At 65.4% G+C, this 221,681-nt stretch carries 225 protein-coding genes, 1 tRNA gene, 1 other RNA gene and 6 pseudogenes (1 of these 233 running past the window's edge); 115 read left to right on the top strand and 118 right to left on the bottom strand.

From position 1 onward, the window contains the following. Together AC5Y4D_RS05395 and hisN are read right to left on the bottom strand one after the other, a co-directional pair. On the bottom strand, positions 1-434 hold the start of the coding sequence (locus AC5Y4D_RS05395; protein WP_500036591.1) for an acyl-CoA dehydrogenase family protein. The gene continues 958 nt to the left of window position 1, outside the view; 434 of the gene's 1,392 nt are visible here — the first part of the coding sequence; its start codon is at positions 432-434; its stop codon lies beyond the left edge, outside the window. Positions 435-510: 76 nt separating this feature from the next. Then, positions 511-1,296 carry a histidinol-phosphatase gene (gene hisN / locus AC5Y4D_RS05390; protein ID WP_500036590.1) on the bottom strand — a complete coding sequence of 262 codons (786 nt, stop codon included), beginning with the start codon at positions 1,294-1,296 and terminating at the stop codon, positions 511-513. 23 nt (positions 1,297-1,319) lie between these two features. Here hisN and AC5Y4D_RS05385 point away from each other — a divergent pair, with 23 nt between their 5' ends. Both AC5Y4D_RS05385 and AC5Y4D_RS05380 read left to right on the top strand, forming a co-directional pair. After that, entirely contained in the window at positions 1,320-1,664 is a 345-nt protein-coding gene (locus AC5Y4D_RS05385; protein WP_500036589.1) for a hypothetical protein, read from the top strand. A 41-nt stretch (positions 1,665-1,705) separates the two neighbouring features. Further along, on the top strand, positions 1,706-2,083 hold the full coding sequence (locus AC5Y4D_RS05380; RefSeq protein ID WP_500036588.1) for a hypothetical protein: 378 nt from the start codon (positions 1,706-1,708) through the stop codon (positions 2,081-2,083). Here the strand turns inward: AC5Y4D_RS05380 and AC5Y4D_RS05375 are convergent. Genes AC5Y4D_RS05375 through AC5Y4D_RS05365 form a run of 3 tightly spaced genes read right to left on the bottom strand, consistent with a single transcriptional unit; the run spans position 2,071 to position 5,822 of the window. Then, positions 2,071-2,868: a slipin family protein gene (locus AC5Y4D_RS05375; protein ID WP_500036587.1), complete on the bottom strand. Its 798-nt coding sequence runs from the start codon at positions 2,866-2,868 to the stop codon at positions 2,071-2,073. The two genes, AC5Y4D_RS05380 and AC5Y4D_RS05375, sit on opposite strands and share 13 nt — an antisense overlap. Next, the gene (locus tag AC5Y4D_RS05370; RefSeq protein ID WP_500036586.1) at positions 2,865-3,488 is read right to left on the bottom strand and encodes a hypothetical protein; all 624 of its coding nucleotides are present in this window, start codon (positions 3,486-3,488) and stop codon (positions 2,865-2,867) included. The genes AC5Y4D_RS05375 and AC5Y4D_RS05370 overlap by 4 nt, the downstream gene beginning before the upstream one ends. A gap of 3 nt (positions 3,489-3,491) precedes the next feature. Beyond that, positions 3,492-5,822 (bottom strand): nitric-oxide reductase large subunit, encoded by a 2,331-nt coding sequence (locus tag AC5Y4D_RS05365; protein ID WP_500036585.1) that lies wholly within the window; start codon positions 5,820-5,822, stop codon positions 3,492-3,494. A 231-nt stretch (positions 5,823-6,053) separates the two neighbouring features. Between AC5Y4D_RS05365 and AC5Y4D_RS05360 the strand changes: the two genes are divergently transcribed. Genes AC5Y4D_RS05360 through AC5Y4D_RS05350 form a run of 3 tightly spaced genes read left to right on the top strand, consistent with a single transcriptional unit; the run spans position 6,054 to position 9,218 of the window. Continuing rightward, complete coding sequence (locus tag AC5Y4D_RS05360) at positions 6,054-6,851, top strand: universal stress protein (protein WP_500036584.1); 798 nt, start codon at positions 6,054-6,056, stop codon at positions 6,849-6,851. Between the two features lie 23 nt (positions 6,852-6,874). Then, the gene (gene dosR / locus AC5Y4D_RS05355) at positions 6,875-7,525 is read left to right on the top strand and encodes a hypoxia response regulator transcription factor DosR/DevR (RefSeq protein WP_499946363.1); all 651 of its coding nucleotides are present in this window, start codon (positions 6,875-6,877) and stop codon (positions 7,523-7,525) included. Beyond that, positions 7,518-9,218, top strand: coding sequence for a GAF domain-containing sensor histidine kinase (locus tag AC5Y4D_RS05350; protein WP_500036583.1), 1,701 nt, complete (start codon positions 7,518-7,520; stop codon positions 9,216-9,218). The genes dosR and AC5Y4D_RS05350 overlap by 8 nt, the downstream gene beginning before the upstream one ends. On the opposite strand, the gene AC5Y4D_RS05345 is transcribed toward AC5Y4D_RS05350, so the two are convergent. The 3 genes from AC5Y4D_RS05345 to AC5Y4D_RS05335 form a co-directional block, all read right to left on the bottom strand. Beyond that, positions 9,198-10,211 carry an Acg family FMN-binding oxidoreductase gene (locus AC5Y4D_RS05345; RefSeq protein ID WP_500036582.1) on the bottom strand — a complete coding sequence of 338 codons (1,014 nt, stop codon included), beginning with the start codon at positions 10,209-10,211 and terminating at the stop codon, positions 9,198-9,200. The two genes, AC5Y4D_RS05350 and AC5Y4D_RS05345, sit on opposite strands and share 21 nt — an antisense overlap. Positions 10,212-10,333: 122 nt before the next feature. Further along, positions 10,334-10,762, bottom strand: coding sequence for a pyridoxamine 5'-phosphate oxidase family protein (locus AC5Y4D_RS05340; RefSeq protein ID WP_500036581.1), 429 nt, complete (start codon positions 10,760-10,762; stop codon positions 10,334-10,336). Then, on the bottom strand, positions 10,759-11,748 hold the full coding sequence (locus tag AC5Y4D_RS05335) for an Acg family FMN-binding oxidoreductase (RefSeq protein WP_500036619.1): 990 nt from the start codon (positions 11,746-11,748) through the stop codon (positions 10,759-10,761). Before AC5Y4D_RS05335 ends, AC5Y4D_RS05340 begins: the two co-directional genes overlap by 4 nt. Positions 11,749-11,939: 191 nt before the next feature. Between AC5Y4D_RS05335 and AC5Y4D_RS05330 the strand changes: the two genes are divergently transcribed. Both AC5Y4D_RS05330 and AC5Y4D_RS05325 read left to right on the top strand, forming a co-directional pair. After that, on the top strand, positions 11,940-12,143 hold the full coding sequence (locus AC5Y4D_RS05330; protein ID WP_500036580.1) for a hypothetical protein: 204 nt from the start codon (positions 11,940-11,942) through the stop codon (positions 12,141-12,143). A gap of 10 nt (positions 12,144-12,153) precedes the next feature. Next, positions 12,154-13,731: an FAD-binding oxidoreductase gene (locus AC5Y4D_RS05325; protein WP_500036579.1), complete on the top strand. Its 1,578-nt coding sequence runs from the start codon at positions 12,154-12,156 to the stop codon at positions 13,729-13,731. Between the two features lie 260 nt (positions 13,732-13,991). On the opposite strand, the gene AC5Y4D_RS05320 is transcribed toward AC5Y4D_RS05325, so the two are convergent. Then, complete coding sequence (locus AC5Y4D_RS05320) at positions 13,992-15,350, bottom strand: FAD-dependent oxidoreductase (RefSeq protein WP_500036578.1); 1,359 nt, start codon at positions 15,348-15,350, stop codon at positions 13,992-13,994. 120 nt (positions 15,351-15,470) lie between these two features. On the opposite strand from AC5Y4D_RS05320, the gene prfB reads away from it, so the two are divergent. The 10 genes from prfB (at position 15,471) to AC5Y4D_RS05270 (ending at position 23,502) form a co-directional block, all read left to right on the top strand. Beyond that, a complete protein-coding gene (gene prfB / locus AC5Y4D_RS05315) occupies positions 15,471-16,586 on the top strand; it encodes a peptide chain release factor 2 (RefSeq protein ID WP_500036577.1) in 1,116 nt (371 codons plus the stop codon). Next, positions 16,576-17,574 carry a mechanosensitive ion channel family protein gene (locus tag AC5Y4D_RS05310; RefSeq protein ID WP_500036576.1) on the top strand — a complete coding sequence of 333 codons (999 nt, stop codon included), beginning with the start codon at positions 16,576-16,578 and terminating at the stop codon, positions 17,572-17,574. The genes prfB and AC5Y4D_RS05310 overlap by 11 nt, the downstream gene beginning before the upstream one ends. Then, on the top strand, positions 17,571-18,035 hold the full coding sequence (locus AC5Y4D_RS05305; protein WP_499946354.1) for an Rv3103c family proline-rich protein: 465 nt from the start codon (positions 17,571-17,573) through the stop codon (positions 18,033-18,035). The genes AC5Y4D_RS05310 and AC5Y4D_RS05305 overlap by 4 nt, the downstream gene beginning before the upstream one ends. 44 nt (positions 18,036-18,079) lie before the next feature. Further along, a complete protein-coding gene (gene ftsE / locus AC5Y4D_RS05300; RefSeq protein WP_499946394.1) occupies positions 18,080-18,769 on the top strand; it encodes a cell division ATP-binding protein FtsE in 690 nt (229 codons plus the stop codon). Next, positions 18,770-19,663 carry a permease-like cell division protein FtsX gene (gene ftsX / locus AC5Y4D_RS05295; RefSeq protein WP_500036575.1) on the top strand — a complete coding sequence of 298 codons (894 nt, stop codon included), beginning with the start codon at positions 18,770-18,772 and terminating at the stop codon, positions 19,661-19,663. A gap of 3 nt (positions 19,664-19,666) precedes the next feature. Continuing rightward, a complete protein-coding gene (gene smpB, locus AC5Y4D_RS05290) occupies positions 19,667-20,164 on the top strand; it encodes an SsrA-binding protein SmpB (RefSeq protein ID WP_499946352.1) in 498 nt (165 codons plus the stop codon). Positions 20,165-20,697: 533 nt separating this feature from the next. After that, positions 20,698-21,543 carry a maleylpyruvate isomerase family mycothiol-dependent enzyme gene (locus tag AC5Y4D_RS05285; RefSeq protein ID WP_499946351.1) on the top strand — a complete coding sequence of 282 codons (846 nt, stop codon included), beginning with the start codon at positions 20,698-20,700 and terminating at the stop codon, positions 21,541-21,543. 184 nt (positions 21,544-21,727) lie between these two features. Next, entirely contained in the window at positions 21,728-22,690 is a 963-nt protein-coding gene (locus AC5Y4D_RS05280; protein WP_499992732.1) for a ferritin-like domain-containing protein, read from the top strand. A 132-nt stretch (positions 22,691-22,822) separates the two neighbouring features. Next, positions 22,823-23,190, top strand: a transfer-messenger RNA (tmRNA) gene (gene ssrA, locus AC5Y4D_RS05275). Positions 23,191-23,283: 93 nt separating this feature from the next. Continuing rightward, positions 23,284-23,502, top strand: a complete 219-nt coding sequence (locus AC5Y4D_RS05270) for a hypothetical protein (RefSeq protein ID WP_499947031.1) — start codon at positions 23,284-23,286, stop codon at positions 23,500-23,502. 448 nt (positions 23,503-23,950) lie between these two features. On the opposite strand, the pseudogene AC5Y4D_RS05265 reads toward AC5Y4D_RS05270, so the two are convergent. The 3 genes and pseudogenes from AC5Y4D_RS05265 to AC5Y4D_RS05255 form a co-directional block, all read right to left on the bottom strand. Next, a pseudogene (locus AC5Y4D_RS05265) lies at positions 23,951-24,107 on the bottom strand (IS110 family transposase); the annotation flags it as partial. Positions 24,108-24,281: 174 nt separating this feature from the next. Then, entirely contained in the window at positions 24,282-24,713 is a 432-nt protein-coding gene (locus AC5Y4D_RS05260) for an ankyrin repeat domain-containing protein (protein ID WP_499947033.1), read from the bottom strand. Positions 24,714-24,726: 13 nt separating this feature from the next. Next, the gene (locus tag AC5Y4D_RS05255) at positions 24,727-25,023 is read right to left on the bottom strand and encodes a GH-E family nuclease (protein WP_500036574.1); all 297 of its coding nucleotides are present in this window, start codon (positions 25,021-25,023) and stop codon (positions 24,727-24,729) included. Positions 25,024-25,122: 99 nt separating this feature from the next. Between AC5Y4D_RS05255 and AC5Y4D_RS05250 the strand changes: the two genes are divergently transcribed. Continuing rightward, positions 25,123-25,434 carry an MmpS family transport accessory protein gene (locus AC5Y4D_RS05250; protein WP_499947042.1) on the top strand — a complete coding sequence of 104 codons (312 nt, stop codon included), beginning with the start codon at positions 25,123-25,125 and terminating at the stop codon, positions 25,432-25,434. A gap of 132 nt (positions 25,435-25,566) precedes the next feature. Here AC5Y4D_RS05250 and AC5Y4D_RS05245 read toward each other — a convergent pair whose 3' ends face one another. Continuing rightward, a complete protein-coding gene (locus AC5Y4D_RS05245) occupies positions 25,567-26,010 on the bottom strand; it encodes a phosphatase domain-containing protein (protein ID WP_499992752.1) in 444 nt (147 codons plus the stop codon). A gap of 136 nt (positions 26,011-26,146) precedes the next feature. On the opposite strand from AC5Y4D_RS05245, the gene AC5Y4D_RS05240 reads away from it, so the two are divergent. After that, positions 26,147-26,977: a DNA polymerase beta superfamily protein gene (locus tag AC5Y4D_RS05240; protein WP_499947036.1), complete on the top strand. Its 831-nt coding sequence runs from the start codon at positions 26,147-26,149 to the stop codon at positions 26,975-26,977. Positions 26,978-26,995: 18 nt separating this feature from the next. On the opposite strand, the gene AC5Y4D_RS05235 is transcribed toward AC5Y4D_RS05240, so the two are convergent. From AC5Y4D_RS05235 to AC5Y4D_RS05225, 3 genes are all read right to left on the bottom strand, one after another. Further along, positions 26,996-27,691, bottom strand: coding sequence for a proteasome protein (locus AC5Y4D_RS05235; RefSeq protein WP_499947037.1), 696 nt, complete (start codon positions 27,689-27,691; stop codon positions 26,996-26,998). 108 nt (positions 27,692-27,799) lie between these two features. Next, positions 27,800-28,222 carry a hypothetical protein gene (locus tag AC5Y4D_RS05230; protein ID WP_499947038.1) on the bottom strand — a complete coding sequence of 141 codons (423 nt, stop codon included), beginning with the start codon at positions 28,220-28,222 and terminating at the stop codon, positions 27,800-27,802. Positions 28,223-28,419: 197 nt separating this feature from the next. Next, on the bottom strand, positions 28,420-29,088 hold the full coding sequence (locus AC5Y4D_RS05225; protein ID WP_500036573.1) for a FadR/GntR family transcriptional regulator: 669 nt from the start codon (positions 29,086-29,088) through the stop codon (positions 28,420-28,422). 116 nt (positions 29,089-29,204) lie between these two features. Between AC5Y4D_RS05225 and AC5Y4D_RS05220 the strand changes: the two genes are divergently transcribed. The 5 genes from AC5Y4D_RS05220 to AC5Y4D_RS05200 all read left to right on the top strand — a co-directional run bounded on the left by AC5Y4D_RS05220 (position 29,205) and on the right by AC5Y4D_RS05200 (position 35,281). Next, positions 29,205-30,371: an MFS transporter gene (locus AC5Y4D_RS05220; protein ID WP_500036618.1), complete on the top strand. Its 1,167-nt coding sequence runs from the start codon at positions 29,205-29,207 to the stop codon at positions 30,369-30,371. Positions 30,372-30,410: 39 nt separating this feature from the next. Beyond that, positions 30,411-31,214, top strand: coding sequence for a crotonase/enoyl-CoA hydratase family protein (locus tag AC5Y4D_RS05215; protein ID WP_500036572.1), 804 nt, complete (start codon positions 30,411-30,413; stop codon positions 31,212-31,214). Positions 31,215-31,394: 180 nt separating this feature from the next. Continuing rightward, positions 31,395-32,543, top strand: coding sequence for a triacylglycerol lipase LipY (gene lipY / locus AC5Y4D_RS05210; RefSeq protein ID WP_500036617.1), 1,149 nt, complete (start codon positions 31,395-31,397; stop codon positions 32,541-32,543). A 114-nt stretch (positions 32,544-32,657) separates the two neighbouring features. Then, positions 32,658-34,682 carry a M13 family metallopeptidase gene (locus tag AC5Y4D_RS05205; protein ID WP_499947041.1) on the top strand — a complete coding sequence of 675 codons (2,025 nt, stop codon included), beginning with the start codon at positions 32,658-32,660 and terminating at the stop codon, positions 34,680-34,682. A gap of 101 nt (positions 34,683-34,783) precedes the next feature. Beyond that, the gene (locus AC5Y4D_RS05200) at positions 34,784-35,281 is read left to right on the top strand and encodes a CHAP domain-containing protein (protein ID WP_500036571.1); all 498 of its coding nucleotides are present in this window, start codon (positions 34,784-34,786) and stop codon (positions 35,279-35,281) included. A gap of 54 nt (positions 35,282-35,335) precedes the next feature. Here AC5Y4D_RS05200 and AC5Y4D_RS05195 read toward each other — a convergent pair whose 3' ends face one another. Next, complete coding sequence (locus AC5Y4D_RS05195) at positions 35,336-35,785, bottom strand: PE family protein (protein ID WP_499947046.1); 450 nt, start codon at positions 35,783-35,785, stop codon at positions 35,336-35,338. Positions 35,786-35,993: 208 nt separating this feature from the next. Here AC5Y4D_RS05195 and lipY (AC5Y4D_RS05190) point away from each other — a divergent pair, with 208 nt between their 5' ends. From lipY (AC5Y4D_RS05190) to AC5Y4D_RS05175, 4 genes and pseudogenes are all read left to right on the top strand, one after another. Beyond that, entirely contained in the window at positions 35,994-37,328 is a 1,335-nt protein-coding gene (gene lipY / locus AC5Y4D_RS05190) for a triacylglycerol lipase LipY (protein ID WP_500036570.1), read from the top strand. Between the two features lie 21 nt (positions 37,329-37,349). Next, positions 37,350-38,066, top strand: a pseudogene (locus AC5Y4D_RS05185) (N-acetylglucosamine kinase); the annotation flags it as partial. Between the two features lie 108 nt (positions 38,067-38,174). Then, positions 38,175-39,053 carry an N-acetylmuramic acid 6-phosphate etherase gene (gene murQ, locus AC5Y4D_RS05180; RefSeq protein WP_500036616.1) on the top strand — a complete coding sequence of 293 codons (879 nt, stop codon included), beginning with the start codon at positions 38,175-38,177 and terminating at the stop codon, positions 39,051-39,053. Then, a complete protein-coding gene (locus tag AC5Y4D_RS05175) occupies positions 39,053-40,585 on the top strand; it encodes a serine hydrolase domain-containing protein (RefSeq protein ID WP_500036569.1) in 1,533 nt (510 codons plus the stop codon). Before murQ ends, AC5Y4D_RS05175 begins: the two co-directional genes overlap by 1 nt. Here AC5Y4D_RS05175 and AC5Y4D_RS05170 read toward each other — a convergent pair. From AC5Y4D_RS05170 to AC5Y4D_RS05155, 4 genes are all read right to left on the bottom strand, one after another. Next, complete coding sequence (locus AC5Y4D_RS05170; protein WP_500036568.1) at positions 40,582-41,322, bottom strand: M15 family metallopeptidase; 741 nt, start codon at positions 41,320-41,322, stop codon at positions 40,582-40,584. The genes AC5Y4D_RS05175 and AC5Y4D_RS05170 overlap by 4 nt on opposite strands. A gap of 82 nt (positions 41,323-41,404) precedes the next feature. Next, positions 41,405-42,634, bottom strand: coding sequence for an amidohydrolase family protein (locus AC5Y4D_RS05165; RefSeq protein WP_500036567.1), 1,230 nt, complete (start codon positions 42,632-42,634; stop codon positions 41,405-41,407). 174 nt (positions 42,635-42,808) lie between these two features. Then, positions 42,809-44,584 carry a serine/threonine-protein kinase gene (locus AC5Y4D_RS05160; protein ID WP_500036566.1) on the bottom strand — a complete coding sequence of 592 codons (1,776 nt, stop codon included), beginning with the start codon at positions 44,582-44,584 and terminating at the stop codon, positions 42,809-42,811. Positions 44,585-44,631: 47 nt separating this feature from the next. Beyond that, positions 44,632-45,489, bottom strand: coding sequence for a phytanoyl-CoA dioxygenase family protein (locus AC5Y4D_RS05155; protein WP_500036565.1), 858 nt, complete (start codon positions 45,487-45,489; stop codon positions 44,632-44,634). A 217-nt stretch (positions 45,490-45,706) separates the two neighbouring features. On the opposite strand from AC5Y4D_RS05155, the gene AC5Y4D_RS05150 reads away from it, so the two are divergent. Further along, on the top strand, positions 45,707-46,135 hold the full coding sequence (locus AC5Y4D_RS05150) for a hypothetical protein (RefSeq protein ID WP_500036564.1): 429 nt from the start codon (positions 45,707-45,709) through the stop codon (positions 46,133-46,135). Between the two features lie 174 nt (positions 46,136-46,309). Here AC5Y4D_RS05150 and AC5Y4D_RS05145 read toward each other — a convergent pair whose 3' ends face one another. Further along, the gene (locus tag AC5Y4D_RS05145; protein WP_500036563.1) at positions 46,310-47,104 is read right to left on the bottom strand and encodes a carboxymuconolactone decarboxylase family protein; all 795 of its coding nucleotides are present in this window, start codon (positions 47,102-47,104) and stop codon (positions 46,310-46,312) included. Next, positions 47,104-47,877 (bottom strand): SDR family oxidoreductase, encoded by a 774-nt coding sequence (locus AC5Y4D_RS05140; protein ID WP_500036562.1) that lies wholly within the window; start codon positions 47,875-47,877, stop codon positions 47,104-47,106. Before AC5Y4D_RS05140 ends, AC5Y4D_RS05145 begins: the two co-directional genes overlap by 1 nt. 74 nt (positions 47,878-47,951) lie before the next feature. On the opposite strand from AC5Y4D_RS05140, the gene AC5Y4D_RS05135 reads away from it, so the two are divergent. Genes AC5Y4D_RS05135 through AC5Y4D_RS05120 form a run of 4 tightly spaced genes read left to right on the top strand, consistent with a single transcriptional unit; the run spans position 47,952 to position 51,655 of the window. Continuing rightward, a complete protein-coding gene (locus AC5Y4D_RS05135) occupies positions 47,952-49,403 on the top strand; it encodes an aldehyde dehydrogenase family protein (protein ID WP_500036561.1) in 1,452 nt (483 codons plus the stop codon). After that, complete coding sequence (locus AC5Y4D_RS05130) at positions 49,400-50,203, top strand: SDR family oxidoreductase (protein WP_500036560.1); 804 nt, start codon at positions 49,400-49,402, stop codon at positions 50,201-50,203. Before AC5Y4D_RS05135 ends, AC5Y4D_RS05130 begins: the two co-directional genes overlap by 4 nt. A gap of 5 nt (positions 50,204-50,208) precedes the next feature. Then, entirely contained in the window at positions 50,209-51,003 is a 795-nt protein-coding gene (locus AC5Y4D_RS05125) for an NAD(P)-dependent oxidoreductase (RefSeq protein WP_500036615.1), read from the top strand. A 7-nt stretch (positions 51,004-51,010) separates the two neighbouring features. Further along, entirely contained in the window at positions 51,011-51,655 is a 645-nt protein-coding gene (locus AC5Y4D_RS05120; protein ID WP_500036559.1) for a TetR/AcrR family transcriptional regulator, read from the top strand. Positions 51,656-51,740: 85 nt separating this feature from the next. Here the strand turns inward: AC5Y4D_RS05120 and AC5Y4D_RS05115 are convergent, their stop codons facing one another. From AC5Y4D_RS05115 to AC5Y4D_RS05100, 4 genes are all read right to left on the bottom strand, one after another. Beyond that, positions 51,741-53,291 carry a class I adenylate-forming enzyme family protein gene (locus AC5Y4D_RS05115; RefSeq protein ID WP_500036558.1) on the bottom strand — a complete coding sequence of 517 codons (1,551 nt, stop codon included), beginning with the start codon at positions 53,289-53,291 and terminating at the stop codon, positions 51,741-51,743. A 9-nt stretch (positions 53,292-53,300) separates the two neighbouring features. Continuing rightward, entirely contained in the window at positions 53,301-54,146 is an 846-nt protein-coding gene (locus AC5Y4D_RS05110; RefSeq protein WP_500036557.1) for a mycofactocin-coupled SDR family oxidoreductase, read from the bottom strand. A gap of 67 nt (positions 54,147-54,213) precedes the next feature. Beyond that, a complete protein-coding gene (locus tag AC5Y4D_RS05105) occupies positions 54,214-55,671 on the bottom strand; it encodes an adenylate/guanylate cyclase domain-containing protein (RefSeq protein WP_500036614.1) in 1,458 nt (485 codons plus the stop codon). Positions 55,672-55,861: 190 nt separating this feature from the next. Next, positions 55,862-56,707: a peptidoglycan recognition protein family protein gene (locus tag AC5Y4D_RS05100; protein WP_499944819.1), complete on the bottom strand. Its 846-nt coding sequence runs from the start codon at positions 56,705-56,707 to the stop codon at positions 55,862-55,864. A gap of 101 nt (positions 56,708-56,808) precedes the next feature. Here AC5Y4D_RS05100 and AC5Y4D_RS05095 point away from each other — a divergent pair, with 101 nt between their 5' ends. Further along, positions 56,809-58,287 (top strand): phospholipase D-like domain-containing protein, encoded by a 1,479-nt coding sequence (locus AC5Y4D_RS05095; protein ID WP_499944976.1) that lies wholly within the window; start codon positions 56,809-56,811, stop codon positions 58,285-58,287. Here the strand turns inward: AC5Y4D_RS05095 and AC5Y4D_RS05090 are convergent. Genes AC5Y4D_RS05090 through AC5Y4D_RS05070 form a run of 5 tightly spaced genes read right to left on the bottom strand, consistent with a single transcriptional unit; the run spans position 58,277 to position 64,141 of the window. Further along, positions 58,277-59,260 carry an NAD-dependent epimerase/dehydratase family protein gene (locus AC5Y4D_RS05090; RefSeq protein ID WP_499944978.1) on the bottom strand — a complete coding sequence of 328 codons (984 nt, stop codon included), beginning with the start codon at positions 59,258-59,260 and terminating at the stop codon, positions 58,277-58,279. The genes AC5Y4D_RS05095 and AC5Y4D_RS05090 overlap by 11 nt on opposite strands. A gap of 2 nt (positions 59,261-59,262) precedes the next feature. Next, positions 59,263-60,966, bottom strand: a complete 1,704-nt coding sequence (locus AC5Y4D_RS05085; RefSeq protein ID WP_499944820.1) for a nitric oxide reductase activation protein NorD — start codon at positions 60,964-60,966, stop codon at positions 59,263-59,265. Continuing rightward, positions 60,963-61,781 (bottom strand): CbbQ/NirQ/NorQ/GpvN family protein, encoded by an 819-nt coding sequence (locus AC5Y4D_RS05080; RefSeq protein ID WP_499944821.1) that lies wholly within the window; start codon positions 61,779-61,781, stop codon positions 60,963-60,965. Before AC5Y4D_RS05080 ends, AC5Y4D_RS05085 begins: the two co-directional genes overlap by 4 nt. A gap of 1 nt (position 61,782) precedes the next feature. Further along, entirely contained in the window at positions 61,783-62,937 is a 1,155-nt protein-coding gene (locus tag AC5Y4D_RS05075; RefSeq protein ID WP_499944980.1) for a spirocyclase AveC family protein, read from the bottom strand. Between the two features lie 37 nt (positions 62,938-62,974). After that, positions 62,975-64,141 (bottom strand): spirocyclase AveC family protein, encoded by a 1,167-nt coding sequence (locus AC5Y4D_RS05070; protein WP_499944822.1) that lies wholly within the window; start codon positions 64,139-64,141, stop codon positions 62,975-62,977. 96 nt (positions 64,142-64,237) lie between these two features. Between AC5Y4D_RS05070 and AC5Y4D_RS05065 the strand changes: the two genes are divergently transcribed. Together AC5Y4D_RS05065 and AC5Y4D_RS05060 are read left to right on the top strand one after the other, a co-directional pair. Continuing rightward, on the top strand, positions 64,238-64,840 hold the full coding sequence (locus AC5Y4D_RS05065) for a TetR/AcrR family transcriptional regulator (RefSeq protein ID WP_499944823.1): 603 nt from the start codon (positions 64,238-64,240) through the stop codon (positions 64,838-64,840). A gap of 104 nt (positions 64,841-64,944) precedes the next feature. Beyond that, positions 64,945-67,077 carry a hypothetical protein gene (locus AC5Y4D_RS05060; protein WP_500036556.1) on the top strand — a complete coding sequence of 711 codons (2,133 nt, stop codon included), beginning with the start codon at positions 64,945-64,947 and terminating at the stop codon, positions 67,075-67,077. An 11-nt stretch (positions 67,078-67,088) separates the two neighbouring features. Here the strand turns inward: AC5Y4D_RS05060 and AC5Y4D_RS05055 are convergent, their stop codons facing one another. Then, positions 67,089-67,754 carry a TetR/AcrR family transcriptional regulator gene (locus AC5Y4D_RS05055; RefSeq protein WP_500036555.1) on the bottom strand — a complete coding sequence of 222 codons (666 nt, stop codon included), beginning with the start codon at positions 67,752-67,754 and terminating at the stop codon, positions 67,089-67,091. 201 nt (positions 67,755-67,955) lie between these two features. Between AC5Y4D_RS05055 and AC5Y4D_RS05050 the strand changes: the two genes are divergently transcribed. From AC5Y4D_RS05050 to AC5Y4D_RS05030, 5 genes are all read left to right on the top strand, one after another. Further along, complete coding sequence (locus tag AC5Y4D_RS05050) at positions 67,956-68,741, top strand: spirocyclase AveC family protein (RefSeq protein WP_499992302.1); 786 nt, start codon at positions 67,956-67,958, stop codon at positions 68,739-68,741. A 3-nt stretch (positions 68,742-68,744) separates the two neighbouring features. Next, positions 68,745-69,938: a cytochrome P450 gene (locus AC5Y4D_RS05045; protein WP_500036554.1), complete on the top strand. Its 1,194-nt coding sequence runs from the start codon at positions 68,745-68,747 to the stop codon at positions 69,936-69,938. Between the two features lie 76 nt (positions 69,939-70,014). Beyond that, the gene (locus tag AC5Y4D_RS05040; RefSeq protein WP_499944828.1) at positions 70,015-70,467 is read left to right on the top strand and encodes a universal stress protein; all 453 of its coding nucleotides are present in this window, start codon (positions 70,015-70,017) and stop codon (positions 70,465-70,467) included. A 116-nt stretch (positions 70,468-70,583) separates the two neighbouring features. Then, a complete protein-coding gene (locus AC5Y4D_RS05035) occupies positions 70,584-71,072 on the top strand; it encodes an LppP/LprE family lipoprotein (RefSeq protein WP_499944829.1) in 489 nt (162 codons plus the stop codon). A gap of 130 nt (positions 71,073-71,202) precedes the next feature. Further along, the gene (locus tag AC5Y4D_RS05030) at positions 71,203-72,051 is read left to right on the top strand and encodes a lytic transglycosylase domain-containing protein (RefSeq protein ID WP_500036553.1); all 849 of its coding nucleotides are present in this window, start codon (positions 71,203-71,205) and stop codon (positions 72,049-72,051) included. Positions 72,052-72,078: 27 nt separating this feature from the next. On the opposite strand, the gene AC5Y4D_RS05025 is transcribed toward AC5Y4D_RS05030, so the two are convergent. Next, on the bottom strand, positions 72,079-72,303 hold the full coding sequence (locus AC5Y4D_RS05025; RefSeq protein WP_499944831.1) for a hypothetical protein: 225 nt from the start codon (positions 72,301-72,303) through the stop codon (positions 72,079-72,081). A gap of 114 nt (positions 72,304-72,417) precedes the next feature. Between AC5Y4D_RS05025 and AC5Y4D_RS05020 the strand changes: the two genes are divergently transcribed. The 3 genes from AC5Y4D_RS05020 to AC5Y4D_RS05010 are packed head-to-tail and all read left to right on the top strand — an operon-like array spanning position 72,418 to position 74,711. Continuing rightward, entirely contained in the window at positions 72,418-73,320 is a 903-nt protein-coding gene (locus AC5Y4D_RS05020) for an oxygenase MpaB family protein (protein WP_500036552.1), read from the top strand. 8 nt (positions 73,321-73,328) lie between these two features. Next, positions 73,329-73,622, top strand: a complete 294-nt coding sequence (locus AC5Y4D_RS05015; RefSeq protein WP_499944833.1) for a hypothetical protein — start codon at positions 73,329-73,331, stop codon at positions 73,620-73,622. A gap of 57 nt (positions 73,623-73,679) precedes the next feature. After that, on the top strand, positions 73,680-74,711 hold the full coding sequence (locus AC5Y4D_RS05010; protein WP_500036551.1) for a TIGR03617 family F420-dependent LLM class oxidoreductase: 1,032 nt from the start codon (positions 73,680-73,682) through the stop codon (positions 74,709-74,711). An 85-nt stretch (positions 74,712-74,796) separates the two neighbouring features. On the opposite strand, the gene AC5Y4D_RS05005 is transcribed toward AC5Y4D_RS05010, so the two are convergent. Further along, positions 74,797-75,969, bottom strand: a complete 1,173-nt coding sequence (locus AC5Y4D_RS05005; protein WP_500036550.1) for an aromatic ring-hydroxylating oxygenase subunit alpha — start codon at positions 75,967-75,969, stop codon at positions 74,797-74,799. Positions 75,970-76,055: 86 nt separating this feature from the next. On the opposite strand from AC5Y4D_RS05005, the gene AC5Y4D_RS05000 reads away from it, so the two are divergent. Next, a complete protein-coding gene (locus tag AC5Y4D_RS05000; RefSeq protein WP_500036549.1) occupies positions 76,056-76,658 on the top strand; it encodes a TetR/AcrR family transcriptional regulator in 603 nt (200 codons plus the stop codon). Here the strand turns inward: AC5Y4D_RS05000 and AC5Y4D_RS04995 are convergent. Together AC5Y4D_RS04995 and AC5Y4D_RS04990 are read right to left on the bottom strand one after the other, a co-directional pair. Continuing rightward, complete coding sequence (locus AC5Y4D_RS04995) at positions 76,648-77,721, bottom strand: NAD(P)H-dependent amine dehydrogenase family protein (RefSeq protein ID WP_500036548.1); 1,074 nt, start codon at positions 77,719-77,721, stop codon at positions 76,648-76,650. The two genes, AC5Y4D_RS05000 and AC5Y4D_RS04995, sit on opposite strands and share 11 nt — an antisense overlap. Beyond that, complete coding sequence (locus tag AC5Y4D_RS04990; protein ID WP_500036547.1) at positions 77,718-78,767, bottom strand: aromatic ring-hydroxylating dioxygenase subunit alpha; 1,050 nt, start codon at positions 78,765-78,767, stop codon at positions 77,718-77,720. The genes AC5Y4D_RS04995 and AC5Y4D_RS04990 overlap by 4 nt, the downstream gene beginning before the upstream one ends. Before the next feature lie 92 nt (positions 78,768-78,859). On the opposite strand from AC5Y4D_RS04990, the gene AC5Y4D_RS04985 reads away from it, so the two are divergent. The 5 genes from AC5Y4D_RS04985 to AC5Y4D_RS04965 all read left to right on the top strand — a co-directional run bounded on the left by AC5Y4D_RS04985 (position 78,860) and on the right by AC5Y4D_RS04965 (position 82,532). After that, positions 78,860-79,489 (top strand): TetR/AcrR family transcriptional regulator, encoded by a 630-nt coding sequence (locus AC5Y4D_RS04985; RefSeq protein WP_500036546.1) that lies wholly within the window; start codon positions 78,860-78,862, stop codon positions 79,487-79,489. 356 nt (positions 79,490-79,845) lie between these two features. Beyond that, positions 79,846-80,085 (top strand): hypothetical protein, encoded by a 240-nt coding sequence (locus AC5Y4D_RS04980; RefSeq protein ID WP_500036545.1) that lies wholly within the window; start codon positions 79,846-79,848, stop codon positions 80,083-80,085. 55 nt (positions 80,086-80,140) lie between these two features. Continuing rightward, a complete protein-coding gene (locus tag AC5Y4D_RS04975) occupies positions 80,141-81,130 on the top strand; it encodes a tocopherol cyclase family protein (RefSeq protein WP_499992277.1) in 990 nt (329 codons plus the stop codon). Between the two features lie 55 nt (positions 81,131-81,185). Next, entirely contained in the window at positions 81,186-82,112 is a 927-nt protein-coding gene (locus tag AC5Y4D_RS04970; protein WP_500036544.1) for a DUF808 domain-containing protein, read from the top strand. 15 nt (positions 82,113-82,127) lie between these two features. Next, the gene (locus AC5Y4D_RS04965; protein WP_499992274.1) at positions 82,128-82,532 is read left to right on the top strand and encodes a VOC family protein; all 405 of its coding nucleotides are present in this window, start codon (positions 82,128-82,130) and stop codon (positions 82,530-82,532) included. 3 nt (positions 82,533-82,535) lie between these two features. Here the strand turns inward: AC5Y4D_RS04965 and AC5Y4D_RS04960 are convergent, their stop codons facing one another. Beyond that, a complete protein-coding gene (locus tag AC5Y4D_RS04960) occupies positions 82,536-82,979 on the bottom strand; it encodes a GAF domain-containing protein (RefSeq protein ID WP_499992271.1) in 444 nt (147 codons plus the stop codon). Positions 82,980-83,054: 75 nt separating this feature from the next. Here AC5Y4D_RS04960 and AC5Y4D_RS04955 point away from each other — a divergent pair, with 75 nt between their 5' ends. Continuing rightward, positions 83,055-83,543 (top strand): pyridoxamine 5'-phosphate oxidase family protein, encoded by a 489-nt coding sequence (locus AC5Y4D_RS04955; RefSeq protein WP_499944846.1) that lies wholly within the window; start codon positions 83,055-83,057, stop codon positions 83,541-83,543. Between the two features lie 2 nt (positions 83,544-83,545). Here AC5Y4D_RS04955 and AC5Y4D_RS04950 read toward each other — a convergent pair whose 3' ends face one another. The 16 genes from AC5Y4D_RS04950 to AC5Y4D_RS04875 form a co-directional block, all read right to left on the bottom strand. Continuing rightward, positions 83,546-84,997 (bottom strand): protein adenylyltransferase SelO, encoded by a 1,452-nt coding sequence (locus AC5Y4D_RS04950; protein WP_500036543.1) that lies wholly within the window; start codon positions 84,995-84,997, stop codon positions 83,546-83,548. 23 nt (positions 84,998-85,020) lie between these two features. Beyond that, positions 85,021-85,161, bottom strand: a complete 141-nt coding sequence (locus AC5Y4D_RS04945; RefSeq protein ID WP_499944848.1) for a hypothetical protein — start codon at positions 85,159-85,161, stop codon at positions 85,021-85,023. Positions 85,162-85,169: 8 nt separating this feature from the next. After that, complete coding sequence (locus AC5Y4D_RS04940; protein ID WP_499992264.1) at positions 85,170-85,736, bottom strand: hemerythrin domain-containing protein; 567 nt, start codon at positions 85,734-85,736, stop codon at positions 85,170-85,172. 98 nt (positions 85,737-85,834) lie between these two features. Next, positions 85,835-86,599, bottom strand: a complete 765-nt coding sequence (locus tag AC5Y4D_RS04935; protein ID WP_500036542.1) for an LLM class F420-dependent oxidoreductase — start codon at positions 86,597-86,599, stop codon at positions 85,835-85,837. 105 nt (positions 86,600-86,704) lie between these two features. Beyond that, on the bottom strand, positions 86,705-87,115 hold the full coding sequence (locus AC5Y4D_RS04930) for a hypothetical protein (protein WP_500036541.1): 411 nt from the start codon (positions 87,113-87,115) through the stop codon (positions 86,705-86,707). Further along, positions 87,112-88,347 carry a cytochrome P450 gene (locus tag AC5Y4D_RS04925; protein ID WP_499944852.1) on the bottom strand — a complete coding sequence of 412 codons (1,236 nt, stop codon included), beginning with the start codon at positions 88,345-88,347 and terminating at the stop codon, positions 87,112-87,114. The genes AC5Y4D_RS04930 and AC5Y4D_RS04925 overlap by 4 nt, the downstream gene beginning before the upstream one ends. Further along, on the bottom strand, positions 88,344-89,399 hold the full coding sequence (locus tag AC5Y4D_RS04920; RefSeq protein WP_499944853.1) for an NAD(P)H-dependent amine dehydrogenase family protein: 1,056 nt from the start codon (positions 89,397-89,399) through the stop codon (positions 88,344-88,346). The genes AC5Y4D_RS04925 and AC5Y4D_RS04920 overlap by 4 nt, the downstream gene beginning before the upstream one ends. Positions 89,400-89,414: 15 nt before the next feature. Continuing rightward, entirely contained in the window at positions 89,415-90,473 is a 1,059-nt protein-coding gene (locus tag AC5Y4D_RS04915) for an NAD(P)H-dependent amine dehydrogenase family protein (RefSeq protein WP_499944854.1), read from the bottom strand. Further along, a complete protein-coding gene (locus AC5Y4D_RS04910) occupies positions 90,470-90,907 on the bottom strand; it encodes a hypothetical protein (protein ID WP_499944855.1) in 438 nt (145 codons plus the stop codon). The genes AC5Y4D_RS04915 and AC5Y4D_RS04910 overlap by 4 nt, the downstream gene beginning before the upstream one ends. Positions 90,908-90,926: 19 nt before the next feature. Then, positions 90,927-91,532 (bottom strand): hypothetical protein, encoded by a 606-nt coding sequence (locus tag AC5Y4D_RS04905; RefSeq protein WP_390176192.1) that lies wholly within the window; start codon positions 91,530-91,532, stop codon positions 90,927-90,929. 86 nt (positions 91,533-91,618) lie between these two features. Continuing rightward, the gene (locus AC5Y4D_RS04900) at positions 91,619-91,750 is read right to left on the bottom strand and encodes a hypothetical protein (RefSeq protein WP_499944857.1); all 132 of its coding nucleotides are present in this window, start codon (positions 91,748-91,750) and stop codon (positions 91,619-91,621) included. Positions 91,751-91,763: 13 nt separating this feature from the next. Then, positions 91,764-92,567: a CbbQ/NirQ/NorQ/GpvN family protein gene (locus AC5Y4D_RS04895; RefSeq protein WP_499944858.1), complete on the bottom strand. Its 804-nt coding sequence runs from the start codon at positions 92,565-92,567 to the stop codon at positions 91,764-91,766. Further along, on the bottom strand, positions 92,564-94,066 hold the full coding sequence (locus AC5Y4D_RS04890) for a nitric oxide reductase activation protein NorD (RefSeq protein ID WP_499944982.1): 1,503 nt from the start codon (positions 94,064-94,066) through the stop codon (positions 92,564-92,566). Before AC5Y4D_RS04890 ends, AC5Y4D_RS04895 begins: the two co-directional genes overlap by 4 nt. Positions 94,067-94,222: 156 nt before the next feature. Then, entirely contained in the window at positions 94,223-94,831 is a 609-nt protein-coding gene (locus AC5Y4D_RS04885) for a TetR family transcriptional regulator (RefSeq protein WP_499944860.1), read from the bottom strand. 153 nt (positions 94,832-94,984) lie between these two features. After that, positions 94,985-95,722 (bottom strand): hypothetical protein, encoded by a 738-nt coding sequence (locus AC5Y4D_RS04880; protein WP_499944862.1) that lies wholly within the window; start codon positions 95,720-95,722, stop codon positions 94,985-94,987. A 60-nt stretch (positions 95,723-95,782) separates the two neighbouring features. Further along, on the bottom strand, positions 95,783-96,385 hold the full coding sequence (locus AC5Y4D_RS04875; protein ID WP_499944866.1) for a TetR/AcrR family transcriptional regulator: 603 nt from the start codon (positions 96,383-96,385) through the stop codon (positions 95,783-95,785). 159 nt (positions 96,386-96,544) lie between these two features. Here AC5Y4D_RS04875 and AC5Y4D_RS04870 point away from each other — a divergent pair, with 159 nt between their 5' ends. The 5 genes from AC5Y4D_RS04870 to AC5Y4D_RS04850 all read left to right on the top strand — a co-directional run bounded on the left by AC5Y4D_RS04870 (position 96,545) and on the right by AC5Y4D_RS04850 (position 102,021). Then, on the top strand, positions 96,545-97,333 hold the full coding sequence (locus AC5Y4D_RS04870; protein WP_499944868.1) for an SDR family NAD(P)-dependent oxidoreductase: 789 nt from the start codon (positions 96,545-96,547) through the stop codon (positions 97,331-97,333). 13 nt (positions 97,334-97,346) lie between these two features. Then, complete coding sequence (locus AC5Y4D_RS04865; RefSeq protein WP_499944870.1) at positions 97,347-98,426, top strand: NAD(P)H-dependent amine dehydrogenase family protein; 1,080 nt, start codon at positions 97,347-97,349, stop codon at positions 98,424-98,426. A gap of 2 nt (positions 98,427-98,428) precedes the next feature. Further along, a complete protein-coding gene (locus AC5Y4D_RS04860) occupies positions 98,429-99,520 on the top strand; it encodes an NAD(P)H-dependent amine dehydrogenase family protein (RefSeq protein ID WP_499944872.1) in 1,092 nt (363 codons plus the stop codon). Between the two features lie 95 nt (positions 99,521-99,615). Further along, positions 99,616-101,160, top strand: coding sequence for a flavin-containing monooxygenase (locus AC5Y4D_RS04855; RefSeq protein WP_499944873.1), 1,545 nt, complete (start codon positions 99,616-99,618; stop codon positions 101,158-101,160). Between the two features lie 9 nt (positions 101,161-101,169). Further along, positions 101,170-102,021 carry an SDR family NAD(P)-dependent oxidoreductase gene (locus AC5Y4D_RS04850; protein WP_499944875.1) on the top strand — a complete coding sequence of 284 codons (852 nt, stop codon included), beginning with the start codon at positions 101,170-101,172 and terminating at the stop codon, positions 102,019-102,021. 13 nt (positions 102,022-102,034) lie between these two features. Here the strand turns inward: AC5Y4D_RS04850 and AC5Y4D_RS04845 are convergent, their stop codons facing one another. From AC5Y4D_RS04845 to AC5Y4D_RS04835, 3 genes are all read right to left on the bottom strand, one after another. Beyond that, positions 102,035-103,198: an NDMA-dependent alcohol dehydrogenase gene (locus AC5Y4D_RS04845; protein ID WP_499944876.1), complete on the bottom strand. Its 1,164-nt coding sequence runs from the start codon at positions 103,196-103,198 to the stop codon at positions 102,035-102,037. 19 nt (positions 103,199-103,217) lie between these two features. Beyond that, on the bottom strand, positions 103,218-104,012 hold the full coding sequence (locus AC5Y4D_RS04840; RefSeq protein ID WP_499944877.1) for an SDR family oxidoreductase: 795 nt from the start codon (positions 104,010-104,012) through the stop codon (positions 103,218-103,220). A gap of 173 nt (positions 104,013-104,185) precedes the next feature. Continuing rightward, entirely contained in the window at positions 104,186-104,818 is a 633-nt protein-coding gene (locus AC5Y4D_RS04835; RefSeq protein ID WP_499944879.1) for a TetR/AcrR family transcriptional regulator, read from the bottom strand. Between the two features lie 97 nt (positions 104,819-104,915). Between AC5Y4D_RS04835 and AC5Y4D_RS04830 the strand changes: the two genes are divergently transcribed. After that, a complete protein-coding gene (locus AC5Y4D_RS04830; protein WP_499944880.1) occupies positions 104,916-106,061 on the top strand; it encodes an ABC transporter substrate-binding protein in 1,146 nt (381 codons plus the stop codon). Here the strand turns inward: AC5Y4D_RS04830 and AC5Y4D_RS04825 are convergent. Further along, positions 106,032-107,111, bottom strand: a complete 1,080-nt coding sequence (locus AC5Y4D_RS04825; RefSeq protein ID WP_500036613.1) for an NAD(P)H-dependent amine dehydrogenase family protein — start codon at positions 107,109-107,111, stop codon at positions 106,032-106,034. The two genes, AC5Y4D_RS04830 and AC5Y4D_RS04825, sit on opposite strands and share 30 nt — an antisense overlap. A 127-nt stretch (positions 107,112-107,238) precedes the next feature. Here AC5Y4D_RS04825 and AC5Y4D_RS04820 point away from each other — a divergent pair, with 127 nt between their 5' ends. Then, positions 107,239-108,477 carry a cytochrome P450 gene (locus AC5Y4D_RS04820; RefSeq protein ID WP_500036540.1) on the top strand — a complete coding sequence of 413 codons (1,239 nt, stop codon included), beginning with the start codon at positions 107,239-107,241 and terminating at the stop codon, positions 108,475-108,477. Continuing rightward, on the top strand, positions 108,474-108,710 hold the full coding sequence (locus tag AC5Y4D_RS04815; RefSeq protein WP_500036539.1) for a hypothetical protein: 237 nt from the start codon (positions 108,474-108,476) through the stop codon (positions 108,708-108,710). Before AC5Y4D_RS04820 ends, AC5Y4D_RS04815 begins: the two co-directional genes overlap by 4 nt. On the opposite strand, the gene AC5Y4D_RS04810 is transcribed toward AC5Y4D_RS04815, so the two are convergent. Both AC5Y4D_RS04810 and AC5Y4D_RS04805 read right to left on the bottom strand, forming a co-directional pair. After that, positions 108,707-109,510: an SDR family NAD(P)-dependent oxidoreductase gene (locus AC5Y4D_RS04810; RefSeq protein ID WP_500036538.1), complete on the bottom strand. Its 804-nt coding sequence runs from the start codon at positions 109,508-109,510 to the stop codon at positions 108,707-108,709. The genes AC5Y4D_RS04815 and AC5Y4D_RS04810 overlap by 4 nt on opposite strands. Before the next feature lie 226 nt (positions 109,511-109,736). Further along, positions 109,737-111,377: a class I adenylate-forming enzyme family protein gene (locus AC5Y4D_RS04805; RefSeq protein WP_500036537.1), complete on the bottom strand. Its 1,641-nt coding sequence runs from the start codon at positions 111,375-111,377 to the stop codon at positions 109,737-109,739. A gap of 194 nt (positions 111,378-111,571) precedes the next feature. Here AC5Y4D_RS04805 and AC5Y4D_RS04800 point away from each other — a divergent pair. Then, a pseudogene (locus tag AC5Y4D_RS04800) lies at positions 111,572-111,700 on the top strand (CoA transferase); the annotation flags it as partial. Between the two features lie 8 nt (positions 111,701-111,708). Continuing rightward, entirely contained in the window at positions 111,709-112,941 is a 1,233-nt protein-coding gene (locus AC5Y4D_RS04795) for a cytochrome P450 (RefSeq protein WP_500036536.1), read from the top strand. Positions 112,942-112,950: 9 nt separating this feature from the next. On the opposite strand, the gene AC5Y4D_RS04790 is transcribed toward AC5Y4D_RS04795, so the two are convergent. The 4 genes from AC5Y4D_RS04790 to AC5Y4D_RS04775 are packed head-to-tail and all read right to left on the bottom strand — an operon-like array spanning position 112,951 to position 116,857. Further along, positions 112,951-114,144: an amidohydrolase family protein gene (locus AC5Y4D_RS04790; RefSeq protein ID WP_500036535.1), complete on the bottom strand. Its 1,194-nt coding sequence runs from the start codon at positions 114,142-114,144 to the stop codon at positions 112,951-112,953. Positions 114,145-114,201: 57 nt separating this feature from the next. After that, positions 114,202-114,828, bottom strand: a complete 627-nt coding sequence (locus tag AC5Y4D_RS04785) for a cysteine hydrolase family protein (RefSeq protein WP_500036534.1) — start codon at positions 114,826-114,828, stop codon at positions 114,202-114,204. A gap of 11 nt (positions 114,829-114,839) precedes the next feature. Beyond that, complete coding sequence (locus tag AC5Y4D_RS04780) at positions 114,840-115,745, bottom strand: TIGR03619 family F420-dependent LLM class oxidoreductase (RefSeq protein WP_500036533.1); 906 nt, start codon at positions 115,743-115,745, stop codon at positions 114,840-114,842. Beyond that, positions 115,742-116,857 (bottom strand): acyl-CoA dehydrogenase family protein, encoded by a 1,116-nt coding sequence (locus tag AC5Y4D_RS04775; RefSeq protein WP_500036532.1) that lies wholly within the window; start codon positions 116,855-116,857, stop codon positions 115,742-115,744. Before AC5Y4D_RS04775 ends, AC5Y4D_RS04780 begins: the two co-directional genes overlap by 4 nt. 103 nt (positions 116,858-116,960) lie before the next feature. On the opposite strand from AC5Y4D_RS04775, the gene AC5Y4D_RS04770 reads away from it, so the two are divergent. The 6 genes from AC5Y4D_RS04770 (at position 116,961) to AC5Y4D_RS04745 (ending at position 123,424) form a co-directional block, all read left to right on the top strand. Continuing rightward, positions 116,961-118,157, top strand: a complete 1,197-nt coding sequence (locus tag AC5Y4D_RS04770) for an amidohydrolase family protein (protein ID WP_500036531.1) — start codon at positions 116,961-116,963, stop codon at positions 118,155-118,157. 5 nt (positions 118,158-118,162) lie between these two features. After that, a complete protein-coding gene (locus AC5Y4D_RS04765) occupies positions 118,163-119,119 on the top strand; it encodes an acyl-CoA dehydrogenase family protein (RefSeq protein ID WP_500036530.1) in 957 nt (318 codons plus the stop codon). Continuing rightward, positions 119,116-120,318, top strand: a complete 1,203-nt coding sequence (locus AC5Y4D_RS04760; RefSeq protein WP_500036529.1) for an acyl-CoA dehydrogenase family protein — start codon at positions 119,116-119,118, stop codon at positions 120,316-120,318. Before AC5Y4D_RS04765 ends, AC5Y4D_RS04760 begins: the two co-directional genes overlap by 4 nt. Further along, positions 120,318-121,853: a class I adenylate-forming enzyme family protein gene (locus AC5Y4D_RS04755; protein ID WP_500036528.1), complete on the top strand. Its 1,536-nt coding sequence runs from the start codon at positions 120,318-120,320 to the stop codon at positions 121,851-121,853. Before AC5Y4D_RS04760 ends, AC5Y4D_RS04755 begins: the two co-directional genes overlap by 1 nt. Before the next feature lie 132 nt (positions 121,854-121,985). Beyond that, a complete protein-coding gene (locus tag AC5Y4D_RS04750) occupies positions 121,986-123,029 on the top strand; it encodes a zinc-binding dehydrogenase (RefSeq protein ID WP_500036612.1) in 1,044 nt (347 codons plus the stop codon). Continuing rightward, positions 123,026-123,424 (top strand): nuclear transport factor 2 family protein, encoded by a 399-nt coding sequence (locus AC5Y4D_RS04745; protein ID WP_500036527.1) that lies wholly within the window; start codon positions 123,026-123,028, stop codon positions 123,422-123,424. Before AC5Y4D_RS04750 ends, AC5Y4D_RS04745 begins: the two co-directional genes overlap by 4 nt. Positions 123,425-123,741: 317 nt before the next feature. On the opposite strand, the gene AC5Y4D_RS04740 is transcribed toward AC5Y4D_RS04745, so the two are convergent. From AC5Y4D_RS04740 to AC5Y4D_RS04710, 7 genes are all read right to left on the bottom strand, one after another. Continuing rightward, positions 123,742-124,920, bottom strand: a complete 1,179-nt coding sequence (locus tag AC5Y4D_RS04740; RefSeq protein ID WP_499944901.1) for an amidohydrolase family protein — start codon at positions 124,918-124,920, stop codon at positions 123,742-123,744. 103 nt (positions 124,921-125,023) lie between these two features. Then, a complete protein-coding gene (locus tag AC5Y4D_RS04735) occupies positions 125,024-126,496 on the bottom strand; it encodes a class I adenylate-forming enzyme family protein (protein WP_500036526.1) in 1,473 nt (490 codons plus the stop codon). Further along, positions 126,493-127,293: an enoyl-CoA hydratase/isomerase family protein gene (locus AC5Y4D_RS04730; RefSeq protein WP_500036525.1), complete on the bottom strand. Its 801-nt coding sequence runs from the start codon at positions 127,291-127,293 to the stop codon at positions 126,493-126,495. Before AC5Y4D_RS04730 ends, AC5Y4D_RS04735 begins: the two co-directional genes overlap by 4 nt. Beyond that, positions 127,290-128,105 (bottom strand): enoyl-CoA hydratase/isomerase family protein, encoded by an 816-nt coding sequence (locus AC5Y4D_RS04725; RefSeq protein ID WP_500036524.1) that lies wholly within the window; start codon positions 128,103-128,105, stop codon positions 127,290-127,292. The genes AC5Y4D_RS04730 and AC5Y4D_RS04725 overlap by 4 nt, the downstream gene beginning before the upstream one ends. Next, on the bottom strand, positions 128,102-129,349 hold the full coding sequence (locus AC5Y4D_RS04720; RefSeq protein WP_500036523.1) for an acyl-CoA dehydrogenase family protein: 1,248 nt from the start codon (positions 129,347-129,349) through the stop codon (positions 128,102-128,104). Before AC5Y4D_RS04720 ends, AC5Y4D_RS04725 begins: the two co-directional genes overlap by 4 nt. After that, positions 129,346-130,152, bottom strand: a complete 807-nt coding sequence (locus AC5Y4D_RS04715) for an enoyl-CoA hydratase/isomerase family protein (RefSeq protein ID WP_500036522.1) — start codon at positions 130,150-130,152, stop codon at positions 129,346-129,348. Before AC5Y4D_RS04715 ends, AC5Y4D_RS04720 begins: the two co-directional genes overlap by 4 nt. A 3-nt stretch (positions 130,153-130,155) precedes the next feature. Beyond that, positions 130,156-131,406: a hotdog family protein gene (locus AC5Y4D_RS04710; protein WP_500036521.1), complete on the bottom strand. Its 1,251-nt coding sequence runs from the start codon at positions 131,404-131,406 to the stop codon at positions 130,156-130,158. A gap of 110 nt (positions 131,407-131,516) precedes the next feature. Between AC5Y4D_RS04710 and AC5Y4D_RS04705 the strand changes: the two genes are divergently transcribed. Continuing rightward, positions 131,517-132,323 carry an enoyl-CoA hydratase/isomerase family protein gene (locus tag AC5Y4D_RS04705; protein WP_500036520.1) on the top strand — a complete coding sequence of 269 codons (807 nt, stop codon included), beginning with the start codon at positions 131,517-131,519 and terminating at the stop codon, positions 132,321-132,323. 9 nt (positions 132,324-132,332) lie between these two features. Here the strand turns inward: AC5Y4D_RS04705 and AC5Y4D_RS04700 are convergent, their stop codons facing one another. After that, positions 132,333-133,199: an SDR family NAD(P)-dependent oxidoreductase gene (locus AC5Y4D_RS04700; RefSeq protein WP_500036519.1), complete on the bottom strand. Its 867-nt coding sequence runs from the start codon at positions 133,197-133,199 to the stop codon at positions 132,333-132,335. Between the two features lie 93 nt (positions 133,200-133,292). On the opposite strand from AC5Y4D_RS04700, the gene AC5Y4D_RS04695 reads away from it, so the two are divergent. Beyond that, positions 133,293-134,807: a class I adenylate-forming enzyme family protein gene (locus tag AC5Y4D_RS04695; protein ID WP_500036611.1), complete on the top strand. Its 1,515-nt coding sequence runs from the start codon at positions 133,293-133,295 to the stop codon at positions 134,805-134,807. On the opposite strand, the gene AC5Y4D_RS04690 is transcribed toward AC5Y4D_RS04695, so the two are convergent. From AC5Y4D_RS04690 to AC5Y4D_RS04680, 3 genes are all read right to left on the bottom strand, one after another. Further along, positions 134,788-136,824 (bottom strand): PE domain-containing protein, encoded by a 2,037-nt coding sequence (locus AC5Y4D_RS04690; protein WP_500036518.1) that lies wholly within the window; start codon positions 136,822-136,824, stop codon positions 134,788-134,790. The genes AC5Y4D_RS04695 and AC5Y4D_RS04690 overlap by 20 nt on opposite strands. Before the next feature lie 91 nt (positions 136,825-136,915). Next, the gene (locus AC5Y4D_RS04685; protein WP_500036517.1) at positions 136,916-137,317 is read right to left on the bottom strand and encodes a Zn-ribbon domain-containing OB-fold protein; all 402 of its coding nucleotides are present in this window, start codon (positions 137,315-137,317) and stop codon (positions 136,916-136,918) included. After that, complete coding sequence (locus AC5Y4D_RS04680) at positions 137,317-138,462, bottom strand: acetyl-CoA acetyltransferase (protein WP_500036516.1); 1,146 nt, start codon at positions 138,460-138,462, stop codon at positions 137,317-137,319. Before AC5Y4D_RS04680 ends, AC5Y4D_RS04685 begins: the two co-directional genes overlap by 1 nt. A gap of 89 nt (positions 138,463-138,551) precedes the next feature. On the opposite strand from AC5Y4D_RS04680, the gene AC5Y4D_RS04675 reads away from it, so the two are divergent. From AC5Y4D_RS04675 to AC5Y4D_RS04660, 4 genes are read left to right on the top strand one after another with little or no spacing between them, the layout of a single operon-like run. Continuing rightward, positions 138,552-139,337 (top strand): HpcH/HpaI aldolase family protein, encoded by a 786-nt coding sequence (locus tag AC5Y4D_RS04675; RefSeq protein WP_500036515.1) that lies wholly within the window; start codon positions 138,552-138,554, stop codon positions 139,335-139,337. A gap of 27 nt (positions 139,338-139,364) precedes the next feature. Further along, positions 139,365-140,480, top strand: coding sequence for a TauD/TfdA family dioxygenase (locus AC5Y4D_RS04670; protein ID WP_500036514.1), 1,116 nt, complete (start codon positions 139,365-139,367; stop codon positions 140,478-140,480). Next, positions 140,477-141,574: a hydroxyacid dehydrogenase gene (locus AC5Y4D_RS04665; protein ID WP_500036513.1), complete on the top strand. Its 1,098-nt coding sequence runs from the start codon at positions 140,477-140,479 to the stop codon at positions 141,572-141,574. The genes AC5Y4D_RS04670 and AC5Y4D_RS04665 overlap by 4 nt, the downstream gene beginning before the upstream one ends. Further along, positions 141,571-142,395, top strand: a complete 825-nt coding sequence (locus AC5Y4D_RS04660; protein WP_500036512.1) for an enoyl-CoA hydratase/isomerase family protein — start codon at positions 141,571-141,573, stop codon at positions 142,393-142,395. Before AC5Y4D_RS04665 ends, AC5Y4D_RS04660 begins: the two co-directional genes overlap by 4 nt. A gap of 10 nt (positions 142,396-142,405) precedes the next feature. Here the strand turns inward: AC5Y4D_RS04660 and AC5Y4D_RS04655 are convergent, their stop codons facing one another. Further along, entirely contained in the window at positions 142,406-143,593 is a 1,188-nt protein-coding gene (locus AC5Y4D_RS04655; RefSeq protein ID WP_500036511.1) for an amidohydrolase family protein, read from the bottom strand. A 131-nt stretch (positions 143,594-143,724) separates the two neighbouring features. On the opposite strand from AC5Y4D_RS04655, the gene AC5Y4D_RS04650 reads away from it, so the two are divergent. Beyond that, positions 143,725-144,513, top strand: coding sequence for a TetR/AcrR family transcriptional regulator (locus AC5Y4D_RS04650; protein ID WP_500036510.1), 789 nt, complete (start codon positions 143,725-143,727; stop codon positions 144,511-144,513). On the opposite strand, the gene AC5Y4D_RS04645 is transcribed toward AC5Y4D_RS04650, so the two are convergent. Beyond that, on the bottom strand, positions 144,502-145,659 hold the full coding sequence (locus AC5Y4D_RS04645; RefSeq protein ID WP_500036509.1) for an acyl-CoA dehydrogenase family protein: 1,158 nt from the start codon (positions 145,657-145,659) through the stop codon (positions 144,502-144,504). The two genes, AC5Y4D_RS04650 and AC5Y4D_RS04645, sit on opposite strands and share 12 nt — an antisense overlap. An 84-nt stretch (positions 145,660-145,743) precedes the next feature. Between AC5Y4D_RS04645 and AC5Y4D_RS04640 the strand changes: the two genes are divergently transcribed. From AC5Y4D_RS04640 to AC5Y4D_RS04625, 4 genes are all read left to right on the top strand, one after another. Beyond that, positions 145,744-146,775 carry an acyl-CoA dehydrogenase family protein gene (locus tag AC5Y4D_RS04640; protein WP_500036610.1) on the top strand — a complete coding sequence of 344 codons (1,032 nt, stop codon included), beginning with the start codon at positions 145,744-145,746 and terminating at the stop codon, positions 146,773-146,775. A 22-nt stretch (positions 146,776-146,797) separates the two neighbouring features. Continuing rightward, positions 146,798-147,916, top strand: a complete 1,119-nt coding sequence (locus tag AC5Y4D_RS04635) for an NAD(P)H-dependent amine dehydrogenase family protein (protein WP_500036508.1) — start codon at positions 146,798-146,800, stop codon at positions 147,914-147,916. Positions 147,917-147,954: 38 nt separating this feature from the next. Beyond that, positions 147,955-148,569: a nitroreductase family protein gene (locus AC5Y4D_RS04630; RefSeq protein WP_499992306.1), complete on the top strand. Its 615-nt coding sequence runs from the start codon at positions 147,955-147,957 to the stop codon at positions 148,567-148,569. 148 nt (positions 148,570-148,717) lie between these two features. Then, positions 148,718-149,653 carry a TIGR03619 family F420-dependent LLM class oxidoreductase gene (locus tag AC5Y4D_RS04625; protein ID WP_500036507.1) on the top strand — a complete coding sequence of 312 codons (936 nt, stop codon included), beginning with the start codon at positions 148,718-148,720 and terminating at the stop codon, positions 149,651-149,653. 43 nt (positions 149,654-149,696) lie between these two features. On the opposite strand, the gene AC5Y4D_RS04620 is transcribed toward AC5Y4D_RS04625, so the two are convergent. Further along, the gene (locus tag AC5Y4D_RS04620; RefSeq protein WP_500036506.1) at positions 149,697-150,281 is read right to left on the bottom strand and encodes a DUF732 domain-containing protein; all 585 of its coding nucleotides are present in this window, start codon (positions 150,279-150,281) and stop codon (positions 149,697-149,699) included. 31 nt (positions 150,282-150,312) lie between these two features. Further along, positions 150,313-152,019: a patatin-like phospholipase family protein gene (locus tag AC5Y4D_RS04615; protein WP_500036505.1), complete on the bottom strand. Its 1,707-nt coding sequence runs from the start codon at positions 152,017-152,019 to the stop codon at positions 150,313-150,315. 97 nt (positions 152,020-152,116) lie between these two features. Here AC5Y4D_RS04615 and AC5Y4D_RS04610 point away from each other — a divergent pair, with 97 nt between their 5' ends. Next, positions 152,117-152,515, top strand: a complete 399-nt coding sequence (locus AC5Y4D_RS04610) for a DUF4267 domain-containing protein (protein ID WP_499944946.1) — start codon at positions 152,117-152,119, stop codon at positions 152,513-152,515. Between the two features lie 55 nt (positions 152,516-152,570). Here AC5Y4D_RS04610 and AC5Y4D_RS04605 read toward each other — a convergent pair whose 3' ends face one another. Both AC5Y4D_RS04605 and AC5Y4D_RS04600 read right to left on the bottom strand, forming a co-directional pair. Beyond that, the gene (locus AC5Y4D_RS04605) at positions 152,571-153,770 is read right to left on the bottom strand and encodes a cytochrome P450 (RefSeq protein ID WP_500036504.1); all 1,200 of its coding nucleotides are present in this window, start codon (positions 153,768-153,770) and stop codon (positions 152,571-152,573) included. Continuing rightward, positions 153,767-154,600 (bottom strand): mycofactocin-coupled SDR family oxidoreductase, encoded by an 834-nt coding sequence (locus AC5Y4D_RS04600; protein WP_500036503.1) that lies wholly within the window; start codon positions 154,598-154,600, stop codon positions 153,767-153,769. The genes AC5Y4D_RS04605 and AC5Y4D_RS04600 overlap by 4 nt, the downstream gene beginning before the upstream one ends. Before the next feature lie 93 nt (positions 154,601-154,693). Between AC5Y4D_RS04600 and AC5Y4D_RS04595 the strand changes: the two genes are divergently transcribed. Continuing rightward, a complete protein-coding gene (locus AC5Y4D_RS04595) occupies positions 154,694-155,266 on the top strand; it encodes a TetR/AcrR family transcriptional regulator (protein ID WP_500036609.1) in 573 nt (190 codons plus the stop codon). Here AC5Y4D_RS04595 and AC5Y4D_RS04590 read toward each other — a convergent pair. The 4 genes from AC5Y4D_RS04590 to AC5Y4D_RS04575 all read right to left on the bottom strand — a co-directional run bounded on the left by AC5Y4D_RS04590 (position 155,244) and on the right by AC5Y4D_RS04575 (position 158,324). Beyond that, positions 155,244-155,672, bottom strand: coding sequence for a nitroreductase family deazaflavin-dependent oxidoreductase (locus AC5Y4D_RS04590; RefSeq protein WP_499944993.1), 429 nt, complete (start codon positions 155,670-155,672; stop codon positions 155,244-155,246). The two genes, AC5Y4D_RS04595 and AC5Y4D_RS04590, sit on opposite strands and share 23 nt — an antisense overlap. Before the next feature lie 103 nt (positions 155,673-155,775). Beyond that, on the bottom strand, positions 155,776-156,009 hold the full coding sequence (locus AC5Y4D_RS04585) for a hypothetical protein (RefSeq protein ID WP_499944952.1): 234 nt from the start codon (positions 156,007-156,009) through the stop codon (positions 155,776-155,778). 56 nt (positions 156,010-156,065) lie between these two features. Next, the gene (locus tag AC5Y4D_RS04580) at positions 156,066-157,310 is read right to left on the bottom strand and encodes an alkyl sulfatase dimerization domain-containing protein (RefSeq protein WP_500036502.1); all 1,245 of its coding nucleotides are present in this window, start codon (positions 157,308-157,310) and stop codon (positions 156,066-156,068) included. Positions 157,311-157,367: 57 nt separating this feature from the next. Then, positions 157,368-158,324 carry a TIGR03557 family F420-dependent LLM class oxidoreductase gene (locus AC5Y4D_RS04575; protein ID WP_500036501.1) on the bottom strand — a complete coding sequence of 319 codons (957 nt, stop codon included), beginning with the start codon at positions 158,322-158,324 and terminating at the stop codon, positions 157,368-157,370. 26 nt (positions 158,325-158,350) lie between these two features. Between AC5Y4D_RS04575 and AC5Y4D_RS04570 the strand changes: the two genes are divergently transcribed. Together AC5Y4D_RS04570 and AC5Y4D_RS04565 are read left to right on the top strand one after the other, a co-directional pair. Continuing rightward, positions 158,351-160,186: a glycoside hydrolase family 15 protein gene (locus AC5Y4D_RS04570; protein WP_500036500.1), complete on the top strand. Its 1,836-nt coding sequence runs from the start codon at positions 158,351-158,353 to the stop codon at positions 160,184-160,186. 67 nt (positions 160,187-160,253) lie between these two features. Continuing rightward, entirely contained in the window at positions 160,254-160,475 is a 222-nt protein-coding gene (locus AC5Y4D_RS04565) for an acyl carrier protein (RefSeq protein ID WP_499944960.1), read from the top strand. Between the two features lie 4 nt (positions 160,476-160,479). On the opposite strand, the gene AC5Y4D_RS04560 is transcribed toward AC5Y4D_RS04565, so the two are convergent. Both AC5Y4D_RS04560 and AC5Y4D_RS04555 read right to left on the bottom strand, forming a co-directional pair. Then, entirely contained in the window at positions 160,480-162,282 is a 1,803-nt protein-coding gene (locus AC5Y4D_RS04560) for a sulfatase family protein (protein ID WP_499944962.1), read from the bottom strand. Beyond that, positions 162,275-162,724: an SRPBCC family protein gene (locus tag AC5Y4D_RS04555; protein ID WP_499944964.1), complete on the bottom strand. Its 450-nt coding sequence runs from the start codon at positions 162,722-162,724 to the stop codon at positions 162,275-162,277. The genes AC5Y4D_RS04560 and AC5Y4D_RS04555 overlap by 8 nt, the downstream gene beginning before the upstream one ends. 106 nt (positions 162,725-162,830) lie before the next feature. Here AC5Y4D_RS04555 and AC5Y4D_RS04550 point away from each other — a divergent pair, with 106 nt between their 5' ends. From AC5Y4D_RS04550 to AC5Y4D_RS04540, 3 genes are all read left to right on the top strand, one after another. Beyond that, positions 162,831-164,285, top strand: a complete 1,455-nt coding sequence (locus tag AC5Y4D_RS04550) for an aldehyde dehydrogenase family protein (protein ID WP_499992178.1) — start codon at positions 162,831-162,833, stop codon at positions 164,283-164,285. Positions 164,286-164,295: 10 nt separating this feature from the next. Then, positions 164,296-165,213, top strand: coding sequence for an HpcH/HpaI aldolase/citrate lyase family protein (locus tag AC5Y4D_RS04545; RefSeq protein WP_499992176.1), 918 nt, complete (start codon positions 164,296-164,298; stop codon positions 165,211-165,213). Between the two features lie 105 nt (positions 165,214-165,318). Then, the gene (locus tag AC5Y4D_RS04540) at positions 165,319-165,480 is read left to right on the top strand and encodes a hypothetical protein (RefSeq protein ID WP_499992174.1); all 162 of its coding nucleotides are present in this window, start codon (positions 165,319-165,321) and stop codon (positions 165,478-165,480) included. Here AC5Y4D_RS04540 and AC5Y4D_RS04535 read toward each other — a convergent pair. Genes AC5Y4D_RS04535 through crcB (AC5Y4D_RS04520) form a run of 4 tightly spaced genes read right to left on the bottom strand, consistent with a single transcriptional unit; the run spans position 165,470 to position 168,396 of the window. Next, positions 165,470-166,540, bottom strand: a complete 1,071-nt coding sequence (locus AC5Y4D_RS04535) for a phosphotransferase (protein ID WP_500036499.1) — start codon at positions 166,538-166,540, stop codon at positions 165,470-165,472. The two genes, AC5Y4D_RS04540 and AC5Y4D_RS04535, sit on opposite strands and share 11 nt — an antisense overlap. A 1-nt stretch (position 166,541) precedes the next feature. Next, complete coding sequence (locus tag AC5Y4D_RS04530) at positions 166,542-167,639, bottom strand: DUF190 domain-containing protein (protein ID WP_499992169.1); 1,098 nt, start codon at positions 167,637-167,639, stop codon at positions 166,542-166,544. Next, positions 167,636-168,004, bottom strand: a complete 369-nt coding sequence (gene crcB / locus AC5Y4D_RS04525) for a fluoride efflux transporter CrcB (protein WP_499992168.1) — start codon at positions 168,002-168,004, stop codon at positions 167,636-167,638. The genes AC5Y4D_RS04530 and crcB (AC5Y4D_RS04525) overlap by 4 nt, the downstream gene beginning before the upstream one ends. Next, entirely contained in the window at positions 168,001-168,396 is a 396-nt protein-coding gene (gene crcB / locus AC5Y4D_RS04520) for a fluoride efflux transporter CrcB (protein ID WP_499946987.1), read from the bottom strand. Before crcB (AC5Y4D_RS04520) ends, crcB (AC5Y4D_RS04525) begins: the two co-directional genes overlap by 4 nt. 80 nt (positions 168,397-168,476) lie before the next feature. Between crcB (AC5Y4D_RS04520) and pgm the strand changes: the two genes are divergently transcribed. From pgm to AC5Y4D_RS04495, 5 genes are all read left to right on the top strand, one after another. After that, the gene (gene pgm / locus AC5Y4D_RS04515; RefSeq protein ID WP_500036498.1) at positions 168,477-170,108 is read left to right on the top strand and encodes a phosphoglucomutase (alpha-D-glucose-1,6-bisphosphate-dependent); all 1,632 of its coding nucleotides are present in this window, start codon (positions 168,477-168,479) and stop codon (positions 170,106-170,108) included. 47 nt (positions 170,109-170,155) lie between these two features. Next, on the top strand, positions 170,156-171,364 hold the full coding sequence (locus AC5Y4D_RS04510; protein WP_500036608.1) for an MFS transporter: 1,209 nt from the start codon (positions 170,156-170,158) through the stop codon (positions 171,362-171,364). Between the two features lie 55 nt (positions 171,365-171,419). Beyond that, positions 171,420-171,492 (top strand) — tRNA-Ala (locus AC5Y4D_RS04505). Positions 171,493-171,570: 78 nt separating this feature from the next. Next, the gene (locus tag AC5Y4D_RS04500) at positions 171,571-171,984 is read left to right on the top strand and encodes a DUF7459 domain-containing protein (RefSeq protein WP_500036497.1); all 414 of its coding nucleotides are present in this window, start codon (positions 171,571-171,573) and stop codon (positions 171,982-171,984) included. Then, positions 171,984-173,105: a tyrosine-type recombinase/integrase gene (locus tag AC5Y4D_RS04495; RefSeq protein WP_500036496.1), complete on the top strand. Its 1,122-nt coding sequence runs from the start codon at positions 171,984-171,986 to the stop codon at positions 173,103-173,105. The genes AC5Y4D_RS04500 and AC5Y4D_RS04495 overlap by 1 nt, the downstream gene beginning before the upstream one ends. Before the next feature lie 114 nt (positions 173,106-173,219). Here AC5Y4D_RS04495 and AC5Y4D_RS04490 read toward each other — a convergent pair whose 3' ends face one another. From AC5Y4D_RS04490 to AC5Y4D_RS04480, 3 genes are all read right to left on the bottom strand, one after another. Then, positions 173,220-173,447 (bottom strand): DUF3263 domain-containing protein, encoded by a 228-nt coding sequence (locus tag AC5Y4D_RS04490; RefSeq protein WP_500036495.1) that lies wholly within the window; start codon positions 173,445-173,447, stop codon positions 173,220-173,222. Next, positions 173,435-173,848, bottom strand: coding sequence for a hypothetical protein (locus tag AC5Y4D_RS04485; RefSeq protein WP_500036494.1), 414 nt, complete (start codon positions 173,846-173,848; stop codon positions 173,435-173,437). The genes AC5Y4D_RS04490 and AC5Y4D_RS04485 overlap by 13 nt, the downstream gene beginning before the upstream one ends. A gap of 64 nt (positions 173,849-173,912) precedes the next feature. Then, positions 173,913-174,926, bottom strand: a complete 1,014-nt coding sequence (locus AC5Y4D_RS04480) for a helix-turn-helix domain-containing protein (RefSeq protein WP_500036493.1) — start codon at positions 174,924-174,926, stop codon at positions 173,913-173,915. A gap of 169 nt (positions 174,927-175,095) precedes the next feature. Here AC5Y4D_RS04480 and AC5Y4D_RS04475 point away from each other — a divergent pair, with 169 nt between their 5' ends. The 3 genes and pseudogenes from AC5Y4D_RS04475 (at position 175,096) to AC5Y4D_RS04465 (ending at position 175,718) form a co-directional block, all read left to right on the top strand. Then, on the top strand, positions 175,096-175,401 hold the full coding sequence (locus AC5Y4D_RS04475; RefSeq protein WP_500036492.1) for a helix-turn-helix domain-containing protein: 306 nt from the start codon (positions 175,096-175,098) through the stop codon (positions 175,399-175,401). Continuing rightward, positions 175,401-175,592: pseudogene (locus AC5Y4D_RS04470) on the top strand (GIY-YIG nuclease family protein); the annotation flags it as partial. The gene AC5Y4D_RS04475 and the pseudogene AC5Y4D_RS04470, both read left to right, overlap by 1 nt. Continuing rightward, positions 175,593-175,718 (top strand): hypothetical protein, encoded by a 126-nt coding sequence (locus AC5Y4D_RS04465; protein WP_500036624.1) that lies wholly within the window; start codon positions 175,593-175,595, stop codon positions 175,716-175,718. A 17-nt stretch (positions 175,719-175,735) separates the two neighbouring features. Here the strand turns inward: AC5Y4D_RS04465 and AC5Y4D_RS04460 are convergent, their stop codons facing one another. Continuing rightward, positions 175,736-176,251, bottom strand: coding sequence for a hypothetical protein (locus AC5Y4D_RS04460; RefSeq protein ID WP_500036623.1), 516 nt, complete (start codon positions 176,249-176,251; stop codon positions 175,736-175,738). Between AC5Y4D_RS04460 and AC5Y4D_RS04455 the strand changes: the two are divergent. The 5 genes and pseudogenes from AC5Y4D_RS04455 to AC5Y4D_RS04435 all read left to right on the top strand — a co-directional run. After that, positions 176,225-176,287, top strand: a pseudogene (locus AC5Y4D_RS04455) (hypothetical protein); the annotation flags it as partial. The gene AC5Y4D_RS04460 and the pseudogene AC5Y4D_RS04455 sit on opposite strands and share 27 nt — an antisense overlap. A gap of 76 nt (positions 176,288-176,363) precedes the next feature. After that, positions 176,364-176,618: a hypothetical protein gene (locus tag AC5Y4D_RS04450; RefSeq protein ID WP_500036622.1), complete on the top strand. Its 255-nt coding sequence runs from the start codon at positions 176,364-176,366 to the stop codon at positions 176,616-176,618. Continuing rightward, positions 176,618-177,208 (top strand): hypothetical protein, encoded by a 591-nt coding sequence (locus tag AC5Y4D_RS04445; RefSeq protein ID WP_500036491.1) that lies wholly within the window; start codon positions 176,618-176,620, stop codon positions 177,206-177,208. The genes AC5Y4D_RS04450 and AC5Y4D_RS04445 overlap by 1 nt, the downstream gene beginning before the upstream one ends. A 10-nt stretch (positions 177,209-177,218) precedes the next feature. After that, positions 177,219-177,467 carry a hypothetical protein gene (locus AC5Y4D_RS04440; protein WP_500036490.1) on the top strand — a complete coding sequence of 83 codons (249 nt, stop codon included), beginning with the start codon at positions 177,219-177,221 and terminating at the stop codon, positions 177,465-177,467. Further along, complete coding sequence (locus AC5Y4D_RS04435; RefSeq protein ID WP_500036489.1) at positions 177,464-177,730, top strand: DUF7427 family protein; 267 nt, start codon at positions 177,464-177,466, stop codon at positions 177,728-177,730. The genes AC5Y4D_RS04440 and AC5Y4D_RS04435 overlap by 4 nt, the downstream gene beginning before the upstream one ends. 61 nt (positions 177,731-177,791) lie before the next feature. Here the strand turns inward: AC5Y4D_RS04435 and AC5Y4D_RS04430 are convergent, their stop codons facing one another. Both AC5Y4D_RS04430 and AC5Y4D_RS04425 read right to left on the bottom strand, forming a co-directional pair. Next, positions 177,792-178,085: a DUF732 domain-containing protein gene (locus AC5Y4D_RS04430; RefSeq protein ID WP_500036488.1), complete on the bottom strand. Its 294-nt coding sequence runs from the start codon at positions 178,083-178,085 to the stop codon at positions 177,792-177,794. A 9-nt stretch (positions 178,086-178,094) separates the two neighbouring features. After that, complete coding sequence (locus tag AC5Y4D_RS04425; RefSeq protein ID WP_500036487.1) at positions 178,095-178,439, bottom strand: DUF2510 domain-containing protein; 345 nt, start codon at positions 178,437-178,439, stop codon at positions 178,095-178,097. 502 nt (positions 178,440-178,941) lie between these two features. Here AC5Y4D_RS04425 and AC5Y4D_RS04420 point away from each other — a divergent pair. After that, complete coding sequence (locus AC5Y4D_RS04420; protein WP_500036486.1) at positions 178,942-179,268, top strand: GlsB/YeaQ/YmgE family stress response membrane protein; 327 nt, start codon at positions 178,942-178,944, stop codon at positions 179,266-179,268. Between the two features lie 463 nt (positions 179,269-179,731). After that, the gene (locus tag AC5Y4D_RS04415; protein ID WP_500036485.1) at positions 179,732-181,003 is read left to right on the top strand and encodes an ATP-binding protein; all 1,272 of its coding nucleotides are present in this window, start codon (positions 179,732-179,734) and stop codon (positions 181,001-181,003) included. A 103-nt stretch (positions 181,004-181,106) separates the two neighbouring features. Here AC5Y4D_RS04415 and AC5Y4D_RS04410 read toward each other — a convergent pair whose 3' ends face one another. After that, positions 181,107-181,808: a hypothetical protein gene (locus AC5Y4D_RS04410; protein WP_500036484.1), complete on the bottom strand. Its 702-nt coding sequence runs from the start codon at positions 181,806-181,808 to the stop codon at positions 181,107-181,109. 249 nt (positions 181,809-182,057) lie between these two features. Here AC5Y4D_RS04410 and AC5Y4D_RS04405 point away from each other — a divergent pair, with 249 nt between their 5' ends. Beyond that, positions 182,058-182,447: a DUF732 domain-containing protein gene (locus AC5Y4D_RS04405; protein ID WP_500036483.1), complete on the top strand. Its 390-nt coding sequence runs from the start codon at positions 182,058-182,060 to the stop codon at positions 182,445-182,447. A gap of 1,088 nt (positions 182,448-183,535) precedes the next feature. Beyond that, entirely contained in the window at positions 183,536-184,186 is a 651-nt protein-coding gene (locus tag AC5Y4D_RS04400) for a DUF732 domain-containing protein (RefSeq protein ID WP_500036482.1), read from the top strand. Positions 184,187-184,227: 41 nt separating this feature from the next. Here AC5Y4D_RS04400 and AC5Y4D_RS04395 read toward each other — a convergent pair whose 3' ends face one another. From AC5Y4D_RS04395 to AC5Y4D_RS04380, 4 genes are all read right to left on the bottom strand, one after another. Continuing rightward, positions 184,228-185,112 (bottom strand): NmrA family NAD(P)-binding protein, encoded by an 885-nt coding sequence (locus AC5Y4D_RS04395; protein ID WP_500036481.1) that lies wholly within the window; start codon positions 185,110-185,112, stop codon positions 184,228-184,230. Positions 185,113-185,161: 49 nt separating this feature from the next. Further along, positions 185,162-185,965 (bottom strand): DUF1906 domain-containing protein, encoded by an 804-nt coding sequence (locus AC5Y4D_RS04390; RefSeq protein ID WP_500036480.1) that lies wholly within the window; start codon positions 185,963-185,965, stop codon positions 185,162-185,164. Positions 185,966-186,038: 73 nt separating this feature from the next. Further along, positions 186,039-186,503, bottom strand: coding sequence for a ribonuclease HI (rnhA, locus tag AC5Y4D_RS04385; RefSeq protein WP_499946490.1), 465 nt, complete (start codon positions 186,501-186,503; stop codon positions 186,039-186,041). A 4-nt stretch (positions 186,504-186,507) separates the two neighbouring features. Further along, positions 186,508-186,696 carry a helix-hairpin-helix domain-containing protein gene (locus AC5Y4D_RS04380; RefSeq protein ID WP_499946489.1) on the bottom strand — a complete coding sequence of 63 codons (189 nt, stop codon included), beginning with the start codon at positions 186,694-186,696 and terminating at the stop codon, positions 186,508-186,510. 113 nt (positions 186,697-186,809) lie between these two features. On the opposite strand from AC5Y4D_RS04380, the gene AC5Y4D_RS04375 reads away from it, so the two are divergent. Then, a complete protein-coding gene (locus AC5Y4D_RS04375) occupies positions 186,810-188,783 on the top strand; it encodes a flavin-containing monooxygenase (RefSeq protein ID WP_499946488.1) in 1,974 nt (657 codons plus the stop codon). A 68-nt stretch (positions 188,784-188,851) separates the two neighbouring features. Here AC5Y4D_RS04375 and AC5Y4D_RS04370 read toward each other — a convergent pair whose 3' ends face one another. Beyond that, complete coding sequence (locus AC5Y4D_RS04370; protein WP_499946487.1) at positions 188,852-189,403, bottom strand: TetR/AcrR family transcriptional regulator; 552 nt, start codon at positions 189,401-189,403, stop codon at positions 188,852-188,854. Between the two features lie 195 nt (positions 189,404-189,598). On the opposite strand from AC5Y4D_RS04370, the gene AC5Y4D_RS04365 reads away from it, so the two are divergent. Further along, positions 189,599-190,813, top strand: coding sequence for a cytochrome P450 (locus AC5Y4D_RS04365; protein WP_499946486.1), 1,215 nt, complete (start codon positions 189,599-189,601; stop codon positions 190,811-190,813). Between the two features lie 2 nt (positions 190,814-190,815). On the opposite strand, the gene AC5Y4D_RS04360 is transcribed toward AC5Y4D_RS04365, so the two are convergent. Both AC5Y4D_RS04360 and AC5Y4D_RS04355 read right to left on the bottom strand, forming a co-directional pair. Beyond that, positions 190,816-191,079, bottom strand: a complete 264-nt coding sequence (locus AC5Y4D_RS04360) for a DUF4377 domain-containing protein (protein ID WP_500036479.1) — start codon at positions 191,077-191,079, stop codon at positions 190,816-190,818. A gap of 187 nt (positions 191,080-191,266) precedes the next feature. Beyond that, on the bottom strand, positions 191,267-192,187 hold the full coding sequence (locus AC5Y4D_RS04355) for an amidohydrolase family protein (RefSeq protein WP_499946484.1): 921 nt from the start codon (positions 192,185-192,187) through the stop codon (positions 191,267-191,269). Positions 192,188-192,219: 32 nt separating this feature from the next. Between AC5Y4D_RS04355 and AC5Y4D_RS04350 the strand changes: the two genes are divergently transcribed. Then, the gene (locus tag AC5Y4D_RS04350) at positions 192,220-194,169 is read left to right on the top strand and encodes an aldehyde dehydrogenase family protein (protein ID WP_499993407.1); all 1,950 of its coding nucleotides are present in this window, start codon (positions 192,220-192,222) and stop codon (positions 194,167-194,169) included. Then, the gene (locus tag AC5Y4D_RS04345; protein WP_499993409.1) at positions 194,166-194,774 is read left to right on the top strand and encodes a TerD family protein; all 609 of its coding nucleotides are present in this window, start codon (positions 194,166-194,168) and stop codon (positions 194,772-194,774) included. Before AC5Y4D_RS04350 ends, AC5Y4D_RS04345 begins: the two co-directional genes overlap by 4 nt. A 188-nt stretch (positions 194,775-194,962) precedes the next feature. Here AC5Y4D_RS04345 and grpE read toward each other — a convergent pair whose 3' ends face one another. Next, a complete protein-coding gene (gene grpE, locus AC5Y4D_RS04340) occupies positions 194,963-195,427 on the bottom strand; it encodes a nucleotide exchange factor GrpE (protein WP_499946101.1) in 465 nt (154 codons plus the stop codon). A 45-nt stretch (positions 195,428-195,472) separates the two neighbouring features. Here grpE and AC5Y4D_RS04335 point away from each other — a divergent pair, with 45 nt between their 5' ends. Further along, complete coding sequence (locus tag AC5Y4D_RS04335) at positions 195,473-197,164, top strand: Hsp70 family protein (RefSeq protein WP_500036478.1); 1,692 nt, start codon at positions 195,473-195,475, stop codon at positions 197,162-197,164. Positions 197,165-197,169: 5 nt separating this feature from the next. Next, entirely contained in the window at positions 197,170-199,260 is a 2,091-nt protein-coding gene (locus tag AC5Y4D_RS04330; protein ID WP_499946103.1) for an Ig-like domain repeat protein, read from the top strand. 1 nt (position 199,261) lies between these two features. On the opposite strand, the gene AC5Y4D_RS04325 is transcribed toward AC5Y4D_RS04330, so the two are convergent. Continuing rightward, positions 199,262-200,008 (bottom strand): alpha/beta fold hydrolase, encoded by a 747-nt coding sequence (locus tag AC5Y4D_RS04325; RefSeq protein ID WP_499946104.1) that lies wholly within the window; start codon positions 200,006-200,008, stop codon positions 199,262-199,264. 92 nt (positions 200,009-200,100) lie between these two features. Between AC5Y4D_RS04325 and AC5Y4D_RS04320 the strand changes: the two genes are divergently transcribed. Continuing rightward, positions 200,101-200,985, top strand: a complete 885-nt coding sequence (locus AC5Y4D_RS04320; protein ID WP_499946105.1) for an HpcH/HpaI aldolase/citrate lyase family protein — start codon at positions 200,101-200,103, stop codon at positions 200,983-200,985. Positions 200,986-201,096: 111 nt separating this feature from the next. After that, on the top strand, positions 201,097-201,327 hold the full coding sequence (locus AC5Y4D_RS04315; protein WP_499946150.1) for a long chain fatty acid-CoA synthetase Faa4p: 231 nt from the start codon (positions 201,097-201,099) through the stop codon (positions 201,325-201,327). A 35-nt stretch (positions 201,328-201,362) separates the two neighbouring features. Here AC5Y4D_RS04315 and AC5Y4D_RS04310 read toward each other — a convergent pair whose 3' ends face one another. The 3 genes from AC5Y4D_RS04310 to AC5Y4D_RS04300 all read right to left on the bottom strand — a co-directional run bounded on the left by AC5Y4D_RS04310 (position 201,363) and on the right by AC5Y4D_RS04300 (position 206,758). After that, positions 201,363-203,879 carry a glycogen/starch/alpha-glucan phosphorylase gene (locus tag AC5Y4D_RS04310; protein WP_500036477.1) on the bottom strand — a complete coding sequence of 839 codons (2,517 nt, stop codon included), beginning with the start codon at positions 203,877-203,879 and terminating at the stop codon, positions 201,363-201,365. A 129-nt stretch (positions 203,880-204,008) separates the two neighbouring features. Then, on the bottom strand, positions 204,009-206,222 hold the full coding sequence (gene helR / locus AC5Y4D_RS04305) for an RNA polymerase recycling motor ATPase HelR (RefSeq protein ID WP_500036476.1): 2,214 nt from the start codon (positions 206,220-206,222) through the stop codon (positions 204,009-204,011). A gap of 209 nt (positions 206,223-206,431) precedes the next feature. Continuing rightward, positions 206,432-206,758 (bottom strand): DMT family transporter, encoded by a 327-nt coding sequence (locus tag AC5Y4D_RS04300; protein WP_499946108.1) that lies wholly within the window; start codon positions 206,756-206,758, stop codon positions 206,432-206,434. 38 nt (positions 206,759-206,796) lie between these two features. Between AC5Y4D_RS04300 and AC5Y4D_RS04295 the strand changes: the two genes are divergently transcribed. Continuing rightward, positions 206,797-207,231, top strand: a complete 435-nt coding sequence (locus AC5Y4D_RS04295) for a DoxX family protein (RefSeq protein ID WP_499946109.1) — start codon at positions 206,797-206,799, stop codon at positions 207,229-207,231. A gap of 9 nt (positions 207,232-207,240) precedes the next feature. On the opposite strand, the gene AC5Y4D_RS04290 is transcribed toward AC5Y4D_RS04295, so the two are convergent. Then, the gene (locus AC5Y4D_RS04290) at positions 207,241-208,071 is read right to left on the bottom strand and encodes an oxidoreductase (protein ID WP_499946110.1); all 831 of its coding nucleotides are present in this window, start codon (positions 208,069-208,071) and stop codon (positions 207,241-207,243) included. A gap of 61 nt (positions 208,072-208,132) precedes the next feature. Beyond that, positions 208,133-208,405 (bottom strand): hypothetical protein, encoded by a 273-nt coding sequence (locus tag AC5Y4D_RS04285; protein ID WP_499946111.1) that lies wholly within the window; start codon positions 208,403-208,405, stop codon positions 208,133-208,135. A gap of 189 nt (positions 208,406-208,594) precedes the next feature. Here AC5Y4D_RS04285 and AC5Y4D_RS04280 point away from each other — a divergent pair, with 189 nt between their 5' ends. Further along, a complete protein-coding gene (locus tag AC5Y4D_RS04280) occupies positions 208,595-209,284 on the top strand; it encodes an MspA family porin (RefSeq protein WP_499946151.1) in 690 nt (229 codons plus the stop codon). Between the two features lies 1 nt (position 209,285). Here the strand turns inward: AC5Y4D_RS04280 and lipL are convergent, their stop codons facing one another. The 6 genes and pseudogenes from lipL to AC5Y4D_RS04250 form a co-directional block, all read right to left on the bottom strand. Further along, a complete protein-coding gene (lipL, locus tag AC5Y4D_RS04275) occupies positions 209,286-210,533 on the bottom strand; it encodes an esterase/beta-lactamase LipL (RefSeq protein WP_499946112.1) in 1,248 nt (415 codons plus the stop codon). 171 nt (positions 210,534-210,704) lie between these two features. Then, the gene (gene ppk2 / locus AC5Y4D_RS04270; protein WP_499946113.1) at positions 210,705-211,583 is read right to left on the bottom strand and encodes a polyphosphate kinase 2; all 879 of its coding nucleotides are present in this window, start codon (positions 211,581-211,583) and stop codon (positions 210,705-210,707) included. Positions 211,584-211,626: 43 nt separating this feature from the next. Continuing rightward, positions 211,627-213,153, bottom strand: a complete 1,527-nt coding sequence (locus AC5Y4D_RS04265) for an Hsp70 family protein (RefSeq protein ID WP_499946114.1) — start codon at positions 213,151-213,153, stop codon at positions 211,627-211,629. Positions 213,154-213,189: 36 nt separating this feature from the next. Then, positions 213,190-215,442 (bottom strand): carbon starvation CstA family protein, encoded by a 2,253-nt coding sequence (locus AC5Y4D_RS04260; protein WP_500036475.1) that lies wholly within the window; start codon positions 215,440-215,442, stop codon positions 213,190-213,192. 85 nt (positions 215,443-215,527) lie between these two features. Next, the gene (locus AC5Y4D_RS04255) at positions 215,528-217,051 is read right to left on the bottom strand and encodes an ATP-dependent DNA ligase (RefSeq protein WP_500036607.1); all 1,524 of its coding nucleotides are present in this window, start codon (positions 217,049-217,051) and stop codon (positions 215,528-215,530) included. Positions 217,052-217,174: 123 nt separating this feature from the next. After that, positions 217,175-217,357: pseudogene (locus AC5Y4D_RS04250) on the bottom strand (helix-turn-helix domain-containing protein); the annotation flags it as partial. 544 nt (positions 217,358-217,901) lie between these two features. Here AC5Y4D_RS04250 and AC5Y4D_RS04245 point away from each other — a divergent pair. The 3 genes from AC5Y4D_RS04245 to AC5Y4D_RS04235 form a co-directional block, all read left to right on the top strand. Next, positions 217,902-218,531 (top strand): chemotaxis protein CheB, encoded by a 630-nt coding sequence (locus AC5Y4D_RS04245; RefSeq protein ID WP_499946118.1) that lies wholly within the window; start codon positions 217,902-217,904, stop codon positions 218,529-218,531. Between the two features lie 129 nt (positions 218,532-218,660). Next, positions 218,661-219,419 carry an SDR family NAD(P)-dependent oxidoreductase gene (locus tag AC5Y4D_RS04240; RefSeq protein WP_499946119.1) on the top strand — a complete coding sequence of 253 codons (759 nt, stop codon included), beginning with the start codon at positions 218,661-218,663 and terminating at the stop codon, positions 219,417-219,419. A gap of 98 nt (positions 219,420-219,517) precedes the next feature. Beyond that, the coding region (locus AC5Y4D_RS04235; protein WP_500036474.1) for an acyl-CoA dehydrogenase family protein at positions 219,518-221,681 on the top strand (2,164 nt) is incomplete at its 3' end.

Below are 221,681 nucleotides of genomic sequence, written 5' to 3'. Positions count from 1 at the left end.
GCGGCCTTGGTGATCAGCCCGGAGGGGTAAGCGGCGGCTTCGTCGGCGTCGTGGGCGGCCGGACGCAGGATCTCGGCGGCGAACTCCTGCACGGTTTCGACGATCATCTGCTGGTCGTCGTCGGGCGTCAGGTCGAAGTAGTTCTTGCCGCTGGACTTCAGCCTGGTCGGGCCGCCGCGCAGGCTCTGCACCCGTTTGAACTGCCGGGTGGCGGTGGTGGTGGTGCTGAACAGCGCCTTCGTGCCGGAGCGCAGGCCTTTGTTGAGCGGGTCCCGCAGGCGGTACTTGTCCAGGAATTCCTGGCCGACGAGCGGGGTGATCAGCGCGATGGCCACGTCGACCGCGGTGCGCTTGTGCGGTCTCATACCGATCGCGGTCTGGCGGTCCCGGCGCTTCTTGGCGCGCGGCGGGGTATCTGAAGCAGTGTCGGTCATTTCGGCAGCCTCGGTCGTTGGGGCGATGCGAATAACCGTATCTTACTCCAGAGTAAGATAGATAGCGCCGTGTTAGCTAATTCACAGCGGTGCGCAGGCTGTTCAGCACGCGGTCATGCAGCAGACCGTTGGTCGCGACCGCGCTGCCGCCGTGCGGTCCGGCGGCGCCGTCCAAACTGGTGAAGCGACCGCCGGCCTCGCGTACCACGATGTCCAGCGCGGCCAGATCCCAGACCGACACTTCCGGCTCCGCGGCGATGTCGACGGCCCCCTCGGCCAGCAGGCAATAGGACAGAAAATCGCCGTAGGCGCGCACCCGCCAGACCGCGTCGGTCAGTTCGAGGAAGTTGTCGCGAAGTCCCAGTGCTGCCCACCCGGACAGGCTGGAGAACGACAGGCTGGCCGAATCCAGTTCTGCCACAGCCGAAACCGACAGCCGACGGGGTGCGGCGTCGTTGGCCGACGCGAACGCGCCCTGGCCATGCGCGGCCCACCACCGGCGCTGCAAGGCGGGAGCACTCACCACGCCGACGACCGGGACGCCGTCCTCGAGTAGCGCGATCAGGGTGGCCCACACCGGAACCCCGCGCACGAAGTTCTTGGTGCCGTCGATCGGGTCGATCACCCACTGCCGTCCGCGCAACGTTGCCGTCCCGCCGAACTCCTCGCCCAGCACGTCGTCGCCGCGCCGCCCGACCGCGATCGCTTCTCGCAGCTCGGTTTCCACGGTGCGGTCGGCGTCGGTCACCGGGGTCAAATCGGGCTTGGTGTCGATGTGCAAATCGAGTGCGCCGAAGCGGTCACGGGTCAAGGCGTCGGCACGGTCGGCCAGCGCCAGTGCGAACTGCAGGTCTTCGCCCATGTCAGCAGTCCTACCATGGCCTTGTGTGGGAATTCATGGTGCTGCTGTTGCTGGTGGCCGTGCTGTTGGCGCTCATCGTGCCGCGGTTCATGCGGCCAGGGCCGCGGGGCGCGCTGGCCAGCGGCACGCTGCTGGTCACCGGGGTCAGCGCCGGGTTGCCCGATGACGGCGGACAACAGTTCGTCACGATTTCCGGGGTCATCAACGGACCCACGGTCAACGAGCACGCCGTCCATGGCCGCATGGTCGTCGGCGACGGCACGCCCTGGCCGGTGATGGGACAACAGCTTCCCGTCGTGTACTCACCGAACAATCCGGACAATTGGAGTTTCGCGCCGTCCGAACCACCGGAAGCGGTGGACGAGTAATGCTGGTCCGGCCCATGGCAGCAGCCGTAGCATGACCATTCGTGTGGGCGATCACGGCATTGTTGCTGCTGGCAGTGTTGGTAGCGGTGGTGGCCTACCGGCAGTCGCGGTGGTCGCGCGTGCTCCAGGCTCCCGGCGGACTGGGCGCTGCGGTGGCCGACGGTACGTTGCTGGTGACCGGGGTGAGCACAGGCTCACCCGATTCCAACGGTGAGCGGTTCCTCACCATTGCCGGTGTCGTCAGCGGTCCCACGGTCAACGAGCATGCCGTGTACCAGTGCTTGATCGTCCGCGACGGTGCGGAGTGGCCGGCGACCGGACAACAATTCCCCGTGACGTACTCACGGAAGAACCCGGACAATTGGCGCTTCGCCGCGCCCGGGCCGCCGGGCGAGCTGTTCGACAATCAGTGGTGGTGATTGACGTTGTCGATCACGCCCCGCAACGCGTCCGGATTGCGCAGGAACGGCGTGATGATGTCGACGGGCAGCGGGAAGACCACCGTCGAGTTCTGGTCCGCGCCCAACTCCAGCAGCGTTTGGAGATAACGCAACTGCAGCGACGCCGGACTCTTGGAAAGGGTCTCGGCCGCCTCGCGCAGCTCCTCGGACGCCTGTAGTTCGCCGCGTGCGTTGATCACCTTCGCGCGACGCTCCCGTTCGGCTTCGGCTTCGCGCGCCATGGCGCGCTGCATCGACTCGGGGATCTCGACGTCCTTGATCTCCACCACGCGCACCTGCACACCCCACGGCTCGGTCATCTTCTCGATGATGGTGCGCAGGTCACTGTTGAGGTCTTCGCGATGGGCCAGCAGGGTGTCCAGGTCGACGCGTCCCAGCAACGACCGCAATGTCGTCTGCGCGATCTGCGAGGTGGCCACCGCGTAGTTCTCCACTGCCAGAATCGCTTTCAGCGGATCGGTCACCGAAAACATGACCACGGCGTTCACTCGCGCCGGCACGTTGTCGCGGGTGATCACCTCCTGCGGCGGGATGGTCAAAGTCACCAACCGCTGGTCGACTCGGATCATCTTGTCCAACAACGGAACCAAGAAACGCAGGCCGGGCTGATACAGCGGTCGCACGTGACCCATCCGGAACACCACGCCGCGTTCGTATTCGCGCAGCACGGCCAGCGACAGCACGGCCAGCACACCCAACAGCACTATCCCGACGGCGGCAACCCCCAGCACCGCACCGGTCATGTCTTGTCCTCCTTGCCTTCCCAGCCCCCCCAGCGGGTCGAGTAGCGGTCGACCGCGGCGGCCACCTGATCCTCGATCGCGGTGCGGTGGGGCAGATGGTCCGGCGCGTTGGCCGGGGTGTTCCAAAAGTGGCGGGCCAGTGGCGCACCCAACAGCGCTACCACCACGATGGTGCCCGCCAGTACCAGCACGTCGGCCGCGGAATGATTGGCGATCAGCATCGCCAGCGGCAACACGATCCCGAATGCGGCCACGCTGCAGGCGATTCCGCGGTGGAACCGGCCCGCTTCGGAATGCGGCCACGGATCGACGTCCCGGCTGATCTCCCGGCCGTGCTCGGAGGAGGTGCAGGACGATTTGACCGGGCAACTGTTGCACACCACCGGCAGCGCCCGGTAGCGCATCACCCGGTGCTTGGGATCGAACGACGTCGGCCACAGCCAGTGATCCTGCGGACACACCCAGGCGTCATGGTCCGGGCGGTAGCGGAACTGCCCGGTGCGCCAGGCCGCCGCCCGCGCCGAGGCGTGCCGTGCCATCGCGTCGAAGCACCACCCGACGGCCAGCAGTATCAGCGAGTAACCGGCAATCAGCCATACCGAGGTCGCGGGTGGTGCCACCGATCAGTCCTTCGCCACTGCCGGCTCCACCGTGGTGTTCTCGGTGTACAGCGGGTGCTCGGGCAGTTCCTCGACGGTGGTGCCGGACCGGAAGTTGCGCAGTGCCAGCAACGCGATCCACACGAATGGCAATACTCCGCCCACGATCAGGATCAGGTCTCCGGGCATACGCAGCCACTCCAGCACCGCGTTGCCCGGCTTGGTGATGTAGCCCAGCGACCGCGCCTCGTAGTAGCCGTCGTTGACCGAGTGGAACAGTTGCATCACACCCAGCGGCAGCAGCGTGACGAACACCATCCAGGCCAAGCCGATGTTCATGCACCAGAACGAGATTCGGGCCAGCTTCTCCGGCCACTTGTCGGCCGGGATCACGTAGCGGAACGCGAACATGGCCAGCCCGACGGCGAGCATTCCGTACACGCCCATCATGGCCGCGTGGCCGTGGTTGGCGGTCAGCGCGGTGCCGATCTGGTAGTAGGACACCACCGGCAGGTTGATCAGGAACCCGAAGATGCCGGCACCCAGGAAGTTCCAGAAGCCCACCGCCACCAGGAACATCACCGCCCAGCGGTGCGGGAACGGGTTGGCGTCGCCGGACTGCTGGCGCGAACCCAACTGCAGGAACGCCCACGCCTCGACCGTCAGGAAGGTCAGCGGAATGACCTCGGCCGCGGAGAAGAACGCCCCGAGCGCCATGTGCTCCACCGGGGTACCGGAGAAGTACAGATGGTGCATGGTGCCGATGACGCCGCCTGCGGAGTACAGGATGACGTCGAGGAAGATCACGCCCAGCGCGATGCGTTCACGCACCACTCCCAGCAGCACGAACATGTAGGCCACCATCACCGTGGTGAACAGCTCGAGGAAGTCCTCGACCCACAGGTGCACCACCCAGAACCGCCAGAAGTCGGCGACGGTGTAGTGGGTGTCGCTGCCGGCCAGCAGACCGACGGTGTAGAACACCGGGATCGCCAGTCCGGAGAAGAAGAACAGCCAGGGCATGTTCATCTTCGACTCGCCCTTGAGCCGGGCCCGCATGCCGCGCCAGATGATCGCGATCCACACGAACATCCCGACGATCAGCAGAATCTGCCACAGCCGCGGCAAATCCAGGTACTCCCACTGCTGGGAGAACAGCCCACCTTCGGGGATCACACCGTAGATGGACAGCGCCTCGGTGATCATCGATCCGAACACCACCAGTGCGACCGCGCCCAGCAGCACGTAGGCCAGCGTCGCCTGACGCTTCGGCTCGCGGCGGGCGATGAACGGCACCAAGAAGATGCCGCCGGCCAGGAAGGCGGCCGCGGTCCAGAACAAAGCCAGTTGCAGGTGCCAGGTCCGGGCCAGGTTGTACGGCAGTATGCGGGCCAGGTCGATGCCGAAGAACGTCGACAGGTCGGCCCGGTAGTGCTCGGCCGCCGCGCCCAGCAGCGTCTGCACCAGGAACAGCACCGCCACCACCGCGAAGAACCACACACAGGCCCGTTGAGCGGGAGTCAGGCCCACCTGCCCGGGTTGGCGGAACGACAGGGTGGACGACTCGGCGCCGTGCCAACCCACCTTCTGGCTCCACCGTCCGTAGACGGCGAACATGATGCCGATGCCGCCCAGCAGTGCGATCAGTGACAGCGCCGACCACACGATCACCGATGCGGTCGGGCCGTTGTCGACGCGCTGCTCGGACGGCCAGTTGTTGGTGTAGGAGTACTTGTGGCCGGGGCGTTCGGCCGCCGCCGCCCACGCCGTCCAGGCGTAGAACGCGGTGAGCTGGCGGATCTGGGTCTTGTCGGTGATCAGCTCGGGCAGCAGGCCGTACTTGGTGGAGTTCTCCCCGAGGATCTCGGCGTAGTGATTCTGGATGTGGTCGAACGCCGCGGCCTGCCGGTTGGTGAATACCAGCGTCTTGTCTTCGGCGTTGTAGCGGTTGGTGCGGAATTCGTTGACCACCCGCTCACGCGGCTCGGTGACACCTTCGGCGCGGAATTGGTTCGCGACGTCGTCGGTGGCCATCCGCAGATAGTCGGCCGTGTAATCGGGGCCCAGATAAGCGCCGTGACCCAGTACCGATCCGTACTCCATCAGACCGCGGGCCTGGTAGATCTCTTGGCCTTTGGTGATGTCTTCCCCGGTGAACAACACCTGTCCCGACTCGGTGACCACCTTGTCCGGCATCGGCATCGCCGCCGTGTAGGTGCGGTAGGCCAGGATTCCCATGACGAAGAACCCGAAGATCATCACCAGCGCGACGCCCTGAATCCACCCCCTGCCCACCAGTGGCTTCGGCGACGGATCACGCGGATTAGTGGAGGACGGGACTTCTTGCACAGCCATTCAGGGACTCCTGTCTGGACGGTGGGCTGGATTCGCCAGGCATCTCACGCACGGGCTGGGTGTGTGTGCCTATCAACATCCAATTCTGGATTCGGCACGCTGGCAAGAGGTCATCCCCACCCATTTTCCGGGACCAATGGCCCTGTCCCGGGGACCAATTCCTCTGTAAACGCCGTCCGCCCGGCAATACGTTCGGATTAGCCGAACGGATCGAACTGAAGGGAGACGGCGATGAACAGCTTCGAAGCTCCGGCCGTCGTCGTCGGTATAGACGGGTCGAAGGCGGCGCTGCACGCGGCTCTGTGGGCGGTCGACGAGGCGGTCAGCCGCGACATCCCGCTGCGACTGATCTACGTCATAGACCCCGCGTACGCCTCCGTCGGCGATGACGTCGACGCGCGCCAGTCCGTCGCCCGTACGGCGCTCTATGACGCTTATCGGGCGGTCGAGGCGACCGACGCCCGGGTCACGATGGAAACCGAGATCCTTTGGGGCAAACCATTGAACAAGTTGATGGCCGAATCGCGGTCGGCCGCGATGATCTGCGTCGGCTCGATGGGAGTCAATCACGCCCGGTGCGGCAAAGGGTCGGTTGCGGGTGCCCTGGCCGGGTCGGCGCTGTGCCCGGTGGCGGTGATCCACCGTGCGCCCGACGACGCGTCAACCCCCCAGATCGGGCGCGTCGTCGCCGAAGTGGACAATGGTTCCGTGTTGCGACACGCCTTCGAGGAGGCCCGGCTGCGTGAGGTTCCGCTGCGCGCCATCTCCGTGCGTGCTGCCTGCGCCCGGGGATCCGACGACGGAAGCCATTTGGCCCAAGCGCAATTGGATCGGCGGTTGGCGCGCTGGACCCGGCTGTATCCCGACGTCAGGATCGAGTCGGCCATCGTGGGTGGACATGCCGGCCGGTATATGGCCCACCACGGCGCTCCGGGGCAACTGTTCGTCACCGATGCCCACGCGGCGCAGGTGTGCAGCGTGTACAACGCGGGATCGTCGGTACTGACTGTGCGGTGCGGCAACTTGTAGTGACGCCAAAGGGGAGTGCAGCCTTGGTAAAGGTCTTCTTGGTCGACGACCACGAAGTGGTCCGCCGCGGACTGATCGACCTGCTGGGCGCCGACCCCGAACTCGACGTCGTCGGTGAGGCCGGCTCGGTCGCCGAAGCGATGGCCCGGATACCGGCGGCCAACCCCGACGTGGCGGTCCTCGATGTGCGGTTGCCGGACGGCAACGGCATCGAACTGTGCCGTGATCTGTTGTCCCGCATGCCCGAACTGCGATGCCTCATCCTCACCTCGTACACGTCCGACGAGGCGATGCTCGATGCGATCCTGGCCGGGGCGAGTGGCTACGTGGTCAAGGACATCAAGGGGATGGAATTGGCGCGCGCCGTCAAAGACGTGGGTGCGGGCCGGTCGCTGCTGGACAATCGCGCCGCGGCGGCGTTGATGTCCAAGTTGCGAGATGCCACCGAACGGCCGGACCCGCTGTCGGGCCTGACCGACCAGGAGCGGACGTTGCTGAGTCTGCTCAGCGAAGGCCTGACCAACAAGCAGATCGCGGACCGCATGTTTCTCGCCGAGAAAACGGTGAAGAACTACGTGTCGCGGTTGCTGGCGAAGCTGGGTATGGAGCGCCGAACCCAAGCCGCGGTATTCGCAACGGAATTGAAACGGTCCCGGCCGCCTGGCAATGGATAACGACATGCATCCGTTGCGCCAGACGCTGTCCGGGCTGCGTCTGCGTGAGTTGTTGGCCGAGGTGCAGGATCGGGTCGAACAGATCGTGGAAGGCCGCGATCGGCTCGACGGTCTGCTGGATGCCATGCTGGTGGTCACCTCGGGGCTAGAAGTCAATGCCACCCTGCGCTCGATCGTGCACTCGGCGACCAATCTGGTCGACGCCCGCTACGGCGCACTGGAGGTGCACGGCCGGGACAACCGGGTGCTGCATTTCGTCTACGAGGGCATCGACGAGGAGACCGTCCGGAGTATCGGGCACCTACCCGAGGGTCTCGGTCTGATCCGTCTGCTCATCGACGAACCCAAACCGCTACGGCTGGACGATCTCTCGCAGCACCCTGCGTCGGTGGGCTTCCCGCCCAATCACCCGTCCATGCGGACCTTCCTCGGAGTTCCGGTGCGGGTCCGCGACGAATCCGTCGGCACCCTGTATCTGACCGACAAGACCAACGGGCAACCGTTCAGCGACGACGACGAGGTGCTGGTGCAAGCGCTGGCCGCGGCGGCGGGCATTGCCATCACCAATGCGCGCCTCTACCAGCAGGCCACCACGCGCCAGTCCTGGATCGAGGCCACCCGCGACATCGCCACCGAATTGCTCTCTGGCGCCGAACCTTCGACGGTGTTCCGGCTGGTTGCCGAGGAGGCGCTCAAGCTGACCGACGCCGACGCCGCCTTGGTCGCCGTACCGCTCGACGAGAGCCTGCCGGCCCCCGACGTCGCCGAGATGCTGGTCATCGAGACCGTCGGCAGCCCGGCGAATGCCGTTGCCGGAAAGACCATTCCGGTGGCGGGGTCGGCCGTCGGCGAGGTGTTGGTCGACAGCGCGCCGCGCCAGGTCGACCGGATCGACCTCGACGGCTTGGCCTACGCGGGGCCGGCTCTGCTGTTGCCGCTGCGCGCCGGGGACACCGACACCGTCGCCGGGGTGGTGGTTCTGCTGCGCCACGGTAGTCCGGGATCGTTCACCGACGAACAACTCGAGATGATGGCCGCCTTCGCCGACCAGGCGGCGCTGGCTCTGCAGCTGGCCACCTCGCAGCGCCGGATGCGTGAGCTCGACGTGCTCACCGACCGCGACCGGATCGCCCGGGATCTGCACGATCACGTGATCCAGCGCCTGTTCGCGGTGGGCCTGTCGTTGCAGGGCGCGGTGCCGCGCACCCGCGAACCCGAAGTGCAGCAGCGGCTTTCGGAGTCTATCGACGATCTGCAGGCGGTCATCCAGGAGATCCGGACCGCCATCTTCGACCTGCACGGGTCCTCTCAGGGCATCACCCGGTTGCGGCAACGGATCGACGCCGCCGTCGGGCAATTCGGCGGATCCGGGTTGCGTACCACGGTCCAGTACGTCGGTCCGCTGTCGGTGGTCGACGGCGGGTTGGCCGATCACGCCGAAGCGGTGGTCCGGGAAGCGGTCAGCAATGCCGCCCGGCACGCGCAGGCCGGCATGGTGACGGTGCGGATCAGGGTCGAAGACGATCTGTGCATCGAGGTCAGCGACAACGGCCGCGGAATGCCGCAGGATTTCACCGCCAGCGGCCTGACCAACCTGCGTCGACGTGCCGAGGAGGTCGGCGGCGACTTCTCCGTCGCGAACCAGTCTTCCGGTGGCACGCTGCTGCGCTGGTCAGCGCCGCTCCTCCAATAGCGGTTCCTCCAGTTGCTGGCCGGGCCAGTCCACGACGCGGACCAGACGACGCCGCGGGGTGGCCGGGAGCGGGTCGGCGTTGATCGGTGCCCATCCCACCCGCAACAGCATCTGCGGAAAACCGCTGGCGCCGAACACATCTGAGCGCACTGCGGCACGGGTCTCGGGAATCTCCAACGGCTCGGTGATCGGACAGCAAGCCAAGCCCATCGCGGTGGCGCTCAACAGCACCACGCTGGTGGCCTCACCCGCGCGCAACCGCGCCAGCCGGTCGTCGCTTTCGGTCCCCAGCGCCAGCACTGCGGCGCTGTCGTCGGCTGGGGAGACGCCTGACGGTTGCGCCAGCCCGGCGCCGGCGAACAGCCGGCCCGGGATCGGGGCGTCGGGGTCCGACGGTGGGGCGTTGCGGGCCGGAACCCCAGCCACCGAGCCGTACCGGCCGCTCCATGTGGTGAGTTCCCGCATGTAAGCTTCGTCGGTCGCGTGGTCCCAAACAGCCCGCGCCACAATATCTTTCATCCGCTGCACGCTATCCACCTGACGAAGCATCACCCCGCAGCGCGCGGCCCGGGCGGCCATCTGGGCGATATCGCCCCCCGGCACCGGCCAGGAACTGTAGGCACGCCGATCGGTGCGCCGCCGCGGAATGGCCGCCGCCAGTGCGATGTCGGTCTGGTCCGGAGCCTGTGGCACCACCTCGACGGTGGCCAGGTGGCGGGGGTTGTCCGGGTCGGGCAGGCGGCTCACCTTGGCGTGCCATCCCATCGAGGCCAGTGCCACCACGCAATGATGCAGCGCGACACCGCAACTGATGATCAGGTCGCGGCCGTCGGGATCGGTGCTCTGCAGTTGCATGTCGGGTTCGGCGAACAATTGCAGCGTGTCAGCGCCCACCCGCCAGCGCCACGGTTGCGTGTTGTGGATCGACGGCGCACGGGTGGCCAGGGTGAGAACCGTCCGCAGCGTGCCGGCATCCGGAAATGACACGTTCATGGTCGCCGGGCTCCTCCTGTCGATCACCGGGGTCGTTCATCCAAGGATCGTCTGTCGATCACCGCGACGGCCAGAGGCGCAAGCCCCGGCGGTGAGGGACCTTGGCCCTGCCCGCGACCGGCTCAGGCGACGGTCTCGTTGCCGTCGGGTTCCGGGCCGAAAACGAAACGGCGCCCGGTGATGTCGGTGGCGACTATCCGCACGTAGTTGGGCTTTCGGGTCGCGATCCACGGATACAACCCGGCGCGATCGGCTTCCTGAATGTCCTTGTCGGCCTTCAATTGATGCGCGCGACCCCGCACGATCACACTCCAGCCTTCCGCGGCGTTGTGATCGTCGGCCTCGAAGACCACGGTGTGGTTCGCCACGGCGGAGAACAGTTTGGTGCCCTCGGCGGTGCGAAACAGGATGGTCTGGCCCTGCACCACGTAGTTCACCGGGAAGATTTCCGGTTCCCCGGCAAAGTTGGTCACCAGCCGGCCAAGCGCGGCGCTGCCCAGCAGGTCCCAACTCTCACTTGTCGACAGGACGGTGAAGGGTTCGTCGGTCATCGGCTCAACCTATCTCCTGGGGCGTTGCGACGGACTTCGAAAACGGCATCCAGCGGATGCCGGGGTGTCGGTGGGGGAATGGGTTCCATCGCCGGGGCGATCCCGACGCGAATCAGGACCTGCGGTTCGCCGCGTTTCCCGATCAGGTCGCGCACGATGTCTCGGCTCTCGTCGGTTTCGATCACATGGGTCAAGGTGCAGGTCGCCATGCCGGCCATGGTGCATTCGAGTAGCACCGTCGACAGTACTTCGCCGCACCTGAGTACGTCCGTCCTGGTGTCCTCGGGAGTGGACAAGACGACGATCTTCGACCAGTCCGCGGTCATTTCGGGACGCCGGTCCTGGTGGCCGCGGACCGGGAAATCCCGTGCCACATCGACCCGGCGGCTTTCGGTGTCGGAGGCCAGCGCGGACGGCGGCACACCGTCGGACAAGACGAACGGCGAAGTCCACCAGTCGAGTTCGGCGTGATATGACGAGTCGTCGCGCCGCAATGCTTCGGTGAGTCGGGACGCTCCGACCAAGCGGGGCCGCTGGTCGTCGTCGAGCACGTCGACCGTGGCCACCTCGTCGTCGACGATGCCGCGCAACACCGGTTCGAACTGGTCCCAGAATGCCGGACGTGCGAACGGAAGCCGATCGGTGCGGCGCTGCAGGATGGCCTCGGCGCGGTTGCGCTGCGCCGGTGTGACGTGATCGGTCGGGCTGAAGTCCACGGCCGCCAGATGGCTCGGGTTGTTCGGGTTGGGAAAACGGGCGACGCCGGCTCGCCAACCGGCGGCATTCATCGCAACGCGCAGATGGTCGAGCGCCGCGCCGCAGCTGATGAGCGCTTCGCGGCCGGAATGGTCTGTGGCAGGCACAGTTCGGTCCCGATCGACGAACAAGTGGACGGTCGCATTGTCGGCCACGAACCGCCACGGCTGACTGTTGTGTACCGACGGAGCCCGGCCCGCCAGCAGGACCGCGTTCCGCAGGACTTCCATGTCCATGACCCCGACGTTACGGAGCGTAACGCCTGGCCGGTAGGGGCTTTGGTCACCTCGGCCACGTTCGCATCGGAATCCGTTGCCGCACTGGCACTTCAGTTGGCTGCGGAAGTTGCCGGAATGGTTCACGGCGGTTTTCGGAGCGGTCCGACGTTTGCATTGTGGTGCCCACCTGGCATTCTGAACGGATGGCGGGCAAGGAAATCGATCCGATCCGGGCCAGGAGTGCGCTGGCGGTGATCAGGCAGAATCCGGGGATAGTGCTGTTCGCGGTGTCGCCGCTGATCGCGCTGGTGGCGGTCACCTGGGTATTCGCCGGCGCGGGCTGGGGCATCGCGCTGGCGCTGCTGCTGCTGGTCGCCGGCGGGGCCTTCGTCATGCTGCGGCGCTGACGCCACCGCCATGCGCTCGTGGTGGGGTTGGGGAACCCTCGATCAAGCCCTCACCGAGCGGGAGACCAAGGATCTGGCGGCCCGGGTGGCGGCGATGCTGCCCGGCCACGACCTGACCGACCACCGCCCGCCCGACCCGGGCGCGCTCGGCTTGCCGGGTCCGCGGATCACCCCACCCGCGGCACTGGCCGCGCTGTGCTCGGCCCATGTGGTGGACCGGGTCGGCCACGCGCGCGGCAAGGCGTTTCGCGACGTCGCGCGCAACCTGCAGGGCACCATCGACCACGTTCCGGACCTGATCGTGCGGCCGCGACGCGAGCAGGATGTCGTCGATGTGCTCGATTGGTGTGGGCGCGAAGGGATTTCGGCGATCCCGTACGGCGGCGGCAGCTCTGTGGTCGGGGGAGTGGAGCCGCGTTTCGAGGGACCCGCGATCACCCTGGACGTCAGCGCGATGAGCGCGGTCGTCGAAGTCGACGCGGTCAGCCGGGCCGCCCGCATCCAGGCCGGTGCGCTCGGGCCCTGGATCGAGGACCAGCTCCGGCAGCACGATCTGACGTTGCGGCACTTTCCGCAGTCGTTCGCGTTCTCCAGCCTCGGGGGTTGGCTGGCCACCCGTGCCGGTGGGCACTTCGCCACCCTCTACACCCACATTGACGACCTGACCGAGTCGGTGCGGGTGGTCACCCCCGCCGGGATCAGCGAATCGCGACGACTGCCGGGGTCGGGGGCGGGGCCGTCCCCGGACCGGCTGTTCATAGGCTCCGAGGGCGCCCTCGGCGTCATCACCGAGGCGTGGATGCGCCTGCAGAACCGTCCACGTTGGCAGGTCACGGCGTCGGTGGCGTTCGACCGGTGGGCCGGTGCGGTCGCGGCGACCCGTTCGATCGCGCAGGCCGGACTCTTCCCGGCGAACTGTCGGTTGCTCGACCCCGCCGAGGCGTTCCTCAACGCGGGCACCTCGGTGAGCGGCGGGCTGCTGGTGTTGGCCTTCGAGTCGGCGGACCACCCGATCGACCCGTGGCTCAACCGGGCCGTCGAGATCGCCGCCGAGCACGGCGGCACCGTCGTCGCCCGGCGCAGCCGCGACTCCGAGCCCGACCGGTCCGACGATGCTTCGGAGAGCTGGCGCTCGGCTTTCCTGCGCATGCCCTATCAGCGGGACGCCCTCGCGCGCCGCGGCGTCATCGCCGAGACGTTCGAAACCGCTTGCACCTGGGATGGATTCGATGCGCTGCACGCCGCGGTGACCGACGCCGCGCGGACCGCGATCGAGCGGGTCTGCGGTGCCGGGGTGGTGACGTGCCGGTTCACCCATGTCTACCCCGACGGTCCGGCGCCGTATTACGGCATCTACGCCGGCGGACGGTGGGGGTCGCTGGATGCACAGTGGGACGAGATGAAAGCCGCTGTGTCCGAAGCGATCAGCAGCACCGGGGGCACCATCACCCATCACCATGCGGTCGGTCGCGATCACCGTCCCTGGTACGACCGACAACGCCCGGGTCCGTTCGCCGCCGCACTGCGCGCAGTCAAGCAGACGCTGGACCCGGCCGGAATCCTCAATCCCGGAGTGCTACTGGGATAGTGGGGGCCTGCTTCGGCTGGTCTGCGGCGCAGAGCGTTAGGTGTGAAGTCTGGGCGTTGGGTGTGAAGCCTGGGCGTTGGGTGTGAAGCCAGGGCGTTGCGCGTGAAGCCTGGGTGGGATCTTCACTGGAATCCCGCCCTGCTTTCACTCTGAAAGCCGTGTATTCACAATCAAAGCCAACGATTCACACTCAAAGCCGACGATTCACACTCCGCAGCCGCGCGGGCCCGTGCGGATCTCAAACGTCAGCGACCATCACCTCAGCCGTGCCCGATGTCCAGCAGCCTCGCCAGGTTTGGCAGCTTGACCCGGGGACGGCCGTGCGGCTCGCCCGCCGCCCGCTCGAACTGGTCGATGACATCCCAGTGCGCCGAGGTGATGACCTTCGGCTGACGTTCGGCGAGCCAGGAGGCGAGCCGGTCGGCATGGTCGTGCGGCCGGTCCGCCAGCCCGCCCCCGGACAGATCAGCGAGCAAGGTGTCCACGGTGTCCTGCGAATCCGACTTGTTGGTGCCGATGACCCCGGTCGGGCCGCGTTTGATCCAGCCGACGACGTATTCGTTGCGGCTGCCGTCGATCCGGCCGTCGCTGTGTGGAATGGTGCCGCGCTTGTCGTCGAACGGCAGCCCGGGGGTGGGGATACCGCGGTAGCCGACCGAGCGGACGACCAACTGCACCGGAAGTTCCTCGCGTTCGCCGGTGTCCTTGGCCGATGCCCATCCGCTGTCGTCGACGACCAACTCGTTGCGGCCCAACGTGATTCGCTCGACCTGGCTCTCACCCTGGATCTCGATGGGCGAGGTGAAGAAACGGAAGACGATGCGCCGGTGGCCGGGACGGGGTTCGCGCTCGGCGTAGCCGCGTAGCACCTTGATGTTCTGCTTGGTGGTTTTGCCCGCGGCCTCGGCGTCCTCGTCGGTGATGTCGGCGAACTGAGCCGGGTCGACGATCACGTCGACGCCGTCGAGCTCACCGAGCTCACGCAGCTCCAGCGTGGTGAACGCCGTCTGCAGCGGTCCGCGTCGTCCGATGATCACCACTTCTTCGACTCCGCACGGACGCAGCGACTCCAGCGCATGATCGGCGATGTCGGTTTGGGCCAACACGTCGGGATCGGTGACCAGGATTCGGGCGACGTCGATTGCGACGTTGCCGTTGCCCACGACCACCGCGCGGGCGCCCGAGAGGTTCGGCGTCTTCTCTTCGAAGTGCGGGTGCGCGTTGTACCAACCCACGAAGTCGACCGCCGAGATGCTCCCAACGAGGTTCTCACCGGGGATGTTCAACGGTTTGTCCGACTGCGCGCCCACGGCGTAGATCACCGCGTCGTACTGTTCGGCGAGCTCGCCGGCCTCGACGTGCTCCCCGACGACCACGTTGCCGAAGAAACGGAAGCGGGCGTCGCCCGCGGTCTTCTCGAACTGTTTGCTGATCGACTTGATCTTAGGGTGGTCGGGTGCGACACCCGAGCGCACCAATCCCCACGGGGTCGGCAGCATTTCCAGCATGTCGACGGCCACGTCGATGTCGTCGGACGCGTCGGCGGCTTTGAGCAGGGAAGCTGCGGCGAAGAAGCCCGACGGACCGGAGCCGACGATCGCGACGTGATAAGGACGCATGCTTGTGCCTTCTGTTCGTGCCCGGCTGCGACGCGGGGGCTGAAGCCGGGCTGCGCGTTGCGGTCGGGCGGTGCACTGGTCTCCTGATGCTAGACGGTGCTGCCGGTAACGTAAGCGCCTGTGGAACCTGACCGTCAAGCAGACATCGCCGCTCTGGACTCCACCCTCACGACGGTCGAACGGGTGCTCGACGTCGACGGTCTGAAGAGCCGGATCGAGAAGCTCGAGCAGGAGGCGTCCGACCCGAACCTGTGGGACGACCAGGCGCGCGCGCAGAAGGTGACCAGCGAGTTGTCGCACACCCAGGGCGAGCTTCGCCGCATCGAAGAACTGCGGCAGCGGCTGGACGATCTGCCCGTGCTCTACGAGTTGGCCAGTGAAGAGGCAGGGGCAGAAGGCGATACGGCGCTGGCCGAAGCCGATGCCGAACTCAAGGCGTTGCGCGCCGACATCGAAGCCACCGAAGTGCGTACTTTGCTGTCCGGTGAGTACGACGAACGTGAGGCTTTGGTCACAATCCGCTCCGGTGCGGGCGGGGTAGACGCCGCCGACTGGGCCGAGATGCTGATGCGGATGTACATCCGCTGGGCTGAGCAGCACAAATACGGCGTTGAGGTGTTCGACACGTCCTATGCCGAAGAAGCGGGCATCAAGAGCGCCACCTTCGCCGTGCATGCGCCGTTCGCCTACGGCACGCTGTCCGTCGAGCAGGGCACCCACCGGCTGGTGCGGATCAGCCCGTTCGACAACCAAAGCCGACGTCAGACGTCCTTCGCCGAGGTCGAAGTGCTCCCCGTGGTGGAGACCACCGACCACATCGAAATCCCTGAAGGCGACATCCGGGTGGACGTCTACCGCTCCAGTGGGCCGGGCGGTCAGTCGGTGAACACCACCGACTCGGCGGTTCGTTTAACCCACATCCCAACGGGTATTGTCGTGACTTGCCAGAACGAGAAGTCGCAACTGCAGAACAAGGTTTCGGCTTTACGAGTGCTTCAGGCAAAGTTGTTGGAGCGCAAGCGTTCCGAAGAACGCGCGGAGCTCGACGCCCTTAAGGGCGACGGCGGCAGCTCCTGGGGAAACCAGATGCGGTCATATGTGCTGCACCCCTATCAGATGGTCAAGGATCTGCGCACCGAGTTCGAGGTGGGCAACCCGGCGGCCGTCCTGGACGGAGACATCGACGGATTCCTGGAGGCGGGGATCCGGTGGCGCAACAGAAAAGATGACAACTAATACACAGGCTTTTTCAATGAATCTCGCCGATGCGGCGCAGCGCTGGCAGGACTTCTGGCGCGGCCAGATCGGCGAATGGATCATCACCCGTGGACTGCGGATCGCCATGCTGGTGATCGGAGCGATGCTCGCAGCCCGTTTCGTGCAGTGGGTGGCCCAGCGGGTGACCCGCCAGCTCGACGTCGGCTTCACCGAAAGCGACGCGCTGGTGCGCTCGGAGGCGACCAAGCACCGCCAGGCGGTGGCGTCGGTGATCTCCTGGGTGTCCATCGTGTTGATCTCGATCGTGGTGATCGTGCAGATCGGCAGCTTGTTGCAGTTCTCGGTGAGCGGTCTCATCGCGCCGGCGACAGTGGTGGGCGCCGCGCTGGGCTTCGGGGCTCAACAGCTGGTCAAAGACCTGCTGTCGGGATTCTTCATCATCGTCGAAAAGCAGTACGGGTTCGGCGACCTGGTCTCGTTGACGGTTTCAGGGATCGCGGCCGAAGCCCGCGGCACGGTAGAGAACGTCACGTTGCGGGTCACCCGGTTGCGTTCCTCGGACGGTGAGCTGTTCACCATTCCCAACGGCTCGATCATCAAGACGATCAACCTCTCCAAGGACTGGGCGCGCGCGGTCGTCGACATCCCCGTCTCGACCAGTGCAGACCTCAACCGGGTGAACGAGGTCCTGCACGACGAGTGTGAGCGGGCACTCGACGACCCGAACTTGGGTGACCTCCTGCTGGACGCACCCACCGTGATGGGGGTGGAGAGCATCGAACTCAGTACCGTCACGTTGCGACTGGTCGCCCGCACCCTGCCGGGCAAGCAGTTCGAGGCCGGCCGACAGTTGCGGGTGCTGGTCATTCGTGCGCTGGCCAAGGCGGGCATCGTGACGGCAGCCGATGCGAAGGTCGGCGTGGTCGACGACGCGGGTGTCGACGACCCCGAGGGCGGTGAGGTGGCCGATCCCGACAAGACCGCGGGGCAGGTGACGCGACGATGAAACTTCGGCTGAATCTGCTGCAGCAGCGGCGTGATAAAGATGAGCAGCGCGCGCCGAGTCACTTGTTCGGCGGTCGAATCCGCACCTCAACGGTGGTATTGATAGTGGCGTTCCTCGCGCTCTGGTGGACCTACGAAACGTATCGTCCCCACGAGCAACCGCGCACCAACAATCCGCCGGCCCAGGTGGTGCCGCCCGGCTATGTGCCGGATCCGGATTACACCTGGGTGCCGCGCACCAGGGTGCAACAACCGCAGCGCACGCCGGCGTCGACTCCCGTGCCGACGACGACAACGCCGCCCCCGCCGCCGGTTACCACCACGACGACGACCACGCCGCTGATCCAGCTGCCGTGCATCCCGCCGTTGTGCGTGCCCACGACGACTCCGGGTCCGACCTCGGGACCGCCGCCGCAACAGGGACCGGGTCCGACGACGACGTCGACGCAGCCGGCGCGCTGACTTTCGCTGCCCGGCCAGACACCCCGCTACACTGGCGTGCCGTGATGATCACCCTCGAACATGTCACCAAGCAGTACAAATCGTCGGCGCGTCCGGCGTTGGACGACATCAACGTCCAGATCGACAAGGGTGAGTTCGTCTTCCTCATCGGCCCGTCGGGGTCGGGCAAGTCGACCTTCATGAGACTGCTGCTCGCCGCGGAGGTACCGACGTCCGGCGACATCCGGGTGTCGAAGTTCCACGTCAACAAGCTGCGGGGGCGCAACGTACCGAAGCTGCGTCAGGTGATGGGTTGCGTCTTCCAGGACTTCCGGTTGCTGCAGCAGAAGACCGTCTACGACAACGTGGCGTTCGCCCTGGAAGTCATCGGCAGGCGCGCCGATGCGATCAACAAAGTCGTGCCCGAGGTGCTCGAAACCGTCGGGCTGTCGGGCAAGGCGAACCGGTTGCCGCACGAGCTCTCCGGCGGGGAGCAGCAGCGGGTGGCGATCGCTCGCGCCTATGTCAACCGGCCGCTGGTGCTGCTTGCCGACGAGCCCACCGGCAACCTCGACCCGGACACCAGTAAGGACATCATGGATTTGTTGGAGCGGATCAACCGCAACGGCACGACGGTGTTGATGGCGACACACGACCACCACATCGTGGACGCGATGCGGCAGCGTGTGGTCGAGTTGTCGCTGGGCAGGCTGGTTCGCGACGAACAGGGTGGCGTCTACGGGATGGATCGCTAAGTGCGCTTCGGATTCCTACTCAACGAGGTCCTGACCGGGCTTCGCCGCAACGTCACCATGACGGTTGCGATGATCCTGACGACCGCGATCTCCATCGCCTTGTTCGGCGGCGGTCTGCTGGTGGTGCAGTTGGCCAACGACTCGCGTGCGATCTATCTGGACCGGGTCGAGACGCAGGTGTTCCTCACCGACGACGTCTCCGCCAACGACCCCGGTTGCACGACCAACCCGTGCAAGGCCCTGCGCGAGACGATCGAGAAGAGGCAGGACGTCAAGTCGGTCCGGTTCCTGAACCGCGACGACGCCTACGTCGATGCGATCAAGAAATTCCCGCAATACAAAGATGTCGCCGGCAAGGATTCGTTCCCCGCCTCGTTCATCGTCAAGCTCACCAACCCCGAGCAGCACAAGGACTTTGACGCCGCAATATCGGGCCAGCCCGGCGTGCTCTCGGTGCTCAACCAGAAGGAGCTGATCGACCGACTGTTCGCGGTGCTGGAGGGGCTGAGGAACGCGGCATTCGCGGTCGCGCTGGTCCAGGCCGTCGCCGCGATCCTGCTGATCGCGAACATGGTGCAGGTCGCGGCCTACACGCGTCGCACCGAGATCGGCATCATGCGGTTGGTCGGGGCCAGCCGCTGGTACACGCAGCTGCCGTTCCTGGTGGAGTCGATGCTGGCCGCGACCATCGGCGTGATCATCGCGATCCTCGGCCTGGTCGCCGTGCGGGCGTTGTTCCTGGAGAACGCGCTGCGCCAGTTCTACCAAGCCAACCTGATCGCCAAGATCGACTACTGGAACATCGTCTACATCGCGCCGTGGCTGTTCTTGGTGGGTGTGGCGATGGCCGGCCTGACGGCATACGGCACGTTGCGCCTCTACATTCGGCGATAGGTCGTGGCCAAGAAGCCGCCGTCAAAGCGACGAGGGGACGGCAGACAGATCATCGCCAGCAACCGCAAGGCCCGGCACAACTACGCGATTCTCGAGGTGTTCGAGGCCGGGGTGGCGCTGCAGGGTACCGAGGTCAAGAGCCTGCGCGAGGGGCACGCGTCGCTGGTCGATGCGTTCGCCACGGTCGATGACGGTGAGATCTGGCTGCGCAACGTGCGCATCCCGGAATACCGGCACGGCAGCTGGACCAATCATGAGCCGCGGCGCAACCGCAAGCTGCTGCTGCACCGCCGCCAGATCGACCAGCTGATCGGCAAGATCCGTGAGGGCAACTACGCGCTTGTGCCGCTGTCGATGTACTTCTTCGAGGGCAAGGTCAAAGTCGAGCTGGCGTTGGGGCGCGGTAAGCAGGCGCACGACAAGCGGCAGGACATGGCGCGGCGCGACGCGCAGCGGGAAGTGGTCCGGGAGCTGGGTCGGCGCGCCAAAGGTATGGCCTGACGCGTTCGTTCGCGTTACTCCGGGGCGCTTTCGTGGTCCGCAAATGCCAGAGACATGGTGCTCTGCGCGTACATTTGTGGGCCCTCGCGGGATAGCGTCCCGGCGCGACGGTGGGGTATTCCTTGCTACTGCACGACTACTGCACGACTTCGATGTGCATCGTTGGCGTTGGGTGTGAAGCGAGGGCTTTCGGCGTGCGCCCACGGTGGAAAAATCGGATAAAACCCGCCCAGGATTCACCCTGAAAGCCCTGGTTTCACGCTGAAAGCCCTGGTTTCACGCTGAAAGCCCTGGTTTCACGCTGAAAGCCCAGGCTCACTGGAACACCCAGGCTCACCGGAACGCGACAGCGCCGCGAGCTCCGGTGTGGCGATCCGCTGCGACCGGCTCCGCCGCTCTTGCGATCGCGCTGGGCCTGATGGTGGCGATCCGCTGTGACCGGCTCCGCCGCTCTTGCGATCGCGCTGGGCCTGATGGTGGCGATCCGCTGCGACGGGCTCCGCCGCTCTTGCGATCACCACTAGTATCCGAGCATGGCTGACCGTCCCGTGACCCTGCTGGACAAGTCCGACGTGCTGGCGGGTCTCTTCGCCGTGTGGGACGAACTCGACGCGCTGCTGGACGGCCTGTCCGAACCGGACTGGGCGGCGCCCAGCGCGCTGACCGGCTGGGATGTGAAGGCGGTCGTGTCGCACATCATCGGCACCGAATCGTTCCTGCAGGGCATCAGTCCGCCGGAACCCGATATCGACGTCAAGGCGCTCGATCACGTGCGCAACGACATCGGGGTGATGAACGAATGCTGGGTTCGCGCACTCAGCAAAGAATCGGGCACCCAAGTGCTCAAGCGGTTCCAGGAGATCACCGCCACTCGCCGCAACGTGCTGCAGGACATGTCCGACGACGACTGGAACGCGGTGCTGCCCACGCCGGCAGGCATGGACAGCTACGGAAGGTTCATGCGCATCCGCGTCTTCGACTGTTGGATGCACGAGCAGGACATTCGGGTGGGCTTACAGCGCCCGTCGTCCGACCAGGAGTTGGACGGACCGGCGGCGCGCCTTTCCCTCGACGAGATGTCGGCAAGCATGGCTTTCGTCGTCGGCAAACTGGGCCAGGCGCCCGACGGCTCGCGGGTGTTGTTCGAACTGACCGGTCCGCTCGCCCGGGACATCCGGGTCCGCGTCGACGGTCGCGCCCAGTTGGTCGAAGGTTTCGCCGACCAGGAGCCGACGGCGACGATTCGGGTCGACGGATTGCAGTTCACCAGGCTCGGTGGTGGGCGTCCATTGTGTCCCGCTCGCAGTCAGGACGTCGAACTCGGCGGCGACGATGAAGTGGCCGGCAGGATCGTTCAGCGATTGAATTACGTTATCTGACTTTGTATTTCGTTTGAGCCTTCGGCGGCGGTGCTCGTTTGCGTGGCCCGGGTGAGCCCGATAGTGCGATTTACGTCACAAACCCACGCATGCTCTTTTGACCTCTGGATCAACGGGTAGCCGACCTAGTACCGGCGCACCGTGCGCCAACATCACCAGTCAAATTCAGGGAGGCACCACACTAATGACTGCACCGGATACGACCAGATTGCTCGCGCAACTGCGGACTCTGCTCGATCTGACCAACACCGAGATCCAGGTCGCTGAAACCCGGATAGCTCAAGCCCGCACCGAAGCCGTTCGCCGCGAACTCGAGCAGAATGCCGCCAACGGTCGCGAGCGCGCGGAGGCCATCCAGTCAGCGATTCGGGACCTCGGCGGATACCCCGACGTGATCGGTCCGTTCCTGGGTCGCGCCGCCGCAGCGGTCAAGGCGCTGACCGAACAGGCCGAGCCGTTCGACGAAGCGCTGTTGGGTGACCTCGCGCTCGAAGACCAGCTGCTGGACCGCTCGCGCTACACCAAGGCGCTGGCCATCGCGGCAAACAACAAGGACGTCGAGAAGCTGGCGGAGCGTCTGATCACCGCGCACTCGGCGACCGTGGACTGGTTGACCACCGTGCTGGCCGAGGACGCGTTGGGTGGTCCGGCCGCGCTGCGCCGCACGCCTGTGCAGGCCGCTGCCGGTGCCGCGGTCAAGTTCGTCAATCTGCCGGTCACCTGGTCGGCTCGGGGTATCGACCGCGCCGTCGAGACGCTGCGCAATGCCGGTCCCGCGTTCAACGAGCTGGTGAAGCGGGGTGGCAACGCCAGCGAGATCGCGGCCAAGGCGATCTCGGCATCGCAGAACGCCGCTCTGCGGGCGGCGGAACGAGTCACTCGCAACGAGGGCGCTGACGAAGTCGCCGACGCTCTGCACTCGGGCCGGGAGTCCGTCGGCGTGCTGGACGCCAGCGAGCTTCCGATCAAGAACTACGACGAGCTGAACGTCAACGAAGCCGTGGGTGCGATCAAAGAACTCACCGTCCCGCGCGACGTTCGCGTGATCATCGCCTACGAAGAAGCGCACAAGGGTCGGCAAGGCGTGGTCTCTGCTGCGCAGACCCGCGTCGCCGCCATCGCCAAGGAGGCGGTCGGCATCAGCTGACGAAGCTGCGTCGAGTGCCCCCGGTGTCGTGGGACCCGGGGGCACTCGGCTCTGTCGGGAAGATAAATGCGTTGCCGGATGTTATGAGCGGCGTACCATGGGATGTCCTGCCGGGAATCGGCAGGGATGCGAGGGGCTGAACGGTTTCGACTTCGCGCATCGAATCAAGGGAAGCGTGCCGGTGCAGGCAAGAGACCACCGTAAGCGTCGATGCAACCAATTAAGCGCCGAGTCACATCAGCGCGACTACGCTCTCGCTGCCTAAGCGACAGCTAGTCTGTCGGACCGGGAACGCCCTCGCCCCGGACCCCGGCATCAGCTAGAGGGATCCACCGATGAGTTCGGTCGCGGGACTCATCGGGACACCAACAGCGACTGGGATCGTCATCCTGGCTAGTTCGCGTGACCAGGAGATCCGAGCAGAGACATAGCGGACTGCGCACGGAGAAGTCTTGAGGGAATGCCGTAGGACCCGGGTTCGATTCCCGGCAGCTCCACCACTCTGACCTGCACTGATGCAACATCAGATGCTATGTCAAACGGTTTGTCAAACGATTCGCGGGTGGGCGCGTCCATCCGGGCACGACGGAAGGGTGAGCCTGCCGAACGCCAGCGTGGACCCCGTTGGTGATCTGACCGCCTTGCGGTATCAGCAGCCGATTACCGACGCGGTGCAGGCCGCCACCCAGGCCGACCAGCTCTGTGCCGATGCCCTGAGCGCGGTGAGCCTCAACCCCGGCGACATCACCAAGGAGCAAGCGCAGAACGCGCAGAGCGCCGCGGTGCGCAAGGCTGTTGAAGAGGCGTCGTAGGTAACGTCCCGGTGATGCGCAGAGCGCGGTGGTGGTTTCTTGCGACCGCGATCCTAGTCGTGACTGCTCTAGCTTCGATAGAGATCGCTGGGTGGCAAATCGGTTCTTGGGTCCGCAAGGTGGAGGCCGCACACTGTGCGGGACCCTACCCGCCCGAACCCAACGTGAGCGTTGCTGGATGGATCACGGTCTGGTCAATAGTCCTTGCGACCGGCTTGATACTCCTAGGCGAGATTATTCTGCTAATCGGCCCCGTTCGCAGGTGGCTGAAGCTGGTTTCGCCATTACTTATCCTCCTCGCACTTCTTGGATTTTTATTCCTGCTACTTATTGGCTATGACGACGCGACGAGTAACGGCATTGATCCTTAAACGACGTCAGGCAGCGACGGAGGACCCTTTTGTCCAGCTTCGGGTTAGGCGCTGAGAGGAGATTCTCAATGAAATTGTCAAGCCGCCGCAGCAGTAGTTGCGGTGGATTGATATGGCCACGGACAGCAGCATTGCCCACAGCACGTTGAGGCGTCGGCGGGCCAGGGCGAGCACGGCTTGGGTGTGGGTGCGGGTTTTTCCTTCGGCGCGTTTGCGGTCGTAGTAGGTGCGCGAGGCGGCCGTCGCTACGATCGACGACTCTTGCGCAGCTGCTACCTGTCGGCCCAGATCGCCATCCGCACCGACCCCGGGTAGTTCGTGCCGTCGCTAATACTCGTCGAGGACATCGGCGAGGCGGTCAACACGGTCATCAAATGCCTTGCCGCACAGCGTCGTAATGGCTTCGGCTCATTCATCGAGCAGTGAGCCGAAGGCAGCACGGCGCCCAAATTTATCGTCGCCTCGTTTGGCGAACGATATTGCCGTGTTGCCGTTTTCATTCGCGATATACGGATCTGCGCCGCGATCGAGAAGGTAGCGGATTATTTCTGCGCCACGCGTGCCGTTATAGCCCGGCGACGCCGTCGCGATGAACAGCGCCGTTTGGCCCTTGTGGTTGGTCAGGTTCACGTCCGCTCCAGCTTCCACCAAGGCTTTGACGACTTCGACGTTGTCGTCGTTCTGTGCGGCGAACATCAGCGGGGTGAATTGCCCGGTATCTTCACGGGCGTCGATCTCAGCGCCGGCGGCGATCAGCGCGTTGACGTCGTCGAGTTTGTTATCGACGGCCGCGTAGTGGAGCGGGGTTCGTCCGACTTGGTCACGGTGATAGACGTCCATATATCCTATGCCTTCACTGTTCAATCTTCTTGGCTTGCATACTATCTCGCACGAGGACCTCGAAGCGGTGACTCTGGTTGCCCGGTGCGTCTTCGATCTGAAAATGTCTTGGTGGGTTGAATTCGCCGATGAACTGTTTTCGGGTCCAGCCTTCCCCTATGGCCTGGTCGCGTAACCGCCAATACTCTTGGCCGGGGCGGTGCCCGAATTGTGTGGTCGGGTTGACCGGATACTTCAATCCCGTTGCGGCGTCAACAAAGTACTCGGGCTTGCCGCTCCTCGGATTGTTCTGAATCGGCAGTTTCGTCACCGATTCGGGATATCCCCCCGCTACCGGAATGAGAACGTTGTCGCCTGCCATGAGGATGGGACCAGTGTGACCTGATTTTTGCCAGGGTGATGGGACCACCTGGATTGCCAGTTATGGGACCACCGGCGCGTCCCTGCGGTCGCTGCGACATCAGTTACCTACACGGTCGAATCCGACGGTGACTTATCCAGCGTCACCTACTTCGACGGCATGGGTGACTTGCAGCAGATCGCCAACGTAACCGCGCCGTGGACGAAGACGATCACCAACCAGGCCACGTACCCGTCGTATGGTGTCGGCGCCCAGACCAACGGGCTACGGGTGTCGTGCAAGATTTCTGTGAACGGGCAGGTGAAGGATCAGCAGTCCGCGACCGCTCGCTACACAGTCGTCAACTGCAACGCCGGCTGAGTTGTCATCGGCCGCTAGCCGAGATGTCCCGGCTCACCGGGCGGGATGGTGTCCGGAGTGACCCGGTGATGGTGGCGTCGGGGGCTGCCCAAGGGCGTAGCAGGTCCGAAGCACCCGTTGGGTTCGCCGTCCTCATGCGTCGTCATCCCATCCGGGGACGATTTCGACAGGTATGCCCAACTCGGTCCACAGCGCCACGATCGCCGGGTTGTCGTCGCACGCGTACCGCACGTCGTAGCTGCGCGCGAGGTAGTCGTAGATGCGGCGCTTCACCGACACATCGGAATGCCGCAGCCCGTCCTCACGCATGATCGGCCCGTCGTACGGCACCGGCATGTGCCGGTCCAGCCAGTCCTTAGTCACCTGGTAGTGCCGCTCCATTCGGGCGGTCACCACAATGACGACGTGTCCGGAGGCGTGGTGGCGTCGGCAGAAATCCAGCGCCTGCTCATTCGGGGGGCAGTCCCAGGACGCCTGGTGGAACGCGTCGAAGTCTTTCTCCCCACCGGGCGCTGGCCGCACATGATGCCGGATCGCTGCCACGTCGCACAGCGTTCCGTCTACATCACAGACCACTGCTTTAAGACGCACAGCGCCGATTGTTTCACTTCCCGTCCTTGGTGGCAGCTGCTTATTGCGTCGGCGGGCCGGCGGCACCTCAGCCTTCGCCGAGCGCATATTCGGGCGCTGCCGTAGGGCTACGATCCGAGAGATGACGTCCTCGGACAGCAACGTCGATGACGCCGATCGCATCTTCAAGAATCGGCACAACACCGCCTGGCACCGGCACATTGCCGAGGCGAATACCGTCCTCCGCACTCAAGTGGGCTCGGGTCTGCATGGCGTGACGATCGCCGGCACCGACGACCGCGACGAGATGGGGGTTTGCATCGAACCACCCGAGTGCGTGATCGGGCTGCGCCAGTTCGAGCAGTACCAGTACCGCACCCAGCCCGAAGGCGTCCGATCCGGCGCCGGAGACCTCGACTTAACCGTCTACAGCCTGCGCAAATGGGCCCGGCTCGCGGCCGCCGGCAACCCCACTGTCCTGCTCCTGCTCTTTGCCCCCGAAAGCGAGATCGTCAGCATCGCACCTCCGGGTCGAGACATGCGGCAGCACCCCGAGCTTTTCTTGTCCCGCGATTGCGGTCGCCGCTTCGTCGGCTACTTGGACGCGCAGCACGAGCAGATGCTCGGTTTGCGCTCCAAGCACAGCAACCGACCCGAACTCATCGAGGTCTACGGATTCGACACCAAATTCGCCTATCACGCAGTGCGGCTCGGGATGCAGGGGTTGGAGCTGGTGACGACCGGCCGGATCACGCTGCCGATGCCGGAGCCCTCCCGCAGTTGGCTTTACGACCTGCGCACAGGGAAGGTCGACAAGCAAACAGTGCTGGACGCGATCGACGAGGCACGCAATGAGCTCGTTGCCCGCACGGCCAGCGCGGATCTGCCCGACAAGTGCGACTACGACCGGCTCAACCGCTGGCTCGTCTCCACATACCAACAGTGGTGGGCGGCCCACGGCATCGATCCGTAGCAGAATCGGCGGCGACACTTATTCGAAGAGCTTGTCGAGCGCTTCCTGTTCGAGTTCAATCCAGCGGTTGACGTGGCGTCGGACCTCGTCCACTTCGTCCGGACTCAAGTGTTTCGCGCCGTCCGGGGTGATGCGGCAGACGTCCATCGGGCCCCCGACGCTTGGTGACGAAGCATCCAACGCATCGAGCACCCGCAGCGCGGCGACCACGCCGTGGTCGACGTCGCGCTCGGTCATGTGAAAGTGCGTCAGCAAGGCGTGTGCCTGCTGCGCCATGGCCGCGCCACTGCCGATGGCTTGGAAGCCGGTCTCTTCGTGGTGCCCGATGAGACCGTTCGGGTCCAAGTCGATGATGAAGGGGACCTCGCCTGCGTACCCCGCGGCTAGCACGTAGGTGGCCGGTGTACCTGCGGATTTCTGTGCGGGAACGTGCTCGATGTAGTTCTCGTAGTGGTATTTGAGCACCGGAAGCACCCGCCCCTGCAACGCATGACCAATGTCCTTCGCCTCGACAACGGACTCGGCCTCGGAGTTGAAGATTTGCTCGAGGTCATAGAGCACAGCACGTGATCCACTCCCGCCCCACGCGGCATACTTTCCCAGCTGATGCAGCTTCTGCGCGGGGTACGTCAGACCCCGGCCGTCATCGGTGATCTGCGAGTCGGAGGCCATCACAATGCCGTCAGCGCAACGCAGCGCGAGAACGACGGTCACCGGGCGATCCGTTCAAGAGGCATCTGCCGATCGTCTCACGGAGCGACTGCCAAGCGGTCGACGTGCAAGGAGAGGGGCAGGAGATGAGCCCGGGTAGACCGTGGTCGGTCAGCTAATTTTTGACATCTGGAGCGTGCCTCCGGCGGAGAACGGCGTTCCATCGCAGCCGACGGCAGCGGATCCGTTATGGGTGCCAGCGAGTGTGGTGCTGTTCCAGGTGTAAGTGGCTGTACCAGGCAAGAAGCGCCCATCGTTGCAAATGACTGCGTCTGGTCGCTCGACAACCAGGGTCCATTCGTCACCGCTTTGGGTGGCGTTGCCGGAATAGGGAGCCCGCCCTCGGTCGGTTACCGCCGAGATCGCTTCACAACCCGGGCCGCAGGGTGTGATCGTCCAAGTGTGGACTGTCCCGGCGGGCTGGAACGTGACGTTGTAGCGGCCGTTGAGTTCATCGGCGACCGACGGTGATGCTAGCCCGATAGCAGCCCCAGCCAAGACGGCGGATGTCGCGAGGAATGTGCCAATCTTCATGTTGTACTCCTTTGATGCAGTAGCAGGCGGTTTGCCACTCTGCGTGCCAGCTAAACCTTCGGGGCTCAGCGTGGCACCAGCACCAACGGCGCCTACCTGCCTTCGCACCCTCACCCGACTTGTGCCGCGACCGCTCGATGCGTTCGTATGCACATCTGAGGTTCAACCCGCGCGGTGTGCGCCGAGGTTTGGCACCGTCATCCCGGCAACTTCTCGATGAGCTCGTCCAGGAACCCGCCGGCCTCTCGTCCGGCCCCTTCGACGTCCCCGGCGGCGATGGCGTCGATCAATCCGCCGTGCCGGATCTCGCGCGGTTCGTGCGTCGCGCTCGTGGTGGCGACACTGGCCATCACGACTTCGGTAAGTCCGCGATACAGCTCGGTCAGAACGGTGTTGCCTGACGCCTGCACCACGGCGAAGTGCAACGCGGCGTCCGCTGCCACAAAGGCGGCGCGATCCTCACCGAGCTCCAATTCGTCTCGCCGACAAAGCAATTGGCGTAGCGCGGTGACGTCCTCGTCCGTGCGGGCAGCGGCCGCGAGCCGTGCCCCCTCAACCTCCAGGCATCGGCGCACCTGCAGAATCTCGCGAAGCTCGGACCCGCACAGGCGGCGCAACGCCCCGGACACTTCGCTGGTGGCGCGCACGTAGGTCCCGTCGCCCTGGCGTACGTCGAGGATTCCGGCGTGCACCAGGGCGCGCACCGCCTCGCGGACCGTGTTGCGGCCCACACCCAGGGCCTCGCTGAGGCTCGGTTCGTTGGGTATGCGTGTGCCGACGGGCCATTCGCCGGCCGTCACGGATTGCCGCAGCTGAACGATGACCTGCTCGACCAGTCCAGCGCGACGCGTTGTTGCCAAGGGCACAGTAATCTCGATTCATCCAATCATGGGATGTATGACAGACTAACCCAGTGAGTGGGGAAGTGGCCGGCATCTGCGCCGAAGTCGATGAGCGCGCAGCCGCGCTTCCCGCCGACGAGATCCCCCCGGCCACCCGGATTGCAGGCGGGGGCCTGCTGGTCGCGGCCGTGGTGCTCACGGCGTTGAATCTGCGACCTGCGCTCACCAGCGTCGGGCCGCTGCTGGGCGCGATGCGTGAATCGCTCGGCGCTTCGGCGACGTGGGCGGGAGTGCTGACCACGCTGCCCGGACTGTGTTTTGCCGCCGCGGGACTCATTGCGCCGTGGCTGGCCCGCCGAATCGGCCTGGGGCACGCCATCGGAGCCGCGTTGCTGACGTTGGTCGTCGGCCTGTTGCTGCGCGTTCTCGACGGTCCCATGGTCGTGATCGGCGGCACGATAGTGGCCACCGGTGGCATCGCGTTGATCAACGTGTTGATCCCGGTGGTGATCCGGGGGTCATTCCCCACTCAGATCGGTGTGATGACGGGCATCTACACCGCCGCCCTGCAGGCCGGTGGCGCCATGGGGTCGGCATTGACCCCGCCGATGGAGTCCGCATTCGGAAGTTGGCGTGAGGCGCTCGGCGCCTGGGCCGTTCTTGCGCTACTGGCTCTGATCGTCTGGTTTGCGGGCGCGCGTCGAGTGAGCGCCGTTGAGCTGCCGGTTCGCTCCGCGGGCGGATCGCTACTGCGCAATCGTCTGGCGTGGACGGTGACGCTGTTCTTCGGCTTCCAGTCCACGCTCGCCTACATCATGTTGGGTTGGCTGCCCGAGGTATTCGTTCAAAGCGGTGTGCCCAAGGCGACCGCCGGGATGCTCGTCGGGCTGATGTCGCTGATCGCCGTGCCGGTCAGCATCTGCCTCGCGCCGCTGGCCGCTCGATCCGGCAGTCAGAGCGGTTGGATCGTCGCGTTGGGCGTCATCGGACTCGGCGGGGTCATCGGATTGTTGGTCGATCCGGCGGCCGCGCCCCTGTTGTGGAGTGTGCTCGTCGGCCTGGGTCTGAGCGTCTTCTCCTTGGCGCTCACAGTGATTGCGCTCCGCGCCCGCACCACCGAAACCACCGCGCAGCTCTCCGGGATGGCGCAGGGTTTCGGTTATCTGCTCGCCGGCATCGGGCCGTTCCTGTTCGGCCTGCTGCACGACGTCACCAACGGTTGGACCGTGCCGTGGATATTCGTATTGGTGGTCTACATACTGCAGATGACGATGGGCGCGCTGGCGGGCCGTAACCGCTATGTCTAGGCCACATCGGATCAGGCCAGGCGCGATAGATTGCTACTCGTGAGTGAAGACAGAGTCCGTGTGCGGGTCGCCGACAACGGCGTGGCAACGGCGACGATGGTGCGTGCCGAAAAACACAATGCCCTCGATCAAGCGATGTTCGAGGGCCTGGTGGATGCCGCAGCGCAGCTGGCGAAAAATACCTCGGTCCGCGCCGTCGTTCTGCACGGTGAGGGCAAGAGCTTCTGCTCTGGCTTGGACGTGGCAAGTTTCATGAGCGGGGAACGAGGCACGGGGGTTCTGTTGACCCGTGACGACGACGGGCCGGCGAACCTCGCTCAGCGGGTGAGCTACGACTGGTTGCTGGTCCCGGTGCCGGTGATCGCCGCGATTCACGGCAACTGCTTCGGCGGCGGTCTGCAGATCGCGCTGGGCGCAGACATCCGGATCGGCGCGCCGGACGCGAAGCTGAGCATCATGGAGATCAAGTGGGGACTCGTCCCCGACATGGGCATCACCCAGACGCTGCCGCGACTTCTGCCGATCGACGTGGCGAAAGAGTTGACGTTCACCGGCCGGATCGTCTCCGGCACTGAGGGTTTCGAGCTCGGTTTGATAACCCGAACGGCCGAGGATCCGCTGGCGGCGGCGCTCGCGCTCGCGGACGAAATCGCACAGAAGTCACCGGATGCAATCCGTGCCGCGAAAAGCCTGTACAACGAGACCTGGGTCAGCAACGACCCCGCGGCTGCTCTTTCGCGCGAATCAGTTCTGCAGACCGGGCTGATCGGCACGCCCAACCAGATCGCCGCCGTCGTCGCTGGAATGTCCGGCGAGCCGCCGGTTTTCACCGACCCCGCATAGCCCGAAGCAATCGCGCTTGCGACGCCGCGACGTTGACAAGTCGCGCGATTCGCTACGTGATTGCAAGCTGACGGCATAGGCTCCGGCTACTCGGCGAACGATTTTTGGCAGGGCAACTTCGGGGTTGCCCGTACATGGTGGGAGCGACCGGTGTCGTATGTTTTTGCGTTACCCGAGCTGATGTCCGCCGCGGCCGAGGACGTGGTCGTGGTCGGTTCGGTGGTAGCGACGGCAAGCCAGGACATTGCGGGGGCCACCACCGGGGTACTGGCCGCGGCCGAGGACGAGGTCTCAGCGGCGATCGCGGCCCTGTTCTCCGCGCACGGCCAGGGCTATCAAACCCTCAGCGCACAGGCGGCCGCATTCCAGCAGCGCTTCGCGCAGGCACTCGCCGGTGCGACCGGTGCGTATGCCGCGGCTGAGGCTGCCAGCGCCGCGCCGCTGGCGACCTTCGAGCAGACGCTGCTCGGCATCCAGCAGCAGATTCGGCAGATCCCGGCGACACTGGCCACCGGAATCGATTCACTGATATCCACGCCGAGCTCTCCACTGTTGGCGCTGTTTGCCAGCGACATCCCGCCGCTGTCGTGGCTCATCGGGAATTCCCCGCCGCCGTTGCTGAACCTGCTGCTCGGGCAAACCGTCGAATACAGCACCTTCGACGGAATGAGGGTCGTCCAGATCACGCCGGCTCATCCCACCGGCGAACAGGTGGTGGCGATCCACGGTGGCGCGTTTATCTTCCCGCCCTCGTTCTTCCACTGGATCAATTACTCCGTAACGGCCTATCAGACCGGTGCGACCTTCCAAGTGCCGATCTACCCGTTGATGCAAGAAGGCGGCACCGCGGGCTGGGTCGTACCGAGAATGGCGGGCCTCATCTCCGAGCAGATCTCGCAGCACGGATACCAGAACGTCAGCGTCGTCGGTGACTCTGCGGGCGGCAACCTCGCACTAGCCGCCGTCCAACACATGGTGCAGACGGGAACGTATGGTCCGGTACCGGCGTCCTTGGTGTTGTTGTCTCCCTGGCTCGACGTCGGAACCAGGGGGATCGGCTCGGTATGGGCGGGTGATCTACCGCTGAACAACTACATGGTGAGTCCGCTGTTCGGGTCAGTGACTGGGCTTCCCCCGACATATGTGTATTCGGGTGCGCTGGATGGACTTGCAGCGCAAGCCGCCGTCCTGCAGCAGGCAGCGATAGCCCAGGGTGCGCCGATGACGTTCGTATTGGACCGCTGGGGAATTCACGACTGGGTCCTGCTCACTCCACCCGGCTGGCTGTATTGGCCACAGATCAACCAAGAACTCGGCATCGTCGCCTGATTCGCGTCACAACACGGCTTCGGCCGGCCATCTCGCTGTCGGCTCCCACGGTTAAGCTGCCCTTTGGCCCGGCGACTGGAGGTCTGCGTGCGAGTGCCCATTCGTGTGGTTGCAGTGTCATTGACCATCGCCATGATGGCCGTCGGGTGTAGTCGTTCGGCCGAACACCCGGCCAAACCGAAATACGGCACCTGGGGCGTCGACCTGGCCGAAATGGACACATCCGTCCGGCCCGGCAACGACTTCTTCGGATACGCCGTCGGCGGCTGGGTGAAGAACGCGACCATCCCGCCTGACAAGGTATGCGCCGGCGTCAATCTCGACATCCAGAACCAGCTCAACGCCGACCTGAAGGCGATCGTCGAAGGTGCCGGCGCCAAACACGCACCGGCCGGCGACATCTCACAGCAGATCGGCGATCTGTTCGCGTCCTACATGGACGAGGCGTTGCTGAACAAGCTGGGCGTCGAGCCCGTGCGTCCCCTGCTGTCGTCGATCGACGGGATCAACGACAAAGCAGGCCTCGATGCGGTTCTGGTCTCGTTCAACGGCAAGACCCGGGTCAGTGATCCCTTCCCGGTCTCGGTGGAGATCGATCCCAACAACCCCACGCGCTACCTCCCGATCATCTGGCAGGGCGGGCTCTCGCTGGGTGAGCGCGGGTACTACGTGGACACCGACGCCGAATCGGTCGAGCTGCGCAACAAATTCGTCGCGCACGCCGCCCGGCTGCTCGCGCTCGCCGGCTTCGCGGATTCGCAGCAGCAGGCCGAACGACTTCTTGCCCTCGAAACCAAGTTGGCAGAGGTACAGGTGTCGCGGGAGGACGAGCGCGACGTCGTCAAGACCAACAACATCATGCCGCGCGCCGAAGTCGAGCAGCTCGGGCAAGGTGCGCCGCTGCGCGCGTTGTTCGACGCGCTGAGGCTGCCGGCCGCAACCGACTTCCAGGTCGGCATGCCCGACGTATTGCGCAGTACCGCAGCGCTTTTCGCGGGTGAGCCGGTGGAATCCTGGAAGTCGTACATGCGCTACCAGGTCCTCGACGCGTACGGCCCAGAACTTTCGACGCCGTTCGCCGACGAACTGTTCGACTTCTACGGCCGAACCATGTCCGGTGCCCAACAGCGCGCGCCTCGAGTCGAGCGCGGCGTCTCGCGGGTGAGCAAAGGTCTCGGCGACCCGGTCGGGGAACTGTATGTCGGGGCGCACTTCACTCAGCCGACACGCGACAAGGCGCGGGCGCTGGTCGAGAATCTCCGTACCGCATACGGCAAGCGCATCGACGCCGCGTCGTGGATGGCACCGGAAACCAAGCGGGAAGCTCAGGCCAAGCTCGCGGCTCTGGTCGCCAAGATCGGCTATCCCGACCGGTGGAAGTCCTACGCGACGGTCAAGATCGAGGCGGGCAACCTCGTCGGCAACGAGAACAACCTCGCGTTGTGGTCGTGGGACTACGACGTCAACAGGCTGGGCAAGCCCATCGACCGCGCCGAATGGAGCATGACGCCGCAGACCAACAACGCCTATTACTCGCCGCGCCTGAACGACATCGTGTTTCCCGCGGCCATCCTGCAGCCGCCCAACTTCGATCCCGCGGCCGACCCGGCGGCGAACTACGGCGCAATCGGCGCCACCATCGGCCACGAGATGAGTCACGCCTTCGACGACCAAGGCCGCAAGAGCGACGGCACCGGTATGCAGCGTGATTGGTGGACACCGGCCGACGCCGAGCGCTACACGCGCGAGGCGAACAAGCTAGTCGAGCAGTTCAACGGCTATGAGCCGCTGGCGGGCAACCGCATCAACGGAGCGGTGACGCTCGGCGAGAACATCGCCGATCTCGCCGGACTGCGCATCGCCTACGACGCCTACAAACTGTCCCTCGGCGGCAAAGAGGCTCCCGTCATCGGCGGCCTGACCGGCGACCAGCGGTTCTTCCTCGCCTTCGCGGCGAGCTGGAAGGAAACCTGCCGCCCCGAGACCGAGCGTCACCGACTGCTGTCAGATGTCCACAGCCCGGCCAAGTTCCGGGTCAACGGCATCGTCCGCAACATGGACGAGTGGTACGCCGCGTTCAACGTCCAGCCCGGGGAGGCGCTGTTCCTCAAACCCGAGGACCGCGTCCGAGTCTGGTGAACGGTGCCGTCGCCGCGCACTGACGGCGTCGTGAAACGAAAGTCCGCTCCGCAGCGATAGCAGGCATATGTCCTGAACAGCGAACGTCAGGCGGGCGGTGGATGAAAACCAGGAGATGCGCGGCGGCCGTCGCCGTCAGCGGTGCGCTCTTGCTGGGGACCCCGATGCCTATGGCGGTCAACGCCGACACCGTCACGACCCGGACCAAGGGCGCCACCACCGACCACAACCCCCTGGCCGGATGGGAGGGTTACTGCACCTGGGGCACTCAGGAACAGATCCACGTCCACACCGGCTACTACGTCCGAGCCCTGACCGGGAACGCCGAGATCTGGTCGGGCCAGGCGCGGGCGGCGGGCTGGACGGTGGTCGGCGAAGCACAACCCCGCTCGATCGCGGTCTACAGCAGCTCGCTCGTCGGGGGAGTCGGGCACGTCGCGTGGGTCGACGCCGTCGACGGCGACGACGTCACCATCACCGAGATGAACTTCGGTTACGGAGCTTCGGCCGGCAACGGCTGGCGTACGTCGGGCTTCGGTCGGTTCGACACCCGCATCGTCAAAGCTGTGGCCGGGATGACCTACATCTTGATCCCGTGAAGTGTGGATACGGGTAGCGAATCGGCCGACACGGTGCACCAGCTCTCGTAGCCACTAGCCCAAGGCGGTGCTCAAGAACGTCACGGCCCAGTAAGTGGCCAACAGCGTGGACAGGGTGCCCAGCAAAGCAACGACGATAAACGGCGACAGGACCACCGCACCCAACTGCACCAGGGTCACCAGGGCGTTGTCCTCGGCCGGGGCGGCGGCCGCCGGAGACAACAGCTCGGCGTTGGCCGCCTCCGCGTTTGCGTAGGCGTTCGCGGTTCCGGTCAGAGTCTGAGTGAACTGGTCGTGGAACGCCGCCGCTTCCTCGGCCAGTTTCTGGAAGTCCTGGCCGTGAAAGGCGAATATGTCGGCGATCGCAGCCGACACCTCGTCGCCACCGGCTGTGGCGATGTTGGTTGTCGGCGCCGCCGCCTGCAGATGGGCGAACCTCATATCGGAGCCCAAGACGTCTAGATCGCGTGCTGCGGTGATCAGATTTTCCGGCGCAACCTGCATTTTCGGCAGCCTACTCAGCACGGCGGAAGGCAGGGGCGTTTTGCGCGATCCCGCCCGCATCGGACTATTTCTCCCAAGCTGCTACGGGATTTCTGGTGAGGGGCATAAGCTCCGATTACTCGGCGATCGGTATTGGGGCGGGCAACCGGCGTTGCCCCGAGGCGGTGGGAGCGGCGCGTTGTCTTCTGTTGTTGTATTGCCTGAAATCATGTCGGCCGCGGCCACGGACGTGGCTTCGCTGGGCTCGGTCGTCGCTAGGGCGAACCAGGGCGTAGCGAGCGCCACCACCGGGGTGCTGGCCGCCGCCGAGGACGAGGTGTCGGCGCTTGTCGCCGCGTGGTTCTCCGAGCATGGCCAGGGCTACCAGGCGTTCAGCGCGCGAGTCGCGGTCTTCCACAACGAATTCGTCCAGGCCCTCAACAGTGCCGCAACGTCATACGCCAGCGCTGAGGCTGCCGGCGCCTCATTGTTGGAAGCCGCCGAGCTCGTTCAGCAGTTCCCGGCGGGCGTCGTCAGCGAATTCGAACGCATCGGCAACCTGATCTTCACGACGATCTTCGGTGCGCCGGCTGCTCCGCCCATTCCGGCGAACCAGACCGGTGGCTTCACGGGCACACCATCGCTGATCACCCGATTCGAAGAAGCGCTGCTGTACCCGGTGAAGCCGCTGTTGAATTTGTCCGGACTCGAAACGTACATCGCAACCCCGGGCAACCCACTCCTGCAACTGGTGGCCAGCGACATCCCGCCGCTGTCGTGGTTCATCGGCAACTCCCCGCCACCGTTCTTGAATTTGCTGCTGGGCGAAACGGTCTCGTATTCCACATCCAACGGGATGAGCATCGTGCAGATCACGCCGGCTAACCCGACCGGAGAGTATGTGGTCGCCGTGCACGGCGGCGCCTTCATTTTCCCGCCGTCGTTCCTGCATTGGATCCACTATTCGGTGATGTCCTACCAAACCGGTGCGACCGTCCAGGTGCCGATTTATCCGCTGATCCAGGAGGGCGGTACCGCCGGCCTGGTGGTACCGCAGATGGCGAACTTCATCTCCAGTCAAGTCGCTCTGCATGGTCCGTCGAACGTCAGCGTCATCGGTGACTCCGCGGGAGGCAACCTGGCGCTGGCGGCTGTGCAGAACATAGCGAACCTGGCGAACCGGCCGGGATCGATGGTCTTGCTGTCGCCGTGGCTGGACCTGTCGATGACCAATCCCAACATCGGATTCGTACAAGATCCACTGCTGCCGGTAGGACTTGCCCAACAGTTCGGCAAGCAATGGGCGGGCGGTCTTTCGGTCACCAACGCCATGGTGAGTCCGCTGTACGGGCCGATGACCAACTTGCCGCAGACGACGGTCTACACAGGCAATCTCGACATCCTGTCGCCCGACGCACTGGTCCTCAAGCAACTTGCCGCGGCCGCAAATGCCCCGATGAGCTTCGTCTTGGCCAACGGTCAGATCCACGACTGGCTGATTCTCACCCTCGATGGCCCACAATATTGGGCGCAGATAAACCGGGAGCTGGGTATCGCGGCCTGATCGCGAGCTACCTTAAGGCCGATGATTCTGTCCGTAGACCTCGGCAAGACGTCGTGTCGGGCCGCCGCAGGCGGCCGCAGGGTTCAGGGGGCGGGCGCGCCGGGGCTCGCGGCACCCGGCGGGGTACGCGCCGCCCAGGCAGCGATCCTGGCGGTCGCACGTCATTTCGGGCGGGTCGAGGAAGTGATCGTCGGCGCGGCGGGGGCACTGACGGCACCCGACGCGGCCCGCGCACTCGGTGAGGCGCTGCTGAGTTCGCTGCAAGCACAACAGGTTTCGGTAACCAGCGACAGTGTGATCGCGCATGCCGGCGCGCTGGACGGTAAGCCGGGTGTCGTGCTGATCGCCGGCACCGGAGTCGTGGCACTCGCGATCGACGCCGACGGCACGCTGCGGACCGCCGACGGCTGGGGCCCGACATTGGGCGACGAGGGCGGCGGCGCGTGGATCGGTTCAGCCGGGCTGCGTGCGGCCCTGCGCGCGCACGACGGCCGCGGCCCGTCCACCGCGCTTCTCGATGCCGCTGAAGCCCGCTTCGGCCCGCCGAGAACTTGGGCGGCGCAACTTACCGATCCCGCCGCGCTCGCGTCGTTTGCGCCCAATGTACTTGTCGCCCACGATGACACCGTGGCATTGGGCATAGTCAGCACCGCCGCCGAGGCGCTCGCCGCGACCGCCCGCGCACTCGGCGACGGTCCGGTGGCCATCGTCGGCGGCCTAGCCGGAAATCGAGCGCTGTGCGAAAAGATCGACTGCGTCGCGCCCGTCGCCGATGCGCTCGACGGCACGTTGCGCCTGGCAGAGATACACGAACCGCACGTGATCCGCGTGCACGCGGCCGCCGCCGTGAACCGGATCGATGCGCTGGCCACCGAGGCGGTGCGGCCGGAGCTGCACGACCTCGACACGCGGCCGATCGGTGAAATCGTCGCGCTGCTCGTCGCCGCTGAAGGGGAGGCGCACACGGCGGTGATGGCCGCACTGCCGCAGATCGCCGCGGCGGCCGAGGCGATCGCCGCTCGACTCGACCAAGGTGGCCGCCTCATCTACGCCGGCGCCGGCACGCCCGGCCGCCTCGGCGTACTGGACGCGGCCGAGTGCGGCCCCACCTTCAGCACCGACTTGGTGCGCGGCGTGATTGCCGGTGGTCCGGCAGCGCTCACGATGGCAATCGACGGCGCGGAAGACGTATTCAACCCGGAAGATCTGGCCGACCTGACCGCAGCCGACGCCGTCGTCGGTATCACCGCGTCCGGGCGCACGCCGTATGTGCTTGGGGCACTTAAGCATGCGCGTGAGGCGGGAGCGCTGACCGTCGCTGTCGTCAACAACGCCGGCAGCGAGGCGAGGGCCGACATCGTGATCGAATTACTGACCGGGCCGGAGGTGCTCGCCGGTTCGACGCGACTGACCGCGGGGACGTCGCAAAAGGTTGTGCTGAATGCACTTTCGACCAGCGTGATGATCGCGCTGGGCAAGGCTTACGGACCGCGGATGGTCGACGTGCGCGCGACCAACGCGAAACTGCGCCGCCGCATTGTCCGGATCGTCCGCGACGCGGCAGGCGTCGGCGAGGAAGCCGCGACCGCCGCGTTGGCGGCGGCGGGCGGTCACGCCAAGACCGCGATCGTCGCGCTGCTGGCAGGCGTGGACGCCGCAGAGGCCGCGGTGCGACTGGAGCGGGCAAGGGGTCATGTGCGGGACGCCCTGGCGGGAGCTTCATGATGAAAAGAGGCCCGAAAAAGGGTGCAGCCGTTGCAGCGGTTGTCGTTACACTCCTTGCCGGTTGCTCACAAAGTCACTCTGCGCGCCCGTCCGGTAACAACGACCAGCCGTCGCCGGCGCCCATTGTCGCCCAAACATGTTACAGGCCAACGGTTCCCGGCCTACCCGAGGTGTCGGCCGCGGCCCCGGACTTCGCCGCCGTCTCCAAGCGGATCAACGATGCCATTGCGGCAGAGAAACTTCCGGGTGCGGTGCTGGTCGTCGGGCACGGCGGCGACATCGTCTTCCACCAGGCTTACGGCTCGCGGCGGCTGGCGAGCGAACCCGGATTGGATGGCTTGCCTGCGCCCGCGGAACCGATGACCGAGGACACCATCTTCGACATGGCGTCTTTGACGAAGGTCATGGCGACGGCAACCGCCATCATGCAGCTCTACGAGCAAGGCGCGGTCCGGTTCGACGACCCCGTGCAGCAGTACCTGCCCGACTTCAACACGGCTAACGATCCGCGGCGGGCGATGGTGACCGTTCGCATGTTGCTGACGCATACCTCCGGTGAGACGGGCGACGTCGAGCTGAAAGATCCGTGGGGCCTGGAGCGGGCCGACAAAGCCGAAGGCATCCGTCGCGCGCTCACGACGCCGCTCGAGTCGAGTCCGGGTGAGGTTTTCCGGTACTCCGACATCAATTTTCTTCTGCTTGGCGCGTTGCTCGAGAAACTCACCGGCCAGGCCGAAGACGTCTACGTTCAGGAACATGTCTTCGCGCCGCTCGGCATGCAGGAAACTCGATACCTGCCCCCGGCCAAGGCATCTGGCCCGCACACGATGAGAGGCGTGGCGATTGGTTGGGCGCCCGCGTCGAAAGGCGTGCCGGTGGCCTGCCCTGCGGGTACGTGGAGCACCGATCTGTTGCCGCGTATCGCCCCGACAGCACGCGACGAGGAAAACCGAAACGATCCGAGCCAGAACCCCGACTTCAACTACTTGCTTCGGGGCACGGTGCATGACATGACGACGCGCAGAATGGGCGGAGTCGCCGGTCATGCCGGTGTGTTCGCCACGGCACGCGACGTCAGCATTTTCGCCCAAGCGCTGTTGGACCGTCTGGCCGGCCGCCCGAGCCAATTCCCGTTGTCGCAAGCAACTTTGGAGATGATGACGACTCCCCAGCAGCCCGGCCATACGGAGGGCCAACTCGACGCGGCCAACGCCGCCGCCCGGGACGCCATCGCCAAGAAACTGAATACCTGGAATCCGTTGTTCGCTGCGCGGTATCCGGCGATCGCGGGTCAAAACCTGCGCGGGTTTGGCTGGGATATCGATACCGGCCTGTCCGGGGCGCGCGGGATGGTCTTTCCCATCGGTAGCTTCGGCCACACCGGCTTCACCGGGACCTCGATCTGGATCGACCCTGTCTCCGACACCTACGTCGTGCTGCTGGCGAACTCAATCCACACCCGGGGGAGCCCACCGATGTCGGATCTGCGTGGTGAGGTGGCGACGTTGACCGCGCGGGCGCTGGGTCTCTAAACCCGCTCGAAGTGTTGGTAGTCGGGAGTCCGCCAATAGCCACCCCATTGCCAGCCACGGTCTGTGAACGCGCGCTCGGCCGGATCGCCAGCGTGTATGAGCCCCGGGTCGGTACGGCTGCGGTCCAGGTAGGCCGCCGCGTTCTCCGGTTCGAAATATCCGGTGATGTACAGGCACGGGTTGATCAGCGTGTTGATGTCGATCGCCCGGCCGTAGGCGTGCGGGGACCATTCCTCGCTGCCCGGAATCCGTCGGCAATTGAACGCCGAGGTGTTGTTGTCCTCCATGGACAGCTCGTCGTTGGCGTCCGGGTAGTTCTCGACGGTGCGGATCTTCTCCACCGGATAGCCAAGTCGCAGAAGCTGTTCGAAAATTGCGATGACGTCGGGCACCAGGTCCTCGTGCACGATGAGGTCGCCGCGGTGCGTCTGGCCGTCGAAACCGAGGTAGGCGACGTCGACCCGACGCAGCTGCTCCGGTGCGACGGGGCACTCCGGTCGCCACGTGGTGCCCAGTTCGGCGGCGGTGACGGTCCGCACGGTCGCTTTGGCGGGTGATGTTCCGGTGGACGACGGGGCCGGCGACGGAACATTCGACGAAGCCGAACCGGGCGCCGACGACGTCACAGACGGCGATGGCCTGGTCGCTTGCGGAGAGGGCTCGGCGGCGCACTGCACCAGCAGGACAACCGTTGCGAGCACCTGTGCCGATAGGGCGGCCCGCCGCTTGAAGGACATCAAGCCAAATGATTCCTCATCGCGATCGGGAGGTGGCGGGCGCACTGGCTTGCACCGGCACGCCCGCCTGCGCTTGGCGAGGTCAGGTCAGGACGAGCGCGGGCACGTCCGGCTTGTGGACGATCTCGTTGGGGACCTTGAACAGGTCAACCATGTTGCCGCCCATCACCTTTCGCACGGCCTCCGCGTCGAGACCCTGCGCTTCGAGGTCGTCGACCAGGTTGATCGGGTCGGACAGCCCCTCCGGATGCGGCCAGTCCGAACCGAACATGATGCGGTCGACGCCGCACAGGTCGGCCATCTTCTTGAAGTCGTCCTCCCAGAACGGCGCGACGTACACGCAGCGCTTGAACGCCTGGATCGGGTCTTCGAGGAATTCCTGCGGCATCTTCGAGTAGACGCTTTCGAATTGGTAGAAGAGGTAGGGCACCCACGACGCGCCGTTCTCCACCGACAGCACACGCAGATCGGGATTGCGGGTCAGCGCGCCGTGGCACACCAGAGCTGCCATGGTGTCCTCGATGGGCCGCTTGCCCATCGCGACCATCCGGAACGCGGTCGGCTTGAACGGCTTGTATTCGTCGCCGGGCTCCCAGTCGTTGAGGTACTCGGCGTAGCCGCTGTCCGAGGCGTGCATCGACACCGGGATGCCGGCCTTCACACAGGCGTCCCAGAACGGGTCGAACTCCGGCAGACCCAGGGAACGGGTGCCGCGGTAGCCGGGCACCGGCGCGGGCCGGACCAGGACGGTCTTGGCGCCGCGCTCCAGACACCAGTCGAGTTCCTCGAGGGCGCGGTCGACATTGGCCAGGTTGATGACCGGGGTGGAGAAGATGCGGTCCTCGTAGTTAAACTGCCAGGTCTCGTACATCCACTGGTTCAGGCCGTGGATGATGTCCAGGATCAGATCCGGGTCGTCCTTGAGGCGTTCCTCGACGAGGGAAGCAAGCGTCGGGAACATCAGCGTGTAGTCCAAGCCGAGACCGTCGAGAACCTCCAGACGTGCCGCGGGATTACGGAAAGCGGGGATGGCCTTCATCGGCTTGCCCATCACCTCGCGGAAGCTCTTGCCACCGCTGCCGTGCCGGAAGTACTCCTCCTGGGCGCCCGGACGCGCCACGATCTCGAAGGTCGGGTTGGGGATGTAGTCGCTGACGACGTTGCGAACCATGATCTTGGTGCGGCCGCGGACGTCGATGTAGTCGATGACGCCTTTGCGGTGCTCGGGCAGGAATTGGGTCAGCGCTTCCTTGGGCTCGTAGAAGTGATTGTCGGCGTCGAACACCGGGAAGGCGAGGTCGCGGGACGGCATCTTTGGCTCCTGAAAAAGTTCTGATTTCCGCAGAGCGGTAACGGGACTGGCTCTGGTAATGACATTACCACCTTGCCGGGGGATGTGACACCGGAATGTGGGTGAGCCGCAGTCGCGTGGGTGGCTTCGTCTCCGCCCGCCGTCAAACTCGGGTCTGGCGGCGTGAGAATAACGTTACCGCGCCTGCAGGATGATCTCGGATATCGCCGCCCGGCTTTCACCGTTGGTGGTGCCCAGGGTGGAGATCCACACCAGCACATTGGCGGTCTTGGTCCGGTCGGTGACCGGGATTCGGTTGCGGCCCGGTTGCAGCGATGTGGGCGGGGTCAACTCAACGGTATCGGCCAGCTTGGTCGGGTTGTCGGTGGCTGAGGAGCGGATCTGCACCTGGGTTCCGGTGCTCGACACGTCGACCGTCACGGCGCTGAGCGCGGTCGGTGCGGACAGGTGCAGCAGCAGTCCCATTCCCTTGATGAATCGGGGGAACGGGACGGCGTCCTGATACGTGACCGTCGACCATGCGGTGTTCGGGTTGCCGTCGATCGCCAGTCCGGCATCCTGCGGATTGTCGGGTGCGCCGTCGGGCGCGAACACCGTTGCGCTCACCGGCTTGATGACCGGTCCGGGGCGAATCGTCGAGTCGGAAGTCCGGATGTAGAGCACTGCGGCCGCCACGATCGCGACGACGACGGCAGCCGCCGCGAGGATCCAGAACTTGCGCCGGCGCGGGGTTTTCTCTCGCGGCGGCTTGTCGGGGGTCTTGGGCCGACGGCGCCGCGCGGGTGCCGCGGCGGAGAGGTTGACGACCTTGTCGGCGTCGAGAGTGTTGCCGTCCCAAGCGCCGCTGACTTCGACCTCGTCGCCGTCGGCGAGCTGGCCCAGCACCAGATCGGTTTGGATCTCGACCGGAACAGGGGCTGCCCGGTCGCCCAGGGGCTCGTCGGTGACCACCTGAAACGTCAGGATCCCGACTTGGTCTTGGGCGCCGACCGAGGTTCGCTGCACCTGGCGGGCAGCTCCGTGGATAACGACCCGCTCCAGACGCTGGGTCGACGGCCGCTCGGCGGCGTCGAGGTCAGTCCGCGACGGCGGCAAAGGCGCGACCGCGTCGCGTCGGGAGCCCTGCGTCAGCGCCCGGGCAAACTCGGCGCAGCTCGGGTACCGCACTTCGGGGTCTTTCGCCAGGGCGCGCATGAGCACGGTGTCGAGATGCGTCAGTTCGTGTCGGCGCAACGAGATGGGCGGTGGCGGCGAATTGAGGTGGTGGCTGATGACGACGGCGCGATTGGTGTCGACGAACGGCGGTGCCCCGGTGAGCAGGTGGAAGGTCGTGGCCGCCAGCGCATACTGATCCACCCGGCCGTCCAGCGGCTTGTTCAGCAATTGTTCGGGCGCGACGTAACTGATGGTCCCCATCGTGACGTTGGCGTCGGTGAGGTTGCTGACGTCGTCGATGCGACGGGCGATGCCGAAGTCGGTCAGCAGTACCCTGCGCCGCGGACCCTCGGAGGTGGCGACCAGGATGTTCTCCGGCTTGACATCCCGATGCAGCAGGCGGCGCTCGTGACCGAAATCGAGGGCGTCCGCCACCGCCGTCACGATTTCGCCCACTTCCTGTTCTGGCATGCCGCTCGGGTAGCGCTCCCGAACCAGTCGACCCGCGTCGGTGCCTTCGACGTATTCCATCGAGATCCACAGGCGGCCGTCGAATTCGCCGCGGTCGAGGACGCCAACGATGTGTGGGTGCCACAGCGTCGCCGCCAGATCCGCTTCGCGGATGAACCTCGCGCGAAACTCCACGTCCGCCGTCGCCGGCAGCGACAGGATCTTCAGCGCGTCGTAACGGGGCAGGCGAGGATGCTGGGCGAGGTAGACCTCACCCATGCCGCCGGAGCCCAGCAAGCGCTGGATCACGTAACCAGCGAAGACGTCCCCGGGGTTGAACGGCATGTCCGAGAGCCTACAAACCGGCGCGGTCAGGTTGCGAATGCCGCTGTCTAGGAGTCCGGGCCTAACAGTCTGAGCGGATGCAGCCCGTCGACCGCGCCGACGAACGGTGGGTGGATGCTGTAGCCGAGCATCCGGCGGATGTCGTCGGAGACCGTTCGGGCGATGTCACGCGATACCGACAGGCTGAAGGCTTCCATGGGCCGCAACCACGGCTCGCAGTACTGGGCGGTGACCGCAAGACGGTTAGCGGACGTGGTGTTGGCGCCGCCGCCGTGCCACAAGGTCCCCACGAAGAAGACACACGAGCCGGCCGGCATGACGACCGGAATCGCCCGATCATCCGGACCCGGCCGGCGCTTACCCCAGCGGTGGCTGCCCGGTACCACGACAGTGGCGCCATTGTCGGCGGTGAAGTCGTCGATCGCCCAGATCGTCGCCGCCGCGAGTGCGGCCCGCGGCCGCGGCACCGGATAGAACCCGTCGTCGTGGTGCAGCAATTGGGCGGCCTCTCCCGGCTGAATGTTGATGGCCTGCAACGCCGAAAGCAGGTAGTTGGGCATCAGCAGCCGATCGAGCACCGCCAGTACCCGTGGGTGGTCGACCAGCCGATCGCACCCGCGGGTCCTGCTCAGCACGCTGTAGATCCGTTGGGTGCGACGGCCTTCGAACGAGTTGCGTCCGGTGTGTCCCAGCCATGGGCGCACGACGTCGCGGATTCGACGGCACTCCTCGGTGCTGAGCAGGTTCTCCCAGATGATGTAGCCGTCGCGCTCGAGCGCGGCCATGTCGGCCTCGACGATCGCACTGTCGACGGAGCCGCCGCTGGTCGGTGTCCACTTATAACGCTGCGCCAGATCGCCGCGAAGGTCCTCCAACGTGGTGTCGGACTCGTTGTCGATGTTCATGCTCAGTCCTACGTGTCGGCGCAGGGATCGTCTTTCCGGTGACCAGAATAGGCGTCACGCCTTCGCTTTCGGCCCGTGACAAACGTGCGTCCGGCGTCGATGATGAGACGATCGCTGAATTCGAGGGGAAGCGCATTACGGGGAGGCCGGGGGCTTCCCCGTCGCGCCCTGCTCAAGCGCCGCCGATTGCGGCCCCGCTACCTGCATCGGGTTGCGCATGAGTGAGATGGAAGAAGTGAACCTGCGCGCCAAGAAGCGTGCAGCGGAAGCCAGGGAGCGCGCCGAGGAGCTACGACTGCGCTACCGGCAGCTGGTAGTCAATCCGGGCGCGACCGCAGAGCAGGTGCAGCACGCGCGTCGCGCCGCACTCGCGGCGGTGAATCACGCCGCCGAGGCCCGGCAACACCTTCTCGAACAACTCGATCGATCGGGGGCGATTCACCAGTTGGCTGCGCACGCCCACGACCAAGCCGCTCTCGTGGCTCACCGCGAGGCTGAGGAGATGGTGCACACGAATGCGGCCGAACGGCATCGCGGGGCCGCCCAACGCTACCGCGCCCTGGCGGCTCAGATGAGGCAGCAATCTCTCGGGCCCGTGGAAACCATCCCCTCCCGCCGACAGCAGCCGGCCCACGACCCACAGTGAGGAGCCCCGGTTTATACATGGCGAGCAGACGCAAAAGCCCCCATTTAGGGACGAAATGAGGGGCTTTTTCGTCTGCTCGAGCCGCATGCCCCAGTCCGGGAACCTGCGCGATGCGTGGCGTCATCAAGGTCGCGCACGGCGAGGATGACGTGGTCGAGCGCGTCAAACACGACCTCAGCATGCCTGATCATTGGCAGCGGCGACCTCGACCAGTAGGTCATCGAGTCGTCGGGCCAGGTTCCAGCCCAGATAGACAGCGAAATGAACCACGAGTTCCTCGAGCTCGTCGCGGGTCATGTCGCCCAGCGTGAGCGCCGCCCGCAGGTGTTCACGCACCTCCTCGTCGACGGTGCTCGACGCCGCGCTGCAGATGCTGATTATGCGTCGGTCGCGTCGGGTGAGATGCATTGCGCGGTCCCATATTTCGCCGTACAGGTAGTCGAGACGGGCCCGGCCCTGGAACGCGGTCGATGCCGTCGGCGGTTCGGTGCCGTGGATCCGGCGGTATGAGGCGACGCCGCGTTCCCGGCGGGCGTCGTCGTCGACGGGTGCGGCCCAGCGTTCGAAGTCGTGCGGTTGCGGCTGTTCCCCGGCTTCCTCGGCGATCTTGAACACGGCCATCATCCCGTACATCTGCATCACCGAGGCCTTGGGCCAGCCGGCCTGCGTGCCGAAGTGCAGCACGAACTCGTCGAACTCCGGGTAGGCGATGTCGCCGGTTTTCAGGGCGGCGTAGACGTGCGTCTCGATCGGCAGCACCGATCCTGCTGCGCCGACACAGGTCAGCGTGATCCAGCGCCGGTCGCGCGCGGTCAGGACGCCGCGGCGCCACATCTCGCCGAACACGTAGCCGATCACCCCGGCCTCGAGGTAGGCACCGGTCGGATCCGGGCTCGGGGTGGTCATGATGTGCTCGTACTCGGCCCGCGCGACCGCGAGCCGTTCCTCGCGAGTTGTCCAGTCGGCCATCAGAATCGCATGATCCAGCCGCCGTCCACCGAGATCGTCTGGCCGTTGATCCAGTCGCCCGCCGGTGAACACAGCAGCAGCATGGTGCCGATCAGATCCGCCGGCGGACCCGACGTCTTGCCGGGAATCTGGGCGGCGAGGACGTCGCGGAACGGCGAGTCCTTCGGCAGGCTCGCGTAACCGCTTTCGTTGGCGACCAACCCCGGTGCGATGCCGTTGACGCTGATGCCGCGAGATCCGAGCTCGGTGGCGAGGTTGCAGGTGAGGCCGTGCAGCGCATACTTCGACAGGCCGTAGATCCCGCCGGCCATGAACGCCCCGGCCGACAAGCCGTTCACGATCCGCCCACCGCCGCGCTCGGACATCGACGCGACGACCGCCTGGGTGCACAGCAGCGGGCCGCGCAGATTGACGTTGAGGACCCGGTCCCAGTCCGGTACCGGCATGTTGGACAGGCCATAAGGCGGTAGGTCGGTCATGATCGCCGCGTTGTTGATCAGGATGTCGATGCCACCGAAGGCCGCGATTGCCTCGGCCGCCATCTGCGCGGCCGACTCGGCGGAGGTGACGTCCAGATGCACGGCGACAGCAGCAAAACCTCTGTCCTGCAACGCTTCTGCGCACCGGCGTGCGGCGTCGAGATTGATGTCTGCGATCACCACCGAGGCGCCGACTTCGCAGAGCGCCTCCGCGTAGACCTCGCCGATGCCGCCGGCGCCACCGGTCACCACGGCGACCTTGCCGGTGAGGTCGAACAGTTCCTTCACGTCCATTCGAGCATTAGGCACCACTTGACCAATGAAGTCAAGTGCCTTAGTAATAAGTAATCTGACTTAAGGATGGTGCTATGACCGTCGACCTCCGCGTGCCCGACGTGCACCTGCACATCGGTGGCGAAACCCGCACGACCGGTTCCGGGGGTGTGCACCAGCACGTCTATCCGGCGACCGGAGAAGTCCAGGGGACGGTGCCGCTGGCCGGTCCCGACGACGTCGACGCCGCCGCCCGCGCCGCGCACGACGCGTACCCGCAGTGGCGCGCTCTCCGGCCCGCCGAGCGCGCGCGCCTGCTTCGAAGGCTCGGTGAATTGATGGAGCGCGACACCGCCGAGATCGCTCGGCTGTCGGTGCTCGACAACGGAATGTCGGCCGGGATGAGTCAGCCGCTGGTCGTCATCATGGCGAATTGGACTGCGTACTACGCGGGTTGGGCCGACAAGGTCGAAGGACGCGTCACTTCGTTCCCGGCCAATCAGCGCGAGTTGGCCTATTCGCTACCCGAGCCGTACGGCGTAGTCGGGATCATCCTCACCTGGAACGGTCCGGTCGTGTCGGTCGGCATGAAGCTGATCCCGGCCCTGGCCGCCGGCAACACGGTCGTGATGAAGCCGTCCGAACTCACGCCGTATGCGACCGAACATCTGATGCGTCTGGTCAAAGAGGCGGGTATCCCCGACGGTGTCGTGAACCTGGTGTTGGGCGGACCACAGACCGGCGACGCTCTGGTGCGCCATCCCCTGGTGCAGAAGGTAAGTTTCACTGGCGGACCGGCGACCGCACGGAAAATCCTTGCGGCGTGCGCCGATTCGCTCAAACCCGCGGTACTCGAACTCGGCGGCAAGTCCGCCAACATCCTGTTCCCGGACGCCGACCTCGACACGGCGGTAGCCGTCAACGCATTCAGCGTCCTGGGCACCCTGGCGGGGCAGGGCTGCGCGATCCCGTCCCGCATGATCGTGCACGACGACATCTACGACGACGTCGTCGAACGTGTCCTGGCGATGGTGTCCGGCATGCGATGCGGCGATCCGTTCGACCCGGCAACGGTGATCAGCCCCGTGGTGACACGTGAAGCGCAACAGCGGATCCTGGACATGATCGATCGGGCGCAACAGGACGGGGCGAAGTTGTTGACGGGCGGTCGGGCTCCCGCCGGGATGGCCGGCTTCTTCGTCGAACCGACCGTGCTCGGAGACGTGGACCCGGCATCGGAGCTCGGTCAGGTTGAGGTGTTCGGCCCGGTGCTCTCCCTGATGCGATTCCGGAACGAGGAACAGGCAATTCAGATGGCGAACTCGACCCAGTACGGGCTCGCCTCGTACGTCTACACCAAAGACATCGATCGGGTGCAACGGCTGGTGACCGCGCTCCGGGCCGGTGGCGTGTATGTCAACGGAGCGAGCCCGGTGACCGGCTGCGAACTCCCGTTCGGCGGCATCGGTGTCTCCGGGTTCGGCCGTGAGGGCGGCCAGGAAGGCTTGTTCGAGTTTCTTCGCACCAAGGCGGTGGGCATCGCATGAGCAAAGCGTTGCAACTCGACGGGGCGGTCGCGGTGCTGACCGGCGCGGGCAGCGGCATCGGCCGGGCGACCGCGCTGGCATTCGCCGAACGCGGCGCATCGGTTGTGCTGAGCGATCTTTCGGCCGACCGCGTCGCCGAGGTCGTCGAACAGATCAGCGCGCTCGGGCGACCGGTGATCGGACTGACGGCCGACGTCACCGTCGAAGCGGACCTGGAAAAGCTGCGGGACGCCGCTCTGGAACGGTTCGGGCGATTCGACGTGGTGATGAACAACGTCGGCGTGCTCGCGATCGGTGCGCCCGAGGCGCTGCCCGACGAAGCGTGGGTCCGCACGATCGACGTCAATCTGTTCAGTGTCGCCCGCAGTAACCGGGTATTCCTGCCGGGTCTGATCGCGCAGGGCCGCGGTCACGTGATCAACACCGCGTCCGCGTCGGGACTGCTGAGCTACGGCTTCGACCGGCTGCCGTATGTCGCCTCCAAGCACGCGATCGTCGGTGTCTCCGAAGCGCTGGCGGTTTACCTCGGGCCGAAAGGGGTTGGGGTGACCTGCCTTTGCCCGTCAGGGGTGATTACCAACATCCTGGAAGGCATCACCGCCTACGGCGACGCCCCGCTGTCACCTCGCGCTCCGGCATACCCCATCGTGAGTCCGGAGGAGGCCGCCCGCCTGACCGCCGACGCCGTCGAGGCCGGACAGTTTTTGGTCGTGACGGCACCGCAGGTGCACGACGCGCTGCGGGCGCGCGCCGACGACATCGAGGCATACGTGCAGGCGAACATCGGCGCGCAGGAATGAGCGCGCTGCGGGTCGGCTTCGTGGGCCTTGGCTCTCAGGGTGGCCCGATGGCGCGCAGGATCATCGAGGACGGGTTCCCGACGACGCTGTGGGCCCGCCGGCGCGAGTCGCTCGAACCGTTCGACGGCGCGGCCGTCGCAGCCGACCGTAAGGCCCTCGGTGCCGCGTCGGATGTGTTGTGTCTGTGCGTAATCGACGACGCCGACGTCGACGAAGTGCTGCGCGGGGACGATGGGGCACTGGCGGGTATGGCCCCGGGTGGAATCGTGGTGATTCACAGCACCGTTCATCCGGACACCTGCCGTCGGCTTGCCGCCGACTACCGGGACCTGCACTTCGTCGATGCTCCCGTCTCCGGCGGCGGGCATCTGGCCGCCGCGAAATCGCTGCTGGTCATGGTCGGCGGCGATGACGATACGGTCCAGCGATGCCGGCCCGTCCTGGACACGTTTGCCAATCCGCTCATCCACCTCGGTGCGTTGGGTGCCGGGCAGGCGGCGAAGTTGTTGAACAACTCGCTGTTCACCGCGCACCTGGGGCTGGCGGCCGAGACGTTCGCCGCCGCCCGCCGACTCGGGGTGGACGTCGAGGGTTTGACCCGTGTCCTGTCCACGGGCAGCAGTCGCAGCTACGCCGGCGAGGTGATCGCCAACTCGGGCCACACGCTTGCGGTGATTGCCGGGTTGGCCGGACCGCTGCTGGCCAAGGACGTCGGCATTCTGGCCGATGTGCTGGGGGCCGGCCCATCCGGTCTGCTCCGGACGGCTACGGCCACCGTCGACGCGATGCATGCGCAATGATCAGATGATGACGACTCGGACCGGACCCGCGCCGACGACGGCGTTGCAGCTGCTGCTGGCGGCGGAGCGCTTGTTCGCCGAACACGGAATCGCCGGAATCTCTTTGCGGCAGATATCGATCGAGGCGGGCTCATCGAACAATTCGGCGATCCGCTACCACTTCGGCTCCAAGGACGATCTGCTGCGCGCGATCTTCGCCTACCGGCTGAACGACCTGATGCAACGTCGGGCGCTGCTCAGGGCCAGGGCCGATCCGGGCGACCTTCGCGCTCAGCTGGAGGCGCACGTCCTGCCGCTGATCGAGCTGGCCGAGTCACCCGACAGCTCGTATGTGTCGTTCATCGAGCAGCTGCAGCGCGCCGGCGCGGTTGAGGTTTTCCTGCATCAGCCCGACGCGATGCAGTCGGCGCAGGACTTCAGTTCGGGCATGCAAAGCTTGCTGCCGCACATCCCGGAACCAGTGCGCACCATGCGAATTCAGCAAGCTCAAGACCTCGCCGTGCACCTCGCCGCCGAACGCGAACGTGCGATCCGGCGCGGTGATGCGGTGGTGCCGTTCGCCTTGTTCGTCAGCGGTGTCGTCGACGGGCTCGCCGGCTTTCTCGAGGCGCCGGCCTCGCCGGAGACTTCGCGGCTCATTGCCCGCGGCTGAGCAGCAGCGCGGCGGCACGGACCGTCCTGGTTCTCGCCCGCGTCGGCTTCGTCGGGCACACGACGAGTCAACAACCGCTTCGGTCTTAGATCAGGCGACTTAGCGCACCGGTGGTCAGCATGCGCCGTAAGCTCCGACGGTCGAGCTTGCCGCTGGGCAACGTGGGGATGTCGTCGCTCGTCGCGATTGCCCAGCTGGTTGGAACCTTGTAGCTGGACAACTGTTTTCGGGCTCGCGCGGCCAGGGACGAGACGTCGATCGTCGCTGTCGCTGCGACCACGACGGCGCACACCTGTTCGCCACGCTCTTCGTCGTCGATCCCGACGACGACGCACTGCGCGACATCGTCGAATTCCTCGATGACCGCCTCGACCTCGAGTGGAGAGACGTTGGCGCCCGCCGTCTTGATGAGTTCGCTGGTTCGTCCCACATAGAACAGGCGCGGATCGTCTTGTTTTCGATAGACGCGGTCCCCCGTGTGATACCAGCCATCAGCATCGAAGGTTTCCCACCGCTCCCGCTTGTTGTATCCGGCCATTGCCCCGACGCCGCGGATGAGGAGCTCGCCGGTGAACCCTTCGGGAACCGGCGCACCCCGTTCGTCGACGATGCTGATTTCGGTGAACGCGAAACCGCCTGCGGTCTCAGACATGGTGCGGTGGACGGGAAATCCGTCCGGCACGTTGATCATCGCAAGGTCCAGCGGGCCGTCACGCAGCATCGGTGCGCTGCTGAGGTCGCGCGCCGCGAAGGTCGGGTGCTCTCGCAACCGTTGGGTGAAGGCAGGCCACCCGACGATCCCGGTGGCGCGTTCCTGTTCGAGAAGATCCAGCGCCGTGCCAGGGTCGAGGCGCGGCATCACCAGCAGCGTGACGGGTTCGTGCAATGCCCCGGTCGCGGCGAGCAGGCCGCCGATCCAGAAAAACGGCATGGCGCACAAGATCTTTGGCGGGGACGCCGGCCCGGTGAGCGCCTTGATCGCGCTCGGCCAGGTCGAGGTCTGCCGCACCACCGTGCCGTGGGTATGCAGCACCCCTTTGGGGTCGGCGGTTGATCCCGAGGTGTGCACCATGATCGCCAGATCTGCGGGGGAGACCTCATCCTGGGCCGCCGCCAGCACATCGTCGCAGACGCCACCGGCACCGGATGCATTCCAGGTGGTCGCCCATTGGCGGTCCGTCTCGCCGGTGAGCACGATACGACGCAAGAACGGTGCGGCGGGCAGCGCCAGTCGGCCCGCTCGCTGATCGGCTAGCTGCGGCAGTGCGGCTTCGAATCGTTCGGTGACGTCGGTGTCCAGCAGCCGGCTGGGTGCGATCAGCAACCCGATGTCCGCCAGCCGCAGCACTTTTGCGAGCTCTGCCGGCGTGTACATGGTGCTCAGCGGAACGGCCAGGGCACCGATCCGCGACACGGCCAGCCACCAGTTGACCCACTCCGTGCCGTTGGGAAAGAACAGGCCTACCCGACTGCCCTTCCCGACGCCTTCGCGCAGCAACCACCGCGCGATCTTCGCCGAGTCCCGTTCCGCGTCCTGGTAGGTGATGCGTTCGGTTGGCGTGACCAAATAGGTTTCCTGGCCGAAGCGACGCACGCTCTGCGCCAGCAGGGCGGGAAGCGTGAGTGGCTGGGTCACGTCGGAGCGTCAGAACTTCGCGACCGCGCCGGCGTCGACGGGCAGTGCTGCGCCCGTGATGTACTGCGCCTCGTCGGACGCCAGGAAGAGCACGGCGTTGCTGACGGCGCGTGCCTCGATCAGCGGCTTGGGCAACAGGTGGAACTGCCCGATGATCTCCGCGGCATCGTGCACGGTCGGGTCGGGCAGATCGGGTCGCAGCGTCCGGCAGAACCAATCGTTGTCGAGCATCGGAGTCAGGATGTTGCCGGGATGGATGGAGTTGACCCGAATCCACTGCGGGGCAAGCTCATTGGCCAACGAATTCATCAGGCCGACGACGGCGTGCTTCGCTGACGCGTAGTGGGCCATATAGCCTCCGCCGCGAATACCGAGCATCGAACTGACCAGGATGATCGAGCCGCCACCGTTGGTCATATGCGGCAGCGCGGCCTTCACCGTCTGCCACACGCCGGTCAGGTTGATGTCCAGCATCGTCTGCCACGCCGACTGCTCGATCAACGCCGCCGGCGAAGGCACACCGCTGATGCCGGCGTTGGCGACGACGATGTCGAGGCCGCCCAGTTCGGCGACTCCCTGCTCGAGCGCGGCACGCAAACTTTCCACGTCCCGCACGTCGGCTTTCGCAGTGACGATGCGCCGGCCGGACTTCTCGACGAGGTCCGTGGTGTCGGCCAGGTCGGCCTCGGTCGCTCCCGGGTAGGCGACACCGTCGATGTCCTCGCAGACATCGACCGCGATGATGTCGGCGCCTTCCTCGGCCAGTCGGATCGCGTGCTCACGACCCTGACCCCGGGCCGCACCGGTGATGAACGCGACTTTGCCGGCGACCCTGCCGACCGTGTTGCCTGCCATTGGGACCTTTCGTGTGGATTGTCGGCCCTGACGCTACGCGTCGAAGACGACTGAGCGGTGTCGGCATTCATTGGTCCTCCCCGAGGTCGCCGAGATCCTTGGGTGCGGAGATCTCCGTGGGTTCCGAGCGTCCGCGCAGCACGGTGCGGCCGAACCCGGCCCAATGCCGGCGCTCCGCATTGTCGGCGCGATCGATGACGGCGGCAGAACACAGGATCGGCCGCTCGGAGGTTTTCGCGAGATCGGCCAGCCGCGCAGCCTCGTTGACCGGGTCACCGATCACGGTGTATTCGTAGCGGTCTTCAGCGCCGATGTTGCCGGCGAAGACGGAACCGGCTGAGACTCCGAGCCCGAAGTCAATGACCAGCTCCCGCAACTGCTTTCCCAGATCGCGTGCCGTCGCCAAAGCTGCGGACGCCGAGTTTTCGGTGTGCAGCGGCACCCCGAAGACGGCCAGTGCGGCGTCGCCCTGAAACTTGTTGACGAAACCACCGTGGTGGGCGACGGCGCTCACGACGACCCGGAAGAAGTCGTTGAGCAATCCGGCGACCTGCTGGGGTGGGCGGCTGGATGCCAATTGTGTCGAGCCGGCCAAATCGATGAACAGGACCGCGGCCTCGCAGACATCTCCGGTCAACGAGGTGCCCTGTTCCAGGGCGCGGCGCGCGACGTCTGGGCCGACGTGTCGCCCGAACAGGTCACGTACCCGGTCGCGTTCGGCGAGCCCAGCGACCATACCGTTGAATCCGCGTTGCAGGCGGCCGATTTCGGAGCGTTCCGATACGCCGACGGCGGTATCGATGTGTCCTTGTTCGACCTGTGCCATGGCGTCGACGACTTCACGGATGGGATCTGAAATCGATTGCGATGTAAGGATCATCGTCGGCAGCCCGATCAGTACGGCCGCCGGCGACATGACCACGACCGGAACGTCCACCGAGGCTGTCTGCGGGATGATCCATCCGTTGGACCGCAGCAGTACCAGCGCGGCGATGGCGCCGCAGGGCAGTGCGCCGCACAACATCCACATGCTGAGCAGTCGCGGCAGGACTCCGGGGGCAAAGACGCCCTCTTCATACTCGGCTGCGGCAGCGACCACGGTGCGGCGCAGCAGGCGATGCGTGAGCAACAGACCCAAGCACGCCGCGGCGGCACCGCCGAGCGCTGCGCCCAAGAGCGTGGGGACTGCGACACTTATCCCGCCGTCGAGGTTGAGCAGCAGCGAGATTGCGCCGCTGACGGCCCATGTCGCGACCAGGATGGTGGATTGTCGGGTGATGATCTTCGTCGCGCTCGGGAGTCGAACTGGACCGGGTTCGGGCGCCGTGGCCAGTGAGCGGGATAGTGAGGCGATGTTCAGTACGCCGCCGACGGCCACGGCGACAGTTCCCAAGCCCACCAGGACGGCGGAGATGATCACGTTCGCACGGGTGAAATAGGCGTGCGCCCCACTGAACGCGTGGCCGCCGATCGGTATCACGATCGCGGTGGCTGCGGTGACCGACAGCAGATACGCGCACGCCAGGCGGCCGGCATACCGGATGGACAGCCTGCCGGTAGGGTACGGGTGCGCCGTCGCGCTCGTCGCAGACTCCTATGTCGTTGTGGCTCAATAGGTCACAGGTAGTTCGATGACGCCGTGAACCTTTCTCGTCTGCGGTCGCATCGCCACCCATAGCCGACAGTAGATTGTCGGTTCTGTTCGCTCAATGGCGTCAGTTGCCGGCCTCGATGGCCGCGACTTGCGCGAGACCTTCTGCCCCGCAGGACGGCCGCAATTCAACTCGGCCGCCGCTCAACAGCAAATCGATCTGACGCTTGAGTTCACCCGAGGCGAGGTGGGCGTAGAGACTGGCGCCCGGACAGGAGGTTTGGGCGAAGTCCCGGTGCCCGGCCAGCGTGCTGGTCGCGATGTCATACCGCTGGGCGGCCCAGGCGAATGCGACGGCGGCACCGTGCAGCTGCGCCCCGGACACGGTCTCGTGGTCGAAGTCGCCTTCGCAGATGACCAGGAAATGCCCGGTGGTGTCGTAGTCCGTCGCGGTGTCACCGGCGATGTCAGGGTTGCGCAACTGGTAGATGTTTCCCTTGCCGTCGATCCCGAGGTGATAGGCGATGTCGATCCAGCCCAGGCTGTCCTGGTGGTAGCGCTGATCTGCACGGAAGCGGCCCGGGGCGTTGCTGTTGTCGCCCAGCGCGACGGCTGCGTGGTGCAGCGTCAGCCGGTTGGGTGTGTGCGGTCGGCCGCCGGCCCGGGCCGGTCGCGCACCCCAGGCCTCGCGACAAAGCAGTGGCACCGTGACCCCGGCCGCGGGCGGCTGGACCGCCGTCGACGTGGCGGTGGCAGGATTCGGTGCGGCCGGCGCCACCGGACTGGGTGGGGTCGTCGTCGGACCGGGTGGGGTCGTCGTCGGACCGGATGGAGTCGGGGTGGGACTCGCCGCGGTCTTGGTCGAGCAGGCGCCGAGGCCGGCGGCCAATCCGACGCCGCCGGCCAGCCGAAGCAGCCGACGACGACTGACGAGGTCCGGATCCTCGTCGGGTCGCCTGTGCGCGCGCATGGTCCTCAATCTATTCGCTGCAGGACGTGTCCCATGCGATTGGCGCGGTCAACCCGGCGCTCAATATGCTGGATACCGCGGCACCACGTCCGCGACAACCCATGGAAGCGTCGAGGAAGTCTGTGCGTGACGATCAGTTGCTGATGCCGGGCCAGACCTGCTGGCGGGTGGAGCACGCGGATCAGTTCGCCTGCATCGTCGACGCGGCGGACTACTTCAAGCACGTCAAGGCGGCGATGCTGCGCGCCCGGCACCGGATCATGGTGATCGCCTGGGATCTCGACTCGAGGATGACATTCGAACGGGGCACCAAGACGTTGCCCGGCCCCAACCAGCTCGGCGCGTTCCTGTATTGGCTGCTGTGGAAGCGACCCGACCTCGAGGTCTACCTGTTGCGGTCCAATCTGCGCCTACTTCCCGCTTTCGACGGCATCTGGTACGGGATCACCCCGACCTCGCTGCTGAATCGGGTCAGTAGCAAGCGACTCAACTTCGCCGTCGACGGGGCCCATCCGCCGGGATCCGTTCACCATCAGAAGATCGTCGTCATCGACGACGTGGTGGCGTTCTGCGGTGGTATCGATCTGACCCTCAGCCGCTGGGACACCCGTGCGCACGAACACCAGAACCGCTGCCGTAGGTCGGTGGGGCGCAGTTATGGGGCTCGACACGAGGTCGCCGCGGCGGTGGACGGCCCCGCAGCGCACGCGCTCAGCGAACTCGCCCGGGAACGGTGGGAGACGGCCACGAATCAGTCGTTGCCCCAGATCGACGCCAAGCATGTCGGTTGGCCGAGCAAGCTGGAACCGACGTTGCGCAACGTCGACGTCGGAATCGTGCGCACGCTACCGGAATTGGACAGCCGAGACGAAGTTCGGGAAGCCGAAGCGCTCAATCTGGTGGCCATCGCGGCGGCACGTCACACCATCTACCTGGAGAACCAGTACCTGGCGGCCCGGCGAGTCGTCGATGTCCTGGCGGATCGGCTTCGTGAGGAAGACGGACCAGAAATCGTGATCGTCCTGCCACGGCGCGGCAACAACGCCCTGGAAAGAGGGACGATGGACGGCGCACGTCACCGGCTCATCCAACAACTGTGGGCCGCCGACGAACACGGCCGGCTCGGCGTCTATTGGCCGGTAACCGACGGCGGGGCCCCGATCTACGTCCACTCGAAAGTGATGGTGGTCGACGATCGACTGCTGCGCATCGGTTCGTCGAACCTCAACAACCGGTCGATGGGCTTCGACAGCGAAGGCGATGTGGCCATCGAAGCCGATCCGGACAACCCGGACCACGACGAGCTGCGGCACCAAATGATCGCCGTACGAGACGATTTGGTGGCCGAACACCTCGGCGTGTCCGTCGAACAGCTACAGAACTCGCTCGGTGAGTCCCGGTCGTTGCTCAAAACAGTCGAGGAACTCCGCGGCCAGGACAAGACGTTGCGGCCACTGACCGAGCGGTCGGTCGCCGGTGAAGCCAGTCCGTTGGCGGAAAACGATCTGATGGACCCCGACCACGTCCCGCGTTCGTTGAGCCGGAGTTTCCAACGTTTCATCGCCGGACTCAGGGGTTGACGCTCACCCCGGCCCCACGTCGATTCTCCTGAAGATAAGCGGAGCGACGGGTGATGAACCACGTCGCGAGCGGGCGTACGACTCGCAGGAGCGGCACCAGCATGCCGAAATCCTTTTTCATGTCCCGCAATTGATCGTCGAGCCCGCGCTGCTGATACCGCAACAGCTGCTGGCTCTCCTCGGTGTCCACCCAATCACCGAAGAAGCGAGCGGGTTTCGAGCGCACGAAAGCCGCGGCCGGCAACCGACCGATTCCGATCGCGTTCATCAGTGCGTTGGTGAAGTCGTAGTAGGTCATTCGGCAGCCCGCCCCGCCCGCGATGTAGAGGATCTTGCCGACCGTCTTCTCCTCGGCCACCGCACGCGCGAAAGCCGTTCCCGCGTCTGCGGGATGCAGGAACTCGAACCGCGCGTCCGGGCTGAATTCGAACATGATGCTGGGGTCCTGCGCCTGCAAGTGGATCGGCGTCACCGCCGCGAGGCGAAGGATGCTCCAGCGCAGCCCTGATTCCCGGATCGCGGCCTCGCAGGCGACCTTCTGCCGTCCGTACTCGTCGGTCGGAGCGACGGGCGTATCCGCCCGCAGCGGCGGCTCGCGGTCCTGCACCTCACCGAAGATGCCGATAGACGAGGCGAAGACGAGCCGCTTGGCGGTAGGGGACTCCTCCATCTGGGTGACCAGAGCACGGGTGGCGTCGAGGTTCACCTTGCGCGCCAGCTCCGGCGCCCGTTCTGAGTACGGCGGGATGATGGCTGCCAAATGGATGACCGCGTCCACCCCCTCTAACGCGTGTCGTACTGCCTGTGCATCGGTGATGTTGCCCCAGACGAAACGTGCTCCTCCGTCCAGAGTGGCGGCGAGCTTGCGCGCCCGACGAGAGTCGATGTCGAAAGCCACCACGTCGTGTCCCTCGTCGAGCAACGCCTGCAGCGTGGCAAAGCCGATGTTGCCCAGTGCGCCGGTCAACAGCACCTTCAATGTCGTGTCCTCGCTGTGGGTTTGGGGGCGGCCAGTTCACGCAGGGACGTCAGGAACAACTCGTCCATGCGCGGGCTGAGGTCAGCCAGCGTCGCCGCGCCGGCGAAACCGGCGGAGCCGAAGACACGCTCCAGCTCATCGGTGGCTGTTCCAGCGCCGATCGAAAGGCAAAGACAGGCAACACCATCGGCGCGAAGCTCCGCCAGTGCCCGATGGGAATCGGCTTCGGCGTAGCGCCCTTCGTAGCCGTGGTCGTACGGGAAACCGTCAGACAGCACCAGCAGCAATTTGTTCGGCGTGCCGGCCTGGGATTTGAGGATCTCACCCGCCCCCCGGATACCGGCGCCCAGGCGCGTATAGCTCTGCGGCTGCAGCTGATTGAGCCGGGCTCGTCCGACGGCGCCGAAACGCTGCCCGAACCCTTTGATGACCGGCAGGTGCACCGAGTGCCGGCCTTCGGAGCGAAACGCATAGACCGCAACCCGGTCGCCGAGTTCCTCCAAGGTGTGGGCCAAGGTGGCGGCGGCGCGACGCTGATGGTCGTGGACGGCGAGTCCGTGCGGATCGGTATCGGTACCGGATCCCGACGCGTCGACCAGGATGAGCACCCCCAGGTTGCGGGCCAACTTGCGACGTTCCTGATACACGTTTTCCGGCGGCGAGTGCCCGGAGCGCAAATCGACGAACAAGTCGATCAACGCCTCGATGTCGAGTTCGTCGCCATCGGGCCGGCCGCGAAGCACCTTGGGCCCCAGGCCCACCCGAGCCAACCGTCGCCGCAGCACCTCGTCGTGGGTGACGGCCGCGTCTTCGACGGCGGCATTGTCTGTCAGCGGAAAGTCGATGACCCGGCACCACCGCGGCCGGTATCGGTTGCGGTGGACGTCCCATTCCGGGTACAGCGCCCCGCCCACACCGACCGCAGCCCCGGGATGGCCGTCGTCGGTGAAGTGGATCCGCGCGGGCAGCGGTCGCGCCTCGGGTCCCACGGTGCGTGCCCGTCGCGCGGAGCGGACCTGCAATTCAGCACCGGCGGCGCCGTTGTCACCGCCACTCGAGGTGCCGAGCAGCTTGCGTAGGTAGTCCGAGACGGTCTTCGAGGCGACCAGTGGATTGTCGAAGAGTTTGAGTATCTTGCTTTCTCGCGGCTTCTCCTCGTCCTCCTCGCCGTCGTCTGCGGGTGAGTCGACGAGGTCGGTTGCCAGCTGCAGTTGCATGTCGGTGGGTCGCGCCCCGGGTGCGCTAGATGCTGCCAGCAGCTGGGCGGGTCTGAGGACTCCGAACCACGGCGGCGGGTCGCCGACTTTGCCTCGACCCGTGGCCTTTTCGAGTGACTCCTCGGCGCTGGCGGTGCGGGGATCCATGTCGAGGCCCACCCGTCGGGCAAGCGGGAGACTCTCGGAGAGGGCGGTGAGCACCCGGCAACCCTCCAGCGCCAGATAGCGGCGCGCCGCCGCTGGCCGCGCCCGCAGCGGTTTGATCAGCCGCGGGTTCAAGCTGCCCGCGCCGAGCAGCGCGCTCTGCAGCAGCACCTCGCGGCGTTGATCGGCGACGGGACGTCCGGCAGAGACGAAGACGATCCGCCCGTTGGTGTGCGGAGCGGCACCGGATGTCGCCTCGGCAACATCGACGGCCCTGCCCGCCACGAAGGTAGCCAGCAACCGGAACCGGTTCAGCTCCTTGACAGTTGACTCTGTCACGGTGTGGGCAGCACGGCCTCGACGAGTTCCCCGAGGGCGCGGATCACGTCGCGGTCATCGGAAAGGACACGAACGACTGCCGACTCGACCGCGCTGCGCAGGCTCAGCCCCTCTGCGACGAGGCCGCCGGCCAGTATCAGCATCCGGGTCGAGGACACTTCACCCAGTGGGGACCCGTCCAGGTTCCTGATCGCGTTGCCGAGCCGGACCAGGGTGCGTGCGGTCGCGAAGTCGATACCCGCCTCATAGGCAACGACTTCCGTCTCGATCTCGGCCGGCGGGAAATCCAGCTCGATCGCGACGAAGCGCTGCCGAGTCGACTCCTTGATGTTCTTCAGGACGCTCTGATAGCCGGGGTTGTAGGAGATCACGAGCTGAAACCCGGGTGCCGCGCGCAATGTGGTGCCGAGCCGATCGACTGGAAGCTCACGGCGATGGTCGGCCAGCGGGTGGATGACCACCGTCGTGTCCTGTCGCGCCTCCACCACCTCGTCCAGATAGCAGATTGCGCCTTCGCGTACGGCTCGCGTCAGGGGCCCGTCCACCCAGACCGTTTCGCCGCCCTTGAGCAGGAAGCGTCCCACCAGATCGGCCGACGTCATGTCCTCGTGGCCGGCGACGGTGATCAGGTCGCGTCCGAGTTCGTGCGCCATAGCCTCCACGAACCGGGTCTTTCCGCATCCGGTCGGCCCCTTGAGCAGCACCGGCAGACCGCGGCGCGCGGCGGCACGGAACACCTGTGCTTCGTCGCCGACTGCACGGTAAAACGGCGCGGTGCGATCAGTTTCAACGGCGGGCACACTGTTGGTCAGCAAGTCACTTTCCCCGTTCCACCGAAACGGTCTTCGGTAATTCCACCCCGGGCGGCAGGACCAGCTTGCCGTCGGTGTTGATGTAGCCGGAACCATTGCGCGGCATCGGAAGTGACGGATCCGGGCACGGCCGATCGGTTCCGTCCCCGCAGATGCCCATCAAGAAATAAGACCGTTTCAGTACGTCATCGGGCCAAGGCTCGGCGTGCATGGCGAACCATTGCGCCGGCAGGTTGTAGAACACGAAGAAGAACGCGCTGCACGCGGCGAAGATCGCCAGGAAGCGGGTGACCTGCTGTCTGACGACCCCGCCCCGGATGCGTTCGAGACCCCGCTCGACGAATGTCCGGCCCCGGTCGTCGGTGAAGTAGCGCAGACAACACAGTCCCGCCTGTACACCTCCCCACATCAGTCCTTCGTAGAGCGGCCACTGATAGTAGGTGCCCGCGTTGATCGACCAGGCCCGGATGGCGCCGGGATAGGTGAACAGCCCCATCGGCATCAAGAACAAGCCCTCGATGACCAGGTCGAAGAAGAACGCCCACACCACGACAACGCCGATCAGACCGAGGGTGCTGACATTGGGCCAGCGCGCCTTGACCTTTCGCATCACCCAGCAACCAAGCATCGTGCACAGCAGAACAAACGAGTAACCCGGTGCGTTCATCAGCAACGGTTCGGCCATCATCCGGCCCGGTTCGCCGAATGACTGCCAGCCGGGCACGTTCAGCACCCAGGAGCCGCGATTGAGCATCCAGGTGTTGTACGTGCTCCAGGTGTTGAAGTAGTTCAGCAACGGATCCTGGAAGAAGATCAGGCCGCAGGCCACGAACAGCATGCCGTCCAGGGTGATCCGCCGCTCGCGCCGCCAGGGTCGGATGAGGAAATGCCAGATGGCCACCGGATAACCGATGACGATGACGCCGGTCCAGGTAAGAAGAATCGCCTTCATGAACGTCGGCGGGTCGCTCGGACCGGTAGGCACTCGCTCGAAGTTCGGTCCGCTGATCCAGCTGATCCAGACGAACAACTGGAAAGCCAGAATCACTCCGCCGACGATCGCCCAACCCCGGACGGGCCCGGAGGGGCGCTTCGCCTGCGTACCGAGCGCGGTGGCTCCGCCGAGCCGCTCGGTGACGACGGGCGCATGATGGTTCATCAGTTCACTCACGAAACAGACTCCTGGATAGTCAAACTCACTTACCCCGTTCGACCGGGACCGTCTTGGGCAGCTCTACGCCGGGTGGAAGGACCAGCCTGCCTTCGTTATTCACGTAGCCGGAGCCCTTGCGGGGCATCGGCAGCGCAGGGTCGGGGCAGGGTTGGGTCGTCCCGTCGCCGCACGTTCCGCCGAGAAAGTACGAGCGCTTCAGCACGTCCTGCGGCCACGGGTCGGCGTGCAGGCCCATCCACTGCGCGGGAACGTTGTAGAAGAAGAAAAAGCACGCGCTGACCGCGGCGAAGATGGCCAGGAAACGGGTGAACTCGCGTGCCGCGAATCCGCCTCGCAGTTGGTCGATTCCGCGTTCGACGACGGTACGGCCGCGGTCGTCGGTGAAGTAGCGCAGACAGCACAGCCCCGCCTGGACGCCACCCCACATCAGCCCCTCGTAGACCGGCCATTGATAGTAGTGGCCGGCGTTGATCGAAACTGCCCGCATCGCACCGGGATAGGTGAACAGGCCGGTCGGCAGCAGCAGGCAACCCTCCATCACGAAATCCAGGACGAAGGTGAAAAGGTATGTGACGCCGATCAATCGGATGTTGCTGATGTTCGGCCACCGCGCCTTGACTTTGCGCATCACCCAACACCCGAGGATGGTGATCAGCAGCACCCCGTATGCGTAACCCGGCGCATTGGTCAACAATGGTTCGGCGACCTGACGGCCCGGTTCCTCCGGTGACATCCAGCCCGGTATGTGCGACGACCACGACCCGCGGTTGAACAGCCAGGTGTTGTAGGTGCACCAGGTGTTGAAGTAGTTGAGCAGCGGATCCTGGAAGAACATCAGCCCCATCGAGGCGAACAGCATGCCGTCGAGCGTGATACGGCGCTCGCGCCGCCACGGTCTGACGATGAACCACCACACGGCAAACGGCAGACCGGCCCAGAGCACGATCGCGTTCGCCATCAGCGGCACCTTCATGAACAGCGGCGGCTCCGTCGGCCCGGCCGGGACGCGCTGGAAGTAGGGGCCGGTGATCCACCGAATCCACACATAGACCTGCAGGGCAAGCACCGCGCCGCCGGCAACGGCCCAGATCCGCACCCGCTGGGACGGATTTTGCGCACCGAGGCCGGCCACCTTGCCGGCTGACTCGGTGACGACCGGCCGCTCCTGCTGCCTGAGCGGTTTGCTCACGATGAAGTCCCCCTTGGTGACTGACCTTCGGCAATATACCAACGAGTATCTGGATGAACAATGAGCTTCTCAGATCCCTGTGGCACAATCGGCCGCATGCCGGAGCGCTGGACGCGGGAGCGACGACTCGAACACACCCGCTCGCTGCTGCTGGATGCCGCCGAGGATGTCTTCGCCGAAAAGGGCTTCACCGCAGCAACTCTCGACGACATCGCCTACGCTGCCGGATACACCAAGGGCGCCATCTACAAGCACTTCGCCACCAAGGAAGATCTGTTCCTGGCGGTCAGCGACCGCTATTGGCGGCGCTATTTCGACAACTTCGCCGAGGTGATGTCGACCGCGACGCACATCGGTGCCCGCGAACTCGACGAGATCGCCGATCGCTGGCGGCAGCTGAGCCGCGACCGCGGCGCCGAGCACGCCGCGCTCGGGCACGAGTTCACGCTCTATCTGCTGCGCAACGCCGAAGCGCGCGAGCGGGTGTCCGCCAAACGTGCGGAGGTCGTGGAGGCGCTGGGCAAATTCGTCGTGGAGGGCATCGACCGGCTCGGGGGAGCGTTGCTGATTCCGCCGTTGACGTTCGCGCACATCCTGGTGGCCACCACGGACTCGGTGATGCTGGGCACTCAACTCGACGACGTCGACCTGTTCCGGCCGATGCTGGAGATGTACGTGTCGGTGATCAAGCTGCCCTGACCTCCGGCAGTGCGTCCCGGACTCGGGACACGACTCAATACGGGTCGATGTGGGTACTAGAACCGCAAACCACCCTCACCGCCGGCACGTATTGAGAGGTCGACATGCAGCGCCCTGACACGATCATCGAAATCCATCGTGAACGCGTCCAGGATCAGACCGCCGAGATGGTCGGCGGTGACAAGTACACCGAGTCCGTCGACGGCACCGGCTACTCCGCGACGGCCACGCTGGACCTCACGCTGGACCGCGTCTGGTTCATCCTCGATTCGCACGAGCGGCCGTGGCAGGAAGAGATCGACGGCGAAACCCGAGACCCGTTGCGGCACTTCGCGATCGACTTGGCAATCTTCGATTCGAAGATCGTCATCGACTCGGTGACCTGCATCCCGCTGGTGCAACTGCCACCGGCGACGGTCACCATCCCGGACGGCCCGCGCGAGGGTGAGTCGCGCGAAATCGCCTACAACGAGATTCCGTTGTTCGGACGGTTGACGGTGCACGATCAACTCGAGCCGCACGAAATCGAACCGGGCAAGCAGACGGTGGTGCTGAACCTGACCGAGCAGGACGCTCCCGTCCTGGTGGCCGGTCCGCCGCCGGACGAATACACCGGCCGTCTGTTCGGCTCACACCTCGAGCGCCGCGAGGATGGTCATACCGTCTTCGCCGGCCAAGACCCGCGGGTCAGCTGGGAACTCGACTATGCCGAGGCGTACTGGATCACGCACAGCATTGCCGGGCAACTGCTGGTCAACCTGGAGCGAGTGCAGCACCCCACTACTTCCGACGACGAATTGCGGACCCGGGTGCTCGACTCCCTGGCCGCGCAAATCGCCGATGCCGTGCGTCCCAAACTCGCCGAGGAGGGCGAGGGCGGCATCGTGAACATCATGCCCACACCGGTCGACATCGACCCGGACGCGCAGGACGACTCCACCTTCAAAGACCTCGACGCCGTCGTGCAGCGTTTCGAGATCGGGGAGGACACCCACGAGTCGCTGGTGATCCAGCTCAAGACGCTGCGCGAGTTGCCGACGGGCGAAGAGTTGCCCGCGTCGATACTGGCCGAAAACCCGCGTGAGAAAGCAGGATTGGCCGTCACCGGGTGGAGCATCCTGCGCCAGGTCCGGGACACCGTGATGAAGAACTTCGGCCTGGAGGAAAGCGACTTCGTGGCCGAGGTGCCCTGTGTGCTCAACGGTCCCAAGACCGTCAACATCGGCGGCGACGATCGCTGCCTGGACGCGATTGCCGCCGATATCCTGCCGCGCACCGAAGAGGGCAGGTTGGTCATCGACGGCACCGTCAGCGCGGACACGAAGCTCTACGATTTCAAGGCGAATTTCAAGGTCACCTACGAAATGGGTCTCGACGACATACCGCGCGATCCCGACCCCAGCGAGGCCCACTACGCCGACCTGGAAACCGTCGAGACTCTCGAGCGTTCGTTGAGCGCAGCCGGTGACAAGAAGCGCGCCGGTGAACTCGACGAGCAGGACTACGAGGCGATAGTCAAGCACGTCAGTGACCAGTTCGAGGCGCTGCCCCGCACGGTCGGAGTTCGTCCGACGCAGAATCCGCCCGAGCCCGAGGTGAACGCGGAATTCGGGCTGACGTTGGCCGGCAAGGCCGCGACGGCGGCCGGCGCGGCGGCCGTGGTCGGTCTGCTCGCGCTGCCCGTGACGTGGGCCGTGGGGGCGGGGGTGGGCGCCAGCGCCGGGAGCGTGCTGACGCTGGCGATCGTGCAGTACATCGGCACGTTGCTGACCATCGACTGGTTCGGCGCCGGACTGGGGTCGCGCCAGGTCAAGAAGTCGCTGAACGACCGCCCGGAGGGGACGTTGCTGCCCCCGCTCGGAATCCCGGTGGACGCCAATCTGAATCGTCAGCGCCTCGCGGTCTACTTCCGTCCGGTCCCGGCGAAGCTCTGGGTCGATTGCGTCAATATCAAGTCCGACGAACACGACAGCGACCGCGAGGAGATCCGGGTGGTCGGAGGCCGGTGGCCCAGCGACGGCCAGCCCTGGAAGCTGTCCAACGACGACGCGATCCTGTTCGCGGATTCCGGTGAGTTGGAGCTTTTCGTCACCCCGGACAACGCGGCGGGCGACGATCTGCAGATCAGCGTCGCCACCACCGCGGACGGGCAGCGCATCCTGCGGACGACGGGGGAGGGGCCGGGCGCGCTGCACCGGCTTCCGCGGTGCGACGGGCCGGCCGAGGAGCCCGCGTAGCAGATTCGAGGTCAGTCGTTGCGGTGCAGGAACCCGTGCAGAGTCGCCTGGACGAGTTCGTCGACGATGGCTTCCCGGGAAGGTTGTCTCTCGCCGAAGTAGGTCGACCGCAACGCGACCATGCCGACGATCATCGCCACCGTGGAGTGCGCGGGCAGGTCGGGCTGGCTGGAGCGAAAACCGCGTAACTGCATGCCTTCTGCGCTGATCCCACCGAGCACCGCGAGCGCCCTGCGGATGTCGTCCATCCCGGTGCCGGCGATCTCGTCTCGACTGAAACTTTCCGAGGCCAACAGCGTCAGCAGCAGTCCGCGATGTTCCACCAGCACGTCGTAGAGCTGTCCGACGAAAAGGCGTGCCAATTCCTCTTCTTCGGTCTCCTCGGGGATGATCGATTGCCACGTCCGCCCGAATTCGTCGACGAAGTTCGTGAACGGAACGACGAGCGCTTCCCGGAACAACCCGGCCTTGGATCCGAAGTTGCGGAAGAGCAGGTATTCGCTGACTTCGGCGGCCTCGGCGATCTCACGCGTGGTGGTGCTGCGGTAGTCCTGGCGCCCGAACAGCTCACGGGCGGCGTCGAGCAGCAACCTGCGCGGCTCGCCTCGTGGCCGCCGGAGCGGTTGAACGGACGCTTCGGCCGCCGACTTCTTCTTGGGCGCCGGTCGCGGGGACACGATTTCCCACGATAGTCCCTTGACCTTCCACTTAGAATAGTGTGCACTATTCAACGTCGGATTGTTCCCTGACCGAAGGGGCGCGGACGTGGGCGCAGTCATCATGCTCGGCACGCTGTTCGGGTTGATCGTCCTGATTTTCGGACTGGTCTATTACTTCGATCCCGAAGCGCGTGGCGGCGGCCGGGACGAGCCGGTCCAGTGAGCGGCGAACTGACGCCGCTGCTCACCGGAGCGGTCATCTTCGGCTGGGGAAGCGGTATCGCGTTCACCGCCGCGGGTGTGTATTTGAGCGTCCGCCAACGCCGGTTGCACCCGCTGCTTCTGCTGTGTATCTCGGCGATCTCGTTCTCCTGGATCGAGGCGCCCTACGACTGGGCGATGTATGCCCAGTTCCCGCCCGCGCTGCCGCGGATGCCGTCGTGGTGGCCGCTGAACATGACCTGGGGTGGGCTGCCGTCGTCCGTGCCGCTGGGCTACATCGGGTATTTCTGCTTGCCCGCCGTGATCGGCGCGGCGCTCGGGCAACGGGCGGCCGCGCGGTTCGGTTGGCGCCGGCCGTTTGCGCTCCTCGGCGCCGGCTTCGTGGTCGGCTTCTGTTGGGCGTTTGCCTTCAACGCGTTCCTGGGCGCCCGGTTGGGTGTCTTCCACTACGCCTACGTGATCCCCGGCCTTGCGGTGTTCGAAGGCACCAAGCACCAGTACCCGATCTACGATTCCATCGCCCTGGGCGTACAGATGATGGTCTTCGCTTATCTGCTCGGGCGCACGGATTCCTTCGGGCGCAACGTCATCGAGATGTGGGCGGAGTCGAAGACGAAGAGCCGGGTCAAGTCGTCACTGCTGTCCATCGGCGCCGTCGTCCTGATCGGAAACCTGCTCTACGGCGCGGTCTTTGCGCCCCACCTGATAACCATGCTGAACGGCTATGTGACCTCGGGACCCGACGAGCAGCTGTTCCCCGGCGTACCGAATCAACCTAAGTGAGCCATGAGCCAACAAACCACGCAGCTTTACTACGACCCGTTCGACTATGACATCGACGACGATCCGTACCCGGTGTGGAAGCGGATGCGCGCGGAAGCGCCGCTGTATTTCAACGACAGGTACAACTTCTACGCGCTGAGCTGCTACCAGGATGTGGCTCCGGCACTGCATGATTGGCAGACCTACCGGTCGGGACGGGGCACCACCGCCGACATCTTGTTCAGCGGCCTCGAGGTACCGCCGGGCATCCTGCTGTTCGAGGATCCGCCGCTGCACGATCTGCACCGAAAGCTGCTGTCCAGGGTGTTCACTCCGCGCCGGATGCTGGCCGTCGAAGACCTGGTGCGTGAATCATGCTCGCGCGCATTGGATCCCCTGCGCGACCTGGACGGCTTCGACTTCGTCGCCGATCTCGGCGCGATCATGCCGATGCGCACCATCGGCTACCTGTTGGGCATCCCGGAGGAGGGGCAGCAGGAGATCCGCGACCGCAACGACAAGAGCATCACCGTCGGCGCGGAGCAAGGCGACATCAGCGCCACCATCTTCCAGGATTCGATCGCGCTGTTCGCCGAGTACATCGAGTGGCGCGCCCAGCACCCGTCCGACGATTTGATGACCGAACTGCTCAACGCCGAGGTGGAGGAACAAGACGGATCCCGGCGCCGACTCGACCGCACCGAAGTCCTCGCCTACACCGCGATGATCGCCGGCGCCGGCAACGAAACCACCGCCCGGCTCATCGGATTCATGGGTCAGCTGCTGGGCGAGCATCCAGCACAACGCCACGAATTGGTCGCCGATCCCTCGTTGATCCCCGGCGCGGTGGAGGAGACCCTGCGCTACGAGCCGCCTTCCCCGGTGCAGGCACGTTACGTCGCCGCCGACGTCGAGTTGTACGGGCAGACCGTCACCGAAGGGTCGTACATGCTGCTGCTCAACGGGTCCGCCAACCGCGACGAGACGAAGTTCGTCGAACCCGACCGCTACGACATCCACCGCAAGGGTGGTCATCTCAGTTTCGGGCAGGGACTGCATTTCTGCCTCGGTTCGGCACTGGCGCGTCTGGAGGGGCGGGTCGCTTTCGAAGAGGTCCTGAAGCGATGGACGGACTGGGAAGTCGACTACGACAACGCAATTCGGGCCCGGACGTCCAGTGTGCGGGGATGGGCGCGACTGCCGGTCAGGACGACTTGACCGAACCGCCGGAACGAACTTGTTTCGTTTCTCCCGCGATTGGTTAGCCAACGGTCACACCTTCGGGAGGTATGCAATGAGCGATTACAAAGTCGTGCTGGTAGGTACCGACGGATCCGACACGTCCCTTCGCGCCGTCGATCGCGCCGCGAAGATCGCCGCCGAATCGGGTGCCAAGCTGATTGTGGCGTCGGCGTTCGTGGACGACGACGACCGCGGCGGCGGTCCGGATCCCGACCAGGCGCGCGACGAGAAGTACCGCACCCAGGGCAACGCGCCGGTGTACGACTTGCTTCGCAAAGCCGCTGACCGGGCGCGCGACGCCGGCGCCACCGACGTCGAGGAACGCGCCGTCGAAGGGGCGCCGGTGGATGCGCTGCTGGAACTGGCCGACGATTCGAAGGCCGACTTGATCGTGGTGGGCGACGTCGGGGCCAATTCGCTGGTCGGGCGTGTCGTCGGTTCGGTGTCCAAAGCCGTCTCCAAGCGCGCGCAGACCGAGGTGCTGGTGGTGGAGACCGAAGACTGAGGTCAATTCCCGGGGACCCATAGGGTCACTTCTTCGAAACAATGTCGCCACAGTCCTACCCGCCGGCAGAAGGCGGGGCGACGATGAATGGCAGCCAACAGGGAGGCAATGTTTCGATGCGAATGGTTGTCCTGGCCATGCTTGCCGCCGCTCTCAGCGTGCTCAATCCACTGACCGCGCCCGCCTACGCCGAACCGACATGCGGGGTCAATCTTGCTGCGCCGGAGATTCAGACGGCGGTCAAATCGCTGCCGGTGCTACCGGACAACTCGGCCTGGGATACCAACACCCACAGCTTCGACCCGAGCAGCAACTACAACCCGTGCACCACGCTGTCGACGGTGATCATCACCGTCCTGGGCGCCACCGGAAGCTCGCCTGACCTCGCCCTGCTGTTCCACAAGGGCGCGTTCGCCGGTGTCGCCACCGCGAAGGCATTCCCGTTCACGTCGTTGAACACCGCCAAGACGACCGACGACACCGTCGCCCTGGACTACAAAGACGGCCGCAACGTCTGCACCGCATGCCCCGGCCCGATCACCACCACGCGTTACCAGTGGCAGGGCAGCCGCGTCGTCGCGCTGGACGCCGAACCGACCTGGTGACGCCGCACGCTTGGACAAATGGTGCACGGCGGACAAGATGTATCCCATGCACGTTGCACAGCCACGCCGTAACCGCCGACGCCCATCTTCCGGTTCGACCCTGAGAGCCAGCATAACCCGTTGTGCTGCAATGTTATTGGCGGGCATTGCCGGCCTGGGGCTGTTGGCCGGGCCGCCACCGGCAAACGCCGCACCGCGGCCCGCGGCGCCGGCACTGGCCTCCGACCCCGCGCTGCTGGCCCGGGATCTGGTGGCCGACGAGCAGGCGCTGCGCGACCCGTCGTCGTCGGAGGCCGTTCTGCAGGCCGCCGCACTGCGCCAACAGGCCGCCTACCGCGCCATCGGGCGCCACCCGGAGTGGGAGTCGACCGTGCGCCCGATCATTCCGGCGTCGCTCACCGCGACCTACGACCTCAATGTCGACGCCCGCCACCACCTGCAGGCGCTGAACGCGGGCGAGGCGAAGCCCACGCTGCCCGCATGGCGGATAGATCCGCCGGCGTCCACCGGCGAGCTGCTGGGTTACTACCGTGCCGCCGAGGCGGCCAGCGGCGTCGGCTGGAACTACCTGGCGGCGATCAATATGGTCGAGACCGCGTTCGGTCGCATCTCCGGGGTGAGCACTGCCGGCGCCCAGGGGCCGATGCAGTTCCTGCCGTCGACGTTCGCCAGCTACGGCGAGGGCGGCGACATCCGCTCACCGCGCGACAGCATCATGGCGGCTGGTCGCATGCTCGCGGCAAACGGGTTCGCCGGCAACCGCGACGGCGCCATCTACAGCTACAACCATTCGAGCCACTATGTCGGAGCGGTCAACGACTACGCCGCGGCGATCGGCGGCGATCCGGCGGCATTCGCGGCCTATCACCGTTGGGATGTCTACTATCTGACCACCTCGGGCGACGTGTTGCTGCCCGTCGGTTACACCGCGTCCGAACGCATCCCGGTCGCGGACTATCTGGCTTCACACCCCCAGTAGCCACGCCTGCGCTGTCGTCCAGCGCACTCAGGTCATGCACACATTGGAAAACACCAGCACCGGCCACGACACGATGGAACCCAGAAATGACACCACCAGGTCGGCGCCGTGCAATCGGTGCAGATGCGTGGTGTGCGTCAACGACCAGACGAGTCCCACGATGAAATACGGGACGCCCACGATTACCGCGAGGCCGATCAGTTCGGCGATGGTCATCCGGTAATCGAGCAGGTTGCGAAGTTTGGTGAGCATCACCGCTATGTTAACTGCAATTCCGCACAATCGTTGCCCAGCACGGTCGGTTGTGAGAATCTGGCGATACCTGCTGAGCGCGGGTTTGACGCGATGAAAGCTAGGGTTGAGTTAATGACTGTTTCGCCAGAGCCATCGGTTCGCCGCCCGGCGTTGACCCTCGAGCGCACCCGTATCCAGGTCACCCGGCAAACGGCGCGCTGGACCGACGCACCAGTCGACGTGCGCCATGCGATGGACTTCTGGTCGTTCGCGGCCGGCGCGGCCAATGTGATCATGCAGCTGTCGCGGTCCGGCGTGGGTTACGGCGTGGTGGAATCGAAGGTCGATTCCGGCAACCTGCTCAAGCACCCCTGGAAACGGGCCCGCACCACGTTTCAATACCTGGCCGTCGCCGTGTTCGGAAACGAGCGGGACCGGGCCGCATTCCGCGACGCCGTCGACGGGGCGCACCGGCACGTCAGGTCCGCGCCCGACAGCCCGGTCCGCTACAACGCCTTCGACCGCAACCTGCAGCTGTGGGTGGCCGCGTGCTTGTTCGTCGGGTTGGAAGACACCTATCAACTGCTGCGCGGGCCGATGAACGACGAGCAGGCCGAACAGTTCTATCGCTCCGCGTGGCCATTGGGCACCACCCTGCAAGTACTCGAAGAGCAGTGGCCACCGACTCGGAAAGCGTTCGACGACTACTGGATTGACGCCTGCACGCAAGTCGAGATCGACGAGACGGTAGGCGCTTATCTGCACGACCTGATCGAGCTGCGGATGATCAACCCGTTGTTGCGGTTGCCGTTTCGTCATTTGCTGAAGTTTCTGACGGCCGGGTTCCTGGCGCCGGTCTTCCGTGAGGCCCTCGGGGTGTCGTGGAGTGAGGCCAAGCAGCGCCGCTTCGAAATGCTGTTCCTGCTGGTGGCTTTCGTCAACCGCTTTCTGCCGCCGTTCATCCGGCAGGGTGGCAGTCACGTGCTGCTCGCCGACGTACGCCACCGCGTTCGGCGCGGGCGCCCGTTGATCTGAGGACACCGATGACGGAACCCAACGGCGGTATCGACCGAGTCGAGCGCGGTCTGAACGGGCTGCGGCGACTCCTGGAGCGCCGGGTCAGCATCGCGGCGCTGATCGAAGTCGCGGTGTGGCTGGCGCTTCCCTATCTGTGCATCGGCCTGGTGTGGGCATTCCTGCACGAGAGCCAGGTCGAGCGAATCGAGACACGGCTGGCCACGGTGTTGCCGGTCGATGCCAACATCGTGGCCTTCGGGGTGGTGACCCTGTTCTGGCCGGCCTCGATTCAGCTGGCGAACGCCTGCCCGACGCGCTGACGGCACCGCGGGCAGCCATACTTGCGACGGTCTCGATCGCAAGGAGTGCGGTATCAGGTGAAAGTGCATCTGCAAGTCGAAGGCGCACCGGACAAGGTGCGGGACAGCGTGCGGCAAATCGCCGAACTGGGAGCCGACGGCCTGTTCACCTTCGAGGGACCCCACGACGTGTTCTTCCCGCTGGTCGTCGCCGCGGGCGAGAGCGACCTGGAACTGATGACCAACGTGGCGATCGGCGGGCCGCGCAGCCCGATGCATCTCGCGCACTCCGCCTACGATCTGCAGGTCTACAGCCGCGGCCGCTTTCGGCTCGGACTGGGCTCGCAGATCAGGGTGCACATCGAGAAGCGCTACGGTGCGCAATGGGGCAGACCGGCAAGTCGGATGGCCGAGCAGGTGGCCGCGCTCAAAGCGATCTTCGCGGCCTGGGAAGGTCAGGCGCCGTTGAAGTTTCGGGGCGAGTTCTACACCCACACGTTGATGCCGCCCAACTTCAACCCCGGCCCCAACCCGTACGGCCCCCCGCCGGTGCTGATGGGCGCCCTCGGACCGGTGATGACCCGCAAGGCCGCCGAAGTGGCCGACGGACTGCTGGTGATGCCGTTCAACAGTGCGCGCCACCTGGCGCAGCGGACCGAGCCCGCACTCGCCGACGGTCTCAGCGCATCCGGGCGCTCGCGAGCCGACCTGCAGGTGATCGCGCAGGCCATGGTCGCCGTCGGCAGCAACGAAGCGCAACTGGCCGCCGCAATCCAAGGGGTGTCGACGCTGATCGCGTTCTACGGGTCGACGCCCAACTACCGCCCGGTGCTCGAGGTCGAGGGCTGGGAAGATCTGCAACCACGCCTGAACGCCTTGTCCAAGACGGGTGACTACCCCGCCATGCGGGCGCTGATCACCGAGGAGATGGTGCGTACCATCGGCATCGTCGGCAGCCCGGCACAGTGCGTTGCCGAGATCGAGAATCGTTTTGGCGCAATGGCTTCCGACGTCTGCTGTTATTTTCCGGGTTATGCGCCCACCGAGGACGACCTCGCCGAGCTGGTGCGTGGGCTGCACGGTGCCGAGCGTCGCCGCGAACAACCGTAGTTCGTGACCGGCGGCAGGTCGCACACTGCCCGCGAGCGCAGTCAGGACCTGCATCGCGGTCCCGACGTTGACCGACGCGACGCAACTACTGCAGCGCAACCCCGAGTTCGTCGGCGAAAACGCGGATCATGTGCTGTACGCCAATCTCGTTGCGGCCGATGATCATATGGTCGTGCTGCGCATGGCGCACGCCTTCACCACACTGGGGCAGCATCGCGAAGTCCTCGTCACGGACTGCGGCGTGGACGGCCTCGTAGATCGCGTCGTAGTTGGTCCGCATCTCGTCGTTGGTCGCCGGGACGCGTCCCATCCAGCTGTGCCGCACCGTGCACCGGGTGGGGTCGCCGGCCGGCAGGATGTCGATGATCTCGACGCCGACCGGGCTGTTGGCCAGGATCAGATTCGGATACACCCAGAAGATCACGCCCATGTTCGACAGCGGGTCTCGGGCGGCGGCAGCGTCGTTGTGCACGTTGGTGATCCAGGTAAACGGGAAACCGATCCGGTGGTGCCTGCCGAACTCGTCGTAGACCGAGGTGTTGGCCAGGGTGTTCTGCCCGATCAGGCTCTCGCCGTGCACGAACGGGAAGTGATATCCCTCGGCGAAGGCCTCCAACGCACCTTTCCAGGACACCTCGGAGACGAATTCACGCTCGGTGTGGTACCCGAACGAAGAGTAGTTCATCGACTCCAGTTCGCCGCCCAGCGATCCCAGATGGGCTGCGACATCAATGCTTTCGCCGGCTGTGAGTACCGCCCAAACGAAACCGTGGCGCTCCTCGGAGGGCAACTCGACCAGACCGTAGTCGGCGAAGTTCATCGAATCGAATCCGGTCCTGCCCGGCACCATGAACAGCTCGCCGGTGTTCTTGTAGGTCCACGCGTGATACGGACACACGAACCGTGAGGCGTTTCCGGAACCGCAGGCCGGTTTGGCCCCGCGATGGCGGCAGTAGTTGAGGAAGACGTGACTCGTCCCGGTGCGGTCACGGGTCACCAGCAGCGAATCGCCCAGCACCGAGCGAACCACGAAGTCGTTGCGCTGCGGGAGTTGCGCCGAGGGCACGATCGCCAGGGGTACCCGGCGCAGGATCTGTGACTCCTCGAGTTCGGTGAGCTTCGCGTCACGGTAATAGTGCAGCGGCACGCGGAGTTCACGCTCGGCCATGTCGGTCGTCTTGTCGAGCGCGTGTCGCAGGGCACGCAGGGTCAGGGCTTCGTCGTGGCTGCCGACCGGCACGTTCAAGGTGGCTGTCATCGGGATCTCCTGGAAGGGGCTGTGCACTTGACCATACAGCGAAATATGTTTGTATTGTCAAGCTCGAACTGTGGAATCATCGACGGATGCGCAGGCACGGCTGGTCGGGTGACATGCCGGTCGACGACGAGGATGCGGTGCGCCGCATCGTCGCAGCGGCCAGGACCGCGATCGAGCAGTCGGGTGGAGTGAACGTCTCGGCGGTCTCCCAGGCGCTCGGCGTCACCCGCCAGACGGTGTACCGGTACTTCCCGACCCAGGAGGCGCTGCTGACAGCCACCGCGATGTCGGCGGTCGAAAGTTTCCTCGATCGGCTTGCCGAGGACCTGCGCGACGTCAACGACCCGACGGACGCAGTGGTGGAGGGCATCGCCTACACCTTCGAACAACTGCCGCATGACCGGTATCTCAGCTTGGTCATGCAGCCCGGCAAGGCCAGCGCGTTCGCGACGGGCGTGACTTCCGACGTCGCGATCGGGTTCGGTCGATCGATTCTGCAGCGATTCGACATCGACTGGGCGACAGCCGGATTCGCCGATTGCAAGCTCGACGAACTGGTCGAGTTCATGTTGCGGATCCTGCAGTCGCTGATCCTCGACCCCGGCCGGCCGAGGCGGACCGGGGCCGCGCTACGACGCTATCTGCGCGAGTGGGTGGCGCCCGCGGTGCGGGCCCACGCTAGATCTTGAAGCGTCCGGCGAACGCGCGCAGCGGCAGGTCGGCGCTGGTGATCAGGCCCGGGGGAGCGGCCACGACCGACTTGATCGAGTTCAGCGCGGGCAGGCCGGTAACCGTCATGCCGATGGAGGCGAAATTGTCCGGGTTGGACAGATCTACGCCCGGCTTCGGGAAGATCATGTGCTTGTTGTAGATGCACGGGTCGCCCTTGATCTGAGTGATGTAGCAGCCCTTGATATCCCAGCTTGGGTCGGTGTGCGGCGTCATCTGCCACTCCAGGTGCGTTTCCACCCGGGGCACGCCGTCCACCATCCCCTGGTACTTGATGTAGTTGCCGCCCAGCGAACCCTTGGGCAGGGTGTACCACCCGAGGTCGACGTCCTTGGTGCAGGCGCCCAGTTCGTAATCGAACTTCACCTCGTCGAGCGTGATGTCGAAGCAGTCGGCCATCATCAGCACACTGTCGGCGAACACGCGGGTGTACTTCTCCAGCTTGGACGGGATCGACGGATCATCCACGGGCAGGCCGTATCCCACCTCGATCCAGGTGTCCTTGGAGTGATGGCAGGACACGTCGACGGACTCGATGGTGGTGACGTTCTCGATCTCGGCGACGTCGGCCGAGCACACCACGCCCAAGATCTGGTTGACGCCAGGGTTCATGCCCGTCCCGTAGAACGTCGACCCGCCCTTCTCGCACGCTTCGGCCAGCAGTTGGGTGACCGGCTTGCCGGAGTGGTGCGGGTGGTTACGGTCGCGGTGCCAACCGGTGATCCAGTCGGCGGTGGTGACGATGTCGATCCCGGCCTCGAGGACTTTGACGTAGAGGTCCTCGTCCGGGAATACCCCATGGAAGGTGAGCACATCGGGTCTGGCGGCGATGATCTCGTCGACGCTGCCGGTCGCTTTGACGCCATTGGCGGGCAAGCCGACCAGTTCCCCGACGTCCTTGCCGACCTTCTCCTGCGAATAGCAGTGCACGCCAATGAGTTCGAGGTCAGGCTGGGTGGCGATGCGCTTGATCATCTCCGATCCGACGTTGCCGGTCGCGACCTGGAACACCTTGACAGTCATAGCCTTACCTCTCCGGAGCTCGGTTTCGACGCGGCCAGCTCGGCGGCACTGCCGCCCTTGCCGTCGGGATAGAACTTCTTGGCCCACTTGCGGATTGCGGTGAACCCTTCGTATTCCGCCGTTGCCAGCGCGGGCGGATCGGAATAGCGCTGGTGTGACCAGATGTGCACGTCTTGGGTGAATTGGCGAATCACTTCTTCACCGAACCCGAGGGCCTTGCGCTCGGCGCGCTCGGCGTCGAGTCCCGTTCGCCCCGGAACGCGGCCGATGTAGACCATGAACCGCACGTCGGAGGTCCGTTCATCGACGGGAGTGACGGCGGAGATGGTGCGGTTGTCGACCATTCCCCAACTCTTAGTCACCGCGATGCCCAGCCCGCCGTTGATCGCCTCCACTCCGCTCTTCACGTCCTCGATGCGCTGCTGGTCGTCACCTTCGAACGTGATGGTGAAGTCGACGTAGGACACCGGGTCGTCGAAGTCGTGGCGGGTGAAGATCGGCACGATCGGGGTGCTGTGCACGTATTTGAAGTGGGCGAAGTCGACCCCGTTCTCCAGTACGTACTGCGGATGTAACTCGAGATTCTGGCGGAACAGTCGTTGCTGCGGGTAATAGTCGTCGGGACTGCTGTCATCCTCGAAGCTGGCGAAGACGTCGGGTGCGTCGAAAAACGGTGCGCGACCTTCGATGTCGTGCCAGATGTACACCGACTCGTTGCGCTCGATCACCGGATAGGTGCGCACCCGCCGGCCCCGGTTGGGTCGGTCCTGGTAGGGGATGCAGACGTTGCGTCCCTCCTGGCTCCACTGCCAGCCGTGGAACGGGCACTGCAACACCTCGCCCACCACTGTGCCGCCGTAACCGAGGTGCGCCCCGAGATGCTCGCAATAGGCGTTCATCACGGTCAGCTGACCCGATTCGGCGCGCCAGGCGACCATCTCCTGGTCGAAGTACTTCATCGAGTAGACATCCCCGACGCCGATCTCGTCGGTCCACGCAACCTGGAACCATCCGGTCGGCTTCATCGACAACGGCGGCTTCGCCATGCGCGGGGTCCTCTCGATCCGGTCCTGAAGTACTCTATGGAAGATTCATAAAGGAGTCAACGAAACCTGTATTCCGGCGTTAAGATGCGCAAATGGCGGTGGCGGACAGTGTGGGTCGCAGATCCAACAGGCGCGGTCTGGCCACCCGCGAGGCCATGCTGCAGGCGGCGCTGACCGCCCTGGCGTCGGGCGATCCGGGAGCTGTCTCGGCCAACCGCATCGCCAAGCAGATCGGAGTGACCTGGGGCACCGTGCAGTACCAGTTCGGCGACGCCGACGGGTTCTGGGCGGCGGTGCTGCATCACACCGCGCAGCGCCGCGCCAGCCTGTTCGCCAATCCCGACACCGGGGCTTCGCTGCAGGCGCGGGTGTCGGAGATCATCGACACCCTCTACGACGGGCTGACCGCGCCCGACTCCCGGGCCATCGAAAACCTGCGTGCGGCGTTGCCGCGGGAACCCAGTGAGCTGGATCGGCTGTATCCGCGCACCGCAGCCGAACTGCGTTCCTGGGGCCGAAGTTGGCACGCCACCTGTCAGAAGGCGTTCGCCGATTTGCGGGTCGATCCGCAACGGGTGCGCGAGATCGCCACGCTGATCCCGGGAGCGATGCGCGGCCTGGCCTCGGAACGTCAGCTCGGCAGCTACGCCGATCTCGACGAGGCACGCCGCGGACTCACCAACGCCATCGTCGCCTACCTCGGCGAATCCGCCCGGTCGTGAACTGGGTCTTAGGCGTTGCGCGTGAAGCGTTGGCGTTGCGCGTGAATGCTGGGCGTTGCGCGTGAAGCGTGGGCGTTGCGCGTGAAGCGTGGGCGTTGCGCGTGAAGCGTGGGCGGGAAAATGGACCAGATCGCACCCTGAGTTCACTCTGAAAGCCCTGACTTCACGCTGAAAGCCCTGACTTCACTCTGAAATCCCTGACTTCACAGTCGAAAGCCTCGGATACCTGTTCATGCCGCAGGGTCGGGTTTTGCAGGACGGCCGTGGCAAAAGGTGTGTGCGTCAACTGCCTCAACTCGCTCGAGCACGCCGAGCGTCACGCCAGCGTGGCGGCGAACGCCGAGCGTCACGCTAGCGTGACCACCACACGGACGAGCCAGCACCTCGCGAGTGTGCGCGCAGCCGCACACTCGACGCCCACTGCGCGGCCAGCCGCACACTCGACGCCAGCCCAGCGCGCCGAGCATCACGCCAGCGTGGCCCAGCGCGCCGAGCGTCACGCCAGCGTGGCCCAGCGCGCCGAGCGTCACGCCAGCGTGGCCCAGCACGCCGAGCGTCACGCCAGCGTGACCGCCACACCGCCACCCGCAATGTGATCAATCCGGCCCACTGGACAGGTTCATCCCGATAACCGGTGGGTACCAAAACTGGATGGACGTCGTGGGAACTGTGTTGAACGCTGGCCGGCAACTCGTGTCGACCTATCGCCGCACCGGGGCTGACGTGCCCTTCGGGGATCCGCTGCCCTCGCACGGCACCGAGATGGAGGGTTGGTTCTGGCGGATCTCCGACCCGGCGGAGGGCCGGGTGGTGGTCGCGCTGTGTAGCGAAAACCGGCATCCCGAGGGTGAATGGTCCACCGCTGCGATAGCGCTGCACCCCGGCGGTGTGGTGCGCTCCGCCGCGATCGACGGAGTCCGCGCCGACCGCACCGAGTTCTCGGTGAAGGCGGAGGACGGCGGCGACCTGGTCGACGCGAGCCGCGATCGGCTCCGGATGGTGATCGGCGACAGCCAGGTCGACATGAAATTCGACGACGAATTCCGTTGGCCCAAACCTTTCGGCGGCGGCGGAGTGTTCTCGTCCGTACCCTTCCTCAACCAGTACTGGCACCCCTACCGGCTGGGCGGCAAGGCGTCGGGCACGGTGACCAGCGGCGACGAGCAATGGACGTTCACCGACGCCAATCTGTACTGCGAGCGCAATTGGGGAGCGGGCTTCCCGCTGCGTTGGTGGTGGGGTCAGGCGCACGACTTCGGCGACGCCGACGTGTGCGTGGCGTTCTCCGGAGGCCTGCTGGAGTTGGGCCCGTTCAAGCGCGACGTCACCGGAGTCGTTGTGCGACTTGGGGATCGAGTGCTACGCATCACGCCACCGGCATTGGTGTCCTACTCCGGCACCGACCTGCGGTGGCAGATCGAGGCGCGGACCGCCCGCTATCACGTCGAACTCGACGGTCGGGGCGTCGGAGATGGCCCGCACGTGCTGCCGGTGCCGTTGCCGGCCGAGCGCCGAAATATCGACACCGACTACGAATACCTGGCCGGCACGCTGCGCTGCACGGTCCGGGAATGGGGTCGGACCATCTTCGAAGGCACTTCGGAGTTGGCGGGTCTGGAGATCGGCAGTCGACCGGCCTGAGAAGTCCATTCGTGCTTGCTGAGACGGTAACCTCAATCGGGATGGCGGAGACGCGATGAGCGCGGGTCTGTTCGGCCTGCTGGACGATGTCGCGGCTTTGGCGCGCCTGGCCGCCGCCTCGGTCGACGACATCAGTGCCGCCGCTGGCCGTGCGACCGCCAAAGCTGCCGGAGTCGTCATCGACGACACCGCGGTGACACCGCAATATGTGCACGGCATCGCCGCCGAACGCGAACTGCCGATCATCAAGCGCATCGCCCTCGGTTCGCTGCGCAACAAGCTGTTGTTCATCCTGCCCGGCGCGTTGCTATTGAGTCAGTTCGTGCCGTGGCTGGTGTTCCCGATCCTGATGCTGGGCGCTACCTACCTGTGTTACGAAGGCGCCGAAAAGGTTTGGGGTGCGCTCCAGGGTCACCAGGGGCAGTCCCAAGCGCCGCAGAGCGAAGACGAGATGGTGTCCTCGGCGATCCGGACCGACTTCATCCTGTCCGCCGAAATCATGGTGATCGCGCTGAACGAGGTGGCCAAACAGGGGTTCGTACCACGCCTGGTCATCCTGATCGTCGTCGCGCTGGTGATCACGGCCGCGGTGTACGGCGTCGTCGCCGTGATCGTCAAGATGGACGACATCGGTCTGCGCCTCACCCAAACCCGGTCGCGGGTCGGACGCCGGATCGGCCTGGGTCTGGTTGCCGGTATGCCGAGGTTGCTCTCCGTGCTCTCCACGGTGGGTACCGTCGCGATGCTGTGGGTAGGCGGCCACATTCTCCTGCTGGGTAGCCACAATCTCGGCTGGGAGGCGCCGTACGGTTTCGTGCACCATCTCGAGGACAAGGTCCATCACCTCGTCGAGTCCGTCGGCGGCGTGCTCGCCTGGCTGACCAACACCGCAGCGTCGGCGGTACTCGGGATTGCCGTCGGTGCGGTGGTGGTGGTCGTGGTGCACCTTTTCAAATTCGCCCGGCGGCGCCGGCCGTCGTAACCAGAGGAGCACGCCGTGCTGCTGGACGGGATCAACCACATCGCGCTGATCTCCCGCGATATCGGCCGACTGCGCGAGTTCTACACCGAGGTATTCGAAGCCGAGGTCGGACCCACCAAGCCGCACGGCGAAAAGGGCGACGAGACGATGACCATGATCCGCATCGGTCCGCACACCGAACTCAATGTGGTGACGATCGAAGGCAATTCGGAGGCTGACCGTCAGACACCGATGTGGGGTCGTGGTCGGCTCGACCACTTCGGCTTGCAGGCGGCGTCGGCGGAAGCCTTCGAAGCGATCCGCCGGCGGCTGATGGAGCGCGGTGCCAGCGACGGCAACGTCAACGACTTCGGTTCCGTGCGCAGCCTGTTCTTCCGCGACCCCGACGGACTGGAAGGCGAGGTCCTGATCACCAAGTAGGGGTCAGCGGCGGGTACTGTCCCAAATGCGTTGTGTCGCAACATCTACCGACGGGTGATGAGTCTGCTGAAAGTTGCGTCCGCCGCGACGGTATGTCTCGATCACCGCGGCGGGCACCTGCGGTTCCGTCAGTGGGCGGCTCGACCACTCACAGGGTCGCACATGCACCAGGTCGACCGCGGCGGCTGCGTCGTCGGAGTCGACGAAGTAGGGGCCGCAGAGCCGTCCCAGCCAGAACAACCCGTCGGTGTCGCGGGTCCATACGAATGAGCCGTCGGGCACCTCGGCGAACCTCGCGACCCGCCGGGCCAGCCGTTCCTCCTCACCTGCACCGCGCACCAGCCGGCCGAACCCGCAGACACCGAGCCGACGGGCGCGTTCGATGGTTGCGCTCACGTCGATGTCGTCGCAGCGAGATCGCATCGGCGCGCGGTACACGGCGGTCATGGCCACCATCTTGCGCGATGCTCGGAGCAGGCTGAGATCCTGCTTGCAGAGAACACCGATCGAAGGAGGCCCTCGATGGCGCGGATACCCGCTGCACTCGGTCTGACGGCCGAGGAACTGGACGAGCTGATGACGACTTCATGGAACATGCGGATCGCCACGGTGGGGCCTGGGCAACGGATCAACGTCACGCCGCTGTGGTTCGCCTGGGCCGCCGGTCGGGTGTACTTCTTCGGCCGCGGCCAAAAGATCGCCAATCTGCGGCGCAGCCCGATCTGCACCGTTCTGGTCGATCGCAACGAGCGCTTCCCCGAGCTCGTCGGCGCGATGTTCCAGGGCACGGCAACAGTATTGGAAGATGCCGAAGCCGAAGACGCCGACCCCCATCTGGAAGAGGTTCGCTGGCAGATGGGTTCGAAATACGCTGGCGGACACGGCGAGCCGCAGAACGAAGAGCGAATCCGGTATCCGCAGACCGCTGTCGGGCGTTCGGCACGATGGGTCGTCTTCGAGCCCGACCGGTTGATCAGTTGGGACAATCACAAGTTGCCGGAACGCAAATAGACTCAGGTACCGCAGAAGGTCCGGTACACCCCGAAATCGACCGGGGCCGGCGAAGCGTAGCGATCCAGCCCCGGCCGCGGCGTGTAAGGGGCGCTGACCGCGTCGAGGAGCCCGTTCAGCGGATCGAGGTCACCCGATGTCGCCGCGGTCAGCGCCTCCTCGACGAGGTGGTTACGCGGGATGTAGATCGGGTTGACCCGGTTCATCAACTCGAAATCCGGTCCCAGCGCTCGCCATCGCGACGCCCACGCGTCGAACTGGGCGGGGTCGACGAACAGGTCGCGTGCCGGCATGTGGTCGTCGCCTGCTGCGCTCAGGTGACGGAAGAACGACGTGAAGTCGACGTGGCTTTCCTGCAACAGGGGCAGCAACTCGTCGATCAGTGGCCGGGCGGCTTCGACGCCGGCGGCTAAGCCCAGCTTGGCGCTCATACCCGACAGCCACGCGCTGTGGTGTTGATGGAAGCCGTCAAATGCCTCCTCCACCAACGGGACTGCCTCGTTGACATCGTCGGCGATCAACGGCAGCAGGGCCTCGGCGAAACGGGCGAGATTCCAGGCGGCGATCGTCGGCTGGTTCCCGTAGGCATAACGTCCCCAGGCATCGATCGAACTGAATACGGTGTCGGGGTCGTAGGCCTCCATGAAGGCGCACGGTCCGTAGTCGATCGTCTCGCCCGAGATCGTCACGTTGTCGGTGTTCATCACCCCGTGGATGAACCCGACCAGCATCCACCGCGCCACCAGCGATGCCTGCACTGCGACCACTGCCTCGAACAACGCCAGGTACGGGTTCTCGGCCTGCGCCGCCGCCGGATGGTGACGGGAGATGGCATAGTCGGCCAGCCGCCGTAACAAGCCGAGATCCCCACTGGCAGAGGCATATTGGAAGCTACCGACCCGCAGGTGGCTGCTCGCGACACGGACGAGCAGCGCCCCCGGCAGCATCGTCTCGCGCGCGACCGGCTGCCCGGTGGCCAGCACTGCCAGGGATCGGGTGGTCGGGATGCCCAGGGCGTGCATGGCTTCGCTGATGATGTATTCGCGCAACATCGGGCCCACCGCGGCCAGGCCGTCACCGCCGCGGGCGAACGGCGTGCGGCCCGACCCCTTCAGGTGGATGTCGCGCAGTCGCCCGTTGTTGTCGACGAGTTCGCCGAGCAGCAGCGCGCGCCCGTCGCCGAGGCGGGGCACGTAGCCGCCGAACTGGTGCCCGGCATAGGCCTGAGCGACCGGGGTGGCGCCCTTGGGAACCGAGTTTCCGGCCAGAAAGCGCATCCCCGCTGCGCTGCGCAACCACGTTGCGTCCAGCCCCAACTCGGCGGCTAACGGCTCGTTGAGCACCAACAATCGGGCTTCGGGCGGCACCTGGGCATGCCAGGGGACCGCCAGTTCAGGAAGCTCCCGAAAAAAGCCGTCCTGAAGGGCGATGGTCGTATCCGGTGCAACAGCCACTTGGTTCAGTCTACGGGCCGCCGTCAACCGTCTTCGTTGCCGGCGAGACCTTCTGGCGGCGGAGTGGAGTAGGCCGGATACGCCGGCGGCGATACGGCGCTGTCATCTTTTTCTTCCTCGGAAGCCGGCTGTCCGGTGGCGTCCTGCGGTTCGGGAGTGCTCATCGAGGCTCCTAACTGATCGCTTGACGAATCAAGTCGCGGGCGCGGTCGAGCATCGAAGCAAACGGCCCGACAACGAAATTCAGCTTCGCCGACTCGACGCCGGCATGCGGCCGGGTGGGCGCGATGGCTTCTGCGACCTTGACGGCGGTGCCCAACCGCTTGAGTTCTTCGGTGTCGAGGTTGCGCTGCAATTTCGCGAATTCCTCGATCTCTTCGTGCTCGGCATGGGCAAGGACGGCGTCGCGCAGCTTGGTCAACTCGTCGATGAACTCCTGCGAGGTGATGTCCAAACTCTCGATTCTCGACAGCTGTTCTTTGGCGTCATGCTCTTCCTGCAGCAGCTTGTCCACGATGTCGTCCCCGGCGTCGAACTCGCGCCGTACCCGCGGGTGCACCAACATCTCCTCTGCCGTCTCGTGAACGGCGAGCAGTTGACGCAACTCGACGAACGGCTTCTCGCGCGCTTCCGGATCCGAAGCGAGCAGAACCTGGTCGAACATGTCCTCGATCAGGTCGTGCTGGGCTTTGAGGAACGCCACGACTTCCTCGGGTGTTTCAACAATCATCTCGGCCACGCCGATGCACCTCCACAGGTGAATCCATAGGTGAAGTTCTGGGAACGCGGGCGGGGGGCTGTGCGCCGCTACGGGCCGCATACCCGGGCCAGTGGAGGCTAAAACGCCTGCCGGCCGGCCACCAGGCGTTCCACCTCGCGCAAGTCGTACGGTGCCCGCAGGCCGAGAATCAGATGATCGGCCCCCGCCTCGACGAGCGAGCCCATCACGGCCGGATCGGCCCGTTCGATCCACACGGTGCGTTCTATCTCGCCGGGATCACGTCCCACCTCGTCGCACCACCGGTCGATGACGCGGTTTTTCCTGCGGATCGTCTCGGCGTCTCCGTAGCCGTTCCACATGTCGGCGTGCTGGGCCACCAGGCGCAGCGTGCGCCGTTCGCCGTTGCCCCCGATCAAGATGGGCAACCGGCCGATCGGCCCGGGCCGGAGCAACCCGATACGGCGGCGAATGCGGGGCAACGCCTCGGCGAGGACATCGAGTCGTTGTGCGGGGTCCCGGACGGGGTAGCCGTATTCGACCTCGTCCCTTTCCATCCAGCCCGATCCGATGCCCAGCACCGCGCGTCCGCCGGACAGGTGGTCGAGCGTGCGGGCCATGTCGGCCAGCAGGTCCGGGTTGCGGTAACCGCATCCGGTCACCAGCATGCCGAGCTGCGAAATTCTGGACGTCGTCACCGCCATCGCCGCCAGGATCTGCCAGCCTTCGAAGTGGGGTTCGTCGGCGGCGCCGTAGAGCGGCGCGAAGAAGTGGTCCCAGGTCCACAGGCTGTCGACGCCCAGGTCGTCGACGCCTTCCCAGCCTGCACGTAATGCGGCCATGGTCGTGTTCTGCGGGTGTATCTGGACGCCGATCTTCACCATCAGTGCTTCAGTATGGTGCCTTGGCAGCGCGACCGACCGGCCCCGGCACTGTTTCAGCTGATCTTCACTGCGGCATCGATTGCAGTCCGGTGGCGGCGTTCGTGCTCACGGCAGGTTGGTCGACAGGAAGGTCAACGGCGGGCCGAGCACGGACAAGTCGATTTCTTCGAGATAGTTGCCGTCGCCTTCGAATCCCTGTCTGAATCGGGTGATCGAGCCATAGCCTTTGGCGATGTCCTCTGCGCCGGACGCGTTCGGTACTTGCAGCACGACCGTGAAGATGCCATCACCGTGCGCAGCCAGGAATTCGGTTACGGAAGTGGCGACTTCGGCCGCCGATCCCGGATTCGGGCTGATGAGTTCGATGCCGCGCTCCCAGTCCAGGAGAACGCGGATCCCGAGTTCGTCCAGGCTGATCTCGTTGAAGGTGAATCCCAATTCGGTGAACAGTTGCCCCATGGTGTCGTGCCGTTCGCGTGCCACCGCGAAGACGACATGATGCAACCGCGAACTCATCGGGGCATTCCGAACTCGATTGGCAACGTTGTCGGTCCGCTCATGCCGAGCATCGGCTTCCACGGCGCCGGCCCGACACGGCGAGCATCGGGCATCCGGCGCGCCAGGATCTTGAGTCCCTCGGCCAGTTCCATCCTGGCCAGATTCGCACCGAGGCAGTAGTGCACGCCGCCACCGAAGGTCAGCACCGCCGGTGCCGACTCGCGGCTGATGTCAAATCGGTCGGGATCCGGATAGATCTGCGGATCACGATTGGCCGCAAAGGAATTGACGAAAATGAATGCTGCGGCGGGGAAGGTGTAACCGCCGAACTCAACGTCGTCATGGACGGTGCGGACGGTGTTGCAGACGGCCGGCGAATGACGAATGCTTTCCTCGACCGCCGACATGGCCAGCTCGGGATGCTCGCGCAGCATCGCCCACTGCTGCGGGTGATCCAACAGCACCTGCAGGGAGGCGGCGAACTGGTTGCGCGTGGTATCGGTCCCGGCAAGAAGCAACCCGGCCACCGTCATCCGCAATTCGTCGGCACTGAGGCGATCACCGTCATCCTCGGCGCGGATGAGGTCGGAAAGCAGGTCCTCGGTCAGATGATTCCGTCGTTCGGCGACCATGTCGTCGACATAGGCATCCAGTTCGGCCCAGCCGCGCAGCACGGCAGGCATCTCGTCGATCAGGTTGACCGAGAAGTTCACCATCTTGAAGATTGCTTCGGCCCAGCGTTCGAACTGTGCCCAATCTGCGCGTGGCGCACCGAGTAACGCGCAGATGATCGGGATCGGGTAGTGCCGGGCGATATCGGTGACGATGTCGCAGCGTCCTGCGTCAGCGACGCCGTCGATCAGATCGTTGAGCACTTCGTCGATCGTGTCGTGCAGACGCGTGATTGCCCGCGGCGTAAAGGCTCTCGAGACGAGGCTGCGCAGCCGATGGTGTTCGGCGCCCTCCGCGCAGATGATGCTCCCGACGACCCTGTCCCACAACGGGCCTGAGGTCACGCCCTGGGCGGCCAGATGAAGACCAGGCGGAATCACGAACCGGGTGTCGCGCAGGATGCCCCGGGCAAGTTCGTACGAGATCACTTCGGGACCGAAGGGTCCGATGGCGATCGGCGCCAGTCGCTGCGCCGCCCGGATCCGTTCGCAGACCTCGTGCGGTGGTTCGTTGACGTCGTACTCGAGCGTCGGCAGCCCGGCATCGAAAACGCTTGGGGCACGGGACGTGACGGTCATTTGTGCACCAGCCCGCGCGGCCGGATCACGCCGAGATCGAAGTGGGTCAGCCAGCCCGGCGCGGCGTCACAGACGTCGGGAATGGCATTGACAGCACCCATCGCGGTCCAGTTGTAGCCGGGATGCGTCATCGTCCCGCCGGGCGGGTCGACACCTTCCAGCGTCAGCGCGCTCGGCGGGTCTCCGTCGATCACGATGCGGTACCGCGTCTTTCCCCAATCCCAGGCGGGTTCGATATCGGATGGGCCGCCGGTCAGGTAGATGGCGTGGAAAACGATTAACGGCCGCCCCTCGACGTGGGCGGTCCAGGTGTGGTGTTGCGCGGCGACGGTGCCGCGGGGGATCACGCCCAGCTCGTGCGGTATGTCCGTGGTTGCGGTGGCGACGCTCAAATCCGAGGTGATGTCGTCGATCTCGACGCCGAGTCCGTCGGCGATCATGTACATCGACTGGCCGAAGAAGGGCACGGCCATGCCCAGCACCGTTGGCGTCGAGAGGAATTCGTCTTTCGGCTTGCCGAAGCCCATCCAGTCGATATGGTCCAGCGGCGCGTCGGTGAGCACATTCACCACTTCGTAGACCTCGATCTTGTCGATCCGGCTGGTGACCCGTGCCAGGGTGAGCGGCAACAGATCTCCGGCGTAGCCGGGGTGGATGCCGCCGCCGTGGAAGCTCGTCCCGCCGTCGCGGCAAGCGGCTTCGATGCGCGCCGCCTCGTCCTGGAAATACTTCGACGGATGGAAGAATCCGCTGGTGGTGACGACGTTCTTGCCGGACCGCAGCAGTCGGCAGACGGTGTCGACGTCCATGATGATCGGCGTGTAGAACACGCAGTCAGCGTCGGTGGCGATGACGGACTCGACGTCGTCGGTGGTGGTGACACCGGTCGCCGGGATGCCGACGATGTCGCCCGCGTCCTTGCCGACCTTCTCGGGAGTGTGCACCAGGACGGCGACGAGGTCGAACACCGGGTTGTCGGCGAAATGCCGAAGCGCGACCTGCCCCACATCCCCGGTCATCCATTGAATGACGCGATATTTTCTATCCGGCATCGAACTCACGTCCTCTCAGTTGCGTGCCAGCACTCCACGTGGCAGCAGCAGCGGCAGATCGGTGTAGGTGGCGATGCCGGGCGGCGCGGCGACGACGGCGGGTATCGCCGTGATGGGCGGCATGGCGGTGATGGTCAGGCCGAGCATGATGTAGTCGTCGAGAGACTCGGCGTGGAAGTCCGGCGGTGGTTCGAAACTCAACGTGCTCTTGATGGTCGGGCGGCCTTCGACGGTCACGGTATAGCCGAAGGTGGTCGACCACGCCGGATCCAGGGTTTGGCCCTTGGTCCACACCGCGCGCATCTCGGCGATCTCGCGCCCCGCGGCAATTCCCTTCCACCGCAGGTCGATACCCGCCACGCACCCCTTCTTGATCGTCCAGTCGCCGGGCAGCAGCAGATCCTCGGTGGTCTGGGCATAGTCGACTTCGCAACGGTATTCGTCGATTTCGGCGCCGAGGGCGTCGGCGACCAACTGCACCGCCTCGCGGAAGATGCCGGACCCCTTCTCGGTGACGGCGGGAAGATCCGGCTGGTCTATCGGACAGCCGAAGCCCATCGGTATCTCGGTGGCCGGGGAGTTGTAGATGGTGGTGTCGAAGGATTCGACGACGCAGATCCGGTCCACCCGGTCGGCGATACCGGCCGTGACGACCGCGAGCAACTGGATGAATCCCGGATTGATGCCGCTGCCGAATATCGTGGATTCGCCTGTCGCACAGGCTTCGACGATGCGGTCCCGGTCCGGGCCCAATTGATGGCCGGTGATGAACTCGGATGTGGTGACGACGTTGATCCCCGCCCGCAGAATGCGTGTCACCTCGTCGACATCGGCGAACATCGGGTTGTAAACCACGCAGTCGGGCTGCAGCGCCAGCAGCGCGTCGACGTCGTCGGTGGCCCGCACCCCCAGTGTTTCGATGCCGCACAGTTCGCCGACGTCGCGGCCCACCTTGTCCGGAGACCAGGCGTAGCAACCCACCAGTTCCAGCAGTGAATTGGCTGCGATCGCGTGGACGGACTTCCGGCCGACGTTGCCGGTGGTCCACTGGACGACGCGCAGCTTGCCTGTCACGGTTTCGCGCCGGCCTGCTGCTGCTGGGCGGCCTGACGGGCCAGTCTTTCGTCGTGGATGCGCACCAACTCGCGGAAGCCCAGCCGATGGTATTTCGGTGTCGGCTGGATACCCCAGACGTCGCGGGCGGTGTCCTTGCCTTCGGCGCCCTCGGGCGGCCCCAGCGGCGGGTAGGGGTACTTGCACTCCAGCGCGTCGTCGGAGTAGCGGACCTTGAGCAACTCACTGCAGATCTCGGTGAGACTCAACGTCGGATAGCCGTAGTAGACGGCCATGAATGGCAGCGTGAACGCGCCCTCGACTACCAGGGCGATCAGGCACACCAGAACGGCGCGCTTGATCCATTTGTGCATCCGCGCGTAGTAGGGCGTGGTGCCCGGCGGCAGGTCTTCGACCGCGTCTTTGTCTTCTGTGGCAGGTGTTTTCGTGGTCATGAGTGTGCTCCTCGGGCGCTCAGTCGGAGAAGATTTCGCGGTTGACGGTGTGCAGGTACGGGATCGCGAGGAACGGGGTGATGTAGAAGATGTCGTACAGCCACCAGCCGATCACTGGGAACACCACGCCGGCGTAGCGGACGTCGGCGTACATGGTCATGTTGAACACGTAGGCGCACCAGATGACGGTGCCCATCCAGCAGGTGACGATCATCCATTGATGTCCCCAGCGTTTCATCTGCAGGAACCCGATCGCCGCGGCGACCCGCATCGAGAACACGGTGAGGATCAGCCCCGCCACATAGGCCTTTTCGCCCGGTCCCGCCGCGCCGCCGACCCACAGTTCGTTGTAGTGCCAGAAGTAGCCGGCGTCGAACATGTTGCCCCAGCCGATCATCAGCACCCGGTTGATCAGGGTGTGGTTGGCGACCAGATCCAGCGCCCAGCCAAGGCTGTTCAGCATCCCGTCGATCAGCACCAGGTAGCCGATCAGGGTGACGATCATCGGCCGCACCGACAGGCCCGCGCGTAAAGCCTGACGCTGCAGCCAGACTCCGCGCATGAAGATGGGAAACCCGATCAGGCCGGGCGCCCAGCAGCCCATTAACCCGGCGCCGACGATCATCCACTTGTCGGCGCGGCGTTGCGCGATCCGCGATTCGTCGTCGTGCTCGGTGAGGCTGACGGAGTCGCCGGACGAGACGACCGCGGTCACAGATCCCACCAGCCTCGGGCGAACGACATGTACAGCTGGATGCCGAACATCACCAGCAGGTAGCCGTAGATGAAGATCTGGAAGACGATGAGTGCCTTCTTGCGTTTGCGCTCTTGCTGATCCACCATGCCGTTGCCCTTCCTAGCGGTTTCCGGAGTTCGAGGTTTCGCCTGCAAGCAGGGTCGCCGCGGCGACTTCACGCAGGCCGTCGTTGATCGCCCCGTCGGTACTGAGAGGTGCGAGGATGCAAGCTTCGGCGGCGCTCATCTCGGACGCGCCGGCGGCGATCAGCTTGGCCGTGGTGACCAGCACCCTGGTCGACGGCGGTTCGAAGTGGAACACTTCGTCAGCGTTGCGGATGGCGTTGGCGCACTGCACAAGTCGTGTCGCGGTCGTGAGATCCACGCCGGCCTCCGCCACGATCACCTTCGCCTCGTGGTGCGCAGGCAGATATCTCATCGGCAGGGTCGCGAAGCGCTGACGGAAGGACGGCTTGAGCTCTTTGAGTGAGCTGCGGTAGGCGGGATTGTAGGAGCAGACGAGCATGAAAGAGTCCGGCGCCCGGACGACTTCGTCTGCGCGATCCAGGTACAGCGCGCGACGGTGGTCGGTCAGCGAGTGCAGGATCGCCAGCGAGTCGTGCCGGGCTTCCACCACCTCGTCGAGGTAGCAGATGGCGCCGGCTTTGACGGCTCTGGTCAGTGGACCATCGGTCCACGACACGTCACCGCCGGTGACCATGAACCGGCCGACGAGGTCGGAACTGGTCAGGTCGTCATGACAGCTGATGGTGACGACGGGTTGGCTGAGCAGTACCCCCATGTGCTCGACAAAGCGTGTCTTGCCGCATCCGGTCGGTCCGGTGAGCATGACCGGAATGTGTTCGCGGTAAGCCTGTTCGAACAGTTCCACTTCGTTGCCGTTGGCAATGTAGGTGTCTCTCATACGGCGACCAACTCTCGGTGGACGTGCGCGAGCACGCGCGGCAGTTCCTCGACTCGCCTGATCCGTCTCGATCGGCGGGACCCGAACACTTCTGGCAGCGGGTCGACTCGGGTGGGTCCCACGCCCACGTAATAGACGGAGACGCCGGCGTCGTTGGCTTCCTCGACCGCGTGCGCCACGTCGGCCCAGGCATAGCGGCCCTCGTAGCCCTCGTCGGACATCAACCCGTCGCCGATCACGATGAGCAGACGGCGTTCGGAGGGCTGAGCCAGCAGCCGGGATGTCAGGTGGCGGATCGGTGCGCCGAGCCGGGTGTAGCCGCCGGTCATCAGCCCGACGCTGCCCGGCGCCACGAAGCGGCCGTCCCGAAAGTCCTTGAGGCAGCGCACTTCCACGCGATGGCGGGTGTTTCCGGTGAACACGAAGATGCCGTGCCGTTCGCGGGCCAGCGTCATCGCGCGAGACAGCGCGTCGGCGCATTCCAGTTCCAGGCGGAATATCCGGCCGCCGTGCACGCCGAGCGATGAGCTTCCGTCGAGCAGCAGCGCGGTGGTGACATCCCGGCTGCTGGGTAGCAGTTCCCGAAAGATCCGGGGCTCGCTGGCTTGACTGGTCATCATGTCGATGTAGTGGCGGACGTACTGGTCGACGTCGAGGTCGGATCCGTCTTCGAGCCGGTTCGTCATCGCGCGATGTGTGTGTTCCTCGAACCATTTCCGCAGGTTCTCGGCTATCGGTGCCGGATGGCCAGTGCGAGCGGCGGGCGGAAGTTCCAGCACCGCGACGTGATCGGCGAGAAAGGTCTTCGTCCACGCGTTCCATTCCGGATACGGAATGCCCTGCCTGCGTTCGGGATTGACGTCCAGGTCGTTGTCCTCGGGGCGACTCGGCGGCGGCAGATTGGGGTTGCGCACACCACCGTCGCCGCCCACCGGCACCGAATAGGGACGGGGATGTCGCTGCTGGGTCGTCGTCCACGGCATTCTGCCGAATCGTTTGATCGCACTGGCCAGTCCGCGTGCGCTCGTCTGCGTGCGCGGCAGCATGCCGAGCAGCGGGTGCTCGACGATCTGCTGTCCGGACCGCGCCAGGTCGATCGCGAGGTCGAACATCGCCGGCGCATCCAGATCCGGATCGCCGACGGGCACATCGGGCAGTACCCGTTCGACCTCGGGCATCAGGCCGGGCCATCGAGCGGCGACCCAACCCAGGGCCACACCGGCCTCGACAAGCGCCAGCGCACGGTGCTCGCGCGGCGACAGGTCGTTCAGCCGGTAGTGCGCCAAGCGGTCTTTGGACGGCGAACATTGCAGCGCTACCCCGCAAGTCAGCGTCCGGCGCGTCCAGTCGCGGGCCAGCGCCGGGTAGGGGACGTGGACGAGGTCCAGCGCCATGCTCAAGCCGAAGCCGCGCCTGGCTCCCGTCATGAGGCGGGCGCCACCACGACGCTGCTCACTGAGCGCCACCGCGGTCAACGCGCAGCTGCGCTCTATCGCCATCGCCGACGAGTCGGTGGTCTCGGCCACGTGGTCAGAACGTCCCGATGTTGGAAAACATCCAGTACCAGAACCAGATGATCAAACCGGTTCCGCCCCATGCGGCGACGTACCGCAACAGCTCCCAAACCATGTCCATGGGTGGTGTCTCCTTATCGGTTACTTCCGGGGCTCCAAGCTGCGGATCGCGGTCGCGATCAGCTCGGCCAGCATGGTGTCGCGAGCGGTCCCGGACGATGTGGTGCTCAGCGCGCCGTAGATGCCGAGCAGGAACAAGACCGCACTACAGAACGGGTTTACCTCCGCATGTACTTGACCGCGGTCCCGTGCGCGCTGAATCTCCCTGACCAGCAACACGATTACCGGGTGATCCGTCCACTCCTCGTCGCGGTTGGGACGCGTCGGCGAGAAGTGAATGCCCAGGAAGTCTTTGAACAGGGGCCCGCCGAGCCGCTGTTCGAGGCCGACCACCAATCGCGCCACCTCCGACAAGACCGCGGCGAGGTCGTGGGTTTCGTCGAGAAAGCGTGCCAATTCGCCGGCGAGGCGGACCTCTTCGCGATTCTCGAGCTCCAACAGGACGTGTTCCTTGGTGGGGAAGTGAAAGAAGAACGTGCCGTGTGCGACCCCGGCGGCACTGATGATCGCACTGATCTCGGCGGCGGCCATTCCGCAACGCTGGAACTCGGCGAGCGCGGCGCCCAGCACGCGCTGGCGGGTCTGCAGCCGCTGTGCTTCGCGTACGGACGTTCTGATCTGTGCCGTCATCGTGTGCTCTTTGTAGACCTTTTACTGACCCAAGTCAATAGATTGCGAAGCGGCCGGGGGTGGTCGGATGGACGAAATCGGCCTGCATAAGCCAGGTTTTGGGCGCACGCTGTCGTTGCACTGTTGTCGAATTTCATGACATCAGTCAACGAGTCAGTCGGAGAAGATCTCTCGGTTGACCGTGTGCAGGTAGGGGATCGCCAGAAACGGCGTGATGTAGAAGATGTCGTAGAGCCACCAACCGACGACGGGGAGTATGACACCGGCGAAGCGCACGTCGGCGTACATGGTCATGTTGAACACGTAGCCGATCCAGATCACCACACCCATCCAGCAGGTGACGACCATCCACTGGTGCCCCCACCGCTTCATCTGCAGGAAGCCGATCCCGGCGGCGATCCGCATGGTGAAGACGGTCAGGATCAGACCGACTTCCCACCCCTTTTCACCTGGGCCGGCCGCACCGCCTATCCAGAGTTCGTTGAAATGCCAGAAGTAGCCGGCATCGAACATATTGCCCCAGCCCACCAACAACACTCGGCCCAGCAGGGTGTGGTTGCCCACCATGTCCAGCGCCCAGCCCACGGTGTTGATGGCGGCATCGATGATCACGAGGTAACCGAGCAGGGTGACAAGCATGGGCCGCACGGACAATCCCGCCCGCTGCGCCCGCCGGAGCAACCAGACTCCCCGCAGGAACAGGGGGAGGCCGAAGATCCCGAGCGCGGCCGTGCCGATCAACAGGGAGCCCGAGATCAGCCACTTGTCCGCCTGGCGCTGCGCGAGCTGCGATTCCTCCATGTGCTCGTCGAAGGACACCCCGTCGCGGCCACCGGCGGTGGTTCCGTTGTCCCCGTTGGAGCGGCGAAAGCTCAATGTGGGCAGATTCAATTTGCCTCCCTCAACCCCGCTTGTTCTAGTCCACAAACTGACTGAGGTCAACAGCGGGGTTCAGCAGGTTGTCATACTCTGCATCGTTCGGGCTACGTAGTCGTCCAGCATCGCGTCGCGGGTCGGCCACGTGTTCGTGGTGATCAGCAACGCGTATAAGCCGAGCAGGAAGAACACCGCGCTGTTCATCGGGATGACATCGACAGCTACGCCGCCGCGTTGCTGTGCCTGCTCGATCTCCCGGGCCACCGCCATGATCACCGGGTGGTCCCTGCCATCCTCCGCCGGCGGACGGGTCTGCGAGAAGTGCAACGCCAGAAAGTCTTTGAACAACTCTTCACCAAGCCGACGTTCCAGTCCGGAGACCAGCCGGACGGCTTCGCGAAGGGCGCCCTCCAGATCATGCTCGGTGTCCAGAAACCGGGCGAACTGGTTCGCGATGCGTTGTTCCTCCCGGTGCTCGAGTTCGAGCAACACGTGTTCCTTGGTGGGAAAGTGGAAGAAGAAGGTGCCGTGCGCGACACCGGCCGCCGTCACGATCGCCGCGACATCCGCTTCGGCCATACCTGATCGCTTGAATTCCGCGACCGCGGCACCGAGTAGCCGCTCCCGCGTCTGCAGACGCTTGGTCTCGCGCGCCGAGATCTTGTTGCTGGCCGTCATTATCCGATCTGATTCCTCGTCAAACCCGACTGCAAACAGTAGCGCGCCGGCGTTGTCCAAGCCAGCCAGCAGCCTGACGCGCTGCTGTATTTCATCGTTGACTTAAGTCAGTTTGAGTCGTTAGATGATGTCGACGTCACCGCGGGCCGAGGAGCAGGGATGGCACTGGAGCAGTTCAACTTGGACGGACAGGTCGCCATCGTCACCGGCGCCGGGAAGGGTGTCGGACAGGGCATCGCCAGGGTCCTGGCCGAGGCGGGTGCGACCGTAGTGGGTACCGCGCGTACGGAGTCCGACATCGTGGCCACCATCGACGGCATCGAGGCGGCCGGCGGAAAGGGGTTGGCGCTGGTCGCCGACGCGATGAGTCGTCCCGACGGAGAACGCGTCGTCTCGACCGCCATGGAGAAATTCGGTCACATCGACATCCTGATCAACAACGTCGGCGGGGCAACGTACGCAAGGTTTCTCGATATCACCGACGAAGACTTCCAGCTCGCTTTCGACTGGTGCGTGACGTCTACGTTCATCATGAGCCAGCTCGTCGCACCGCACATGCTCGAAGCCGGACACGGCAACATCGTCAATATCTCCTCGGGCTCAGCACGTTTCGGCATCCGCGCACTGGCCGCGTACTGCACCGCCAAGGGAGCCCTGGAAGCCTTGACCCGCGCCATGGCCCAAGAACTGGCCCCGAAGATCCGGGTCAATGCCATCGCGCTCGGTTCGTTCGCCACCGACGGGCTGCAGTCGAGCCTGGATTTGATGCCGGGGTCGCTGGAGAAGATGCAGGAGGCCACGCCGCTGCACCGGCTGGGCAATGTCGAGGACCTGGGGCGTCTGTGCGTGTACCTGAGCACGCGTGACTGCTACGCCACCAATGCGATCTTCCACGTGGACGGCGGAATCGAGTCGAACAACTCGCCCTTGCCGATCCCTGACTACTAAAGGAAGGCTGCCGATGCGCAGAGTGATCCAGTTCTCCACCGGGAACGTCGGTCGACATTCGTTGCGGGCCATCATCGGACGGCCGGACCTCGAGCTGGTCGGAGTTCACGCCTCGGGTCCCGCGAAAGTCGGTAGAGACGCCGCCGAATTGTGCGGGTTGAACGAACCAACCGGCGTCACGGCCACCGACGACGTCGATGCCCTGGTGGCCCTCGGGGCCGACTGCGTGGTCTATACGGCGCTCGGCGAGACACGGCCGATGGAAGTCATCGACCAGCTGACCAAGTTTCTGGCGGCAGGCATCAATGTCGTTGGCACGTCGTTGGTTTGGCTTGCGAATCCACGGCAGGCCGATGAGTGGCTGCGGGAGCCGCTGCAGCGGGCGTGCGACGCCGGCAACGCGTCGCTGTATGTGAACGGCATCGACCCAGGGTTCTCCGGGGACACCCTGGTGTACTCAGCGTGCAGCCTCACGACCCGCGTCTCCTCGATCATCGTCCAGGAGATCTTCGACTACGCGAATTACGACGACTACGAATTCACCGGCACTTCAATGGGTTTCGGCCTGAAGCCGGATGACGATCCGCCCATGCTGTTCCTGCCTGGTGTCGTGGTGTCCATGTTCGGCGGCGCGATCCGGAATCTGGCAGACCATCTCGGAATCACCCTCGACGAGGTGCGGCAACGCGATGAACGCTGGTTCACTCCGGACCCCATCGACTGCATCATGATGAAAGTGGAGCCGGGCGGAATGGCCGCGGTCCGGTTCGCCGCCGAAGGCGTCGTCGACGGGCAGCCGGTGATCACCCTCGAGCACATCACGAGACTCACCAGCGCCGCGGCACCCGACTGGCCCTACCCGCCCGACGGCCAACCCGGGGTACACCGCGTCGTCGCCGAGGGAGAACCTCGGATAGAGATCAACACACATGTCTCGCATCCGGTACTCGATACGACAGACGCCGGCTGCATCTCCACCGCCGCCCGGGCGGTGAACGTCATCGACTGGGTTTGTCGTGCCCCGGCGGGATTGATTGCCGCGGACGAGATTCCACCGGCGGAGGCACTCCGCGGTCTCATGTGGAAGGAGTAGCGATGACGCAGACCGCGGACAAGAAGTATCGGGTCATCCAGTGGGGCATCGGCAATGTGGGAACGCTGGCGTTGCGCCATTTCGCCGACAACCCCGTCTACGAGGTCGTCGGTGTGCTCTGTAGCCGCCCCGAGAAGGTCGGCAAGGACGCCGGTGAACTCGTGGGAGTCGCTCCGTTCGGTGTGCTCGCGACAACCGACAAGGCAGCTCTGGAAGCGCTGGATGCGGACTGTGTGTTCTACGCGCCGTTGTGGTCCGACATCGACGAAATCTGCCGCCTCCTTCGTGGCGGCAAGAATGTCGTCGCCTCCGGTGGCGCCTGGTGGTACCGAACCGAGACGAACGCCGCCGACGTCGACAAGATAGAAGCGGCCTGCCGGGAGGGCGGCACGTCATTTCACGGCGGCGGGATCCATCCCGGGTTTGCCGCGGACCTGCTGGTGCTGACGCTGTGCCGGATCGCGAGCCGGATCGACCGCATCCATATCTATGAAGTGGTGAACTTCAACAAGGACACGCTCAAATATCTCGACGAAATGGGGTTCGGAAAAGATCCCGCCGAGTTCGAAGCGGGGAATCTGTTCGGAGCCGCCTGGCCCCTGTTCGCGCAGTCGCTGTCCATGGTGGTGGACGGCGTGGGCAAGACTGTCGAGAAGTTCACGACGGAGACCAAGGTGGGAGTGGCCACCCGCGACATTCCTTATGAGGGAACCGAAGAAATGGACATGCCCGGATTGAAGGGAGTCATCAAGAAGGGCACGGTGGCCGCCCAGCAACACGAATGGACGGCGTGGGTGGACGGCCGGCCCTTCATCACGCTGCACGAGAGATACGCGTTCATCGAGCACGACGCCATCGACCCCCGTCCCGACTGGGACGGCTACTACCACTACCGCCTGGTGGTGGAGGGCGACGTGTCCACCGAGTTGATTCTGCGTGGTGCCGCCGACGAACACGGTGACCACGGAAACCCCGGCTACACCTGGACGGCGATGGGACCCGTCAATGCGATCCCGGCGGTCTGCGACGCACCGCCGGGGTTCCTCACCCACAAGGAACTCGGACTGGTCACACTGCGCGGCGTGGTGCGCTAACCAGCGAATTTTCGGGTTTGCTGTGAACTCCTTTTAACGAGGTCTCTCGTTGGGTACCTACCGAAGGGTCGGGTACGGGCTTCGGGAGGTTCACAGTGACGGCGAGTCCCAGCGCACAGGCGGCGCGATCCGAGTTGCCCCGCCACAGCCGGATCGCGATCGTGGGCAGCGGTTTTTCCGGTCTGGGGGCGGCAGTCAAACTCAGCGAGGCCGGTCACCAGGACTTCGTCGTGCTCGAACGCGGTGACGATGTCGGCGGCACCTGGCGCGACAACACCTATCCGGGCGCGGCCTGTGACGTGCCGTCGCACCTGTACTCGTATTCGTTTGCCCTGAACCCGAATTGGACGCGTTCCTTCTCCACTCAACCGGAGATCCAGGACTACATTCGCGGTGTCGCGGAGAAGTCCGGAGTGCTGGATCGCCACGTCTTCGGCTGCCATGTGAAACGGGCGGCATGGAACGAACAGAACAACGTGTGGGAGCTGTCGACCACGAAGGGCGACCTGACAGCCGATGTGCTGATCGGTGGCTTCGGCGCACTGGCCGAGCCGTCACTGCCTGACATCCCCGGTATCGACGACTTCGCCGGCACGTTGTTCCACTCGGCGCAGTGGAACCACGACGCCGACTTGACCGGGAAACGTGTCGCGGTGATCGGCACGGGCGCCTCGGCGATTCAGTTGGTCCCGGCCATCGTCGACAAGGTCGCCCACATCGACGTCTATCAGCGCACCGCGCCGTGGCTGCTGCCCCGATTCGACCGGCCGTTCACGCGGCCGGAACGATGGGCATTCCGCAAGATCCCCGGCTTGCTCCGGCTGGCCCGTGCCGGCATCTACACGGCGCGTGAAACCCAGGTCGTCGGATTGGCCAAGTACCCGAAGATGATGAAGCCCTTCGAGCTGATCTCACGCGCCAAGATCCGGCTGGAAATCAAAGATCCCGAGCTGCGGCGCAAGGTGACACCGAACTTCCGGATCGGTTGCAAACGAATGCTGATCGCCAACGACTGGTACCGGGCCCTGGACCGTGACCATGTCGATTTGGTGACCGACGGCATCCGCGAGATCGACGGGAACAAGATCGTCACCAAGGACGGCTCCGCACGCGAAGTCGACGCACTGGTGGTGGCGACCGGGTTCCATGTCACCGATTCACCGATGTTCGACACCATCTGCGGCAGCGACGGGCGCAGCCTGAGCAAAGTCTTCGCCGAGGAGGGAATGCGTGCCTACAAGGGCTGCGCGATCTCCGGTTTCCCAAATCTGTTCGTGCTGGTCGGTCCCAACACGGGCCTCGGGCACACGTCGATGGTCTACATGATCGAATCCCAGCTGAACTATGTCGTCGACGCCGTCGACACCATGACCCGCGAAGGGATCACCCGTCTCGAGGTGCGACCCGACATCCAGGACAGCTACAACGAACAACTGCAACGCAAGCTCGCCGGATCGGTCTGGATGACCGGGGGATGCGCCAGTTGGTACCTGGACGCTCAGGGCAACAACACGACCTTGTGGCCGGACTTCACCTTCCGCTTCCGGCAACGACTCAAGCGCTTCGACACCGACGCCTATCAAACGTCGTCGAAGGCTGATGTCCAACCAAGTCTGGCCCTCAACGGTCAAGCCCGGTAGCGGCCACCGATGGGATCGGTCAAAGGCAAGGTTGCAGTTGTCACCGGCGCCGGCTCGGGTATCGGCCGGGCTCTGGCCGTCGGCTTGGCACGGCGCGGCGCCCGGTTGGCGCTTTCCGACGTCAACAAGGAAGGTCTGGCCGAAACCGCCGGGCAGACCAGAGATCTCGGAGCTGACACGCACGAAGACGTTCTCGACGTCAGCGATCGCGAGGCGGTCCACGATTACGCCGCGTCGATCGTGGATCACTATGGAGTGGTCCACCAGCTCTACAACAACGCGGGTGTCGCGGGCGGTGCGGCGCCGGTCGTCGACTGCGACTACGAGACCTACGAGCGGATCATCGGGATCAACCTGTGGGGCGTGATCAACGGGACGAAAGCGTTCCTGCCGCACCTGATCGCGTCGGGGGACGGGCACGTCGTCAATGTGTCCAGTCTCAACGGGCTGATGGCGCAGGCCTCGATGAGTGCTTACTGCACAAGCAAATTCGCGGTGCGTGGCTTCACCGAGTCGCTGCGGGCGGAGATGCTGGCGGCCGGCCATCCGGTTCAGGTCATGGTCGTCCATCCCGGCGGTATCCGCACCAACATCGCCACCGCGGCACTCGACGAGGCCAAACGGGCCGGCAAGGAGCTCAGTCCCGAGCAGCTCAAGCGGGCCGAGGCCTACAACGAGAAACTGTTGAAGATGTCACCGGAGAAGGCGGCCGAGGGCATCGTGAAAGCCGTGGAAGCCAATCGGGGCCGAGTGCTCATCGGCAACGACGCCCGGGGTGTCGACCTGTTGGTGCGGCTGCTGCCGCGCCACTACCCGCGGCTGGCCGTGTGGTGGGAGGAACGCACCTTCGGCAAGTCATGAGGCCCCACCCCAGTCACTCGAATGCGATCACGCCGCGAATGTTCTTGCCCGCCCGAAGGTCCTTCATCGCTTCGTTGATGTCGTCGAGTTTGTACTTCTGGGTGATGAGCTCGTCCAGCTTGATCAGGCCCGCCTCGTACATCGACAGCAGACGGGGCATGGCTTCGCGCGGATTCATCTCGCCGTAGAGAGCGCCCTTGAACGTCTTGCAGGAGTAGATCATGTCGGTCAGGACCATCGGCACCATCAACTCGGTGAGCTTGGGCACCCCGGTCAGTACACAGGTGCCCCCTTTGCGTACCAACATCATGGCGATCAGCACCATGTCCGCGGGGACGACGTTCGGCGTGAGAATGACCCGGTCGGCCATCACGCCCCAGGTGATCTCGCCGACCAGTTCCAGTGCGGCGCCGGTGTCGACGGCGGTGTGGGTGGCCCCGAAGGCCGGTGCCATCTGCCGTTTGAACTCGTTCGGGTCGACCGCCACAATGTGCTTGGCGCCGGCGACCTTCGCCCCTTGGACCGCGTTCATGCCGACTCCGCCGACGCCGATCACCACGACGGTGTCGCCGGCTTCGGTACCCGCGGCCACCGAGCCCGACCCGAATCCCGTTGTGACACCGCAGGAAACCAGGCAGTCGGCATCCAGGGGGATCCAGTCGTGCACCTTGACCAGTGATCGCTCGGAGGCCACCACGTATTCGGAGAAGGTTCCGACCTGCATCATCGCCATCAGGTCTTCGCCGTCGAGGTGGCGCCGGTGAGTGCCGTCGGTGGTCATGGCCTTGCTGTGGATGTCGGCACCGACGTCGCACAAATAGGTGCGGCCCGTGGTACACCACCGGCAGTTGCCGCAGGCGGGAAGAAACGAGACAGCAACGTGATCACCGGGTTTCAAGGTCCCGACCTCGGGCCCAACCGCTTCGACGACGCCGGATCCCTCGTGGCCACCGAGCAGGGGGAACCATTCGGGCACCGGACGGCCGGCTGCCCGCATCATCTCCTCCATCTCCGGGGTGGGCACACTGTCACCGGTGTAAAAGTGCTCGTCGGAGTGACAGATGCCTGCGTAGGACATCTTGACCAGGACTTCACCGGCATGCGGCGGGTCGAGTTCGATTTCTGTTACGTCCCAGTCGAATCCGACTCCGCGCAGCACCGCTGCTTTGGACTTCATCGCCGTCTCCCTCGGGTCGTCACCATTTGCGGAGTTCCTTGACTGCGCTGGAAGCGCGCGGAGCGAGTGTCAGATAGGGAATGAAACCGCTGTTACCGCAACGGATTATGTTGTCCACGACGTCGGTCAGATGCTCGGCGTCGATGAGTCCGCCCAGCATGTATTTGTTTTCCATCCAAAATCGGATGGATTTCTCCAGGACGTCGGGATCCCAGTTCTTGTTGAACTCGGTCATCGAGTCGCCGGCGCCGCCGAGGCTGTCGCCCACGGCCAGGCGGGTGAAGCCGATCTCCGGGTGTTCGATGCGCCACGCCTCGACCAGCTTGTCGAGCGCCCCCTTGGTGACGGCATAGGACCCGAGCATCGGCCATGGCGTGGTGTAGGACGCGCTCAGCGAGGAAAGGTAGACGGCCGAACCGCCCGTCGCGGCCAAGTGGGGCGCGGCGGCGGCGGTGACCAGGGACGCTCCGGTGACGTTGGTGGCGAACAACAATGCCCATTGTTCTGCCGTCACCTCTTGCAACGGCGCCAGAACGCCCATCCCCGTCGTGTACACCAGGGCATCCAGACCGCCCAGGGCGTCGACGACCTCAGTGATTGCCTCGCGGCAGATTTCGGCAACGGTGACATCACACGCAACGGCCACCGCGCCGTTGCCCGCTTCCTTCGCGGCGTCGACCAACCTGTCGTACCGACGGGCCAGCAGTGCCACCTGGTTGCCGCGCTGGGCAAGCCCGGTGCCGATGCACCGGCCCAGACCTGCCGAAGCCCCGACCACCGCAACCCGCAACGGCCGATCCCGACCGCTAGACATGGTGGTTCGCCCTGTTCGTGCCGGTCGGGCCGTGGATCATGGGTCGAGGCTGCACGAGTCTCCTTATGCAGTGGGTGGAAGCGAACGTATCAGCGCCCGGAGGGGCGGTATCTGGTTTTCGGAAGCAAACATTTCCGCACATCCGAGTCGGTTGCAAGACTTGAGCCAATGAATCACCGCCGCAGGACTTTTCGGGGTTGGACCGCAAAACTGAGCAGGAGACGGTCGAGGATCTGGGCGGCTCTGCGACGAGCCCGGTTGGGATGTGCGGCATGCGCGACGAGTCTGGAGGCTTCTTCGAGCGCGGCGACGATCATGTGGGTGAGCTCCTCGATCGGCTGATCGTCGATGATCCCGTCGGCGATCGCCGCGCGGACCATTTCGTTGATAAGAGCGATGCTGTTGCTTTCCTGAATGCTGCGCAGGGTCTGCCAGCCCAGCACCACCGGCCCGTCGACGAGCATCACCCGCTGAACTTCGGGTTCCAGTGCCGCGTCCAGGAATCCGTGTAATCCGCGGGTGAGCCGTTCCCAGGGGTCCGCACCGGGCGGCGGAGCGGCGATGGAACGCAAGGTGAGGTCGTTCTCCACTTCCTCGAACACGGCGCGGAACAGTTCGGCCTTGTCCTTGAAATGGTGGTAGAAGGCGCCGCGCGTGCCGACGCCCGACCTGGTCACCAGGTCGCCGATGCTCGTCTTGAAATATCCCTGCGCCACAAACAATTCCCGGCCGGCGGCGACGAGGTCGCGCCGGGTCCGGTCGCCGCGCGCACGGCGATCGTCGTGGGAACCGCCCCGCTGCGCCATGCCGATGATCGTAACAACATTCAGCTTGTATGTTGAGCTCCGGCCGAATGCGCCGCGGCGCCGTTCGACGCAACATTCGTGATGTATGTTGCCGAGTATGGCAGACGGTGGGGTTCGCGCATACGGGTCGGTCGCACCATTGAAGGTCGGGTTGCTCAACGACTATCCGACGAGCGGCGACACCGACAACAACACCGTGGCCGCGCTGCGACTGGCGCTGGACGAAGCGCTGGAATCCAGACTGATCGACCGACCGGTCGAGCTGATTCAGCGCAACGTCGTCGGACTTCCCAACGGCACCTATCACGCCGTGGAACGCGGCTTCGACGAATTGGTGGCCGAAGGGTGCCTGGCCATTTTCGGACCCTGGGTCTCCGACAATGTGGTGCCGCTGCGGTCGCACGTCGATGCGACGGCGAAGGTGCCGATCCTGACCTTGTCGGGATCGGAAAACGCGCTGGGCGAGTGGTGCTTCGCATTGAACAACGGGTCGATGGCCGAGGAGCCGGTGATGCTGGCCGCGGTACTGATCGGTGACGGTCATTCGCGGATCGCCATCGCCTACGAGGCGTCGCTGATCGGCAAGGAGTATCTGTCGTTTGCGGAAAAAGCCTATGCTGCGGCGGGTTTGAAGGTCGTCACCACGGTTGCCATCCCACAGGTAGAGGCTGACAAGACCGAGGCGGTGGCTGCGCTGCGTGCCGCCGAGCCCGATGCCGTGGTCCACGTCGGGTTCGGGCACGGGTTGTGGGGATTCAGCGACGCACTGCTGGCCGCGGGCTGGGATCCCGCCCGGTACACCACGACCGCGTTCGAAATGGCTCACATCAACGCCGAATGGATGCGTCACCTCTCGGGCTGGGTCGGTTTGGACAGCTACGACGAGCGCAATGCGGTCGGCCAGGCTTTCCTGGACCGGTTCGAGAAGCGCTACGGTCGGCGGCCGGGACATTCCATGCCGGGTCTGTCCTACGACGCGGCGACCGTCATCGTGCGCGGGCTGGCGGCGGCTCGCCCGCTGACCGGCGAAGGCGTCAAGCATGGAATCGAACAGGTGAAGCTCATACCGTCGGCGAGTGGGGCGCCCGGGACATTTCTGCGGTTCGGCCGCTACATCCGGCAAGGTTGGTTGGGGTCGGACTATCTGGTGGCCCGGCGCGTGCTGCCGGACGGTTCGGCACACGTCTTTCATGCCGCGCCGAGTGAGCACATTTCACGCGCGGTCGGGGTCACGTTCGGCTAGCTGGATCGCACCGAACACCGGGGCCGTCACGATTCCGGACGGTTGATCCAGCACATACGGAATGGCGCGCACCGCTCCCATGGCGATCATCAGGTGACCTGGCATGGCGTGCTGGCCCGTGGGCGACTGTCCGTCCCAGCCGACGTCGAGTTGCAATTCGAAGCTGGGGACGCCCTTGATGACCGCGCGAATCAGCGGCGCCTTCTCGCCCGGCGCCAGCGGTGCCATGCCCCACTGCGGTAGCTCGCGCGTCAGCACCCATTCTTCGTGGATGGCCAGCAGCGGTCGGCCCGACCAGTGGCCTACCCAGGAGAACCGCTGTCCCACAACAGTTCCGGCCTCGATCGTGCCGGCGAGCACCTCGATGTCGTGGGGCAGCGTGGTGGCGTCCACCGACACGTCGATGTGCGACAGGGCGATTCCCAGGACGTCGGCGGTGGCGTTGAGCGCCTGCCGGTAGGCCATGTCGAGCTTCTTGATGATGGGGGAGTCGACGGTGACGTCCTCGGGAGGGCGGCCCATGCCCATCAGGTCGACCAGCATCGGACGGCTGGGGACGGCCGAGACGTCGGTGGCTTCATAGAGATCGATGCGGTCGATGGTCTTGCTCAGCCCGGTCACAGTCGCGACGAGTCGCTCGAACATGAAGCCCGGGTTCTCACCCGCGGCGTGGAACCGTGACCCGCCCGTCCGGCAGGCCGCCACGAACGCGGCCTCGGTGTCGGCGCCGTAGGTAGGCAGGTGGTTGTAGGAGGTAGTCGTGATGACGTTGCTGCCGGCCGCCAGCAGTCGGCAGATGTCTTCGGCGTTGGTCTCGACGGTGTGCGCTTTGCTGGCGGCGTGCACGACGACATCCGCTTTCAGCGCGACGATTTCGTTCTTGTCCGTGGTGGCCGTCACTCCGGTGGCAGGCGGTAGTCCGCACAATTCGCCGGCGTCCAGGCCGGCCTTGGCAGGGTCGTACACCAGCACCCCGACCAGTTGATAATCAGGATTCTCGATGAGCTCCTGTAACGCGGCGCGGCCTACCGCGCCGGTGGCCCATTGCACGACTCGAATGGCCAATCGAATGCTCCAGGTTGCTTTTTGGGGTTTCGGCTCGCCGCTGGTTGGTTCAACATACATCATGTAGGTTTGCAACCGACGGGCTGTAGGTTGATGCGCGGCAGGAGGGTGCATGACGGAACGGACGGTCACCGACGGCATCGATCAGCGCATCCGCGAAGCGCAGGCGAAGTTCAACGCCGGCATGGGTGCCGACGGCGACGCCACCCCGTATCCGCTGTTGCGTGAGTTGCGTGCCAGAGGTGCGGTGCACCCGGGGTGGCCGGAGATGGGCGTACCCGAAGACATGGGGAACGGGCGCAAAACGTACACCGCATACTCGTTTGACGCCGTCAAAAGCGTCTTCACCGACAACATCACCTTCAGCACACGGTGCTACGAAGACGTGGTGCGGCCGTTGCAGGGGCCGACGATCCTGGAGATGCAGGAACCTGAGCACGCGATCTATCGCAGGTTGCACGAGTTCGCGTTCGCGCGTTCATCCATGAAACGTTGGGACGCCGAACTTGTGGGCCCGTTGGTCGATCGCACCATCGCAAAGATCCGTGACGACGGACGGGCCGATCTGGTGGACACGGTGTTCATGCCGATTCCGGTGCGGGTGATCGCGGCCCTACTCGGGTTGCCCGAGTCCGATATCGGCGAATTCCATCGACTGGCGATCGACCTGCTGGGCTTCCGCGGCGACATGGCAACCGCGATGAAGGCCTCCGCGGAAATGAAAGAGTATTTCACCGGAGTGCTGGCCGACCGGCGCAAGTCGCCGAAGGACGATATGGTGACCATCCTGTCGCAGGCCGAGATCGACGGCGTCAAGATGTCCGACGAGCAGATCTATGGGTTCATGCGTAATCTGTTGCCGGCGGGTGCGGAAACCACGTCGCGGTCGACGGCCAGTCTGGCGATGGCGCTACTGACTCACCCCGATCAGCTTGACGCGGTTCGCGACGACCGAAACCTGTTGCCGCAGGCCATCGAAGAGGGCATCAGGTGGGAGACCCCGCTGTTGAACTTCATGCGCGAAGTGACTCTTGACGTCGAGTTCTTCGGGGTGAACATCCCCAAGGGCGCAACGATGATGCTGAATCTCGGTAGCGCCAACCACGACGAAACCCGCTGGGAAAACGCCGAATCTTTCGACATCTTTCGAGAACGCAAGCCGCACATCGGATTCGGTCACGGCGCACACGTGTGTCTGGGCATGCACCTGGCGAGGTTGGAAAGCATCAAGATCTTCAACGCCCTGTTCGACGAATTGCCCGGCCTGAGGCTCGATCCCGAGGCGGCTCGGCCATATGTGACCGGCACCATGTTCCGCTCACCGCCCCGACTCGACGTGGTGTGGGGATGACCCGCGTCATCCAATGGGCGACCGGCATCACCGGCATGATGTCGCTGCGGCACGTGCTGACCCGGCCGGACCTGGAACTGGCGGGCGTTAGCGTGTACGACACAGAAAAAGCGGGGGTCGACGCCGGCACGCTGTGTGGGCTGCCCGAGGCGGGAATCCCCCTTGCCCTGACGGGTATCCCTTGCGCCACATGGGATTCACATGACGGCGGTGACAAGCGCTGTCAGAGCTAGATGAAGTCCGAACCGCCGTCGACGTTGACGGTCGCGCCTGTCACGTAGCCGTTGCGACGGGATGCCAGGTAAGTGGTGACCGACGCGATCTCCTCGGGCAGCCCGGCACGGCCGATGTCGCATGGGTGACCGTACGTGTTCTCGACCCACTTCATCACGTCGTGCGGATTCGAAGAATCGAGACCGTCGGCGGCCAGCACATCCTTGAGGATCTCGGTGAAACTGGCCGTCACGATCGTTCCCGGACAGACACAGTTGACCAGAATCCCCTCAGCTCCAAGGCTCTTCGACAGATTCTTGGTAAAGCTGGACAGCGCCGACTTCGCGGCCGTATAGGCGACCAGGCGTGCGCTCTGACGTTGAATCGAGTGCGCGGACAGGGTGACGATGCGCGCCCAGTCGGCGGATCGGAGCATCGGCAGCGCAGCCCGAACCGAACGTACCGCCGACATGGTGCCCAGATCGAAGGCTGCGTGCCAGTCGTCGTCGTCGAGGTCATCGAACGCACCTGCGCTCGGACCGACGGTGTGCACCAGCACATTCAGGCTGCCCCACGCATCGCGCACCGAGGCGAAACCGGACTCGATAGATTGCGCATCGGCCATGTCGACGCTGATCGGCAGCACCCGCGGAGCCCCGGCAGCGCTGATGCGTCCGGCCGCGGACTCGAGCGCGGATCGACCGCGCGCCATGATCGCCACCGAAGCGCCTTCGGCGCCCAGGGTTTCGGCGATCGCCAGTCCCATTCCCTTACTGCCTCCCGTGACGACGGCCGTCGCGCCCTGGAAACCCAAGTCCATGAATCCTCCGATCAATCGAGTCCCTGCCAACATAGCGACCTTGTTTGTGTTTCGTGCCAACGCATCTTTCCGGCTGGTGGTCGAGACGAATGCCGTTGACCCAGAATCCGCAATCGCCGATAGGCGGGTACCGGCGCGAGTGGGCTGGGGACTGGTGTCATTCGCCGCGCCGCCGGCTCTGCGCGTCGCAGGACTCTCCGGCGAGCAAGCCGGGACCCTTCTACCGTTAGCCGCGTTGCCGCGCAGAGTGATGCCCGTGCGTTCGCAGCATCTCGCTGAGTCGCTGTGCCAATGCGGACTTCTTGACCTTGCCGGTCGCGGTGAACGGCAACTCGTGCTTCGCGGCGACCCAGATGAATTTCGGCACTTTGTAGACCGACAACCGGCTGCGCAATTGCTCGCGCAAGGCTTCGCCGTCCAATAGCGATGCCCCGCGCGGTACCACCGCCGCGGCAACGACTGTTCCGCGGCCGGGGTCCTCGGCCCCCACCACGTATGCCTCCAGCACGCCTTCGCAATCGGCAAGCGCGAGTTCGACTTCGGCGGGGGTGACGTTGGTACCGCCGCCGGTCTTGATCAACTCGCCCAACCGGCCGGTGAAAGTGATCCAGCCGTCGTCGTACGCGACGCCGCAGTCACCGGTGCGATAGTAGCCATCAGCTGTGAACACCTCCTCACGTTCACATTTGTGCAAGCGCTGCATCAACGAATAACCGCGAACCCAGATTTCGCCTGGCGTGCCGCGGGGCACCGGTTGCCCGGTGGCGGGATCGACCAAGAGGTGAGTGAGTCCCTCGATCGAAACTCCGCCGGTTCCCGACCGCTCGGGCGGCTGCGGTACGTAGGGATCGACTCCGATGTGATTGCCGCACAATTCGGTCATACCCAACGCGTTGGGTCCCGCCGGACGACGTTGCGGCGGCACCATCGCGGGCATGCTGGTGCGCTGCACCGACTTCAGATTGCGGCAGGGGAATTCGGGATGCTCGGCCAGAGACTTACCCTGTTGCGGCCAACCCAGGGTGATGGTCGCTTGGTAGCGCTCGATGAGTTCCAATGCTTCTGCCGCGTCGAACGCCGGCTGGGTCACCAGCGTCGCGCCGTGGTGGATCACCGCGTGCAGACCGGTGATCAATCCACCCACCCAGAAGAACGGCATGGCGGTGAACAGAACGTCGTCGTGTGTGACGCCGTAGGTGAAGGTGAGGTTGTAGGTATGGCGAACCAGAGCGCCCTGGGTGTGGACGGGACCTTTCGGGTCACCGGTGCTGCCGGAGGTATAAACGATCGACACCTCATCGGCGGGCGTGACGCAGGATTCCACGTCGACCAGAAAGTCGGCCTCGGTACCCGACAGCGTGCCTTCAGTTTTCAGCATCGTGGTCCAGCCCCGCGCCATTGACCCGAACACGGCGACAGTGCGCAGGAAAGGCGCAGTGCGAACCGCGATCCGACCGGGGTTGCGTTGTTCGGACAGTCCCGGCAGCGCTTCCTCCAGCCTCGCCAGGAAGTCGTTGTTGCGGAAACTCGGCCACGTCAGAATGGCTTTGAGATCGGCGTGGCGAATGGCCCATGCCAACTCGGATGACTTCTGGAAGGTGTTCAGCGGGACGGCGACCGCGCCGATGCGGGTGGTGGCAAACCAGGCAAGTGCCCAGTCGACACAGTTGGGCAGCAGGATCCCGACGTGGTCGCCCTTGCCGATTCCTTCGGCCATCAGCGCGCTCGCCAGGGTGGCGGAGCGCTGATCCAGCGCGGTGTAGGTCAATTCCTGGTCGCAGGCGATCAGGAAGGGCTTGTCGCCGAAACGTGCCGCACCGGATCTCACCAGCTCCGGAATGGTGGGCGAGATATTCGGAAACGGCACATACGCAGGATAGTAGGTTTCGCGAAAGCCGAGAACATCGGTTCTCACGAGCGGATAGAACGCGGTGATGGCGAGCGGCTGTCGGCCGGTCCGTGAAGCACGCGTCCTCACATTGGTTACGATCAGGGTAGAACTGCCATTCTCAGAACATGCAGACGTATGTTTTTGATGCCACGTAACCATCGGAGGGCAACATTCCCGTCGACGAGGTACTCAGCGGAGTCCGCGCATTGGAGTTTGCCGCCTGGACTTTCGTACCGTCGGCCGGGGCAGTGCTGGCCGAGTGGGGCGCGGAGGTCATCAGAGTGGAACCACGCGACGGGGCGATCTTATGAGCGTGCCGTCGCCACAGGCCGTCTCCGGTGATTCCCTGGACTTCGACCCGTTCTCGGAGGACTTCTTCAACGGGGCTTTCGACACCTACCGACGTCTTCGTGACGAAGCGCCGGTGTACCACAACGCCAAATGGGACTTCTGGGCCCTGAGCCGCTACCACGACGTCGCTCCCGCCACCAAGGATCACGAAACCTACTCGTCGGCCAAGGGCGCGACGCTGGACATGGTGAAGGCCCATGACAACGCGATCCCGGTGCCCAAGGTGATCATCTCGATGGATCCGCCAGAGCATCAGAAGATGCGCAGGCTGGTGAGCAACGTGTTCACCCCGCGTGCCATCGCGGCGCTGGAAGACATGGTGCGCGAAAAGGTCTACGAACGCATCGAAGCTCTCGACCCCACATCCTTCGACGCGGTGGCGGATTTCTCGGCACTGTTTCCGAACGAGGTCATCACGACCATGCTGGGGGTGCCCAAACAGGACCGCGACCAGATCCGGGTCTGGCTCGACCTGCTGTTGGAACGCCATCCCGGCGACATCACCACCACCAGGACGGGTTACGAGGCCTCAGTCAAGACGGGTGTCTACTACTACAACCTGGTTCAGCAGCGCCGCGCCGAACCGCAGGACGACATGATCAGCCGCCTCATCGAGACCGAGATCGAACGCGACGGTCAGATCGAGAAGCTCAGCGATGTGGACATCACCGGATTCGCCACCATGCTCGGCGGAGCCGGCGCCGAGACGGTGACCAAGCTCATCGGCAACGCCATGGTCGCGTTTGCCGACTTTCCCGACCAGTGGCAGAAGTTGCGTGCGGACCGCAGCAAGATCCCCGCGGCGATCGAAGAGTTGCTGCGCTACGAGGCGCCGTCCCAGTACCAGATCCGCACCGCCACAAGAGATGTGACGTTGCGCGGCACGACGATCCCCGAAGGCGCCGCCGTTCTGCTGGTGACGGGTTCAGCGACCCGCGACGAGCGGATGTTCCCCGATCCGGACCGGTTGGACATTGACCGGGAACGCAAGATGGGCTTTAATCTCGCGTTCGGCTACGGCGTGCACAGCTGTCTGGGGGCTGCGCTGGCGCGAATGGAAAGCCGCATTGCACTGGACGCTCTACTGGACCTCGTCCCCGAGTACGAGGTTGACCGCCGCGGGTTGCGCCGGGTGGCGATGTCCAACGTCTGCGGCTGGTCGAACGTACCCGTGCGCAGGCGGGACTGAACCGGCGATTCAGACCGGAACTTTGATTCCCAGCTGCTCCATCGCGTTGCCGCCCATGATCTTTGCCCTCGCCGACTCCGAAAATCCCTCGAGCCTGTCGACGAAACTCAACGGGTCACCGATGCCCTCCGGGTGCGGAAAATCTGAGCCGAACATGACGTGGTCTTCGCCCATGATGTCCACGATCCCCTTGAGGTCGTCTTCCAGGAACGGGTGGATGTAGATGTTGCGCTTGAACACCTCGACCGGATGCTCGTCGAACTCCTTCGGCATGATCCGGTAGGCGGTGTTCAGTTGCTCCAGCAGGTTTCTGACCCAGCCGCTGCCGTTCTCGACGCACAGGATCTTCAGGTCGGGGAACCGCGACAGCGCACCATGACAAATCATCGCCGCCAAGGTGTCCTCGATCGCGCGGTGACCCATCACCACCTCACGCAGCGCGCTCGGCTTGAACGACAGGTACTCGTCACCGCCTTCCCACTCCATGAGGTGCTTCTGGTAACCGCTGTCTGAGGCGTGCATGGTGACCGGCATCCCGACCTTCACCACCTCTTCCCAGAACGGGTCGAACTCGGGCAGGCCCATGGAGCGCGACCCGCCGAAGCGGCTGGGCACCGGAGCCGGGCGGACCAGGAAGGTCTTCATACCGCGTTCAAGACCCCAGTGGAACTCCCTGATGGCCTCCTCCACGAGGGGCAGGCAGATCACCGGGGTCGCGAAAATGCGGTCCTGGTAGTCGAATGTCCAGTGTTCGTGCATCCATTCGTTGAGCGCGTGGATGATGGCATGGGTGAGGACCACGTCGTCGGTGGTCCGTTCCTCGATCAGGCTCGCCAGGGTGGGATACATCACGCAGCGATCTATACCGAGGTCGTCCATCAGCTCGAGCCGGGGGCCGGGCGACTGGTAGGCGGGTATGACATCCATTGCCTCGCCGACGAATTCACGGAACGTCAGCCCTTCGGGATTGTTGCCGAGAAAGTAATCTTCGGCGCTGCCCGGCCTGGCTACCCGCGCGAACGTCGGGTTGGGGATCATGTGGCTGATGTGGTCTTTGACGACGAGTTTGGGCCGGCCGTTGACCTCGACATAACCGACCTTGCCGCGGTGCTGTTTCGGGAGGTATTTGGTGAGCGCATCCGTCGTCTCGTACATGTGGTTGTCGATATCGAAAACCGGGTACGGCAAAGCACGGGCAGGCATGTCAGATTCCTCCTGAGCAGCGAATATGATCATTTACGCTCACTGAGAATGACGTTATCACCTGCCGGTCCAGGCGTCGACCACCGCCTCGGTCGTGGTCACCGTGGCCAGCAGCGCCAAACTGTTGTCGATGACCGTCTCCGCGTATTCACGCGGATAGCCGCTGACTGCATCGCGCGGCAGCACGAACTGGTAGCTACGGTTCACCGCGTCCATGACAAAGTTCGGGATCGCGATGTTGACCGAAACACCTACGCCGACAATCGTCTTGATGCCCAGGTTGCGTAGCACCGAATCAAGATCGGTACCGCACATCGGTCCCACGCCATGCGTGCGGGTAAGGACCAGATCGGTGTCCACCGGTCCCAGTTCCGGTAGCACCGAGGCGCCGGCGCTGCCCGGCGTGAGTTCGGCGGAGAAGGACTTGCCTGCCGCGAACAGTCGGGCATTGGTGTTGGATCCGCGGCCGTCGGGACGGCGCTGAACCAGGCAGTGCACGACGGCAACGCCCGCCGCCCGTGCGACGTCGAGCAGTTTGGCGATGTTCGGGATCGCCTCGCGGCGAGCCTCCTCGGCAAGCAACGGCAGGCCGGCCTGCGGACCGATCACACCCCCCTGGCATTCCTGCGTCACCAGCGCGGTGGTGACGGGATCGAGCAGTTCCTGAAGGCTTGGTTGCGGCATGAGAATAGACGTTATCGCGCCGCGATGAACTCCTCGGCAAAGGCCCGGGCGTGCTCGATCACCTCGGCCCGGTCCGCACCGGGTGGAGCGATAGTGAGCCACGTGACGCCGGCCTTCTCGAGCCGGGCGATGGTGGCATGGCGCTCGTCTGTCGATCTGTTGTCGTCCAACAGATTCCCGGCCGAGAAGCAGATGTCCAGCGGTTCGGTCCGGCCGATCTCGACCGCGTACCGTTTGGCCCAGTCGATGGCGGCTTCCAAATCATCGAGCGTAGCGATCTCCGCCGTCCGTGACGCGGTCGCGTAGCCGAACGTGTTGAACGGCGCCCACCCTTGGGCGCGCGAGACCGCCCGGCGGATGGCCGGCTTGCTGTTGCCGCCAACCCACACCGGTGGCAGGGTTTCGGGCAACGGGCGCAACCGGACCCCCCGGGAGGCGAACGACGTGCCGTGATAGGCAGTGTCCTCACCGGACATCACCTTGCCCAACACGTCCAGCGCTTCATCGAGCAGCGCGCCCCGGTTGTCGAAATCGATTCCCAGCGCGCTGAATTCCGGCTTCAGATAGCCCGCAGCGGTGCCCAGGATGAGCCGCCCATTGGACAGCACAGCAAGGCTTTGAATCGACTTGGCGCCCAGAAAAGGATTGCGGTAGGCCGCGATATAGACGTTGGTCAGCAACTTGACGTCGGTCGTCGCGGCGGCGGCGAATGACAGTGCGACGAACGGGTCCAGGGCGTGGTGACCGCCGTGGTCGAGCCACTTGGCGTCGGGCGCCGGATGATCGGTGACGTGCACTGCGGCGAAACCGCTTGTCTCGGCAGCCTTTGCGATGTCGGCAATGGCGTCGGCCGAGACGAACTCGGCTACTTTCTCGACTCGCTGGGTGGGCAATTCTAGGGAGAACGAGACGCTCACGTGAGTCCTTTCACTGCGGAGACAAGTACTGCCAGGCGCTGCGCGTGATAGTCGGGGGTCCCGAACATCAGTTGGGTGGCTTTGGCGCGGCGGACGTAGAGGTGGGCGTCGTGCTCCCAGGTGAATCCGATACCACCATGGATGCGCATGTTGTCCAGCGCAACCCGGAGAAAGGCTTCCGAACAGACCAGTTTCGCGACCGCGGCCACGGTGGCCAGCTGATCGGTCTGGGCCACGTCGGCCGCGTGCGACGCCGCCGAACGCGCCCCCTCGACCAGCACCAACATGTCCGCGCATCGATGCTTGACAGCCTGGAAGCTGCCGATCGGCCGTCCGAATTGGATGCGGTCCTTGGCGTAGCCGACGGCCATGTCGAGGCAGCGTTGCGCTGCGCCGACCTGTTCGGCGGCCAGTGCGACGATGGCGACATCCGAGGTGCGCGCCAGTCCGGGCGCGGCAGCACCGTCGGTTCCGATCAACTCCGCCGCGACGCCGTCGAAGTCCAGACGGGCGACCTTGCGGGTACGGTCGAGTCCGGCCAACCGCGTGCGATGCAGTCCTTCCGCTCCGGCATCGACCGCGAACAGGGAGACGCCGGCTTCGGTATTTGCCGCTGCCAGAACGACATCTGCGGTATGCCCGTCGAGCACGAGCGGTGCCGTGCCATGAATCCGGTGGACGCAGCCGTCACGCCGCGCGCGCAACGTCACAGCGTCTGGTTCCCACGCCCCGAGTCGGCCGTTGAGGATCAGCGTCGCGGTGCTCGTGCCGTCGACCAACGCCGGGACGTACCTCTCGATGGCGGTGCGGTCGGCGCTGGCCAGAATCGCCGGGGTGGCCAGCGCGACCGTGGCGAAGAAGGGGGAGACCAGCAAGGCCGCACCCATCTCCTCCAACACCACCGCCAGTTCGGCGAGCCCCGCGCCGGCCCCGCCCCACTCCTCGGGTACCGCGACACCGGTCAGGCCCAACTCCGCGGCCAGCTGGTGCCAGGACGACGCGTCGAAACCGGTATCGGTCGCCATCAGCTCGCGGACGGTGCGGCTGGACGACTTCTCCGTCAGAAAGGCGCGTACGACGCTGCGGAGGTCGTCGACGTCACTTGACGGCACGCGCTGCCTCCAACTGCCGGTCCGCCCCTCGAATAGGTGTAGCCGGATCAGGATAGTATCTTTGCTGAAATAGAGAATAACCATTCTCGCACGGAGGAGCCACGTGGTGACGAAGCTCGACTACGGGATATTCGATTGCGACACCCACTGCTACGAGACGCGGGACGCATTCACTCGCTACCTTCCCAAGCGTTTTCACGACCGCGCCATCGCCCCGGTCGTCGCCGCCGACGGCAAGGAGGTCATCCTCGCCGGCCACCGGATCGCCACCTTCAACAGCGAGGCCGGACTGGGCTTCGACCTGGCCTACCGGCCGGGCTCGCTCAAGGAGATGCTCAAGCAGATGGGCTCGGGCAACCCGGACGAGACCTATGAGCCCCAGCCGATGCAGCCCGAATACCTGGAGCGGGAACCGAGATTGAACGTGATGGCCGCACAGAACGTGGAGCGTGCGGTCATCTTCCCGGCAGGTATGGCCCTGGCCGCCGAGCACTATGTCGACGACACCGAGGCGCTCTATGCCAATCTGCGCTCGTTCAACCGCTGGTTCGACGAGACATGGGGATTCAACTATCAGGACCGGCTGTATGCCACCGCGTTGTTGTCGCTGCGAGACCTCGAGTCGTCGATCCGGGAAACCGAGGCGATCATCGAGCAAGGCGCACGCCTGGTGCTATTACCGACGGGGCCTGCCTATGGGCGCTCACCCGGCGACCCGTACTTCGACCCGATCTACGCGCGGCTACAGGAAGCCGGTTGCACCCTGGTCTTCCACATCCAGCCGTACTGGTATTTCACGGCCATCTCGCCGGCTTGGGGGCACAGTCCCGACCCGGCCGCGTGGCACATGTCTGCCTGGCAGTGGATGAACATCTACGGGCAGCGGCCGATCGAGGACACCCTGTCCGCACTCATCTTCGACAACCTGTTCGGGCGGTTTCCCGGACTGAATGTCCTTGTTGCCGAACATGGTGCGGAGTGGGTGCCGCAATTCTGCATCCACATGGACAAAAGCCGCGGGATGGGCCGCAACGGTCCCTGGATCGGCGGCAAACTGACCGAGCGCCCGTCGCAGATCTTCCGCCGCCACGTCGGCGTGGTCCCGTACCCCGAGGACGACATCCCGACCATCGTCGACCGGCTGGGCTACGACGAATGCCTGCTGATGGGTTCGGACTATCCGCATGCCGAAGGACTGGCCGAACCGGCCGATTTCGTCAAGCTGCTCGACCCGCTCGACGACGCCGCCAAGCGACGGATCATGCGCGACAACGCCGATCAGCTGCTCGCTCGGAGCTAGTACCTGTGCCGGACGACGACGTCGACCTGGAGTTGCTGCGGTCGTCGGCGCGCAAGTTCCTGGCGGAGCGGGCAGACAGCCAATCCATCGACGCCCTGGCGGCGCTGGACTGGACCGGCCTGCTCGTCGACGAAACCCTGGGCGGTGCCGGCTGGCGCCCCGTCGAGTCATGCGTCGTCGCCGAGGAACTCGGCCGGGCCCAGGATGGCTCGGCGTGGTTCGGGACGGTGGTGTCCGCAGCCGCGGTCGCCGCGGCCCCCGAGGAAATCAGACAGCGTTGGCTGCCAGACCTTTTGCGCGGTGCCGTCACGGCCGGGATCGCCGTGGGAGACGGCACGCGAATCGTCCGTGGTGATGTGGTGGATCTTGTCGTGGCGTTGCGGGACAACGGTGTTCACCTCATCGACGGCGCGGGTCCACAGTGTCGCCGAGCTGACGGCGATCTGTTGGACGTCACCCGGCCAGTTTGGTCCGTCGACCTTGTCGGCGTGCCGAGTGTGCCGATCGGCCCAGCCGAGTTGGCCCGTCGGCTGTCGGCGGTCGCCCGCGTGCTCGTCGCCGCCGACTCGGTCGGCGCTGTCGCCATGACGCTGGAGCGACTGACGTCCTACCTCAAGGAGCGCATCGCATTCGGGGCGCCGATCGCAAGCTTCCAGGCGGTTCAGCACCGGCTGGTGGAACTATTCGTCTTCGTGGTCAAAGCACGCGCCATCGTGATGAGGGCGGCTCGCGCACTCGCCGCGGGTGAGGACCGCGCGGCAGTGTTGACGACGTCGGCTCATGCTTTCGTCGCCGCGAAAGCAGCTGCCGCCGTTGACGAATGCATGCAGTTGTCGGGCGGGATCGGCTTCACCTGGGAGTATCCGCTGCACTACGAATTGCGGCGGGTGTTCGACAACGGGCATCTAATCGGCACCGCACGGACGAGCCGGGCCCTGTTGGCCGAGGAGGCTGGCTGGTGAGCGATTTCGGGCCCAGACCGAGCGCAGAACAGTTGGCGGCGTTCAGAACTCGGGTCAAAGCGCACATCACGCAACACGCGCCTACCATCGAAGCCCGTGAAGGGCATCGGGCGCCGAAGAACCCCGCGCAGGAAGCGCAATTGCGCAGCTGGTTCGCCGGATTGTTCGAGGCAGGCTTCGTCGGTGCGGACTGGCCCGTCGAGTACGGCGGCAGGTCTGACCATCATCCGCTACACGACCGCATCGTCAGCGAGGAGATCCTGCGCGCCCGGGCGCCGCGCCCGGTCGACCAGGTCAATCTCGCTGCCCATGTACTGCTGCACTTCGGCTCCCCGGAGCAGAAGCGGACTCTGTTGCCGCCGATCCGCAGCAGCGAGCACGTGTGGTGCCAGCTTTTCAGCGAACCCGATGCGGGCAGTGACGTCGCCGCAATCCGCAGCCGCGGTGTACGGCAGGACGACGGCAGCTGGGTCATCGACGGACAGAAAACGTGGATCACCGACGGGCATTGGGCCGACATGGGTTTGGCGCTGATCCGGACGGATCCGACGTCGTCACGTCATCACGGACTTTCGGTGTTCGCCGTCCCGTTGACCGCGCCCGGCGTTCAGGTCCGGCCCATCCGCACCGTCGGGGACGCGATCGAGGTGAACGAGGTCTTCCTGAGCGGCGTGGTGGTCGGTTCCGACAGTCTCGTCGGTGAAGCGGCTCAGGGCTGGTCGATCATCATGGCCGGTCTGGACTTCGAGCGTTTCGGTATCGGCGGCAACGTGGTGCTGCTCGAACTGCTGATCGACGACCTGGTGACGGTGGCGCGCCACGGCCTCGTCGACGGCACGCCGGCGTGGGAGCACGACGACATCCGCCAGGCCGTCGCCGAGTTGGGCGTCGAGGTCGAGGTGGCGAAGTCGTTCATCGACGACCATGTCGAGCGGCTGATCGCCGGCGCCGACCAACCCGGCGACGGCTCGATCGCCAAGCTCAGCTTCGCCGAGACCTACCATCGGATTTCGGCCTACGGCGCCGAACTCGCCGCCGCCACAAGCGAATCCGTCACGAACGACACGGAAGTGCAGCAGGCCAAACAACGTCTGCGAGAATGCTGGTTGTGGTCGCGCGCCTATACGATCTCCGGTGGAAGCTCCGAGATAATGCGTAACATCCTCGCGAAACGTCGACTGTTGTTACCGAGCGGCTGATGTCCCAAACGTATTGGGGCCTGGTCGAAACCGCAGCACAGACCCACCCCGACCGCATTGTGCTCGTTGATGACTTTGGCCGCAGCCTCACGAATTCCCAGTTGCGCGAAGCAGCGGAGAAAACGGCAGCGGCGTTGGCTGCTGACGGAGTCCGCGACGGCTCCGTAGTGTCGTGGCAGCTGCCGACCACGCTGGAGACGATGGTTGTCATGGTCGCTCTGGCGCGCCTCGGCGCCGTCCAGAACCCTATCCTGCCCATCTGGCGCGAGAGCGAAGTCGGCTTCGTGACAGCGCAACTCGGCACCAACGTGATTATTGTGCCGGGTGTGTGGCGCGGCTTTGACCATGTCAAGCTCGCCGGAGCCCTCGCTAATGATAGGCCGATGACTGTGGTAGTGGTTGACCACGCGGCTCCGATCGCCGACGGCCTACGGCTTCCCGCCGGTGACCCCGCGTTATTACCCGCGCCGCCGACGGAAGCAACCCTGCCGCGCTGGGTCTACTACTCATCGGGTACCACCGCAGCACCCAAGGGCGTGCGGCACTGCGACCGCTCCGTGATCGCCGGGTCCGCTGGGGTGGTCGGCATGTTCGGTGCGTCGAACAGTGACGTCAACCCGATCGCCTTTCCTGTGTCACACATTGGCGGTGCGGCGATGCTGGCGGCAAGTCTGCTCACCGGCATGCGGCTGGTTCTATTCGACGTATTCGATCCGGTCCTCACACCAAAGGCGATCGCAGCGCATCGCCCGACGATGCTCGGCTCGGCGACCCCCTTCTTCGTGGCCTTCATGGCCGCGCAGCGCGAGCACGGCACGGATCCGCTATTTCCCGATCTCCGCGGTTGCGTTGGGGGAGGTGCGCCCATCACCGCTGAGCTGGGGCGACAAATTCGCGAGACCTTTTCCGTTGCAGGCGTTGCAAACTCATGGGGATTGACCGAGTTTCCCGTCGTGACCTCGCCCCCACCGGACGGAGAGCCCGCGATTCTTGATAACACCGTCGGTCGGCCCGTGCCGGAAGTCTCCGTGCGCGTCGTCGATGACAACGAGCGCGACGTCGACACCGGTGAGGAAGGCGAACTTCGACTCAAGGGACCGCAGTGCTTCCTCGGATACGTGGACGGCTCGCTCGACGCCGACGCCTTCGACGCCGACGGCTGGTTTCGTAGCGGTGATCGGGGGCGGATCAACTCCGACGGCAACGTCGTCGTCACCGGCCGCATCAAGGACGCGATTATCCGCAATGCGGAGAACATCTCGGCGCTCGAAATCGAGGGGGTGCTGGCCGAACACCCCGCGGTAGCCGACGTCGCATTCATCGGTGTACCGGATCCCCGCACCGGAGAACGGGTTTGCGCCGTCGTGGTTGCCGAGGACGGGAGCGACGTCACGCTCGCCGAGCTGGCCGAACATTGTCAGGCGCAGGGGTTGAGCCGGCACAAATCACCGGAACGCCTGGAGTTGGTGCAGGCACTGCCGCGCAATCTCACCGGCAAGGTGCTGAAGAACGAACTGCGGACGCGGTTCACGTAGGCCGCATGACTTCGTCCGCGATCTTGACTGGCGCGGAGACGCCTTCTACGGTCACTCCAGGCTTCTGAGAAACCTATCTCGAATATCCGAAAATTGTTGGACGGTCGGCGGAGGTGAGCCGCGTTGCGTGCAGTGGTGTTGAGAGGCGGCCGGCTGGAAGTCCGCGAGACTGCCGATCCCGTTCCCGGTCAAGGTGATCTGCTGCTGAAAACCCTCAGCACCGCGATCTGCGCTTCCGATGTTCACTTCATGGACCACCCCGAACTCGGAGTCGATGACCCGACGGGCCGCTCGCTCTACGACCCCGACCGCGACATCGTGATGGGGCACGAATTCGTCGGCGAGGTGATCGGCCACGGCCCCGGCTGCAGCGATGCGTTTCCGATCGGTTCCCGCGTCACGTCGATGCCGATCCGGTTGGTCGACGGCGGCACCGGCGGTCTGCGCATCATCGGTCAACACCCGGACGCGCCAGGCAGTTTCGGCGAATTGCTGGTCGTGCCGGAGGCCACGGCGAGGGTGGTCGACGGATCGGTTTCCAGCGATGCCATAGCGGTCGTGGATGCGTTCGCGGTCGGCGAGTTCTATGTGCGTGCCGCCAACATTCAGCCCGGCGAGACGCCGATCGTGATCGGCGCCGGAGCGATCGGACTGTCCGCGGTCGCGGCGCTGTCCGCCCGTGGCATCGAACCGATCATCGTCTCCGACTTCAAGGCGGAACGACGCGAACTCGCCGCGACGAACTTCGGTGCGCACGTCTTGGTGGATCCGGGCGAACGGTCGGTGTTCGACGTGTTCCGCCAGGTGCGGGCCGAACACCATCTCGGCGGTCCGGCGGTCGTGTTCGAGTGCGTCGGTGCTCCGGGACTCATCGGGAACCTGGTCAAGGAGGCGGAGTTCTACAGCCGGATCTATTGCGCCGGTGGCTGGTACACCGGCGACACCCTCGACATCACCGAAGCCACCCGCAACGGGCTCACCCTGCAGTTCGGCGGTGGTCCTATGCCGCAGGACTGGTACGGCGTGCTCGAGGCCGTGGTCGAGGGCAGGCTCGATCCGTTGCCCAGCATCGGCCGGATCATCGGATTAGACGACGTGCCCGACGCTTTGGATCAGGCGCGCAGATCCGAGGGGCCGCCCCGGGTCGTCGTACACCCGAACGGAGACATCGAATGACCGACCGCGACGAGCTTGTCGATCTGACGATTCGCTACGCCACTGCGATCGACAGTCGGAAATATCAACTGCTCTCAACGGTTTTCACCGCGGATGCCGAGCTGGACTACGGCGAGGTCGGGCAATGGACCGGAGCGGCCGAGGTCACCGAGTTCATGGACCTGGCCCATGCGGGAGCCGCGAACACCATGCATCGGATGAGCAACCAGGTCGTCGCCGTCGACGGTGACACCGCGACGCTGCGGACCTACCTCGACGCGTTGATACTCGCCGCAGACGGCTCTGGGGTGAATGCGGTCGGATACTACGACGACGAAGCGGTGCGCACCGGTGACGGCTGGCGGATCCGCAAGCGCAAGTTCACCTCTGTTCGGCTCGTCATTGTTAGCGGCTGATTATCGCTAGTCCTCGTGGCCGACCGGTCTGGTCGTTGGGCCTGGCGGGGCGGTCGACTCGCCGGGAAATGGTGTTTGGCCGTATCCCGGTCGTACTTAAACGGCTTTCGGGGTGAATCCCTGGCGTTGGTTGTGAAGTGACGGCTTTCGGGGTGAAGCCACGGCGGAAAAATTGGCGAAATACCTACCAGGATTCACGCGCAAAGCCCAGGATTCACGCGCAAGGCCCAGGATTCACGCGCAAGGCCCAGGATTCACGCGCAAGGCCGAGGATTCACGCGCAAAGCCAAGGATTCACGCCGAACGCACCAGGCCCCTCAGACGCCGATCAACTCCTTGAGGTTGCCGCCCATAACCCGGGCCGCGGTCGCCTCCGGCAGATCCGAGAGCTCCCTGACGAACTCCGCGGGCTCGGCCAGGCCTTCGGGGTGCGGGTAGTCCGAGCCGAACATCACGCGCTCGGCGCCGAGCACGTCGATGAGATGGGACATGTCCTCTTCGTGAAACGGGTTGACCCACACGTGCCTGCGGAAGACGTCGCATGGGTGCTCACTGAACTCGCGGGGCTTCTTGCGGTACACCCGGTCGAAGACCTCCATCAGTCGCTGTGCCCACGACCCGCCGTTCTCGACCACGCCGATGCGCAGACCGGGGAAGCGTTCGAACACGCCGTGGGCGATGAATGCCGCGAGCGTGTCGAAGATGTGCCGGCTCTCCTCGTAGATGAACCCGCGAAGCTTGGTCAGCTGGAAGCCCTGGAACTCGTCGCCGCCTTCCCAGTCGTTCAGGTAGCGGTCATATCCCGCATCGGAATTGTGCATCTGCACCGAGATGCCCGACGACTCGACGAGGCGCCAGAAGTCGTCGAATTCGGGCAATGCCGGGGAGCGAGAAGTGCCATCTGAACGCGGGACGGGGGCCGGCCGGATCAATACCGTCTTCGCTCCGTTGTCCAGGCACCACTCGAGTTCCTCGACGCCCTTGGCGGGATCGTTGAGCGAAATCGCCGGCACCGCGAAGATGCGGTTCTGGTAGTTGAAGGTCCAGTCGTCACGCAGCCAGCGGTTGAACGCGTGCGTCACCGCGTGGGTGAGTTCGGTGTCGGATTTGGTGCGTTCTTCGAGCATGCCCGCCGTGGTCGGGAACATCACCGCGCCGTCGACACCTTGGCGGTCCATCAACGCCAGGCGCAGGTCGGGGCGCCGGAATTCATCGGGACAGCGGATCGGGTTGGCGAGTTCGCGCAGGGTTTTGCCGTCCGGGTTGATTCCGCGGTAGTAGTCGGCCCAGGCGCCGGGGGTGGGGATCACTTCGTAGGTCGGGTTCGGAATGCACTCGGTGACGGTGCCGAGGATCTGCAGCTTCTTGCGGCCGTTGATGTCGACGAATTTCAGTGCCTCGGAGTACTTCTCCGGCAGATAGCGGGTGTAGGCGTCGATGGTCTCGTACATATGGTTGTCGGCATCCCAGACCTCGAATGCCCGTCCGTCCGCCATAGCCGCCTCCTCCGCAGGTTCGGAGATCACTATATCCGAATCCGAGAACACAGGTTCTCGCACCCCGCCGGAGCCATGTGCGGGGCAATGAAATCAACTATTCTCAGTGCCGCACAGGCGCCTGCGTCACGTCGGCGAGTGCCACGAGCTCACGTTTGACGACTTTGCCAACGTCGTTGCGCGGCAGCTGATCCACGAACACGATCCGTACCGGGATGCGATACGGTGTCAATCGCCCACGGCACCACGCCACGAGGTCGGGTTCGGTCAGCGACGGATCGGCACGGACCACGAACGCCCAGGGCACCTCGCCGAGCCTTTCGTCGGGAACTCCGACGACCGCCGCATCCCGCACGCCGTCGGCTCCGATCAACACATCCTCGACCGTGCCGGGAAACACCTTCAGCCCGCCGCGATTGATCATGTCCGACACCCTGCCGTCCAGCCACAGGAAGCCGTCGTCGTCGAACCAGCCGAGGTCGCCGGTATGGAACCACCCGTCGTCGGTCAACCGGTCCAGGAAAGCGGGATCCACGTCGCGTGCCGCGGTGGTCGGCGTGCGGACCAGCACCTCGTCGTCGGCGATGGTCACGTCGATGCCCGGCAGCGGCCGTCCCACCGAGCCCAGTTTGGTTTCGCCCCATTCCCGCGCGTCGGCGGCCGACCAGCCGACGACTTCACCGCCGAGTTCGGTCTGGCCGTAGGAGTTGAGCACGAGCACGCCGAACTTATCTCGGAATCGGCGGGCCTGCGTCGGCGACAGGGGAGCGGTGATCGACCGGACCATCTTCAGCGGCGACAGATCGGTCACCGCTCCGTCGTGCAGCACCATCGTCAACGCCGCCGGCGGCAACACCGTGGAACGCAGCTGGTGTCTGCGAACCAGCGCCGCGAAGTCAGCCGGCGAAAAGCGGTCCATCAGAACCACTCCCGAGCCGGCGCGAAACGCGAACAGCACCTGGTAGATTCCGGCCCACAGGGACAACGACAACGGCACCAGATTCGGCATCGGTGTCCTCGTCAGCGCGCCGGCAGCGGATTTCGGGCCGCGAAGTTTCGCCAGGAGCCGATCGATCAGGTCGAGCACGGTCGCGTGCCGCAACGGCACCGGCTTGGGCGGCCCGGTGGTCCCGGAGGTGAACTGCAGCAGCGCTACATCGTCGTCGTACTGGCGGGGGTCAGTCAGGGGCCGCGCCGCGGGATCCGCCGACCATTGCAGGTGCGCGCCGGTGACGACGGTCAGCCCGAAGCCGGAAAATCGTTGCCGCAGATCGGGAGTCGTGATCACCGCGACTGGTCGCAGGATCTCGAGCTGAGCGGCCAGTTCGGAGTCGGCGGCCCGCGGGTTGAGTGGGGTGTAGACCCCACCCGCCCGCCAGGTGCCGAACAGTGCGGCGACGGTGACCGCGTCGTTGGGCAACATCGCCGCGACGACCTGTCCGGTCGTCAACCCCGACTCGGTCAGCAGCGCGCCGAGCCCCTCGGCGCTCGCGGACAGCTCGCCGGCAGTCACGTTGCCTGCGAGCGTATGTACCGCTACGTCGGGTAACCCGTCGAGCAGGACGGCCAGGCTCATGAATCTGGTTCCAGCGGTTGCCAATTAGGTGTTCTCTTGTCCGCGAATGCGGCGGGTCCTTCGTTCTGGTCCGGATGACCCCACATCGACGTCAGGTGCTCGGCACCGGCCCGGCACGCGTCGGTCAGACCGTACTCGAGCGCACCCCACAATGCCCGTTTGGTGGCCCGCATTGCGGCCGGCGAATTCCTGGCGATCTTTTCCGCGAGTGCCTGCGCCACGTCACGCAGCTTTTCGGGTGGATCGACGACTTCGCTGATCATGCCGAACTGGTAAGCGCGCTGTGCGCTCAACCGTTCGTGGCTGCCCACCAAGGCCATCCGTAACACGGCCTCGGCGGGCACTTTGCGCATCAACGCGATGGTTTCCAGCGCAGAGACCTGACCGATGGACACGTGCGGGTCGACGAACGACGCATCAGAGGCGGCGATGACGATGTCGGCGTCAGCCACCCAGTGCAGTCCGCCGCCCGCGCAGACACCGTTGACGGCGGTGATGACCGGCTTTGCGACGTTGCAGTGCCAGCCAGTGAGTTTGAGGTCGAGTGTCCGCATCGTCTCCTGGAACTGCTGCACGGCTTCGCCGTCCAGGTCCTCGACGTCGGCACCCACCTGGAAGGCCCGTCCGTTGCCCGTGTGCACGATGACGCGGACAGCGGGGTCGGCATCCAGATCCGCCCAGGCTCTGGGGAATTCGGCGCGCATCACGGCATCGTATGCGTTGAGACGGTCCGGTCGGTTGTTGATGATCCAGCCGACGGGACCGTGCCGCTCGACGATCAGCCGCTGATAGGTCATCGGAGTTCCGCCACATCCGACAGCGGCTGCCACTGCGCAACGCGCTTTTCCCGCCACGCCCGCACACCTTCGGCGTGGTCGGGATGGTTGCGTAGCCGCCAGATCTCGTCGGCGGCTTCGCTGCGCGCCTGGGTCAAACCGACTTCCAGCGCTCGCCACAGCGCTTTCTTGGTCGCCCGCATGGCCGTCGGTGAATTGGTGGCGATGGTCGCGGCGAGCCGCTCTGCCGTGGGGCGCAACCGCTCGACCGGCACCACCTCGGACACCATCCCCAACTCGTAGGCGCGCTGGGCGGAGATGCGTTCACCTTTGCCGCTCAATGCCATTCGGGTGATTGCTTCCATCGGCGACTTGCGTAACAGGGTGATCGCCTCATAAGCCACCGCTTGACCCAGCGATACGTGCGGGTCGACGAAGGACGCAGTGTCGGCGGCGATCACGATGTCGGCGTCGGCCACCAGATGCAGCCCCCCGCCCGCGCACACGCCGTTCACGGCCGCGATGACTGGCTTCCACACCTGGCAGTGCCACGACGAGATCCTCAGCGTGGCATCCCTGGTGCGCCGGGAATGCCTTCGCATGGCTGGCTTGTCGCGGGCGACTTGCACGACGTCCATCCCGGTACAGAACGACCGGCCGTTGGCGGTGTTGACGATCACCCGCACCTCGGGATCGGTGTCCAGGTCGGCCCATGCGGCTTCCAGCTCGTCGAGCATCAGTGCGTCGAACGCGTTGCCGGCGTGCGGCCGGTTCAAGACGAGCCAGCCGATGCCGTCGGACTTCTCTACGATCAGGCGTTCGTAGGTGCTCACGAGCGCGGAATCTCTTTCCAGGGCTTACCCTTCCACGGATCCGGTTCCCTGGGCAGGCCTAGTACCCGCTCGCCGAGGATGTTCTTGTTGATGTCGGTGGTGCCGCCTTCGGTCCCATTGGCCAGGCTGCGCAACATGCCATGGACCTCGGGTGGCAACTCGTCCGGATCGTCGCCGGCGGGCCACGCGACCGCGGACGTCCCCAGCAGGTCCACCATCAAATCTTGAATCTCCTGATTCAGGGTCGCCTGATGCACCTTGCCGATCGATGACGCCGCGCCGGGGGATTGTCCGGCCGAGAGCGCTTTGCGCACACGCACATTGGTCCAGCCGCGGACCTGTTCCTGGGCCCACAGCCGCATCACCTTGACCCTGATGACCGGGTCGTCCCAGCGGCCGGTCTCCTGAGCCAGGGTGATCAATCGTTCGGCGCTGAACCCACCGAGACGGCCCATGCCACCGGATCCGGAGCCCGAGACCATCTGCCGTTCGCTGGACAGCGTCGCCGCGCTGACCCGCCAGCCGTCGTCGACGTCGCCGACTCGATGTGCGTCGGGAACCCGGGCGCCGTCGAGAAAGACTTCGTTGAATTCGGATTCGCCGGTGATCTGGCGCAGGGGCCGTACCTGGACGCCGGGTTGGTGCATGTCGAGCAGGAAGTAGGTGATGCCCTGGTGCTTGGGCTGCTCAGGGTCGGTGCGGGCGAGCAGGATTGCGAAGTCGGCCTCGTCTGCCCAGGTGGTCCAGACCTTCTGCCCGGTGATCACCCAATCGTCACCGTCACGCACCGCGCGGGTCGCGAGCGAGGCGAGATCGGATCCCGCGCCGGGTTCGCTGAACAGCTGGCACCACTTCTCCTCGTTGCGCACGATCGGCGGCAGGAAACGTCGCCGTTGTTCCTCGGTGCCGTGGCTGAACAGCGCCGCCGCCGCGTTGTTCAGGCCGAGCGGATTGAGTCGGGTCAGCCGCAGTGGCCGCAGCACTGCTTCTACGGCACCGGCGACTTCGCCTGTGACACCGAGTCCGCCGTGCTCGGGTAGCCAGGTGGGGACGACCAGACCCGACTGCGCGAAGACCGGGTACCACTGCCGGTATTCGTCGGGGCTGCGGTTGGCGCGCAAGGCGTTCGGACCCCGCGCGGCCGCCGACCGCCACGCCGCCGGTACCTGGTCGGCGACCCACTGCTCGACAGCCGCGACGGCCTCCGCGACGCCGCTGTTGCTGGTGATCGGAAGTCGTGTCATCGGCCCTGAAACTTCGCGTCGCGCTTGTCCCGAAATGCGGCCATACCCTCGCGGAAGTCTTCACTGCGGCTGGACAACTCGAGTGCCATGGCCTCGTTCTGCAGATGGCGGTCGAGGTCGAGTCCATGGCCGCTGTGCAACAGCCATTTGGTCAGACCCAGCGCGACGGTGGGGGCTTCGCCGAGCATCGACACGAGTTCGGCCGCGTCGGAGTCCAATTGGCTTGCCTCGACACTGCCGTGGATGATGCCCCAGTCCGCCGCGGTGGTCCCGGATATCTCCTGGCCCAGCATCAGCAGCTGGCGGGTGCGGACCATGCCGATCAGTCGGGGCAGCAACCATGCCGCACCGCTGTCGGGGGTGAACCCGCGAGCCATGAACGGTTCCCAGAACCTGGCGTCGTCGGCAGCCACGCAGAAGTCGGCGGCCATGGCGATGTGAAATCCGAGGCCGGCCGCCCAGCCGCGCACTACCGCGACGATCGGCACCTGGATTTGCAGCATCAGCGGAATGAGCCGGTTGGCCTTGTTGGGCAACCGCCGCTGCGTGCTTCCGACTCGGGGTTTGCGTTCTGATTTCGCGTTGTTGGCGATCAGGTCGGAGCCGGCGCAGAAGTCCGGTCCCTGCGCATCGATGCGGATGACCCGCACCGACTCGTCTGTTCCCGATGCCGCGAGGTGGCCGATCATCGCATCGAGCATCACGTCGTCGACGGCGTTCCGGCGATCGGTGCGGTCCAGCGTCAGCCGCAATGTCGAGCCGTGTTGTGCGGCTTGAAGTCCCGGGACACTGCGGTACTCCATGCGTCAGCGCTCGGCGAACTGCGCGGACACCGCCGTCAGCAGCTCCGTCAGGTTGGTGGCGTCGGCGGGCGGGTGGGGCAGGCGAACCGGCCCGCGTTCACGGCTGGGCAGCAGAATCGTGGCGTGACCGGGTGCGGTGACCTCACCCCGATGATTGGTCGCGGCCAGCTCGAGATCGACGGCGGGACGGTCGCCGTCGGCGAGATACTTCCGCGCGATGATGCCGGTGATGGTGTGCACGTCGCCCACATAGTTGAACAGCCGGAACTCGCAGTCGAGTTTCCACAACCACGCGTCGTCACCCATCCAGTCGGTGCACAGATGGATCAGCCAGGTCTCGCGCATCCGACCGTAGTCGAAAGTGTTGGGATTACCGGCGTTTCGCGCCGCACTCGGGTCCCAGTGCACCCGCTGCTGCACATCCGGGACGCCGTGTTCATTGAGCGTGTAGAAGCGGGGGATGCGCTGCCGGTTGCGCCACGCCAGTCGCAGCGGCCGGACACCGTACATCCCGGTGCCCATGCCGACGTGCCAGCACACCATGTCGGTCACCGTGAGTGGCCCTTTGGTCAGTGGTCCGACCTCGTCACCCTCGTTCACGTCCTCCCACCAGCGCGGGTCCGCACCGCGCACCGTCTCGCGCGCATACCGTTCGTCGAGTTCGGCGATCTCCTCGGCGGTCCACGTCTTCGGCTCGACAACGTCGTATTTCTTTCGGCCCCGCGCCTTGCTGCGCTCGGTGCGAATCATGTTGCGGTACTGGCCGCCCAAGATCGTGCCCTCGTCGTCCCGGAACACCTGGGCCGACCACTCGTGGATGGCGCGCTCGGCGAACTCACTGGACTTGTCCAGCGCCGCCACCAGCGCATTACGCCGATACACCCGGTGATTCGCGCGCAACGGGGCCCACCATTCCCGCGCCGACGAGGCGTAGAACGCGTGCACACCGCGCAGCGGGTCACCCTTGGTCAGGGCACGTTGTTCGTCGGACAGCGCGGCAACCTCGTCCTCACCGATCAGCGTGTCGCCGCCGACAAGAGCGGGCGGGGCGACAGACTCGCCCCAGACGGTCTTGGCCGCGTACTCCGGATCCGCCCACAACGGGTTGGAATCGCCGTAGCTCTCGGCGACATGGCGGAACGCGTCCTCGTTCGGACGAAAATAGTGCGGAGGCTGGGTGTGCGGAACGGCGATACCGATGGTGGCGCGCAATCGGGCCAGCCCCTCATCGGTGATCCGGCCGGTCTCGGCCATCGCACTGCCTCCTCGTTGTGGCCCGTGCGGTAGCCGGACTCGCAGCCAGACAGAGTGGAAATTAAGATACCCGAAAAGCGGAAACGCCGTTAACGCAGGGGTAGAGCGGTATGGGTGAAGAAGAATCCGGGATCGTCGTCAGGATCGGCGACGACGCCGTCGCGCGGATCACGATCGATCGGCCCGAGGTGGGAAACTCCTTGTCGCCCTTGGCGCGTGACGCACTGACCGAAGCATTCGTGGAAGCCGGTGACAACCCCGACGTGCGCGCCGTCCTGCTGAGCGCGAGCGGCACGCGGCACTTCTGCGCCGGGGCGGGACTGTCGGCGTCGGCGTCGCCGGCCGCAGGGAGACGTCCCGGTGACGTGGCGCGAATGTTGCAGCAGGGGTGGCAGCGGCTCATCGGATCCATCCTGGACTGCGACAAACCAGTTGTCGCCGCGGTCAAAGGCACTGCCGCCGGCGCCGGCGCCAGCCTGGTGCTGGCCTGCGACCTGGTCGTCATGTCCACCGAGGCAAGGCTTGTCGAGGCGTTCGTCCATCGCGGTATCTTGCCCGACTCCGGTGCTGTACATCTGCTGACGAGAATCGTGGGCCTGCGCAAGGCCACCGAGCTGTTGATGCTCGGTGAGCCCGTCGACGCAGCATCCTGCGAACGCCTCGGATTGGTCAATCGTGTGGTGGCGCAGCACGATACCGATGCGACCGCCGAAGAGCTCGCATTGCGGCTGGCTGCCGGCCCGACGGTGATGCTCGGCTTGACCAAGCGGCTACTGGCGGTCTCGTCGGAATCGGGACGTGACCGTGCTTTCGAGCAGGAGGCGTGGGCTCAGGAGGTGGTGTCGCGCACGAGTGACCTTCAGGAGGGCTTGTCGTCGTTCGCCGAGCGGCGCCGGCCCCGTTTCTCGGGGCGCTGACGCCGCGGGTCAGCCGGCGGCGGGTCCGCCCCGAATGGTGAATGCGGCGCTGTCATCGATCTCGTCTATCGACTCCGCCACTTTCTCCGGCGTCAGGGCGGCGTCCTGGATTCCCTTCGTCATGCCGACGAAGACCCGCGACACCTTTCCTCCGCCCACCGAGTAGATGTGCGCGGTGCGGTCGCAACTGGGATGAGACAGGTAGAGCACCACCGGAGTGACGAGCTCGGGGTCCATGACCTTGCCCGACTCACCCATGATCGTCTCGGTCATCCGGGTGCGGGCGATGGGCGCGATCGCGTTGATCGCGATGTTGTTGCGGGCACCCTCGATCGCAAGTACGTGCATCATCCCGACCAGGCCCATCTTGGCCGCACCGTAGTTGGCCTGCCCGAAGTTTCCGAAAAGGCCGGTGCCGGAGGTGGTTTGGACGATGCGGCCGTAGTTCTGATCCCGCATGACGGGCCAGACTGCCCGGGTCACGTTGAACGTGCCGACGAGGTGCACTCCGATGACCGCGTCGACCTGGTCGGCGGTCATGTTCTTGAACGCCGCGTCGCGCAGGATCCCCGCGTTGTTCACCAGGATGTCGACCCGCCCGAAATTGTCCATCGCGGCTGCGATGATCGCGGCGCCGCCTTCCTCGGTTGCCACCGAGTCGTTGTTGGCGATCGCGGTTCCTCCGGCGGCCACGATCTCGTCGACCACCGACTGGGCCGCCGACGAGGACGTCCCACTGCCGTCGACCGCGCTGCCCAGATCGTTGACCACCACTCTCGCGCCGCGGCGGGCGAACTCGAGAGCGTGGCAACGGCCCAACCCGCCGCCCGCACCGGTCACCACCGCCACCTGGTTGTCGAAAGTCATTGTCGGCATGGGGAGAGGTTACATTTACCCAATCGAGAACAGTCATTTGCATCGGAGGGCGTCGTGGGCCTGCTGGAGAATGCGCACCGGCGAGCCGCAGCGTTGCGGCCCCGCTACCGCGCGGCCGGATTCTGGTCGGCGCAGCCCGCGGATGCGGTTCGGCTCGCCGCGGCGCGGCATCCCGGCCGGCCCGCGGTCATCGATCGGCGTGCCGAACTGAGCTATGCCGAACTGGATCAGCGCATCGACGCCGCTGCTCGAGTCATGCTGAACGCCGGTGTGACGGCGGGCAATTCCGTCGTGCTGGTCGTCGGCAACGACGTCGAATCGACGGTGGCCGTGCACGCCGCGTTGCGCATCGACGCGGTGGCTCTGCTCGTGGCGCGCAGCGCGGGTGCAGCACAAATTGCGGAGATCGTCGCGCGGGCGGGTGCCCGTTTCGGGGCGGCCCCGAACTGGGCGCCGCCCGGCGATATCCCCCTGCAGTGGATCGAGACCGTCGGGAGCTTGACCACCGGTGGTATCGAGCCGTCCCGCCCAGCCGACGAACCGTGTCTCGTGCTGTACACCTCCGGTACGACGTCGCGACCCAAGGGGGTCATCCACTCGCTTAGCACGTTGTCCAAGGCGTCGGTCAATTACATTGCGGCGGCGGGGCTCACGGCGCAGGACCGGATCTTGCTGGTGAGTCCGCTGGCGTCGGTCACCGGGGTGGTGCAAGCACTGTTCATCGCGCCGATGCTGGCGATACCGGTGGTGCTCGAAGAACGCTGGGATCCGGTGTCGACCTGTGAGTTGACGGTCGCATCGGGTGCGACGTGGTACGGGGGACCGGATCGGTTGCTGGACAGGATGCTCGACGAGGCGGCGGCGCGGCGGTACCCGGTCCCGTTGCGTGCGGTGTTCCTCGGCGGCACCATGCTGCATCGGCGGATCGTCGAGCGCATCGAGGACGAGTTCGGCATCGTCGTCATGCGCGCCTACGGCTCCTCGGAGGTCCCGGTGAGCACGGCCGGTCTGCGCGGCGAGCCCCGAGACACCAGGCATGCCGACGACGGCGTGGCCCTCGCCGACGTCGAGGTGCGGGTCGGGTCGACGGCGGATCCGAACGAGTGTTGTATCCGGGGTCCACATGCGTTCCTCGGTTATACCGAGAGCGCCGACGACGAGCTCGCCTTCGACGGCGACTGGTTTCGGACCGGTGATGTCGCCGAAATCGCCGACGGCCGAGTGCGTGTCGTCGGCCGGATCAAAGACATCGTGATCCGCAACGGCATGAAAATCCCGGTCGCCGAGGTGGAAGAGGTGGTGTCCGGGATCGCCGGGGTCCGTGAGTGTGCCGCTTATCCGGTGGCCGACACCACCACCGGCGAGCGCCTCGCGCTGGCTATCGTGCTGAGACCGGGGGTCGAACTGTCTCTGGGTGACGTCGCCTCGGCGCTGCTGTCCCGTGGACTGCCGAAATTCAAACTGCCCGAGGAACTGGTGATCTGGGCAGAACCGTTGCCGGTCAACGCCAACGGCAAGGTCGAGCGCAGGAAACTCGCCGCGCTGGCGGCGGGTCGGCCCCGGTTGTTCGGCGAACGCCTGGGCGAGTCTAGCTGTGAAACGGGTTGAGTATCGGGGGGATGATCTGGTTGCCGGTCACACCGGTGAACCGGACGACGATCTGTGCGGGGATGTTCACCGTCTGGTAGACCCCGGCGCCGATCCAGGACACCGGTAGCTGCAAGAAGTCCGGCATCGCGTCGACGATGCCTTGGATCGGTTCGTACATGAAGTACGGAATCGAGGACGCGATGGTCCGCAACCCCAGTCGGAGGTTGTCCGGCACATCGGGGTAGCCCTGGGCGGCGAAGTCGGCGCTGAGGACACTGAACAGGTTGGCGCCGGGATCGACGTAGGTGCCGGCGTAGACCGGCGACGTCACCGGCGCACCCTGCATATAGCCCGGCGTCGGAAGGCTGAACTGATCCAGAATCGTCGGCGTCGTGCTCACGATCTGCCACGAGTTGTTGATCCAGCCGTCTGTCGTGAGCGGGTTGGCGTACGCCTGGTCGAAGATCACGTATGACGCTGTCTCCAAAGGAGATTGGAAGCCGTGGGTGATGCCGAACGGCTGGGGCGGTCCTACCTCTCCGTGGTCGGTGACCACCATCACGGTCCATTCCTCGCCGTTGTTGGAAAGGTCGGCCTCCCAGTCGGCGACCGCACCCAACAGGCCTCGGGTCGCCTCCGGCTGCCCCGCCAACTCGAGGCCGAGGTTGGCGTCCATGTTTCGCAGCGCCTGTGCGTACTGCGGCGAATCACCGCCCCATGCATGGGCGTTCACGTCCGGCCCGGTGAAGTACGCGAAGATCAGATTGCCCTTGTCTGGGTCGGCTGCCAGGATCGCGGCCTGGGCCTTCTGGCCGACCAGGTCCGTCGTCGCCAGCCAGTCCGGGTCGCCCGCGACCTGCGGGACGAATTCGATGTTGTCGGCGGGGTTGGAGCCCGCGGCGGCGATCTCGGTGATGACGTTCCAGTCGGCGATGACCGTGGTGTTGACCTGGTCGCCGTAGGCGTTCTCGAGGTGGTTGTACACGGTCGGCCAGTCGTCGTACGTCCACGGCGTGAAGATGTTGTTGCTCACGCCCGTCGTCTCGCCCCACACACCGGTCTGGATGGTGGTCCAGGACGGGTTGGAGATGGTGGTGTGCCCGATGATCGTCGACGCGGACGTGGTGCTCTGCGTCATCAGGGCGTGGAAGTTGGGCGTCCCGGTGGGGCCGGCGCCCAGCGCCAGGACCCTGCTCAGATTCGTGCCGTCGGTGCCGATCAGCAGGAAATTCGCGTCCGGCGTGGCCAGAGCGTAAGCGGCCGCGGCTTGTGTCTCTGTCACATACAACACCGAGGAGACGTTCCCGGTCGCGCCGGTCGCGCCTGGTGCGCCGAACAGATAGGCTGCGCCGCCGGCTCCGCCGGTTCCGCCGGGGATCGGTATGTTGTTGCCGGGCACCGTCAAGCTGAACAGGTTGCCGCCGAGTCCTCCGGTGCCGCCGGCCCCGCCGTTCCCCCACAACAACCCGCCCGTGCCACCGGCACCACCGGCCGCGCCACGCAGACCACCGGTGCCGCCGATACCGCCATTGCCGAACAGTCCGGCGTTGCCGCCGCGCCCGCCCGCCTGCCCCGGCGAACCCGACCCGCCCGCGCCGCCGTTGCCCCACAGAATCCCGCCGTCTCCACCGGCCTGCCCGGTGCCCGCCACGCCGTTGACACCATCACCGATCAAGGGACGCCCCAGGAACAGATTCGTCGGCGCATTGATCGCGCCCAAGATGGGGTCGACGAGGGGCTGCAACGGACCGGCGTTGATCGCCTCGGCGGAGGCATAAGCCTTGCTGGCGTTGGCCAGTGCCTGCATGAATTGTTCGTGGAACGCGGCCGCCTGCAGGCTGGCCGCTCCGTATGCCTGGGCGTGACCGGAGAACAGCGAGGCGATCGCCGCCGACACTTCGTCGGCCGCAGCGGCCAGCACGGTATTCGTCGGAGCCAACGCCGCCTGGTTGGCCGCCCAGATCGCGGAGCCGATGCCCGCCGCGTCTGCGACTGCTGCCGTCAAGAGGTTTGGTGCGGTGATTAGATACGACATCGTTGTCCTCCAACCCGGCCATCGAGAAATACGGCGACACCCATAGTCGCACGATTCAGCCCGCCGCGGATAGCCGCCGAAGAGCGCTATATCAATGGCTGGCGGCATGGAACACCGGGACGACGAAACCGTCGTCGTCCCGGCGGAATGCTACGACCAATTCCATTCCGGCAGTGAGCTTTTCGGGAGGGTAGTTCTCCACGACCGTCATCAGACGCGGGCCCTCCTCGAGATCCACCATGGCCAACACGTAGGGCGTCCGCGCGTGGAACGGTGCCGCGTTCTGATGAACCACGCTCCACGTGTAGAGCCGGGCGCGCCCGGTCGCGGGCGTCAACTCGACGTCCTCGCTCCAGCAGTGCGGACAGAACGGCCGGACATACAACGACGCCTGCCGGCAGGACCGGCACGTGTTGACCGTTAACGTCTGGTCCTGGACTGCGGCCCACCAGGCTTGGCTGTCGGCGTCGATGGTCGGCCGGTCCGCGCTCACTACTGCCTCCCGAGGATCATTGTGGCGCTGTGGGTGAAGAAACCGCCCATCGCGTGCACACAGGCCAGCCTCGCATCGGGGACCTGGCGGGTGCCGCACTCGCCCCGAAGTTGCCGCACCGCCTCCACCATCAAGAACATCCCCCGCATCCCCGGATGGCACGAAGCCAGGCCGCCGCCGTCGGTGTTGGTGGGCAGCGCCCCGCCGGGCCGCAGCGCGCCTGATCCGATGAACGTTCCGCCTTCGCCTTTGGCGCAGAAACCCAGGTCCTCCACGGTCAGCAGGACGGTCGAGGTGAACGAGTCGTAGAGTTGGCACACGTCGATGTCTGCCGGAGTGACACCCGCTTGCGCGAACGCCCGAGGCCCTGAGACCGCGGCCGGCGAAGTGGTGAAGTCCGGCCACTGACCCATGCTCACGTGTGACGTCGCGTCTGCCGTACCGAGAATCCAAATCGGTTCCCGTGCGCAGTCTTTGGCTACCCGCTCGCTGGCCAGCACCAGCGCGCCACCGCCGTCGGTACGCAGGCAGACGTGCTTAGCGGTGAACGGATCGGCCAGCATCGGCGCGGCCGCGACGTCTGCCGCGGTGATGCGCTCACGGTCGAACGCGTCCTCGTTCATCGCCGACCATTCGTGTGCCGCAACGGCGACTTCGGCCAGTTGTTCGGTGCTGGTACCGAATTCGATCATGTGACGCCTGGCCGCCATGGCGTACTTGGCGATCAGCGTCGCGCCGTAGGGTGCCTCGTATTGCAGCGCGCCTGCGGTACCGATGGCCGCGGCCGATGCGCGGGTCTGACGCTTGACGTCCGATCGTGCGGTCGACCCGTAGGTCAACAACGCGACGTCGACCTCGCCGGTGGCGATGGCCGCCGCCGCGTGCCGCGCCATCACCTCCCACGACGAGCCACCGACGTTGGTCGCGTCGACCCACGCGGGTCGCAGGCCGAGGTATTCGCTGACTTCCACCGGCGGCAGCAAGGTTCCGTGACCGCCGAACCCGTCGATGTCGTCTTTGGTGAGGCCCGCGTCGGCGATCGCCCGGCGCGAGGACTGGGCCATCAGAGCCATGGCGGTCTTGTCGGGAACCCGGCCGCAATCGGACAGCGCGACCCCCACGATTGCGACGCGGTCCGACGGCATAGCTATGGTTACCACATCGGGCCAGCCGCCGATAACGGCCATTCACCGGAATACGCAAGAGCTATTCTCGCATCGGCTACGGTGAGGCAATGACCCGAGCCTTGCGTGACGCACTGCGCGGTGAGGCGCTGGTGCTGTGTCTGGCGCTGCAGAGTTCGCGCACCCCGGAGGTACCCGCGATAGCTGCGGCTTGCGGGTACGACGCCGTCTACGTCGATCTCGAACACACCGCCACCTCCCTGGAGACAACGCAGTTGCTCTGCGCCGGCGCGCTCGGTGCCGGCATCTCCGGCCTGGTTCGGGTGCCCTCCCACGACGCGAGTCTGATCGCCCGGGTGTTGGACGTGGGTGCCGTGGGAGTCATTGTGCCGCACATTGATTCGAGCCAACAGGCTGCGGACGTCGTTAGCGCGGCACGCTTTCCGCCGGTAGGTCACCGGTCGATCTCGGGCCCCAACCCGGTCAGCGGTTACGCGCCACGGACGGCCGCGGAACTGGCCGAGGTGTTGGAACGTCAGACTGTCGTGGCCTTGATGATCGAAACGCGCGCGGGAGTAGCGGCCTGTGACTCGATCGCGGCGGTCGACGGCATCGACATGATCCTGATCGGGCCGAGCGATCTGACCGCCGAGATGGGCATTCACGGGCAGTATGAGAATGATCATTTCCACCGTGCCGTAGAATCGGTCGCGGCGGCCTGTCGTAGCCACGGCGTGGCGCTCGGTGTGGCTGGCATCAAGTCCGTTGACCTGCTGAAACGCTTTGTAGGACTGGGATTGCGATTCATCTCGGCGGGGACGGACATCGGGATGATGACCGAAGCGGCCGCGGCCCGCGCGTCGGCGCTTCGCGAACTGGAGGGGCCGTCGGAGTAGGCGACGCCACGACAACAGGAGGACCGGATGCCGACCGCGATCTACACCGAACGAGTCACCGACCCGATGGCCTGGACCGGCGCGGACTTCACCAGGAAGGAAGATTTCACCTTCGACCTGTCGGCTCGCAACGTGGCTGCGCTGGAATCGATTCTGGCCAAGACCGCGCACAAGGACCGAGACGCCATCACTCCCGAGGACGCCCGGCATCCGGATCTCGACGACGACCTGGCGCGGCTGTACCAGGATCTGATGTTCGGCAAGGGACTGGCATGTGTCCGTGGGTTTCCCGTCGAGCAGCATTCGATCGAGGAGCTCGAACGCATCTACTGGGCGTTCTGCACCCATCTGGGTTACCTGGTGTCCAACAACTCCTTCGGGCATCGGATGGTGCGGGTCCAGGAGGAGGTGCTGCCCGGCGGCGTGCAACCGGCCCGAGGCACCAAGTCGCGAGCGGAGTTGGCAATGCACAACGACGCCGCCGACATTCTGTCGCTGTTGTGCGTCTATCCGGCAGCTACCGGCGGAGAGAGTCAGTTCGCCAGTGGGCCGGCCGCGCACAATCGCATCCTGAGCGAACGTCCGGACCTGCTTGATGTTCTGTATCAGGGCTTTCCGCATCATCGGCGTAGCGAGCAGCCGGACGATCAACCCGACGTGACGCCCTACGACGTGCCGGTGTTCTCCCAGATCGACGGGCGGATCTGCATCAATTTCACCTACAGCAGCATCCTGCCCGCCATGAAGACGCTGGGCCGTGACTTCACGCCCGAACAGACCGAGGCCGTAGAACTGTTGCGCAGTGTGCTGGTCGAACAACAAGTCGAGTTTCGTCTCGAGTCCGGCGAGGCGGCGGTGGCCAATAACTTCGCGATGTGCCATTCCAGGTCGGACTTCGTCAGCAGCACCGATCCGAAGAAGGCGCGTTGCTTCCTGCGCGCCTGGATGGAAGTGCCGCGCGAGGACCGGCGGCTACCCATCGGACGCGAGTATTTCCACATGGAGAACAAGGATCTGAGGTTGGGTTACGACGTGGTCGAGGGTCGGGACGGCGCCATCGCGCGCAACGACTACCGCAACGTCGACACGGCACTGGCCGACATGTTCAAGGCTGCTCAGGCCAAACCCAAGATCAAGCGATGACTGTCCGTCCGCGACTGGTCTACGAGCGGTGGACCGATCCGGTGGCCGGCGACATGCTGGAGCTGGCCGACGTCGACCTGGTGCGGCTCGAATTGGACGGCCCGCCCGAGCCGGGTTGGGCGGCACTGCAATCCGCGCACGGCTATCAGGTGGCGACCCGGACCGACGTCGCGCCGTTTGCCGACGGGGCGCAGTGGTTGGTGGGCGCCGGGTTGGTGCGACGGTGTCACCGCCTGCTGGCGGTGTGTTCGGCGGGCGCCGGTTACGACGTGATCGACGTCGAGGCGTGCACCCGGGCGGGGATCGCGGTGTGCAACAACTCCGGTCCGGGAGCCGAGGCCGTCGCCGAACACGCGCTCGGATTCATGCTCGACCTGGCCAAGAAGATCACGATCGCCGATCGGCGGCTGCGTGCCGGAACGCTCGACGACCGGCTGGCGCTGCGAGGCACCCAACTGCTCGGCAAGACCCTCGGCGTGGTCGGCCTCGGTGCCATCGGTAGTCGCCTGGTGGAGTTGTGTGCGCCGTTCGATATGGATGTCCTCGCGTTCGACCCCTACGTCGACCACGCGTCCGCTCGCGGCCGTGGGGTCCGGCTGGTCTCTCTCGCCGAACTTCTCACCCGCTCCGACTTCGTCCAAGTGACGTGCCCACTGACCGCGGAGACGCAAGGCTTGTTGGGCCGCAAGCAATTCGCCGCGATGAAGCCCACGGCGTTCTTCATCAGCACTGCGCGCGGCCCCGTGCACGACGAGGCGGCCCTGCTGGAGGCGCTTGCAAATGGCTGGATTGCGGGGGCGGGGTTGGACGTGTTCCACGACGAGCCACCGCGGCAGGACAACCCGCTGTTGCGCCTGGACAACGTCGTCGCAACGCCGCACACGGCGGGCATCACCGCCGAAGCCGCACACGACATCGCGGTTGCCGCGGCCACACAGTGGCAGACGATATTCAGCGGCGGCGTGCCGCCACGTCTGCTCAATCCCGATGTCTGGCCCCGGTATTGCGATAGATTTCACGACATACTCGGATTCCGCCCGAGTGCCGCAGTCATTTCGGAAGGGTTGTGGGAGAACAGGAGTCCCGCCAGGTGAGACAATTCGACACCATCGACGTCGAGGTCCGGGAGCACACCGCCTGTCTGACCCTCAACCGCCCGCAGGTGCTCAATGCGATCAACGACGAGATGATCGCCGAGCTTGCGGTCGCGTATGCGGAAATCGAGCACTCGCAGGATATCTGGACCATGATCGTGACCGGCGCCGGACGGGCGCTGTGTGTGGGCGCGGACGTGAACAAGGCCGCGGACCACGACATGGAGAATGCGGCCGGTATCGACAATCAGGGCGAACCCATCCTGAGTTCGATGCGGCAGTGGGACGCCCCGCAGGAGGCCACGCCGCCGTGGTTGCAGATGACGAAGCCGATCATCTGTGCCGTCAACGGCATTGCGTGCGGAGCGGGTATGGACCTGGTCACGACAGCGGACATCACCATCGCGTCCGAGCAGGCGACGCTGATGGACCCGCACGTGAGCATCGGGGTGTCCTCGGGCCGGGAAGCCGTTCGGCTGGCCCGGATCCTGCCGCTGCCGGTCGCCATGCGGCTGGTGCTGATGGGCAGGCATGAGCGAATGGACGCTCAGCGCGCATATGACCTCGGAGTGTTCACCGAAGTCGTACCGCACGAACAGCTCATGGACCGGGCGTGGGAGGTTGCCGAGGTGGTGAACTCGAATGCGCCACTGGCGGTGCGTGGTTCGCGCATGGCGGTGCGAAAGGGATTGTCGCTGCCCATTTACGAGGCGGAACTCCTTGCGGAGAACTACCGCATGAAGGTGGCGCTGACCAAGGACGCCATCGAGGGGCCGCGTGCCTTTCTGGAGAAGCGCAAACCGGAATGGAAGGCGTTGTAACCCTCAGTGGTTACGCGAGTCCGAAGAACCGTTTCGCATTGGTGGACAACACCTTCCGCTTGGTCTCCTGATCCAGGCCGGCCGTCGCCTTGTTGGCGACCTCGAGGCTTCTCGGCCAGTTGGTGTCGTTGTGGGGGTAGTCGGTCTCGAACATCAACTGATCCGGCCCGACCAGGTCGAGAATGCGGAACGCGACCGGGTCACCGAAGGTGGAGAAGTAGACCCGCCCGGGCACCTGGCTGCTGGGCGGTTCGGTGAGCAAGGGGTGGATGCCGCCCCACGCCCGCCGGTCTTCCCAGACTTCGTCGACCCGTTGCAGGTAGTACGGGATCCAGCCGGCTTGCGCCTCAGCGAACGCGATCTTCAGGTCGGGGAATTGGATGAGCTTCCCGGAGAACAGCCAGTCCACCAGCGCAATAGTGCAGTTCACCGCCATCAGCGCGCTGGTGACGACATGGGGAGAATCGGGGGAGGACTTGGTGAGCGACGAACTCGATCCGATGTGCAGCATGATGCCCACCTGGTTTCGTTCGCACGCGGCGAAGAACGGATCCCAGTAGCCGCTGTGGATGGACGGGAGGTCGAGACGAGAGGGCAACTCGGAAAAGCACACGGCGCGCATGCCTTTGGCGGCCACTCGGTCGACCTCACGAGCGGCGAGTTCGACGTCCCAGAGCGGGATGATGCCGAGCGGGATCAACCTGCCGTTGGAGCTGCCACCCCACTCGTCGATCTGAAAGTCGTTGTAGGCCTCCACGCAGAGCTTCGCCAGCTCCTTGTCCTTGCCGTACAGGAAGCGTTGGCCGCAGAACCGCACGAGGGTGTTGGGGAAGCACGCCGAAGCCTCGATGCCGGCGATGTCCATGTCGGCCAGCCGGTCGGCCGGACGGTAACAGCCCGGGCGCATCTCGTCGTAGGTGATCGGGTCGGTGGTGAGTTCGTCGAGGTCGTACCCGGCGGCGGCGCTGATCAGCGGGATCGGGATGGTCTTGTCCTCGTAGTGCCAGATGTCGGCGTCGCGGCCGTCCTCGTCCTCGATGAACGCCACATCGGAGGTGACGGTCGGGTCCATGCGACCGCGGGTGCGAACGATCCGCGGCCCGATGTCCCGATAGCGCTCCGGAAGCCGGCTGGTCCATAAGTCGGCCGGCTCCACCAGATGGTCGTCCGGTGAGACGATCAGTATGTCTGCGCTCAACGTCGCACTCCTTACGAGGATGGCCGTACACCGAATTTCCCCTCAGCGAGAATGGCCGTTTCCAGGGTACTGCATGAACTGGTGTGGGCAGCATGCGGGTTCTGGGGGTCTGCGAGTATTCTGAGCTGACCATGGCTGCAAAAAAGAGTGCCGGCAACGCTTCCGAAGCCGAGTTGGAAATCGTCGATCCCGAAGTCGAGCCGCCGACCACATGGCAGGAACGCACCATCGAGCGGCGCCTGAGCTCGGCGAGAGCGCGGGCTCTCGCGCGCAGTTCCCGATTCCTGGCCACGGCGCTGGAATTGGTGGAGGAGTCGGGCAAAGCCGACTTCACGATCCAAACCTTGATCGACCGATCGAATTTGAGCTTGCGGGCGTTTTACCAACACTTCGCCGGCAAGGAAGAACTGATGCTGGCGTTGTACGAGAACGTCACCAGTCAATTCACCGAGAACATCCGGCAGGAAGTCGCGGCCGCGGACGGGCCGATGGAGCAACTGGAGGCGTTCTGTCGCGGCGTCCTGTATCGCGCCGAGTCGTCGGAATCGGTGGGCGGCCGGGTGATGACTATCTACAACCTCAGCCTGGAGATCAATCGGCCCGCCGACTTCGCCAAAGTGTGGGAACCGCACCTGAAACTGTTGACCAAGATCATCACCTCCTGCGCGCGAGCAGGATTGGTGCGCAACGATCTGACCCCCGCCCAACTCACCACGCTGCTGAACACCACCTTGACGGCGTTGGCCCAGATCGGCGTATTCCACCTGGGCGGCAAAGGATCCAAGCTGACCGAGGACGAGCTGTGGTCGTGGTGCAAGCAGGCCGTCAGTCCGCCTGTGGCGGAACCGAAACCACGCGCGCCGCGGAAGTCGACCGCGCGCACCGCGTCGCCCCGGCGAGCGCGGAAGCTAACGGGGTAGACCGAGTCCGCGCTGCGCGATGATGGTGCGGTGCACCTCACTGGTCCCGGCATAGATCGTGGTGCCCAACGAGAATCGCAGCAGATGCTCGAACCGGCCCTGCTCGGGTGCGGTCGGCTCGAAATAGCTGCGCACGCCGTCGGGGCCGACGAGTTCGATGATGTCCTGACTCGCCCGTTCGAGCGCTTCGGTGCTGAAGATCTTCGACATCGAGCCCTCGGCCACCGGGGCCTCGCCCTGCTCGAGCAACCACACACAGCGGCGTTGGAGCAGCATCGACACTTCGTTCTCGACGGCGACCCGGGCCAGTCGCCGGCGAACGTCCGTGCTTTCGATGGGTGAGTCGCCGCCGTCGTCCGGTGTGTGTGCCCATCGCTCCGCGTGGTGCAACAGCCGCGCCAGGTGCGGACCCCAACCGGATGCATGCTCGTCCTGCAGCGACAACCCGATGACTCGCCACCCGTCGTCGACCTCGCCGACCCGCCACTCGTCGCCGATTCGAACATCGGAATAGAAGGTAACGTTGGTGCGCTCTCCCGACAGCGTCCAAATCGCCTGCGCCGCAAAGCCGTCGGTGTCGCGCGGGACCAGAAACATGGTGAGCCCCTGGTGCTTCGGCTTCTGAGTGTTCGTGCGTGTCAGCAAAAACACGTAGTCGGCCAGGTGACCGTTGGTGGTGAACATCTTGCTGCCGTTGATAACCCAGTGCTCGCCGTCCCGCACCGCCCTGGTGTTCGCCGCTGCGACGTCTGACCCGCATTCGGGTTCGGTGAAGCCCAGGGCGATCGTGATGTCGCCGTTCATCGCGCCGTCGAGGATGAGATCCTGCAGTTCGCTGGTTCCGACGGCGCGGATGATGGAGGCCACCATGCGGGTGGTCTCGGACAGGTACATGGGTGCGTCGAAGCGCATGAGTTCCTCGTTGACGACCTGCGCATCCCACCCGTTGCGGCCCTGTCCGCCGCATTCGACGGGCCATTCGGGGGCAAAATAACCCTTCTCGACGAGTCCTTTTGCGAAATCGTCGTCGTGGGCAACGCCGCTGCGGTAGATCCGCTCTTCGAACTCCGGGGTCAGCACCTCACGCAGGTGGGCACGCACCTGGTCCCGGAAGGCTTCGGTCTCCGGGTCGAGCTGGAAATGCATGGGCACCCGATCCCTCGACGCAGGCGGTAATGTTACTCTCGATTTTGAGAGCGAGTATATCCGCCTGTGATGGGACCTGCAGACGTGGACCTGAGCCTGACCGGCGAGCAGCGGCAACTGGTGGGTTCATTTCTCGCCCTGTTCGCCCGTGAATCGTCGGCTGAGCGGGTACGAGCCGCCGAGCCACTGGGTTTCGATGTCGTGCTGTGGAAGGCGTTGCAGGACGTGGGTGCGGTAGCGATGGCCGTCGCGGAAGAAGCCGGCGGGTGGGGTGCTTCCGTGCTCGACCTGGCATTGACCGCCGAACAATTCGGCCGAGCCGTGGCGTCGGCGCCGCTCATCGAAGCGCAGGTCGCCGCCCGGTTGCTTGCGGCCGCGGGGGACGGCGGCGCCAGTTTGCTCAGCCAGGCCCTCACGGGGGATCGACTGGTGACCTTTGCACCGCGCGCCGGCCGCGGTGGGCGACTGGGTTTGGTCCCCGCAGGAGCCCTCGCGGACCATGTGGTGGCGATGGTGGACGGCCGGCTCGTGGCGGTGCCGCTCGGACAGCACCGCACTGCTGTGCCGAATTTGGGTTCGATGCCGTTGGCGGACATCGTGTTTCCCGATAGCCGCATCGTGCTCGCCGACGGTGACCGTGCGAGGGAGCTGTTCGCGAGCGGCCTCGATCTGTGGCTGGCGCTCACCGCGACCGCGTTGGCGGGCGCGGCGAACAAAGCCGTGGAAATCGGGGTCGAGTACGCCAAACAGCGGCACGCCTTCGGATCTGCGATCGGGAAGTTCCAAGCGGTGTCACACCCCCTGGCTGACAGTGCGACCGCCGCCGACGGAGCCCGGTTGCTTGCGCTGAAGGCGGCGTGTGCCTTTGCCGACGAGCCAGCCCGGGTACGTGAACTGGCGGCGATGGCATTCGCGTTCGCATACGAGACGGCACGCGACGCGACACGTCGCAGCCTGCACATCCACGGCGGATACGGATTCAGCATGGAATGCGACATCCAGCTCTACTATCGCCGGGTTCGCGGCTGGGCAATGGTGTACGGCGAGCCTGCCGTCGCACTGGACCGGGCTGCCGACGCGCGCTATGGAGTGCGCCCTGAGACATCGCCGGCATGACCACGGATCGGGAAGGGTGCACATGGCAGACAGTGCGCAGCAGCCGCGGGTAATCCTTTGGGGCCCTGGACAGGTCGGCGTGGGTGCGCTGCGGGCAGTCATCGCACACCCAGGGCTGGAGCTGTCCGGTGTCGTCGTGCACTCCGAAGCCAAGGACGGAAAGGACGCAGGTGAGCTCTGCGGAATGCCACCGACCGGCGTGATCGCTACCCGCGACATCGGTGCCGCGCTGGCGGGCGACGCCGACGTGGTCGCCTACTTCGCGTCCGGCGACTACCGCTATCGCGAAGCCGCGCAGGACATCGCGCGTTGTCTGCGCGCGGGCAAGCACGTGGTGTGCACCTCGCTGGTGCCGATGTGCTACCCGCCCGCGGCCGACAAGGAGACCGTCGAGCTGCTGGAGGCCGCCTGCCGCGAGGGAAACGCCAGCTTCTTCAACAGCGGTGTGGACCCCGGCTGGGCCAATGACGTTGTGGCGCTGACGATGACCGCGTTCAGCAGTAGGGTCGACAAGATCACCATGTTGGAGATTCTGGACTACGGCCCCATCGACCAACCGGACATCATGTTCGACTTCATGGGATTCGGGCATCCGCCCGACCATCCGGCACCGCTGTTCGACACCGAACGGCTCTCCGCCCTGTGGGCGCCCATCGTGCACCTGGTCGCAGACGGCGTCGGCCTGCCGCTCGATGACGTTCACACCACCATCGAGAAGTGGCTGGCCGCAGAGCGTTACGAGGTTGCCTCGGGGTGGATCGAGCCGGGAACCATGGGGGGCATGCGTTTCAAGCTCGCCGGCATGGTCGACGGTGAAGAACGCGTGGTGCTCGAACACATCACCCGGATGGGGGAGGGTTCCGCCCCGCACTGGCCTCGTCACCCATCGCCGCACGGTGGATACCGGGTCATCATCGACGGTCTGCCCACCTACACCGTCGACGTCGAGATGCACGGCCGCGGAAACAACATGCGCGGACTGACCTATGCGACCGTGATGCGCGAACTCAACGCCATTCCCGCCGTGATCGCCGCACCGCCGGGACTGCTGTCGACCTTGGATCTGCCACTGGTCACCGGCCCGGTGCGCGGCGGAACCTGGCGAGGTGTGCTGCCGCCGACGGCACAGGCCCGGACATGAGCACGAAATCCGTTCCACCGCAGGATGTGTGGGAACTCATGGCAACCTGTTCCGCTGTGCGGCGGTACCGGGACGAACCGGTTGCCGACGACGTGCTGGAACGGTGTCTGCTGGCCGCTACCTGGGCTCCGTCGGGAGGCAACCAACAGCCGTGGAAGTTCGTGGTTCTCGAGTCCACGCAGGCGCGCGATGTGGTGACGCGTGGCGCCGCGAAGACGTGGCAGGCGATGACCGAGTACTACGACCTGACCGAACCGCAGGACGGGGCCGACGATCCGAAGTCGCGCGCGCTGAAGACGATGGCCGAGCACACCCGGATCGGGGGCGCGGCACCCGCACTGGTCATGTTCTGCATCCGACCTCAACCGGGGGCCACCGAACTGCAGCAGGGCGGTTCGATCTTTCCCGCCGTGCAGAACTTTCTGCTCGCCGCCCGGGCTCAGGGTCTGGGTGCCGCGATCACGCTGTGGCATTACTCGTGTGAGCAGGAATTGCGTTCCGTGACAGCCATGCCCGCCGACTGGCAGATCGCTGCGCTGCTCACCGTCGGCTGGCCGCGCGGTGGACACCATCCGGTGCGGCGCAAGCCGTTGTCGGACGTCGTGGTGACCGACCGCTGGGATCAACCTCGGCGAAGCTGCGGCTCCAGCTGACCGCTCTCGGCATGTGGTTATCGAAGGTGCCGCGTGCGCATCGAGCAGACGCAGAATCGCGTTGGATCGCGCGCGATCGTGCGATTCTGCGTCTGCTCGCGCAGCAGAAGGCGCGGCGGGACGCTCGCGGGCCGTAGGCTCGTGACCCATGACGGGTCGTCCGAAACTCTCGATGTATCTGCGTACCTTCAGCGACCGCCCCGACGAGGATTGGACCGCGACCATCGACATGGCGCGCGCCATGGATGCGGCCGGCGTCGACCGGGTGGTCGTCTCCGATCACGTCGTCTTCGGTGAGAACCTCGAGGCGTACGGCGACCCCTCCGCGGGGGGAACCGCCGGCGGCAGACAACCGACCGGACCCGACGGGCATTGGCTGGAACCGCTCATCTTCCTGACGGCGGTGGCGGCCACCACCAGCCGGATCCGGTTGTCGACCGGCGTGCTGCTCGCCGCCCTGCGTCGTCCGGCCGTGCTGGCCAAGCAACTGGCCACCATCGACGCGTTGTCCGGTGGGCGGATGGACCTGGGTGTCGGAATCGGTTGGCAGCGCGAGGAATACGAAGCAGTCGGGCTGCCCTTCCGGAGTCGCGGACGCCTGCTCGATCACACCCTGGAGGTGTGCCATACACTGTGGACCCAGCAGCGCGCCGACTACAGCTCAGCCGAACTCTGCTTCGAGGGCATTCACCAGATGCCCAAGCCGCTGCAACCCGGCGGCATACCGATCTGGGTCAGCGGCACGGTGAATCCGGCGGTGGCCCGACGGTTGAGCCGATTCGGAAAGCGCTGGATCCCTTGGGGTCCGGCCATCGGTGATCTGAAGGGATCCGTCCCGGCGATGAAGGCCGCGATCGCCGACGCCGGCGGGGACCCGAGCGATCTGCAGGTCCAGGGTTCCGCGACGCTGGTCAAGGGCCCGGGTCACGCTATTGACGCTCGCGCTTCGGTCGCGGTGGTCCCGCAGCTGTTGGCGGACGGGGCCACCGACATCCGCTTCGCGGGGACGTTGCCGGCCGATCCTGCGCAGGCGATCGAGGTGTTGTCGGCGTTGGTCAGCGCGTTTCGGGCGGTTACTGACTGATGTCTGGCCTTACAGCCGCCCGTGGGGTCGATCAGCTCCGAGGTCAGTAGGTAGCAACCTGTTTTGCGTATTGCGGGCAGTACGCACGAACGGAGACACCGACAATCGCTTCGGCGTTGTCGGCATATTCGGGATGTTCGGCGTTGGCCGCACGGAAGTCCGCCACTATCTGCTCGGCCGATTGTCCTGCGACGAAGCTTTGACACACCGCCTTACCGTTCGAGACGGCTACGTCAGGGTTTCGGAAGACGACGCCCGTCTCATTGAGCGCCGCGATGTACCGGCTGTCCTGATCCGGAGTGGAGGCGATGTCGGTCGTGGTGGCGGGCGCCGTGGTGGTGCGCGCCGGCGTGGCGCTGGGTGGTGGATCGTCCTTGAGCAGCAACAGGCCGACGACCACGATCACCGCCGCCACTCCGATGCAGATCAACAAAACCGCGATCGACCTGCCCAACACCACGCTCCAGGACTGCTCGACGATCGCCGGTTCGGGGTCCGCACCTCGGCCGTCTCGCGCCTCGCCCGTCGGCGTGCCCTGGATGTCCGGTACCTCGGTGCCGCTCGACCACGCCAGACTCGATGAGTCCGTATTCGTGCCGGTGTTGTAGTCGGCGCCCGGGTCGACCATGAGGTCATGGTAGTCCGCGGGTTCATGGGCTTCAGGTCAGGTGGCGGTCCCGCCATCTCGCCAGCCGTCCGCCGGGTGCCTGAATGGCTGCCATCACCGAACTCATTGACGACCCAACCCCCTTCGTGCGCTGCTGGTGGTCTGTCCCTGCGGCCGCCGGTGCGTCGCCCGCCCACCACGTCGGTTGCAGGAGTGCCGACGTGACCGGGATCGCTTTGTCGACGCTGTTGCGTCCCCATCGACATGCGCGGTCGATGGCGCCGGCGGACGGCGCCAGGTTGATCGGGGACAGGGTGCGCTCGAACCTGACCAGGTGGTCGGCGTAGGGCAGGTTGCGCAGCATTTGCAGCTGGATCGCCTGCAGAATCGGCGCCATCCACAGGTGCCGCGAATCCCATTGTGGGTGAAAGCAATCGAACGCCAGGTAGCACGCGTTGCGGCTGCCCAGCTTGCCGTCGCGCACTCTCTTCCAGGCCAGTTCGACGGGAACATTGCTGGCGGCACCCCCGTCGACCAGCGCCGCGACGTCCCGCTCGGCGCACAGATCGTCCAGTAGTGGCAGCATCCGGGGGTCGCTCGATTCGTGGTGCAGCACACCGGGAATGGCCGACGAGAACGAAGCGGCATCGAGCACGTCGAAGTCCAGTGCGGGCTCGTCGCCGCTGATCACGATCGGCTTGACCACCCGCAGGTCGATGAAGGCCGAGACCTGCCACATACGCGCCGCCACCAACGGCCCGATCCCGATGGGACGGAACGGAATCGAACGCCCCTGCAACGCGGCCAATTCGGGACGGCGAAATCGAGACGGCAGTGCCGCGTACGGCTGCTTGCGCACACCGGCGATCACCACGTCGAACGGGATGGCCAGGTCGGACATGCGCATGCGCTCGCCGTCGGTGCGGCTGAGCAGGGCGTGCGCGAACTGGTCGAAACGCAGGGCGAATAGACCGGCCATGCCGTGCCGCCTACGCAACCGCTCTGGTCCCAGGATCGCCCGGTAGGACACCGTCTTGGCCCAGGCGACGTACTCCTCGATCGGCACCGGCAGTTCGCGGGCCACCAGGCTGCCCAGGATCGATCCGAACGACGAGCCGATCATGTAGTCGGGTACCTGGCCCGCCTCCAGCAGTCGCTCCATCCCGCCGATGTAGACGAAGCCGGCGCCTCCGCCACCGCCCAGGACCGTGACGAGCTTCTTGTAACCGACCTCCGCGTCGAGTTCGGCGGACGAGAAGTCGTTGCGGTGACGGTCGATGAGGACCTCTCGTTGGTCGTCCTGGTCCTCACTCAGCGCGGCCAGCACGTCCCGCGCCGCCGTCAACGCCTTGACCGGGTTCGACTCCTCCCGCAGTGGTTCATACAGCGCGTCGACGACCCTGGACCGCCACGGGCCGATCTCCGCACCCACCGAGACGTCCCCGCGTCCGCGGGTGCCACCGGGGCCCGCGGCGCCGGGTTCGAAGTCGGCGAGTCGGGCGAAGTTGAGGATGTAGCGGAGTTTGCGCACCTGCTCGGTGCTCAACACGTCGTTGGCCAGGTGGTTGCGGACCAGCCGGTTCTCCATCTTCTGCAGCAACAGCACCGGGTCAGCGGACGGCAGGTCGACGGTGTCGAGCGCGGCATCGGTGGCCTTGGTCTCGTCGTCCTCGAGCTCCTCGACGGAATCGATCGCGGGCGCGCGCCGGCTACGGCCGAGAGCCCACCGGCGTAGCGGGTCTGCGAACGGGTTCTGCATGGATACCAACCCTCTCATCACCGCCCGGGTGGCACCGAAACGGTCGTCATCCCTGCGCTCCTTCTGGTTCGGTGTAGAGGCAGACTAAGCTCCGGCCATGTCGATCGATCGTGCCGCACTCATAGCGGGCAGTATCCGACTGGCGTCGGGCATCTCCTTCCTCGTCGATCCCGTCAACTCCAACAAGCTGTGGGGAGATCCGGACGACCAAACCGCCACAGCGCAATTGTTGTTGCGTTCCATGGGATATCGCGACGCCTTGATCGGTGGTCTGCTCGCGGCCGCGGCGCTGCGCGGTAAGAACACGCGCGGGTGGTTCCTGGCCTCCGGCGGCGCGGATGCGGCCGACCTGCTCGGCGGGTTGAGCGTGCATCATCAGCTCAAGCCCGCGCAGCGGCTGATCGGGCTGGGCGGGGCCGCGCTGGGGATCAGCGTGGGGCTGTGGGGCGCGGCGCGTCCGAACAAGCGGAGTGTCGAGGCGCCGGCGGACGCCTAGTAGCGGGTTCGAATGTCTTGTGGCGCAAGGAGACTTCGAGTGAGGGCCAAGGCCCTCACACGAGGATCCGCAACCGCTCCCATCCGCGCACCGTCGACGTCGGCGCGAGCTTGAGGCTGTCGTAGTCGACCTCCCAGTCGGGCCACCGGTTGAGCAGTTCGTCGAGCGCGACCCGGCCTTCCAGGCGGGCCAGGTTCGCGCCCAGGCAGTAGTGCACGCCCTTGCCGAACGTCAGATGGGAAATGTTGTTGCGGTGGATGTCGAAAACGTCGGGATTGTCGTACCGCAACGGGTCTCGATTGGCGGCACCAAACAACAGCAGGATCGCGCTGCCCGCCGGCACCGTAGTTCCGTACATCTCGAAATCGCGGATGGTGTAGCGGCCGACATGCGGTCCGGTCGGCTCGAAGCGCAGCGTCTCGTCTACTGCGCGTGTCAAAAGCGAACGGTCCGCGGCGATTTCGCGTCGCTGGTCGGGATGCTCGGCAAGTACCTTGGCCAGCCAGCCGATCAGCCTGCCCGTCGTCTCGTTGCCCGCGCCGGCCACCACCTGCGTGTAATGCAGCACCTCTTTGCGCGTCAGCTTTCTCATGACACCGTTCTCGTCCTCGAATTCGACGTTGAGTAGCGAGGTCATCAGGTCGTCGGAGGGGTTCTTGGCGCGCCAGTCCACATAGTCGGCGTAGATGCGGCCGTCGGCGATCGCGTCGGGATTGGCAACCTTCATGGGAGTGCCGGCTTTGGTGCGCAGGTTGGCGTCGTTGGCGTCGCGCACCCCGATCTGCTCTTCTTCGGGGATGCCCAGCAGCATGCCGATCACCCGCATCGGCATCATGGACGCCAGTTCGGCGATGATGTCGAAGCCGTCGGACCCGACCAGCGGGTCGAGGCACCGGACGCAATAGCTGCGGATCTGGTCCTCGATCGCGGCCATCCGCCGCGGCGTGAACACCCGGGACATGACGCCGCGCAGCATGGTGTGCTTGGGCGGATCCTCGAACATCATCACACCGGGTGGCATCGGGAACTTGGACTGGATCAGTTCCAGGATGTCACTTCGACTGTTGGAGAACGTTTCCCAGTCCGACAGAGCGGCTTCCACATCAGCATGCCGCGAGATCGCCCAAAAGTTATAGCGTTCGTTGTAGTACAGCGGAGCCTCGTCGCGCAGGCGCGCGAAGATCGGGTACGGATTGGCGGTGATATCGACGTCGTAGGGGTCGTAGTAGACGCCGGTCTCGGCGGTGACGGTCATTTCAGGCAACTTCCTGCATCGACGGGAAGGGTGACACCGGTGATGTAGCGCGCTTCGTCGGAGGCCAAGAACAGCACGGCGTTGCTGATGTCCTCCACGTTGACCCAGGGGATCGGCAGGGTGTGGAACGTCTGGCAGATCGGTGCCAGGTCGTCAGGGCCGGGATTCTCCAGGTCCGGCCGGAACAACCGGAATGTCTGCTCGTTGATCAGCAACGGCGTGTTCACATGGGTGGGATGCACCGTATTGACCCGAATGTTCTGCGGGCCGAGCTCGACGGCGAACGAACGCATCAGCCCGACCACTCCGTGTTTGGCGGCGTTGTAATGACCGGTGTGAGTGTAGGCCTTGAGGCCGGCTACCGAGCTGGTCAGTACGATGGAGCCGCCCCCAGACGAAAGTAGATGCGGCACAGCCGCTTTCACTGACTTCCAGACACCGCTCAGGTTCACGTCGATCATCTGCTGCCAGAGGCCCTCGTCCATCTTGTGCAACTTGGGCGCGATTGTGCCGATGCCGGCGTTGGCGACGACGATGTCGAGTCGGCCGAGTTGTTCGACGCCGTTGTCCACCGCCGCCTTGAGTGAGTCGTAGTCGCGGACGTCGACTTCGGCAGTGACGACCCGTCTATCGAGACCTTTGACGAGATCGGCGGTTTCCGCGAGGTCTTCAGACGTCGATGCGGGGGCGGGGGAGTTCTCGAAGCCCTGACAGATGTCGACGGCGATGATGTCGGCACCCTCCTGTGCCAGCCGCACTGCGTGGCTGCGGCCCTGCCCCCGGGCCGCACCGGTGACGAACGCGACTTTGTCTGCAACCCGGCCGGTCATGCCGTCCTCCTCGTTGAGTAACCTCGTTACACCAGGTACCGTAACCGTGTTACTGACGAACGGCAAGGGGAATTCGTGGTCAGCGCTGAAGTGATGGCCGGGGAGGCGGAACGGCGCCCCGATCGCATTCTGGGCATTGTCGTGGACATCCTGGAAACCGAGGGCTACGACGCTGTGCAATTGCGCGAGGTGGCCAGGCGCGCGCGGACCTCGCTGTCTACCATCTATAAGCGTTTTCCCAACCGGGACAGCCTGATTCAGGCTGCACTGCAAACCTGGATGGATGAGAACAGGTATGCCGGTTTGGCCGACCAGGAGTCTGAGCCCGACGAATCCGTCTACGACGGGCTGATGCGCGTGTTCCGCACGATCTTCGGACCGTGGGAAGACCATCCGGGGATGCTGCGGGCGTACTTTCGGGCGCGGTCGGCGCCGGGCGGGCAGTCGTTGGTGAGCCGGGGACTGGACGCGGTGCTGCCCGCCACCATGGCGGTGCTCGACGGGACCGACGCGGACCTGGTGGAGGAATTGCCGCCGATCGTGTCCAACCTGGCCTACGGCTTGGTGGCCCGCTTCGCGGCCGGCGAGATCGATATCACCGAGATCCTGCCGACGCTGGACCGCGCGCTGTTCCGGCTGACCGCTAACGCGGGGAAAGGACGATGACCGGGATCTCCCGGTCGGTCCACTTCTGATACTTCGCGAAGTCGGCGTAGAGATCGAGCAGTTTCGGCCACAACTCCGCCCGCTCCTCCGGCGAGGCCACGTGCGCCCGGACGCCCACGTTGCGCCGGCCCGTCACATGGACCTGGGTGTCCGGGTTGGCGACCAGGTTGTGGTACCACTGCGGATGCTTGGGCATGCCACCCTGCGAGCCGACGATGACGAAGTTCTCGCCGTCCTGCAGATACACCAGTGGCGTGGTGAACAACTTGCCGGACTTGCGGCCGCGATGTTCGAGCAGCAGTGTGGGCACCGGTTTGTGGAATCCCGCGCCGACACGCCAGGTTTTGCCGATGCGCCCGTTGGTCAGTTTGAAGACCGCGACGTGCGCTTTGGCCGCATACTTCATGACCTTGGCTGTCACCGGCGAGGTCAGACCGTCCGGCGCCTGCTCGGGTAGAGAAAACCTGGAAATAGTCAGCTCCTTTCCCGCGAACGCTTTTCAGCAGAAGTCACGAAGACTTGGCATACCTGCGGACCAGATCGTTGTCGCGGAATGTGCCGTTGTGCTGCTGCCCATATTCGTCGTTGCCGAAGAACGTCCATTTTCGCGGACTTGTCTGTGGCCCACTGATGAGCTTGACCACGTATCGGCATTCGGTAGGACGCAGCGTCCCGATGGTGTCACCGACCCGAATCTCCGACGGGTGGATCTCGGGCGCATCAGACCAATTTTCGATAACCACGCTTGCCCCGTCCTCATTGTTGTTGTCCTCACCCTACGCCCGCAGGGCAGCGCTACCTATTTCGTTCGGCGGCCCTGATCGTCCCTGTCGGGGGAGGTGCGTTCGATGTCTTGTTCCAGCCATTGCACCTCGCTGAAGTTCTCCCGGCCCGAGCTCGTCAGGAGGTGTTGCAGCGCAGTGTGTTTGACGCTGAGCGCCGCGGCATCGTCGGGGGATTGGGCTAGTGCGATGTCGATCAGGTGCAACGCCTGCAGGGCACGGCCGCGCTCGACGTGTTCGCGTGCCCGTGCGATCAGCGGACCGGTACCGCCGGCGAGTTCGACGAGATCCGGCCACACCGAGGAGGGCGGAACGTCGTAAAGCTCGGTGGTCGACTCGTATCGGAACCAGCCGACATGCTCCTCCCAGATCGCGCGCACGATCCAGGGCACCTTGCCGTGGACCTGGGGCAGCGCGAGCTCGGGCGGCAAGACCACCTCACGCATCAAGGTCCACAGATCGGCACCGGCGTTCATGCCTTCGATCGTGCGGTTGCGCAGGTAGGTGGTGGCGTCGCGGACCTTGGTCATCGTGTCGCGGATTTGCGCGGCGTCCCGGAAGACGTCGTGTCCATTGACTAGCGTCTGCGGCTCGAGTGCGAGCACCCGGTCCACCGAATGGATGAAAGCCATTGCGCTGCGGATCTTGTCGCCGCGCAGCGTGTAGAGATTCGGCACGTGTCCGAAGAACGGGCCCATCAGATTGCCGATGAAAGCGGTGCGCTCGGTCGGCAGCCACACCACCAGCGCGTCGGTGGTCTCACCGCCCGGGGTGGCGTAGAGCTCGAAGCGCCGGCCACCGAGCTCGAACGCATGACTGTCGACGAAAGCGGTGGTCAACACCGGATCCGGCGGGAGCTGCACGGCCGTCGCATCCACGTCGACGAACGCCCCCCACAGCGTCATGATCCGGCGCGCGTAGAACGGATGCAGATTGCGCCAGTATTCCCGAACGTCGGAATGATTAGCCTGCGCAACGGTTTCCACGCCGGCTGCGTTGAACAGATCCCAGCCGCCGACGTGGTCGGGGTGGCCCTGGGTGAAGGTGATCACCTGCAGCGGCGCGTTGCTGACGCGCTCGAACCGGGCCTTGATCGCCGCGGCTTCGAAGTCGGTGCCGGTGTTGATCAGCACGTTGCCCTCGGATGTGGTGACCAGATAACTGTTGGCGATGTTCTTCGACATGAAGATGCCGTCGCCGAGGTCGACGGCCTCCTGCTCACCTTCGCCCTGCTTGATCAGCGCATCGAGTGATTGCGCCATCAGCGACCTCCCGATCGACAACGGCGTCAACCTAACAGTTGTCCTTGAATTCGTCGCTCACTGACGCAATTGCGGAAGGACTTCGCGTTCCCACGCCGTGAAGAACCCTTCCATGTCAGGTCCGATCTGCTGCACGTACACCTCGTCGATCCCGGCGTCGAAAAACTGTCGAACCTGGGCGGCGTGCTTGTCCGCGTCGGGTCCGCAGGTGACGTTCTCGCCCACCTGTTCGGGCTTCACGAGCGACATCAACGCGGCGAAATCCCTTGGCCGCGGCAGAACTTGGGCCGCCTGACCGGGCAGCGCCTCATTGGCCCAAAGCCGGTGAGCAACCTCGAGTCCCTTGTCGGGGTCGCGGTCCCAGCTGACCTTGGTGCCTGCCTGGACCGGTTTGTCACCGCCCCCGGCCTCCCGGAACGCCGTCACCAGATCGGCTTCAGGCATCGCCAGGCAGTAGCCATCAGCGATGCGTCCGGCCAACTCGGCGCCCTGCGGACCAAATCCGGATACATAGATAGGTACCGGTTCGTCCGGGCGAGTGTAGATGCGCGCCTCCTGAACCTCGTAGTGCTTGCCATGGTGGCTGACCTCCTCGCCTTTGTGCAGTAGCCGGATGACGTCGATGGCTTCCTCGAGCATTTCCTGCCGCACTCCGACCGAGGGCCAGCGATCACCCAGGACGTGCTCGTTGAGTGCTTCACCGCTGCCGACGCCGAGGATGAAGCGCCCATCGAGCTGGACGGCGGCCGTTGCGGCGGCGTGGGCGATGATCGCCGGATGGATGCGGATAGTCGGGCAGGTGACCGCGGTGGTGACCGGCAACGACGTCACCTGTGACAGCGCGCCGATGACTCCCCAGACGAACGGACTCTGCCCCTGCTCGTCATTCCAGGGGTGAAAATGATCAGAGATCCACAGGGCGTCGAAGCCGGCCGCTTCGGCCCGCTTGGCCTGGTCGACCAGTTGTGCGGGCCCGAACTGCTCGCAGGACAGGAAGTATCCGATCTTCGCCATGGATCCCTGGCTACCCGGTTTATCGGGTGCCAATCGGGGAACGCGAGGGCGTGCCGGCACCCGAACTGGATCCCGTCATCTCAACGCCGAGCGATTCGCCGTGCCGCGACGACGGTTTCGTCCCGCTGCGCAGTTACGCGCCGATCGGGGACGGTCGCACCATCGCATTGGTCGCCCAAGACGGTGCCATCGACTGGTTCCCGATCCCCAACCTCGACTCGATACCGGCGTTCGCTGCGGTGCTGGACTCGGCCAACGGCGGACGGCTGGAACTGGCGCCATCGGTAGGGTTCACCGTCCGGCGTAGATATCTGCCCGAAACGAATGTTCTGGAGACCGTGTTCGACACCGATTCGGGCCGAGTCCGGGTCACCGACGCGCTCAACCTCGGATTGAACGGACGCCTGCCGTGGACCGAACTGGTGCGGCGTGTCGAAGGCGTCGAGGGGGAGGTGCCAATGCGGTGGCGCGTCGCGCCGGGAACACGTTTCGATACGGCTTCACCTTGGGCCAGGCAAACCCCGCACGGGACGGTGTTGCGGCTGGCGGACCTGAACCTCGGCGTCACCGTCTCCGAAGAGATGGAATTCGAAGTCACCGATCAGGCCATGTTCGGCACCTTCACTATCTCCGCAGGAGAGCGGCGGGTACTCGGTATGGTGGCCAGCGACGACGAACCGTTGATGCTCTCGGCCGTGGACGATATCGACGACGGACTCGACCGCACCATCGAGCACTGGTCGAACTGGTCGAGTCAGTTCGAGTGCACCGGCACCTGGCACGAGGCCGTGCGTCGCAGCGTGCTGATGCTCAAGCTGCTGATCTTCAGTCCCACCGGAGCCGTCGCGGCTGCGGGCACGACATCCTTGCCCGAACGGATGTCGGGCGGCAAGAACTGGGACTACCGCTACGCCTGGGTCCGCGACACGGCCTACACCCTGGACGCCTTGCGTCGCTTCGGCATTCGGGAAGAAACGCACGCCGCGATCAGCTGGTTGTTGCACACGGTTCGCCGCCACTCCGCCGGCACCGGGGTCTTCTACCGGTTGGACGGCTCAACGGTCGACGATGTGATCGAGCATCAGGCGCCCGGCTGGCGGGGCATCGGCCCGGTCGTGACGGGTAACGGGGCGCACAGTCAGCTGCAGCTGAGCATCTACGCCGACCTGTTCAACACGGTGCGGTTGTACGTCGACGCCGGTCATGCGCTGGACACGCACACCGGACACATGCTGGCCGACTTCGCCGATCAGGCTTGTGATGCGTGGCGCAACCCTGACGCCGGTATGTGGGAACTGGAGAAGTTGGAGCACTACACGTCATCCAAACTAGGCTGCTGGCACGCCTTGAGTTGCGCGGTCGGACTGGCCGAGGACGGCCAGATCCCCGGAGACCCCCGACGTTGGGAGAGTGAAGCGAAGCGGATCCGCGACTGGGTGGAGCGGAAGTGCTGGTCGGAGAAGTTGGGCGCATATGAGTGGTATCCCGGCAGCGGCAAGCTGGATGCGTCGATCCTGTTGCACGCTGGTAGCGGATTTGAACGGGGACAACGGATGTCGTCGACCATCGACGCGCTGCGCCGGCACCTCGGCGAGGGGCCATTCTTGTACCGGTACAGCGGAGCGCGTGAAGAACGGGAAGGTGCGTTCACTGCGTGCTCCTTCTGGGCCGTCTCGGCGCTGCACTATGTCGGCCGTGACGGCGAAGCGCGCGAGCTGATGGACGAACTCGTTGGCCTGAGCAACGATATCGGGATGTTCTCCGAGATGATCGATCCCGAGGACAACTCGTTTCTGGGTAATCTGCCGCAGGGTCTGAGTCATCTAGCGTTGATCGGCGCGGCACTGGATTTGCAGTCCTGAGAACTGTTTAGGCACCCGGCGCGCGGGTAGGACTGACGGATCAACAGATTTGTGAAGGAGTACGGATATGCCTGCTGGCGAAACCGGAATCGACGATGTGACTTTCGATTTGATCTCGGTGCAGTACCACTCATTGAAGGCCGGCCACGATTACGGGCAGTACGTTCGTGATGCGAAGAACGCTGGTTTGGACGACGTCGCTTCGTTTTTCGAAGAGGTCATGTCACAAGACGCCGAGCGCGCCCAACGAGCGCACAAGCTGCTCGCGTCGATCCAGTCGTCGGGTTAGCCCGCTACCTGAAGCGCGACAGCACCCGGCGCGCCAGACCGGTGGACTCGGCCGTCGGTGGCTGCCGGTTGGCATACGGCCACGGCCGGTTGCGCTCCGGCACAGATGACGCTCGTGCCTGCTTGAGCCGCATTCGTAGGTGCCGACGCAGCTCGAGCAGTTCGGTTTCAGCCCAGCGGTTTTCGGTCTCCGTCGGATCGGTGGTCAAGTCGTAGAGCTCCCACTGGTCGTCGATCGGATCGCTGCGATACGCCTCGCCCCCGATCCCGTTGGCGGCCAGGTGGCGCACGCCGGGCTCGGTCCAGGTCGCCGGGTCGTCGAAGGTGCGGACCAGCTTCCAGAGATGTCCTGCTCCGCTGTCCGTGTCCTCGACGCGTACCACCAGGCCTTCGAAGTTGGACGCCACATGCGCGGGCAGCCTGATACGAAGGGGCGCAGGCGGATTCACATCACGGCCCAGTTGACGAGACAACGCTGACGCGCCAGTGTCGCCCTCGAGGACGTTGTCGCGGGTCATCAAGTAGACGGCACGCGTGTCATCGGCCGACGCCCCGTCCACCACCGGCATCAGATCGCAGCCGGGGAGCGGATGCACCTCCGAGAACGACCCGGCGAGGGTCGCCGCGACCGCCTCCACATCCACGCCAGCCGCCCCGAGCAGTGTCGGAACCAGATCGACGTGCGATGTGGGAGCCTCGACTGTGCGCGCAACGGTGGGGTTTTCGCCGATGCGGGCGATGACGAACGGCACCCGGGTGGCCTCGTCGTAGAGGTTGAACCATTTCTGATGCAGCCCGCCGTGCGCACCGAGCAGCTCGCCATGGTCGGAGGTGCGCACCAGAACGGCGTTCTCCGAACCGTTTTCGGTGACAACTCGGCGCACCCGGTCGATCGGTGCGTCGACTTCGGCGTGCAGACGGTAGTAGAGGTCTCGGTAGCGCTGGGCGTTGCGTTTGTAGGTGCGGCTGATCGCCGGCGACGGGCCGTATCCGGAGTAGTAGGCCTCGCGGAAGGCGATCTGCGCGGCAGGCTTGCTCGACAGGTCCTCTTCGGCGGTGGGAGCCGGCGGCACCGGCGGCGGATCCAGCGGCGACGGTGGCACGGGGCTGCGGCGGACCCAGGCAGGAAAGAGCACGATGTCGTGCGGGTTGACGAAGCTGGCCACCAACAGAAACGGGCGCAGCGCCTTCGGGTCACCGGCCCGGCGCCGCGCGTAGCGGTCGGTCAGCCAAGCCACGACGCGATCGGCGATTAGCGGGTCGCGCCGGAAACCGCTGTTTGCGTTGCCGGCCCCGTGCGGCTCGGGACCCACCCAGCCGGAGAAGCCGTAGGGAGCCAGCGGGTCGGCATCGAGGTAGCGCTGTACCGCGACCGGGTCGACGACGCCGTCGTCGTCGTTGGTGGCCAGGGACCCGCCCGTCAGCGGATCCTCCAGGTCAGCGTGCGAGATGTGCCACTTGCCGTCGTAATGCGTGTCGTAACCGGCCGCGCGAAACCAGTTCCCCAGCGTCGGCACCTCTCCGGCGCGCAGCCAACGCAACCGGGAATCGTCGAACCGCTTGCCGATGCCGTCGGTCTGGGTGACGCCGTGCAGGTCTGGATACTGGCCGGTGAAGATCGTGGGCCGGCTCGGCACACAGGCCAGCGATCCGGTGTAGTGGCGCGCGAAGTTGACGCCATGCTCGTCGAACCAGCGGCGACCGGGCATCTTCTGTCGGCGCCAAGCGAGCAGTTCGGCCGGCTCGTAGGGCGGTATGGCGCGTTCCTCGTCGGTCATCAGGATGACGATGTCGGGCCGGTCAGACATGTGCGTTCTCCAATCGTCCGGCCAGCCCGCTGAGCAGCTTCTCGGACTGCCTGGCCAGTACGCGCAGCAAGACGCGTTCTGCCAGGGGCGCGGTTGGCCGGGTTCCCATCCTCAGCGTGCTGGTCAAGGTCACGGTGGTCGTCGCACCGGCGGGGCGCACCGACCAACTGTTGGCGACTGCGCCCAGCCGGGCAGGCAGACCCTCGATGTCGTACGCCAGCGTCTCGGGCGGGCTGAACTCGGTGATGCGCTCCACCAACGTGTTCGCACCCATCTGCACCCGACGGGTGGTGCCGATCCCCACCCCGGCACTGCCCTGATTGAGCAGAGACGAATGGTCGACGTCGTCGGCCCAGGAAGACAGGCCCCCGAAATCCGCCAGAACATCCCAGACCTGCCGAGGTTGCGCGGCGATGGCTCGGCTGCGACTGATGGCTGCCACGTCGTCATCCAAGCATGTTCGGGCACTGGATTGGCCGAATCTTGACCCCACCGCACCCACGGTGCTAAGCAGGTGCTCAGCATTCGATGACGAGAGGGGATCGACGATGGCCGTGCAAACGGTACTGGACGAAATTCGGGAACGCCCCGGAACGGGAGACGTCATCCCGGTCATCGATCCGGCGACCGAAGAGCAGATCACCGAGTTCACCGATTGCGGCGAGGACGCGGTGAACCAGGCGGTGGGGCGGGCACGGGAGTCGTTTCAGTCCGGTGTCTGGTCGGAGCTGCCGGGTCGCCAGCGGGCCAAGATCATGTGGCGCATCGCGGATTTGATGGACGAGCATGCCGAGGAGTTCGCCCAGCTCGACTCGCTCAACACCGGCATGCCGCTGATGCAGGCGCAGTTGCAGATGTCCACCTGCTCGGAGTTCTTCCGCTATTACGCCGGGTGGTGTTCGAAGATCAACGGCGTCGCCTACGACGTGAAGACCGACGGAATCGCCACGGATGCCTTCGTCAACATGCACGCCTACACGTTGAAAGAGCCCTACGGGGTGGTGGGGCTGATCTTTCCGTGGAACGGTCCGATCTTCAACGCGAGCGCAAAGCTCGCGCCCGCGTTGGCCGCCGGCTGCAGCATGCTGGTCAAGCCTGCCGAGGAGACACCGCTGTCGGCGCTGCTGCTGGACCGGCTGATTCATCAGGCCGGCGTACCCGAGGGTGTGGTCAACCTGCTGACCGGCTACGGCCATACCGCGGGCGCGGCGATCACCGCGCATCCCGGCGTCGAAAAGGTCGCCTTCACCGGTTCGACCGAGGTGGGCAAGGAGATCGTGCGAGCCTCGGCGGACAACCTGAAGAAGGTCACGCTCGAATTGGGCGGGAAGTCGCCGGTGCTGATCTTCGACGACGCCGACATGAACAAGGCCGTCCTGATGGCCTCGCTCGGCATCTTCGTGCACTCCGGGCAGGGCTGCGTGTGCGGGTCGCGGATCTTCGCCCAGCGCGGCGTGTATGACCAAGTCGTGGAAGGCATTTCGATGATGGCGAATACCTTCAAATTGGGCGCGCCCAGCGAGGAGGGCTGCGTCAGCGGCCCGCTGATCAGCCAGAAACAACTGAACCGGGTGATGGGCTTCATCGACGAGGGCAAGAGCGACGGTGTCGACGTGGTCACCGGTGGGTACCGGCTGGACCGCAAGGGGTACTTCGTTCATCCGACGGTGCTCACCAACGTCGACCCCGGCATGCGCCTGTATCAGCAGGAGATCTTCGGTCCGGTGGTCAGCATCTTGCCGTTCGACGACGAGGACGAGGCGGTGGCCCTGGCCAACGACACCACCTACGGTCTGGCGGCCACCGCGTGGACGGAGAACCTGGGCCGCGCCCACCGGATCGTCAAGCGACTCCAAGCGGGCAGCGTGCAGGTGAACTGCCAATTGGTGTTCGACCACGACGTGCCGTTCGGCGGCCACAAGCAGTCCGGATGGGGTCACGAATTCGGCCGGGAGGGCATCGACATGTACATGAAGACGAAGTCGGTTTGGGCTCAGCTGTAGCGTTGGGTCCGTGTATGAACAGGGCGATACCGACATCACGGACCCCGCCGACGTCGGCTCACGCATCGATCCGGTCCTGGCCCGGAGCTGGTTGCTGGTCAACGGCACCCACGCCGACCGGTTCGATGCCGCTGCCCGCTCCCGCGCCGACATCGTCGTCTTCGACATCGAGGACGCGGTAGCGCCGAAGGACAAGGTCAGCGCCCGCGACAACGTGGTGCGTTGGTTGTCGGTCGGCAACGACGACTGGGTCCGGATCAACGGATTCGGAACCCCTTGGTGGGCCGACGATCTCGCGCAGCTGGCGGGTACCTCGGTCGGTGGGGTGATGTTGGCGATGGTCGAGTCGGTGGACCATGTCACCGAGACCGCCAAGCGGTTGCCGGACGTGCCGATCGTGGCGCTGGTCGAGACGGCCCGGGGACTGGAACGCATCACCGAGATCGCGGCGGCCAAGGGCACTTTCCGGCTCGCGTTCGGCATCGGTGACTTCCGCCGAGACACCGGCTTCGGTGAAGACCCGTCCACGTTGGCCTACGCGCGGTCCCGCTTCACCATCGCGGCCAAGGCGGCCGGGCTGGCCAGCGCCATCGACGGACCGACCATCGGTTCGAATCCGCTCAAGCTGATCGAGGCGACCGCGGTCTCGGTCGAGTTCGGGATGACGGGCAAAATCTGCCTGTCGCCGGATCAATGCGCGGTGGTGAACGAGGGCCTGTCCCCGTCGCAGGACGAAATCTGTTGGGCCAAGGAATTTTTCGCCGAGTTCGAACGCGACGGGGGCGAGATCCGCAATGGTTCGGACTTGCCGCGCATCGCCCGGGCCACCAAGATCCTGGACCTGGCCAGGTCCTATGCGATCGAGGTGTCGGATTTCGAGGACGATCAAGGCCATTCGCCAGCTCCGACGGACACCTACCATTACTGAGTCCGGGGGCGAGTTTTTGGGCGCGAGCAGACGCAAAATCCCCCGGTTTCGTACCGAAACGGGGGATTTTGCGTCTGCTCGCGCAACTCCCGCAGTCCCGGTGAGTTGCGGCTCTCGGTTGCCCTGCGCAGTCCGCGACCCGACGATGTCGAGGCGTTGGCCGAGCTCGGCGTGCACGAGCTGGTGCTGGTCGAGTCGCCGCCGGATGACGCCGACGCGGTGCCCGACTGGATTGCCGCACTCGCCGAAAGATGGATCAGGCGGTGATGTCGCGCAGCGCCTGTGCAGTGTCCAGATCGGAATAGGCCGCCGAATACCGTTGCGCCAGTGCGACAGCGATGTCCGGTCGTTGCCACAGGTCGCCCGCGCTGGCGGTGCACAGCCAGATGGCCAGTCCGTGCGCCACCGACGCCCGGTACCACAGCCAGATTTCCTCGCTGCTCGGCGTCTCGTCGCCGGGCAGCCCGAGCGAGGCGCGGTAGACCTCGAGCAGTTCACGTTCGTGGTCGCGCCGGTCCGCAACGGTCAGCGCGCCCTGCAGGAAATAACCCAGATCCAGCGACCAGTTGCCCCGGCGGGCGACCTGCCAGTCCAGGAAGCCCACCTCACCCCCGGGTAGCAGATAGGTGTTGCCGATGTGCGGGTCACCGTGCAGCAGGGTTTGTGGTCCGGCGGTCAGGGTCCGGATGTAGGGCTTCCAGATCGACTCGATCAGCCGGTCGGCGGTCAGGGACAGCACTTCGGCCGGTGCGTCGTCACCCAGGCGCGCCTGGGCTTCGTGCAAGGGAGCGTATTGCATTCCGTCCCAAGGAAGAAACGGTTCGAGCCAGCGCAGCGCCGGATACGTCGGTAGGCGCTCGTTCCAGTACTTGCCGTGCAGTCGAGCCAGTCCACGCACGCCCGAGGCGGCTTGATCCACCGACATCGGACGGGTGGCATCACGAGGGTCGGCGGCGCGCGCGTTGAGATCCTCCATGATCATCACGAAGTCGTAGTCGTCCTCATCGATCAGGGCCGTGTAGACGACGGGGTGCTCGAGCGGTAGATCGACGTTGTTCATGAACAGGCGCGGCTCGTGGAACATGCCGCTGGTCATAAGGATCATGTCTTTGTGGGCGGGGTCGGCGGCCTTGGCGAAGACCGTGGCCGGCCCGGCGCCGGTGGAGTAGGTGAGTTGCAGACGGGCCCGGCGGTTGGTGCCGTCGTCACGACCGGCGACGGTGACCGACTCGACCGTCGCGCCGGGAAAGTGGCTGACCAACGCCGCGGACATCCAGCCGGGAGTTATCTCGTCCCAGGACTTGGGCACCGAAAGTGCAGCGGTCATTTCAGTAGTCATACTCCGCGAGTGGGGTCTCGGTGCCGGGTGGGGTGCCGTTCAGCGATATGGCCGCGGGGACCATCTCGCTGGTGACCAGTCCGTGTCGCGTGGTCACCTCGTCGATGACGTCGAACCTGCGCGCGATGTGCTGCGGTGTGTCGACGACGATGGTGGTGACCGGGACCTGTCTGGTGAGTTGAAAGACCTTGTCTCCGTGCGGTTTATGGTTGCCATGGAAACCCCAGATGCCGCGCAGCACCGTGGCGCCGCGAGCGTTCCCGGATCGCATCAGTTGCTGGACGATGGCGCGGTGGATCGGTTGACCTTCGTGCAGGGTCGCCGCGGTGGTGTGCACCATCAGCTTCTGCCACAGAGGGCGGCCCCGGCTGTCGGCCGGCGGGAGTTCTTGGGGACGGGCGAACAGTTCGCCGTCGCGTTTGCACAGTCGCACGCGTTCGGTGGTCAGTTGTGGGTCGGGAAGCAGTTGCGCGAGTTCGGTGGTCGCGGCCCACACCTGCGCCGGTAGCCCGACGGCGATGATCATCTGGGGGACATCGACGTTGCGCCCGAAAAACCGGGCCCGTTGCCGCTCACCGTAGGCGGTGCCGTCGACACCGAGAAACACTGTGGCACCGGCAAATCCATGCCGATGCAGCAGTTCACAGACAGCTAGATGGGCGGGCCTGCCGGCCACGCGTACCTGCCGGCCGACGTACACGGTCAGCTTGGCGGCATCGCCGGTTCGGCTGTCGATGTGCGTGGCGGCGTCGGTGCCGCTGTTCCTGGTGACCAGCCGTGCGCGTTCCAGCGTCACGAGCCCCCGGCCGGTGATCGCGGTGACGTCGTCGACCAGAGACCCGATCCTGGACTCGGCGTCGACGGCCGCGATGGTCACGGGCGGATCCTCGGACAAACTCAGCGAACGGTCGCTGCGCAGTTCGCCTTTGGGTCCGAAACCGGAGATGCCGCGCATCATGACGCTGGTTGCGATGCCACGAGAGCCGAACAGATCCAGCATCGCATCCGCCAGGAATCGTCTGGAGTCGCCGACGGCACGTTGCCGTTCACCGAAGTACGCGGTGAGTTTCAGGCTCTGCTCGCTCATATCAGGCCCGCGATCCGTTGCCCCAGCACCACAGCCGCCAGTCCGAGCGCCACGCTGACAGCGATGTTGGCGAACGCCGCCGGTAGCTGGCGTTCCTCGCTGAGTCGCTGAGTCTCGAGCATCCAGGTGGAGAAGGTGGTGTAGGCGCCGACGAAGGCGGTGCCGGCCAGCAGCGCAGCGTCTTTGGACAGGGCCAGGCTGCCCAGGAAACCGAGCAGCGCGGCACCGGTGACGTTGACCGTCAACGTGCCGTAGGGGAACGGGCGGCCGAGGCGGCGGACGACGGTGCGATCCACCAGGAATCGCGCAACCGAGCCCATACCACCGATGACCATGACCCCGAGCCAGACCAGGACCGTCGTCATCGGATCCGCGCCCGGCGCACCAGGGCAGTGGCCAGGTACACCGCCAGCAGTCCGAGTGTGATGCTCACGACGGTGTAGGCGGTCGCCAGCAGCCAGTGGCCGTGCTCGATCATCTTGACCGTCTCGACCTGCATGGTGGAAAAGGTGGTCAGCCCGCCGCACAATCCGGTGCCCAGCAGCGGGCGTCGGTAACTGGACAGCGGCAGCCTTTCCAGCAGCCGAGTGGTGAAGTAGCCGACCAGGAACGCGCCCACGATGTTGACCACGAACGTCGGCCACGGCCAGCGCGCCGGATCGGGAACGGCCAGGGTCGCCAGCGCCGCTCGAGCCAGCGAGCCCAGCGCGCCGCCGGCGAAAATCGCTGCCAATTCCCGAGAGTCGGGGCGTGCCACCGGTTGTTTCCCTCCCGTGTGCCTAGTGTGCGCCTAGCAGCCTAAGGCGGCACCGCGGCGTATGGGCAGAATTGGTGACCATGGCCCACCCGCGAGCCGGTCAGCCGGCGCAGCCCCAAGACCTTGTCGATCTGCCGCATCTGGTGACGGCGTACTACTCGGTTCGTCCCGACCCCGAGGACGTGGCGCAGCAGGTGGCGTTCGGTACCTCGGGGCATCGCGGTTCGTCGTTGAACGGCGCATTCAACGAGGCTCACATCCTGGCCATCACCCAAGCGATCGTCGAGTATCGCGCGGCACAAGGCACCACCGGCCCGTTGTTCATCGGCCGTGACACACACGGCCTTTCGGAGCCGGCGTGGGTTTCGGCGCTGGAGGTACTGGCCGGCAATGATGTGGTGGCATTGATCGATGCGGCCGACCGGTACACGCCGACGCCGGCGACCAGCCACGCGATCCTGACGTACAACCGCGGACGCGACGCCGGACTGGCGGACGGAATCGTGGTGACGCCGTCGCACAACCCGCCGATGGATGGCGGGTTCAAGTACAACCCGCCCAACGGCGGACCGGCGGACAGCACCGCGACCGGCGCTATTGCCAAGCGCGCCAACGAAATTCTGCGGGACGGGCTTTCGGGAGTGCGTCGGGTGCCGCTGGCGCGCGCGTTGAGTCTGGTGCAGCGCCACGACTATCTGAGTTCGTATGTCGACGACTTACCCAACGTCGTGGACATCGACGCGATACGCGCGGCCGGGGTACGCATCGGCGCCGACCCGCTCGGCGGGGCCAGCGTGGACTACTGGGGCGAGATCGCTTCGCGTTTCGGCTTGGACCTGACTGTGGTCAATCCTCTGGTGGACGCGACGTGGCGGTTCATGACCTTGGATCACGACGGCAAGATCCGGATGGACTGCAGCTCACCTTCGGCGATGGCAGGGCTGATCGCCAACCGGGACGACTACCAGATCGCCACCGGCAACGACGCCGACTCCGACCGGCACGGCATCGTCACCCCCGACGGCGGACTGCTGAATCCGAATCACTACCTGGCCGTGGCGATCGACTATCTGTTCACCCACCGGCCTTCGTGGTCGGCACATGTGGGCGTCGGCAAGACGGCGGTGAGTTCGTCGATGATCGACCGGGTGGTGGCGGGTCTCGACCGGGAACTGGTCGAGGTTCCGGTCGGGTTCAAGTGGTTTGTGGACGGATTGATCGGCGGCACCATGGGATTCGGCGGGGAGGAGTCGGCGGGAGCTTCGTTCCTGCGCCGCGACGGATCAGTGTGGACCACCGACAAGGACGGCATCATCCTGGCGTTGCTGGCGTCGGAGATCCTCGCGGTGACCGGGCGGACGCCGTCGCAGCGGTATGCCGAGTTGGCTGCCGTATATGGCGAGCCGTACTACGCGCGGGTGGACGCGCCTGCTGACCGGGAGCAGAAGGCTCGGCTGTCCCGGCTTTCCGCCTCCGAGGTTTCTGCGTCGGAGTTGGCGGGGGAGCCGATCCTGGCGAAGCTGACGTCGGCGCCCGGTAACGGTGCTTCTCTCGGCGGGCTGAAGGTGGTCACCGAGAACGCATGGTTTGCGGCGCGACCGTCGGGCACCGAGGACGTGTACAAGATCTACGCGGAATCCTTCCTCGGGCCCGAGCATTTGACGGAGGTGCAAGAAACGGCCCGCGAGGTGGTCAATACAGTCATCGGGTGACCATCTCGCTACGGCGGCCCCGTCCGAGGGGGCACGGGTCTACCCGACTGCCGCGCGAGGTCTGGATCCTCAGTTGGGCCAACGTCATGGTCGCGCTGGGCTACGGGGTCATTTCGCCGGTGATGCCGTCGTTTGCCCGCACCTTCGGAGTCAGCATCGACGCAGTGACCTTCTTGGTCACCGTCTTTTCGTTGAGTCGCATGTGTTTCGCACCGCTCAGCGGTGTCCTGGTACAGCGGATGGGGGAGCGGCGAATTTATCTCGCCGGTTTGCTGATCGTCGCGCTGGCCAGCGCCGCCTGTCCGTTCTCTCACACGTACTGGCAATTGCTGGTTTTCCGGGTCATCAGCGGCATCGGATCGACCATGTTCTTCGTCTCGGCATTGGGCCTGATGATCCACATCAGCCCTCCCGATGCCCGCGGACGGGTGGCGGGTCTGTTCACCACATCGTTCATGGTGGGAGCGGTGGGTGGGCCGGCAGTGGGTGCGCTGGCGGCCGGATGGGGTTTGGCCGCGCCGTTCCTTATCTTCGGCGGGGGGCTGCTGGCCGTCACGGCAGTGGTGTTTTTCAGCCTGCGTCACTCGGAACTGGCCGCACCTGGTCCGCCGACGCGATCGACGGTGACGATGCACCAGGCATTGCGGGTACGCGCGTACTGGTCGTCATTGCTGGCCAACTTCGCCACCGGCTGGTCGGCGTTCGGGCTGCGCGTCGCGCTGGTCCCGCTGTTCATCACCGACGTCATGGGACGAAGCGTCGGCGTCATCGGCGTGGTGCTCGCGATGTTCGCGGTCGGTAATGCGATAGCCGTCGTCCCCAGCGGCGATCTGTCTGACCGGGTCGGGCGGCGCACACTGCTCATCGTCGGACTTGCCGCGTCCGGTGCCGCGACCCTCTGGCTCGCCGCCGTGACATCGCTGCCGTGGTTCTTGGTCGCGGCGTTCGTCGGTGGCGCGACAGCGGGCATCTACATGTCGCCGATGCAGGCTGCCGTCGCGGACATCCTCGGCAGCGAGGCGCGTGCGGGTGGCCCGGTGGCGATGGTGCAGATGGTGTCCGATCTCGGGGCCATCGTGGGTGCGACGACGGTCGGGTGGTTCGCCGGGCACGTGAGCTACGGCTGGAGTTTCGGCGTCAGCGGAATTGTGCTGCTGATCGCTGCTCTCGGCTGGGTATTGGGACCGGAAACCCGGCTGAATACTTTGAGTCCGGAAGGTCTTGCTGAGGCGTCGGCGGAGGACAAGGGCCTATGACCAGCAGCTTTGATGGACGGTTGCCGGTGGTGTAGCTTCGATTGGCACGACATTTGGGGCTATGGCGCAGCTGGTAGCGCACCACACTGGCAGTGTGGGGGTCAGGGGTTCGAGTCCCCTTAGCTCCACCGTTTAACTGCAGAAACAGTACCACAAAACGGCTTGTCAACCATTTGTCAATCGTTGACGCGGTGTAGGGTGCAGACATGGGCGAGTACATCACGATCAAGCCAGGCGATCCTTCACCGAGCTGCCAGCACTACCGCATCGACAACGAGACGTGGCAGTGCCAGGAATGCGGCGAGCGGATGATCCGCCAGGACGTTGAAGCTGAGACCCTGTTGTCGGCCCCCAACGCTGCCGGTTGCACTAACCCGGCCTGTGTGGCGGCACTCAAGAACGGCACGTATGACGAGACTGACCCGCCGAACGGTTGCACCAACCCTCACGGGTTCTATGTCCCGGACAGCGGTCGCGAACGCGCGGTAGTCGTTGGCTATAAGTACACCTACCAGTGCGTGCGCTGCCGGTATCAGGGCACCGTGTTTGCGATGGGGCAGGAGCCGATCTGGGAGTGCGGGCATAGCCACCGCGGCGAACGCGTGCCCGTCCGGGCCTGATGGCGTCGATTCGTGAGCGTCCCCGCGCCGACGGCACCATCTGCTACGCGGTGCTGTTCAAGATCGACGGTCGCCAATCCTCGCTGCCCTTCGACGACAAACGCGCCGCCGAAATCTTTCGCCAGGCCGTCGAAGTCCACGGCCCGGAGCGGGCGCTGCGCATGCACGGCCTCGAGCCGGTACGCCGCCGGCGCAGCGCCGAGCCTGCTGAGACGCTGACGGTCGCAGGCTGGCTGCGCGCCCACATCGACGGCCTGACCGGCGTCGAGCAGTACACGATCGACGTCTACAACCGCTACCTTGCCCTTGACATCGCCCCCACCCTCGGCGACATCCCGCTGACGCAGCTCACGTCCGACGACGTCGGCGCCTGGGTGAAACGCATGGAAACCACCGTCTCGGCGAAGACCGGGCGGGTGCCGGCGGCCAAGACGATCCGCAACCGGTACGGGTTCCTGTCCGGCGCGCTCGGCGCCGCCGCGGCGAAAGGATTGATCGCGGCGAATCCCGCGGCCGGCCGCCGTCTACCCCGCTCGACCAGCGAAGACGACGACACCGACATGCGGATGCTGTCACGTGACGAATACGACCGTCTGCTCGCGGCAACCACCGAACCGTGGCGCCCGCTCGTCGAGTTCCTCGTTTCCTCCGGATGCCGCTGGGGCGAAGCCACCGGACTCAAACCCGGCGACATCAACACCGCCGCGGGGACGGTGAAGATCCGGCGCGCGTGGAAGTACAACTCGAAGGGCTACACACTCGGCCCCCCGAAGACGAAACGATCCCGCCGCACCATCAACCTGCCCGCCACAGTGCTCGCGAAGCTCGACCTGACCGGACAGTGGGTGTTCACCGACCGCGGCCGCCCAGTCCGCTACCACCTGTTCAAGCCGCAGGTGTGGGACCGCGCCGTCACCGCCGCAGAACTGGACCCACGGCCGACCCCGCACGACCTGCGGCACACCTGCGCATCCTGGATGCTCGCCGCCGGCGTCCCCATCACCACCGTGTCCCGGCACCTCGGCCACGAATCCATCAAGGTCACCGCCGACATCTACGCCGACGTCGACCGCACCAGCCACCAAGCGGCCGCCGACGTGATGGCCAAGCTGCTCAGCTGACACCGCCCGCGGTCAGGTGCTTGTCGGACACCAACCATGCGGCTGTTTGCGCCGCGGCGGCCACACCACCTGGGCATGCCTGGCCTGCGTCCGCTAACCGCCGGTTGCGACCCCCTACACGGCGCCGCGGCGGTGCGCTGAAACGCGCCGCAACCGGTTGACCGTCACCGGATCAAACGCCAACGCTGCCTCCGTCGCGATCATTTGGTTCAGCCGCTGGTAGTACCGGATCGGTGTCAATCCGAGCTGGTCGCGGATCGCATCGTCCTTCGCGCCCGGTGACCGCCAGAACTGGCGCTCCAATACCAGGATCGCGGTTTCCAGGTCGGTCAGGCTATCCACAGCCAGTCTCCGTTCAGCTGATGCTCAAGCTCGGCTACTTCGATCGGGTCCAGGTCCCGCATGCGCTGTTTCACCACGCTCGGTTCAACCCAGAGCTGCTCGGCGAGCGCGTGCACGTCCGAATGACAGCAGCGCAGCCCGTCGACTAGGTCTGCCACCTCGATCAGGCGCCTCGCGGTGAGTGACCGCACAATCCGCTCTTCACCAGCACCCGCCGGCACGCCGCGCTCAACGTGCAACGTCTCGTGACAAACCACCACCCGGCGTTGTACCTGGGTCAAACTGCGGTCTATCCAGATGGTCTTGCCGTCTGTGCAGCCGCGCAGCCGGCCAGGTAAATCCGTCCACACCACCGAAACGTCAGGATGATGTATCGCAAGGTAGCGCCACGGATGAAACATAGGCGTCTGTCTACCGGTAGGCACCGACAAAACACCGTCTGACCGGGAACAACAAGTTTGTAATTCAATCCGGATCCTGGGACTGCTCTTCCTCGCCCGGCGGCAAGTGCGGACCCTTATCGCCCTCATCGGCAGCCAAATCGATCGAAGAAAGGCCGTCGGCCGCCGGCACTGCCTTCTTCGTCGACGCTTCAAATCCAGCCTTCCGTTCCGCGTCCTCCGCCGGTTCGCCAGCGTTCGCGATTCGTCGGTGGTACGCCTCGGCCTGCTTCGCCTTGTCTTCTTCCCAGATTTCGTCGGCTTGGGCCGTTATCTCCCGACGTTGACGCACCTCGGCCAAGTTGTAGGTGTGTCCGTGCTGATAGATGTAGCCGCCGGTGCCGAATGGTGACGGGAGCGCCTCGGTATACATCCAGAACTCCGCTTCCCACGGCCGCTCGCCTTCCTCGAACTCCGCACCCGGGTCCCAAGGCGGCGTCCATGGACGTCCGGTTCCGTTAGCCACGTCAGCAGCCATCTGCTGCACATGAGGCAACTCTTCCTCCGCAGCCTTGAAAGAGATCCCCCGAGCGCGGGCGTAATGGAGCACCCGTGTGCTCAGTTGATTGCGCGCCCGCAACCAATTCTCGAAGGTGGTCTCGACCGGTAGCCAATTACCGTCTTCGTCCACGCCGAGCGCTGGATCCGGCCGTCGTGGGTGAGCGGCTTCCCACTCCTGCAGAAAAGCATGGTCATCGAGGGATCGTCGTTCTTCTGGCGTAGCTCGGATGCGCAGGTAGCGGATGTTCAGTGGCTCGACAGCGGGGTTGCCCTCGCCTGTTTTACCTGGTGGCGAAGGAGTTGGATCGCCACCCGACAAGATGTTGTCGATACTGCCGGGCTCCCACTGCAGGACGCGTTCAAGGGGAGCGCTGGTGCTGGCGCGAAAATCCGTGTGTCGGCCGTTTTCGATCAGTCGCAGGGTTGCTGTCGAAGGTCCTTGACTGGCTTGTATCTGGGCTTGAGTTAGCTTGAGCTCTTTGCGACGAGCCCGCACCAGGCGACCCAGTCGTGCCGCCGGGGTGTCCGCGTTTGTCATGGCCGAACCTTCCCACCCACTACCGCGACAAGTCCAGCTAGGTTGCGACAAGTCTATCGCCAGTTCAGGCGCTTGAATCGATAGTTACAAGATTGTCGTTTTGCAGTTCGGCGGTAGAAACCTGCGATTGTCGTTGCGTTACTAGCGATGCTTGTCTAGAGTTGTCGCTATGCCAGCGATGGAACCGCTAGGACCGATGATTCGGATCAAGGATCTCCGCCAAGCTCACGGACTAAGCCAGACCGACCTTGCCCAACGGATAGCCGAACAAGGGGTTGAGATCACGGACGCCGGGATCAGCAACGTGGAGAACGGCAACAAGAAAGCGAGCGACCGACTGCTCACGGCTTGGGCGAAGGCCCTCGGCGTCGAACCCCTGAATGTTTGGCACGGACCATTGCGGCCGCCCGTCGAGCGGGCCAAGCCGTCGGCCCGTACTGGCGTGGCGACAGCAGCGAGTCGGCGGTCTGCCTGATGGGCGCGAGGCGTAGCTGGACTTCGAGCGTTCCGCACGGGAACGGAAGGCATCCAGAGAGGATCGCCCCCGGCCTGCGCAATCACTTCGTCTATTGGCTATACGACGACGCTGGTGCGGTCCTATATGTCGGGTGCACCCGACGACCAGAGGCGCGCTGGCGCGAACACCGCAGGGGCAGCAACCGCCGCATGGTTGAGCGGGTCGCTCGCCGCCGGATGGCTGGACCATACGACTATCCCACCGCGCGGCGCATCGAGCGTGAACAGCAAAAAGTGCTGAATGAGCGCCAGCGCCGCGAGCAGGTGCCAGCATGACCGCGGCGCAGCTTGATCTAACCGAAGCCCGGTCCCGCGCCGAACGCGACGCCCTGGCTGAACGCATCGATGTGCTCGACAAGGTCGGCGTGCTCCGCTGCTTGCCGGACGACATTCACGTCACCACCGACATGGTCGCCGAGTTCTATCAAGCTCCCGTCAAGACCATCCAGACCGTGGTGCTCCGCAACCGCGAAGAGCTGGATGATGACGGCCTCCGGGTAATCGGCCGCGCTGAATTCGAGGAGACCTTCAACATGAAGGTGCCCTCCTCGGCCAGCAGCTTTACCCTCTATCCCCGTCGCGCGGTGCTGCGTATCGGAATGCTGCTTCGTGATTCTTCGGTGGCGCACCGGGTCCGCGACTACCTTCTGGACACCGAGCAAGCGTCGCCCCGGTTCGTTATTCCACAGACGTACGCTGAGGCGCTGCGGGCGGCCGCCGACCAAGCGGAGCGCGCCGAGTTGGCCGAGGCGAAGGTTGCCGAGCTTGAGCCTAAGGCCGAGCTGGCGGACAACTACCTCACCGCGCAAGGAGGCGCCCGACTAATCCGGCAGGTCGCAAAGACGTTCGGACTGAAGGAATCTGACTTGCGCCGGTTCCTCGTGGACGACGGCCTGGTCTTACCTGACCGGATTGTGCGGCATGGCCGGGGCGTGGCTGTTCGGCGCAGCCGGCAGCGACAAGCAGAAACGCGAAGCCGAGATCGCCAACGACGCGAAGACCGCGCGCAGCGCCGCCGAAACCGCCAAAACGCGGATGCTCGACGTCAACGAGACAGCGATCCGCGCCGAAACGAAAGCCGACCGCCTCGCCGAAGTCGCCAAAGCCAACCACCCCGAAGTCGCCGAGCACCTCCCGCCGCCGCTGATCGACAACCCCCCCGGTGGTGAATCCTGATGCTGCACATCCTCGAACTCGTCTACTCGCTGCCGTTCATCATCGGCGCCGCCGCCGGCTTCTGCGGGCAACGCTGCTACGCCCACGCCCGCGCGAAATGGCTGGACCGCCACCACCCGCTCCCCGACGGCGAGAACCACATCACCGGCAAAATCTCACAAACATGGCTGGCAGGGTTGATCGCCATCACCATGCTCGGCTACGTGCTGCTCACCGCCCAACGCACCCAGGAACAAGCCGGGCAACTCAACCAAGAGGTCACCCGCTGCTGGGCCGAATCCTACGAGGCCGCGAAAGCCCGCGCCGACATCAACGACGAAGACGCCGCACTGGCCAAAGAACTCGGCGAACACAGAGACGAGCTGCTCGAGGCGAACGCGGAGTGGATCCGCCGCCTCCTCAACGCCCCACCCAACATCGGGGACAGCGTCGATCGCCGCCAGCAGTACATGTACGACGTCACCCGCGTCTACTTCGACCGCTTCAACCAGATCATGGCGCAGATGCAGGCCGTCAAACAGCGCCAGGCCGACAACGCCGAGAAGCGGCAGCGCAACCCGCTGCCCGAGATCACCTGCGGCAAAGAGTGAAAGGACAACCGTGAACCAGGACACCCGCGAACACCTGTACGGGCTGGCCTTCTTCGCCATCTACTGCGGAGCCGTCGCGGCACGCGAAATCTTCTCCCACCCACCACAATTCGGCTGGTTCATCGGCCTGATCGCCGCAGCCGCCTGCATGTTCACCAGCGGCTACATCTTCCGCGCCGGCCACGACCGCCGCAAAGCAACCCGACGACACCACCGCCACGTACACGTGAGCATCGACCAGGAACCCGGCCCGTTGTGAGGCCCGCCCACCAAGCGTTGGCCGCGATCACCGCCGCCGTGATCGGCTACAACGTGGCGGCCCCGGCAGGGGAGACCATCAGCGAAGGCATCGACGCCCTACTGGAGCTGCACCCGTTGCTGACCCGCGCCGCGATCGCGCTACTCGCCCTGCACGTCGCCAACGCGATCGCGGCGCAGGCCGACCCGATCCACTGGGCATTCGGCCTCGCACGCCACCGACGATGGACCGTCGTCTTCGAAAGCGACCCCATGACTCATTGAGCAATACAAAACATCACGCACCCCCGGTTGGCCTGACGGCCGCCGGGGGCTTTTCCGTGTTTCAGCGGATCGTGTCGGGGCAGAGGTTGTGTTGCGCTGCGGCGACGATCGCCGGTCCCCACTGCGCACTGAGTAGTCCCCACTGGGTCGCCGCGGTCTCGACCGACATGCCGCCCCGGATCGCGCCGCACGCCTGATACCCGCCGCCGATGATCGGCGCCGGCCCGGCCGGCATCGGCACACCGACCGCGTTCAAGTCGGCGACGTAACCATTCTCGTCAGCGTGCGCGGGGGCAACAGTGAGTACCGCCGCGGTGACAGCGACGCCAACAGTCGCGAGTAGCCCTCTGATCATCGCTTCCTCCTAATATCGTGGCGGCCCGAATGCCGGTGGCTGCAACTGGCCGTACGCGTTGATCGGCCGCACCTGCCGCTTGTCACTGATCGCGATGATCAACCACACCCAGGCCCATCCGCCGCACGCCCAGAACGTGAACAACGTCAGGATGGCGTGCAGAGCATGGTTGGGGCCGGTCACGACGAACGCCGCCGGCTGCTGAGGTTGGGGGGCGAGCGGCACCGGTGGGCCAATCCACTCCACGCCGTCCCAGTACCTCTGCCCCAGGCCAGCGTGGTCGGGATACCAGCCAGGAGGTGGCAACGGCGACGGGTAGCCCATGCCGGTGAGCGTAGCCGCTGGTGCTGTCACGTTAAACCTCGTTCGTCGTTGACGCCGTCAATCGGTCGGCGTATTTCCGCATATCGTGGGATTGTCTGGGATTGCCTGGGCGGGGATGACATGAGAGTGTTTCCGCAGCTTAAGACGTGTTTACTGCTGTTTCGCAAGTGGTTCGAGTCCCCTTAGCTCCACCAAGAAATCGCAGGTCACAGCGTTTCACTGATTTTCTCGGCAACATCCCGGTCGACATGGGCGTACTCCGCCTGATGGCGATCTCGAACGCGACGCTTCGATTACGCGGTCGCAAGGACGCGGTAGCTGGCGTTGGGCTCGCGGCGTGACGGTGTTCAAATACACCCCTAGGGGTGTAGTCGGACATCCCGAGGGAGGTGTTGCATGAAGTTAACGCCGTACGGGCCGACGCCACCATACATCCACTGATCTTCATTCAAATCTGTTGTCACGGCAGTGGATCTCGCGTCCGCTCGCGGATCGAGACTAACCGAGACCGTCATCAAAAGGGAGTACGCAAATGACTAGTACGTTTGCTGAGGAGTTTCTGGCTCGCTCAAGCACCCTGACCAGCGTTGGCTGGATCGGGTACATAATTATCGGTGCACTTGCAGGCTGGATCGCCAGCCTCATCATGAAGACCAGAGAAGGCCTGTTACTCGATATCGTCATCGGCGTCGTAGGGGCACTCCTTGGCGGCTTCTTGCTCAGCTTCGTGGTTGACACCGCCAGCGGCGGATGGTGGTTCACGCTATTCACTGCAATCTTTGGCGCAGTCCTGCTGCTGGGTTTACTGCGGTTAGTGCGCGGGCGATCAGCCCAACCACACGGTCGACTGCACCGCTAGCGCCGTTGTACGTGGTCCGGGCGACCAAATCTCCTGTGGCGCAGTCCCGATGGATTTTTGGGCGCGAAACCGACGTCAATTCGGTTCGGGCCAACGGGTTGCCGGTCGGGCATTCCTTTCCGGGTAGGTGAAGACGGAGCCCTCGATGTCGGGCGTGACGGTGCTGGGTGCTCAACACCGTTCACCGTCGAGGGCTCTGTCGATCCGGTAGCGACTGTGAGATATGAGTGCAGCACAGCGCCGAACCGCTCGCGGACGACGAGCTTTGGCCGAACATCAGTATCCGATTCTTGGCCGCGATCTCCGCGGCGTAGGGTTCTCGATCTCAGCAACCGTCGTGCGGAAGCGGTCTGAACATCAGCATCGGGTAGCGCAGGTTGGCACCGGCTAAGTTATGCGATTCGACTGATTCAGTTCATGCTATTTGACTGATTCAATGCCTGCTAATTGTATGATTGAGGCTATGCGGTACGCCAGGCGCGCCATAGACAGCGAACTGGACGCACTGTTCGGACAAGTACCGGCGATCGCCATCGACGGCCCCAAGGCAGTAGGGAAGACGACGACCGCCGAGCAGCGAGTCGTCGGCGTGTTACGACTCGATGCAAAGCCCAACTATGAGGCAGTGCACGCCGACCCGGGTCTGTTGATGACTCGGCCGCGGCCATTGCTCATCGACGAGTGGCAGAAGGTTCCCGAGGTGTGGGATGTCGTGCGCCGGGCTGTCGACGACGATCCATCTGGCGGCCAGTTTCTCCTTGTCGGGAGTGCTTCACCCCGACATGGGGCGACGGCCCACTCCGGCGCGGGGCGTATTGGACGGCTCCGCATGCGCCCCATGACGTTGTCAGAGCGGGGGATCGCGTCGCCGACAGTCACTCTTGGCGAATTGCTTGGTGGGAGACGGCTTCCGCTCGCCGGGGCGACGCAGGTCCGGCTGGTCGACTACACGCATGAGATCGTGGCATCGGGTTTCCCGGGTATGCGGACCCTCGGTGCGCGGGCATTGAAGTTTCAGCTTGATTCGTACCTGCGGAATGTCGTTGATCGGGACGTGCCCGAGCAGGGGCTCGCCGTTCGTAAGCCTGATGCCATGTTGGCGTGGTTGCGTGCCTACGCGGCGGCCACATCCACGACGGCCAGCTACACCGCAGTCCTCGATGCGGCCACCGCCGGTGTCAGTGACAAACCGGCGCGTTCAACGAGCATCGCGTATCGAGATGTGCTTACTCGGCTGTGGCTTCTGGACCCGGTACCCGCATGGGGTCCCGCGGGAAACCCGTTGGCGCGCTTGGCCCAATCGCCCAAGCATCACCTGGCCGACCCTGCGTTGGCGGCACGTCTACTCGGCTTGTCCATGGATACACTCCTCGGCGGTGAAGGTAAGCCGAGCGGCCCCAGGGCCGGGGGCATGCTCGGGCATCTTTTCGAATCCTTGGTCACGCTTTGCGTACGGGTCGCTGCCCAGGCCGCCGAGGCCACCGTCGGGCACCTCCGGACACGCAACGGTGACCACGAAATCGATCTGGTGGTGGTGCGTGACGACGGTCGGGTTCTCGCTATCGAGGTGAAACTGGCTGCGACAGTGGAAGATCGAGACACCGCGCATCTTCGCTGGCTGGCCGACCACCTGCGGGCGGACTTGCTCGACGCGATCATCATCAATACCGGACCCAACGCCTACCGACGCCCCGACGGAATAGGCGTGATTCCGCTGGCGCTGCTAGGTCCCTAATGATACGGAGCATGCAGTGCACGGAGACGGGGCGCGCGTTTACGCCGTCAACACGCCGAACCGAAAAGCGCCGGTTGTCCTTATCTGAACCGAGTGGCGCTAGCTAGTTTCCTTTGAGATGCCGGCGTTTTGGACTTAGGGAGCGGTCGACCATCCGCACGATCATTTTCGGGGCCGCGGAGTCTATTGCACGTGTAACGGCTGCTGCGGTAACACCTGCGGTCACGGCTGTGACCTCCCGATTGTGTCGCGCACGCCAGACCGTCGATCGCATCGACTTATAGGCGTCCCGCGCCATGCCGGGCCGGGACGGTTTCACCTCGCCCAGCACTCTGAAAAGCTGCTCGGCAATGATGGGCTGGAGCTGTCGTGCTACCCGCTCGAACCTCGAAACAGCGTGCGGCACAGCGCTCCCGACACGTTGATGACGATTCGCGGTCTTCTCCGCCGAAGCCATTACCCGTTCGCCGAGTTCGGCGAATTCTGCTTTCGTGCGCGGTTGCACGCCTCTGAGGAGGGCAATAGCCATTGCCAGTTCGGCGACAATTTCCCGAAGCTGGCCTACGACATCTTCGTTTCTCAGCGTGCTCGCGAGCCTTCGCGTGGCGTGCGCCTTGACGCGTCGAATCTTCGCTTCATTGTCGAGATTGGGGTAACCCTCCTCGATTTCGTCGATCAGTCGTTGAGCGTTCGGCAACTGCTCGGCGAACAGCGCACCAAGCGCAGACGCAGCGTCCGCGGTTGACTGCCCGCTTTCCTGATCGCGAGCTTTACCGCCAGAGTCCTCACCGGGCGCGTCGGGCATGGTCTGATCGTATCGAGCCAGACCGACAGGTGAGGCAGGTGTCGTTGCCGCGGAGCGGGCCTTGGCGACGCCAGCGCAAATACGCAAGTCGTCCACAGCCTAGTTGATGACTGCCGCCGCCAAGTAGTCAAAGAGGTGGCTGATGAGTGCTGCCGGGAAGCCTCCGACTAATGGTATTGCTTATAGATCGCCTCCAGTGCGCGAAAGGAGTGGAGATGCGCTTAAACGGCGGACGCTGAAAGGAATCGAATGCCTATTGCCATCGGTAAAAATTTGCGGTTGGTCTCATTCATGGCGTTATCGTTGTTTGCGGCATCGTCAGCAGGTGAGCTCTTCGCCTATCCAGCTAGGGCAGAAGTCAACTGCCCGCCCGGAATGGTGCCACCCAGCGTCAACCCGGACTGTTATCTTCTCTGGGGCCTAGCGCGCACCAGCGCCTTCAGAGCGGCGACTACTAACAATCCAGCTGATCTCATCAGCGCCGCGCATCAAACCTGCGACAGATTGGGTACTGGTTCGAAGATGACCGTCCTCGCATGGTTTCAACACTCTTATTCTGTCTCCGTAGAAGACGCCGCGGAGTTCATTCAAGTTGCCGAGGCTGCCTACTGTCCGCAATACACCAGCAGAACATACTGATGCGGCGACCAAGGGGATCGATGGTCGAGTCTGGTCGCAGTAACTGTTTGGTCACTGCTTGCACTCGCGCAAACGTTTTACGCTTACGAAGAAAGCGGTCTCACGACGTGCTTATGTCGTGGGTTGGCAGGACGGAGAACTCGTGATCAAAAGTGGCAAACAGGGTCCTCTCCGGTTGCGCCGTCGGCGGCCCCCATCTCGTCCTGCAACCGCCGTAGCGAGACGGCTCCACATCTGCGTGGCTGTCCTGGCGGTCGGTGCTGGCGCCACGCTCACTCCGGCGGCCACCGCTTACGCCGATCCCGCTGATCCGGCGGTGGGTAAGTCCTGCGACGATGCGGGCCGCTGGATTTCACGCGCTTCATACGGCAACTACAACTACTGGCTTGTTTGCTGGGGCACTCACATCTGGGTTCCATACGACCCAGAATTCAAAGTGCCCCTCGGCAGCCCGTGCAGTGGCAACACAATACCTGGGATCTTCGGAATCTCTAAGATGGCCCTCATAGATGGCGTCGACCCTTCCGGGGTCGCGTACTACGCCTGGTGCGCCCAGGGTGTATGGCAAACACCACCGAATTACCCTATGACCCAGTCCGGGCCGGTCCCCGTCCCGCTGTAGGTGAGGTTCGAGTTGCTCGCCCCCGTTGGTTGCTCATAGGGATGGTTTTCGTGCGCTCGGGACGACGACGTCGGGCGGCGTCGCATCATTCGGTGGTAACTCCGTCAGCTATGCGGTGCCGTCCTGACCACGGGCGGCATCTCGATGACGATTCGCGGTCTTCTCCGCCGAAGCCATCACCCGTTCGCCGAGTTCGACGACCTCTGCTTCCGTCCGCGGTTGCAAATCTCTGAGGAACTAGGTCCTGACGCAGCGTCTGCGGTCGACTGCCCGCTTTCCTGATCGCGAGCAACACCGCCAGCGTCGACACCGATGTCTGAGGAAAACCACCCGCGACATTTTCGCGCAGGCTGATTTTAGGGGTTAACTTCAGGTAAACTTCCGGCTAACTCCCGGTGCCCCGGGGGGACCCGACGGCCGCGATATCGACAACCCGTCGGGGGGCCTAGCAGAACGGAGCCCTGCCATGTCCATTCGCGTCACCGCTTCTGCCGGATCCCTGTTAGCCGCGCTTCTTGCGCTCATCGGTGCCGCGGTCGTGGGTGCAGGTCCAGCATCGGCCGACCCGAGCCAAGACGATCACTTCCTGGCACTGCTCGACGAGAAAGGTGTCGCTGCCCTTTCGGGCGTGCCGAGCCTGATCGCCACAGCGCATGAGATCTGCGGCAAACTCGGTGCCGGGGTGCCGGCGGACACCTTGGTAGATGCATTGGTGGACAATGCAAATGCCATCACCCCCGGTGCCGATCCTGGCCGACTCGCGCGTACCGAGTCTCGATTCCTGGCTGCCGCAGTCGAGGCTTACTGTCCGACCGAGCGGGGACGGGTAGCTTTCATCAATCCTGCGGGATGGAACACTCCCAAACTCCGGGTGGCGCTCGCTTCGTCGATGAAAGAGACAAACCCGGAAAACCCGACTCCGCCAGCGCCGGGAACGGACGCCCAGAATCTGATGCCGCCGCAGGCAGTGGCCCCACCTCCGCCGACCAGGGTGGCACCTCCTGTGGTCGGTCCTCCGCCGGGGGGCGGCGGGGGAGCGGGGGGCACTGGCGGTGGTACCGGTGGAGGGGCGCCTTTACCGCCCATGGAACCAGGCATCATCACGTTGGCCCCGTAAGTTATTCGGTTCTCTGACAACATTTTTCGAGGTCGACAGGTTCACGTCCAGGCTTGCTCGCGCCAGCGCCAGGCGTTGTCGCGCAAGAACCGCTCGAGGGTGCGCGGCGGACGGTTCAACAACTGCTGCACCTTGTCAGTGAGCGGCTGATTGCGCCCCAGCTTCGTCAAGGTGTAGACCGCTGACATGAATCCGATTGTGTCCCAGCCGACCCCGCGACGGTGCAGCCGTGCGGCAAAGCGCACCAAACTCGGATTGGTGTAGCGCACCGGATATCCCAGCGCCGCGGACAACGCGACAGCGACCTCGTCCATGGTCAGCGCGGCCGGCCCGGTGAGGTGATAGACGGCGTTGCGATGATTGTCCGGTTGCAGCAATGCCATAGCGGCAACCTCGGCCGCATCGCGCGCATCGATGAAGCTGGTGAGATCGTGTCCGGCCGGAATGAACAATTCGCGGCGCTCGACAATGTCGGTGCCGTGCGTGGAGATAGCTCGGTGCAGGTTCTGCATGAAAAAGCTGCACCGCAAGAGCGACCAACTCATGGAACTGGCACGCAGCGCCGCCTCGACCTTGTAGTGCGGGATGAACCGGGCGCGGTCAGCACCGAATACCGACACGTACACCACATGGCGACATCCCACCTGCTGAGCCGCATTCACGAACGGAATCACCGCATCCCGCGCCGCACGATTGCCCGGCAACGGAAACAGCAGAAACAGCACCTCGATCCCGTCCAATGCGGCAGGCCAGGTGGACCGGTCGAAGAAATCGAATTTCAGCACCTGCGCCTGGTCGCAGACCCGGTCGCGGAGCAGGTCGGGATGGCGGCCGACGACGCGCCAACCGCTCGCCGGTGGGTTGGCGCGCAACACCTCCACCAACTGCTCGCCCACATTGCCCGAGGGACCCGTGATCAGCAGCACGGCCGATGTTTACCACAGCACGGAAAAACAAGGCGCCGGTCGCACGGGTTCAGGGATGCAGGCTCCACTGCCCGTAATCCTGGGCAAGGACATCGTTGACGTCGACTTCTTGACCCCCGACCTTCGGGCCTGGATTCGACGCCGTACTGACCACCCTCTGGTAGAGAACCGCAGCGGGGTCGATTTTGCTGCCGGACCAGGCCTTGGTCTGCCAGGCCCACCGGTGGCCGGGGGTGCGCGAAGCACCGATGACGCCGTCGGCGGCGGCCCATTGGCACACATCGATACCGCCGTAGACGCCGGTGCGCTGCACGCCGAGCACCGAATTGATTCCGCGAAACCACTTCAGCGCCACGGTGTTCCAGGTGTCGCGGTTGATGTCCTCGTCGATGGTGAAGAAGATCGGGGCACTCTGCGCGCCACCGGCCGCGGTGTGCAGCTTCCAGGCGGTGCGGGCGTCGTCGACACCGCCGGCGAACCCGCGCTTGAAGTCCGATGGTGCCGACCCGCCCGGCTTGCCGTACTGGTAGTTGCTGACGATCATCAGCCCGGCTGCGGTCAGTTGCTCGGCGTAGGGCCGGGTGATCGGCTTGGCGCCGAAAGACGAGCCGGGCCGTGATAGCGAGACGTAATTGATGACCCCGGCATAGCCGGCCGCCCGGATCTGCTCCGCTGGAATCTGGTGCATGGCGAAGTCGATCAGTTTGGGCGGGGCGGCCGCTGCCGCGGGGACGGCGGCACTCGCCGCATGCAACCCCGGCAGTGCGGACAAGGCTAGGGCGCAACGCAATACGTCACGCCGGGCGATAGGGCGCGATCGCCGAAGGTCTGAATTGACCGACAAGTCGGGCATCGCGCGATGTTAACAATGTGACCATTGTTAAAACGTGTCGTGAGCTAACCGATATCAAATCGGTCCGTGCGGTTCACAACCCGGCGCCGGCGGCGGAGATCGCCTCGCGCATACCTCTGGTCGCCAGTCGGTCGGCGAGCTCATTGTCGGCGACGCCGGCGTGCCCCTTCACCCAGAACCACTCGACGCGGTGACGTGCACAGGCCGCTTGCAGCCGTTGCCAGAGGTCGACGTTCTTCACCGGTTGCTTCGCGGCGGTCTGCCAGCCGTTGCGCTCCCACCCCAGAACCCATTTGGTGATGCCGTTCCGGACGTAGGTGCTGTCGGTGTAGAGATGCACTGTCACGGCCCGGGTCAGTGCCTCCAGCGCCATGATGGGCGCCATCAGTTCCATCCGGTTGTTGCTGGTCTTGTGAGATTCGCCGCCGCACATCTCGCGGACGTGCTGACGTTGGCGCAGCACCACCCCCCAGCCGCCGGGCCCGGGATTGGGTCGGCACCCACCGTCGGTGTGGATGACCACCACGTCGTCGTCCATCCGCTCAGTCCGCCCGTGCCTCGCGGAGTAGCCGCACGGCCTTGGGGCCGACGCCGTGAAGCGCGAGCAGGTCGTCGAGATCCGTTGGCAGGGAGCCGATGGTGCGGAAGCCGGCATCCCGGAGCGCGCCGGTCGCCGGGCGACCGATCCGGACACCATCAAAGAGGGGACCGCGATCCTCGGTGTCAGCCATGCGCCGAGGATAGGCATGCAGGCCCGCAGTTGGCGTCGCGACGCGCTATCTGCTCGCGGATTTGGCAACGCCGATCTTGACCATACGTCCAAGCGCGATTGTATGGTGAGTGGATGAGTCGCTCGACCGTAGGCGCTCGAAGCGCGACTACCCGTGACGCCGATCCGCTGCTCGGTCTGCCGTTCGAGGATTCCGACGACGTGATCCGTGCCGCCGTCGCGGAAGCCAGTGTGCCCGCATTGTTGATGTCGATGGTGCACATGACCGGTGAACTCGGACTGCTCGACGAGCTGCCACGGCCGTTCATGCTCATCGCGATGGATCTGCAAGGCGGGATGAGCGAACCCGACAAACAGATCGTGCGCGAGCGTGCCTTCGATGTGATCTGCGAGTACCGCGACCGCGGCTGCCCGCCGCCGTTCGTCCCGGACGGCGAACAAATGCGGGTGATGCTCGACGTGATGTCCGCCGGCACGGTCACCGAACAATTCGTCGACTACGTCGCGGCGGACCTGCGGTTCAGCGACGCCGATCAGTGCGGCCCGGTGCTGGCCTCGAGCGAGGAACAGCGCGCCGAGTTCCCCGTCGTGGTCATCGGATGCGGCGAAGCCGGCCTGTTGGCCGGCATCAAACTCAAAGCGGCGGGCCTGCCGTTCACGATCGTGGAAAAGCAGTCTGCGGTCGGCGGGACATGGCTGGCGAACCGGTATCCCGGGTGCCGCGTCGACATCGCCAACCAGTACTACGCCTACTCGTTCGAGCCGACGGACCACTGGACGCACTACTACTCCGAGCAGCCCGAGATCCTGCAATACCTGCAAGACGTCGCCGCCCGGCACGGCATCGAGCCGCACGTGCGTTTCAACACCGCCGTGACCAGCGCGGTCTGGGACGACGCGACGGCGACGTGGCAAGTAACCATCCGGTCCGCCGAGGGTGGCACCGAGACGCTGGCCTCCCGGGCCCTGATCTGTGCCGTCGGCCAGTTCAGCAACCCCGTCATCCCGGACATCAAAGGCGCCAACGACTTTCGTGGGCCGTCATTCCACACCGCAGACTGGCGTGACGACGTCGAATTGACGGGCAAGCGGGTGGCGGTGATCGGCGCCGGCGCCAGCGGATTCCAGCTCGTGCCCGCGATCGCGGACAGGACCGAACAGGTGGACGTCTACCAGCGCACCCCGCAGTGGATGGCACCCAATCCGCTGTATCACGACGCCATCCCCGACGGTGCCAGGTGGGCGATCCGTCATCTGCCCTATTACGGGAGATGGTTGCGGTTCGTGTCGTGGTGGCCCATTGCGGACGCGCTCGACGAGCAAGTGATGATCGACCCGCAGTGGAACAACGGCGGGTTGTCCTGCAACGCATCGAACCACGCGATTCGGGAGATGTTCATCGCGTGGATGCGGGTCTTCTGCAAGGACGAAGAGCTACTCGAGAAAGTGACGCCGAAGTATCCGCCGATGGGCAAGCGGACGTTGCAGGACAACGGAACCTGGCTCACGACGCTGCAGCGCGACGACGTCGAACTCGTCACCGATCCCATCGCCGAAATCACCGCCAACGGGGTGAGGACGGTCGATGGCAGGCACCGTCCGGCCGATGTGCTGGTCTGGGCCACCGGATTCGACGTCAACCACCAGCTCGGCCCCATCAACGTCCGCGGCCTCGACGGGATCGAACTCAACTCGGTGTGGGGCGACTCCGCCTACGCCTACCTCGGGGTCACCGTGCCGGGTTTCCCGAATTTCTTCTGCATGTACGGACCCGGCACCAACGCCGTCAACGGTGCCAGCATCATCTACAACTCCGAGTGCCAAATGCGTTACGTCATGGGGTGTATCGACATGGTGATCGCCGGCGGTCAGGGTTCGGCGACGGTCCGAAAAGACGTCTGCGACGACTACAACCGGCGCGCGCAGGCGCGGTTGAACGAGATGGTGTACAGCCATCCGGCGGTGACCAGCAGCTACTACAAGAACGCCGCGGGTGGCCTGCCCACTCTTTACGGTTTCCGCATCTTCGACTATTGGCGGTGGACGAACCGGGTGAACCCGGATGACTACGAACTGCGCTCCAGGTAGTCGCGACCTGGCCATACAGGTTTCAGCAGGATGTACCGTGGCCCGGATGGTTGTGACGTTCCGCAACGTTAGAGGCCGCTGAACGACCTAGCGAAAAACCGCCTCAACAAATCTGATTCGGCTTTCGAGTCTTTCAGCGGCCAAACCCAGAGAGCCAGAAACACGCGGATGAGCCACTGCTCGGCCAGTGGGTCCCGAACTTCGTCGCCGAGCATCTCCGCGGCGAACTCTCGGACGGCGGGCGAATCGGTGAGCCAGTCGCTGCTCGAGTTCATGTCCACTGACCGGAAGAGTTGCGTCAACGGGTGCGACTGCACATGCTGGAGCGCGACGAGGGTCGCGGTCAGGACTCGCTCGGAACCGCGGAGGCCTTTGATGCTTTCCCTGAGATCGTCGATGATTTGCGTTGCCTGGATCTTGACGACCGCGTCGCGAATCGTTGCTTTACCGCCGGCATGTCGATAAATCGTGGCGGGTGAGCAATGGACCCTGGCGGCCAATGCCTCGATGGAGAAGCCTTCGTAGCCCACGTCGGAAATCAGCTCGACGGCCGCCGCGTAGATCCGATCCGCAGCCTCGCTGTGACGATCTCGTCCCACCAGCCAGTCAGAGGGCGACATAGGTCGATGTTCTACCCTGCCTGACCCCGGTTGCAAGTTGTTTCGCACGCTGAGACAGATTGACCGCTATTTCTCATGCCGGTGCGCAGGTCAAGCCGTGCAACCGATTTCGGGGAAGGCTCCGAAGTGTATGGCAGGTTATCAACTTCGTCCGCAACCGTTGACGTGACTGGACAACGCGCTCAACCTGATTGGGTGGCGGTATTGGATGACCCGGCGAACTTCTTCGGCACCGCCGCATTGCAGGATCCATATCCGCTCTACGAGCGCATGCGTGCGGAGGCCCCAGTGCACCGCATCGGCGATTCGGTGTTTTACGCCGTCTGCGGCTGGGATGCGGTGATCGACGCGGTCAATCGGGTCGACGACTTTTCGTCGAATTTGAGTGCGACCATGGTCTACCGCGAGGACGGAAACGTTGTCCCGTTCGAGATGATGGAGGCAGGCAGCCCCAGCCACGCACTGGCCACCGCCGACGATCCGATCCACGCCGTGCACCGCAAAATCCTGCTGCCACACCTGTCTGCCAAGCGTGTCCGGGTGATCGAAGAATTCGCCGGGCAAGTCGCCGAACGGCTCTGGACGGAGAACCTGCACAGCGGCCGCATCGAGTGGATGGGTGCCCTGGCCAATCGTCTGCCGATGATGGTGGTCGCCAAGTTGCTCGGGCTGCCCGAGACCGACGTCGACAGGCTCATCCGACTCGGCTTCGCGACCACCACCCTGCTCGACGGCGTGGTCACCCAAGCTCAACTCGAGGCTGCGGGTCGTGCCGCATTCGAGCTGTCGAGCTACGTCATGGAGCATTTCGAAAAGGCAAGTCACTCAGCTGAATCCGGTCTGATCTCGGACCTGGCCTCCCGTTTCGCGTCAGGAGAAGTCGATCAGACCGTCGCGATGGGCATCATGCTGACACTTTTCAGCGCTGCCGGTGAATCGACGGCATCGCTGTTGGGTAGCGCGGCCTGGATCCTCGCCGAACGCCCGGACATCCAACGGCGGTTGCGGGATTCGCCCGAACTGCTCAACGCGTTCATCGAAGAGGCCCTCCGATACGAGCCACCGTTCCGCGGCCACTACCGCCACGTGTGGCGCGACACGACCCTGGGCGGGGTGGCAGTGCCGGCCAACGCGCATCTATTGCTGATGTGGGGTGCCGCTAATCGCGATCCGGGACACTTCGAGGCGCCCGACGAGTTCCGACTCGACCGCACCTCCGCGAGAGGCCATGTGACGTTCGGCAAGGGCGTGCACTTCTGCATCGGCGCCGCACTGGCACGGTTGGAGGCCCAGATCGTCTTTCGGATGCTGCTGGAACGCACCACGTGGATCGACGCGGTCGACGTCGGAGAATGGTTGCCCAGCATCCTCGTTCGCCGCTTGAGCCGACTCGAGTTGGCCGTCCGGTAGTCCTAATCAACCGGTTTCTGCTCAACGACTTCGACGAGCCGCAACTTGTATTGCGGCGCATCCGGGGGAGGGTATGGCAACGGCGTCTTCTCGACCCGTAAGTGATAGATATAGCCCGGTCGGTACTGGAAGCCCGCAATCGAGGACGTGTCGTTCCAGCTGAGTTCCCACGGTTTGTTCGGATCCCAGCGCAGTTGCAGGCAGTCTCGCGGTTTGGGGCCGACGCGGCAGGGCTGTGTCTGATCGGCGACGTAGAGGTCGAGCACTTGTGGTTCGGCGGGTCTGTTCGACGGCGTGGTCGCCGCGCTCGAGCTTGTTTGCGTGGGCGGTTGCCCGCTGTGGCCGCACCCTGCCGCCGTCAACGCCAGCAGTGCGGTCGCAAGAGATGTGTAGATCGGTGAGGGCACAGTTAAGACCTTAAGCGCGGGCGGCGATCAGCGCGCACTGCCGAGATCAGGATTCGAACAAGCGCGCCGCGTTGTCGTTGGTTGCCGACACCAACGGCCCCCGGCAGTTCTCCCGATTCCGGTCGATGAAACCCGCTGGCGCGAAAGGGAAATCACTGCCATACAGTAGCCGATCGGACCCGATGACATCGGCGGCCAGGCGCAGGGCGGCAGGGTCGGCGGACAACGCGATGTCGTAATAGCACCGCCGCAACTGATCCCGTACCGGCTCTCGGCGACCCCCGCCGGCCGACGGAATCTCGTCGAGCATGGACAGCCGCCAGGCCACCCACGGCAGCGTGCCACCCAGATGCGACAACACCAGCTTCATTCGTGGATAGCGTTGCAGCGATTCGGCGAGGATCATTTCCGCGACCATCCGCGTCGTGTCAAAGGTGAACTCCAATACCGGTGCAGGCAAGAACAATTGGGTGCCCGTCATCGGTGGCGGCAGATTCGGATGCACATGCACTACCGCGCCGTACCGGTCGAGTTCCTCCAGCACCGGCGCGAACGACGGGTCGCCGAGATAGCGGCCGCCGTAATTGGTCAGCACCGCAACGCCGTTCAGCTTCAGCTCGTCCAGGGCGCGCCGAACTTCCTTCACCGACGCCGTCACATCGGGCATCGGCAGGACCGCGAAGCCGCCAACCACATCAGGATTGCGCGCCGCGAGATCGGCGATGGTGTCGTTGCATTGACGGGCCAGCGCGTGACGTTCACCGTCGGGAATCGGGTCAAGCGCGGGGGCCGAGATCGACACGATCGCGCGACCCAGGCGGAGGCTGTCGATGCGGTCGAGCATCCCTTGTTCGGACCACGCCGGTTGCGGTATGCCGCCGACGGTGCCGTCGGTGACGGCGTCGATCGCAGCGCGGTAGCAGTCCGGGACCACATGGTGATGTACGTCGACCAAGCCGCTGCCCATCGGCCAACCATACCTCTTGGTATGTTCGTGGCATGGCGGAAGTGGCCGACGCTTTCATCGGTGGCGAAGCAGTGCAGACCGATCGGCGCCCCGTCTACAACCCGGCTCATTCCGACCAGATCGTGGGTCTTGCCGGACACAGTGATGCCGCTGTCGTAGATCGTGCCGTGCGGTCGGCGCACGCTGCGGCAGCAGAGTGGGCGGCAAGCGCGCCGCGGGAGCGAAAGCGCTTGATGAGAGCGGCCGCCGTGGCTGCCACGGTTGACTTCGAATCGCTTACGACTTTGCTGACCCGCGAGCAGGGCAAGGTGTTGTGGGAGTCCGTCATCGACCTCGCGGGTGCGCCCTACCTGTTACACGAATGTTCGAAATTGATCGATCGGGTCGTCGCCGAAGACGTCACCGACGACGAGCGCGGCCGGTTCGTCGTCCGGCGACGACCGGTGGGCGTCGTGGGCGTCATCGTCCCGTGGAACTATCCGGTGTTGTTGGCCTTCAACGGGATTGCGGCGGCATTGGCGGCGGGAAACACGGTGGTGGTGAAACCCCCGGAGTTGGCGCCGCTGGCCTTGACCAAGATTGTCGCGGCGGTTGCGGCCGCCCTGCCGACGGGTGTGCTCAATGTGGTGCCGGGCGACGGAGTCCAGACCGGCGGCGCACTGGCCGCCGATCCGCTGGTCCGTCGAATCCTGTTCACCGGCGGCATCACCAGCGGTCGCGAGGTCATGCGTTCGGCGGCGCAGAACATCACCGGCGTCGGGTTGGAACTCGGCGGCAACGATCCCGCCCTCGTCCTGGCGTCGGCGGTGGTCGACGACGAACTGGTGAAAGCGTTGCGTCACTCGGCGTTCACCTGCTCAGGACAGATTTGCTTTGCAATCAAACGAATTTACGTGCACCGCAGTCACTATGCCGCTCTGGTCGATGCGCTGGCCGACGCAGTAAACGAGATCGCCGTCGGGGACGGGCTCGATCCGCAAAGCACGATCGGGCCTTTGATCACCCGGGCCGCCCGCAGCAGAGTGCAGGGTCTGATCGAGGCCGCGACTTGCTCAGGTGCGACCGTTCGTCGGCTGGGCCGCAAAGTCGACCCCGCGACCTGGGACGGGGGTCATTTCCTGTTGCCCCACTTGGTGACTGACATCGCGCACGACAGCGGGCTGGTCGCCGCGGAGCAGTTCGGGCCGGCGCTACCCGTCGTCGCGTTCGATTCCGAAGACGAGGCGATCCGGATGGCCAATGACTCCGAGTTCGGTCTGGCGGCCTCGGTGTGGGCCCGGGATGACGACCACGCATTCGAGGTGGCCCGAAAGATCGATGCGGGAACGGTATTCGTCAACGTGCATCGCGCCGGGGCATCGGATCACACCACGCCGTTCGGTGGCGTCAAGCAAAGTGGGATCGGCCGGATCAACGGGTGGGCGTCGATCGAAGAAGTCACCGATGTCCAGACCCTCATCCGTCGCGACGATGCGGAATCGCTGCCGGGCGCACTGAACACGTCGCCGGAACGAGTCAGGTCCCGTCGACATGGGATTTTTCGACTCGAGTGGTGGTCGGCTGCACCGGCTCGCTATAGCCTCGGGGAGGGGGCTTGCTACCGGCGACCCCTACGCGACGTGCACGGTCGACAGTGGAGGGATCATCCGGCATGGCCATTGACTACAACAAGCCGAAGAAACAACCGCCGCCATCCTCGCCGCCACCCCCACCTCCGCCGCAGCCCTATCAGTCGCCACAGCCGTATCAATCGCCGCCACCGCCTTACCAGCCGCCGCCACCGCCTTACCAGCCGCCGCCACCGCCGCCGTCGTACCCGCCGCCTCCGGCGCCGCCGTCGTCGTACCCGCCGCCGCCGTCGTCGTACCCGCCGCCTCCGCCGCCGCCGTCGTCGTACCCGCCACCCCCGCCGCCGCCACCGCAACACCCGCCCTACCAGCAGGCACCGCCGAGTCAACCCGGCGTCAGTCTGTCCAAAGTGACCCTCACCAAGCAGGCGCCGACGGTCTCGTTGAGCAAGGGCGGCGGCGCGTCCGGCGTCATCCGGGCCAACCTGAACTGGACCCAAAGGCAAAGTGGCGGTGGGTTTTTCAAGCGCCTGGCGGCAAGCGGGGGAGACGTCGACCTGGACCTGGGCTGCCTGTTCGAGTTCGTCGACGGCGACAAAGGTGTGGTGCAGGCGCTCGGCAACCAGTTCGAGGTGAGCCCGCTCTCGGGTGGCCGGAAGATCATCTGGCTGTCCGGTGACGACCGCTCCGGCGCCAGCCAGGGCGGTGAGGACCTGTTCATCGACCTGTCGCAGGCCAGCCACATCCGCCGAATCCTCATCTTCGCCTACATCTACGAAGGCACCCCGAACTGGGCCGCCGCCAACGCGGTGGTGACGGTCTTTCCGCAGGCCGGGCCGCAGATCGAGGTGCGACTCGACGAGCACGACCCGGGCTCGCGGATGTGCGCCATCGCGATGCTGACCAACAACAACGGCGATATCACCGTCAACCGCGAGGTCCGCTACATCCGTGGCGGCCAGTCGTTGTTGGACCGCACCTACGGGTGGGGCATGGATTGGACCCCCGGCCGTAAGTGACCGTTGAGCTTCAACGCTGGACTTTCATTGTGAATCCTGGACTTTGCGCGGGATGCCTGGGCGGGATCCCACCGCTTCACACCCAAAGCCGCGGAACCGCGGTCTCGGTCCCACGAGTGTCCGCAAATGTACGGCCGGGCACCGATTTTCTGGCATTTTGGGGACCCTCGTGCACAGAACGGCCTCACCTAGGCCCGCTGCCGGTACACCGCAACCCGCGCGGGCCGTACCGTGCGTCCGACGGCCGTGACCCGTAGCCCCGGTGTGAGAACCTCGACGACCAGCCGGTCCTGGGACGCCGAATCGGTCGCCCGGACCTCGACCGCATCCATCGTCGCGGGATCGAAATCCGCCCCCACTGCAGGCATCAGGATTTCGCCGCCGCGCCCGACGATCAGCCGCTCCAGGCCCGCCCCGATGGCGTGGAACGCCGAGCGCTCCCGATTGGTACGTGACGTCGCCGCGCACGCGGTTGCATCGGAGTACAACGCGAACAGCTCCACCAACAGCGGGACGTCCGCCCCGGTGCTGTCCTTCGCTAGGCGGCGCGTTTCCTCGGCGACGCGGTCGATGCTGGCGGACTGCCGCCGCACCGCGCGACCCAGGTCGTCGAGGCGCTCGACTATCGCGGCTTGCACGTCATCCTCGGCCACGGCCATTGATAGTACTGAGACGACGTCCTCGCTACGCTTCCGATCGTGACGATTCACGGGATCGACCTCGGGACAACGAACTCCGCGATCGCCCGGACGGGCCGCGACGGGGCGCCGGAAGTCTTGAGCGGTTTCACCGGTGATCTCACCACGCCCTCGGTCGTCCTGTTCGCCTCCCACGACGAGTACCTCGTCGGCGAAGGGGCCCGTCGCCAGGCCCGCCTCGACCCCGAGCGCGTGTGCACGTTGGTCAAGCGCAGGATGGGCGACGCCGACTGGCGGTTCGTCGCGCACGGCAACGCGTGGTCCGCGCCGGCTGTCTCGGCCCTGATCCTGCGCAGCCTCATCGCCGATGCCGAGTACGCCACCGGCGAGCCCGTGCGCAAAGCCGTCATCACGGTGCCCGCCTACTTCGGTGACGAGGAACGCCGCGCAACGGTGCTCGCCGGCACACACGCCGGGATCGACGTCGCCGGCGTGCTGTCCGAGCCCATCGCGGCGGCACTGTCCTACGGGTTCGGGCGCCTGGACGGCCAGCCCAGCATGACCAAGGACGGCCCCCGGGAGACGGTGCTGGTCTACGACCTGGGTGGGGGCACCTTCGACGCGACCGTCATCGAGCTCGCCGACCGCCGGATCACCGTCCTGGCGGTCGAAGGCGACCACCAGCTCGGCGGCGCCGACTGGGACGAGCGGCTCGCACTGCACCTGTCCCGGCGGTTCTGCGACGCCAACCCCAACGCCGAAGACCCGCTGGACGACTCCGCCGGCAGCCAGGAACTCGTGCTGGCGGCCGAGCGCGCCAAACAAGAACTCTCCGACCGCGACGCGACCCAGGTCATCGTGGCCCACGACGGCGCCCGCGCGGTCGTCGACGTCACCCGCAAAGACCTCGAGGACATGACCTCGACCCTGCTGCGTCGCACCCTGGACCTCACCCGCGACTGTCTGGCCGCTGCCCGGCGCCGCGGCGCCGACGCCGTCGACCGCATCCTGCTGGTCGGTGGCTCGTCCCGGATGCCCGCCGTCGCCGCGGCGTTGCGTGCCGAGTTCGGGCTGCAACCGGAACTGTCCGACCCGGAGCTGTCGGTGGTGCGGGGCGCCGCCCTGTACGGCGAAAAACTCGAGATGGAACGCATGGTCGCCGACGACCTGGTCACCCGCGGCCGGTTGGCGCCGGGTGCGCTGCCGGAGGACGCCAGGCCCAGTGACCTCAACGACGCGTGCGGGCGGGTCGCCGACGCCTACGACCTGCCGCTGGCGCAGGTCCGCAGGGCGGTGCTGATCCGGGTGGACACTGTGGTCTCCCGCGGCTTCGGCGTTCTGGCGCTCAGCGACCAGAGCATGTCGCTGGAGGCGACCTGGCTGGTGCTGCGCAACGACCCGCTGCCGATCCGCGTACACCGCAGCTTCGGAACGGTCCGTGACGACCAGGACGCGATCCGCCTCGTCGTGGTCGAGCAACAGGGCCAGGTGGCGTCGTCACGGCCGGAGGACGCGAAGGTGCTGATCGGCGGCATGATCGAAGGCATCCCGCCCGGCTTCGGCGAAGGCAGCGAGGTGCGCATCACCTTCGAGATGGGCTTCGACGGCGTCCTGCAGGTGACAGCCCGCCACGTCGAAGCCGACATGCCGCTGGTATTGACCGCGGAGACCGGCGCGACGATGTCGGCGGCGGAGGTCGAGCGGGAGCGGCAGCAGGTTCAGCGTTCCCGGCGGCGGGACGTCGGACGGTGATCTGAGTGACAGCAAGCCTGCCTCCATTCGAATCGAACGCCTACCGCAAGCGGGTGCTGGCCGCGGTCGAGGCGCGCGGCGGCCCGCAGGCCTCAGACCCCTTCGAGCTCTACGACCTCCCGCTGGAGAGCGTCGAACAGCTGACCAATGCCGACGTCGCCGAACGCGTGGCTGAAGTCTGGGCGTTCTGGCAGCGCCAGCGCGACCACCCCAAGTACCGGGTGCTGGTCGCCGCGCTGCTGGCCGCGCACGACGCCAACAGTGCGGTACTGCTCGACGCGCAATCCCGGGCCGGGCTGGTCGGCCGGGTGCGACAGCAGCGCGAAGGGCAGGACGCCGCCCGCTACGAACTCTTCGACGCCGCGGTGTCCGCGCTCGTCGCCCGGCATGGTGGCATACCGCACGAAAAGCTCAGCCAGCTGGAAAAAGTGGGCTCCGACGCGGGCCTGACCGAAACCGAAGTCGCCGCCCGTCTGCGCCGGCACCGCGTCGTCGGCGCGCCCGAAACTGCGGCGACGCCCACCCACGAACTCGTTCCCGAACACCGGCGCCGCCAGATCCGCGCACTGCTGGACGAACTGGGCCGCATCTGGGAGTCCCCGCCGCCGGTGACCCTGTTCGCGTTGCTGGGATGCGGGCCGGATGTCGACGGCACCGAACTCGCCGCCCGGGCAGCCGCGTGGCGGGCGCGGGCGCGCGAGCTGCCTTCCGACCGGTTGCGCACGGTCATCGACGAGCTTCTCGTGCACATCGGTGACCTGCTGGAATCCGATCCCGCGCTGCGCGAGGCATACCTGGATGGCGTGGCTTGGGACTCGATGGACAAATTGCGTCCCCGGGTACGCGCGGCCGTCCTGGTCGAGGACCGGCTGACCGTGGACGACCACGCCCACCTGGTGACCGAGGCCGTCGACCTGGGTTTGGACGCCGGGCGGGCCTCGCGGGTGCTTTCGGCGCTGGCGGCCGAGTTCGGCGTGCCAGTCGACACGGCGCCACCGGCCGCGCGGCGTGACGAGCCGGCACCGCGCCCCCGGCAGCATGACCCGCCCTGGTCAGCACCCTTGCGTGCCGCGCGCAAAGCACTGCGGTCGGGCCGGCCGGTACAGGCTCAATCCCTGGCCGAGGAGGCCCGACGACACGCGTTGCCGGAGCGGCAGCCCTCTATCACCGCGGTGGTCGACGAGATCGAATCCGTTCTTGCCGATGCGCGTCTGCGCTGGCGGGCGGCCTCGGCGGCGCTGCAGGCGCGCAGGTATGCCGAGGTGGCCGACCACCTCGAGCACCTGACCCGGGTCGCCGCCGACCTGCCGGATCCCGGCGGCGCCGTCGACGCCGAGCGGGCACTGGCCGACGCCCGCGCCGCCGTCGCCGAAGCCGACCGGCTCGTCGATGCCGCAAGCGCAGGACCGGAGGCATCGCGCACGGCCCAGCTGGCGGCCGCGCTCGACGCATGCCCCGCGCACCCGGGCGCTCTGGCGGCGATGGCCACGTTGCCGTTGGGCGGTCCCGCCCGCGTTGCCGCGCAACGCAGCGCCGGTGGCGACGTCACGGTCAGCTGGGTACCGTCGCCGGACCCCGGCGTCACCTATAAAGTCACCCGGCTCGATCCCGGCGACATCTGGCGCACGGTCGGGCGGACGGTCGCCACCTCGATCACCGACGGCGGTGCGCCGCCCGGTCCGGGCATCCCGGTATACGCCGTCGTCGCGCTGCACACCGGGCGGAGCTCGGCGCAGGCTCGCTCCGACGCTGCTGTGCCGCACCGGGATCGGTCGGGACGGCCGGTGGTGACGCCGCCGTCTGAAACGGCGCCGCCCCAGCCGGACGGCCCGCCCGTGCCGCGCGATGTCCGTGCACATCGCGGCACCGACGGGAGCGTGCTGGTCTCCTGGTCGGCGCCGGAGAGTCCCGGCGAGGTCGAATACCAGGTCGCGCGGCGCGCCGCGGACGGACACTGGCGAGTCGTCGGCCGCACGCGGGCCACCTCGATCGAGGACGGCGGCGCACCCGACGGCCCGTTACCTCTTTACGGCGTGGCGGCACGCGGCCGCGACGGCACCTCGGAGCGAGCGGTGTCGACGCCGTCGGCGAGCTAGTTCAGCGCAGGTCTTCCCAGAACCCGCTCAGGGCGGCGGCGGCGCGGGCCGGGTCCTCCAGCATCCACCAATGTCCAAGTCCGGCAAGCACTTCCGTACGGGCTCCGGCGCGGTCCGCGGCGCGCCGGCGGATCTGTTCGGAGCCGACGTAGGTGTCTTCGGTCGCCAGTATCGACAGTCCGGGACGCACTGCCGCATTCTCGAGGTCACGTCCGGCCTCGGCTACCGCCGGTTGAGCGGCCGAACGGTAGAGCAACAGAATGGCCCGACCCATCTCCGGGCCTTGTGCCTGGGCAAGCGCCGTGGCGATGTCTGGGGTGATGCCGAGCCCGGCCAGCTGGGCGGCCCGTTCCTCGACGGTTCCGGCCATCATCGTCTCGACGAGTTGTTCGCCGGCCTCCGGTGTCTGCCACACCTGCGCAAGGTCGTGCCAGACGTAGTCGGCGTCGAACACACCGAGGATGTCGCTGACCCAGCTGCGTACCAGTTCGGGTCGGTGCATCACCAGATTCAGCACATGGCCGCCGCCCCAGTCGTGACCGACGAGATCGACCGGTTCGCCGATCCGATCCAGCTCTCCTTCCAGCCAGTCGCGGTAGGCCAGGAAGGTCGCCGGGAAATCGTCCGGCAGCGGTGCGCCGAACCCCGGTGGGGAGAGCAACACCACGTCCTCGCGCCCGAGCGCCTCGACCAGCGGCCCCCAGATCGCCTTGGTCTCGGGATTGCCATGTACGAAGACGACTGTCATCGGCCTACTCCTCATGCGCGCGGGATGTGGTCTTACAGCTTGCCTTACGCTACTGATGCCCCCCGCTATGACGACAGAAAGCGATTGAACTCATGGCGCCGACGCTGCGCCCGCGCCGATCCGCCCTCTACCTGCCCGGCAACAACGCCCGGGCGCTGGAGAAAGGCAAGTCGCTTCCGGCCGACGTCCTGATCTTCGACCTCGAGGACGCCGTCGGGCCCGACGCGAAAGCCGACTCACGGCGCAAGGTCTGCACCGCCGTGGCGTCCAAGCAGTACCGGCCCCGTGAAGTCGTGGTGCGCGTCAACGGCCTCGAGACCGACTGGCACGACGACGATTTCGTCGCCGTTGCCGAGTCAGGCGCCGACGGGGTGTTGGTGCCGAAAGTCGAGACAGGCCAACAGGTCCGAGGTTTGGCCGCCCGCCTGGACGAGTTGGGTGCACCGAAATCCTTGCAGCTGTGGGTGATGGTGGAGACCCCCCGGGCTTTTCTGCGGATGGAGGAGGTCGCCTCGGCCAGCGAGCGCCTGACTGCCCTGGTGGTCGGCACCAACGACCTGGTCAACGAGCTGCACGGTCTGCATGTGGCCGGGCGCACCCCCGTGCTGCCCGCATTGACCATGGCCGTGCTGGGCGCGCGTGCCGGCGGAAAAGTCGTGCTGGACGGCGTGTTCAACGCCATCAAGGACGAAGAAGGATTCAAGGCCGAGGCGCGGCAGGGCCGCGAGCTGGGATTCGACGGTAAGACCCTGATCCACCCGTCGCAGGTCGGTCCCGCCAACGAGATTTTCGGACCCTCAGACGCCGAAGTGGCCGACGCCCACAAGATCGTCGAGGCCTATGAGCAGGCGCAGGCCGCCGGTGAGAGCGTCATCACCGTCGACGGCCGGATGATCGAGAGCCTGCACGTGCGCGACGCCCAGCGCATCCTGGCCCTGGCCGATCGCATCGCCGAATTGGAGTCGCAGACCGGGTAGGGCGGTTCGATTAGGTATTGCCGGCGAATCGGATTACTCTTGCGCGCGGTCCGTCATCGACTCAGGAACACACCCATGCCTCTTCAGCCCACTCTGCGGCGCCCGCATTCGGTGCGCAGGGTTCGTGCCTCGCGTACGAATTGCGTAACGGTCGGTCAGTGCTTCGACATCGAGATCATCCGTGAAGCAGACGGATGGACGATCCGGATACCGGAGGTCGGCGGGGTCGCCTACGCCGCCCACCGCACCGCGGTGGAATTGGCGGCACGCAGGTGCATCGCCAGCCGGACCGGCATCCCGATCGGCTACGTGTCGGTATTCGTCACACACGAGATCGGCTGAAGTGCTTCTGCGCTAACGGTTTTCGGCGCGCCGCGTCAGATCTTCACCGTCAGCGGCCAGACCTTCCAGATGTCGTCGCAGTACTCGGCGATCGCGCGGTCGGACGAGAACTTGCCGCTGCGTGCGGTATTGAGGATCGACATCTTCGTCCACGCGTCCCGGTCCTGCCAGGCCGCGCTGACACGCTCCTGGCACTCCACGTACGACGCGAAATCGGCGCACACCAGGAAAGAGTCGTGGTAACGCAGGTTGTCCACCAGCGGGCGGAACACCTCGGGGTCGCCGTGTGAGAACATCCCGCTGTCGATGAGATCCAGCACCGCGCTGAGTTCTTCGTTGCTGTCGATGTAATCCGCCGGCCGGTAACCGCCGGCCTTGAGTGCCTCGACCTCCTGCACGGTCAGACCGAACAGGAAGAAGTTCTCCGCACCGGCCTCCTCTCGGATCTCGACGTTGGCCCCGTCGAGCGTGCCGACGGTCAGGGCGCCGTTGATCATGAACTTCATGTTCCCGGTGCCCGAGGCCTCCTTGCCGGCCGTGGAGATCTGCTCGGACACATTGGCGGCCGGATAGATCAAGTGCGCGTTCTGAACGTTGAAGTTCGGGATGAACGCCACCTTGAGGAACTTGTTGACCTCCGGGTCGTTGTTGATCGTCTCGGCGACGGCGTTGATCAGCTTGATGATCCGCTTGGCCAGGAAGTATCCCGGAGCCGCCTTGCCGCCGAAGATGAACGCCCGCGGCGGAATCGCGAGTCCTGGGTTCTGCTTGAGCCGGTAATAGAGCGCGATGATGTGCAGGACGTTGAGATGCTGGCGCTTGTACTCGTGGATGCGCTTGACCTGGATGTCGAATATCCACTCCGGGTTGAGCTCCACGCCGGTCGCTGACCGGATGAACGCGGCGAGACGAGCCTTGTTGGCGCGCTTGATGTCCCGCCACTGTTCCCGGAACGCGGGTTTGTCGGCGAACTGTTCCAGCCCGCGCAACTGGTCGAGGTCTTTGAGCCAGTCCTCGCCGATGGTGCGGTCCAGTAGTTCTCGCAGCCCCGGGTTGGCCAGCGCCAGGAAGCGGCGTGGTGTCACGCCGTTGGTCTTGTTGCTGAACCGCTCCGGCCACATCTCGTAGAAGTCTTTGAGCACACTGTCTTTCAGTAGTTCCGAGTGCAGTGCGGCGACGCCGTTGACGGCGTGGCTGCCCACGGTGGCGAGGTGGGCCATCCGGACGTGCTTGCCGTGATTTTCACCGATGATCGACATCCTGCGCACCCGGTCCGCGTCGCCGAGGAACTTGATGCGTACCTCGTCGAGGAACCGGCGGTTGATCTCGTAGATGATCTCCAGGTGGCGGGGCAACGACTGGCCGAAGATCTCCAGCGGCCAGGTCTCCAGCGCCTCCGGCAACAGGGTGTGGTTGGTGTAGGCGAAGGTCGCGACGGTGATCTGCCACGCCTCTTCCCATTCCAGTTGGCGCTCGTCGATCAGTAGCCGCATCAATTCGGCGACGCCGATCGATGGGTGAGTATCGTTGAGCTGCAAAGCAAATCGTTGCGGCAACTCACGGACGGAGACGTCAGCCAGATCGTCCATGATGTGCAAGACGTGTTGCAGCGAGCAGGACACGAAGAAGTGCTGCTGCAGCAGGCGCAACCGCTTGCCGGCCTCCGGCTCGTCGTTGGGGTACAGCACCTTGGTGACCGTCTCGGAGGTGACTTCGTCCTCGACCGCCTTGTAGTAATCGCCGGTGTTGAAGGCATCCAACGCGAACGACTTGACCGCACGCGCGCTCCACAAGGTCAGCACGTTGCAGGTGTTGACGCCGTAGCCCTGGATGGGCGTGTCGTATGCGACGCCTTTCAACAGCAGGCCCGGCACCCAGCGGGCGTGGTCGCGGCCGGTGTCGTCGGTGTAGTGCTCGACGTGACCGGCCCACTTGACCAGGTAGTTGACATCGGGTTTGGCTATCTCCCAAGGGTTTCCGCTGTCCAGCCAGTTGTCGGTCTGCTCCACCTGCCAGCCGTCGTGGATCTCCTGGTCGAAGATGCCGAACTCGTAGCGGATGCCGTAGCCGATCGCCGGACGCTCGAGGGTGGCCAGCGAGTCCAGGTAGCAGGCGGCCAGGCGGCCCAGGCCGCCGTTGCCCAGGCCGGGCTCCTCCTCGCACGCCAGCACCTCGTCGTAGTTCTGGCCCATCGCCGACAGCGCGGACTTGGCCGCCCGCTCCATGCGCAGATTCAGCAGATTGTTACCCAGTTGCGGCCCCATCAGGAATTCCGCCGACAGATAACAGGTGACCTTGCGACCGAGGTCGAGCGAGACCTGCGTGGAAGCCACCCGACGGTCCTGCATGCGGTCGCGTACGGCCAAAGCGAGTGCGCGGTAGTAGTGCTCGGGCCGCAGAGCGGCGGCGGGGCGGCCGATCGAATAGCGCAGGTGGTCGGCGATGGCGCGCTGCAGCGCCGCCGCGCCCATACCGGTGCGCGAGTGCTCGATCAGCTCTGAGCGCGCGGCGGCCGGCACCTCGTCGGAGGGTCTGCGGTCGAGATCGGTCATTTCGAGTCCCTTCGCTCGAGAAATTCAGCGCACCCACCTACCCGGCGCCGGGCAGAAAGTCAGCCTGGCAGCGATGTTTGCACAACCGGCGGGTTATTGCCGTCCGAAACGTGAACGCCACATCACGTCTTACGACGCGTCCGCTGCTGCGACCAGCCCGCGCAGTGCCCGCGGCAACGGGTCCTGATGCAGGATCCCCAGACGCTGAGTGGCGCGGGTGAGGGCGACGTAGAGTTCGGCCGCCCCCCGCGGACCCTTGGCGAGAATTCGTTGCGGGTCCACCACGAGAACGGCGTCGAATTCCAGACCCTTGGTCGCCGACGGGATCACCGCGCCCGGCACGCCGGGCGGACCGATCACCACGCTGGTGCCGTCGCGGTCCGCCTCGTTCCGGACGAAATCGTTGACGGCAGAAGCTAGTTCGTCCTCCCTGACCTGCCTGGACCAGGGTGGTATGCCGCAGGAGCGGACCGACTCCGGCGGCGCGATATCGGGTGCGAACTGTGCGAGCAGTGCGGCGGCGACGGTCATGATCTCTGCTGGAGTCCGGTAGTTCATCGACAGCGACCGGTACACCCACCGGCCGGGTACGTAAGGGTCCAGCATTTGTGTCCACGATGTCGCGCCGGCAGCGGAGCGGCGCTGCGCCAGATCGCCGACCACGGTGAACGACCGCGCCGGGCAGCGTCGCATCAGCACCCGCCAATCCATTTCGGACAACTCTTGGGCTTCGTCGACCACGACGTGCCGGTAGGTCCAATTACGGTCCGCCGCAGCGCGTTCGGCCAGTTCACGCAGGTCGCGTTCGGCGAACCGCTCGGCCAGATCCTCCCCGTAGAGCAGGTCCTGGGCCAGCAGCTGGTCCTCGTCGTCCATCAGGTCCTCGCGGCTGACCATCAGATCGAGTACCCCGGCGGCGTACGCGGCCTCCTCGCGCTGCTCCTGTTCGGTGACCTGTCGAGCGCGCTCGGCGGCCACCTTGTCGATGCCCAGCAGATCGGTCAGTTCGTCCAGCAGCGGCACGTCCGACACCGTCCAGGCGTCGCCGACATCACGCAACAACGCCGCATCGGCACCCGCTGCGCGCAGCATGTCGGGGGATACCAGCAACGACGCCAACAGCTGTTCGGGTGTCAGGATCGGCCAGAGCTCGTCGAGCGCGGCGGCGAACGCGGCGCTGTCGGCGAGTTCCTCGATCAGGTCCTCCCGCAGCGCTTCCCACGCACCGGTGTCCGACCGGGTCAACCAGCCGCGGCCGATCTTGGCGATCGCCCGCTCGGTCAACACCCAGGTGATCACTTCGGTGAACGCCGCGCGGGCCTCGTTGTGCGGCAGTTTGGTTGCACGCGCCTCCTCCCGGGCCCACTGCGCCGTCTCGGCGTCGATGCGTACCGTGACGTCGGACAGCTTGATCGGCAACGGTTCCTGCGGCAGACCCTGCCGCTGGGATATCGCGGTGGCGAGCACGTCGAGGATCTGTAGCGAGCCCTTCAGGCGCGCGGCGTCCGGGGAGTCCTCAGCGGTCACCCGCAGACCGGGCACCAGGTCGCCGGCGGTCATGAACACCACCGTGGACTCGCCGAGCGACGGCAGCACCTGACTGACGTGGTCCAGGAAGGCCGGGCTGGGCCCGATCACCAGCACACCGTGACGCTCCATCCGTTCCCGCTGCGTGTACAGCAGGTAGGCAACGCGGTGCAGTGCCACCACCGTCTTGCCGGTGCCCGGACCGCCCTCGATGACCAGGACACCGGAGTGGTCGAGTCGGATGATCTCGTCCTGCTCGGCTTGGATCGTGGCCACGATGTCGCGCATCCCGGCGCCGCGCGGTGCGTTGATGGCCGCGAGTAATGCTGCGTCGCTTGAGGTTCCGCGCGCGCCGTCGACTGTTGCCGATCCGGGACGGCCGAGTACCTCGTCGGTGTAATCGACCACCCGGCGGCCGCGGGTGCGGAACTGACGACGCAGCCGCATGCCCTCCGGATTCGCCGCGGTGGCGGTGTAGAACGCTCGCGCCGCCGGAGCGCGCCAGTCGAGCAACAACGGTTCGTATTCGTCGTTCTCGTCGAACAGGCCGATGCGACCGACGTAGGAGCGCTTCCCCGAGACGTCGTCCAACCTCCCGAAACAGAGGCCGTCGTCGGCGACGTCGAGTCGCTTGGTCCGCTTGGCCAGCGCGCGCAACTCGACATCACGGTCCATGGGCTCGCCCTCGGCTCCCAGCGCGGCACTGTATCTGGCCCTGGCGCGCGCACGTTCGTCGTCCAGCCGTGCATACAAGCTGTCGACGTAGGTCTGCTCCGACCGCAGTTCGTCTCGGTATGTCGTCTCCCGGTCCTGCAATGCGCGTCCCCTCGTCGATGGCTCGGCCAGCGATTGTGCGGCATCACCCCGGCCTTGTCGCAAGCCCCCGGTCCCGGGTTATGGTGGAACGGGAGCCCCCACAACGTCGCCGAGTCTGATTCGTGGGCGGCAGATCGGCCCGAAAACCGCCCTGTGTTCAGTTTCGGCGATGCGCCGATCAGCTGCGGAAGGCACGGTGCCACGTCGGGTCAATGAGCGCCCGACACGTTCAGCGTGATCACACCGGCGACGATCAACACGACGCCCGCCACCTTCGCCACCGAGATCGGTGAACCCAGAAACATCACCGCGATCAGCACGATGGCCGCAGTGCCGATCGCCGACCACAGCGCATAGGCGACATCGGTCTGCATACCCCGCGAAATCGAAAGCGACAGCAGCGCAAACGAAATCGCGTAGCCCACCAGGCAGGCCAGGGTCGGCCACAGACGGGTGAAACCGTCGGTGCTCTTGAGCAGACTGGTCGCCCCGACCTCGGCGAAGATGGCGACGAACAGAAAGAGATAGGCGAGCATGAATCCCTATCTACACGACGGACTCGTACCGTAGGTGCATGACGAAGAACCTGACTCACCGCGTGGTCGGCTATTCGCCGGCAGTGCTGAGCCTGTTTCGGCTGGTGTACGGCCTGCTGTTCGCCGGCTTCGGCTCGATGATCCTGTTCGGCTGGCCCGTCTCTTCCGGACATCACACGGATGTGGGCGACTGGCCGGTGTGGTATGCCGGACTGATCGAGTTCGTGACGGGTCTGTTGGTCGCCGCCGGCCTGTTCACCCGCCTCGCCGCGTTCTTCGCCTCCGGCACGATGGCGGTGGCGTATTTCTGGATGCACCAACCCCGTTCGCTGTGGCCGCTCGGTGACCCGCCGGGCGGCAACGGCGGGACCCCGTCGATCCTGTTCTGCTTCGGGTTCTTCCTGCTGGTCTTCATGGGCCCGGGTCGTTACTCGGTCGACGCGCTGCTTTCCGCGAAAAGGCAACGCCGGTAACGAGTTCGGTCAAGCGTCGAGGTCGGTGCTGGTGGTGGTTTGTTCCCACGTCGAGATCTCTTTCGCGCGCCGGTCGGCGATGAAGCGATACGAGAACAGCGCGTCCTGGCCCAGCAGCAGGAACGCCGGCGGTTCGTCGGCTTCGACCGCCGCCACGATCGCCGCGCCGGCCTTGACCGGGTCGCCGACCTGGGCGCCGTGCATGGTGTCGTTCTCCTTGCGCCTACGTCCCGCGGTGTCGGCGTAATCCTCGATGACCGTGGACGTCTGCATTAGCGAGCGGCCGGCGAAATCGGTGCGGAAAGCGCCGGGTTCGATGACGGTGACCGAAATGCCGAGTGGTGCAACCTCGGCGTGCAGCGCTCCGCTCATCCCTTCGACGGCGGCTTTGGCCGCGCAGTAGTAGCCCGAGCCGACCGGCGTCAACTGCACGCCGATCGAGGAGATGTTCACGATCGCGCCGGAGCGGCGCTCCCGCATGCCGGGCAACACAGCCTTGATCATGGCGACGGTGCCGAAGAAGTGTGTTTCGAACAGGGCGCGCACCGCGTCGTCCTCGCCCTCTTCGACCGCGGAGCGGTACCCGTAGCCGGCGTTGTTGACCAGCACGTCGACGCTGTCGAAGCGCTCCTCAGCCTGCTGCAGGGCCGCGGCGATCTGCTCGGGTTCGGTGACGTCCAAAGCCAGCGCCAATACCCGGTCGGGCGTGGCGTCGGCAAGCTCGGTGATGCTGTCTACGTCGCGGGCAGTGACGACGGTGTTGTGGCCGGCGTCGATAACCGCCTCGGCAAGCGCGCGGCCGAGTCCCGTCGAGCAGCCCGTGATCAGCCAGGTGGACAAATCGATGTCCTCTCGAAACTACGAAAAGTGTTGCCCGCCAACCGATAGCCCGGACGCGGCCCTAGAAGCCCATCTTCTGGCACTTCACGGTGCGATTCTGGCAAAACATTCCGCTACCGGTCCAGTCCTTGGCGCCGGGTACGCCGAAGTTGTTGGGCGTATCCGTGGCACGGAAGTCTTGAGTCAGGCCCGGATTGATGATGATCAAATAGTCTTCGACCAACGGTGGGGTCGTATCCTCTGGATCGGCACTGGCGACACCGCTGCCACCGACCAGGGCGGCAACTGTCATCAGGCCGGCGGCGAGTCCCGCAGCAAATTTTCGGAGGCTCATTAGTCGCCCTCTCTGCTTTCTGGCGCGAATCATGGGCCGTGGTCCAGCGTACCCGCCAACGGACGTGCGATCCGAGCTTGCCGAGTCTGCGTCGCAAACCGGCTACAAACGCGCAACAACTCCGCTCGAGTCAACCGGCGGGCGGTTTGGTTGACCGGCGAGGTGCATACCGTGTAGCCCGTGGGGACGATGTCCGCGGTCATTCGTCGTGCTGCGGTTCTCGCTGCCTGTCTCACGCTGTCGACGACGCCACCGCTGGCGACTGCCGATCCCGAGTCGCAGCCGGTTGGCGCCGTGACGTCAGCCGACGGCGCGGTGCCGCCGGGCACGCCCGCCCGAGTGACCACCCCTGACGGTTGGATTCTGGCGCTCGGCGCCAGAGACGAAAGACACGTTCCGGTAGCGCCGCTGACCACCGCGGCGTCGTCTCGCGAATACCTGTCCAGCGGAATCTTCGTCGCATCCCTGGCCGGACCGGAAACTCCGCATGGCGTTCTCGAAGTGGGGTATGAGATCGGCTGCGGAATCGACATGAGCACAGCCAACGGCGTCACGACGGCCAACGGCGGCGGTGGCGGTCCTTCGCTCGGCGCGGTGGTACCGTTCGGCCCCGGTGAGCCGTTTCAACTTCTCCCGTTGGTGAGCGCGCAGTACAACGGCGTGGTCAGCGTCGGTCTCAAACCCGGATTCGTCGTGGTAGTGCCCGTCGTCCGCAAAGAATTCCGAAGCGCCAACCCGTGGATCATGATCAACGAATTCCACATGAAGATCGACGGATGCGTCGGGCAGTCATTCGTCCGCTCGTATTCGACCCTGACCCGCATCACCGACGAATCCGACGTGGTGCTGTCCTACGTCGGTTCCACGAGGGCCGTGTGAGCTACGTGTAGGACGCGCCCAGGTGCGCAACCGGGGTGAACCCGTCGTTGTGCGCGGCCGCCGCGGCGCGCCGAATCGGCAGGATGAGCGGTACGAACAGGATCTGATCCAGCAGGATCGGCGTGATCAACCGGTTGTGCACGAAAGCGAACGAACTCTTGGTGACCGGGTCGGCCCAACCGATGGTGCCGCCGAGGCCGGCGTGTCCATAGCCGCGCAGTAGCCCGGGCACCGGGGAACCGTGGTAGCCGAGGTGAAACGACATCGGTACCACCAGATTCAGATCCGGTCGCAAACTGGTCTTACCCAACAGATCGCGCGCCAATTCCGTTGACAGGAGCTCTGTTTCGTCGATGCGGCCGTCGTTGGCCAGCGCCCCGTACATCCTGGCCAGGCCGCGCGCGGTGACCACAGCGTTCACCGACGGGATCTCGCCGTCGAGCAGGGGAGTGTCACCCTGAATCAGCGACGTGATGCCCGGAACGTAGATCGCGCCCAGGCCGCCGGCCACCGGGAGCTCCGACAACCATGGCGCCAGCCGGTCGAACAAGGGATTGGCGCGGGTCGTCTGCGGAAACATGATCTGCGCGGCCTTGGTGGGTGCGTCGGCGGGCGGCCGCCCCAGGTGCAGACCGTCGGTGTCCAGGGTCTGCGCGATCTCGCTACGGAACAGCTCGCGCATGCTCTTGCCGGTGATGGCGCGGGCCAGGCCCGAGGTCAACCAGCCGTAGGTGAACGCGTGATACGCGGCGCGTCCGGCGTGGCGGTCCACGGGCGCGGCCGCGAGGCGCTCCTCCATCAGCTGGTGGTCGAGCAGTTGTTCCTTGCTCACGCCCTTGAGGTGAGACAGACCGGATCTGTGCCCCAACATGTCGCGGACGGTGATCTGGGATTTGCCGTTGGCGCCGAACTCCGGCCAGTACTGAGCGACCGGCTTGTCGTAGGCCAACTGCCCGCGGTCGACCAGCCGGTGCAGCACGGTGGCGGCGACGCCTTTGCTTGCCGAGAAGACCATCGCGCCGGTATCGGCGGTCCAGGGGACTTCGCCCTCGCGGTCCGACCAGCCCGTCCAGATGTCGACGACCGGCTCGCCGTCGACGTAGACAGCCAGTGATCCGCCGCCGAAGCGTGGATCGCCGTTGAACAACTTGGCGAAGGTGTGAACCGCGCAGGAGAAGCGGGGATCGGCAGCACCATGCACGTGCTCCGGCAGTTCGGTGCCGACGTCGATAACAGTTGGCTGTGTCATGGCAGAACTCCCTCCGTGAGAACGCTATTACCCAATTCGGGGAATTCTATTCTTCTGCGTTAGTGCGTGTCTGCCGCCTGGCGCCTCCACGAGAGTCCGCAAAATGCCAGAAAAGTGGCGCTGCGCCGTACATTTTGGGGCCCCTCACGGGACTGCAACGTGACAGCCGCGTTAGTCCGCCAGGGCTCGGCCGACGATCAGCGGATCGGGCTCGCCGACCAGGTCGTGGTCTTTGTCCTCGTAGTCGAACTTGGCCAGGAAATGACGCATCGCGTTGATGCGGGCGCGTTTCTTGTCGTTGCTCTTGACCACCACCCACGGGGCGAAGTCGGTGTCGGTCGCGTCGAACATCTCCTCTTTGGCCGCGGTGTACTGCTCCCATCGGCGGACGGCTTCGATGTCCATCGGCGAGAACTTCCACTGCTTGACCGGGTCGGCGAGCCGGATTGCGAACCGGGTGCGTTGCTCGGCCGGGGACACCGAGAACCACAGCTTGGTCAGGCTGATCCCGTCGTCGACCAGCATCTGCTCGAACGGCGGTGCCTGCTTCATGAATTCGGCGTGCTGCTCGGCGGTGCAGAAGCCCATCACCTTCTCGACGCCGGCGCGGTTGTACCAGGACCGGTCGAACAGGACGATTTCGCCGGCTGCCGGCAAGTGGGTGACGTAGCGCTGGAAGTACCACTGGGTTTTTTCCCGCTCGCTCGGTTTCTCCAGCGCGACGACCCGGGCGGTCCGCGGGTTGAGATGCTCCATGAACCGCTGGATGGTGCCGCCCTTGCCGGCCGCGTCCCGCCCTTCGAACAAGATGAGGTGCCGGTCGCCGGTTCGCCGGCTGTGGTTCTGCAGCTTCAGCAGTTCGATCTGCAGGCGTCGCTTGAGCCACTCGTACTCGTCACGTGACATGCGCTCGTCGTACGGATAGCGCTCCCGCCAGGTGCTGACCGGATTCCCGTCGCGGTCCAGCAGTACCGGGTCGTCGTCCTCGTCGCCGTCGACGGTGTAGCCGTGTTCGGGAGTGGAAAGGTCCTCCAGGTCGATGTCCACCATCTTTCTGAAACTACCCAGCGGCGTACCGACTCAGCGGGAGGGTTCACAGCCTGGCCGCGGCCCGCCTTTCCAGCCGGAAGGTCCGCCTGTAGCCGGTCGGCCGGGTGGTGACGGTCACCTCGACGGCTCCGCTGGGAGCGACGACGTAACGCTCCTCGACGTCGGGTCCGTCGCTCCAGCGGTCGACCGGCTGGTGCCCGAGGTTGTCCCGGTCGTGCAGCGCGGGATCGAACGGGAAGAAGACGGGATCATACGGCGTGACGTCGCCGTCCGGACGGCCGTCGACCAGACGGCTGCACTCGACGAACCGGAAATGCCCGATGTTGTGCGCCGCGCGATAGCTGCGGTTGACCACCAAGGGCGAGTGGCCGTCGGCCGGAAGCGGGGCGTCCTTGGGCACGATCGGGTCGAACACGACGTCGGCACCGGCCCGGGCCTCCCGGAACACACCGAAGTGCCGCGAAAAGCGCTCGGACAGAACGAAACCGGAATCGGTATCCAGAAAGACCGCGAGGCCGATCGCGGTTGCCGCGAACGGGTGGGGCGACCGCTTGACCCGTTTGTCGCCGAAATTGCTACGCAGCATGCGAGCGACGAGAGGGAAGCTGCCCGCCCCGCCCACCACATAGATGCCGGCCACCTCCGACCACGGCACGTCCCAGCCGTCGCCGGCCGGATCGAGCAGGACCCGCGAGAGCAGGTCGGCGGTCTCGGCCACGAGTGGTGCACACGCCGCGTAGACGTCGTCGATCCCGCAGGAGAACGGCGGCCGGTCGACTCCGTCGACGGCGAGGTCGACCAGGAACCGGCGGGTCTGCGGGCCGACGGCCTCCTTGCGCGCGGCGCACTCCTCCAGCAACAGCTCATAGGCGGCGCCGTCCAGGGGTGGCAGCTTCGATCCGGCCAGGACGAGTTGCGCGATCGCCTCATCGAAGTCGTCACCGCCGAGTCGCTGGATGCCCTCACTGACGACGACCTCGTTGACGTGGCCGGCCATCTTCAGCAGCGAGGCGTCGAAGGTGCCGCCGCCGAGGTCGTAGATGAGCACGTATTCGCGTTTGGCGGTGATGCTGGAGCGGTAGCGGTGAGCGTATTCCAGACCCGCGGCCGACGGCTCGTTCAACAACGCGACGACGTGAAAACCGGCCGCCACGAACGCATCCAGGGTGAGGAAGCGCTGGGCGCTGCTGGCATTGGCGGGCACGCTGATCGCGGCCTCGACGGTGTCGTCGCCCTCGAAGCCGGCGTTGGAGCGGCGCAGCAGGTCGTGTTTGAGCTGGGCCAGGAAACCGGTGAGCAACTCGACCAACGGGTAGCTGCGGCCGGCCAGGCTGACCTGGGTCTGCGGGCCCGCGTCGTTGAGTAGCCGTTTGAACGAGCGCAGCACTTCCCAGTCGGGTTCGTGCCGGACTGCCGCGGCGTCCAGCCCGAACCGCAGTTCTCCGGCGGTGTTGGCGGCGATCAGGGACGGCCAGGTATCGACGCCGTCGAAGGCGACGACCGGGTAATTTCCACGGTCGACGATCGCGGCGACGGTGTGCGTGGTTCCGAAGTCGATACCGACTCTCATCCCGCCCGAGTTTAGAGCCTCGGCGGATTCTCGCGGCTACTTCGGCACAGCATCCGGCGCGTCACGGGCCGCGGGCTGTGCATCCCATTGCCGTTGCACGGCCCGTTCTGCCGCGGTCGCGATCAAGCTTGCGGGTGCGAATCGCTTCGAACTCACCGGTTCGTCTTCGCTCAGTGGCCTGCCGGAACCCCGAATTGCGTTGAAAGACACCGCGACTCCGGCGAAGAAAATCACTATGACCACGGTCGCGAAGACGATCGACAGGGTGCCCTGGATGAAGGTGTTCCTGATGACGGCGTCGAGCTGGTGGGGATCGGACGCCGACCCGAACGCCGACTTGCCGGCCTGTTTTGCGGCGGAGTACTGCGCATGCTGGGTCCAGTAGCCGACGGCAGGATCGGACGAGAAGATCTTCTGCCAGGACGCGGTCAGCGTGACGGCGAGATCCCACAGCAGCGGAATCCCCGGTATCCACACCCATTTCGATCGGCCCGTCTTGACGACGACGACGGTGATCAGCGTGAGCGCGATGGCCGCGAGCAGCTGGTTGGCGATACCGAACAGCGGAAAGAGCGTGTTGATGCCGCCGAGCGGGTCGGTGACACCGAGCAGCAGGATCCCGCCCCAGGCCGCGACCACCACTAGGCTGCAGATCCACGCGCCGGGACGCCAGCTCGCATCACGCATCCGCCGCAGCGGACCTCCGAGATTAGCCAGACCGTCCGAAACGATGAAGCGTGCGACGCGGGTGCCGGCGTCGAGAGTGGTCAGGATGAACAGCGCCTCGAACATGATCGCGAAGTGGTACCAGAACGCCTTGAGACCGCTACCGCCGAACACCCGGTGCAGCATCTCCGACATTCCGAACGCCAGCGTGGGGGCTCCGCCGGTGCGCGAGACGATGGACTGCTCGCCGACGCTGTGTGCCGCCTGGTCGATCTGCGCCGCGGTGGCCGGGCTGCCTGACAGGCCGAGACTGTTGACGTAGCGCGCGGCCCCGGCGGCGGTGTCGTGGGTCTGAGCCGAGGGCGCATTGAGCGTGAAATACAGGTGCTGGTCCAGGATCACCGCGGTGAGCAGCGCCATCACCGCGACGAAGGATTCGGTCATCATGCCGCCGTAGCCGATGAGCCGCATCTGGCCTTCCTTCTCCAGCATCTTCGGCGTGGTGCCCGAGGAGATCAGCGCGTGAAAGCCGGACAGCGCTCCGCAGGCGACGGTGATGAAGAGGAACGGAAACAGGGAACCGGCGAACACCGGACCGTTGCCGCGGGTCGCGAAATGCGAGACCGCCGGCGCGGCGATCGTCGGGTGGGCGATGCAGATGCCCAGCGCCAGCAACGCGACCGTACCGACCTTCATGAACGTCGACAGGTAGTCGCGTGGGGCCAGCAGCAGCCACACCGGCAGCACCGAAGCGGCGAATCCGTAACCGATCAGCAGCCAGCACAGGGTGACCGGCGACAGCGTGAACCATGCCGAGCCCCACTCGGTGTTGGCGACCCAATCGCCGGCTATCACCGCCGTCAGCAACAGGCCGGCGCCGATCGCAGACACCTCGCCGACTCGCCCCGGACGCAGGAAACGCAGGTAGCAGCCCATGAAGACGGCGATCGGGATGGTCATGGCGATGGAGAACACACCCCACGGGCTCTTGGCAAGCGCTCGCACCACCACCAGAGCCAGCACCGCGATCAGGATCGTGACGATGATCGGCACCCCGACCAGCGCGGCCGTCCCGGCGGTTGCTCCCAGCTCGTCGCGCACCATCTGTCCCAGCGACCTTCCGCGGCGCCGGGTGGAAATCCACAACACCAGATAGTCCTGCACGCAGCCGGCCAGCACCGCACCCAGCACGATCCAGATCGCGCTGGGCAGGTAACCCATTTGCGCGGCCAGCACCGGACCGACCAGCGGACCGGCGCCGGCGATCGCGGCGAAGTGGTGCCCGAACACCACGCGGCGGTCGGTCGGGACGTAATCTGTTCCGTCGTCGAAGATTTCGGCCGGAGTGGCATGGTCGTCGCGCGGGCACACGATCTTCATCTCGACCAGCCGCGCGTAGAAGCGGTAGCCGATCACATAGGTGCACAGCGCCGCCACCACCAACCACACCGCGTTCACCGTCTCACCCCGCGCGAACGCGACGACGGCCCAGGCTCCGGCCCCGATCAGCGCGACGACGCCGAAAAAGATCTTGTGCCGCAACCTGATCGGGGAGCGGTCGACGATCGCGACGGGCGGTAGGCCGGGCTCAGTGCGGACGTAGCTGATCTGCTGGTCGGCCACGGCGAACTCCTCCCGGAAGGTCTCGCGACTGTGAATCTACCGACGTCCGATCGGCGTGTCCCGTCGTGATCTTCACACTCGGTAATCAATACAGCGCGCGGACGGCGTCGATAGTGTCGGCCTCGTCGGGGCGTTTGTCGTCGCGGTAGCGCAGCACCCGCGCGAACCGCAGCGCCACCCCGCCGGGGTAGCGGGTCGATCCTTGCACTCCGTCCAGAGCGATCTCGACCACCTGCTCGGGTCTGAGCTGCACGACGTACCCGTCGGTGCCGTCGACGGCGAGCTCGGTGAATCGGGTTGTCTGCCAGTCCAACATGGCATCGGTCATGCCCTTGAAAGTTTTTCCGACCATGACGAATCCGCCGGTGGCCGGGTCCAGCGCGCCCAGATGGATGTTGGACAACTTCCCGCGGCGGCGCCCCGAGCCCCACTCCACCGCCAGCACCACCAGGTCGAGGGTGTGCACCGGTTTCACCTTCAACCAGCCGGCGCCGCGCCGCCCGGCCTGGTACGGCGCGCCCGGGGCCTTGGCCATCACGCCTTCGTGCCCGGCGGCCAGCGTCGCCTCCAGGAACGCCGTCGCGGCCGCGGGATCGGACGTGGCCAGCCGGTCGACTCGCTGCGAGGCGGGCACCAGCGCGTCCAGCGCCGTCAGCCGGTCGGTGGTCGGCGCGTCGAGCAGGTCCTCGCCGTCGCGGTGCAGGATGTCGAAGAAGAACACCGACAGCGGCTGCTTGGCGCGGGCCGCTTCGACGTCGACGGACCGCCCGAAGCGTGACGCGGTGACCTGGAAGCGGTGCGGACGGTTGTCCGGACGCAGCGCGATCGCCTCCCCGTCGGCGATCAGGTCGTTCACCGGCAGGGCCAGGGTGGCTTCGACCACCTCGGGCAGCCGGGCGGTGACGTCGTCGAGGCTGCGGGTGTAGACGGTGACGGTCGCTCCGGATCTGTGGATCTGCACGCGGGCACCGTCGAGTTTGGCTTCGAAAATGGCTGTGCCACCGTGCTTTTCGAGTGCATCGTCGACGCCGGTGGCGGTTTGGGCCAGCATCGGCCCGACCGGGCGTCCCACCCGCAAGGTGAACGCCTCCAACGAGCCGCCGCTCAGCGCCGCGGCGGCGACCGCCGCCAGCTCCCCACCCAGCATCGCCGCCCGCTGCACCGTGGCGGCCGGCATCGCCGCCGCCTTGGCCACGGCATCGGTCATGATCCCGACCAGCGCGCCCTGGCGCAGTTCGCCGCCCAGCAGTCGCAGCAGGAAGGTCTGTTCGGTCTCGGTGGCGGCGGCGAACAAGCCGGCGATCAGCGCCGCGCGGCGTGCCTGGGACCCCTTGCCCGACACCGCGCCGATCTCGGTGAAAGTGGCATCGACTTCGCCGACGGTCAGCACCGGCTCCGTAGCCGGCGGCGGCAGGGAGCGCAACGACGCCCAGCCGACGCCGATCTGACGCTGCCGTAGTTCACCGGACAGCCATGACACGACGGTGGTGACCAGTTCGGCGTCCGGCGCGGCCCGTCGCAGCAGGTCCGCGATGTGGGCGACCTTCGTCAACCGGGACGAGGTGCCGCCCACGTTGAGCGATGTGCTTGCTACGTCCAGAAGGAGCACGGTGCCGAGCTTGGCACGATGCACCGACAGAGGGCGGCACCGGCTGGGCTCAGTTGAAATGAGTAATGGCGTCGAACTCCGCCTTGACGATGCCGTAACACTCACAAGCAATTCGCCGAGTTGCTCTGGGTCCTCGATGGAGAGCGACCCGCGGCTGTAACGGATCAACCCCGCCTCTTGGAGGCGTTGCGCGGTCTCGGAGACGGTGGGTCGGTGCACTCCCAGCATCTGGGCGAGGAATTCCTGGGTCAGGAAGAACTTCTCGCTGGCGACCCGGTCGCGAGTGGTCAGCAGCCAGCGCGCCATGCGGGCTCCGGTGTCGTGCGAGCGATTGCAGACCACGTTCTGCGCGATCTGGACCATGGTGGCCTGTGTGAAGCGGTTCAGCAGCGCATGCAGCGCGCCGTCGCGCGCCAGTACTTGGCCGAAGTCGGCAACACTGAGACGTGCAGTGTCGCCTGCGATCTGGCAGAACGCGGATTGTGGACTGCTGGAAGCGCCCAGGAATACCGGAAGCCCGACCATGCCTTCGTAACCGACGGTCGCCACCTCGAGGGCGCCTCGGCCGTCGACCACCGCGATCAGCGAATAGACCGACGACAACGGGAAGTAGATCTCGGCGATGGGTTCGTCCGGCCGGTAGGCCTCCCGTCTGATCTCCGAATGCTCGAATCGCAACCGCTTCTCGATTCGCTCATATTCGTCGTCGGGCAGTTGCGCCAGGATGGCGTTGCGGCGGAAACCGTCTTGACTCATTGGTCTCACTCCTTGTCGCCCGGGATTCCCGGGGGACTACCCGTGTTGCCGCGACTTATGTCAGCCAGCGGACAGAAGGTCTAGGCTTTCCGGTATGTCCGCCACCCGACACACCACCTCGGGGTTCTCGTTCGTGGTGCTTGCCGCCTCGTTGGGCGGCATGGATGCCTTCGGCACGGTGCTGGCCGGTCTGCCGAAGTGGTATCCGGTGCCGATTCTGGCGGCGCAGCATCGTCCGCAACTAACGACGAACGATCCGCTCGCGGCGGTGCTCGCCCGCAAGACAGACTTGCCGGTGCAGGTCGCCAAGGACGGGGCACCCGTCCACCGCCCGGGTGTGACCGTGGTGCCGGGAGCCACCGCCGCCGGCATGGACGCGGACGGGCGATGGGTGCTGCGGCCGGCAACGAAGGCCGGCACCGTCGACGCGCTGTTGACCAGTGCGGCCGGCGCCGGCCCGACGGTCGCGGTGATCCTGACCGGGTATCAGGCCGACGGCAGCCAGGGCTGCCGGGCGGTCAAAGCCAACGGGGGCCGGGTGCTGGTTCAGGAACCGTCCGAGGCCAAGGCGCCCGGGATGCCGGCCAACGCAATCGCCACCGGTTGCGCCGACTTCGTGCTTCCTTTGCACCGCATTCCGACTGCGCTGCTGGCCCTGAGCGCGCCGGGCGGAGCGGAGTTGTTGTCCGTGCCGCTGCCCCCGTGGGCTCGATTGACCTCCTGACCGCCTTCGGGTCGCTGATCGCCCGAACCGGTGCCGTGCTCGAGACCCCGGCGGACGGACCCGCTAGCGTGCCTCGTAACGTTACAAATTCGAGGGATTCTGACAACCCTAGAGAACACGGAGGTCTGGATGGAGATCAGCGGAAAGAAGGTCGTCGTCATCGGCGGCGCTTCGGGCATGGGGCGGGCCAGTGCCGAGCTGCTGCACGAACGGGGAGCGCAGGTCGCGGTGTTCGACCGCGAGGGTTCGGACGGCAAAGAGGTCGCCGAGGGGATCGGCGGCAAGTTCTACCCCGTCGATGTCACCGACTTCGCCGGCACCGAGCAGACGCTGCAGGCCGCGGTCGACGACCTCGGTGGTCTGCACGTCACGGTCACCACGGCCGGTGGCGGCATCGCCAAGCGGACCATGACCAAGACCGGACCGCACGACCTCGAGTCCTTCCAATCCGTGGTGGATCTCAACCTGATCGGCACCTTCAACATCAGTCGGTTGGCCGCGGCGCACATGAGCAAGAACGAGCCCGAGGACGACGAGCGCGGCGTCATCATCAACACCGCATCCATCGCCGCCTTCGAGGGCCAGATCGGGCAGGTCGCCTACACCGCGGCCAAGGCGGGCATCGCGGGCATGTGCCTGACCATGGCACGCGACCTGGGTTCGCTGGGGATCCGGGTGCTGGCCATCGCGCCGAGCCTGTTCGCGACCGGCCTCACCAAGGGCATTCCCGACGAGTTCGCGACAGCCCTGACCAAGGACGCCGCCTTCCCCAAGCGACTGGGTCGACCCGAGGAATACGCCAAGCTGGTCGCGGCCATCGTCGACAACCCGATGCTCAACGGACAGTGCCTGCGCCTCGACGCCGGGCAGCGGTTCGCACCGAAGTAGCGACCCGTCGGCCCTCCTCGGGCGGTGAGTAGTCTCTTCAACTAATTCCAGGAGTCCGCGACGGGGCGGGCTCCTGCCGTGCCGCGAGGAGGGCCCGCATGGGTATCGCACTGACCGACGACCACCGCGAACTCGCCGAGGTGACCCGCGGGTTCCTCACCTCGCAGAAGGCCCGCGCGGCTGCGCGTTCGCTGCTGGACGCGCCGGAGGAGGCACGCCCGGCGTTCTGGCAGGGCATCGTGGAACTCGGTTGGCTCGGCCTGCACATCCCCGAGGAGCACGGCGGTTCCGGCTACGGCCTGCCCGAACTCGTCGTGGTGATCGAGGAACTCGGCCGCGCGGTGGCGCCCGGTCCGTTCGCGCCCACGGTCATCGCCTCGGCGGTGATCGCCAATGACGGTAGCGCCGAACAGAAGTCGCGACTGTTGCCCGGACTCCTCGACGGAAGTGTCACCGCGGCAATCGGTTTGGGCGGCAGCGTGCGGTTGTCCGACGGTGTCGCCGACGGCGACGCCGGCATCGTGCTGGGGGCCGGACTGGCGGAGCTGTTGCTGGTCACCGCCGGTGACGACGTCCTGGTGCTGGAGCGCGACCGCGACGGGGTGTCGGTGCAAGTACCGGAGAACCTCGACCCGACCCGCCGGTCCGGGCGCGTGCGGCTTGACAACGTCAAGGTGAGCGCCGACGACGTCCTGTCCGGCGCCACGGCGTCGACGCTGGCCCGGGCCCGGACCTTGCTGGCCGCCGAAGCAGTGGGCGGGGCGACCGACTGCGTCGAGTCCGCCGTGGAATATGCCAAGGTGCGCAAGCAGTTCGGCCGCACCATCGCCACTTTCCAAGCGGTGAAGCATCATTGCGCGAATATGTTGGTGTCGGCCGAGTCGGCGCTGGCAGCGGTGTGGGACGCCGCGCGCGCGGAATCCGAAGACGAGCAACAATTCCGTCTTGTCGCCGCCGTCGCCGCCACTCTGGCGTTCCCCGCCTACGCCCGCAACGCCGAACTCAACATCCAGGTGCACGGCGGCATCGGCTTCACCTGGGAGCACGACGCGCATCTGCATTTGCGCCGGGCGCTGGTGACTTCGGCGGTGCTCGGTGGCGACGGGCCGGCTCAGGATGTGTTCGACCTGACGGCGGCCGGGGTCGCGCGGGACAACAGCCTGGACCTGCCGCCCGAGGCCGAACAACTGCGTACCCAAATCCGTGCCGACGCAACCGAACTCGCCGGCCTGGACAAGGAGGCGCAACGCGACAAGCTGATCGCGACCGGGTACGTGATGCCGCACTGGCCCAAGCCGTGGGGCCGCGCCGCGGACGCGGTGGAGCAGTTGGTGACCGAGGAGGAGTTCCGGGCTGCCGGTATCAAGCGCCCCGACTACGGCATCACCGGCTGGGTCATCCTGACGCTGATTCAGCACGGAACCGATTGGCAGATCGAGAGATTCGTCGAGAAGGCGCTGCGCAAGGACGAGATCTGGTGCCAGTTGTTCTCCGAGCCGGACGCCGGTTCTGACGCTGCGGCCGTCAAGACCCGGGCCACGCGCGTGGATGGTGGCTGGAAGATCAACGGCCAGAAGGTGTGGACCAGCGGGGCCCACTATTGCGCACGTGGTCTGGCAACCGTGCGCACCGATCCCGAGGCCCCCAAGCACGCCGGCATCACCGCGGTGATCGTCGACATGAATGCTCCCGAGGTCGAGGTGCGGCCGCTGCGCCAGATCACCGGCGGTTCGGACTTCAACGAGGTGTTCTTCAACGACCTGTTCGTGCCCGACGAGGATGTGGTCGGGGCGCCCAACTCCGGTTGGACCGTCGCGCGCGCGACGCTGGGCAACGAACGCGTCAGCATCGGCGGCAGCGGCTCGTTCTACGAGGCGTTGGCGCCGGAGTTGGTGAAGCTTGCTCGGCAGCGCTCAGATGAGTTGGCAGGCATAGTTCTTCGCGTGGGTCGCTACCTGGCCGAGGAGAATGCCTTGCGGTTGCTGAATCTTCGTCGCGCCGCCCGCAGCGTGGAAGGCGCGGGGCCGGGACCCGAAGGCAACGTCACCAAGCTGAAATTGGCTGATCACATGATCGAGGGTGCGGCCATCTCCACGACATTGGCCGGCCCCGAGACCGTGCTGCTGGATGGGGCCGGCGCACTTGCCGGCCGGATGGTGATGGGTGCACGCGGCATGGCGATCGCCGGCGGCACCTCGGAGGTGACCCGCAACCAGATCGCCGAGCGGATCCTGGGCATGCCCCGCGACCCGCTGATCAACT

Source organism: Mycobacterium sp. NGS67 (assembly GCF_059812185.1).
The sequence above is the reverse complement of the archived record's forward strand: the minus strand, read 5'-3'. Positions and strand labels throughout refer to the sequence as shown.

What these genes read in the sequence shown, in the direction of transcription:
- rnhA (WP_499946490.1), bottom strand. Translation starts at nt 186,503, where the DNA reads ATGGACGACGACGTGGTGGTCATCCACACCGACGGTGGGTGCCGACCC.
- AC5Y4D_RS04630 (WP_499992306.1), top strand. Translation starts at nt 147,955, where the DNA reads ATGGCAACCTGTTCCGCTGTGCGGCGGTACCGGGACGAACCGGTTGCC.
- AC5Y4D_RS04450 (WP_500036622.1), top strand. Translation starts at nt 176,364, where the DNA reads ATGGCCGGGGCGTGGCTGTTCGGCGCAGCCGGCAGCGACAAGCAGAAA.
- AC5Y4D_RS04945 (WP_499944848.1), bottom strand. Translation starts at nt 85,161, where the DNA reads ATGAGCACTCCCGAACCGCAGGACGCCACCGGACAGCCGGCTTCCGAG.
- AC5Y4D_RS05325 (WP_500036579.1), top strand. Translation starts at nt 12,154, where the DNA reads ATGCGCTCGTGGTGGGGTTGGGGAACCCTCGATCAAGCCCTCACCGAG.
- AC5Y4D_RS04705 (WP_500036520.1), top strand. Translation starts at nt 131,517, where the DNA reads ATGGGTGAAGAAGAATCCGGGATCGTCGTCAGGATCGGCGACGACGCC.
- AC5Y4D_RS05340 (WP_500036581.1), bottom strand. Translation starts at nt 10,762, where the DNA reads ATGACCGACGAACCCTTCACCGTCCTGTCGACAAGTGAGAGTTGGGAC.
- AC5Y4D_RS04665 (WP_500036513.1), top strand. Translation starts at nt 140,477, where the DNA reads ATGACTGTCCGTCCGCGACTGGTCTACGAGCGGTGGACCGATCCGGTG.
- AC5Y4D_RS05320 (WP_500036578.1), bottom strand. Translation starts at nt 15,350, where the DNA reads ATGCGTCCTTATCACGTCGCGATCGTCGGCTCCGGTCCGTCGGGCTTC.
- AC5Y4D_RS05140 (WP_500036562.1), bottom strand. Translation starts at nt 47,877, where the DNA reads ATGGACGTGAAGGAACTGTTCGACCTCACCGGCAAGGTCGCCGTGGTG.
- AC5Y4D_RS05025 (WP_499944831.1), bottom strand. Translation starts at nt 72,303, where the DNA reads ATGCTCACCAAACTTCGCAACCTGCTCGATTACCGGATGACCATCGCC.
- AC5Y4D_RS04500 (WP_500036497.1), top strand. Translation starts at nt 171,571, where the DNA reads ATGGGCGAGTACATCACGATCAAGCCAGGCGATCCTTCACCGAGCTGC.
- AC5Y4D_RS05280 (WP_499992732.1), top strand. Translation starts at nt 21,728, where the DNA reads ATGACTGCACCGGATACGACCAGATTGCTCGCGCAACTGCGGACTCTG.
- AC5Y4D_RS04355 (WP_499946484.1), bottom strand. Translation starts at nt 192,187, where the DNA reads ATGGGCAGCGGCTTGGTCGACGTACATCACCATGTGGTCCCGGACTGC.
- AC5Y4D_RS04835 (WP_499944879.1), bottom strand. Translation starts at nt 104,818, where the DNA reads ATGGCGCAGCGGGGCGGTTCCCACGACGATCGCCGTGCGCGCGGCGAC.
- AC5Y4D_RS05350 (WP_500036583.1), top strand. Translation starts at nt 7,518, where the DNA reads ATGGATAACGACATGCATCCGTTGCGCCAGACGCTGTCCGGGCTGCGT.
- AC5Y4D_RS04280 (WP_499946151.1), top strand. Translation starts at nt 208,595, where the DNA reads ATGTCCGCGGTCATTCGTCGTGCTGCGGTTCTCGCTGCCTGTCTCACG.
- AC5Y4D_RS04465 (WP_500036624.1), top strand. Translation starts at nt 175,593, where the DNA reads ATGGTTGAGCGGGTCGCTCGCCGCCGGATGGCTGGACCATACGACTAT.
- AC5Y4D_RS04370 (WP_499946487.1), bottom strand. Translation starts at nt 189,403, where the DNA reads ATGTCGCCCTCTGACTGGCTGGTGGGACGAGATCGTCACAGCGAGGCT.
- AC5Y4D_RS04265 (WP_499946114.1), bottom strand. Translation starts at nt 213,153, where the DNA reads ATGAGAGTCGGTATCGACTTCGGAACCACGCACACCGTCGCCGCGATC.
- AC5Y4D_RS05035 (WP_499944829.1), top strand. Translation starts at nt 70,584, where the DNA reads ATGCGAATGGTTGTCCTGGCCATGCTTGCCGCCGCTCTCAGCGTGCTC.
- AC5Y4D_RS04990 (WP_500036547.1), bottom strand. Translation starts at nt 78,767, where the DNA reads ATGGCGAAGCCGCCGTTGTCGATGAAGCCGACCGGATGGTTCCAGGTT.
- AC5Y4D_RS04670 (WP_500036514.1), top strand. Translation starts at nt 139,365, where the DNA reads ATGCCGACCGCGATCTACACCGAACGAGTCACCGACCCGATGGCCTGG.
- AC5Y4D_RS04955 (WP_499944846.1), top strand. Translation starts at nt 83,055, where the DNA reads ATGGCGCGGATACCCGCTGCACTCGGTCTGACGGCCGAGGAACTGGAC.
- AC5Y4D_RS05345 (WP_500036582.1), bottom strand. Translation starts at nt 10,211, where the DNA reads ATGAACGTGTCATTTCCGGATGCCGGCACGCTGCGGACGGTTCTCACC.
- AC5Y4D_RS04715 (WP_500036522.1), bottom strand. Translation starts at nt 130,152, where the DNA reads ATGGAGTACCGCAGTGTCCCGGGACTTCAAGCCGCACAACACGGCTCG.
- AC5Y4D_RS05095 (WP_499944976.1), top strand. Translation starts at nt 56,809, where the DNA reads ATGGAAGCGTCGAGGAAGTCTGTGCGTGACGATCAGTTGCTGATGCCG.
- AC5Y4D_RS04240 (WP_499946119.1), top strand. Translation starts at nt 218,661, where the DNA reads ATGGAGATCAGCGGAAAGAAGGTCGTCGTCATCGGCGGCGCTTCGGGC.
- AC5Y4D_RS05045 (WP_500036554.1), top strand. Translation starts at nt 68,745, where the DNA reads ATGAGCCAACAAACCACGCAGCTTTACTACGACCCGTTCGACTATGAC.
- AC5Y4D_RS05155 (WP_500036565.1), bottom strand. Translation starts at nt 45,489, where the DNA reads ATGAACATCGACAACGAGTCCGACACCACGTTGGAGGACCTTCGCGGC.
- AC5Y4D_RS04890 (WP_499944982.1), bottom strand. Translation starts at nt 94,066, where the DNA reads ATGGCGATAGAGCGCAGCTGCGCGTTGACCGCGGTGGCGCTCAGTGAG.
- AC5Y4D_RS04415 (WP_500036485.1), top strand. Translation starts at nt 179,732, where the DNA reads ATGCGGTACGCCAGGCGCGCCATAGACAGCGAACTGGACGCACTGTTC.
- AC5Y4D_RS05065 (WP_499944823.1), top strand. Translation starts at nt 64,238, where the DNA reads ATGCCGGAGCGCTGGACGCGGGAGCGACGACTCGAACACACCCGCTCG.
- AC5Y4D_RS05200 (WP_500036571.1), top strand. Translation starts at nt 34,784, where the DNA reads ATGAAAACCAGGAGATGCGCGGCGGCCGTCGCCGTCAGCGGTGCGCTC.
- AC5Y4D_RS04925 (WP_499944852.1), bottom strand. Translation starts at nt 88,347, where the DNA reads ATGACCGTCACGTCCCGTGCCCCAAGCGTTTTCGATGCCGGGCTGCCG.
- AC5Y4D_RS04400 (WP_500036482.1), top strand. Translation starts at nt 183,536, where the DNA reads ATGTCCATTCGCGTCACCGCTTCTGCCGGATCCCTGTTAGCCGCGCTT.
- AC5Y4D_RS05365 (WP_500036585.1), bottom strand. Translation starts at nt 5,822, where the DNA reads ATGGCTGTGCAAGAAGTCCCGTCCTCCACTAATCCGCGTGATCCGTCG.
- AC5Y4D_RS05075 (WP_499944980.1), bottom strand. Translation starts at nt 62,937, where the DNA reads ATGAACCATCATGCGCCCGTCGTCACCGAGCGGCTCGGCGGAGCCACC.
- AC5Y4D_RS04245 (WP_499946118.1), top strand. Translation starts at nt 217,902, where the DNA reads ATGTCCGCCACCCGACACACCACCTCGGGGTTCTCGTTCGTGGTGCTT.
- AC5Y4D_RS04600 (WP_500036503.1), bottom strand. Translation starts at nt 154,600, where the DNA reads ATGACCGGCCGGGTTGCAGACAAAGTCGCGTTCGTCACCGGTGCGGCC.
- AC5Y4D_RS04970 (WP_500036544.1), top strand. Translation starts at nt 81,186, where the DNA reads ATGAGCGCGGGTCTGTTCGGCCTGCTGGACGATGTCGCGGCTTTGGCG.
- AC5Y4D_RS04625 (WP_500036507.1), top strand. Translation starts at nt 148,718, where the DNA reads ATGACGGGTCGTCCGAAACTCTCGATGTATCTGCGTACCTTCAGCGAC.
- AC5Y4D_RS05135 (WP_500036561.1), top strand. Translation starts at nt 47,952, where the DNA reads ATGACCGTCGACCTCCGCGTGCCCGACGTGCACCTGCACATCGGTGGC.
- AC5Y4D_RS05040 (WP_499944828.1), top strand. Translation starts at nt 70,015, where the DNA reads ATGAGCGATTACAAAGTCGTGCTGGTAGGTACCGACGGATCCGACACG.
- AC5Y4D_RS04975 (WP_499992277.1), top strand. Translation starts at nt 80,141, where the DNA reads ATGGACGTCGTGGGAACTGTGTTGAACGCTGGCCGGCAACTCGTGTCG.
- AC5Y4D_RS04575 (WP_500036501.1), bottom strand. Translation starts at nt 158,324, where the DNA reads ATGGCGAAGATCGGATACTTCCTGTCCTGCGAGCAGTTCGGGCCCGCA.
- AC5Y4D_RS04875 (WP_499944866.1), bottom strand. Translation starts at nt 96,385, where the DNA reads ATGACGGCCAGCAACAAGATCTCGGCGCGCGAGACCAAGCGTCTGCAG.
- AC5Y4D_RS04900 (WP_499944857.1), bottom strand. Translation starts at nt 91,750, where the DNA reads ATGGTGGATCAGCAAGAGCGCAAACGCAAGAAGGCACTCATCGTCTTC.
- AC5Y4D_RS04285 (WP_499946111.1), bottom strand. Translation starts at nt 208,405, where the DNA reads ATGAGCCTCCGAAAATTTGCTGCGGGACTCGCCGCCGGCCTGATGACA.
- AC5Y4D_RS05145 (WP_500036563.1), bottom strand. Translation starts at nt 47,104, where the DNA reads ATGGCCGACTGGACAACTCGCGAGGAACGGCTCGCGGTCGCGCGGGCC.
- ppk2 (WP_499946113.1), bottom strand. Translation starts at nt 211,583, where the DNA reads ATGGTGGACATCGACCTGGAGGACCTTTCCACTCCCGAACACGGCTAC.
- AC5Y4D_RS05285 (WP_499946351.1), top strand. Translation starts at nt 20,698, where the DNA reads ATGGCTGACCGTCCCGTGACCCTGCTGGACAAGTCCGACGTGCTGGCG.
- AC5Y4D_RS05335 (WP_500036619.1), bottom strand. Translation starts at nt 11,748, where the DNA reads ATGGAAGTCCTGCGGAACGCGGTCCTGCTGGCGGGCCGGGCTCCGTCG.
- AC5Y4D_RS04650 (WP_500036510.1), top strand. Translation starts at nt 143,725, where the DNA reads ATGGCTGCAAAAAAGAGTGCCGGCAACGCTTCCGAAGCCGAGTTGGAA.
- AC5Y4D_RS04300 (WP_499946108.1), bottom strand. Translation starts at nt 206,758, where the DNA reads ATGCTCGCCTATCTCTTTCTGTTCGTCGCCATCTTCGCCGAGGTCGGG.
- AC5Y4D_RS04790 (WP_500036535.1), bottom strand. Translation starts at nt 114,144, where the DNA reads ATGCCTGCCCGTGCTTTGCCGTACCCGGTTTTCGATATCGACAACCAC.
- lipY (WP_500036570.1), top strand. Translation starts at nt 35,994, where the DNA reads ATGTCGGCCGCGGCCACGGACGTGGCTTCGCTGGGCTCGGTCGTCGCT.
- AC5Y4D_RS04865 (WP_499944870.1), top strand. Translation starts at nt 97,347, where the DNA reads ATGCGCAGAGTGATCCAGTTCTCCACCGGGAACGTCGGTCGACATTCG.
- AC5Y4D_RS04740 (WP_499944901.1), bottom strand. Translation starts at nt 124,920, where the DNA reads ATGGCGGACGGACGGGCATTCGAGGTCTGGGATGCCGACAACCATATG.
- AC5Y4D_RS04560 (WP_499944962.1), bottom strand. Translation starts at nt 162,282, where the DNA reads ATGTCTGACCGGCCCGACATCGTCATCCTGATGACCGACGAGGAACGC.
- AC5Y4D_RS04850 (WP_499944875.1), top strand. Translation starts at nt 101,170, where the DNA reads ATGGGATCGGTCAAAGGCAAGGTTGCAGTTGTCACCGGCGCCGGCTCG.
- AC5Y4D_RS04730 (WP_500036525.1), bottom strand. Translation starts at nt 127,293, where the DNA reads ATGACCTATCAGCGGCTGATCGTCGAGCGGCACGGTCCCGTCGGCTGG.
- AC5Y4D_RS05230 (WP_499947038.1), bottom strand. Translation starts at nt 28,222, where the DNA reads ATGAAGATTGGCACATTCCTCGCGACATCCGCCGTCTTGGCTGGGGCT.
- AC5Y4D_RS04680 (WP_500036516.1), bottom strand. Translation starts at nt 138,462, where the DNA reads ATGCCGTCGGACCGCGTCGCAATCGTGGGGGTCGCGCTGTCCGATTGC.
- AC5Y4D_RS05170 (WP_500036568.1), bottom strand. Translation starts at nt 41,322, where the DNA reads ATGTCCTTCAAGCGGCGGGCCGCCCTATCGGCACAGGTGCTCGCAACG.
- AC5Y4D_RS04350 (WP_499993407.1), top strand. Translation starts at nt 192,220, where the DNA reads ATGGCGGAAGTGGCCGACGCTTTCATCGGTGGCGAAGCAGTGCAGACC.
- AC5Y4D_RS04860 (WP_499944872.1), top strand. Translation starts at nt 98,429, where the DNA reads ATGACGCAGACCGCGGACAAGAAGTATCGGGTCATCCAGTGGGGCATC.
- AC5Y4D_RS04405 (WP_500036483.1), top strand. Translation starts at nt 182,058, where the DNA reads ATGCCTATTGCCATCGGTAAAAATTTGCGGTTGGTCTCATTCATGGCG.
- AC5Y4D_RS05330 (WP_500036580.1), top strand. Translation starts at nt 11,940, where the DNA reads ATGGCGGGCAAGGAAATCGATCCGATCCGGGCCAGGAGTGCGCTGGCG.
- AC5Y4D_RS05360 (WP_500036584.1), top strand. Translation starts at nt 6,054, where the DNA reads ATGAACAGCTTCGAAGCTCCGGCCGTCGTCGTCGGTATAGACGGGTCG.
- AC5Y4D_RS04475 (WP_500036492.1), top strand. Translation starts at nt 175,096, where the DNA reads ATGCCAGCGATGGAACCGCTAGGACCGATGATTCGGATCAAGGATCTC.
- AC5Y4D_RS04830 (WP_499944880.1), top strand. Translation starts at nt 104,916, where the DNA reads ATGGCAGACGGTGGGGTTCGCGCATACGGGTCGGTCGCACCATTGAAG.
- AC5Y4D_RS04615 (WP_500036505.1), bottom strand. Translation starts at nt 152,019, where the DNA reads ATGCAGAACCCGTTCGCAGACCCGCTACGCCGGTGGGCTCTCGGCCGT.
- AC5Y4D_RS05375 (WP_500036587.1), bottom strand. Translation starts at nt 2,868, where the DNA reads ATGACCGGTGCGGTGCTGGGGGTTGCCGCCGTCGGGATAGTGCTGTTG.
- AC5Y4D_RS04535 (WP_500036499.1), bottom strand. Translation starts at nt 166,540, where the DNA reads ATGACCGCTGCACTTTCGGTGCCCAAGTCCTGGGACGAGATAACTCCC.
- AC5Y4D_RS04710 (WP_500036521.1), bottom strand. Translation starts at nt 131,406, where the DNA reads ATGGCCGAGACCGGCCGGATCACCGATGAGGGGCTGGCCCGATTGCGC.
- AC5Y4D_RS04325 (WP_499946104.1), bottom strand. Translation starts at nt 200,008, where the DNA reads ATGACAGTCGTCTTCGTACATGGCAATCCCGAGACCAAGGCGATCTGG.
- AC5Y4D_RS04815 (WP_500036539.1), top strand. Translation starts at nt 108,474, where the DNA reads ATGACCCGCGTCATCCAATGGGCGACCGGCATCACCGGCATGATGTCG.
- AC5Y4D_RS05130 (WP_500036560.1), top strand. Translation starts at nt 49,400, where the DNA reads ATGAGCAAAGCGTTGCAACTCGACGGGGCGGTCGCGGTGCTGACCGGC.
- AC5Y4D_RS04565 (WP_499944960.1), top strand. Translation starts at nt 160,254, where the DNA reads ATGCCTGCTGGCGAAACCGGAATCGACGATGTGACTTTCGATTTGATC.
- AC5Y4D_RS04445 (WP_500036491.1), top strand. Translation starts at nt 176,618, where the DNA reads ATGCTGCACATCCTCGAACTCGTCTACTCGCTGCCGTTCATCATCGGC.
- AC5Y4D_RS04745 (WP_500036527.1), top strand. Translation starts at nt 123,026, where the DNA reads ATGACCGACCGCGACGAGCTTGTCGATCTGACGATTCGCTACGCCACT.
- AC5Y4D_RS05165 (WP_500036567.1), bottom strand. Translation starts at nt 42,634, where the DNA reads ATGCCGTCCCGCGACCTCGCCTTCCCGGTGTTCGACGCCGACAATCAC.
- AC5Y4D_RS04495 (WP_500036496.1), top strand. Translation starts at nt 171,984, where the DNA reads ATGGCGTCGATTCGTGAGCGTCCCCGCGCCGACGGCACCATCTGCTAC.
- AC5Y4D_RS04310 (WP_500036477.1), bottom strand. Translation starts at nt 203,879, where the DNA reads ATGACCGATCTCGACCGCAGACCCTCCGACGAGGTGCCGGCCGCCGCG.
- AC5Y4D_RS05160 (WP_500036566.1), bottom strand. Translation starts at nt 44,584, where the DNA reads ATGCCGTTCAACCCCGGGGACGTCTTCGCTGGTTACGTGATCCAGCGC.
- AC5Y4D_RS04735 (WP_500036526.1), bottom strand. Translation starts at nt 126,496, where the DNA reads ATGAGCCTGGCCGTCCTGCTCGACGGGTTACCCGACGTAGCGGTACAT.
- AC5Y4D_RS05175 (WP_500036569.1), top strand. Translation starts at nt 39,053, where the DNA reads ATGAAAAGAGGCCCGAAAAAGGGTGCAGCCGTTGCAGCGGTTGTCGTT.
- AC5Y4D_RS05100 (WP_499944819.1), bottom strand. Translation starts at nt 56,707, where the DNA reads ATGCGCGCGCACAGGCGACCCGACGAGGATCCGGACCTCGTCAGTCGT.
- AC5Y4D_RS04530 (WP_499992169.1), bottom strand. Translation starts at nt 167,639, where the DNA reads ATGAGCGAGCAGAGCCTGAAACTCACCGCGTACTTCGGTGAACGGCAA.
- AC5Y4D_RS04645 (WP_500036509.1), bottom strand. Translation starts at nt 145,659, where the DNA reads ATGCATTTCCAGCTCGACCCGGAGACCGAAGCCTTCCGGGACCAGGTG.
- AC5Y4D_RS05240 (WP_499947036.1), top strand. Translation starts at nt 26,147, where the DNA reads ATGACGTCCTCGGACAGCAACGTCGATGACGCCGATCGCATCTTCAAG.
- AC5Y4D_RS05310 (WP_500036576.1), top strand. Translation starts at nt 16,576, where the DNA reads ATGACAACTAATACACAGGCTTTTTCAATGAATCTCGCCGATGCGGCG.
- AC5Y4D_RS04960 (WP_499992271.1), bottom strand. Translation starts at nt 82,979, where the DNA reads ATGACCGCCGTGTACCGCGCGCCGATGCGATCTCGCTGCGACGACATC.
- pgm (WP_500036498.1), top strand. Translation starts at nt 168,477, where the DNA reads ATGGCCCACCCGCGAGCCGGTCAGCCGGCGCAGCCCCAAGACCTTGTC.
- AC5Y4D_RS04410 (WP_500036484.1), bottom strand. Translation starts at nt 181,808, where the DNA reads ATGCCCGACGCGCCCGGTGAGGACTCTGGCGGTAAAGCTCGCGATCAG.
- AC5Y4D_RS04610 (WP_499944946.1), top strand. Translation starts at nt 152,117, where the DNA reads ATGTCGATCGATCGTGCCGCACTCATAGCGGGCAGTATCCGACTGGCG.
- AC5Y4D_RS04390 (WP_500036480.1), bottom strand. Translation starts at nt 185,965, where the DNA reads ATGCCCGACTTGTCGGTCAATTCAGACCTTCGGCGATCGCGCCCTATC.
- AC5Y4D_RS04870 (WP_499944868.1), top strand. Translation starts at nt 96,545, where the DNA reads ATGGCACTGGAGCAGTTCAACTTGGACGGACAGGTCGCCATCGTCACC.
- AC5Y4D_RS04295 (WP_499946109.1), top strand. Translation starts at nt 206,797, where the DNA reads ATGACGAAGAACCTGACTCACCGCGTGGTCGGCTATTCGCCGGCAGTG.
- AC5Y4D_RS04590 (WP_499944993.1), bottom strand. Translation starts at nt 155,672, where the DNA reads ATGAAGTATGCGGCCAAAGCGCACGTCGCGGTCTTCAAACTGACCAAC.
- AC5Y4D_RS04580 (WP_500036502.1), bottom strand. Translation starts at nt 157,310, where the DNA reads ATGGCGCAATCACTCGATGCGCTGATCAAGCAGGGCGAAGGTGAGCAG.
- AC5Y4D_RS04755 (WP_500036528.1), top strand. Translation starts at nt 120,318, where the DNA reads ATGTCCCAAACGTATTGGGGCCTGGTCGAAACCGCAGCACAGACCCAC.
- AC5Y4D_RS05000 (WP_500036549.1), top strand. Translation starts at nt 76,056, where the DNA reads ATGCGCAGGCACGGCTGGTCGGGTGACATGCCGGTCGACGACGAGGAT.
- AC5Y4D_RS04620 (WP_500036506.1), bottom strand. Translation starts at nt 150,281, where the DNA reads ATGGTCGACCCGGGCGCCGACTACAACACCGGCACGAATACGGACTCA.
- AC5Y4D_RS04785 (WP_500036534.1), bottom strand. Translation starts at nt 114,828, where the DNA reads ATGCCGCAACCAAGCCTTCAGGAACTGCTCGATCCCGTCACCACCGCG.
- AC5Y4D_RS05005 (WP_500036550.1), bottom strand. Translation starts at nt 75,969, where the DNA reads ATGACAGCCACCTTGAACGTGCCGGTCGGCAGCCACGACGAAGCCCTG.
- AC5Y4D_RS04675 (WP_500036515.1), top strand. Translation starts at nt 138,552, where the DNA reads ATGACCCGAGCCTTGCGTGACGCACTGCGCGGTGAGGCGCTGGTGCTG.
- AC5Y4D_RS05060 (WP_500036556.1), top strand. Translation starts at nt 64,945, where the DNA reads ATGCAGCGCCCTGACACGATCATCGAAATCCATCGTGAACGCGTCCAG.
- AC5Y4D_RS04920 (WP_499944853.1), bottom strand. Translation starts at nt 89,399, where the DNA reads ATGCCGGATAGAAAATATCGCGTCATTCAATGGATGACCGGGGATGTG.
- AC5Y4D_RS04820 (WP_500036540.1), top strand. Translation starts at nt 107,239, where the DNA reads ATGACGGAACGGACGGTCACCGACGGCATCGATCAGCGCATCCGCGAA.
- AC5Y4D_RS04795 (WP_500036536.1), top strand. Translation starts at nt 111,709, where the DNA reads ATGAGCGTGCCGTCGCCACAGGCCGTCTCCGGTGATTCCCTGGACTTC.
- AC5Y4D_RS04595 (WP_500036609.1), top strand. Translation starts at nt 154,694, where the DNA reads ATGGCCGGGGAGGCGGAACGGCGCCCCGATCGCATTCTGGGCATTGTC.
- AC5Y4D_RS05110 (WP_500036557.1), bottom strand. Translation starts at nt 54,146, where the DNA reads ATGGCAGGCAACACGGTCGGCAGGGTCGCCGGCAAAGTCGCGTTCATC.
- lipY (WP_500036617.1), top strand. Translation starts at nt 31,395, where the DNA reads ATGTCCGCCGCGGCCGAGGACGTGGTCGTGGTCGGTTCGGTGGTAGCG.
- AC5Y4D_RS04605 (WP_500036504.1), bottom strand. Translation starts at nt 153,770, where the DNA reads ATGACCGTCACCGCCGAGACCGGCGTCTACTACGACCCCTACGACGTC.
- AC5Y4D_RS04430 (WP_500036488.1), bottom strand. Translation starts at nt 178,085, where the DNA reads ATGATCAGAGGGCTACTCGCGACTGTTGGCGTCGCTGTCACCGCGGCG.
- AC5Y4D_RS04930 (WP_500036541.1), bottom strand. Translation starts at nt 87,115, where the DNA reads ATGAGTTCGCGGTTGCATCATGTCGTCTTCGCGGTGGCACGCGAACGG.
- AC5Y4D_RS05030 (WP_500036553.1), top strand. Translation starts at nt 71,203, where the DNA reads ATGTTATTGGCGGGCATTGCCGGCCTGGGGCTGTTGGCCGGGCCGCCA.
- AC5Y4D_RS04485 (WP_500036494.1), bottom strand. Translation starts at nt 173,848, where the DNA reads ATGTTTCATCCGTGGCGCTACCTTGCGATACATCATCCTGACGTTTCG.
- AC5Y4D_RS05305 (WP_499946354.1), top strand. Translation starts at nt 17,571, where the DNA reads ATGAAACTTCGGCTGAATCTGCTGCAGCAGCGGCGTGATAAAGATGAG.
- AC5Y4D_RS05015 (WP_499944833.1), top strand. Translation starts at nt 73,329, where the DNA reads ATGACGGAACCCAACGGCGGTATCGACCGAGTCGAGCGCGGTCTGAAC.
- AC5Y4D_RS05150 (WP_500036564.1), top strand. Translation starts at nt 45,707, where the DNA reads ATGAGTGAGATGGAAGAAGTGAACCTGCGCGCCAAGAAGCGTGCAGCG.
- AC5Y4D_RS04910 (WP_499944855.1), bottom strand. Translation starts at nt 90,907, where the DNA reads ATGACCACGAAAACACCTGCCACAGAAGACAAAGACGCGGTCGAAGAC.
- AC5Y4D_RS04375 (WP_499946488.1), top strand. Translation starts at nt 186,810, where the DNA reads ATGAGTCGCTCGACCGTAGGCGCTCGAAGCGCGACTACCCGTGACGCC.
- AC5Y4D_RS05020 (WP_500036552.1), top strand. Translation starts at nt 72,418, where the DNA reads ATGACTGTTTCGCCAGAGCCATCGGTTCGCCGCCCGGCGTTGACCCTC.
- lipL (WP_499946112.1), bottom strand. Translation starts at nt 210,533, where the DNA reads ATGACACAGCCAACTGTTATCGACGTCGGCACCGAACTGCCGGAGCAC.
- AC5Y4D_RS04635 (WP_500036508.1), top strand. Translation starts at nt 146,798, where the DNA reads ATGGCAGACAGTGCGCAGCAGCCGCGGGTAATCCTTTGGGGCCCTGGA.
- AC5Y4D_RS05120 (WP_500036559.1), top strand. Translation starts at nt 51,011, where the DNA reads ATGACGACTCGGACCGGACCCGCGCCGACGACGGCGTTGCAGCTGCTG.
- AC5Y4D_RS04690 (WP_500036518.1), bottom strand. Translation starts at nt 136,824, where the DNA reads ATGTCGTATCTAATCACCGCACCAAACCTCTTGACGGCAGCAGTCGCA.
- AC5Y4D_RS04905 (WP_390176192.1), bottom strand. Translation starts at nt 91,532, where the DNA reads ATGATCGTCGGCGCCGGGTTAATGGGCTGCTGGGCGCCCGGCCTGATC.
- AC5Y4D_RS04895 (WP_499944858.1), bottom strand. Translation starts at nt 92,567, where the DNA reads ATGAGAGACACCTACATTGCCAACGGCAACGAAGTGGAACTGTTCGAA.
- AC5Y4D_RS04720 (WP_500036523.1), bottom strand. Translation starts at nt 129,349, where the DNA reads ATGACACGACTTCCGATCACCAGCAACAGCGGCGTCGCGGAGGCCGTC.
- AC5Y4D_RS05260 (WP_499947033.1), bottom strand. Translation starts at nt 24,713, where the DNA reads ATGGACGTCTATCACCGTGACCAAGTCGGACGAACCCCGCTCCACTAC.
- AC5Y4D_RS04995 (WP_500036548.1), bottom strand. Translation starts at nt 77,721, where the DNA reads ATGACTGTCAAGGTGTTCCAGGTCGCGACCGGCAACGTCGGATCGGAG.
- AC5Y4D_RS04550 (WP_499992178.1), top strand. Translation starts at nt 162,831, where the DNA reads ATGGCCGTGCAAACGGTACTGGACGAAATTCGGGAACGCCCCGGAACG.
- AC5Y4D_RS04700 (WP_500036519.1), bottom strand. Translation starts at nt 133,199, where the DNA reads ATGCCGACAATGACTTTCGACAACCAGGTGGCGGTGGTGACCGGTGCG.
- hisN (WP_500036590.1), bottom strand. Translation starts at nt 1,296, where the DNA reads ATGGGCGAAGACCTGCAGTTCGCACTGGCGCTGGCCGACCGTGCCGAC.
- AC5Y4D_RS04380 (WP_499946489.1), bottom strand. Translation starts at nt 186,696, where the DNA reads ATGGCTGACACCGAGGATCGCGGTCCCCTCTTTGATGGTGTCCGGATC.
- AC5Y4D_RS04810 (WP_500036538.1), bottom strand. Translation starts at nt 109,510, where the DNA reads ATGGACTTGGGTTTCCAGGGCGCGACGGCCGTCGTCACGGGAGGCAGT.
- ftsE (WP_499946394.1), top strand. Translation starts at nt 18,080, where the DNA reads ATGATCACCCTCGAACATGTCACCAAGCAGTACAAATCGTCGGCGCGT.
- AC5Y4D_RS04845 (WP_499944876.1), bottom strand. Translation starts at nt 103,198, where the DNA reads ATGAAGTCCAAAGCAGCGGTGCTGCGCGGAGTCGGATTCGACTGGGAC.
- AC5Y4D_RS05195 (WP_499947046.1), bottom strand. Translation starts at nt 35,785, where the DNA reads ATGCAGGTTGCGCCGGAAAATCTGATCACCGCAGCACGCGATCTAGAC.
- AC5Y4D_RS04320 (WP_499946105.1), top strand. Translation starts at nt 200,101, where the DNA reads ATGGCGCCGACGCTGCGCCCGCGCCGATCCGCCCTCTACCTGCCCGGC.
- AC5Y4D_RS04885 (WP_499944860.1), bottom strand. Translation starts at nt 94,831, where the DNA reads ATGACGGCACAGATCAGAACGTCCGTACGCGAAGCACAGCGGCTGCAG.
- AC5Y4D_RS04840 (WP_499944877.1), bottom strand. Translation starts at nt 104,012, where the DNA reads ATGTCTAGCGGTCGGGATCGGCCGTTGCGGGTTGCGGTGGTCGGGGCT.
- AC5Y4D_RS04480 (WP_500036493.1), bottom strand. Translation starts at nt 174,926, where the DNA reads ATGACAAACGCGGACACCCCGGCGGCACGACTGGGTCGCCTGGTGCGG.
- AC5Y4D_RS04420 (WP_500036486.1), top strand. Translation starts at nt 178,942, where the DNA reads ATGACTAGTACGTTTGCTGAGGAGTTTCTGGCTCGCTCAAGCACCCTG.
- AC5Y4D_RS04935 (WP_500036542.1), bottom strand. Translation starts at nt 86,599, where the DNA reads ATGGTGAAGATCGGCGTCCAGATACACCCGCAGAACACGACCATGGCC.
- crcB (WP_499992168.1), bottom strand. Translation starts at nt 168,004, where the DNA reads ATGACGACGGTCCTGGTCTGGCTCGGGGTCATGGTCATCGGTGGTATG.
- AC5Y4D_RS04985 (WP_500036546.1), top strand. Translation starts at nt 78,860, where the DNA reads ATGGCGGTGGCGGACAGTGTGGGTCGCAGATCCAACAGGCGCGGTCTG.